The following is a 226,832-nucleotide window of genomic DNA, read 5'->3' as shown; positions in this document are numbered from 1 at the left end:
GACGGGCGTCCGCTCGATGACGAGGACCTGCTCCCCGACGGCGCCGCGCCCGCTGACCAGGAGGCACCCGCCGACCGGGAGGCGCCGCACGGCACCCCGGAGGTGGCTGCAGACCACTCGGTCCCCGCCGACGTCGACAGGGCCCAGCCCCGCGACGCGGGCGAGGCACACGAGGTCGATGCTGGCGTGGCAGCGACCGCCTCCGCAGCGGGTTCGGCCGCCGTGGTGGCAGAGCCGGCCGACGTGGCGGAGCCCGCCGACGTGGTGCGACCTGCCGAGGTGGTCCCGCCCGCCGACGAGGCCGAACCGAAGCCTGGCGACGTGCACCTGACGACCGCCGACGACGCGAACCCTGCGTCCGCGCAGCAGGCGGCCCGGCCGGCGGTGACTTCTGCTGCACCGGGGCACGGGGACCAGCTCCCTCCCGCCGTGCCGGTCGTCACCCCGGCGGCCACGAAGACCCCGGTTCCCGACCCGAGCGCATCGGCCGTGTCGCCGTCGAGCCCCGGGTCCGTGCCGCCCTCGGCGCCGGACCGTGCCGTCGCGCCGCACCCGGCACCTCCGAGCGCGTCCGCCGCGGCGGGAGCGGTAGCAGCATCGGCCGCAGCATCGGCGCCAGCATCGGCGGCGGCGACATCCGCCGTGGTACCGCCTGCTGTTCCGGATGCTGTCGCGGCCCCGTCCGTCAGACCGGCGACATCGGCGCCCTGGTCTGCCGCACCGGCCTCCGTCGCGCCGGCTCAGCCGGCGTCCCCCTCTACCGCGTCACCCTCCACCGCGTCCCCCTTCGCCACGCCGCCCTCGAGCGCCCCCTCCGCCGCGGTGACAGCAACGGCCGCGACCGCTCCGGCCGCCCCGGCCCCCGCGCAGCAGCCCGCCGCGCCGGCCCCTGCGGCACCCGAGGCCGTCGCGCCTGTCGGCACGACACCGCCGCCGGCGCAGGCACCCCCCCGTGGGCCGTTCTCGCCGGTGGGGACCGGATCGCCGTCCTCCGGACCGCCGATCCCGTCGGGTCCTGTGCCCCCCGGCCCGGCGTCGAGCCGACCCGAGCGACCCGCGTCTCCGCTCGACGACTTCGAGGCGGAGGACGGTCGGCGCCGCTGGCCCCGAAGGCTCCTGGTCACGGCCGGTGTCGTGGTGGTGCTGGGCGCGGCCTACGTCGGTGCCTCGTACGCGCTGGCCGGCCATGTGGCTCGTGGTGCGACGGTGGCCGGGGTCGACATCGGCGGGCTCTCGTCGACGGCCGCGGTGTCGCGGCTCGAGACGGAGCTCGCGGACGCGACGACGCAGCCGATCCCGGTCGTCGCGAACGACGTCCAGGCGACGATCGACCCGACGGCGGCGGGCCTCGAGCTCGACGCCGAGGCGACCGTCGCGACGTTCACGGGACCGCACCTCGCGAACCCGGTGCACCTGTGGCGCCAGATCATCGGCGAGGGTGAGCACCCGGCCACGTCGCACGTGGACGAGGCCAAGCTCGCCGCCGCTGTCGACGACCTCACCGCGTCGCTGGCCCTCGCGCCGGTGGACGGCACGGTCGTGTTCGTCGATGCCGTCCCGCAGGCCACGGCCGCGGTGGCCGGCTGGGAGCTCGACCGCGACGAGGCCGTGCAGGTCCTCGCCGATGGCTGGATCAACTCACCGCGACCGGTCGTCCTCCCGACCGCGGTCGTCGAGCCGGCGGTGACCCAGGAGGAGACCGACGCGGTGATGTCCGGTGCGGCCCGTGCCCTGACGTCCGGCCCGGTGTCCGTGGTGGTGGCGGACCGGCTGGCTGTGCTCACCCCGGCGACGCTGGCGGCGAACGCGTCGTTCACGCCGACGGACGGCAACCTGGTGCTCCAGCTCAACAGCGAAGGACTTGCCCAGGACGTGCTGACGCAGCTCCCGGACCTGCTCACCGAGTCGTCGGACGCGCACTTCGAGTTCCAAGGGGACGCGCCGGTGATCATCCCGGGCACGCCCGGCACGTCGCTCGACCCGGACGCTCTCGCCGCGGCGGTGTCGACGGCGGCCGGTGCGGCTGAGCGGACGGCGCACGTCGACCTCGTGCAGGCGGACCCGAGCGAGTCGACCGCCGAGCTCGAGGCGCTGGGGATCAAGGAGATCGTGACGGAGTTCTCGACGCCGCTGACCTCCGAGCCGCGCCGCACCACCAACATCTCGAACGGTGCGGCCAAGATCACCGGCACGCTCGTCAAGCCGGGGGAGACGTTCAGCCTCACGGAGGCGCTCGGTCCGGTGGACGGTGCGCACGGCTTCGTGGAGGCCGGCGCCATCATCAGCGGCGAGCACACCGACGCGTGGGGCGGAGGTCTGTCGCAGCTGTCGACGACCACGTTCAACGCGGCGTACCTCGCGGGCATGGAGGACGTGGCCCACACGCCGCACAGCGAGTGGTTCGCACGCTACCCGGAGGGTCGCGAGGCGACGATCTTCACCGGCTCGATCGACATGAAGTGGAAGAACACCACGCCCTACGGTGCGCTGGTGCAGGCGTGGACGGCCGACGGCCGCACGTACGTGCGGCTGTGGGGGACGAAGTACTGGAGGGTCGAGCCGACCACGAGCGCTCGCTCCGGCGTCGTCGCGCCGACGACCGTGTACTCGCAGTCGCCGACGTGCGCACCGTCCTCGGCCGGCAACCCGGGCTTCAGCGTCACGGTCACGCGCAAGATCTACCTGGGGACCGAGCTCAATGACACCGACTCGCGGACCACGCGGTACAAGCCGCAGAACAGGGTGATCTGCGGCGCACCGCCGGCCCCGTCTCCGTAGCCCGCCGGGCCGGACGGTGCGTCAGGCGCCGTCCGGGTCGACCGGCGACCCGGATCGTGCCCTGCGCTGCGGGGCCGGCGGCACGGTCTTCGCCAGTGTGATGGCCGTCGCGGGGACGTGGACGTCACCCTTCCGCGTGCGGACGAGGACGCCGTCGTCCGCGACGGCGAGGACCTCGCCGAGCACGTCCGTGTACCGCGGCTCTCCGCCGGCGTTCGCGGGCGTCCCGTCGGCCGGCACGTCGTCGCGACGCCGGCGGACCACGACGCGTTCGCCCGGGGTCCAGTCCCGCCAGGTGGGTGTGGCTCTGCTCACACTGACCGCCCACGGGCCCGCTGGCGTACCGAGGGGCGAGCCGGGCGGGGCGTCCACGGTCGTGGACACGGAGTCACGGTGGCGACCATGTGAGGGATAATAGGAGACCCCTGCCCAGTGGAGGACTTGCCGTGACCTATGTGATCGCCGAACCCTGCGTGGACGTCAAGGACAAGGCGTGCATCGAGGAATGTCCGGTCGACTGCATCTATGAAGGCAAGCGGTCGCTGTACATCCACCCCGACGAGTGCGTCGACTGCGGTGCGTGCGAGCCGGTGTGCCCGGTCGAGGCCATCTACTACGAGGACGACGTCCCGGAGCAGTGGACCGAGTACTACAAGGCGAACGTGGAGTTCTTCGACGACCTCGGGTCGCCCGGTGGTGCCGCGAAGATGGGGGAGATCGACAAGGACCACCCCATCATCGCGACGCTGCCCCTGCGCGTGCACGACGCCTGACCGCGCCCGCATGGGCCTGCTGACCGGCACGCTGCCGGACTTCCCGTGGGACACGCTGGTACCGTACGCGGAGCGCGCCCGTGCGCACGAGCGCGGCGCCGTCGACCTGTCGGTCGGCACGCCCGTCGACCCCACGCCCGAGGTGGTGCGGGACGCGCTCGCGGCGGCCGCGGACTCGCCCGGCTACCCGGTCACCCACGGCACGCCTGCGTTGCGCGAGGCCGTCGTGGCGTGGTTCGCGCGCCGGCGCAGGGTGCCCGGCCTCGACCCGGACGCCGTGCTGCCCACGCTCGGCTCCAAGGAGCTGGTCGCGTTGCTGCCCTCGCTGCTCGGGCTCGGCGCCGGTGACGTGGTGCTGCACCCGGCGGCGGCCTACCCGACGTACGACGTGGGCGCGAGGCTAGCGGGCGCGGCCCCCGAGCCGACCTCGGACGCGGTCGCCCGTCTCGCCGGCGGCGGGGTCCGGCTCGTCTGGCTGAACTCGCCGGGGAACCCGGACGGCCGGGTGCTGGGCGTCGACGAGCTCCGGGCGGTCGTCGACGCGGCCCGTGCGGCCGCCGCGCGGGAGGGCGTGCCGGTCGTCGTCGCGTCCGACGAGTGCTATGCGGAGCTCGCGTGGGACGAGCCGTGGGCGTCGTCGGGCGTGCCGAGCGTGCTCGACCCACGGGTGACCGGCGGCGACCTCACGGGGCTGCTCGCGGTCTACTCCCTGTCCAAGCAGTCCAACCTCGCGGGCTACCGCTCCGCGTTCACCGCGGGCGACCCCGCGCTCGTGGCCCGGCTCCTCGAGACCCGCAAGCACGCCGGCATGATCGTCCCCGGCCCTGTGCAGGCGGCGACCGCCGCGGCGCTCGCGGACGACGAGCACGTCGCGGCGCAGCGGGAACGGTACCGGCGGCGACGACAGACGCTGCGTGCGGCGTTCGAGGGCGCGGGCTACGCGGTCGACGGCTCGCACGCGGGGCTCTACCTGTGGCTGCGGCCCGAGCAGGGCACGCAGGACTGCTGGGTGACGGTCGGCGACCTGGCGGAGCTCGGGATCCTCGTCGCGCCCGGCGCGTTCTACGGCGCGCCGGGCCACGTCCGGGCGGCGCTCACGGCGACCGACGAACGGGTTGCCGAGGCTGCGGCGCGGCTCTCCGGAGCGTGATGTGATCGGCATCACAGCCCCGCAGTGGTCCGATCGAGGATTCGTCACGGCACGCTAGCCGCAGGTACCGTCGAGGCTGGCCAACGAGGGCCGAGAGCCGCCGGCCACGGGCCGCCGTCACCGACCACCAGGCCGTGGGGTCCACCCGCAGGACGGTCGTCGCAGGAAGGAACACCATGTCGGACGTCGTCACCGCGCCGGTGCAGCTCATCGTGGACGGACAGTCCCGTGACCTTCCGATCGTGCCCGCGACGGAGGGCAACGACGGCATCGTCGTCTCCTCGTTGCTGCGCGACACCGGCATGGTCACCGTCGACCCGGGGTTCATGAACACCGCGTCCTGCGAGTCGAAGATCACCTACATCGACGGCGACGAAGGCATCCTGCGCTACCGCGGGTACCCCATCGAGCAGCTCGCCGAGCAGGCCACGTTCCTCGAGGTCGCCTACCTGCTCATCCACGGCGCGCTGCCCTCCGAGAGCGAGCTGGACGCGTTCACGGAGAGAGTGAACCGGCACACCCTCGTGCACGAGGACTTCCGCACCTTCATGGGGACGTTCCCGCGCAACGCGCACCCGATGGCCGTGATGGCGTCGGCGATCAACGCGCTGTCCACGTTCTACCCGGAGTCGCTGGACCCGCAGGACCCCGAGACGATCGAGCTGGCGACGGTGCTGATCCTCGCCAAGACGCGGACCATCACGTCCTACGTGCATCGCGCCTCCAAGGGTGAGCCGCTGCTGTACCCCGACTACTCGCGCGGCTACGTCGAGGACTTCCTGCGCATGACGTTCGCGGTGCCCTACCAGCAGTGGGACCCGGACCCGATCGTGGTGCAGGCGCTCGACAAGCTCCTCATCCTGCACGCCGACCACGAGCAGAACTGCTCCACGTCGACGGTCCGCATCGTCGGCTCCTCGCAGGCCAACCTGTACGCGTCGGTGGCCGCGGGGATCAACGCGCTCTCCGGCCCGCTGCACGGCGGCGCCAACGAGGCCGTGCTCAAGATGCTCACGGAGATCCAGCAGAACGGCGGCGACGCCACCGACTTCATGCGCCGGGTCAAGGACAAGGAGCCGGGCGTCCGGCTGATGGGCTTCGGCCACCGCGTCTACAAGAACTACGACCCGCGCGCCGCGATCGTGAAGAAGAGTGCCGACGCCGTCCTCGCGGCCCTGGGCAAGGACGACGAGCTGCTCGACCTGGCTCGCGGGCTGGAGGAGATCGCGCTCAGCGACGACTACTTCATCTCCCGCAAGCTCTACCCCAACGTCGACTTCTACACGGGCCTGATCTACAAGGCGATGGGCTTCGACGAGCGGATGTTCACCCCGCTGTTCGCGCTCGGCCGGATGCCCGGGTGGATCGCCCAGTGGCGCGAGATGATGGTCGACCCGCAGACCAAGATCGGTCGCCCGCGGCAGATCTACACGGGCGAGACGGCTCGGGACTACGTCCCGGTCGACGCCCGCTGATCCCCGCGCCCTCGCGTCAGCCCGCGGGGGTCACGCCTCGCGTCAGCCTGCGAGGGTCACGACGACGTTCCCCGGGACGATCGGGGCGGTGCCGGTGCGCGTGGACCACGCGCCGCCGTCGGTGCGGTCCCACACCTGGCCGGCCACCTCGACGCGCGTCACCGCGAGCGGTTGTGCGACGGCGACCGCCCACTGGGCGACCGCCCAGCCGAGACGTGCCCGGTCGGTCCCCGGCCCGAGCGGCCCGGCGTCGAGCTCCACGCCGATCTCGCCGCCGGTGCCGGCCTGCACCTGGGCCGGCAGGTCGCCGAGGTCCCGCTGTACCCGGGCGACGAGGGCCTGGGCGGACCCGCTGCCCGGCTCGGCGTCGTGGAGTCGGCAGCTCAGGGCGCTCGTCGACCACCCCGTGAGCGCCGAGGCGTACGCCCGGGCCGGCGCTTCGTGCTGCGCGTACGCGTCGGGGAAACCGGAGCGCTGGACGGCCTGTGCGGCTTCGGTGATCGGCAGGTCCTCGTACCCGTCGACCTTGGCGAGGCCGTCATAGAAGCGGCCGGTCGAGTAGACGGGGTCGAGGATCTCCTCGGGCGTGCCCCACCCCTGCGAGGGGCGCTGCTGGAAGATGCCGAGCGAGTCGCGGTCCCCGGCGGCCAGGTTGTGCAGCTTCGACTCCTGCAGCGCGGTGGCGAGGGCGATGGTGACCGCCCGGGCGGGCAGGGTGCGGCGGACGCCGACGGCCGCGACGAGGGCGGCGTTGTCGGACTGGTCGGGGTCGAGGAACCACTGGGTCCCGTCGACGGTCGCCGCGCACCGCTCGGTGACCGGTGCCGCGTCGTGCTGCCGCAGCACCGTGACGACCACCGCCACCGCGGTCGCCAGCGCCGCCACGGTGGCGACCAGCGCGCACCCGGCACGGCCGGCACGGCGTCGGCGTGCTCCTCGGCGAGCCACCGATCAGTTGGCGTGCAGGGCGGCGTTCAGCTCGATGCCCGCGCCCTGGCGCGCGACCACCTCGACGCCGCCCGTGAGCGAGTTCCGGCGGAACAGGAGCCCGTCCATGCCGGCGAGGTCCCGAGCCTTCACGACGCGCGGCCCGTCAGGCGCGCCCAGCACGGACACCTTGGTGCCGGCCGTGACGTACAGACCGGCCTCGACCACGCAGTCGTCCCCGAGCGGGATGCCGACGCCGGCGTTCGCACCGAGCAGGCTGCGCCGGCCGATCGAGACGACCGCCCGGCCGCCGCCGGACAGCGTCCCCATGATCGACGCGCCGCCGCCGATGTCCGAGCCGTCCCCGACGACGACACCGGCGGAGATCCGGCCCTCGACCATCGACGTGCCGAGCGTGCCCGCGTTGTAGTTGACGAAGCCCTCGTGCATCACCGTGGTCCCTGCGGCGAGATGGGCGCCGAGGCGGACCCGGTCCGCGTCGGCCACCCGGACCCCCGAGGGCACGACGTAGTCGACCATCCGCGGGAACTTGTCCACGCCCAGCACGGTCGGGGGGACACCGGTCGCGGCACGCAGGCGCGCGCGGGTGGCCTCGAAACCCTCGACCGCGCACGGCCCACGGTCCGTCCACACGACGTTGGGCAGGACGGCGAAGATGCCATCGAGGTTCTGCCCGTGCGGGGCCACGAGCCGGTGCGAGAGCAGATGGAGCCGGAGGTAGGCGTCAGCCGTGCTCACGGGCGGCGTGTCCAGGTCGACGACGGTCCGGACCACCCCGACACGGACGCCCCGGGCCTCGTCGGTCAGCTCGGCGGCGCGGAGGTCCGCCGGGGCGTCCGCGTCGTCGGCCGGCGAGCCGAGCTCCGGAGCCGGGTACCAGACGTCGAGGGTGGTGCCGTCATCGGTCACCGTGGCGAGGCCGAAGCCCCACGCCGTGCGCGCAGTCATGGCGCCAACCCTAGGACAACGCGGACTGCTTCCCGTGCCCGACCACGCCCCGGGGCCGGACGGTCTCGTCCCGCTGCCGGGCCCGCCGGGCGGCCGGGCCGGGGTCGTCCGGCAGCCCCCGCTAGGGTCGCTCGTGTGACCGACCGCGACGCCCTCCGCAGCCCTGTGCCCGACGGCCCTGCCGCAGCCAGCACGGCGCCCCCGACCCCGCCTCAGACCGTGCCCCGGAGCTCGCCGGCCACCGCGCCCCCGAGCGCCCCCCCGGCGCCGCCGGTCGTGCTGGACCTCGACGGCGACCTCGTCGAGCTCACCCGGGCACTGTGCGACATCGAGTCGGTCAGCGGTGACGAGCGGCGCATCGCGGACGCCGTCGAGCACGCGTTGCGCGCCCATCCTCACCTCGAGGTCCTCCGTGACGGCGACGCCGTGGTCGCCCGCACGTCGACGGGCCGCCCCACGCGGGTGGTGGTGGCCGGGCACCTCGACACGGTGCCGATCGCCGACAACCTGCCGGCCCGCGTGGTCGGCGAGGGCGTGCACGCGGAGATCTGGGGTCGCGGCACGGTCGACATGAAGGCCGGCGTCGCCGTCCAGCTCGCGCTGGCCGCCGAGCTCAGTGCCCCGGTGCACGACGTGACGTGGGTGTTCTACGACCACGAGGAGGTCGCGTCGGAGCTCAACGGCCTCGGGCGGCTGGCCCGCGACCACCCCGACTGGCTCGCCGCCGACTTCGCGGTCCTGGGCGAGCCCACGGCGGGAGGCCTCGAGGGGGGCTGCAACGGGACGATGCGGCTCGAGGTGCGGCTCCAGGGCGTCGCCGCCCACTCGGCGCGCGCGTGGGTGGGTCGCAACGCGGTGCACGCCGCCGGCGAGGTCCTGCGGCGGCTCGAGGACTACGAGCCGCGGTCCGTCGAGGTCGACGGGCTCGTCTACCGCGAGAGCCTCAACGCCGTCCTCGTCTCGGGCGGGACCGCCCCCAACGTCATCCCCGACGCGTGCGTCGTCACGGTGAACTACCGGTTCGCCCCGTCGACGTCGGTCGAGGAGGCGGAGGCGCACGTGCGTGAGCTCCTGCACGGCTACGACGTCGTGGTCGTGGACGCCGCACCGGGCGCCCGGCCCGGGCTCGACGACCCCGCGGCGCGGGACTTCGCCGCCGCGGTGCTCGCGGTGACGGGCGGCGTCCCGGCGCCCAAGTACGGCTGGACGGACGTCTCGCGGTTCTCCGCGATGGGGATCCCCGCGGTCAACTTCGGGCCGGGGGACCCGCTGCTGGCCCACAAGGCGGACGAGCGCTGCCCGGTCGCCCAGATCGCCGTGACGCACCTCGCCCTGAAGGCCTGGCTGACGGCCTGAGTGTCCGGCCGGTGACGGCTGTGCGGCGAACGGGCGACAGCCGGTGCCCGGAGCCCCACGCGACGAGCGGTCCCTGCCGACACGCCTAGAGTCGAACGCATGAGCGACGACGGCCAGCCCTCCCCGGGCCGCGGCTACCGCAAGGGCCCGGTGCTCCTGCGCGGCCAGCAGATCCCTTCGACGACCTCCGACCAGCGGCTGCTGAGCAGCACCGACCCCGCCGGGTGGCTGCACGACGACCCGTGGCGCGTCATGCGGATCCAGAGCGAGTTCGTGGAGGGCTTCGGCGCCCTCGCCGAGGTCGGCCGGGCGGTCAGCGTGTTCGGGTCCGCGCGGGTGCCCGCCGACCACCCCGACTACGCCCTGGGCGTCGAGGTCGGCGGCCTGCTCGCGGAGGCGGGCTACGCGGTGATCACCGGCGGGGGGCCGGGGATCATGGAGGCGGCGAACCGCGGTGCGAAGAAGGCCGGCGGCCTCTCGGTGGGGCTCGGCATCGAGCTGCCGTTCGAGCAGGGCATGAACGACTACGTCGACCTCGGCGTGAGCTTCCGCTACTTCTTCGCTCGCAAGACGATGTTCATGAAGTACTCCGAGGGCTTCGTGGTGCTGCCCGGCGGGTTCGGCACGTTCGACGAGCTGTTCGAGGCGCTCACGCTCGTGCAGACGCACAAGGTGATCAGCTTCCCGATCGTCCTCGTGGGCTCCGACTATTGGAGGGGTCTCATCGAGTGGGCCTCCGGTCCGGTGCTGGCACGCGGCATGATCTCTCCCGTGGACCTGGACCTGATCAAGCTCGTCGACACCGCCGAGGAGGCCGTGGACCTCGTGCTCGAGCGCGGCGCGGCGCTGCGTGCCGAGGAGCTGCGCGCGGCGGCGGCGACCGCCCAGGCCCAGCAGGCGGCCGAGAGCCCCATCCGGTGACGGCCCGTTCGCCGGCGTACGACAGGCCGGTGCCGGACGCCGTCGGGCCGGTCCCGCCCGCCGGTCCCGCCGTGCGCCTGCGTGACCGGGTGATCGGCCCGGACCGCCCCGTCGTGATGGCCGTGGTCAACCGCACCCCCGACTCGTTCTACGCCCCCGCACGGCACGACGACGCGTCCGCGGACGCCGCCGTCGCCCGCGCGGAGGAGGAGGGCGCCGACATCGTCGACCTCGGCGGGGTCCGGGCGGGACGCGGGCCGCGCGTCGAGGTCGACGAGGAGCTCGCCCGGGTGCTGCCGCTCGTCGCCCGCGTCCGACGCCGTCATCCGGGACTCCTCGTCAGCATCGACACGTGGCGGGCCGAGGTCGCGCGGGCCGCCGCCGACGAGGGGGCCGACCTGCTGAACGACACCTGGGCGGGTCACGACCCGGAGCTCGTCGAGGTCGCGGCGGAGCGACGGCTGGGCGTCGTCTGCTCCCACACCGGGGGTGCACGACCGCGCACCGACCCGTTCCGGGTCGCGTACCAGCGGAAACGGCCGGGCACAGGGGCGGGCGCCGACCGGGGCGCCGACCCTGCCGGCCTCGAGGAGGTCGACGGGGTCCTCGACGACGTCGTCGCGACGGTGTCGGCCGCCGCCCGCCGTGCGGTGGACCTCGGGATCGACCCGGGCAGCGTGCTCGTCGACCCCACGCACGACTTCGGCAAGAACACGTGGCACTCCTTGCACCTCGTGCGCAGGACGCAGGCCCTGGTCGCGCTGGGGCACCCTGTCCTCATGGCACTGTCACGCAAGGACTTCGTCGGCGAGTCGCTCGACCTGCCCCCGGAGGAGCGGCTCGAGGGCACGCTCGCCGCGACGTCGGTCGCGGCGTGGCTCGGTGCCCGGGTGTTCCGGGCGCACGACGTGGCGGCGACCCGGCGCACCCTGGACATGGTGGCGACGATCCGCGGCGACCGGCCGCCCGTGCGTGCGGTACGGGGGCTCGCATGACCGCCGAGGCCGGACCGGCCACCACCGAGGACGACGCCGAGCCGTCGCCCGTCGAGTCACGCTGGGACCCGAGGACGTGGCCGTGGTGGTGCCAGGCGCTCGCCGTGTACGCCGCGGCCCGGCTGTTCAGCGCGATCGCGCTGATGGTGACGGCCCAGCACCAGGTCGAGAGCTACTTCGGTCCCGCCGGGCCCTCCTACCTGCGGTTCACCGGTGGATGGTGGGACGCGCTGTGGTACCAGCAGATCGCCGAAGGGGGCTACCCGTCCGAGCTGCCCCGTGACGAGCAGGGCGTCGTCCAGCAGAACCCCTGGGCCTTCTTCCCGCTGTTCCCGTTCCTGGTCCGTGGCCTCATGGCGGTCACGAGGGCCCCGTGGCACGTGGTCGCGCCGATCCTCGCGCTGGTGCTCGGCGCCGGCGCGATGGTGGTGATCTACCGCCTCGTCGAGCGCGCCGCGCCGCGCGCCCGTCGCGGCCCGGCCGGGCCTGCCGCTCGCCACGGTGCTGCTGGTCAGCGTGTTCCCCACCGCGGTCGTGCTGCAGGTCGGGTACACGGAGTCGCTCGCGCTGCTCCTGGTCGCGTCCGCGCTGCTGCTGCTCGCGGAGCGGAAGTACCTCGCGACCGCCCTGGTCGTGCTCGCCCTGGGCTTCACGCGGGCGGTGGCCCTGCCGATGGCCGTGGTCATCGTCGTGCACGCGGTCGTGCGCTGGCGGGGAAGCCGCCGGGGGACCGACCACCTGGGACTCAAGGACGCCGGCGGCCTGCTGGCGCTCGCCGCGTGCGCGGCGGTCTCGGGTGTCGCCTGGCCGCTGATCTGCGGATGGGTGACCGGCGAGCGGGACGGGTACCTGCTGACCCAGGAGTCGTGGCGGGGCGTGCACGAGGTCGTGCCGTTCGGTGCGTGGGGGTACGTGTCGCACTTCTGGTTCGGCCAGTGGGCGTGGTGGGTCGTCGCCGCCGGCGCGCTGCTGGTGGTCGCGGTGCTCGTGGTCCCGGCCGCCTGGCGGCTCGGCAACGAGCTGCACACGTGGCCTGCCGCGTACGTCCTCTACATCGCGGCGGCGATCGAGCCCGGCAGCAGCCTCGCCCGGTTCCTGCTGCTGGCCTTCCCGCTGGGCGCGGTCACGGCGGGCGTCGTGACCCGGCCGGTCGTCGCGCGGCGGATCTGGCTGGGCGCCGTCGTCGCGCTGATGCTGGGGCTGCAGCTCGTCTGGATCTGGAACACGTGGCGGCTCACGCCGCCGTACGGCTGGCCACCCTGACGGGCCGTGCCGGCCGTTGGACACCCGTCCGGCCCATACGGCCGGTCGGGGGTCTCGGCGTGCGTCACCCGAGGTCGGGGCACTCGCCGTGAACTAGGATGAGCGCGGACAACCGGGAGCTCGGGCCATCTGCCCGTGCGCGTCAGCGCGCGGCGAGGCCCGGCCCGGACGCACGAGGCGAAGGAGAGGCCCGCATGGCCGCGATGAAGCCGAGGACCGGTGACGGACCGCTCGAGGTGACCAAGGAGGGGCGTGGCATCGTGATGCGCGTCCCGCTCGAGGGCGGTGGACGGCTGGTGGTCGAGCTCAACGCGACCGAGGCCGCCGAGCTGGGCGAGGCACTGACGTCCGTCGTCTCCTGACGACGGACGCCGATCGCATGGCACGGACGGCGGAGCCCCGACCCCGGTCGGCACCTGACGTCGTGATCGGCCGGACCCCGCCGGCCGTCACGCTCGACGGAGGCACGCTCGACAGCTCGACGCTCCTCACGGACGGTTCCACGGACGCCGTCGCCGTCCCGGTCGCCCCCGCCGTGCCGGGCGACGAGGGCGTCCAGCCGCGCGAGGGCACGGCGGAGGCCGCCGCACGCTACGGCGTGGACCTCGCGGAGATCGCCGAGCGGGTGCGCCTGACAGGCACGCCGGGCGAGTCCTACGTCCTGCAGCTGCCGCGCCCCGTCGGTTCGTCGGTGGCGCTGCCGTGGTCCGGGCTGCCGCCCCGCCTGGTGCTCGTCGGGGTCGGCGACGGCTCGACCAGCGATCTCCGCCGCGCCGGGGCCGCTCTGGCCCGAGCCACGCGCGGCCTCGGCAGGGTCGTGACCACGCTCGGGGCGCACCGGGGCCGGTCGGCCTCGGACCAGGCTGCAGCCGCGCGGGCCGTGACCGAGGGCTACCTGCTCGCGGCGTACACGCCGTCGAGCGCCGCCGCCCGGGTGTCCCCCGAGAGGGCGGCCGCCGAGCTGGTCCTGCTGGGACTGGACGGAGGGCGGGCGGCCGCGTCGGTGCAGGCAGGGCGGACCGCGGCGCAGGCGACCTGGCTGGTCCGCGACCTCGCCACCACGCCGTCGAACACCAAGGATCCCGCCTGGATGGCCGACCAGGCCGTCCGTCTCGCAGCCGCTCGAGGGCTCGAGGTCGCGGTGCGCGGACCTCGCGAGCTGGAGGCGGACGGGTTCGGTGGGATCGTCGCCGTGGGCGCGGGCTCCGCGTCGCCGCCCCGGCTCGTGACGGTCACCTACACGCCGTCCACGGCCGTCCGCGGCTCGTCCGGCGTCCGGCACGTCGTCGTCGTGGGCAAGGGCATCACCTTCGACACCGGCGGGCTGTCCATCAAGCCGCGCGAGGCGATGGTCCCCATGAAGACGGACATGACCGGCGCCGCCGTCGCGCTCGCCACGGTGCTCGGCGCGGCCGAGGCGGGGGTCGCCCACCGGGTGACGGCCGTGCTGCCGCTCGCCGAGAACCACGTCGGGGGAGCGTCGTACCGGCCCGGGGACGTCCTGCGCCTGTACGGCGGCACCACGGTCGAGATCGCGAACACCGACGCCGAGGGGCGCCTCGTTCTCGCGGACGCGCTCGCGTGGGCGGACGCCACGCTGGCGCCCGACGTGCTGGTGGACGTCGCGACGCTCACCGGGGCGGCGACGCTCGGCCTGGGCAAGCAGCATGCGGCGCTGTACGGCACGGACGACGACCTCGTCCAGGCGCTGGTCGCCGCGGGGGAGTCGTCGGGCGAGCAGGCCTGGCACATGCCCCTGGTCGACGAGTACGAGGAGGCCGTCAGGTCGGACGTCGCCGACCTGCGCCACGTCCCGTCGGACAAGCGGATCGGCGGCGGGTCGATCACGGCGGCGCTCTTCCTGCGGCACTTCGTGGGGAGCCGCCGGTGGGCGCACCTCGACATCGCCGGCCCCGCCCGGGCCACAGCGGACCGCCACGAGGTCACCGAGGGGGCGACGGGGTTCGGCGCCCGCCTGCTCCTGCGGTATCTCGCCGACCTGACCTGAGCCCGGCCGGACCGAGAGGACCGGCCCGGCCGATCCGATCCGAGCGCGGCCGGACCGACAGGACCGGCAGGACCGACCCGACGGGGTCAGCGCCGCACGGCCACCAGGAGCCCGTCGCCCGACGGCACGAGCGCAGGCAGCAGCCGCTCGTCCGCGCGCACCGTGCGACCGACCTCGCGGACGATGGTCGTCAGCTCGTCGCGCCGAGCCGGGTCGGCCACCCTGTCGTGCCAGAGGGCGTTGTCCACGGCGAGCACCCCACCGGGCCGCAGCAGCCGCACCGCCTGCTCGACGTAGCCGGGGTACGACTCCTTGTCGGCGTCGACGAACACCATGTCGTACCCCCCGTCGGTGAGACGCGGGAGGACGTCGAGCGCCAGGCCCGAGATCGTCCGTGTCCTCGTCGAGCGCACGCCCTCCTCGGTGAACGCCTCCTTGGCCGCGCGTTGGTGCTCCACCTCGAGGTCGATCGTGGTGAGGACCCCGTCTGAGGGCATGCCGCGCAGGAGGTAGAGCGAGCCGACGCCCGTGCCGGTGCCGATCTCGACGACAGCACGCGCACCGGCCGCCGCGGCGAGCACCGACAGGACCGCACCGGCGCCAGGCAGGACCGGCGTGCACCCGAGCTGCGCCGCGCGTTCGCGGGCGCGGAGCAGGACGTCGTCCTCCGGCAGGTACTCCTCGCAGTAGACCCAGCTCTGGGCCTTGTCGGTGGAGATGGCGGCCTCCCGGCGGTACGGCGGTGCGTCATGAACTGGTCTGGCGACGGTGCGGCACACGTGTCGCGAAAGCGCTGGTGGGCGCCGTACCGGTCAGCCTATCGGCCGCCTCCGGGGCGGCAGGGCAGGCGGGACGGCGGGCCGGTGCGGAACTTCTGGGACCGTGGCGGCGTTGCTCCGGTTCGTACGGCTCGGTGGGACCTGGGAGACTGAGGGCCCGCACCGACGCGGTACGGGCCGGCAGGACGGACGAGACGTACAGAAGGAGCGCCGAGGACCATGACCGCGCAGCCGGCTGTCTGGCAGCCGCCGACGTGGGAGCAGATCGTGCGCGAGCACTCCGCCCGCGTCTACCGCCTCGCGTACCGGCTCACGGGCAACCAGCACGACGCGGAGGACCTCACGCAGGAGACGTTCGTGCGGGTGTTCCGCTCCCTCAGCACGTACACGCCGGGGACGTTCGAAGGCTGGCTGCACCGCATCACCACCAACCTGTTCCTCGACCAGGCCCGTCGCAAGCAGCGCGTCCGCATGGACGCCATGGGCGACGACCAGGAGCGGTACCCGTCCACGGACCAGCTCGCCACCCCGGAGCGGGCCTTCGAGCACGCGCACCTCGACAGCGACGTGCAGCGGGCCCTCGACGCGTTGCCGCCGGAGTACCGCGCGGCTGTCGTCCTCTGCGACATCGAGGGCCTGTCGTACGAGGAGATCGCCGTGACGCTCGGGATCAAGCTCGGCACCGTGCGCTCGCGGATCCACCGCGCGCGCGCCCGGCTGCGCGAGTCGCTCGGCCATCGCGCGCCCGGTGCCGTGGACGTCGCCCGCGAGCCGGCGCGGACGCCGCGATGACGCACCTGGGGTCGTGGATCAGCGCACTCGTCGACGGCCAGCTGTCCGTGGCCGCCACCGAGCGGGCGCTCGCCCATGTCGCGCTGTGTCCGCAGTGCGCGGCCGAGCTCGCAGCGGCTCGTGCCGCCCGGACCGCGCTGTCGTCCTCCGTGGACGACATGGTGCCGACCCCGGACCTGACCGCCCGGCTGCTGTCGCTGGCGCCGGCGTCCGACGCGCCGGTGCCGTTCGACCCCGACCCGTTCGCGCCGCCGGGGCGCCGCAGCCGGCCGGAGCTGGCGTCCTACGGCCTGACCGAGGGCGTGGCCGCCCGCGCCTGGGCCGGTCGCACCGGGGCGCCCCTGCGAGGCCAGGTCGCACCGCGTCGCTCCTCCGTGCGGCTCGCCGCCGGCTCGGTGGCCGGCCTCGGCGCGGTCGCCGCGATGCTGTTCGTGCTCGGCGAGCGTCCCGACGTCGTGCCCGTCGGCAGCCCGGGTGCCGACCTGGAGACGCTGGCGGGCGCGGTGGCGACGAACCCCGGCACCACCGTCACGACCCAGTGGGCCGTGGACGGGCCGTCCGCGGACGCCCAGGCGCTCGGCCGGCTCCGGTCGCAGGGCTGGTCGGTCCCGCAGTCGCTCCCCGCCGGATGGGGCATCTCGGCCGTGCGCTGGTCGGGTGACGGCACGACGGTCCTCGAGGTCGACGTCGACACGCCCACGGGGTCGTTCGTCGTGACGGAGCAGCAGGGTCGCCTGGACACGGTGCAGCTCGCTGACGTGCCCGTTCACCAGGTCCATGGCCATGACGTCTACGTCCTGGCGTTCGAGCCGTGGCACGTCGCCTGGCAGGCCGACGCCACGGTCGTCCAGGTGATCGGCTCCGCAGGGCACGACGCGGAGCTCGACGCACTCGTGGGAGCCTTTCCCGGTGGCACCTTCGACGACGGGGTGCCGGCGCGGATGACGCGCGGCTGGGACACGGTGACAGGAGCGTTGCAGCACCCATGACGACCCCCGACGACACCGCGCGGACGCCCGCGCCCCAGCCGGACGAGCAGCCGGCCACGCCGCCCGCCCACGGCGAGCAGCCGGCTACGCCCACCGCCCACGGCGAGCAGCCGGCTACGCCCACCGCCCACGACGAGCAGGTCGTACCGGAGCCCGTACAGGCACCGGCACAGGCGTCCGTCGCGCCGGGCCCGCCTCCCGCGCCCCCCGAGCCTGCTCCGCTGTTCGCACCGCCCGGACGGCCGAGCTGGTCCATGCCTCCGGCGGGCGGCGCACCGCTCCCGCCCCCCGCGTCCGGCAACCCGTTCGCACCTCCGCACGCGCCCCGCGCCTCCGGCACCGAGCGGCGTGACGCCGTCCCGGCCGTCCCAGGGACGGAGCAGTACCAGCCCGTGCCGAGGACGGACCCGTACGGGCCCGTCCCGTATGGGGCCGTCCCGTTCGGCGCGGCACCCGGACCGTCGGGCCACGCCTTCGCGCCGCCTGGACCCGGCCAGCCTGGACCCGGCCAGCAAGGACCCGGCCAGCAAGGATCTGGCGAGCAGGGAGCAGGCCGGCACGGACCCGGCCGGTACGGGCCCGGCCCGGACGGAGCGGGCCAGCACGCACCCGGACAGCACGGAGCCGGCCACCACGACCCCCTGGGTGCCACGACCGGTCCCGTGCGGGCACCGCGCCGCCGTCGCCGTGCCCTGTCCGTCGCCTGGGTGGTCCCCCTGGTCGCACTGGCGCTCGTCGCGGGCGCCGTCGGCGGGGTGCTCGGCTCCCGGATCGAGCCCGACACCCACCTCGCGGACGCGGGCCTGCCGGTCGCAGCCGCCGGGTCAGGCACGCAGAACGTCGACCGCGCACCGGAGTCGGTCGCCGGCATCGCGTCGCGGGTGCTGCCGAGCGTCGTCTCGATCCAGGTGGACGGCCCGTCGGGCACCGCCACGGGCTCCGGCTTCGTGCTGCGCCAGGACGGGTACATCGTGACCAACAACCACGTGGTCGCCGACGCGGCGGACGCCTCGACGTCGGTGACGGTGACGTTCTCGGACGGCAGCGAGAAGCCCGCGACGATCGTGGGACGCACCTCGGAGTACGACCTGGCGGTCGTGAAGGTCCCCGTGGACGGCCTCACGCCGCTCCTGCTGGGCGACTCCGACTCCGTCGTGGTGGGCGACCCCGTCGTCGCGATCGGAGCGCCGCTCGGTCTCGTCGGCACCGTGACGACCGGCATCGTGAGCGCCCTCAACCGGCCCGTCTCGGCCGGTGACGAGTCGGACACCGCATTCATCAACGCCATCCAGACGGACGCGGCGATCAACCCCGGCAACTCCGGCGGCCCGCTCGTCGACGGCGCCGGCGAGGTCATCGGGATCAACTCCGCGATCGCGCAGCCGCCCGGCTCGCTGAGCGAGGTCGGCGGCAGCATCGGGCTCGGCTTCGCGATCCCGTCGAACCAGGTGCGCCGCACGGCCGAACAGCTGATCGAGACCGGGCACGCCACGTACCCCGTCATCGGTGTGCTGCTCGACCAGCGCCACGAGGGCGAGGGAGTGGCCGTCGCGGCCGCCGACCGGGACGGCACACCGGCCATCACCCCGGACGGCCCCGCCGACCGGGCGGGCATCCACCGGGGCGACGTCATCCTCGCGATCGACGGCAGACCGGTCACCGACCCGGACGAGCTCATCGTCGCGATCCGCGCCCGGACCCCGGGTGACACGGTGGTGCTCCACGTGCGCACCGGCTCCGACGAGCGGGACGTCCGGGTGCGGCTCGACGAGGGTCCCGTCGGCTGACCGGCGCCTCGCCGGACACGGTGCTCACGCCGTCGGCGAGGGGCACCAGCGGGCGCGGAGGGGCCGCGGCGGCCGGGGAGCGGGGAGTACCCTGACCGGGTGTTCGGGATCAACGGCGGTGAGCTCGTGGTGCTGCTCGTCGTCGCGGCGCTCGTGATCGGCCCCGAACGACTCCCGGCCTACGCCGAGCAGCTGGGCACGTGGGTCCGTCGCGCACGCCGCTTCGCGCAGGACGCGAAGGCCCGGGTCGACGAGGAGCTGGGCGAAGAGGCCCGCGACATCGACTGGGCGTCCCTCGACCCCCGCCGGTACGACCCGCGGCGGATCGTGCGCGAGGCGCTCCTCGACGACTCCGTCCCTGCCCGTCCGGTGACCGTGCCCGCCGCGTCGCGAGCGACTCCCCGCAGCGTGCCCGGCGCTCTGGCAGCCGGAGCGGCGTCGACGGCCGTCGGCGGCGAGCCGAGCTGGCGGGCCCCCTTCGACGACGAGGCGACCTGACGCGACGCCACGCGACCACCCGAGCGAACGCGACAGCGGCGCTCGTCCCCTGGAGCCCGCCCCCGCACGTCCACCGCACGAGCCCCGCGGTCCGCCGCGCCCGACAGAATGGTCTGATGGTCCGCATGGTCACGGTCCCGCACCGCTCACGCATCTTCTCGGGGATGCAGCCCACGTCCGACTCGCTGCACCTCGGCAACTACCTGGGCGCGCTCACCCAGTGGGTCGCGCTCCAGGAGGACCACGACGCGATCTACTGCGTGGTGGACCTGCACGCCCTGACGGTGGGCCCGGACCCGGCGGTCCTGCGTGAGCGCACGCGTCGCACGGCGGCGCAGTACCTCGCGGCCGGCGTCGACCCGGAGCGGTCGATCCTGTTCGTGCAGTCCCATGTGCCGGAGCACGCGGAGCTCGCCTGGCTGCTGTCGTGCCACACGGGGTACGGCGAGGCGAGCCGGATGACGCAGTTCAAGGACAAGGCCGCCAAGCAGGGCACCGACGGCACCACCGTGGGGCTGTTCACCTACCCGGTGCTGATGGCCGCGGACATCCTGCTGTACGGCACCGACCTGGTCCCGGTAGGCGAGGACCAGCGCCAGCACCTCGAGCTGACGCGCGACCTCGCCCAGCGGCTCAACTCCCGGTTCGGCAAGGGCACCGTGGTGGTGCCCGAGGCGCACATCGTCAAGGCCACGGCGAAGATCTACGACCTGCAGGACCCCACGTCGAAGATGAGCAAGAGCGCCGAGAGCCCCAACGGCCTCATCGAGCTCCTCGACGACCCGAAGGCCGTCGCCAAGCGCATCCGCTCGGCGGTCACGGACACCGAGCGGGAGATCCGCTTCGACCCCGCCGCCAAGCCGGGCATCTCGAACCTGCTGACGATCTACTCGGCGCTGTCCGGCACCGACGTCCCGGCGCTCCAGCAGCGGTACGAGGGCAAGGGCTACGGCGACCTGAAGAAGGACCTGGCCCAGGTCGTCGTCGACTTCCTCACGCCGTTCCAGGCACGCGTGCACGGGTATCTCGAAGACCCGGCGTCGCTGGACGCGGTCCTCGCCGCCGGTGCCGACCGGGCGCGCGAGCTCGCGTCGCCGACGCTCGACCGCGTGTACGACCGTCTCGGCCTGCTGCCACGCCGGGCGGCCCGCCGGGGTGTGCACGCCGCCGACGGCCTGCCGCGTCACACGGGCACCGGAACGACGGCGGCCGCGGGCACCGGCACGGGCACGGGAACGGCCGCGGGCACGGCCGCGGCCACGGACACCGACGCCGATCTGGCCGCAGGCGTGGGCGCCGTCGGGGCCGAGGCGTGAGGTTGCCGGAGCGATCCGGCACCCAGGTCCGGATCGGCGTCGCGATCACCGTTCCGGAGCCGTACGGATCGGAGCTGCAGGGAGCACGGGCCCGGTTCGGCGACCCCTGGGCGGACTTCATCCCGCCGCACATCACCTTGCTGCCGCCGACGGTCGTCGAGCACGACGTCATGCCGGCCGTCGAGGAGCACCTCGCCGCGGTCGCTGCGCAGCACGAGCCGTTCGCCGTGCGGCTGCGTGGGACGGCGACGTTCCGACCGGTGTCCCCGGTGGTGTTCGTCCAGCTGGTCGAAGGGATCTCCGGCTGCGAGGCTCTCGAGGCGGACGTCCGGGCCGGGGTGCTCGGGCAGGAGCTGCGATTCCCGTACCACCCGCACGTGACGATCGCCCACGAGGTGCCGGACGCCCAGCTGGACCAGGCGTTCGACGGCATGGCCGACTTCGACGTGACGTTCGTGGTGACGCGCCTGCACTGCTACGCGCACGGTGACGACGGTGTGTGGCGACCCTCCCGCGACTTCGTCCTGGCCGGCCGGACGCCCGACGGGGCCGGGGCGACAGGCCACGACGAGGCGCAGGCCCGGTCGCAGCACCCGGCGCAGGACACCGCGCCGCGGTCCGCAGATGCCGGGACCGTGGCCTCGACCTAAGGTCGTCGCATGTCGGCAGGTGCCGCCCCGCGGCCGGAAGAGCAGGTCGCCGGCCCTGCGGTCGGCGAGGGGGCGGCCCACGTCCGCGCGGCGGCGGCCGCACCCGATCCGCCCGCGGAGCACCCGGCGGAGCACCCGGCGGAGACGGGCCCGTCGCTCGTCGACCGTGCCAAGGCGCTCCTCGAGTGGTGGAAGCACTCCCGCCCGGGCCGGGCGAACGCCAGGTTCGGTGCTCGCGGCGGCGGGCTGCTCACGGGCGGCATCGCGTATGCGGCGCTGTTCTCGGTGTTCGCCGGCCTGACCATCGGCTACACGGTCTTCATGGCGGTGCTCGGCGGCAACGAGGAGCTGCGGGACAAGATCCTCGACTCGCTGGCCGCGTCGCTCCCGGGTCTGCTGGACACGGGTGACGGCACGGGTCTCGTCGACCCGGAGGTCCTGGTGCTGAGTCCGGCGCTGACGGCCGCCGGGGTCGTCGCCCTCGTCGTGCTCGTCCTCAGTGCGCTCTCCGCGACGGCGGCCCTGCGGACCGGCGTGCGGGCGATGTTCGGGGTCGTCGGTGGTGAGAACGCGGTCGTGGGCAAGCTCCGTGCGCTCGTCGGGTTCGTGGGGATGGCGATGGCGGTGCTGGTGTCGGCCGTGCTGACGACCGCCGTCGGGGCGGCGGTGCAGTGGCTGCTGCAGGTGGTCGGCTGGACCGGTGCGTCCGGGTTCACCGTCCGCATGGTCGGAATCGTCGTGACCTTCGTGGTGGACGTCGGCACGTTCCTGCTGGTGGTCAAGGTCCTCGCCGGCAAGGACCCCGCCTGGCGCGACCTGTGGCGGGGGTCGTTCATCGCCGCGACGGGGATCGGGGTGGTCCGGATCCTCGGCACGTCCGTCGTCGCGGGGAGCGCGACCCGGAACCCGTTGCTGGCGTCGTTCTCGGTGATCGTCACGTTGCTCGTGTGGATCAACCTGATCGCCCGCATCGTGCTGCTGGCGGCCGCCTGGACGGCCGACCCCCCGTACGAGGAGCCCGCGGGCGCGGACCCGACGCCGGCCGGCGACGCGGTGCAGCGGCGGGCGTGAGGGCGCAGGAGGGCACGTCGGTCACCCGTCCGGGGGAGCGTCCGCACGCTGCGCGGCATGCCCCCCGTCCGGGGCGCTGACCACGGTCGCCCTGCTGGCTATGCTGACCGACGACCTGTCCCGGACCGGCCAGCGCCGACGCACCGAAGGACGCCGATGACCGACCTCTCGCGCCCGGCCGACGCCGCGCCGTGCCCCCGGCCGGCGGTGCAGGTCCGGTGACCGCCGACGACGTGCGGCTCGAGGTCGGGGTCGCCACGGACCGTGCCGCGCGGACCACCAACGAGGACACGGCCCTGGCCCTGCGCGGCGTCTACGTCGTCGCTGACGGGATGGGCGGTCACGAGGCGGGCGAGGTCGCGAGCAGCATGGCGATCGACACCGTGCGCGCGCTGGCCGGCACCACGCCCGACCTGGACACGGTGCGGCGGACCCTGCGCGAGGCGCACGCCCGGCTGCGGGGCCTCCCGTCGTCGACGGGCCGGCGGCCGGGCACGACGATGACGGGCGTGATCCTCACCGAGCACGAGGGCCTGCCCTGCTGGATCGTCCTCAACGTCGGTGACTCCCGGACGTACCGGATGGCCGGCGGGGTGCTCGAGCAGGTGACGCGGGACCACTCCGAGGTGGCCGAGCTCGTCGCGAGCGGCGTCGTCGCCGCCGAGGAGGCGTCGCGGTACCCCCGCAGGCATGTCGTCACCCGGGTGCTGGGCGGCGGCTCCACCGACGTCGACCCGGACCTGTGGATGTTCCCGGTGAGCCCCGGCGACCGCATGCTGGTGTGCTCGGACGGCCTCACGGACGAGCTGACGGACGCGCGCATCGAGGCGGCGCTGCGTGCGACGCCCGACCCGCAGGACGCCGCGGACCGGCTGGTCGGGGAGGCGCTCGCGGCGGGAGGCTCCGACAACATCACCGCGGTGGTGGTGGACGCGACACTCGCTCGCACCTGAGGGACCAGGCGGTCGTTCCGGTGTCGGGCATGCGCGTCAGAGCGGGACGTGGTGGGGGTCCTGGCCGACCGCCGCGCCGTCTCACGCGTGTCCAGATGCTGGCGACGGGCTGAGGGCGGTCTCGGTCGCCGTCCTACACTGGCAGCAGCACAGCCCTGCCGTGCCGTCGGTCGCGCCCCGGGAACGGAGCCGATGCGGCGCACCAGCCCGTAGGGCTCCCCTGATCGGAAGGCACTGCGTCCCGTGAGCACCCCGACCTTGCGCGTCGCTGTCGTCGGCGCCGGACCGGCCGGCATCTACGCGGCCGACATCCTGTCGAAGACCGACCTCGACGTCAGCATCGACCTGTTCGAGCGCCTCCCCGCGCCGTTCGGCCTGGTCCGCTACGGGGTCGCGCCGGACCACCCGCGCATCAAGCAGATCATCGTCGCGCTGCACAAGGTGCTCGAGCGCGGCGACATCCGGCTGCTCGCGAACGTGGACTACGGCACGGACCTCAAGCTCGACGACCTGCGCCAGTTCTACGACGCGGTCATCTTCTCGACCGGGTCGATCCGCGACGCCGCGCTGCCCGTGCCCGGGATCGACCTCGACGGCTCCTACGGTGCCGCCGACTTCGTGTCCTGGTACGACGGCCACCCGGACGTGCCCCGCACGTGGCCGCTCGCGCACGCGCACGTCGCGGTCCTCGGCGCCGGCAACGTCGCGCTCGACGTGGCCCGGATCCTCGCCAAGCACGCGGACGACCTGCTGCCCACGGACGTCCCGGCCAACGTCTACGACGTGCTCAAGCAGAACCCCGTCACCGACGTGCACGTGTTCGCCCGTCGTGGCCCGGCGCAGGTCAAGTTCTCCCCGCTGGAGCTCCGCGAGCTGGGGCACGTGCCGGACGTCGACGTCATCGTGTACCCGGAGGACTTCGAGTTCGACGAGGGCTCGATGGCCGCCATCCACTCCTCGAACCAGACCAAGCAGGTCGTCAAGACCCTCACGGACTGGACGCTCAAGGAGCCCGCAGACCTCACGGCCAGCCGCCGCATCCACCTGCACTTCCTCCACAGGCCCGTCGAGGTACTGGGCGACGACGGCAAGGTCGTCGGTCTGCGCACGGAGCGCACGGCGCTCAACGGCGACGGCAACGTCACGGGCACCGGGCAGACCGAGGACTGGTCGGTGCAGGCGGTCTACCGGGCGGTCGGGTACTTCGGCTCGCCGCTCGTGGACATCCCGTTCGACGACGTCGCGGGCGTGATCCCCAACCGTGAGGGCCGCGTGGTCGACGTGGACGGCCAGCCCATCCCCGGCGTGTACGCGACCGGGTGGATCAAGCGGGGCCCTGTCGGCCTCATCGGCCACACCAAGTCGGACGCCTCGGAGACCATCCGCCACCTCGGCGAGGACGTGGCCGCCGAGGGCGACGCGTTCTACACGGCCACCGACCGTGACCCCGCCGCCGTGACCGAGTTCCTCGCCGCTCGCGGCGTCGACGTGGTCCAGTGGTCCGGATGGCAGCTGCTCGACGCGTACGAGCGCGGACTCGGCGAGCCGCACGGGCGCGAGCGCGTGAAGGTCGTGCCGCGTGACGAGATGGTGTCGGTGGCGCTCGGGCGTGGCATCCCGACGGACTGACGGTCGGGAACCTGCGGCGCCCCGCGTGCGTTCCATCGTGCACGGACGTCCAGGAGGAGCACCAGTGGGTCACCAGCACTACAACGGCGTGAAGACGGCGGCGCTGTTCGGCGTCATGTGGGCGGTGCTGCTCGGCATCGGCTGGCTCCTGGGCGGTGGCACCCCCAAGTTCCTGCTGCTGTTCACGGGTCTCGGTCTGCTCATGACGGCGTACTCGTACTGGAACTCGGACAAGATCGCGATCCGTGCGATGCGGGCCCGGCCCGTCAGCGAGCTCGAGCAGCCCGTGATGTACCGCATCGTGCGCGAGCTCTCGACGGCGGCGCGCCAGCCGATGCCGCGCCTGTACGTCTCGCCCACGGCAGCGCCGAACGCGTTCGCCACCGGGCGCAACCCGCAGAACGCCGCGGTCTGCTGCACCGACGGGATCCTGCAGCTGCTCGACGAGCGGGAGCTGCGGGGAGTCCTGGGCCACGAGCTGATGCACGTGTACAACCGTGACATCCTCACGTCGTCGGTCGCCGCTGCGGTCGCGGGTGTCATCACGTCGCTCGCGCAGTTCGCGCTGTTCTTCGGCGGCGGTGGTGACGACCGTGACCGCGGCAACCCGATCGCCGGGCTGCTGCTCGCGTTGCTCGCGCCCGTCGCCGCGACGATGATCCAGCTCGCGATCAGCCGCACCCGCGAGTTCGACGCCGACGAGGACGGTGCGCGCCTGACGAACGACCCGCTCGCGCTCGCGTCGGCGCTCCGCAAGCTGGACGCCGGCACGAAGGCGCGCCCCCTGCCGCAGGAGCGCCAGCTCGTCGACGTCTCGCACCTGATGATCGCCAACCCGTTCCGGGGCCAGGGCGCGGCGAAGATGTTCTCGACGCACCCCCCCATGCAGGAGCGCATCGCGCGGCTCGAGGCCCAGGCGGGCCAGCAGGGCGGCATCACGCGGTACTGAGCGGTCCGCTGCGCCGATGAGGCAACTCTCACCGAACCGAGCCGGTCACCCGATGAGATCGGGCTCCGACATAACGGACGAAACCTTAGGCTGCTGGCCGCGAGGGGGCGCGGTGCCCCCTTGCCGCGAGGAGGCGATGTGTCCCAGGACCGTTACGACGTCGTGGTGGTGGGGGGCGGGGCCACGGGTTCCGCGACGGCGTGGGCGCTGGCCCGCAGCGGGCACCGGGTGGCGCTCGTGGAGGAGCGGACCTCGATGGACGAGACCGGTCTGGACCTCGTCAGGCTCGGGCACGCCGACCCCGACCGCACCCGCCTCGCGCTGCTGACGCACCAGTGGTGGCAGATCCTCGAACAGGAGTCGGGCGCCGAGCTCCTCGCTCTGACGGGCTGCGTCGAGCACGGTCCCGTCGAGGCGCTCCGCCCGCTCGTCGAGACCCTCCTGGTGTCGGACATCCCCTTCGAGTACCTCACCGGGCCGGAGGCGTCCGCACGCTGGCCGTGGATGGCGTTCGACGACCGTGTCGTCGTGCAGCCCGTCGCGGGTGTCGCGGACGCGGCCAGGGCCGTCCTGACGCTCCAGGAGCAGGCCGCCCTGCACGGCACGGAGATCCGCCGGGGGACACGGGCGGTGCGGCTCGAGCGGCTCGACGACGGCGTCCGCGTCCACGTGTCGTCCTCCGGTCCGGCGGACGCGCTCGCCTGGGGCGGCGCGGCGACCGGTGACGGCGCGTCGCTCGACGCACGAGCCGTCGTCGTGGCGGCCGGTCCGCGGTCCGCCGAGCTGGTCGGCGACATCATCGGCCTGCCGCGCAGCAGGTCCGTCCACGACCACCGCGTCGAGGGGACCAGCCGGGCATCGCTCCCACGGGACCAGGGTCCGGCGTTCGTCCACCGCGTCGACGCGGTGGCCCACGGCTCCGCCCGTGGCGCGCTCGGGCCCGACGACGGGTACCCGGAGCAGGGTGTGCGGGGGTACCACTCGCCTGACGGCTCCGTGACCGTGGTGAGCAGGGCCGGCTCCGTCGACCGTGCGCTGCTCGACCGGTACGCGGCCGCCTGGTTCCCGGGGGTGGCGCTGTCGGACGGCCCCCCGTCGACGCGCACACGCTCCGACGGGCCGATCGTGCTGGACCGTTCCGGCCGGGTCGTCGTCGGGGTCGGTCTAGGCGTCCACGGCGTCGCGTTCGCGCCCGGGACGGGCCACGTGCTCGCCACGCTCGCGGAGGACGCCCTCGGCTTCGCGCGGCACCACGACGACCCCGACGCGTTCGACCGGAACCCGTTCGCCCTCGCGGCGCTCGTCCCCGCCGGCTGACCGCACCAGGCCCCGCCGAGGTCCGCTCGAGGGTCGCAGCCGGCCGAGCTCCCGGTGCGGCCGCAAGGGCCCGTGCCGGCCGCCTGACGCGCCTGCAGCCGCGGTGGGCCGGTGGGGCGACGCCTCCAGCCGCCGTGGGCCGGTGGGCGTCGCCTCGGCCGCTCGTCAGCGGTAGTTGACGAACTGCAGGGCGGCGTCGACGTCGGCGCCCTTGAGCAGCGCGATCGTGGTCTGGAGCTCGTCGCGGCTCTTTGCCGACACCCGCAGCTCGTCGCCCTGGATCTGCGTCTTGACGCCCTTCGGGCCCTCGTCGCGCACGATCTTCGCGAGCTTCTTGGCGACCTCGCTGCTCAGGCCCTCCTTGACGAGCGCCTCGAGCCGGTACTCCTTGCCGGACGGCTTCGGCTCGGGGCCGTCGTCACCGCCGGTGTCGAGCGACTTGAGCGAGATGCCTCGCTTGATGAGCTTGGACTGGAACACGTCGAGCACGGCGAGCACCCGCTCGGACGAGTTGGCGACCATGACGATCTTCTCGCCGCTCCAGGCGATCGAGGCGCCGACCCCCTTGAAGTCGTACCGCTGGGCGATCTCCTTCGCCGCCTGGTTCAGGGCGTTGTCGACCTCCTGGTGGTCGACCTTGCTGACGACGTCGAACGACGACTCGCTCGCCATGTGCTCTCCTCCTGCCGCCCGGCACCGCCGGGACATCTGCTGCGGGGTCACGCCCTCGCGGGGCGCACCCCACCGTGCTGCATCTCGGGCCGTTTCGCGAGCAGTGCCCGCGGCTTGCTATCCTTCCACCCGCACGCCGCTCGCGGTGTCGGCCTCCGGGTCGACCCTGACGGTGCGCCGACCCTGGCGGGTTACCCGAGTGGCCAAAGGGGGCTGACTGTAAATCAGCTGGCAACGCCTACGGGGGTTCGAATCCCTCACCCGCCACACTGTGATGTTGCAAGACATCAGCAAGACCCCGAACCCTCAGGGTTCGGGGTCTTGTTGTTTCTGGGGCTGGTAGTCGCGGGTGGGGTCGATGGTGAGCTCGCGCAGGAGCTCGCCGGTGATGGCGTGCACGATGCGGACCTGGAGGTCGGCGATGAGCATGATCACGGGGGTTCGGGCGTGGGTTCGTCCGATGCCGATGTGGTGCAGCCGGCCGGCGATCCGCAAGGTGAGCTTGCCGTTGTCGTCGATGCGGTCGTGGCGGACGCGCTGGTGGGTCCCGGCGCCGCCGACGGGGTGCGCCTTGGCTTTGGCGGTGTAGGCGGCGGTGGGTGTGCGTCCGTGCAGAGAGCTGTGTGGACGGGCGTTGTTGTAGTGCTCGCGCCAGGTGTCGAGCAGGGTCTGCAGCTGGTTCAGGTCGGCGGCTCGGGGTCGTCCGGTGAGCCACTTCTTGAGGGTCTGCTGGACGCGTTCGACCTTGCCGCAGGTGGTGGGGTGGTTGGGTCGGGAGTTGCGTTGCTCGATGCCGAGGCGGGCCAGCTCTGACTCGAAGGCGTTGCGTCCGCCGCGGCCGCCGGCCAGGCGGGTGGTGAAGACCATCCCGTTGTCGGACAGCACGGCGGCCGGGACGCCGTGCTCGCTGATCGCGGCGCGGAACGTGGTCACGACGTCGTGGCCGCCGACCCGGTGGTGAGCGGTGCAGGCCAGCACGAGCCGGGAGTGGTCGTCGAGGAAGGTCAGGACCTCGGTGTCGGTGCCGTCGGCGAGGCGCACGTGGGTGAAGTCGCTCTGCCAGAGCTGGTTGGGCAGGTCGGCCTCGAAGCGGACGTAGGACGAGCGGGGGCGTTTGGACGGGGTCGGTTCGACCAGGCCGGCGGCCTTGAGGTGCCGCCAGATCGTGGCGGGGGCCACGGTCAGGTCGTGCTGGTGGGTCAGGTGCCAGGCGATGGTGTGCGGGCCGGCGTCCAGGCCGTCGGCGGTCAGCTTGGCGCGCAGGTGGACGATCAGCGCGAGGGTCGCGTCCGGGGTGCGGGTCGGGCTGGTCCGCGGGCGCCGGGAGCGGGCTTCGAACGCGGCTTCCCCGTCCTGGCGGTAGCGGGCCACGAGGCGCGAGACCCAGCTCGGTGAGACCCCGTAGGCCCGGGCGACCTCGGCCCGCGGACGGCCCTCGAGCACGACAGCGGTGATGACCAACTGGGCACGCGACATGCCCGAGCATCCCGGTCGACGTTTCCTATGTCCTGAGACATCCGTTGCCTATGTCCTGAAACAGCACACCTCACCCGCCACACCGTGAAGTCGCAGGACAACGGCAAGGCCCCGAACCGTCACGGTTCGGGGCCTCGTTCGTTCCAGCACCATGGCGAGCCGTGCAGGCCGCTGTGAATCCCAGATCGACGTGTGACGCCGTGCGTGCCTGGACGGCCGGCGCGTGCCCTGACGGCCGCTCCCTGCCGGGACGGCGGGTGCCTGCCGGGACGGCCGGTGCCTGCCGGGACGGCCGCTGCCGACCCGGGCGGCAGGTGCGGGTGCGACGACGGCGGGGCGCCCGTGATGGGCGCCCCGCCGTCTGTCGGTCCGAGGTGGGTGGTCAGGAGGCGGTGGCGCAGGTGTAGGTGCCCTGCGTCACGGACTTGGTGTCGCTGCCCTCGTAGAGCGTGTCGAACTTCCCGGCGTCCTCGGCGGAGGCGAACGCGACCCCGACGCCGATCGGGTCGGCGTATCCGGTCAGGCCCGCCAGCTGCTCCTCGGCGCCGCTCTGGCAGGACGGGTCCCACGGGAGGGTCTGGTAGCCGACCTCGCCGAGCTTCTCGATCTCGGGCTGGACCTCCTGCGTGGCGCCGTCGCCATTCTCGACGATGGCGGTCCAGACGACCCAGAACGCGTCGGTGGAGGTGGCGGGGTCGATGGCCTTCGGCCATTCGAGCGTGGTGCCGGCGGCGGTGGCGTCGGTGGACGGTGCCGCGTCGGCGTCGGCGTCGTCACCCCCTCCGGTGCAGGCTGCGGTCGCGAGGACCAGCGAGGCGGAGAGCAGGAGGGTGGCGGCAGCGGTGCTGCGTCGGTGCGAGCGCATGGGCGGGATCGTGACATGTCGGACAGAGCCGGAGCGACGAGACGAAATGATTAGGCAGACGCTCTCACCGGGTCCTCACACTGTCCCGCTGGGGCGTGGTGGCCGCAGGATCACCGGCATCGAGGGGTGCGTCCGGGTCCGATTTCGCTGCGACCCCAAGGCCCGTGTAACCTTGCTCGCGCTGCCCCGATAGCTCAGTCGGCAGAGCGTCTCCATGGTAAGGAGAAGGTCAAGGGTTCGATTCCCTTTCGGGGCTCTGTGGTGTGACGTGGTTCCCGTGCCCTCGTGGGCGCGGGACCCCCACACCGACAGTGGCGGGGTAGCTCAGGTGGTTAGAGCACACGGCTCATAATCGTGGTGTCGCGGGTTCGAGTCCCGCTCCCGCTACCGCCAGGTGAACACGGTGCGTCGGCCGGCGCGTCGCAACAAGATCGCAAGCGCCGCAACGGCGCGAGAGGTGGCAAGACCATGGCCAGCAAGAGCTCGGACGTCCGTCCGAAGATCACGCTCGCGTGCACGGAGTGCAAGGAGCGGAACTACATCACGAAGAAGAACCGTCGGAACGACCCCGACCGTCTCGAGATGAAGAAGTTCTGCCCGCGGGACGGCCGTCACACCGTGCACCGCGAGACCCGCTGATCTCGGTCCGCCGAGTCACGGCCGGCCGCGCATGCCCGTCGACACGAGCTACGCGGGTCGCGAGTACCCGCCGAACGTCGTCTACGACGTGGGCCGCGAGAAGCTGAGGGAGTTCGCGAGCGCCGTCGGCGCCACGCACCCTGCGCACCTCGACGCGGAGGCGGCCCGCTCCCTCGGGTACCCGGACGTCGTCGCACCGCCCACCTTCGCGGTGGTCGTGGCGCAGCGCGCCGAGGCCCAGCTCCTCGAGGACCCGGCCGCCGGGATCGACTTCAGCCGCGTCGTGCACGCGGACGAGCGGTTCACGCACCACCGGCCGATCCACGCCGGGGACCGCCTCGTCACCGTCCTGCACGTCGACTCGATCATCGAGCGCGCGGGCCTCGCCATGATCACGACGCGTGCCGAGATCGCGTCCGAGGACGGCGAGGCGGTCGCGACGGTCGTCTCGACCCTGGCCGTCCGCCCCGAGGAGTCCTGATGGGCGAGCGCCCGCTGCTGGCCGACGTCGAGGTCGGCCAGGAGGTCGGCCGTCGCGAGGTCACCGTGGACCGTGCCCGCCTCGTCCGGTACGCCGGGGCGAGCGGCGACTTCAACCCCATCCACTGGAACGACCGCGTCGCCCGGTCCGTGGGTCTGCCGGACGTCATCGCGCACGGCATGTGGACCATGGGTGCCGCCGTTCCCGTCGTCGTCGACTGGGCGGGCGATCCCGGTGCCGTGGTCGACTACCAGGTGCGGTTCACGCGGCCCGTCCCCGTGCCCGACCCCGGGGGAGCCACCGTCGAGGTGCTCGCCGTGGTCGGAGCCGTCGGACGCCGAGGCGGGGACGGTGCGCGTCGATCTTACGGTGACGCTGGACGGTGTCCGGGTGCTGGGGAAGGCGCAGGCCGTCGTCCGGCTGGGCTGAGCCTCAGACGCCCCCGTGCGCGTGCAGCGCGCGGCCGGCTCGCTAGGCCGACGCCGGGACCGGTCCGGTGGTCGTGCCGATGCGGAGCGACACGAGCAGCTCGCGGTACGGCGGCAGCTCGCCGGCGAGCAGGTCCTGCACCGCGTGCGCGACGGCGGCACCCTTCTCCGCCAGGGGCTGAGCCACGGTGGTGAGCACGTCGGGCGCCAGCCATGGCAGGTCGAGCCCGTCGAAGCCGAGGACGGAGACGTCCTCCGGGACGCGCAGGCCGAGCTCGCGGGCCGCGAGCACCACGCCGCCGGCCAGCAGGTCGGACTGGCACACGATCGCCGTCGGGCGGTCCGGTGCCGACAGCAGGGTCCGTCCGGCGGCGGCGCCGTGCTCGACGAGGGACGCGGGCGTCTCGTACACGGCGACCGGTGTCACCCCGGCGTCGGTGATCCCGGCGAGCCGTCTGCGCGTGATCTGCCAGTCCACCGTCCGCATCCGCGCCTCGTCGGCCAGGCCCTGGCCACGCTCGCGGTTGAACGCGAGCGTCACCGTGGCGATCCGGGTGTGACCGAGGTCGAGCAGGTGCCGGGTCGCCGTCGCGATGCCGCCCCGGTCGTCGATCCCGACGTTGGCGACGTCGGGCAGCTGGTCGCCCTCGACGAGCACGGTCGGGATGCCGCGCCGACGCAGGGACGTGAGGACGGGGTCGTCGGTGGTGCCGCCCCACAGGAGGACGGCGACGTCCATGGCCGCCGACTCGACGAGCGGGTCGACGAGCGGTGAGGACACGTCGCGCGGGCCGGGGATCAGCAGCACACCGAGACCGAGCGGACCGAGTGTCCCGACCAGGCCGTCCAGCACCTGCACGGCGACCGGGTCGCGGAACGAGCGCTTGAGCGCGTCGCCGACGACCACGCCGACGATCCCCGAGCGGCCCTGGCGGAGCTGCCGGCCGAGCGGGTTGGGGCCCGAGTAGTCGAGCTCGGTGGCGGCGTCGAGCACGCGCTGGCGCGTGGCCGCGGCGATCGGCCCGGCACCGGAGAAGGCCAGCGAGGCCGTCGAGACGGAGACCTTCGCGGCGGCGGCGACGTCCGCGAGGGTCGGGCGTTGGTTCGACAGGGTGCACCTCCGGGTCGGCGCACCGGGCAGGTCGCGCGGGGCGAACGCGGGCCGGGTGCGGGCTTGCTCTCGGTCGTCGTGACGCGGGTCCGCGCCACCGCGCGACGAGGTGCGCGTGTTGACGCGACGGCCAGCGTACCCGCACAATCGAGACCAGCATCAAATCGATTCGACCGATCCCTGCAGTGCACGATCGAATCGATTCGACCATCTGTTGTCGGTCCTGTCCGACCCTGACATCCTCGAAGGAACACCGATGACCGAGCCGCACGCCGGAGGGCCGATGACGACCGACGACCGGCCCGATCCCGGCGCCGGCCCGTCGCGACTGGTGCAGCGCGCGTCGCTGGCCGTGTTCGTGGTGTTCGTCCTCAACGGGGTCAACTTCGCCAGCTGGGCCTCCCGGCTGCCTGCGATCCGCGACGGTCTGGAGTTCAGCCCGGAGCAGATGGGCGTGCTGCTGCTGGTCGCGTCGATCGGGTCGCTGCTGTCCCTGCCCGTGTCGGGGCTCGTCGTCGAGCGGCTCGGCGCACGACGGACCGTGCTGGCGTTCGCGACGCTGAACTCGACCGGTCTCGTCGTGGCATCCGTCGGCGTCGCCGCCGACGAGGTGGCGGTCGTCGGTCTCGGGCTCGTCTTGTTCGGGGTGGGCACGGGGGTGTGGGACGCCGCGATGAACCTCGAGGGAGCCGCCGTCGAGCAGCGGCTCGGTCGGACCGTCATGCCGAGGTACCACGCCGGGTTCTCGTTCGGCACCGTCGCGGCGGCCGCCGTCGCCGCGGTCGCGGCAGGACTGCATGTGCCGGTCGTGGTGCACATCCCTGTCGTCGTCGTCCTCTCGGTCGTCGGGGTGGCGTTCGCCGTGCGTGCCTTCCTGCCGGCCGACGACGAGCACCCGCACGCCGCACCGGCGCCGAGCGCCGGTACCTCCGCCGACCCGTCGACCGCCAGCCCACGCGGCGCACGCGGTGCGCTCGCCGCGTGGGTCGAGCCGCGCACGTTGCTCATCGGGCTGGTCGTGCTCGCCGCCGCCCTGACAGAGGGGGCGGCGAACGACTGGGTGAGCCTGGCCGTGGTCGACGGCTTCGACACGGGTCACGCGCTCGGCGCCCTGGCGTTCGGCATCTTCGTCGCGGCGATGACCGCGATGCGCTGGTTCGGCACGGCGCTCCTGGACCGGTTCGGGCGGGTCGCCGTGCTGCGCCTGTGCGCCGTCCTGGCGATCGTCGGCCTGCTGGTGTTCGGCCTGTCCGGGCAGCTGTGGGTCGCCCTGCTGGGCATCGTCGCGTGGGGTGCCGGCGCCGCGCTCGGCTTCCCGGTCGGCATGAGCGCCGCCTCGGACGACCCGGCGCGCGCCGCAGCGCGGGTCAGCGTGGTCTCGACGATCGGGTACAGCGCGTTCCTCGCCGGGCCACCGCTCCTGGGGCTGCTCGCGCAGCACGTCGGATACCGGAATGCGCTGCTGGCGATCCTCGTGCCCATCGTGCTCGGGCTCCTGGTCGTCGATGCCGCCGCACCCCTGCAACGCCCGGCCGGCGAGCGTGCCACCGCCGAGGACGACGAGCCGGCGGTCTAGCCTGGTCCGGTGCAGCCCACGGTCACGACCCCGACCAGCCTCGTCCCCGCGCTCGCGGACCTCACCACGCTCCGGGTGGGCGGTCCCGCGACGCGGTACGTGGAGACGACCACCGAGGGCGAGCTGATCGACGTCGTCCGCGCCGCCGACGACGCCGGCGAGCCGCTGCTGGTGGTCGGCGGCGGCTCGAACCTGCTCGTCGCCGACGAGGGTTTCGACGGCGTCGTCGTCCGTGACATCCGGACGGGCGTGGCCGTGCCCGATCACTCGGCGTGCGCCGGCGTCACCTACACGGTCCCGGCCGGCACCCCGTGGGACGAGGTCGTCGAGCAGGCCGTGACGCACCGGCTGGTCGGCCTCGAGGCGCTCTCGGGCATCCCCGGCTCCACGGGCGCCACCCCGGTGCAGAACGTCGGTGCTTACGGCCAGGAGGTGGCGCAGACGATCTCGACCGTGCGGGTGTGGGACCGGGGACGCGGCCGGGTGCGCACCCTCCCGCTCGTCGACCTGCGGTTCGGCTACCGCACGTCGCTCCTGAAGCGGTCGATGCGCGCGGTGGACCACGACGACCCGCGCTCCCCGTGGCACCCCACCCCGCGCTACGTGGTGCTGGACGTGACGTTCCAGCTGCGCCAGGGCACCCACACGCGGTCCATCGACTACCCGGAGCTGGCCCGGATGCTCGGGGTGCCGGTGGGGGAGCGTGCCCCGATCCTCGACGTCCGGGCGGCGGTGCTGGAGCTGCGGGCGCGCAAGGGCATGGTGCTCGACCCGGCCGACCACGACACGTGGAGCGCCGGGTCGTTCTTCACGAACCCGCTCGTCGCCGCCGACGCGGTCCCCGACGGAGCGCCGTCGTTCCCGGCGGCGGACGGTCTGGTCAAGACGAGCGCCGCGTGGCTGATCGAGCACTCCGGCTTCTCGCGCGGCTTCGGCTCCCCGGGACCGGCGGCGCTCTCCGACAAGCACACGCTCGCACTCACGAACCGGGGCGGGGCGGGCGCCGCCGACCTCGTCGCCCTGGCGCGTCAGGTGCGGGACGGTGTCGCCGCGAGGTACGGCGTGCTGCTCGAGCCCGAGCCCGTGCTGGTCGGCGTCTCGCTCTGAGGTCGCAGCAGCGCGCCACGCACGAGCGCGAGGGCCTCTCCGTCGTCGAGCCCTGCTGCCCGCACCGCCGCGACGTACACCTCGGCGGCGCGGCGCGCGACGTCGGTCGGCACGGACGCCCCCGTCGCGACGACCGTGCCGGCACGACGGCGCGTCTCCACCACCCCGTCGGCCTCCAGCTCGTGGAACGCGCGCGCGACCGTGCCCGGGGCAAGACCGAGGTCGGTGGCGAGCGCGCGGATCGTGGGGAGCCGGTCGCCCGCCACGAGCCGACCGGCAGCGACGTGCGCGACGACCTGGGTCCGGATCTGTTCGTAGGCGGGGACGCCGGACGTGAGGTCGACCTCGAGCTGGGCGGTCATGCGGTCGGTCGGGCGAGCGGGCGCATGCCCGGCAGGGAGCCGGCGACCGTGCGCCGGACCGCCCGAGTCGCCTGCACGGCGACCACGACGGACGCGACCGCGACCGTCACGGCCAGCAGCGCTCCGCCCGCCGCGACGACGGCGGACGCCGTGGAGCCGCCCGTGCCCCAGCGTGGCCCTGCGGAGCGGACCGCGTTCGCCGCGAAGAACAGGCAGCCGGACAACGTCCAGGCCAGCACGAGCTGCACGCCTGCGAGGACCCGTCGGGCAGACGTCCGGCGCAGCGCCAGGTCGTCGTCCGGCGTGGTGTCCGCGACCGCGGCGCGCCGGGCGACGAGGGCGAGCGCCACGAGGCACAGCACGACGACCACCACGGCGGCGGGCAGGACGACCCGGCCGTAGTACCAGCCGGGGAACGGGCTCGCCGTCGACGTGGTGCGCTCCCCGTGCGCGACCGTGAGCGACCGGCCGTCGGCCCCTGCCGTCGCCCCGCAGACGACCAGCAGCACCGCGAGCAGTGCGGCCCAGGTGGCCGTCAGTCGGCTCAGCGCGCGCGGTGCGACGTCACGGACCCCTCGGCGGACGAGCGGCGCGCGCCGGACCGGGCCGGCCGGCCGAGGCCACGTCAGCTCGCCTCCCAGGTGGACGACGAGGAACGCGATCCCGCCGGTCGCCGGTGCGACGGCGAGGTCCGCGCCCATCGGTGCCGGGATGTCGAAGGCTCCGGCGAGGAGCCACGGGACGACGAGCAGCACCGCCCAGGCACCCAGTGTGACTCGCCGGGCGTGCCGCTCCGCGGCCAGCCACGCCTCCGACGCCGAGACGTGTGCGGGGGTCCGCACCGGCCGGAGGGCGGCGACGACCCCGCCCACCAGCAGAAGCACGAGCAGCAGGGGCACGGCGCCGGCCACGGCGGTCTCCTTGTATCAATGAATCAAGACATCGACACAATGAGCCCTCGTGGCGCCACCGTCAAGAGGCCAGCCACGCGTCCACCCCGGCGAGCAGCCGTGCCCGCACGCCGTCCGACGCCCGGCTGGCCCGAATGGACGACCGCGCCAGGTCGGCGAGCTGCTCGTCGGAGAACCCGTGCGCCTCCCGGGCGAGCTCGTACTGGGCGACGAGCCTGGACCGGAACAGCAGGGGGTCGTCCGCCCCCAGCGCCACCCGGGCTCCCGCGTCGACGAGCGTGCGCAACGGCACCTCGTCGGCCGACCGGTACACCCCCAGAGACACGTTGGACGCCGGGCACACCTCCAGCGCCACACCCTCGTCGACGACCCTCTCGAGCACCCGGGGGTCCTCGGCCGACCGGACCCCGTGCCCGAGCCGGTCGGGACGCAGGTGGTCGACGACGTCCTCCACGTGCGCCGGCCCGAGCAGCTCGCCGCCATGGGGCACGGACGCCAGGCCCGCCCGCCGGGCGATGGCGAACGCCGGTGCGAAGTCGGCGGTCTCGCCCCGCCGCTCGTCGTTCGACAGACCGAACCCGACGACCTGTCCCGGCCCGTCACCCGCGTGACGGGCCGCGAGGCGAGCCAGCGTCCGCGCATCGAAGGGGTGCCGCATCCGCGACGCCGCCACGATCACGCCGACGTCGACGCCGGTCGCGGCGGACGCCTCCCGGGCTGCGTCGAGCACGATCTCGATCGCGGGCGTGACGCCGCCGACGAACGGCGCGTACGACGTGGGGTCCACCTGGATCTCCAGCCGTCCCGACCCCTCTGCCGCGTCGTCCGCCGCCGCCTCCGCGACGATCCGGCGCATGTCCGCCTCCGACCGGACGCACGCCCGTGCCGCGTCGTAGAGGCGCTGGAACCGGAACCAGCCGCGCTCGTCTGCGGGCACGTGGAGCGGGTCGTCGTCGAGCAGCGCGGACGGCAGCCGGATGCCGTGCTCGGCAGCCAGGTCGGCGAGCGTCGTCGGGCGCATCGACCCCGTGAAGTGAAGGTGCAGGTGAGCCTTCGGGAGCAGGGCCAGGTCGCGCATCGGGACAGTGTGCCAGCGTGGCCCTGCACCCACGCGGCCAGCGGTCAGGCGGTCGCGTCGACCAGGCGGTAGCCGACCCCCCGCACGGTGTCGAAGTGCTCGGACCCGACCTTCCGGCGCAGGTACCGCACGTACACGTCCACCACGTTGCTGCCGGGGTCGAAGTCGTAGCCCCACACCTCCGACAGCAGCCGCTCGCGCGTCAGCACGTCACCGGGGTGGCGCAGGAACGTCTCCGCGAGCGCGAACTCGCGCGCCGACAGGTCCACCTCCTGGCCGCCCACCCGGATCCGCCGGGTACGCAGGTCGAGCTGCAGCGGGCCGTGCGAGAGGACGTTCGGCTCGCCCGTCGCCGGCGGCCCCTGGGCGCGCAGCCGGAGCCGGACCCGGGCCAGCAGCTCCTCGAACCGGAAGGGCTTGGCCATGTAGTCGTCCGCGCCCGACTCCAGGCCGGTGACGGTGTCGGTCACCGAGGAGCGGGCCGTCAGCACGATCACCGGGATCGTCCGGCCGGTCTCGCGCAGCCGCCGCAGCACCTCGAACCCGTCCATGTCGACGAGCCCGAGGTCGAGCACGAGCAGGTGCACCCCGCCGGCCTCGACGCGGGCGATCGTCTCCGCGCCCGACGTGACGGCGGTCGCCTCGTAGCCGGCGGACCGCAGGCCCTTGGCGACGAATGCGGCGATCCGCTCCTCGTCCTCCGCGATCAGGATGTGGGTCATCTGTTCTCCACGAGCTGGGGGACGGGCGGGGTCTCGCCGTCGACGAGGTCGACGGCCGGGAGGTCGAGCACGAACACGGCACCGGGGCCGGCCTGCGGCGGAGGGTGCTCGAGGAACACGCGCCCGTGATGAGCGCGGGCGATGGCCGCCACGATCGGCAGGCCGAGGCCCGCACCGTGCGGGTTGCGGTCCGCCTGACCGCGGTGGAAGCGCTCGAACACGCGCTCCTCCTCCTCGGGCGGCACGCCCGGACCCTCGTCGCGCACCCACAGCAGCAGACGCCGCCCGGCGATCTCGCTGCCCAGCCGGACGGCGGAGCCCGGTGCCGAGAAGCGGAGCGCGTTGGCCAGCAGCTGGAGCCAGGCCTGCGTGATCCGTTGGGCGTCGAGCTGGACGGTCACGTCGGCACGGGCGGCGACCAGCCACCGCCGGTCGCCGAGACCACGCGCCTTGTCGTGGACGTCGTCGGTGAGCCGGCCCACGTCGGTCGGCGCCAGGCGCACGAAGTCGGGGCGGTCGGCAGTGGCGAGCGTCATCAGGTCGTCGACGAGGCGGTGCATCCGGTCGAGCTCGTCGAGCGTGAGGGACTGCGTGGCACGGACGTCCGTCGCGTCCTCGGGATCCATGAGCTCCAGGTGCCCGCGGACGATCGTGAGCGGCGTCCGCAGCTCGTGCCCGACGTCGTCGAGCAGCTCGCGCTGCGACCCGAAGGCGAGCTGGAGGCGGTCGAGCATCGCGTTCACGGTGCGGGCGAGGTCGGACAGGTCGTCCTTGCCGCTCACCTCGATCCGCTCCGACAGGTCCGACTCGGTGACCCGCCGCGCGGTGTCCCGCAGCAGCCGGACGGGCCGCAGGAGCCGCCCGACCACGAACCACGCGACGACCGTCGTGACCGCGAGAGCCGCCAGCCCCACCTCCACGTAGGACACGTACGTGTCACGCAGGGCGCGCATCTCGGCCCCCCGGTCGAACGCGACGACGAACAGGCCGCGGCCCGGCGAGTGCGACACGTGCACGGGCACCGCGACGAACCGGTACTCGGCGGTCGACGTCCGCAGCGTGCGGGACGCAGGGTGCGGGCCGAACCAGTGGTGCGCGAGGTAGGACACCAGCTCCTCGTCCTGGCCGAGGGGCAGGGCCTCGGTCTCGGGGGCCGCCTGCCACGCCAGCTCGTCGTCCCGCAACGTGACCACGCCCTCGTTCCGGCCCGGGACGCGGGTCCGCACCGACTCCTTGAGCAGGGCGTTGAGGTCCGTGGTCGGGTGGTCCGTGTCCGATCCGGTCGCCTGCTCGACCGCGCGCAGCGCCGCGACGGCGCGCGTCAGCGAGTTGTCGATGCGCGCGTCGATCTGCCGGACCTGCAGCCCGTACGCCGTGCCTCCGGCGATGAGGACCGTGAGACCGGCGAGCGCCACGACCGCGGTGAGGATCCGGGCCCGGACGGTCAGGTGGGGGCGCGGGTTCGCCGGCACCGAGGCGTCCCCGGTGCGGGGGTCCCCCTCGTCGTCCGCGCGCACGCTGGACAGTATGGCCCGCGCGTTTCACCCCGGTGAAGGTCGTCCGGTCAGGTCACGCCGCACGTTCGCCCGGTCGGCCCTGGGCCCCGCACCTCGGGGCGCCGGTGCCTACCCCGCCTCGGAGAGCAGCTTCTGGATCCGTCCGACGCCCTCGACGAGGTCCTCGTCCGCCAGCGCGTAGGACAGCCGCAGGTACCCGCTCGGGCCGAATGCCTCGCCGGGGACCACCGCCACCTCGACCTCGTCGAGGATCAGCGCTGCCAGCTCGGCCGACGTCCGCGGCGTGACGCCCCGGATGGTGCGCCCCAGCACGCCCTCGACCGAGGGGTACACGTAGAACGCCCCCTGCGGGGCAGGGCACGTCACGCCGTCGATCTGACCGAGCATCTCGACGATGGTCCGGCGGCGCCGGTCGAAGGCGAACCGCATCTCGTCGACGGCCGTGAGGTCGCCGGACACCGCGGCGACCGCTGCGCGCTGGCAGACGTTGGCGACGTTGGACGTGAGGTGCGACTGCAGGTTTGGTCGCGGCCGCGATGACGTCCTGCGGGCCGATCATCCAGCCGACGCGCCAGCCGGTCATCGCGTAGGTCTTCGCGACCCCGTTGAGCACGACCGTGGTGTCCGCGAGCTCGGGCACGACACGGACGATCGGCGTGAACACGGAGTCGTCGTAGGTGAGGTGCTCGTAGATCTCGTCGGTGAGGACCCAGATGCCGTGCTCGAGCGCCCACCGGCCGATCGCCGCGGTCTGCTCGGGCGAGTACACCGACCCGGTCGGGTTGGACGGCGAGCAGAACAGCAGCACCTTCGTCCGCGGGGTCCGGGCCGCCTCGAGCTGCTCGACCGTCACGAGGTAGTCCTGCTCGACGCCGGCGAACACGTCGACGGGGACACCGCCGGCCAGCCGGACGGCCTCCGGGTACGTGGTCCAGTACGGCGCGGGGAGCAGCACCTCGTCGCCGGGGTCCACAACGGACGCGAACGCCTGGTAGACGGCCTGCTTGCCACCGTTCGTCACGAGCACCGACGACGGCGCGACCTGGTAGCCGGAGTCCCGCAGCGTCTTCGCGGCGATCGCCTCGCGCAGCACGGGCAGCCCGGCGGCGGGCGTGTACCGGTGGTTCGCGGGGTCCTTCGCTGCCTCGACGGCGGCGTCGACGATGTACGACGGCGTCGGGAAGTCGGGCTCGCCGGCCCCGAAGCCGATGACCGGCCGGCCGGCGGCCTTGAGTGCTTTCGCCTTGGCGTCGACCGCGAGCGTCGCCGACGGGGCGATCGCGGCGACGCGTGCGGAGACGCGGGGACGGGGGGCGGACGGCTCGGTCTGGGCGCTCACGGCGTCCATAGTGGCAGAGGTCACGTCCCGTCGTCGGTGTCATATCGACCGGCGGGCACCTGGCCGGTCGGTCTGCGGCCCGGCGGTCCGGGGCAGCGAGCCCGTCCCGCGCCAGGCCCGTTCCTCGGGGTCTCGGGCGCAGTTCGACCGAGGGGCGCTCGTCGCGTACAGTGGTCCCCCGGCGGTTGACGTCCGCCATGATGAGCCGTGCCCGAGCGGGACAGATCGATGGTGGACCGATGGTCGCCAGGTCCCGGGGGAACGTCCGTCGGACCCCCTACGGGAGCACTCCGACGGTCGGCGCGCGGACTGTCGTGGAGGTCAGGACCGCCGTAGGGCAGTGGCGCAATTGGTAGCGCAGCGGTCTCCAAAACCGCAGGTTGCAGGTTCGAGTCCTGTCTGCCCTGCGCACGCAGTCCGACCTGTGGTCGGCTGCGAGCAGGATCGCCGGACGGTCCGGCGCGACGCGTCGGCCGTCCGTCCGCCGGGCCCCGCACGGGACCGGTGGTCACCACGAGACGTAGGGGCCTGACGTGAGCGAAACAGCACCGGCTGCGGCGTCCGACGCCGAGGGTTCGGCACCGCGCGCTCGCGCGCCCAAGGCGGCCGGCAAGGCACAGGAGCGCGGTCTGTTCGCGCGCATCGGCCTGTTCGTCCGCCAGGTGGTCGCGGAGCTCAAGAAGGTCGTGCGCCCGACGCGCTCCGAGCTCGTCACCTACACGTCGGTCGTGCTCGTGTTCGTCGCGGTCATCATGGCGTTCGTCACCGTGGTCGACCTCGGCGTCGGCAAGCTGACCTTCTGGGTCTTCGGAGGCTGACGCCGTCGCGGCCACCGGCCGCCGGGCAGCAGGGCGTCTCGCCGTGCCGCCCACCAAGCGCACAACGCTGGAGAAAGCAGGTTCGCACGTGTCGCAGGAGTCGCAGGAGCCCACCACGGGTGCCGAGACGGAGCTCGAGGACGCGCTCGCGTCGGTCGAGGCGGTCGAGGCGTCCGCAGGTGACAGCGACGCCGTCGCCGTCGCCACCGACGAGGTGGACGCCGAGGACGCTGCCGACGCCGCCGAGGAGACGGACGACGCTGCGGAGGAGACGGACGCTGCGGCCGAGGACACCCCCGCCGACGACGCCGAGGCGTTCGAGGACCCCGACGAGGACCCGGTCGCCGCGTTCAAGGCCCAGCTCCGGCGCATGCCCGGCGAGTGGTACGTCATCCACTCCTACGCCGGCTACGAGAACCGCGTGAAGGCGAACCTCGAGAACCGGACGCAGAGCCTCAACATGGAGGACTTCATCTACCAGGTGGAGGTCCCCATGGAGGAGGTCGTGGAGATCAAGAACGCGCAGCGCAAGGTCGTCAAGCGCGTCCGGATCCCCGGCTACGTCCTGGTCCGCATGGACATGACCGACGAGTCGTGGGGCGCCGTCCGTCACACGCCGGGCGTCACGTCGTTCGTCGGGCACACCCACCAGCCGGTCCCGCTGACGCTCGACGAGGTCTTCTCGATGCTCGCGCCGGTGCTGGCCCCGAAGACGCCGGCAGCCGCCGCCGCCACGAAGGCCGCCTCGCAGATCCAGGTCGACTTCACCGTCGGCGAGTCGGTCACCGTGACGGACGGGCCGTTCGACACCCTGCCCGCGACGATCTCCGAGATCAACGCCGAGAACCAGAAGCTCAAGGTCCTCGTCTCCATCTTCGGCCGGGAGACCCCGGTCGAGCTCTCGTTCAGCCAGGTCGCCAAGATCTGACCGGACACCCCGCACCGCGGGGAGCCAGTGCAACCGGGTCATCGCCCACGGCGTCGGCCCACGAAACGAAGGACGGAAGGCATCATGCCCCCGAAGAAGAAGGTCACCGGCCTGATCAAGCTCCAGATCAAGGCCGGCGCGGCCACCCCTGCGCCGCCGATCGGTCCGGCGCTGGGTCAGCACGGCGTCAACATCATGGAGTTCTGCAAGGCGTACAACGCGGCGACCGAGGCCCAGCGCGGCAACGTCATCCCCGTCGAGATCACGGTGTACGAGGACCGCTCGTTCACCTTCATCACGAAGACGCCGCCCGCCGCGGAGCTCATCAAGAAGGCCGCCGGTGTCGCGAAGGGCTCGCCCACGCCGCACACCGTCAAGGTCGCGACGCTCACCAAGGCGCAGGTCAGCGAGATCGCGAGCACCAAGCTCGAGGACCTCAACGCGAACGACCTGGCCGCGGCCGAGAAGATCATCGCGGGCACCGCTCGCTCGATGGGTATCAAGGTCGAGGGCTGACGTCGACCCCCAGAACGACCTCGGCCCGGACGTGAGCCCGGGCCGAGGAGCACGACCCCAGGGCTGACCGCCAGTCCGGGACCAGTGGCAGGGCCTTGTGCGGCCCGACAGACCACGACTGCTGAAGGAGAAGACGCAGATGGCCAAGCACAGCAAGGCGTACCGCAACGCCGCCGAGAAGATCGAGGACGGGCGGCTCTACAGCCCGCTCGAGGCCGTCCGACTGGCCCAGTCCACGTCGACGACCAAGTACGACGCGACCGTCGAGGTGGCGTTCCGCCTCGGTGTCGACCCGCGCAAGGCGGACCAGATGGTCCGTGGCACGGTCAACCTGCCGCACGGCACGGGCAAGACCGCGCGCGTCATCGTCTTCGCGACGGGTGAGCGCGCCGAGCAGGCCCTCGCGGCCGGTGCCGACGAGGTCGGCGGTGACGAGCTCATCGACAAGGTCGCCAAGGGTTACACCGACTTCGACTCCGCCGTCGCGACGCCCGACCTCATGGGCAAGGTCGGTCGACTGGGCAAGGTCCTGGGCCCGCGTGGTCTCATGCCGAACCCGAAGACGGGCACCGTGACGATGGACGTGGCCAAGGCCGTGTCCGACATCAAGGGCGGCAAGATCGAGTTCCGCGTGGACCGTCACGCCAACCTGCACTTCATCATCGGCAAGACGTCGTTCTCCGACGTCAACCTGGTGGAGAACTACGCCGCGGCGCTCGACGAGATCCTGCGTCTCAAGCCGTCCGCCTCGAAGGGTCGCTACATCGCCAAGGCGACGATCTCGACCACGAACGGCCCCGGCATCCTGCTCGACCAGAACAAGACCCGGAACCTCACCGTCGAGGACGACGCGGCCTGACGCTGCGTCCCGCCGGCGCGCCATGCGCCGGACCTTGCGGTCGACGAAGGCCCGGTCCCCCCTGCGGATCGGGCCTTCGTCGTCTGCCGGTGCAGGTCAGGACAGTGAGCGCCGACGACCTGCCAGCTCCAGAGGTCTGGTCCACAGGCCGCTGAGCCAGGCGCGCTCGTCCGGGCCGTCAGGCCCGGCGAGCGCGAGCTGTGCGCTCCACTCGACGGCGGTGGCGACGGTGCGTGCCACCGCCATCGCGCGGGTGGGGACGGCCCGCCCACCGAGCGCGTGGTACTCGTCGAGGAACATCGCGACGGGGTCGACGTGCCAGGCAGGGTCGAGCGCCGGCCCCAGTGCGATGGACAGCCAGTCGAGCACCGTCGCGACGTCCCAGCGGGGGTCGCCCATGCCGCTGCGCGGCTGCCCGGCGGGCGGTTCCTGCTCGGCCTCGTCGTGGTGGGCCGCACCGAGCAGGGTCGCCCGGGTCGTGCCGTGGCGCCGGGTCACGACGACCTCGTCGCCCGTGGGGTCGCCGTGCGTCCACTGCGCAGCGGTCCAGCCGGCGAGGGTGCGCCGCAGCGCCTGGAGGACGCCCGGGTGGACGCGGACCGCCCAGATGGGGCCGGTCTCGACGGGCAGGTCGCCGAGCCACGCGGGCAGCGGCTCCGTGAGCACCCACGGGACCTCGGCGACGGGCGTCGCGAGCGTCACGGGCGTCCGGTGCAGGCGGACCAGGGCGGCGGCCCATGCGCCGAGCAGGGCGCGCAGGTCCGACTGGAGCGCGAGCAGGGGCCCGTAGGTCGACATCCGGTCGACGACCGACTCCAGCTCGCGGACGAGCGGCAGCGGCTCGACCTCCGCCGCGCCGGGACACGAGCCGTCCCGGGCATGCCGGGCGGGGTGCACTGACGGGTCGCCGCACGCGCGGTCGGTGCGCGACGCGACGTCACGGGGGACGGCGACGAGTGCGACGACCTCCGGCGACGGCCCCGCGGCGGCGTGCCGGCCGACCACGGGGTCGATCGCCTCGACCCGGGCGGGCCGGCGACGGTCCACCCATGGCCCTTCGACGACGACGGACATCTCCTGCTCCTCCTTGGTGGTGATCGCGCCGACGCCCGGACGGGCGTCGGCGTGACCGGTCAGGGTCGTCGCCCGCGCGTGAGCGCGGTGACGTACCCGGCCCAGAACGCTTCCCGTGCCCGCCGGGTGGCGGCGGCGTGGGCGCGGTGGGCGGCTGCGGCACGCGCACGCGCGGCGTAGGCAGCGCGGGCTCGGGCCAGGTGGGCCTCGACGTACTGCTGGCTGAACGGTTCGGTGAACGGGTCGGCGCCGAACGCCTCGGTGAACGGCTCCGTGAACGGTTCGGTGAAGGGCTCTGTGAACGGTTCCGTGAACGGCTCGGTGAACGGTTCGGTGAAGGGCTCGGTGAACGGGGTGGCCCTGAACGCTTCGGTGAACGGTTCGGTGAACGGTTCGGTGAACGGTTCGGTGAACGGTTCCGTGAACGGCTCCGTGAACGGCTCCGTGAACGGCTCGGTGAACGGTTCGGTGAAGGGCTCGGTGAACGGGGGGTGGCCCTGAACGCTTCGGTGAACGGTTCCGTGAACGGTTCGGTGAACGGCTCCGTGAACGGTTCGGTGAAGGGCTCGGTGAACGGTTCGGTGAACGGCTCGGTGGACGCGTGCCCCCTGCTGCCGGTGGGCCGGTACCCGGCCGGTGTGCCGCGCCGCGCGGCCGCTGCGCCCGCGCCGTTGGAGCTCGACCCCGGCGCGCTGCCACCGAGCCGGCCCGCAGCGCCGCCGGCGCGCTGTCCGCCGCGGAACGCGACGCTCACGGGCGGGAACGGACCGGCCCAGCCGGCGGCGTACGCGGCCGCCCAGCGTCGACGTGCCGCCGTCTGGCGGTCGGTGGTCCAGGCGCCACCGAGTCGCTGAGCGGCGGCGCGGGCGCTGGCGACGGTCGCGACGTCGACCCCCAGGGTGTCGAGGACGGCGGAGATCGGGCTCGCCACGGCATACGAGCCGTCGTCCTCTCCCGCCCAGAGCAGCCCGACGACGCGGCCGTCCTCGTCCACGACGGCGGAACCGGAGTCGCCCTCGCCGGAGAACGCCTCCGTTCCCTCGTCGGGCTCGATGCGGATCTGGTCGTGGAGCGTGCGCCATCCGGTGCCGCTCCCGAAGTTCACCGAGGTCGTGTAGTCGGTCGAGACCACCCGGCCGACGCGCAGCCCCGTGGTCCGGCCGTACTTGCGCACCACGCCGTCCTCGACGGCCGCGGCGGAGCCGGTCACGGCGCCGATCCCGATGATGCCCGGTACCCACGAGGCGCCGGGGGCGAAGGCGACGACCGCGGCGTCGATCTTGTCCGTCAGGACGCCGCGGACGAGCGCGCCGACCCGGTCGCCGTCGGCGGTACCGCCGTCAGCGAGCCCCGGCTGGATCCAGGTGCTGCCGACGTCCTCCAGGCCGTCGCCCGCAGCGACGTGCCAGTTGGTGAGGCCGAGCGCGCGGCCGCTGAGGCGGTCCGTGACGACCACACCGAGCGTCCCGTTCACCGAGCGCCGCTGGGCGTGTCCGTCGACGGGGACCGTGACGGGGTCGGCCGGGCCGACGCTCACGCCACCGGCGAGCGGTCGCACCCGGCCGCGCAGCACGTCGGGCGTGTCGGCCGGCGAGGTGGTGGAGCCCAGCAGGCGGACGCGGTGCTCCACCACGTCGGTCGGGATGCCGTCGACCGTGGCGGGGATCCGGTCCTGCTCGGAGACGTCACCGTCGGCGAGCTTGCGCTCGACGTGCACGACGATCGCCTGCCGGCCGGTGGGGCGGCCGTCGGACCACTTCTCCCCGATGTCCACCCCGACCACGCCGGCGCGCGCGATGAGAGCGTTCTCGATGTTGCGCTTGGTCGGGCGGATCTGCTCGCGCGTGAGGTCCTGCGGCGTGCGGTCCTGCTCGGTCATGTCGAGTGTCTCCTCGGATCGTCATGTCGATCGGATGGTCGAGCTGTCGAACCAGGCCGGGCACCGGTTCCTCCGACAGCCTTCCGTCGGCCCCCACGCAGCGGAAGGACGAAGTCGCGTGATGGGCAGGAGCGCCCCGGACCTGCTCAGATACACGGCTCCGGAGGAATCTTGCGCTTCCACGTATCTGGCGCGGGACGTGGGGCTCCTGATCATCGATCCCGCAGGTCGGGGATCACGCGCGGCCGCGTGGGGACCTCGTCCTGGACATGTGCCCGACGCGTGGTTCGTCCTTCTTGTCGGGGTTGTCCGGGCCGCCTACTGTGACAGGGGCGGCCGCCCGACGAGGCCGCCTGTGAGGGGTCCATGATGAGTGACGACCTGGTGGAGCCGGTGGACACCGCGCTCCGCGAGCAGGGCGAGGGGCTCGCCGACCGCGCGGCCCGAGCCGTGGTCGCGTACCGCGACGGGGACAGGGAGCCTCTCGCGGCGCTGGTGCAGGTGATGACGCCACTGCTGTGGCACACGGTGCGCGCCCAGGGCGCGGACACGGAGACCGCGCAGGACGTCGTGCAGAACGTGTGGCTCACCCTGGTGCGGGACATCGACGCGATCCGCGACCCTCGCGCCACGCTGCAGTGGATGCTCGTGACGGCCAAGCGGGCCGCCTGGCGATCGGTGCGGCGCTCGCGGGAGGACCTGGTGCGACAGGAGCAGGACGAGCACGTGACCGACTGGCTCGCGGCCCCGGTCGACGACCGCCCGGACACGGTGGCGGTCCGCTCCGAGCGCGACCAGATCCTGTGGGAGCACGTGTCGTCGCTGCCGGACCGCTGCCGTCGCCTGCTGGGCCTGGTGGCGCTCGTCGACAGGCCCGACTACACCGTGGTCTCGCGCGCGCTCGGCATGCCCGTCGGCAGCATCGGTCCCACCCGTGGTCGGTGTCTGGCCAAGCTGCGTCTCGCCCTCTCCTCCGACCCCGCCTGGAGCGTGTCATGACCGCCGACGAGAGCACGCTCGCCCTGGTCGCCGCCGGCGGCCTGGACGCCCACGACCTGGAGATCCTGCGCCAGATCGGCCTGATGGTCGATGCGATCGACCCGGTGCCCGCCGGGCTCGTGGAGAGCATCGGGATGGCCCTCACCATCGAGGCCCTGCACGCGGAGCTCGCCGAGCTGCACCTGGTCGGGGAGCCGGAGCTCGCGCGGCGAGCCGACGAGACGAGCATCGAGGCCGGCACGATCACGTTCACGACCGACGTCCTCACGGTGATGATCTCTGTCCACCCGGAGGCAGGTCGGGTCCGCGTCGACGGCTGGGCAGCACCGGCAGGTGAGCTGTCGGTCGAGCTGCACCAGTCCGGCGACGTGACGACCACGTCGTCCGACTCCGACGGACGCTTCTCGTTCTCCGACGTGGAGCACGGCCCGGCCCGGCTGGTCCTGCGTCGCCCGTCTGACCCGACGGTGCCGATCGTGACCCCACAGATCGAGCTCTAGGGCAGATGTCGGACCAGGGCGGCCCGGCGGCGACCGGGCCGCCCTCCCTGGACAGCCTCGCCGAGGCGGTCCAGAAGGCGGAGACGGAGAACGCGGAGGGCCGGCCGACCCGTGCGCGCAGGCGCCTGCGCCCGGTCCTGCGCGAGCTCGCGACGATGGAGCTGTCGTCGGCGGTCGTCCGGCTCCGCGCCCGGTCGCTGATCGAGCTCGCCAAGGCGGACTTCGAGACGCGTGGCGGTCCCCGGGCGGCGCTCGACGAGCTCGACGCGATGCTCGTGGCGCAGGAGGTCGACCTGAGGGTGCGATGGCAGGGCCTCGGGCCCGCCCTCGCCGGCCTGCGTGGTCTGCTCGCCCTGCGGGCGGGCCGTCACGAGGAGGCGCTGCGCTGGCTCGACGAGGCGGTGGCGTCCATCGACGCGGCCGAGGCGATCGACGGCTGCCGGGCGTTGCTGAACCGCGGCGTCCTGCACTCGGAGCTCCACCATGTCGCCCAGTCGCGGGCGGACTATGCCGAGTGTGCCCGCCGGTCGCGGCAGGCCGGGTTCGCGCGGCTGACGTTCAGGGCGGAGCACAACCTCGGCTACCTGGCCTTCGTCGAGGGCAAGCTGCCGGACGCGCTGGCGCGGATGGAGGTCGCGGCCCGCAGCCTGCCCGGCCCGCCGCACCCGATCCAGATGCTCGACCGGGCTCGGGTGCTCCTCGAGGCCGGGCTGGTCGGGGTCGCCGACACGACGTTCGCCGAGGCTGCGCAGCAGTTCGAGTCGCAGCACCTGCCGCGCGACGTCGCGGAGTGCGAGCTCGGTCGCGCGGAGTGCGCGATGCTGCGCGGCGACGTGTCGGCGGCCCGGCGGTTCGTCGCGTCGTCGGAGCGACGGTTCCGACGACGAGGGGACGAGGCCTGGGTGGTGCGGACGTCGCTGCTGGCCCTGCAGGCCGACGCCGTGACCTACGCGAGCGCGCTGGACGACGACCCCCGTACCCGGGCGCTGTGGGCCGGCCTGTCCCGTCGTGCGACGAAGCTGGAACGGTTGTGCCGGGCGACCGGTCGGACGAGCTGGGAGAGCGCCGCGGCGTACGTCCGGATCGAGGCCGACCTGTCCCGTGGGGCGGTCGCCGATCCGTCGAGCGTGCTCGAGGAGCTCGGCACGGTCCGGGGGAGCGACCCGGTGTCCGTCCGCCTGCACGGGCGATGGATCCGCGCGATGCTGGCGCTCGCCGCGGGCGACCGGGCGCGCGCCGGACGCTACGTCCGTGCAGGTCAGCGCGATCTCGCCCTGCACCGGTCCCGGTTCGGGTCCCTGGACCTGCGCACGGCGGGTGCCGTGCACGGGCGGGCGCTCGCGGACCTGGACGTGCGGCTGGCCCTGGCCGCCGACCGGCCGTCGGCGGTGCTGGACGCGGCCGAGCGCGTCCGGGCGGTGATCGGCGGGACCCCGAGGGTCAACCCGCCCGACGACCCGCACTCGGCCGAGCTGCTCACGCAGCTGCGGCGGCTGCTGGACGAGAACCGCGGAGTTCCCCAGCGGGCCGGTGCGGACCCGCAGCGCATCAGGATGATCCGTGAGGCACAGCGGCTCAAGCACGAGATCCTGGCGCGGTCGTGGCACGAGCGCGGTCGGGTGGGCGACGACCGTCCGGGCCGCGCGGTGGAGGTCCGGCGGATGCTCGACCAGCGGCCGGGGAGCACGGTGCTCGACGTGCTGAGCCACCGCGGTCAGATCCTCGCCGTGGAGATGGCGCACGGCCACGGCGTCCTGCACCACCTGGGCGACGCCGCAGCGACGGCCGAGCTGGTCCGGCGGGTGCACGCCGACCTCGAGGTCACGTCCAACACGCTCGTGCCCGCGGACCTGCGCGACGTCGCCCAGCGGTCGCTGCTGCACGGCATGACCGACCTGGAGAAGCGGCTGGCTCCGGCTCTGGGCGCTCCGGGGGAGCTCGTGGTCGTCGCGACCGGCTGGCTCGGCGTGCTGCCCTGGTCGATGCTCTCGTCCCGGATCGGCCGACCCACCGTGGTCGCGCCGTCGGTGCACCACTGGATGACGTTCGCCGGCACGGCGTCCGAGTCCCCGGTGCGGGTCAGCGCGGCGGCCGGTCCGGGTCTGCGGCACGCCGACTCCGAGGCCAGGGAGATCGCCGCCCTGTGGCCGGGTGGGGAGGCGGTCGTGGGGGAGGAGGCGACGGTCGCGCGGATGATCGAGATGCTCGGCTCGCCCGGTGTCGTCCATCTCGCGGCGCACGGGCGCCACGAGCCCGACAACCCGCTGTTCTCGTCGGTCCGCATGGCCGACGGTCCGCTGTTCGCCCACGAGCTGGACGCCGGCGGGCAGACCCCGGAGCTGGTGGTGCTGTCGAGCTGCGAGGTCGGTCGGGCCAGCATCCGAGCCGGCGGGGAGGCGCTCGGGATGGCCAGCGTGCTGCTGCGGCGCGGCGTCGGGTGCGTGGTGGCGGCGGTGGCTCCGCTGCCCGACGACACCGCGCTGCGCGTCATGACCCGTACGCACGCGCTGCTGCGGGAGGGCCGGCCGGTGGCCCACGCCGTCGCGACGGCCGTCGCGGAGGACGCCCAGGTCACGGGGGTCGTGGCGCCGCTGATGTGCTTCGGGGCGCCGGTCTGACGTCCGGCGCGATCGAGGTATCGCACCCGGATTTGGAGAGGCTCGACGGGTGCCGTAGGCTCATGGGGCCCAAGACCGCCGGTCGTCGGAGTCACCCTGTGTGAGTCCGCCCGAAGTCCCGCAGCAGCGGAGGCCAGCGCAGGTGAGTGTTCCCGGACGGACCGGCATGCCGTGTCCCGACGCCGAGCCCCGCGCCTGCGCGGGGCTCTTGTCATCTCCGATGACCGATCTGCGAGCCTGACGACCGGTGGCACCACCATCGGAAGGATTGCCATGGCGAGGCCGGACAAGGCAGCCGCTGTCGCAGAGCTCACGGACCTGTTCCGCGAGTCGAACGCGGCCGTGCTGACCGAGTACCGCGGGCTCACCGTCGCGCAGCTCAAGCGGCTGCGCAAGGCGCTCGGCGGTAACGCAACCTACGCCGTGGTGAAGAACACGCTGACCGCGATCGCGGCCAAGGACGCCGGACTGACTGGCCTCGACGACGCGCTCGCGGGCCCGTCGGCGATCGCCTTCGTCACCGGCGACCCGGTCGAGGCCGCGAAGGGTCTGCGTGACTTCGCCAAGGCGAACCCCGCACTGGTCATCAAGGGGGGCGTCCTCGACGGCCGCGCCCTGACCGCTGCGGACGTCACCAAGCTCGCGGACCTCGAGTCCCGCGAGGTCCTGCTGGCCAAGGCCGCCGGCGCGATGAAGGCCAAGCTCTACCAGGCCGCGTACGTCTTCACCGCGAACACCGCCCAGGCCGCCCGTGTCATCGATGCCCTGCGCCAGAAGCAGGAATCGGAAGGCGCAGCCGCCTGACCCTGTCCTGACGGGCAGCCAGTCGACGCGCACCACCCACACCCTGCTCCGGCGCTCGGGGACGACACCCCCGCCGGGCAACCGACGAAAGGAACGCCGATCATGGCGAAGCTCAGCACCGACGAGCTCATCGAGCAGTTCAAGGGCCTCACCCTCATCGAGCTCTCCGAGTTCGTGAAGGCGTTCGAGGACGTCTTCGAGGTCACCGCCGCCGCTCCCGTCGCCGTCGCGGCCCCCGCCGCCGGTGGCGCGGGTGCCGAGGTCGAGGCCGAGGAGGAGAAGGACTCGTTCGACGTCGTTCTCGAGGCCGCCGGCGAGAAGAAGATCCAGGTCATCAAGGAGGTGCGCGCGCTCACGTCGCTCGGCCTCAAGGAGGCCAAGGACCTCGTGGACGAGGCCCCCAAGGCCGTCCTGGAGGGCGTGAACAAGGAGGCGGCCGAGAAGGCGAAGGCCGCTCTCGAGGGCGCCGGCGCCACGGTCACCCTCAAGTGATCCGACCTCCGGCGCGGTCCTGACCGCTGCCGGAGCGATGCCTGACGCACGAAGGCCCGTGTCCCGCGAGGGGTGCGGGCCTTCGTCGTCGCCGCTCGGGCGCGAGCGCGGTCGCGAGCGGGTCCGACGGGGTGCTCCGCGGCGCCGCGCGGTCGCCCGGACTTTCACAGGAGCCGTGACGTGTGCCACCATGGCGCCCGGCGACAACGAGGTCGCCCGCCGGGCGTCACCGTCCGGTCGAGCCGGACATCCGGGCCTCGGGCACCACCCGGTGCCGAAGTGCCAGGACGTCGTCACCGGGTAGACTTCCCTGCCCGAGGCGGGTATGCTAGCGCTTTGCGCTGGCCTGTGCCCGCGATCCCGTATAACCCGAGCAGTGGACGCCGTACGTGCGCGACGTCTCTGGATCCGAGGCCGGGGGATCGCGCCTAGCCGGGCCGTGCGCAGCGTGCACTCGATCCGCAGGGAAGGACCCCTCTTGGCTGCCTCGCGCACCCCTTCTGCACCCTCCGCCGACGCCATCGCGAACCGCACCGCCTCTCGCCGCATCTCCTTCGCCAAGATCCATGAGCCGCTCGAGGTCCCGGACCTGCTCGGTCTGCAGACCGAGAGCTTCGACTGGCTGCTCGGGAACGAGCGCTGGCAGGGACGCGTCGCGAAGGCGCTCGAGAACGGTCGCCAGGACGTCCCGGAGACCGCTGGTCTCGAGGAGATCTTCGAGGAGATCTCCCCGATCGAGGACTTCGGCGGCTCCATGTCGCTCTCCTTCCGCGAGCACCGCTTCGAGCCGCCGAAGTACACGGCCGAGGAGTGCAAGGAGAAGGACTTCACCTTCGCCGCGCCGCTGTTCGTGACGGCGGAGTTCGTCAACTACACCACCGGTGAGATCAAGAGCCAGACGGTCTTCATGGGCGACTTCCCGCTCATGACGGAGCGGGGCACGTTCATCATCAACGGCACCGAGCGCGTCGTCGTCTCGCAGCTCGTCCGTTCGCCGGGCGTCTACTTCGAGCGCATCGCCGACAAGACGTCGGACAAGGACATCCTCACGGCGAAGGTCATCCCGAGCCGTGGGGCGTGGCTCGAGTTCGAGATCGACAAGCGTGACAACGTCGGCGTCCGCGTCGACCGCAAGCGCAAGCAGAACGCCACGGTGCTGCTCAAGGCGCTCGGCATGACCGAGTCGGAGATCCGCGAGGAGTTCGCGAACTACCCGGCCGTCATCGACACGCTCGAGAAGGACCACGTCCAGACGCAGGACGAGGCGCTGCTCGACCTCTACCGCAAGATCCGCCCGGGCGAGCCGCCCACGGTCGAGGCCGGTCGCGCGCTGATCGAGAACTTCTACTTCAACTCCAAGCGCTACGACCTCGCGAAGGTCGGCCGCTACAAGCTGAACAAGAAGCTCGGCCTGGACGTGCCGCTCGCGGACTCGGTGCTGTCCAAGGACGACGTCGTCGCCACGATCAAGTACCTCGCGTCGCTGCACATCGACCTGCAGCAGCTGCCCGGCACGCGGGCCGGCGAGGCGATCGAGATCCGCGTCGAGACGGACGACATCGACCACTTCGGCAACCGCCGGATCCGTGCGGTCGGCGAGCTCATCCAGAACCAGGTCCGCACAGGCCTGTCCCGGATGGAGCGCGTGGTGCGCGAGCGCATGACCACGCAGGACGTCGAGGCCATCACGCCGCAGACGCTGATCAACATCCGTCCCGTCGTGGCCTCCATCAAGGAGTTCTTCGGGACGAGCCAGCTCTCGCAGTTCATGGACCAGAACAACCCGCTCGCGGGCCTGACGCACAAGCGGCGTCTGTCGGCCCTCGGCCCGGGTGGTCTGTCCCGCGACCGTGCCGGCATGGAGGTCCGCGACGTCCACCCGTCGCACTACGGCCGCATGTGCCCGATCGAGACCCCTGAGGGCCCGAACATCGGCCTCATCGGCTCGCTCGCCACGTACGGGCGGATCAACCCGTTCGGGTTCGTCGAGACGCCGTACCGCAAGGTGACGGCCGGCCGCGTGACGGACGAGGTCCACTACCTCACGGCCGACGACGAGGACCGCCACGTCATCGCCCAGGCCAATGCGCCGCTCAAGGCGAACGGCGTCTTCGAGGAGGAGCGTGTCCTGGTCCGCGTCAAGGGCGGCGAGATCGAGTACGTCGCCGGCGAGAACGTCGACTACATGGACGTCTCCCCGCGCCAGATGGTGTCGGTGGCCACGGCCCTGATCCCGTTCCTGGAGCACGACGACGCCAACCGTGCCCTCATGGGCGCGAACATGCAGCGCCAGGCCGTGCCGCTCGTCCGCTCCGAGGCGCCGCTCGTCGGCACCGGCATGGAGCGTCGCGCGGCCATCGACGCGGGCGACGTCATCGTCGCGTCGAAGCCGGGTGTCGTCACCGAGGTCTCCGCCGACCTCATCTCCATCGCGAACGACGACGCGACCACCACGACGTACCGCGTCGCGAAGTTCCGTCGCTCCAACCAGGGCACGAGCTACAACCAGCGCGTGCTCGTCGACCAGGGCGCCCGCGTCGAGGTCGGCTCGGTGCTCGCCGACGGCCCCGCGACGGACGAGGGCGAGCTCGCGCTCGGCCGCAACCTGCTCGTGGCGTTCATGTCGTGGGAGGGCCACAACTACGAGGACGCGATCATCCTGTCGCAGCGTCTCGTGCAGGACGACATCCTGTCCTCGATCCACATCGAGGAGCACGAGGTCGACGCGCGCGACACCAAGCTCGGCCCCGAGGAGATCACGCGGGACATCCCGAACGTCTCCGAGGAGGTCCTCGCGGACCTGGACGAGCGCGGCATCATCCGCATCGGTGCCGAGGTCGCGGCGGGCGACATCCTCGTCGGCAAGGTCACGCCCAAGGGCGAGACCGAGCTGACCCCCGAGGAGCGCCTGCTCCGCGCGATCTTCGGCGAGAAGGCGCGCGAGGTCCGCGACACGTCGCTCAAGGTCCCGCACGGCGAGTCGGGCACGGTCATCGAGGTCCGCACGTTCAGCCGCGACGACGGCGACGAGCTGCCGGCCGGCGTGAACGAGCTGGTCCGCGTGTACATCGCGCAGCGCCGCAAGATCACCGACGGTGACAAGCTCGCCGGCCGTCACGGCAACAAGGGCGTCATCTCGAAGATCCTCCCGGTCGAGGACATGCCGTTCCTCGCGGACGGCACGGCGGTCGACGTCGTGCTCAACCCGCTCGGTGTCCCCGGCCGCATGAACGTCGGCCAGGTCCTCGAGACGCACCTCGGCTGGGTCGCCAAGCAGGGCTGGGACATCTCGCTCGCCGAGGGCGACGTGTCCTGGCGCGACGGCGTCCCGGACATCGCCGCGTCCTCGCCGCCCGGCAACCCCGTCGCGACCCCCGTGTTCGACGGCGTGCCGGAGCAGACCCTCACCGGCCTGCTGAGCAGCACGCTGCTCAACCGCGACGGGGTCCGCACCGTGGGTGGCGACGGCAAGGGCCGCCTGTTCGACGGGCGCTCGGGCGAGCCGTTCCCCGACCCGGTCGCGGTCGGCTACATGTACATCCTCAAGCTGCACCACCTGGTCGACGACAAGATCCACGCCCGTTCGACCGGCCCGTACTCGATGATCACGCAGCAGCCGCTGGGTGGTAAGGCGCAGTTCGGTGGTCAGCGGTTCGGCGAGATGGAGGTGTGGGCCCTCGAGGCGTACGGCGCCGCCTACACGCTGCAGGAGCTCCTCACCATCAAGTCCGACGACGTGCCCGGCCGCGTCAAGGTGTACGAGGCGATCGTCAAGGGCGAGAACATCCCCGACTCGGGCATCCCGGAGTCGTTCAAGGTTCTGCTCAAGGAGATGCAGTCGCTCTGCCTGAACGTCGAGGTGCTGTCCTCGGACGGCGTCTCCATCGACATGAAGGAGAACGACGACGAGGTCTACCGCGCCGCGGAAGAGCTCGGCATCGACCTGTCGCGCCGTCCCAACGCCAGCAGCGTCGAAGAGATCTGACGTCGAGCCCCGGTCCGGCTGCCTCCACAGGGTGCCGGACCGGGTGCCCGCACCCTTTAGCAACATTTCCGTCCGCCGGTCACCTGCCGCAGCGCAGGCCGGCAAGCGAAGGAAGTAGGACCCCCCTTGCTCGACGTCAACGTCTTCGACGAGCTTCGTATCGGCCTGGCCACGGCCGACGACATCCGTGCCTGGTCGCACGGTGAGGTGAAGAAGCCCGAGACCATCAACTACCGGACCCTGAAGCCGGAGAAGGATGGCCTGTTCTGCGAGAAGATCTTCGGTCCCACCCGGGACTGGGAGTGCTACTGCGGCAAGTACAAGCGCGTCCGCTTCAAGGGCATCATCTGCGAGCGCTGCGGTGTCGAGGTCACGCGCTCCAAGGTGCGTCGTGAGCGCATGGGCCACATCGAGCTCGCCGCCCCGGTCACCCACATCTGGTTCTTCAAGGGCGTCCCGTCGCGCCTCGGCTACCTGCTCGACCTCGCCCCGAAGGACCTCGAGAAGGTCATCTACTTCGCGGCCTACATGATCACGTGGGTCGACGTGGACGGTCGCCAGGAGGACCTCCCGAACCTCCAGAACGAGATCGACCTGGAGAAGAAGGAGATCTCGGACCGCCGCGACAACGACGTCAACACCCGCGCGCAGAAGCTCGAGGCCGACCTGGCCGAGCTCGAGGCCGAGGGTGCGAAGGCCGACGCGCGCCGCAAGGTCCGCGACTCGGCGGAGCGTGAGATGGCCCAGATCCGCAAGCGCTCGGACCTCGAGCTCGAGCGCCTGGACAACGTGTGGGACCGGTTCAAGAACCTCAAGGTCGCGGACCTCGAGGGCGACGAGCTGCTGTACCGGGCGCTGCAGGACCGCTACGGGAACTACTTCGAGGGCTCGATGGGCGCCGCGGCGATCCAGAAGCGTCTTGAGGCGTTCGACCTGGAGGCGGAGTCGGACAACCTGCGCGAGATCATCAAGACGGGCAAGGGCCAGCGCAAGACGCGTGCCCTCAAGCGTCTCAAGGTCGTCAACGCGTTCCTCACCACGACGAACTCGCCGACCGGCATGGTCCTCGACGCGGTCCCCGTCATCCCGCCGGACCTGCGTCCGATGGTCCAGCTCGACGGTGGCCGGTTCGCCACCTCGGACCTGAACGACCTGTACCGCCGCGTGATCAACCGGAACAACCGCCTCAAGCGGCTGCTCGACCTCGGTGCGCCCGAGATCATCGTCAACAACGAGAAGCGGATGCTCCAGGAGGCCGTGGACTCGCTGTTCGACAACGGCCGCCGTGGCCGTCCGGTCACCGGCCCGGGCAACCGCCCGCTCAAGTCGATCTCGGACATGCTCAAGGGCAAGCAGGGCCGGTTCCGCCAGAACCTGCTGGGCAAGCGCGTCGACTACTCGGGCCGTTCGGTCATCGTCGTCGGGCCGCAGCTCAAGCTGCACCAGTGCGGCCTGCCCAAGCAGATGGCGCTCGAGCTGTTCAAGCCGTTCGTGATGAAGCGTCTGGTGGACCTCAACCACGCGCAGAACATCAAGTCGGCCAAGCGCATGGTCGAGCGCGCGCGCCCGGTCGTGTGGGACGTGCTCGAGGAGGTCATCACCGAGCACCCGGTGCTGCTGAACCGTGCACCCACGCTGCACCGCCTGGGCATCCAGGCGTTCGAGCCCCAGCTCGTCGAGGGCAAGGCGATCCACCTGCACCCGCTCGTCTGCGCTGCGTTCAACGCGGACTTCGACGGTGACCAGATGGCCGTGCACCTGCCCCTGAGCGCGGAGGCGCAGGCCGAGGCCCGCATCCTCATGCTCTCGAGCAACAACATCCTCAAGCCGTCGGACGGCCGTCCGGTGACCATGCCCTCCCAGGACATGATCATCGGCCTGTTCCACCTGACGAGCGACAAGGAGGAGCCGCTGGGCGCCGGCCGTGCGTTCAGCTCGGTGTCCGAGGCGATCATGGCGTTCGACCAGGGCAGCCTGGACCTCAACGCCGTCGTGAAGATCCTCTTCGACGACCTCGTCCTGGCGGAGGGCGACGCGCCCGAGGGCTGGACCGAGGGCGAGCCGCTGCTCTTCGAGACGACGCTCGGCCGTGCGCTGTTCAACGAGCTGCTCCCGGTGGACTACCCGTACGAGAACGGCGTGGTCGACAAGAAGCGGCTCTCGGTGATCGTCAACGACCTGGCCGAGCGCTACCCGAAGGTCGCCGTCGCGGCGTCCCTGGACGCCCTGAAGGAGGCCGGCTTCCGCTGGGCCACCCGGTCGGGCGTGACGATCTCCATCTCGGACGTCGCGACGCCCGCCGCGAAGGCGGCGATCCTCGAGGAGCACGAGGCTCGTGCCGCGAAGGTCCAGGGCCAGTACGAGAAGGGTCTGATCACCGACGACGAGCGCCGTCAGGAGCTCATCGAGATCTGGACCCAGGCCACGGACAAGGTCGCCGAGGCGATGCGCGCGAACTTCCCGAAGGAGAACACCGTCTTCAAGATGGTGGGCTCGGGAGCCCGTGGCAACTGGATGCAGGTCCGGCAGATCGCCGGTATGCGTGGCCTGGTCGCCAACCCGAAGGGCGAGATCATCCCTCGTCCGATCAAGGCGAACTACCGCGAGGGCCTGTCCGTCCTCGAGTACTTCATCGCGACGCACGGTGCCCGCAAGGGTCTGGCGGACACCGCGCTGCGGACCGCCGACTCGGGTTACCTGACCCGTCGTCTGGTGGACGTCTCGCAGGACGTCATCGTCCGTGAGGACGACTGCGGGACGGAGCGCGGCCTCACCATGCCGATCGGCGTGCCGGCCGGCGACGGGACGCTGCGCCGTCACGACAAGGTCGAGACCAGCGTCTTCTCGCGGACCCTCGCGACGGACGCCGAGATCGACGGTGACGTCATCGGCCGGTCCGGCGACGACATCGGCGACGTGCTGCTCGACCGTCTCCTCGAGGCGGGCGTCACGGAGCTCAAGGTCCGCTCGGTCCTCACCTGCGAGTCGCGCGTCGGTACGTGCGCCCGCTGCTACGGCCGTTCGCTGGCCACCGGCAAGCTGGTCGACATCGGTGAGGCCGTCGGCATCATCGCGGCGCAGTCCATCGGTGAGCCCGGCACGCAGCTGACGATGCGTACGTTCCACACCGGTGGTGTGGCGTCGGCCGACGACATCACGCAGGGTCTGCCGCGTGTCCAGGAGCTCTTCGAGGCGCGTACCCCCAAGGGTGAGGCGCCGATCGCGGAGTTCTCCGGCCGGATCGTCATCGAGGAGGGTGACCGCTCGCGGCGCATCGTCCTGACGCCGGACGACGGCTCGGAGGAGATCGCCTACCCGATCACCAAGCGGTCGCGCCTGGTCGTGTCCGACGGTGACCACGTGACGGTCGGCGACCAGCTCGTCCAGGGCGCCGTCGACCCGAAGAAGGTGCTGCGCATCCTCGGCCCGCGGGCCACGCAGAAGCACCTGGTCGACGAGGTGCAGGAGGTCTACCGCTCCCAGGGCGTGGACATCCACGACAAGCACATCGAGGTCATCGTGCGGCAGATGCTGCGCCGTGTGACGGTCCTCGACTCCGGCACCACGGACCTGCTGCCCGGCGAGCTCGCCGAGCGCGGCCGGTTCGAGGACGCCAACCGCGGCGCGATGTCCGAGGGCGGCCAGCCGGCCTCGGGTCGTCCGGAGCTCATGGGCATCACGAAGGCGTCGCTCGCGACGGACTCGTGGCTCTCGGCGGCCTCCTTCCAGGAGACCACCCGGGTGCTCACCGAGGCGGCGATGTCGGGTCGTTCCGACCCGCTGCTCGGCCTCAAGGAGAACGTCATCCTCGGCAAGCTCATCCCCGCGGGGACGGGTCTGCCGCGCTACGGCAACATCGCCGTGGAGCCCACGGAGGAGGCGAAGGCCGAGCTGTACCCGACCTTCGGCTACGACGAGATCGACTTCCCCGCCCTGGGCCTCGGCTCGGGCGAGGCGATCCCGCTCGAGGACATCGACTTCGGCGACTACCGCTGATCGATCTGCACCACGCCCGAGGGGGCTCACCGGTCCGGTGGGCCCCCTCGGGCGTTCTCGGACGGCCGCGACAACCTGGGTGGGGAGACCGCATGTGGTGGACGGTGCGTGGTACGGCGCCGGTGCTGGTGGGCGCCCTCGTGCTCGCTGGTTGCTCGAGCACCGACGAGCCGGTGGACTACCCGTCGGGGACGCGGTGGATCATCCCCAACCAGCCGCCGGTCGAGATCGACGGGTACACCGTGCAGGCCACCGTCGAGGACGGTGACACGGCGACGGTGTCCGTCTCGGATGCTGCCGGGTCGACCGGCCGCGCCACGCTGGACGTCGGGGAACGAGCGACCATCGACGGTCTGACCGTCACCCTGGTCGGCGTCGAGGACCGTTCGAGCCCCGACGACGGTCCGGGTGAACCGTCGCAGGCCGTCCTGGTGCTGCCCGGCTGACCCCACAGCGGTGGTGTCCTGGGCCCACCGTAGGCCCATGTTGGGCCCCCGGGCCGTGTCGTCGACGGCGTCGGGCCAGGACGATCACCACATGACATGCATCGATCGGGGTCGGGGCAGGGAGCGGGGTGCTGCTTCCGTCGAGTACGTCGGCATCGTCATCGTCGTCGTGGTCCTCGTCGCTGCGCTCGTCGCGGCGAGCCAGATGTCGGGCGTCGGCCAGACCGTCGCCGACAAGATCGGCTGCGCCGTCCGCGCGCTCGGTACGCAGGCCGGAGACTGCGGCGGCACCGACGCACCCACGGTCTACGACGGCGACGGCGCGGGCGCTCCCGCCGGTCCGTCGGACGGCGGGGGTTCGGCGCCGGCCACGGACCCGACGAAGTACGCCAACGCGTCGGACGACGACGAGCCCGTCGACCAGGAGGACGTCGAGAGTGCGCTCGACCACCTGCGAGACGCCCTCGACGGCGGGTTCTGGGGCGTGCGGGGAGGGGACCTGGACGACGCCCGGGAGGCGATCGAGGGTCTCAACGGCGCGGAGATCGACCAGCTGATCGCCTCGATGAGCGACGACGAGCTGAAGGACTGGGTCGACGAGCTGGACGACGGCTGGTTCGGCGGAGGCTGGTCGCGCGACGAGCGCCGGACCCTCTGGGAGCTGTTCGCCTCGAAGGCCGGCAAGGCGACGCTCGACCGGCTGGCCAAGTTCACCGACGAGCTTCAGCCCAGCTTCGACGGCGTCGGAGGTGATGGTGCGCGGGACAACCCCGACGAGCCCGGCGAACACCGGGAAGTACGGCGAGGTGGAGCACAGCCTGTTCGTGGGGTCGGTGAGCCCGACGGACGTCTCTCAGGGACAGATCGGCGACTGCTGGTACATGGCGTCCATGATGGCGGTCGCCCAGGCGGACCCGGACCTGATCCGCCAGGCCATCACCCAGAACGCCAACGGTTCGTACACCGTGCGGCTCTACCCCGACGGCAAGGCGGTGAACGTCACGGTGACGCCCGACATGGTGCTCATGTCCAACGGCGACCCGGCGTTCGCGAGCAACGACGGCCGCGTCTCGCCCTATGAGCTGTGGCCGATGGTCCTGGAGAAGGCACTGGCCGTGCAGTACGGCGACTACGACGAGATCGAGGGCGGCTACACCGAGGTGGGCATGACGCTCCTGACGGGTGTCCCGTCGGAGCACCACGACACCGACGACCTCAGCATCGGTGACCTCGCGGGGGTGCTGGCCGACGGCGGAGCGATCGGGTTGTCGTCGCTCCCGAACGACGACAACCCCTACTACAAGGACGACAAGGGTGTGGACCAGCTGCACTCCCACCACGCCTACTACGTGCAGTCGGTGGACGTGAAGAACGGCACCGTGACGGTGGTGAACCCGTGGGGCATCGCCTCCTACCCGCCGATCACGATGGACTACGACGACTACGTGGACGCGTTCCGCGCCGTGGACACGAATGCGGTGCGTTGAGGTGCGGATAGCCTTCCGGGCAGGTCGACAGGAGAGGGGTGCACCGATGGCACGCTGGGGACGGTGGATCTCGGCCGCGGCCGTCGTCGTGGTGACGAGCCTGGCGATGGCGGGGTGCGGTGCCGACGAGCCGGACCCCGGGGCGTCGTCGCCCGACGGCGGCGTCCGGCTGCAGGAGAACATCCCGACTGCTCTCGACGACCTCACGGTGATCGCGAGCAACATCGACGACGACCACGTGTCGCTGTCGGCCCACCGGGCAGGCGAGGTCGCCCAGTCGTCCGGTGCGAAGGTCGGCGAGACCGTGACCGTCGCGGGCAGGGACTTCACCCTCGTCTCCGTGCACGTCGACGACAGCGACGGTGCCCCCGGGAGCTCGCAGAGCTACGCATGGGTGGTCCCGTCGGCACCCTGACGGCTCTCGAAGGCCCGCAGGACGTCCGAGACCGCGCAGTGCCTGCCTCGATGCTGCCGGAACGTGACGATCGCCGCTTTGACGCTTCCAGCGGCGCCCGGTAACGTAGGACACCGTGCCCGCGCCGTCGGGCTCTCGCGCATGCACTCGGTGGAAGCTTCCTGGTCAGGCCTCGATAGGGGCTGTCGGCCGGGACGGCGGTCCGGGAGCATCGGGTGGTCCTTGTCCACCGCGCCGTCTCTCCGCCAAGGCAGCTTTGCGGATGTGGCGGGTGCGGAGAGCGGGGCGACACGCCCGAGCGCGGGGGTCGGTGCGGGACGAACGACCTCCGGGGTAGTCGCGCGACGGGCGACGATCCCCGAGCATGCCGGCCGTCCAGGGTGACGGGTGCCGGTCGACCAGAGTGACATCCAACAGACGGAGACGTAGTGCCTACGATCCAGCAGCTGGTCCGCAAGGGCCGGCAGGCGAAGACGAACAAGTCGAAGACGCCTGCCCTCAAGGGCAGCCCTCAGCGACGCGGTGTGTGCACCCGCGTCTACACCACGACCCCGAAGAAGCCGAACTCCGCGCTCCGCAAGGTGGCGCGCGTCCGTCTCTCGAGCCAGGTCGAGGTCACCGCGTACATCCCGGGCGTCGGCCACAACCTGCAGGAGCACTCGATCGTGCTCGTGCGCGGCGGTCGTGTGAAGGACCTCCCGGGTGTCCGGTACAAGATCGTCCGCGGCGCCCTCGACACGCAGGGCGTGAAGAACCGCAAGCAGGCGCGCAGCCGCTACGGCGCGAAGAAGGTGGGCTGATGCCTCGCAAGGGTCCGGCCCCGAAGCGGCCGCTCATCGTCGACCCGGTCTACGGGTCCCCGGTCGTCACGCAGCTGATCAACAAGGTCCTGCTCGACGGCAAGAAGTCCGTCGCGGAGGCCATCGTCTACGGCGCCCTCGAGGGTGTGCGTGAGAAGACGCAGGGCGACCCGGTCGTCGTGCTCAAGCGCGCGCTGGACAACGTCCGCCCGTCGCTCGAGGTCCGCTCGCGCCGCGTCGGTGGTGCGACCTACCAGGTCCCCGTCGAGGTGCGTCCGGTCCGCCAGACCACGCTCGCGCTGCGCTGGCTCACCGACTACTCCCGCGCTCGTCGCGAGAAGACGATGACCGAGCGCCTCATGAACGAGATCCTCGACGCGTCCAACGGCCTCGGTGCCGCGGTGAAGCGCCGTGAGGACATGCACAAGATGGCCGAGTCCAACAAGGCCTTCGCGCACTACCGCTGGTAATCCCGGCACCCACGGGCGCTGCGCCGCCGGTCCGTTCTCCGGACCGGACCGGTGGCGCCACCCAAGCCAACCGACAAGGGGCAACTCACGTGGCACTGGACGTGCTGACGGACCTCACGAAGGTCCGCAACATCGGCATCATGGCGCACATCGATGCCGGCAAGACGACGACCACCGAGCGGATCCTGTTCTACACCGGGGTCAACTACAAGATCGGTGAGACGCACGACGGTGCGTCGACGATGGACTGGATGGAGCAGGAGCAGGAGCGCGGCATCACGATCACGTCCGCCGCGACGACCTGCTACTGGCACGACAACCAGATCAACATCATCGACACCCCCGGCCACGTGGACTTCACGGTCGAGGTCGAGCGCTCGCTGCGCGTCCTCGACGGCGCCGTTGCCGTCTTCGACGGCAAGGAGGGCGTCGAGCCCCAGTCGGAGACCGTGTGGCGCCAGGCCGACAAGTACGACGTCCCGCGCATCTGCTTCGTCAACAAGATGGACAAGCTCGGCGCGGACTTCTACTTCACGGTCGACACCATCGTGAACCGCCTCAAGGCCAAGCCGCTGGTCATCCAGCTGCCCATCGGCTCCGAGAGCGACTTCATCGGCGTCGTGGACCTGGTCACCATGCGCGCTCTCGTGTGGCGCGGCGAGACGGCCCTCGGCGAGAAGTACGAGGTCGAGGACATCCCGGCCGACCTGGTCGAGAAGGCCGACAAGTACCGGGCCGAGCTGCTCGAGGCCGTCGCCGAGACGGACGACGAGCTGCTCGAGAAGTTCCTCGGTGGCGAGGAGCTGACGGTCGCCGAGATCAAGGCCGGCATCCGCAAGCTCACCGTCAAGTCCGAGGCCTACCCCGTGCTGTGCGGCTCGGCGTTCAAGAACAAGGGCGTCCAGCCCATGCTCGACGCCGTCATCGACTACCTGCCGACGCCCCTGGACGTCCCGGCGGTCGAGGGCCACGACATGAAGGACCCGGAGCTCGTCGTCGAGCGCCACCCCGACTCGACGGAGCCGTTCTCGGCCCTCGCGTTCAAGGTCGCCTCGCACCCGTTCTTCGGCAAGCTCACCTACGTCCGGGTGTACTCCGGCAAGGTGGCGCAGGGCGCCCAGGTGCTCAACTCGACCAAGAACAAGAAGGAGCGCATCGGGAAGCTCTTCCAGATGCACTCCAACAAGGAGAACCCGGTCGAGGACGCCACGGCCGGTCACATCTACGCGTTCATCGGCCTCAAGGACGTCACCACGGGCGACACGCTGTGCGACCCGGGCTCGCCGGTCGTGCTCGAGTCCATGACGTTCCCCGAGCCGGTCATCGACGTCGCGATCGAGCCCAAGACGAAGGGTGACCAGGAGAAGCTCTCCGTGGCCATCCAGAAGCTGGCCGAGGAGGACCCGACCTTCCGCGTCAAGCACGACGAGGAGACCGGCCAGACCGTCATCGGCGGCATGGGCGAGCTCCACCTCGACATCCTCGTGGACCGCATGCGTCGCGAGTTCAAGGTCGAGGCCAACGTCGGCAAGCCGCAGGTCGCGTACCGCGAGACGATCCGCCGCACGGTCGAGAAGATGGACTACGTCCACAAGAAGCAGACCGGTGGCTCGGGCCAGTACGCGAAGGTCCAGATGTCCTTCGAGCCGCTGGACCCCGCCGAGGGCGAGCTGTACGAGTTCTCGAACAAGGTCACCGGTGGCCGCATCCCGCGCGAGTACATCCCGTCGGTCGACGCCGGCATCCAGAGCGCGATGCAGCTCGGCGTGCTGGCGGGCTTCCCGCTCGTGGGCGTCAAGGCGATCCTGCTCGACGGTGCCTCGCACGACGTCGACTCCTCGGAGATGGCGTTCAAGATCGCGGGCTCGATGATCCTCAAGGAAGCGGTCCGCAAGGCCGACCCGGTCCTCCTGGAGCCGGTCATGGCCGTCGAGGTCCGTACTCCCGAGGAGTACATGGGTGACGTCATCGGCGACATCAACTCGCGCCGCGGCATGATCCAGTCCATGGAGGACGCGACGGGCGTGAAGGTCATCCGCGCCCAGGTGCCGCTCTCCGAGATGTTCGGGTACGTCGGGGACCTGCGGTCGAAGACCCAGGGCCGCGCCGTGTACTCGATGCAGTTCGACAGCTACGCCGAGGTTCCTCGCAACGTGGCAGAAGAGATCATCAAGAAGACCCGGGGCGAGTAGTCCCACAGGTCGACACCTGTAGTTCCATCACACAACCGACCCGTAGGACCGCACGCCTGGCAGGTACCGTCCGGTACCAGCAGACGGGCAATCTCTACCAAGTCCTGAGGAGGACACCCAGTGGGCAAGGCGAAGTTCGAGCGGACGAAGCCGCACGTCAACATCGGGACCATCGGTCACGTCGACCACGGCAAGACGACGCTGACCGCTGCCATCTCGAAGGTCCTGCACGACAAGTACCCGGACCTGAACCCCTTCACGCCGTTCGACGAGATCGACAAGGCGCCGGAGGAGAAGCAGCGCGGTATCACGATCAACATCGCGCACGTCGAGTACCAGACGGAGAAGCGTCACTACGCTCACGTCGACGCGCCGGGTCACGCGGACTACATCAAGAACATGATCACGGGTGCGGCGCAGATGGACGGCGCCATCCTCGTGGTGGCCGCGACCGACGGCCCGATGGCCCAGACGCGTGAGCACGTCCTGCTCGCCCGTCAGGTCGGCGTGCCCTACCTGCTCGTCGCCCTGAACAAGACCGACATGGTCGACGACGAGGAGATCCTCGACCTCGTCGAGATGGAGGTGCGTGAGCTCCTCTCCGCGCAGGGCTTCGCCGGCGACGACGTGCCGGTCGTGCGCGTCTCCGGCCTGAAGGCGCTCGAGGGCGACCCGGTGTGGGTCAAGTCCGTCGAGGCGCTGCTCGACGCGGTCGACGAGAGCGTGCCGGACCCGGTCCGCGACATCGACAAGCCGTTCCTCATGCCCATCGAGGACGTCTTCACGATCACCGGTCGTGGCACCGTCGTCACCGGTCGCGTGGAGCGCGGCAAGCTCAAGGTGAACGAGGAGGTGGAGATCGTCGGCATCAAGGAGAAGGCGATCAAGACCACGGTCACCGGCGTCGAGATGTTCCGCAAGCTGCTCGACTACGCCGAGGCCGGCGAGAACGTCGGTCTGCTCCTGCGTGGCACGAAGCGCGAGGAGGTCGAGCGCGGCCAGGTCGTCGTCAAGCCCGGCTCGATCACGCCGCACACCGAGTTCGAGGGCCAGGTCTACATCCTGGCCAAGGACGAGGGTGGCCGTCACAACCCGTTCTACGGGAACTACCGCCCCCAGTTCTACTTCCGCACCACCGACGTCACCGGCGTCATCACGCTGCCCGAGGGCACCGAGATGGTCATGCCCGGCGACAACACCGAGATCCACGTGAACCTCATCCAGCCCATCGCGATGGAGGAGGGCCTCGGCTTCGCCATCCGTGAGGGTGGCCGCACCGTCGGCTCGGGTCGGGTCATCAAGATCCTCAAGTGATCACCGCCCTTCGGGGCTGATCGTTCGTCGCAGGGCCCGGGAGCTTCGGCTCCCGGGCCCTGCGTCGTGCTCCGACTCTCGTCGGCTTCGTCCAGGGCGCGAGGGCCGGTCGCGACGGCCTGTCGCGGCGGCCGGTCGCGGCGACTCCGGCTCGTAGGATGCCCGCATGGACCTCCTCGCGCGCATCAGGGAGTCGGCGGCCCTCGCCGAGCAGCTGGCCGTTCATTTCGACTTCGACGTCACCCGGCTCGACCCGGTCGAGGACGTGCGACTGGGGAACGGAGACCGGCTGATCCCGATCGCGGGCGACGCGTCCGGCGGCACGTACCTGACGACGCCGTCAGGTGCGGTCGTCTACGCGGGGTCCGAGGGCGAGGGCGGCCTGGTCGCCCACAGCCTGCGGGACGCGCTGGCGCTGGTCGTGGGCCTGCCGAGCCTGCACGACGCCCTCTCCCGACCGCTCGACGAGGACCTGCCCCAGTGGCTCCGATCCTGCGACGACGAGATCCGGGAGGACTTCCCGGAGCTGGACGCGACGCGCGCCGAGGTGCGTGAGGCCCTCGGCCTTCCACCGGTCGACACGCTCGTCGCCGCCCTGCACGCCTCGGCGACCGACGACTCGTTCCGGCCGATCAGCGAGCACGGACCGTACGACTCGATGGTGGCCGATGCTCCGCGCGTGTGAGCGCGCTCCGTGCGGCGCGGCGTCGCCAGGTCGCGTGCCGTGACGGCGCGGACGTGCGCGGTCGGCCGCCGGTCGCACGCGGGCGGCTCAGGCCGGGCACGGAGGACGGGTACGTGGGGGACTGCTGCCGCGCGGTCCCTGCCGGCGGTAGGTACCGTCGCGGCCATGTCGACCGATCCCTCGCGCCGCACGCTGCGCACGACCACAGCCGAGCACGACGCGCCCGCCGTGGCCACCACCAGCCCACGGACCTGGTGGCTTCTCGTCGCCGGCGCCGTCCTCGTCGCCGCGGCCGTGGTGCTCACACAGCCGGGGCCATGGAGCGCGACGCCCGGAGGCGGAGGCGGTGGCGCGACCGATCCGGACGGGGTCGTCACGGTCGACCGGGGCCACGTGGACGCCGCTCGACTGGTGCTCAGCGGCGACGCCGACTCCGTCCGCATCCGCACCGACGCCCCCGCCGGTGATCTCGTCCGTGTCGAGCCGACCGGGGCCGACACGGCTGTGTCCGTGGACGCCGACGGGGCGCAGCCGGTCGTCGCGCTCGGCGGCGGCACGGTGACCGTCCGGCTCGCGGGGGACGTGCGTTGGTCGCTGGATCTCCAGGTGGGGGCCGGTGAGGTCGAGGCCGGGCTGGCGGAGGTGGCCGTGGACGGTGTCGTGCTGTCGTCGGGCTTGCAGACTCTCGAGCTGAGCCTGCCCCGGCCGTCGGGGCGCGTGGTCGTCGACCAGCGGGCCGGTGCGGGTTCTCTCGTGCTCCACGTGCCCGACGGCGTCGGCGTGCATGCCACGGTGACGTCCGGCGCGGGGTCCGCGACGGTCGACGGCGAGACGACGGGTGGCCTCGGCGCAGGTGCGGAGGTCGCGACGTCGGGATTCGACCCGGACGCGGACCACTACGAGGTGACGGTCGGTGGGGGCCTCGGATCGCTGGTCGTCGACCGCGGCTGACGGCGCTACCGGCGCGCGCCGTGACCGTCCCCGTCCGTCGTCGCCGAAGCCGAGCCGTCCGGTCCCTGGGGTGTCCGCCGGCGCGCGCCGCGCGGTTGGGCCGTCCGTGTGGTCGTCGGCCCGAGGTCGGGCCGGCGTCGTCGGGACGGGGCAGGCCGTCCCTAGACTCCGCGCATGTCCGCGTTCCAGACCGTCGCGTCCCAGCTCGCCGGCCTCGCCGTGGGTGCCGCGCGCGCGGTGGTCGCGGACCACGTCGCACCGGTCCTGCCGACGGACCACCGGCTCCGGACGTGGTCCGGCACCGACGAGGGCGGGCCTCGTCCGTGGCCGGCACTCATGACGTCGCCCCGGTGCCTGGTGTCGGTCGGTTCCGAGGCGGTGACCGCGATGGACGCCTTCGTCGCGACCGCGTCCGCGGTCGGCATGCGGGTCGAGCGGCTCGTCGGCCGTGACGGCATCCCGGTGTGCATCGTGCGCGAGCGGCACCCTGACGCGCTGGAGGCCGCCGGCATGGTCGCCGGCGTCGTCGAGTGGGCGGGGCCCGTCGGGACCTCGGTCAACGTGCGGGGCTTCGCGCTGGCGGGAGGCGGCTGCGTCCTGGAGGTCGACGTCGAGGACAAGGGCGGGGACCGGACGCTGTCCAGGCAGTTCGCCGGGATGCTGGAGAGGTTCGCCTCGTCGTCCGCGGCGGCCGGCGTCCCCGTGCAGGTGGGCCGGTGGGTCGACCGACGGCCGGTCCGGTGGGCGCAGGGAGGTCGCCGACGGGCCGGTGCTGCTCCCGCCGACCGGTAGCGTCGCGCGGGTGCCCCGGTGGGTGTGCGGGAGCGCACAGCCCGGGCGGATTGGAGTATCTCGGCCAGGTCTGGCACACTGTTCAGGTTGCCCTTTCCGGGGTGGTGCGCTCGCGCGCGCTGTGCACGGGAAGTGCGGAAAACGTGTGGAGAGCCTCCGGACCTCGGGGAACACCTGATGGTGGCGGCTCGACAACAACCAACGGCCCTCGCACCGTCACAGGTGTGCAGCGGGGTGGTGCGTCGCGCAGAGCGACACGCCCGAGCGCGGGGGTCGGATGGGCCGGTTCGAGAGAGAGAAGTACACGACGCCATGGCGGGACAGAAGATCCGCATCAGGCTCAAGTCCTACGACCACGAGGTCATCGACAGCTCGGCGCGCAAGATCGTCGACACGGTGACTCGCGCTGGTGCGTCGGTCGTGGGCCCGGTGCCGTTGCCGACGGAGAAGAACGTCTTCTGCGTCATCCGGTCGCCTCACAAGTACAAGGACAGCCGCGAGCACTTCGAGATGCGTACTCACAAGCGGCTCATCGACATCATCGATCCCACGCCGAAGGCCGTCGACTCGCTCATGCGTCTCGACCTGCCCGCGGACGTGAACATCGAGATCAAGCTCTGACGCTGGGAAGGAACTGATTTCCATGGTTACCCAGCAGAACGAGCGCCCCGTCACGGCGCTGCTCGGCACGAAGCTCGGCATGACGCAGGTCTGGGACGACAACGGTCGTCTCGTGCCCGTCACCGTGGTCGCTGTCGGCACCAACGTCGTGACGCAGGTCCGCTCCGCTGAGACCGACGGCTACGCCGCTGTGCAGCTCGCCTACGGCGAGATCAAGCCGACCAAGGTCACCAAGCCGCTCAAGGGCCACTTCGAGAAGGCCGGCGTCACGCCGCGCCGGCACGTGGCCGAGATCCGTACGTCCGACGCCTCCGAGTTCACGCTCGGCCAGGAGCTCACCGCTGCCGCCTTCGAGGCCGGCTCGGTCGTGGACGTCATCGGTACCACCAAGGGCAAGGGCACCGCCGGTGTGATGAAGCGTCACGGCTTCCACGGCGTCGGCGCCTCCCACGGTGCGCACCGCAACCACCGCAAGCCCGGCTCGATCGGTGGGGCCTCCACCCCGTCGCGCGTGTTCAAGGGCATCAAGATGGCCGGTCGGATGGGTGTTGCCCGTCAGACCACCCAGAACCTGACCGTGCACGCGGTCGACGCCGAGCGGGGTCTCATCCTCGTCAAGGGTGCCGTTCCCGGCCCCAAGGGCGGCGTCGTCGTCGTGCGATCCGCTGCGAAGGGTGCGTGACCGCATGAGCGACACGCTGACCGTCGACGTGGTCGACTCCGAGGGCAAGAAGGCCGGCCAGGCCGAGCTGCCCGCGGACGTCTTCGACGTGCAGACCAACATCCCGCTCATCCACCAGGTCGTCGTCGCGCAGCTCGCTGCGGCGCGCCAGGGCACCCACGACACGAAGTCTCGTGGCGAGGTCCGTGGTGGTGGGCGCAAGCCGTACAAGCAGAAGGGCACAGGTCGCGCCCGCCAGGGTTCGACGCGTGCTCCGCAGTTCGCCGGTGGTGGTGTCGTCCACGGCCCCACGCCGCGCGACTACTCCCAGCGCACGCCCAAGAAGATGAAGGCCGCGGCGCTCCGCGGTGCTCTCTCGGACCGCGCTCGTGCCGGCCGCGTGCACGTCGTCTCGGGCTTCGCCCCGGGCACCGCGCCGTCGACCAAGTCCGCTCTCGCGGTGCTGGACAACCTGTCCGGCCGCAAGAACGTCCTGGTCGTCGTCGAGCGCTCGGACGAGATCACGTGGAAGTCGCTGCGGAACGTCGAGCGGGTGCACCTGCTGGTCTCCGACCAGCTCAACACCTATGACGTCCTGATCTCGGACGACGTCGTGTTCACGCAGGGCGCGCTCGACGCGTTCCTCGCAGGCCCGCCCAAGGGTGCGTCCGCCGTGGCCACGTCCTCCGAGGCTGAGCTGGAGGACACCAAGTGAGCGACATCGGCAAGAACCCGCGCGACATCCTCGTCGCGCCCGTCGTCTCCGAGAAGAGCTACGGCCTGCTCGACGAGGGGAAGTACACCTTCCTCGTCGACCCGCGCGCCAACAAGACCGAGATCAAGATCGCCGTCGAGCAGGTGTTCGGCGTCAAGGTCGACTCGGTCAACACGGCGAACCGCAAGGGCAAGGCTCGTCGGACCCGTTTCGGCATCGGCCGCCGCAAGGACACGAAGCGTGCGATCGTCACCCTCCGCGAGGGAACGATCGACATCTTCGGCGGTCCGGTCGGCTGAGCGAAGGACTGAGAACTCATGGGTATTCGTAAGTACAAGCCGACCACGCCGGGCCGTCGAGGCTCCAGCGTCGCCGACTTCGTCGAGATCACGCGCTCCACGCCGGAGAAGTCGCTGGTCCGTCCGCTGCACAAGACGGGTGGCCGCAACTCCACCGGTCGCGTGACGACCCGCCACCAGGGTGGCGGTCACAAGCGTGCGTACCGCGTCATCGACTTCCGTCGCCACGACAAGGACGGCGTGCCGGCCAAGGTCGCTCACATCGAGTACGACCCCAACCGCACGGCGCGCATCGCGCTCCTGCACTACGCGGACGGCGAGAAGCGCTACATCATCGCGCCGAACAAGCTGTCGCAGGGTGACGTCATCGAGAACGGTCCCGGTGCCGACATCAAGCCCGGCAACAACCTGCCGCTGCGCAACATCCCGACCGGTACGGTCATCCACGCCATCGAGCTCCGGCCCGGTGGCGGTGCGAAGATCGCCCGCTCCGCGGGGTCGTCGGTGCAGCTCGTCGCCAAGGACGGCCCGTACGCGCAGCTCCGGCTGCCGTCGGGCGAGATCCGCAACGTCGACCTGCGCTGCCGCGCCACGGTCGGCGAGGTCGGCAACGCCGAGCAGTCGAACATCAACTGGGGCAAGGCCGGCCGCATGCGCTGGAAGGGCAAGCGCCCGACCGTCCGTGGTGTCGCCATGAACCCGATCGACCACCCGCACGGTGGTGGCGAGGGCAAGACGTCCGGTGGACGTCACCCCGTCAGCCCGTGGGGTCAGCCTGAGGGTCGTACCCGTCGTCCGAACAAGCCGAGCGACAAGCTCATCGTGCGCCGTCGGCGCACCGGCAAGAACAAGCGCTGATAGGAGCCTGAGATGCCACGCAGCCTGAAGAAGGGCCCGTTCGTCGACGGTCACCTGCAGAAGAAGGTCGACGTCCAGAACACCGCCGGCACGAAGAGCGTCATCAAGACGTGGTCGCGCCGTTCGGTCATCACGCCGGACTTCCTCGGCCACACGTTCGCGGTGCACGACGGACGCAAGCACACCCCGGTGTTCGTGACGGAGTCGATGGTCGGGCACAAGCTCGGCGAGTTCGCTCCGACGCGGACGTTCCGCGGCCACGAGAAGGACGACCGGAAGGGTCGTCGCCGCTGACCCCCGGGTCAGCCAGGCGACGCCCTCACCGGCAGAGACAGAAGGCAGGACAGCAATGGAAGCCAAGGCGAAGGCGCGGTTCGTCCGCGTCACGCCCCAGAAGGCCCGGCGCGTCGTGGACCTCATCCGTGGCAAGCAGGCCGGGGAGGCCGTAGCGGTGCTGAAGTTCGCGCCGCAGGCGGCCGCGGAGCCCGTCCTCAAGACGGTGCAGTCCGCGATCGCGAACGCGGTCGAGGGAGCGAAGCGCAACAGCGAGCGCCTGGACGAGGCGGACCTCTACGTCTCCGAGGTCTTCGTCGATGAGGGCCCGACGCTCAAGCGGTTCCGTCCGCGGGCGCAGGGCCGTGCCAGCCAGATCCTCAAGCGGACGAGCCACATCACCGTGGTCGTCGCTGAGCGTGAGAGCACGAAGGGACGGGCCCGATAGTGGGACAGAAGGTCAACCCGCTCGGGTATCGCCTGGGCATCACGACCGACCACCGCTCGCGCTGGTTCGCGGACTCGACGAAGCCGGGTCAGCGCTACCGCGACTACGTCCGCGAGGACGTGCAGATCCGGAAGCTCATGAGCACCGGTCTCGAGCGCGCCGGTATCGCGAAGGTCGAGATCGAGCGCACGCGCGACCGCGTCCGTGTCGACATCCACACCGCCCGCCCGGGCATCGTCATCGGGCGTCGTGGCGCGGAGGCCGACCGCATCCGTGGGGAGCTCGAGAAGCTCACGGGCAAGCAGGTGCAGCTGAACATCCTCGAGGTCAAGAACGCCGAGATCGAGGCTCAGCTCGTCGCCCAGGGCATCGCCGAGCAGCTGGCGAGCCGTGTCTCGTTCCGTCGTGCGATGCGCAAGGGCATCCAGTCGGCGCAGCGCGCCGGCGCCAAGGGCATCCGCGTGCAGGTCTCCGGCCGCCTCGGCGGTGCGGAGATGAGCCGTACCGAGTTCTACCGCGAGGGTCGCGTGCCTCTGCACACGCTCCGCGCGAACATCGACTACGGCTTCTTCGAGGCCCGCACCACCTTCGGCCGCATCGGCGTCAAGGTGTGGGTCTACAAGGGCGACATGACCGAGAAGGAGTTCGCCCGCGACCAGGCGACCCAGGCCCCGCGCCCGGCTCGTGGTCCGCGTGGCGAGGGCGGCGGTCGTGGAGACCGTGGCGGCGACCGTGGCCCCCGTGCGGGCGCCCCGCGTCGTGAGCGCTCGGACGCGCCCGCCGAGGCCACCGAGGCACCGGCTGCTGAGGCCGCTGCCCCTGAGACCGGAACGGAGGCCTGAGCCGTGCTGATCCCGCGCAGGCTGAAGCACCGCAAGCAGCACCACCCGGGGCGCTCCGGCGCCGCGACCGGTGGTACGTCGATCTCGTTCGGTGAGTACGGCATCCAGGCTCTCGAGCCGGCCTACGTCACGAACCGGCAGATCGAGGCTGCTCGTATCGCCATGACCCGCCACATCAAGCGTGGTGGGAAGGTCTGGATCAACATCTACCCGGACCGTCCCCTCACGAAGAAGCCCGCCGAGACCCGCATGGGTTCTGGCAAGGGCTCGCCCGAGTGGTGGATCGCCAACGTCAAGCCGGGTCGAGTGATGTTCGAGCTCGCCGGCGTCCCGGAGCCGCTCGCTCGCGAGGCCATGCGCCGCGCGCAGCACAAGCTCCCGATGAAGACCCGTTTCGTGGTTCGCGAGGGTGGTAACTGATGGCTATCGGAACCAAGGACCTGGCTCCCACCGAGCTGGACACCTTCGACGACGAGAAGCTGGTCGCCGAGCTGAAGAAGTCCAAGGAGGAGCTGTTCAACCTCCGCTTCCAGTCCGCGACCGGTCAGCTCGAGAGCCACGGGCGTCTCAAGGCCGTTCGCCGTGACATCGCGCGGATCTACACGATCCTGCGCGAGCGCGAGCTCGGCATCCGTACCGCCCCGAGCGCGAGCGAGTGAGGTCGACCATGAGCGACGAGAAGAACGAGAGCACCACGGCAGTGGTGGAAGCCCGCCCCTACCGCAAGACGCGCCGCGGCTATGTCGTGAGCGACAAGATGGACAAGACCGTCGTGGTCGAGGTCGAGGACCGGGTCAAGCACCCGCTCTACGGCAAGGTCATCCGGCGCACGAGCAAGGTCAAGGCGCACGACGAGCTGAGCTCGGCGGGCATCGGTGACCTGGTCCTCATCATGGAGACGCGGCCGCTGTCGGCCACCAAGCGGTGGCGTCTGGTCGAGGTCCTCGAGAAGGCCAAGTAAGCAGCACCACCCCAGTTGCCCACGGGCGGCGGGTGCGCTCGAAGGAGACACCCGCCGCGACGTGTGCATCACGGCAACTACGTACGGCCAGGCTCGCCCCACCGGGGACGAGAACCCGCCGCACGACAGGAGTAGGCAATGATCCAGCAGGAGTCGCGACTGCGTGTCGCTGACAACACGGGTGCCAAGGAGATCCTCTGCATCCGTGTGCTCGGCGGCTCCGGCCGCCGGTACGCCGGCATCGGCGACGTCATCGTCGCCACCGTCAAGGACGCCATTCCTGGCGGCAACGTCAAGAAGGGCGACGTCGTCAAGGCCGTCATCGTGCGCACCCGCAAGGAGCGCCGCCGTCCGGACGGTTCGTACATCAAGTTCGACGAGAACGCCGCAGTGATCCTCAAGGGCGACGGTGAGCCCCGTGGCACGCGCATCTTCGGCCCGGTGGGCCGCGAGCTGCGCGACAAGAAGTTCATGAAGATCATCTCGCTGGCGCCGGAGGTGCTCTGACCATGGCGAAGATCAAGAAGGGCGACCTCGTCCTCGTCATCTCGGGCCGCGACAAGGGCCGTCAGGGCCGCGTCCTCGAGGTGCTCACCGAGACGCAGCGTGTCGTCGTCGAGGGCGTGCAGCGCGTGCAGAAGCACGTGAAGGCCGGCCAGACGGCCCGCGGCACCCGCACCGGCGGCATCGAGACCGTCGAGGCCCCCATCCACATCAGCAACGTGATGCTCGTGGACCCGGAGACCAAGAAGGGCACCCGGGTCGGCTACCGCAGCGAGCAGGTCGAGCGTGACGGCCGTACCCGCACCGTCCGGGTCCGCGTCGCCAAGCGCTCCGGTAAGGACATCTGATGACCGAGATCACCGCTCCGGCGCAGCCCCGGCTCAAGGCTCGTTACAACGACGAGATCAAGCCGGCCCTGTTCGAGCAGTTCAGCCACGCGAACATCAACCAGACCGCGCGTCTGGTGAAGATCGTCGTGAACATGGGTGTGGGCGAGGCCGCCAAGGACTCCAAGCTCATCGACGGCGCGATCCGCGATCTGACCCAGATCACGGGCCAGAAGCCGCAGGTCACCAAGGCCCGCAAGTCGATCGCCCAGTTCAAGCTGCGCGAGGGCATGCCGATCGGCGCCCACGTGACGCTGCGCGGCGACCGTGCCTGGGAGTTCCTGGACCGCCTGCTGTCGACCGCGCTGCCGCGTATCCGTGACTTCCGCGGACTGTCGCCCAAGCAGTTCGACGGCCACGGCAACTACACGTTCGGTCTCACGGAGCAGTCCATGTTCCACGAGATCGACCAGGACAAGATCGATCGGGTCCGCGGCATGGACATCACGATCGTGACGACGGCCGACACCGACGACGAGGGTCGCGCTTTCCTCAAGCTCCTCGGCTTCCCGTTCAAGGAGAACTGACATGGCGAAGACCGCCCTCAAGAACAAGGCCGCTGCGAAGCCGAAGTTCGCGGTGCGTGGCTACACGCGCTGCCAGCGTTGCGGCCGGCCCCACTCGGTGTACCGCAAGTTCGGCCTGTGCCGGATCTGCGTGCGGGAGATGGCCCACCGTGGCGAGCTCCCCGGCGTCACCAAGAGCAGCTGGTAAACCAAGCAGGACGAACGTCGGTAGGTCTGCGTCGCCCGCCCCGGTGGGCGGCGCAGATACCCCGGCGAGGAAGGGCTGAAGCCCCATGACCATGACTGACCCCATCGCAGACCTGCTGACGCGGCTGCGCAACGCGAACTCGGCGCACCACGACTCTGTGTCGATCCCGTTCTCGAAGCTGAAGTCCCACATCGCGGAGATCCTCCAGGCGGAGGGCTACATCGTGGGCTGGAAGGTCGAGGACGCCGTCGTCGGCAAGAACCTCATCATCGAGCTCAAGTACGGCCCCAACCGTGAGCGTGCGCTCGCCGGTGTGAAGCGCGTGTCCAAGCCGGGCCTGCGCGTGTACGCGAAGTCGACCAACCTGCCCAAGGTGCTCGGCGGCCTCGGCGTGGCGATCCTGTCCACGTCCTCCGGCCTCCTGACCGACAAGCAGGCCGCCAAGAAGGGCGTGGGTGGGGAAGTCCTCGCCTACGTCTGGTAAGTCCGAGACGGAAAGGAGCAAGCCATGTCTCGAATCGGCAGAATCCCCGTCCCGGTCCCGGCCGGCGTGGACGTCAGCATCGACGGTGCCGTGGTGTACGTGAAGGGCCCGAAGGGCGCTCTCCAGCACACGGTCGCCGCACCCATCGAGGTCGCGCGTGACGAGGCCGGTGCCCTCGTGGTCACCCGCCCGAACGACGAGCGCCTGTCGCGCTCGCTGCACGGCCTCACCCGCACGCTCCTGGCGAACCTCGTCACGGGCGTGACGGAGGGCTACATCAAGAAGCTCGAGATCGTCGGCACCGGTTACCGCGTGACGGCCAAGGGTTCGGACCTCGAGTTCGCCCTGGGCTTCAGCCACCCGGTCGTCGTCACGCCGCCCGAGGGCATCACGTTCGTCGTGGAGGCCCCGACGCGCTTCTCGGTGCAGGGCATCGACAAGCAGCAGGTCGGCGAGGTCGCCGCGAACATCCGCAAGATCCGCAAGCCGGAGCCGTACAAGGGCAAGGGCGTGCGGTACGCGGGCGAGAACGTGCGCCGCAAGGTCGGAAAGGCCGGTAAGTAACCATGGCTCTCAAGATCATCGGCAAGGGCAAGCGCATCGCCCGTCAGCGCCGTCACGTGCGCCTTCGCAAGAAGGTCGCCGGTTCGGCCGCTCGTCCCCGCCTCGTCGTGACCCGGTCCGCCCGGCACATCACGGCTCAGGTCGTCGACGACGGCATCGGCCAGACGCTCGCGTCTGCGTCGACCCTCGAGGCGGACCTGCGTTCGGCGAACGGCGACAAGACGGCCAAGGCCCGCAAGGTCGGCGAGCTCGTCGCCGAGCGCGCCAAGGCTGCCGGCGTCTCCGCCGTCGTGTTCGACCGCGGCGGCAACAAGTACCACGGCCGGGTGGCAGCTGTCGCCGACGGGGCCCGCGAGGGCGGACTCTCCCTGTGACGACCACGACCATCCCCGCATCGAAGAAGAGGACTCACTGATGGCTGCTCCTCAGCGCAGCAACACCGGGGCGCCCGCGGGCGGCACCGGAGGCGGCGACCGCCGCGACGGCGGTCGTGGCCGTGACGGCGGCGGTCGCGGTCGCGACGCCGCAGAGAAGAGCGCGTTCCTCGAGCGCGTCGTGACGATCAACCGCGTGGCCAAGGTCGTCAAGGGCGGCCGCCGCTTCAGCTTCACCGCGCTCGTCGTGGTGGGCGACGGCGACGGCACCGTCGGTGTCGGCTACGGGAAGGCCAAGGAGGTGCCCGCGGCGATCGCCAAGGGCGTCGAGGAGGCCAAGAAGAACTTCTTCAAGGTTCCCCGCATCCAGGGCACCATCCCGCACCCCATCCAGGGTGAGGCCGCTGCCGGTGTCGTCTTCCTGCGGCCGGCCTCGCCGGGTACGGGTGTGATCGCCGGTGGTCCGGTGCGCGCCGTGCTCGAGTGCGCCGGCATCCACGACGTGCTGAGCAAGTCGCTCGGTTCGTCCAACGCGATCAACATCGTCCACGCCACGGTCGCGGCCCTCCGCGGCCTCGAGCGTCCGGAGGCCGTGGCCGCGCGCCGTGGGCTCCCGGTCGAGCACGTGGTCCCGGCTGCGCTCCTGCGGGCGCAGGCTGCCGGCCTCGCCGCCGCGGCGGGCACGAAGGCAGGTGCCTGATGGCTCGTCTCAAGGTGACGCAGAAGCGTTCCGGCATCGGTGGCAAGCAGAACCAGCGCGACACGCTGCGCACCCTCGGCCTGAAGCGGATCGGCGACGTCGTCGTCAAGGAGGACCGCCCTGAGATCCGCGGCATGGTCAAGACGGTGCAGCACCTGGTCGCGGTCGAGGAGGTCGAGTGACCATGGCTGACGACAAGAAGGCCGACGCGACGGCCGAGGAGGTGACGGCCCCCGAGGCCGCCGCCAAGACGGCTCCGAAGAAGGCGGCAGCGAAGAAGGCCGAGGCCACGGAGGCCGCCCCGAAGACGACCAAGGCCAAGGCTGCGGCGTCGGAGAAGGCTGCTCCCAAGGCGGAGAAGGCTGCTCCCAAGGCGGCCAAGGCCGAGACGAAGGCCGCGCCGGCGAAGGCCAAGGCGGCTCCCGCGAAGAAGGCCGCCCCGGCGAGGTCCGAGGCTGCCGTCAAGGCGGCCGAGGCCGCTGCCGTGCCCGGCGCTGGTGGCACGCTCAAGGTGCACCACCTGCGTCCGGCCCCCGGCGCCAAGACCGCCAAGACCCGCGTGGGTCGTGGCGAGGCGTCGAAGGGCAAGACGGCCGGTCGTGGCACCAAGGGCACCAAGGCGCGCTATCAGGTGCCGGACCGCTTCGAGGGTGGGCAGATGCCGCTGCACATGCGGCTGCCCAAGCTCCGCGGCTTCAAGAACCCGTTCCGCGTCGAGTACCAGGTCGTCAACCTGGACAAGCTCTCGGCGCTGTACCCGGACGGGGGAGACGTGACGGTCTCCGACCTGGTCGCGAAGGGTGCGGTCCGCAAGGGCCAGCCCGTCAAGGTGCTCGGCACCGGCGATCTCACGGTCAAGGTCTCGGTCGCGGTCGACGCCTATTCGGCGTCCGCGAAGGAGAAGATCGTGGCTGCCGGCGGAAGCGTCGCGCAGGACTGATTCCCGGACGGGGCCGGTGGGGCCGACAGCGCTCCCACCGGTCCCGTTCCGCATGCTGGGGACATCGGTTAGGGTGCCCCGTTGCCTGCAATGATTCGCGGGCGTTCACGGCCGGAACGGACCGGTCGTACGAGATGCCGCTCAGGCGGCCCAGGAGGACCAGGTGCTCAGCGCATTCGTCAGGGCTTTCAGGACGCCCGACCTGCGGCGCAAGCTGCTCTTCACGATCGGCATCATGGTCGTGTTCCGCATCGGTTCGTTCCTGCCGACGCCCGGTGTGTCCTACCCCAACGTGCAGACCTGCATCGAGGCGGCCAAGGGCAACGACCTGCTCGGACTGGTGAACCTGTTCAGCGGCGGCGCGCTGCTGCAGCTCTCGGTCTTCGCGCTCGGGATCATGCCGTACATCACGGCGAGCATCATCGTCCAGCTGCTCCGCGTGGTGATCCCTCGGTTCGAGGAGCTCCACAGAGAGGGTCAGTCCGGCACCGCGAAGCTCACGCAGTACACGCGGTACCTGACCATCGGCCTCGCCGTCCTGCAGTCGACGACGATCATCACGGTCGCGCGCAGCGGGCAGCTGTTCAGCGACTGCACCGTCCCCGTGATCCCCAACGACAACTGGGTCACGCTGCTGATCATGGTCATCACCATGACCGCGGGCACGGGCCTCATCATGTGGCTCGGTGAGCTGATCACCGAGCGCGGTGTCGGCAACGGCATGTCGCTGCTGATCTTCACCTCGATCGCGGCGAGCTTCCCGACTGCCCTGTGGTCGATCGCCGGTGGCGACAACGGTGCGTCGAAGTTCGTCGTGGTCCTGGCCGTGATCGTGCTCGTGATCGCGCTGGTCGTGTTCGTCGAGCAGTCCCAGCGCCGGATCCCGGTGCAGTACGCGAAGCGGATGGTCGGCCGGCGCATGTACGGCGGCTCCAGCACGTACATCCCGATCAAGATCAACATGGCCGGCGTCATCCCGATCATCTTCGCCTCGTCGCTGCTCGCCATCCCGGGGCTCATCGCGCAGTTCGGCGACCCGACCGCAGCGTGGGTGCAGTGGGTCAGCCGGTACCTCGCGCAGCAGAGCGCGCCGCTGCACCTCGTCCTCTACGTCGTCCTGATCATCTTCTTCTGCTACTTCTACACGGCCATCACGTTCAACCCGGACGAGGTCGCCGACAACATGAAGAAGTACGGCGGGTTCATCCCCGGCATCCGCGCCGGCCGACCGACCGCCGAGTACCTCGACTACGTCATCACGCGTATCACCGCCCCGGGCTCCATCTACCTCGCGATCGTGGCCCTGATCCCGACGCTCGCCTTCATCGTGCTCGACGTCGGCACCAAGATCCCGTTCGGTGGCTCGTCGATCCTCATCGTGGTCGGCGTCGGCCTGGAGACCGTCAAGCAGATCGAGTCGCAGCTGCAGCAGCGGCACTACGAAGGGTTCCTCCGATGAGCGCACGTCTGGTCCTGCTCGGTCCTCCGGGAGCCGGCAAGGGGACGCAGGCGGCGCGACTGGCGGACGAGCTGGGCGTGCCGGCGATCTCGACGGGCGACATCTTCCGCGCCAACATTAAGGGCGGGACGGAGCTCGGCCGTACTGCGCAGGAGTACTCGGCCCGCGGCGCGCTCGTCCCGGACTCGGTGACCAACGCGATGGTGCGTGACCGGCTCGCGCAGGACGACGTGGCGGAGGGCTTCCTCCTCGACGGGTACCCGCGCAACGCGGCCCAGGTCGAGGAGCTCGACGCGATCCTCGCGGACCAGGGTCGTGCTCTGGACCTAGCCGTCGAGATCACGGCCGACCCGGAGGTCGTGGTCGAGCGGCTGCTCAAGCGGGCGCAGATCGAGGGTCGCGAGGACGACACCGAGGACGTGGTCCGGCACCGGCTCGACGTGTACGCCGAGCAGACCGCTCCCATCTCGCACCTGTATGCCGACCGAGGCCTGCTGGCGCAGGTCGACGGGATCGGTGACGTCGACGACGTGACCGAGCGGCTGCTCTCCGCGATCGGGTCCTTCGCGCGCTGAGCGCGGTCGGGTGACCGAGATGTTCGGCCGGGAGCGCATCGAGTACAAGACGCCGGACCAGGTGGCCGTCATGCGGCGGGCGGGCCTGGTCGTCGCGGACGCCTTGGCGGCGGTGCGTGAGCACGTCGTCGTCGGCACCACGACGGCCGACCTCGACGCGGTCGCTGCACGGGTGATCGCGGAGTCCGGCGCCACGCCGTCCTTCCTGAACTACGACGGATACCCGGCCACGCTGTGCGTTTCCGTCAACGACGAGATCGTGCACGGCATCCCCGGCTCGCGGGTGCTCGAGGAGGGCGACGTCGTCTCCATCGACTGCGGCGCGATCGTGGACGGGTGGCACGGCGACTCGGCGATCACGGTGCTCGTCGGGGACGCCGACCCCGAGGACGTGGCCCTCGTCGCGACCACGGAGCGGGCGATGTGGGCCGGCATTGCCGCACTCGCTCGGAACGACCGTCTCGGTGCGGTGGGGGAGGCCGTCGAGGACGTCGTGGACGCCGCACTCGCAGCCGGCCTCAACGAGGGCCGGCGGTACGGCGTCGTGCAGGAGTACGTGGGCCACGGCATCGGGACCTCGATGCACCAGCCGCCGGACGTCCTGAACTACCGCACGCGGGACCGCGGCCCCCGGGTCCGTCCCGGTCTGTGCGTCGCCGTCGAGCCCATGGTGGTACGCGGCTCGCGGATGACCGAGGTGCTCGAGGACGAGTGGACCGTCGTCACCGAGGACGGGTCCCGTGCGTGCCACTGGGAGCACACGGTCGCTGTGCTGGAGGACGGGATCTGGGTGCTCACGGCCGTGGACGGCGGCGCCTCGGCCCTCGCGGAGCTCGGCGTCGAGGTCGCACCGCTCGCGTGAGCTCGTGGTGCGGGCGGATGGCGGACCCCCGTCCGATTCGTCCGATCCGCTGTTCAGGTGAACATTCGTCCAGATTTCGAATCAATCACGCCCATCTGCGCAAACGCGCCTGCTCCGTCGCATATGTCCGATAGTGTGCGGCGCGGCAGAGCCTCAGGTCCCTGCCGACCCCAGAGGTGCGCGGCGTGTTGCTGCGCGCCCGAGGGGGCCCGCAGGCGCGCCCCCCGTCGCGTCTGCCTGGTATCGACGATGGGTGGCCCATGCAGCGCAGCGTTCGTCCCGAGTCCTCGTCCCGAGCGGCCCGCGCCGCCCGCACGTTCAGCCCTCTGGCGGTTGCCACGGTCGTCGCTGCCCTGGCTCTGACGGCGAGCGCCGGAGCCGCGCAGGCGACCGGCGGTTCGCGCCCCGGAGAGCGCCCGGGGCACTCCGCCCCGGCCGAGCCCGCGCCCCCCGCGTCGTCGCCCGGGAAGGTCACGGCCGCCTACGTCTACCTCAAGCGAGACGCGTCGCGGGAGGCCTCCTGGGAGAACTCGACCCAGCAGTACCTCGTGGCGACGTGGCCGGGTGCCGAGTACCGCCCCCTGACCCTCGCCGAGATCCGCGCCGCCGTGCCCGTGACCGTGTGCGGACCCGGCTGGGGCGTCCAGGAGGACCAGGCCTACGGCGACGAGACGCTGTTCACCGACTCGCCGGCGCCGAGCTACCCGAACGCAGTGATCGGCTGGCCGCCGATCTTCGCGGCGCAGCACTGGAGCCTCGAGAAGTTCGTCGGCACCCTGCCTGCGTGCGGCGCCGTGCCGCCGCCGACCACAGTGCCCACGCCCAAGGTGACGCCGACCCCGAAGGTGACGCCGACCCCGAAGGTGACGCCGACCCCGAAGGTGACGCCGACGCCGAAGGTGACGCCGACGCCGACCCCGAAGGTGACGCCGACGCCGACCCCGAAGGTGACACCGACGCCGACCCCGACGGTGACGCCCACCCCGAAGGTGACACCGACCCCGACGGTGACGCCGACGGTGACGCCCACGCCGACGGTGACGCCCACGCCGTCGCCGACGGTGACTCCGGTCCCCACACCGAAGGCGACGCCGACGGTGACCTCCACGCCGACCGTGACACCGACCCCCAGCGCGACGCCGACCCCGAAGCCGTCGGTCACCCCGACGAGCGAGGTCATGCCGGCGCCTGACGCGACCCAGCGGCCCGCGCCGAGCGCGTCGCCCGGGTTCGTGTCGGAGGTGCTGGCGGCGAACGGCTCCACGCTGGCGACCACCGGTTCGTCGGTGGTGGCCCCGCTCGTCGCGGCGATCGTGCTGCTGATGGGTGGCGCCGGGCTGGTCGTCCTGCGGCGCCGCGGTCGCACCAACGGTGCGGGCGGGGACGTCTGAGCACGGGTCTGACCTGAGAGGGCCCCGGTGCACCAGCTGCACCGGGGCCCCCTCGTGCCCGCCCTCGACGGGCGGGGGGTGTGATCTGACGAGACGACGGCCACCGACCTGCCGGTTTCGTCCTGCGGGGGCGATGCCGTAAGATCGTCCGTTGGGTGTGTGCGCCCGTTTGTCTGGCCGCCTTCTCGGGCTGGTCTGGTCGCACCCACTCTCCACAAGAGCTGAACCTGGGCGTCGCACCATGCGGGGTCGAGGGCCGGCCGACGTGGGTTGATCAATGAGACCGACAGTTAGCGGAGGACATGGCGAAGAAGGACGGTGTCATCGAGATCGAGGGCAGCGTCGTGGAGGCTCTGCCGAACGCGATGTTCCGCGTGGAGCTCACCAACGGCCACAAGGTGCTCGCCCATATCTCGGGCAAGATGCGTCAGCACTACATCCGGATCCTCCCCGAGGACCGCGTGGTCGTGGAGCTGAGCCCATACGACCTGTCCCGCGGCCGGATCGTCTACCGCTACAAGTAATCACCACTCGAACACGCCGCCACGCCGCCGGTCCCCGGAGGCTCATGCGGCGGCGGAGGAACACGCGATGAAGGTCAAGCCCAGCGTCAAGAAGATCTGCGACAAGTGCAAGGTGATCCGCCGGCACGGTCGCGTCCAGGTGATCTGCGAGAACCTGCGTCACAAGCAGCGCCAGGGCTGATGCCCTGACGCGGGGCGCAGGTCCCGCAGAACGCACCATCGGCTGCCGTCCGCGGCAGCTCGGCATCACGGTCCCGTACGGGACCGGCAAGCGCACCGCCACTCCGGTCGGTGCCGGGCAGAGCCCGGCCCACCGGCGAACCCCTGGTCGGAGGCCGGGGCCCGCAGCACGCGGGAAGGCGGTGCGGCAGACCTCCGACGCAGTACAGGAGCCACCAGGCACATGGCACGTCTTATCGGCGTCGACCTCCCCCGCGAGAAGCGGCTCGAGATCGCGCTCACCTACATCTACGGGGTCGGCCGCACGCGCGCGCTGAAGACCCTCGCCGCCACCGGGATCAGTGGCGACATCCGCGTGAAGGACCTCGGCGACGCCGAGCTCGTCGCGCTCCGTGACCACCTCGAGGGCAGCTACAAGCTCGAGGGTGACCTTCGGCGTGAGGTCGCTGCGGACATCCGCCGCAAGGTCGAGATCGGTTGCTACGAGGGCCTGCGCCACCGCCGTGGCCTTCCCGTGCGCGGTCAGCGCACGAAGACCAACGCGCGTACCCGCAAGGGCCCGAAGCGCACCGTGGCCGGCAAGAAGAAGGCCGGGCGCAAGTAGCCCGTCCCTCCGGGACCATGACGCGCCGCGCGCGGTCGGCCCCGGGGTGCCGGTTCAGCGACCTGTAGATCACGAGAGAAGAAGCAGATGCCTCCCAAGTCCCGTTCCGCCGTGCGCAAGCCGCGCCGCAAGGAGAAGAAGAACGTCTCCCACGGCCAGGCGCACATCAAGAGCACGTTCAACAACACCATCGTCTCCATCACCGACCCGTCCGGCGCCGTGATCGCCTGGGCGTCGTCCGGCCAGGTGGGCTTCAAGGGCTCGCGCAAGTCGACCCCGTTCGCCGCGCAGCTCGCCGCTGAGGCGGCCGCGCGTCGTGCGCAGGAGCACGGCATGCGCAAGGTCGACGTCTTCGTCAAGGGCCCGGGCTCGGGTCGTGAGACGGCGATCCGCTCGCTGCAGGCGACCGGTCTCGAGGTCGGCTCGATCCAGGACGTGACGCCGCAGGCCCACAACGGCTGCCGTCCGCCCAAGCGCCGCCGCGTCTGACCCTCGGCTCGGCCGGGGCCGGCGCGTCGTCGACAGACACGCGCCGGCTCTGGCACCGCTCGTCCGACTTCGCTGGCCATGCGGACCGAGGCATGCCAGCTCGTAGTACCTGCGGAGCGTCATATGGCGGACGCCCGCTGAGAGGAATCACACCGTGCTGATCGCACAGCGCCCCACCCTGACCGAAGAGGTCATCTCGGAGAACCGTTCGCGGTTCTCCATCGAGCCGCTGGAGCCGGGCTTCGGCTACACGCTCGGCAACTCGCTCCGCCGGACGCTGCTGTCCTCCATCCCCGGTGCCGCCGTCACGTCCATCCGGATCGACGGCGTGCTGCACGAGTTCTCCACCGTGCCGGGCGTCAAGGAGGACGTCACCGAGATCATCCTCAACATCAAGCAGCTCGTCGTCTCCTCGGAGAACGACGAGCCGGTCGTGATGTACCTGCGCAAGCAGGGCTCGGGTGTGGTCACCGCTGCCGACATCGTGCCGCCGGCCGGTGTCGAGGTGCACAACTCCGACCTGCACCTGGCGACGCTCAACGACAAGGGCAAGCTCGAGATCGAGCTGACCGTCGAGCGTGGCCGTGGCTACGTGTCGGCCAACCAGAACAAGTCGTTCGACACGGAGATCGGCCGCATCCCGGTCGACTCGATCTACTCGCCCGTCCTCAAGGTGACCTACAAGGTCGAGGCGACGCGTGTCGAGCAGCGCACGGACTTCGACAAGCTCGTCGTCGACGTCGAGACCAAGGCGGCGATCAGCCCGCGCGACGCGCTCGCGTCCGCCGGCAAGACGCTCGTCGAGCTGTTCGGTCTGGCTCGTGAGCTCAACGTCGAGGCCGAGGGCATCGAGATCGGGCCGTCGCCGACGGACGCGGCACTCGCCGCGGACCTGGCGCTGCCGATCGAGGACCTGCAGCTGACGATCCGTTCCTACAACTGCCTCAAGCGTGAGGGCATCCACTCGGTGGGCGAGCTCGTCGCGCGCAGCGAGGCCGACCTCCTGGACATCCGCAACTTCGGTGCGAAGTCCATCACGGAGGTCAAGGAGAAGCTCGCCGAGCTCGGCCTGACCCTCAAGGACAGCCCGCTCGACTTCGACCCGACCGCCAGCGCCTACTACGGCGACGACGAGGGCGACTTCGTCGAGGACGAGCAGTACTGACGCCGGGGAGACCACGGGCCGGTCGCACCGGTCCGTCGGTAGCCCATCACTGGAACTCAAGGAGCAAAGACCATGCCTACGCCCACCAAGGGTCCCCGGCTCGGTGGCGGACCGGCGCACGAGCGGCTGATCCTCGCGAACCTCGCGACGTCGCTGTTCGAGCACAAGCGGATCACGACGACCGAGGCGAAGGCCAAGCGCCTCCGCCCGCTCGCCGAGCGCCTCATCACGTTCGCCAAGCGCGGTGACCTGCACGCCCGCCGTCGCGTCCTGACCGTCGTCAAGGACAAGGGTGTCGTGCACGAGCTGTTCACCGAGATCGCGCCGGCCGTGGCCGACCGTCAGGGTGGCTACACGCGCATCACCAAGATCGGCCCGCGCAAGGGCGACAACGCCCCCATGGCCGTGATCGAGCTCGTCCTCGAGCCGCTCTCGCCCAAGCAGGCCGTCGTCAAGGAGGCCACGAAGGCCACCGCCAAGGCTGCCCCGAAGGCGAAGGCTGAGCCCGAGGCTCCGGCCGCCGTCGAGGAGGAGCCGACCGAGGTCGCCGCCGACGAGACGCCCGCCGACGCCGCCGCCGAGGACGCGACGACCGACGAGGCCGCTGAGGGCGACGCCCAGAAGGCCTGACCCAGCATCTGCTCGACCGGAGGCCTGGACCCGCTGAGGGTCCGGGCCTTCGTTCGTCGACAGGGCGACGCCGTCCGGAGGTCCGGTGGCCCGGCCCGGTGGCCCGGCCTGGTCGTGCCGTGGTGCGCGGTGGCGGTGCGGCCTGATGTGTGGCCCGATTGTGCGCCCGGTGGTGCGGCCCGATGGTCGGGGCTGGTGGTGCGGCCCGGGTGCTGTGGCCCGTAGTGCCTCGTCGATGACCGGTCGCTCCCTGGCGCGGGCACGAGGCCGCCGACCCCGCCTCGTGCACCGGTGGCCCCGCTCGTAAGGTCGGACCATGCGTCCTCCCGTCGTCCTCGTGCACGGGCTCCGTGCGTCCCGGACGATGTGGCGTGCCCAGCTGGAGGCGCTCGATCGGGCGGGGGTCCCCGCGTCGGCGGTCGACCTGCCCGGTCACGGCCGGCGGCTCGACGAACGGTTCACCGTCGCGGAGTCGGTGGCGACCGTGGAGCGCGCGGTGGACGCTCTCGGTGGGCGGGCGCTCGTCGTCGGGCTCTCGCTCGGCGGTTATGTGGCCATCACCCATGCCGCCCGGAGGCCGGACCAGGTGGTGGGTCTGGTCGCGGCGTCGTGCTGCACGCAGCCGCGGCGTGCGGTGCTGTCCGGCTGGGCGCTCGCGGGCCGGTTCATCGCGCGGCTGCCGGACGAGGGGGCCTCGCTCAACCGGTTCATGGTGGCCCGCACCGTCCCTCCGGTCGCGGCCCGCGACCTGGCCGACGGGGGCTTCGCGCTGCAGGTGACGGGCGACGTCATGCGCGAGATGGAGACGGTGTCGCCGGTCGCCGACCTGGCCCGGGTGGGCGCACCCGTGTGGTTGGTCAACGGCCGCTACGACCACTTCCGGGGTGAGGAGCGCACGTTCCTTCGGGCCGCGCGCGACGGGCGGCTGGTGGTCGTGCCGCACGCGACCCACCTCGTGAACCTCGTGGCCCCGGACCGGTTCAACCGGGTCCTGCTGGAGGTGCTCGACGAGCTCGCGACCCGCGAGGACGCGGACGCGGGGACGTCACCCGCGCGCCGTGGGGCGCGCGGGTGACGTGCGGGCGCCGCCCGACGTCGGGTCAGGACGAGCCGCGGGGGTGGCGGGTCCGCAGCCACGTCCCGACGCACAGGGCGCCGAGTGCGAGCTCGACCGCGCCGGCGACGAGCACGTTCGTGCCGGGCCAGCCGTCGAGGAGAAGGCCGACCGTGCGCCCGCAGGCGTAGGACAGGTAGGCCCCGCCCCCGACGAGCAGGGCTGCACTCGCGAGGCGTGGCCGGGCGAGCGCGAGCAGCAGGAACAGCCCGGCGGCGAGCACGCTCGCCGTCGCGCCACGCAGGTCGCTGAGCACGGCCACGTCGGTGACCTGTGCGCCGCCGGTGGCCGCCCGGAGGGCCTCGGGCGCCAGGAGCCCGGCGGCCCCGACGACGACGGCGACAAGACCGGCGGTCACCAGGGTGGCGCGCGTGCCGAGGTCGTCACGTCGCGCCACCGGGGCGGGGGCCGGGCGCGTTGTCCCCGTGGTCACGACCAGGCCCCCGCGAGGGCGGCCTCGCGGCACACGTCCGCGAAGTCGCGGGCAGGACGCCCCAGGACGTCGTGGACGCCGGTGCCGAGCGACGCGTTGCGGCCGTCGAACACCTCTGCGCAGAGGTCGGTGAGCAGGTCGGCGCGTTCGAGGCCGACTTCCGGGACGAGCGCGGACCGGAACGTGGCGGAGTCGATCGGCACGTACTGCAGCGGTCGCCCGGTGCAGGACGAGATCTCGCGAGCGGCCGTGTCGAACGACAGGAGCCGGGGGCCGGTGACGTCGTACTCGCGGCCGGCATGGTGCGGGTCGACGAGCGCCGCGACGGCGACGTCGGCGATGTCGTCGGCGTCGACGAACGGCTCCAGCACGTCACCCGCGGGCAGGGCGAGCAGGCCGGCGACGACGGAGGGCTGCAGCAACCCGTCGACGAAGTTCTGCGCGAACCAGCTGGCGCGGACGAGGGTGTGCTCGACCGTGGAGGCGCGCACGATGTCCTCGCAGCGCCCGGCGCCCGCCTCTCCCCGCCCGGAGAGCAGGACGATCCGGCGCACGCCCAGGTCCTCGGCGAGGTCGACTAGCCGCTCCATGCGTGCCGGTGCCTCGGGGGAGGCGAGGTCGGGGTAGTACGACACGTACACGACCGGGCAGCCGTCCAGGGCGACGCGCCAGGTCGACTCGTCGTCCCAGTCGAAGCGAGGGTCGGTGCGTCGGGAGAGGGGTCGTGAGGTGCGACCGAGGGCGTCGAGCCGCTCGACGATGCGGCGACCGACGGTGCCGGTCGCGCCGATGACGGCGACGGGTGCGGAGCTCATGGTTGTCCTTCCAGGGAGCGATGTCGTGGCTCCACCACTCTCATCGCGCCGGGCGAGACGCACCATGACCTGCTGTCCGGCGTTCTGTGCCGATCGTCCGAGCCGCTGGACGATCGGCACAACCCGCTGCCAGGCTCACCGACGTGACGACGCCCTCTCGCCCTGCTCCTGTCGAAGACCCCCTGGGGGACGCGCTGCACCTGCTGCGCCTCACGGGCACCCTGTACTGCCGGGCCGAGCTGACCGCACCGTGGGGCGCCACCGTGCCCCCGCTCGACGGGTGCATGGCGCTGCTCGTGGTGACCGCCGGGCGGGCCGAGCTCGAGCTGGACGGCGGGCCGACGACCGTCCTCGACGCGGGATCGGTCGCTCTCGTCACGCACGGGACGGCGCACCGGGTGCGCAGCGGTCCCGACGGACCGGTCACGCCGCTGTTCGACCTTCCCGTCGAGCAGGTGAGCGAGCGGTACGAGGTCCTGCGGTCCGGGGGCGGCGGCGACCTGACGCGCATCGCGTACGCGGTGATGACGGTCGACGCGGAGGCGACCCGCAGACTCGTGGCCCAGCTCCCCGAGGTGCTGCACGTGGACTCCTGGGACGACGACACGGCAGGCGCGTTCCACACCGTCCTGCGGCTCGTCGCCGCCGAGGCGGCCGGGAGCCGGCCCGGTGGCGAGACCGTGATGACGCGTCTGGCCGACGTGCTCGTCGTCCAGGTGGTGCGCTCGTGGCTGGAGCGGGCGCCGGAGGCACGGCAGGGCTGGCTGGCCGCCCTCCGGGACCCGCACCTCGGCCGGGTCCTGACCGCCGTGCACCGCGGGCCCGAGCGGCCCTGGTCGCTGGTGTCGCTGGCCGGCGAGGCGCGGATGTCCCGGTCGGCGTTCGCCGCGCGGTTCGCCGAGGTGGTCGGCGAACCGCCCATGCGCTACGTCACGACGTGGCGGCTGCGGACGGCCCGGGACCATCTGGTCGGTGGCGACGCATCGGTCGCGGTGGTCGCACGCCAGGTCGGCTACCGCTCGGAGGCGGCGTTCTGCCGGGCGTTCAAGCGCGAGTACGGCGTGCCTCCCGGTCGGGCGCGGCACGAGCGGGCGGCGGTGGTCGTGACGGTGTGATCCGTCCCGCTGCGCCTGCGGGCGACGAGAGGGTGCGGGTCGTCCGTCAGCCCTGCAGGCTCCAGGCCCGCACGCCGCCGACGATCCCCGCCTGGTTGGGCACGACGACCACGTCGTCGCCGAGCCGGTCGAGCACCTGCGGCGTGACCTGGCGTGCGTTCCCGCCGCCGAGATACAGCCGGTCCCACAGGAACACCGGCCGCAGCCCTTCCACGACCCGCCGCACCCGCCGCGACCAGAGCCCGTCACCGAGACGGGCGCGTTCGACCTGACCCACGTACTGGTCGTAGGTGGTGCCCCAGCGGACGGGCGCGTGCGAGAGCTCGAGGTGCGGGGCGAGCACCCCGCCGTCGAAGAGCGCGGAGCCCAGGCCGGTCCCCAGCGTGAGCACCAGCTCGATACCGGTGCCCGAGACGACGCCCGCTCCGTGCACCTCGGCGTCGTTCAGCACGAGTGTGGGCAGCTCGAGCCTGGCTTCGACGGCCGCGCGGACGTCGCACCCGGCCCACGCCGCGAGGAGGTCGGGATCGACCGGCGACCGGGGGCCGGAGCGGGTCACGTAGTGCGGGGTCGCCACGACGACACCGTGCCGGATCATGCCCGGCAGGCCGACCGTCACGCGGTCCGCGCGGGGGAGGCCGGCGGCGATGTCCGCGATCGTGCCGACGAGCCGGTCCGGTGGCAGCGGGTACGGGGTGGGGACGCGGACGGCGGGGGCATGCAGAGTGCCTGCGGCGTCGAGCACCGACGCCTTGATGCCACCGCCGCCGCAGTCGACGGCCAGCGTGAACGGGTCGGGTGCGGCGCTCGGCACGAGCCCACGGTAGGCCCTGGCGGCGTGAGGCCGGGTGCGACGCGGTCACGACTACCGTGGTGGCCCGTGAGCACGACGACCGACGCGCAACCCGACGCGCAGTCCGACGCGCAGTCCGACGCGCGGACCGACGACGCGGTCCGGGCCGACGTCGTCCGGCTCCGGCTGGACCTGGCCTACGACGGCACCGGGTTCGCCGGCTGGGCCCTCCAGCCCGGTCGGCGCACCGTCCAGGGGGTGCTCGAGGACGGGCTCGCCACGGTGCTCCGCGCAGTCCCCCTGGGGCGGCCCGCGCCGCGGGTGACGGTGGCGGGCCGCACGGACGCAGGCGTGCATGCCCGGGGGCAGGTTGCGCACGTGGACGTCGAGACCGTGCTGCTCGACGCGGCCCGGGGCAGGTCGGACCGCCCCGTGGCGGAGGCGCTCCTGGCCCGGCTCGCGGGCGTCCTGCCGCCCGACCTCGTCGTGCACCGTGCCGCTGTCGCACCGCACGGGTTCGACGCCCGGTTCTCCGCGTTGCGGCGCCGGTACGCGTACCGGGTCTGCGACGACCACGAGCACCGCGACCCGCTGACCCGCGCGCACGTGCTCTGGCACCGCCGTTCGCTGGACGCCGACGCGATGGACACGGCCGCTCGCGCGCTGCTCGGCCGTCACGACTTCGCGGCGTTCTGCAAGCCCCGCCAGGGGGCGACGACGATCCGCACGCTCGAGGTCTTCCGGTGGAGGCGGGCCGCCGACGGTCCCGACGCCGGCCTGGTCGTGGCGGAGGTGCAGGCCGACGCGTTCTGCCACTCGATGGTCCGCGCGCTCGTCGGCGCCAGCCTGGCCGTCGGGGAGGGGCGCCGGCCGACCGGCTGGCCCGCGGACCTGCTCGTCGGGCGGCGGAGGGACGGTGGCGCGACCGTCGTCCCGGCGCGAGGGCTCACGCTCGAGGCCGTCGGCTACCCCAGCGACGAGGAGCTCTCCGCCCGCGCGGAGCAGACGCGTGCGCGTCGGGAGGCCGACGACGTGGACGCCCCTCCGGGCTGCTGCGGCTGACTACTCGTCGTCGCGGTAGCGGCGGTCGTCGACGTACTCCTCCTCGATGAGGTGGACGGCGGCCTCCTCGGCCGAGGCGGCGCCCCCCGAGATGCCGGCGTCGATCGCGAACTCGTCGGTGACGCCGGCCTGGACCGCGTCACCGTCCGCGACGAGCCGCCCGGCACGCAGCGGCTCGCGGTCCCCGGTGGCGTGGGGCGACGCCTCCCAGACCTCCGGCTCCTCCTGCGCGATGCGCTGGTCGATCGTCTCCCGGTGCTGCTCCTCCCACGAGGTCTCGCCGTAGTGGTTCGCGCGCGGTCGCTCGGGCGGCGAGTAGCCCTCGTCCAGCTGGTCGTCCAGGCCCCGGTCGAGGAGCGTGTCCTCGGTGGTCAGCTGGTCGGTGTCGCCCTCGCTGCCGAGCTCGGGGTCAGGGCTGGTGGCGGAGGTGTCGCTCATGCTCTCGACCCTCGCACCAGCGCCGCGCGTCCGCCAGGGGTCGGGCGCGGTTCGTCGTCCCGCGGGTAGCAGGGACACTGGGCGCATGGGTCATCTCGACATCGGAGGCATCGGCTACGTCCTCCCCGACGGCCGTCCGCTCCTGGACGACGTGACGTTCCGGGTCGGCGACGGCGCCCGGGTGGCTCTCGTCGGGCCCAACGGCGTCGGGAAGTCCACGCTGCTGCGGATCGTCGCCGGCGACGAGCAGCCGCACGCCGGGTCGGTCGGCCGCAGCGGTGGGCTCGGGGTCATGCGGCAGGACGTGGGCCGCATCGACGACGACCGCTCGATCCGCGACCTGCTGGCGTCGCTCGCGCCCGCGGCGGTCCGCGACGCAGCGGTCGAGCTGGCGGCGGCCGAGCTCGGCATCATGGAGGTCGACGACGAGCCCGCGCAGATGCGGTACGCGCAGGCGCTGGTCGACTGGGCCGACGTGGGTGGCTACGAGGCGGAGGCGGGCTGGGACCGCGTCACCGACGCCGTGCTGTCGATCCCGTTCGAGCAGGGGCAGCACCGGCAGGTGCGGAGCCTGTCGGGCGGCGAGCAGAAGCGGCTCGTGCTGGAGGCGCTGCTGCGCGGCCCGGACGAGGTGCTGCTGCTCGACGAGCCGGACAACGCCCTCGACGTGCCGACCAAGCGCTGGCTCGAGCAGCGGCTCGTCGCCTCACCCAAGACGGTGCTCCTGGTGAGCCACGACCGCGAGCTGCTGTCCAACGTCGCCACGCACGTCGCGACGCTCGAGCCGACGGTCGTCGGTGCGTCCGTGTGGGTGCACGGCGGGAGCTTCGCCACCTACCACCAGGCTCGCGACGACCGCCGCTCGCGGGCGGAGGAGCTGCTGCGGCGCTGGGAGGAGGAGCAGGCCAAGCTGAAGGAGCTCGTGCTCACGCTGAAGACGAAGTCCGCGTTCAACGACGGCCTGGCGTCCCGCTACCAGGCGGCGCAGACGCGGCTGCGGAAGTTCGAGGAGGCGGGGCCGCCGACCGTGCTGGTGCGGGAGCAGTCGGTCAAGGTCCGGCTGCGCGGCGGCCGGACGGCGAAGCGCGCCGTGGTGGCGACCGGCCTGGAGCTCACGGGGCTGATGCAGCCGTTCGACCTGGAGGTCTGGTTCGGCGAACGGGTCGCCGTGCTCGGCTCGAACGGCTCCGGCAAGTCGCACTTCCTGCGTTTGCTGGCCGCCGGTGGCAGCGACCCCGGCCCGGAGCACCAGCCCGCCGACGACACCCCGGTGAAGCCGGTCGCGCACACCGGACGCGTCGTGCTCGGCTCCCGCGTGCGACCGGGGTGGTTCGCGCAGAACCACGCGCACCCCGAGCTCGTCGGGCGCACCCTGCTGGAGATCCTGCACCGGGGCGACGCGCACCGGTCGGGGCTCGGCCGCGAGCAGGCCAGCAAGGCGCTCGACCGGTACGAGCTCGTCGCGCAGGCGGAGCAGACCTACGAGACGCTCTCGGGCGGCCAGCAGGCGCGGCTGCAGATCCTCCTGCTCGAGCTGGGCGGGGCGACCCTCCTGCTGCTCGACGAGCCGACCGACAACCTCGACCTGCACTCCGCCGAGGCGCTCGAGACGGGTTTGGCGGCGTTCGAGGGGACCGTCCTGGCCGTCACCCACGACCGGTGGTTCACGCGGACGTTCGACCGTTTCCTCGTGTTCGCCGCGGACGGACGCGTCGTCGAGACGCCCGAGCCGGTGTGGGACGTGGCGCGCGTGGAGCGCGCCCGCTGACGCTCACACCACGAGGAGCACCGCGAGGGTGACCATCACGGCGGCGACGCCCAGGTCCAGCACCTGCCACGCCCGCGGTCGGGCGAAGAGGGGGCCGAGCCGGGTGGCACCCAGCGCGAGCGCGGTGAACCAGAGCGCGCTCGCGGCTGCGGCGCCCGCGGCGAAGCCCCACGGAGCCTCGTGCTGCCCGGCCAGGCTGCCGAGCAGGACCACCGTGTCGAGGTAGACGTGCGGGTTGAGGAACGTCAGGGCGAGGCACGTCGACAGGACGGCGCCCAGACCGGCGGGCCCGGTCGTGGCAGGGTCGAGCCGGCCGGGTGTCCGCGCACGACGGACCGCGGACACGGCCAGCAGCACGAGGAACGCCGCCCCGCCGTACCGGGCGGCCGCCAGGGCGACGGGCCTGCTCTGCACCAGCGCTCCGAGACCGCCGACCCCGGCCGCGATGAGCAGCACGTCGGCCCCCACGCAGACCGCGACGACGGCACCCACGTGCTCCCGGCGGATGCCCTGGCGGAGCACGAAGGCGTTCTGGGCGCCGATGGCGACGATGAGGGAGAGGCAAGCGAGGAAACCGGCGAGAGCTGACGTCACGTCGTCGACCGTAGGCAAGCCCTGCCGTGAAGAGAAGCGAATGTTCTTCAGCCACATGTAGCCTCGCTTCATGTCGTTCGACCCGGACCAGCTGGCCGCACTCTCCGCCGTCGTCGACGAGGGGACGTTCGAGGGAGCGGCTCGACGGCTGCAGGTCACGCCGTCCGCCGTCAGCCAGCGCATCCGCGCCCTCGAGCAGTCGGTCGGGCAGGTGCTCGTGCGCCGCTCGCGCCCGGTCGCGGTGACCCCGGCCGGCGTGCAGGTCGTGCGGCTGGCCGGACAGGTGGCGCTCCTGACCGCCGACACCTGGTCGGCGCTGCGGTCGGTCGCGGGGAGCCCCGGGCCTGGCGCGCCCGGCCCTCGCCGGCTCGCCGTCGCGGTCAACGCCGACTCCTTGTCGACGTGGTTCCCGGCCGCGCTGCGTGACCTGCCTCCCGGCCTGGCCGTCGACGTCCGGCGGGCGGACCAGGACGCCACCGCCGCGATGCTGCGCGACGGCGCGGTGCTCGCGGCCGTGACGGCCGACAGCACGCCGGTGCAGGGCTGCCGGGTGCGAGCGCTGGGAGCGATGCGCTACCGGGCCATGGCCTCGCCCGGCTTCCGGGAGCGCTGGCTCGACGAGCGGCCGCTCGCCGACGCGATGGCGGCCGCGCCGGTGGTCACCTTCGGGCCCGACGACGCCCTGCAGCACCGCTACGCGGCGCAGGTGGTGGAGCGTGGCCGAGGTCGGGGCCCTGGGAAGGCCGCCGGGCACGAGCGCTCGTCCGTGCTCGGCGATGCACCTGTGCACAACGTGCCCTCCACCGCGGGCTTCGTCGCCGTGCTGCTCGGGGGCGTCGGGTGGGGCATGGTTCCGGAGCCCGAGGCGGACGTGCACCTGGCCGACGGCACGCTCGTGGACGTGGTGCCCGGGGCGTGGCTCGACGTGCCCCTGTACTGGCAGCGATGGTCGGTGCGGACACCCACCCTGGACGACCTGACGGCCCGGGTGGTGGAGGCCGCTCGAGCGCTGCGTCCGGTGGGCTGAGCCGGTCTCACGGCGGGCCCGAGACGGCGGGCCCAAGCGCGTCGTCGGACGTCACACCCCGGCCATTTTGACCCCGTCTCCGGGCGGCAGGTAGTCTGTTGTCTCGTTGTGCGTCCCCTGTCGCGCGCGCCGGGCTTCTCACCTGGCTGCCGCGGTGGCGTCCCGGTGCGTTTCCCACTCGCCGGACGGGATGCTCCGACAGCCATCCTCGGGTGCTCGCGGCAGTGTGTTCCACTGCAGTGCGTGCGGGCCCCATGACACGCAACACGAAACGAAGGCTACGACCGTGCGCACGTACACCCCGAAGCCCGGCGACGTCGAGCGGAACTGGTACGTCATCGACGCGACCGATGTCGTCCTGGGCCGCCTGGCCACTCACGTGGCCACGTTGCTGCGCGGCAAGCACAAGGCAACCTTTGCCCCGCACGTCGACGGTGGCGACTTCGTCATCGTCATCAACGCGGAGAAGATCGCCCTCACCGGCAACAAGCGCGAGAACAAGCTCGCGTACCGCCACTCCGGCTACCCGGGCGGCCTGCGCGCCACCGCGTACTCGGAGCTGCTGGAGAAGCACCCCGAGCGCGCCATCGAGAAGGCCGTCCGCGGCATGCTCCCCAAGAGCTCGCTCGCGCGCCAGCAGATCACCAAGCTCAAGGTCTATGCCGGCAGCGAGCACCCGCACGCCGCCCAGCAGCCGAAGCCCTTCGAGATCACCCAGGTCGCGCAGCAGGCCTGAGGCCGCCGCGCGTAGAGACACAGGAACCGAGGACACCAGTGGCAGAGACCACGGTCGACATCGACCTCGAGGGCGACGACACGCCCACGACCTACACCTCTGAGACGGTCGCCCCGACGGGCCGTGGACAGAGCATCACGGCCCCCGGCCAGGCCCTGGGCCGCCGCAAGGAGGCCATCGCCCGCGTCCGCCTGGTGCCGGGCACCGGTCAGTGGAAGGTCAACGGGCGCACGCTCGAGGAGTACTTCCCGAACAAGGTGCACCAGCAGCTCGTCAACTCGCCGCTGAAGCTCGTTGACGTCGAGGGTCGCTTCGACGTCGTCGCGCGCATCACCGGCGGTGGCGTCTCCGGCCAGGCCGGCGCGCTGCGTCTGGGCATCGCCCGGGCGCTCAACGCGATCGACGCCGAGCACAACCGTCCGGCCCTCAAGAAGGCCGGCTTCCTCACTCGTGACGCCCGCGTCGTCGAGCGCAAGAAGGCCGGTCTCAAGAAGGCCCGCAAGGCCCCGCAGTACTCGAAGCGCTGATCCTTCGCGCTTCCCCGATGGCCCCGTCGGTCCTGTGACCTTCGGGGCCATCGGCATCTGCGGAGCCCGCCGCGGTGCTGCCACGCGCCGCGAGCCTGCGCCCGGACGGGCACGACGACGAAGGAGTCTGTGATGGGTCGACTGTTCGGGACCGACGGGGTCCGCGGGCTCGCCAACCGGGACGTGACGGCAGAGCTGGCCGTCGACCTGTCCGTGGCGGCCGCGCACATCCTCGGTGCACGCGGCGAGTTCGCCGGCCACCGGCCGCGGGCCGTCGTGGGACGGGACTCGCGTGCGTCCGGCGAGTTCCTCTCCGCGGCCGTCGCCGCCGGGCTCGCGTCCGCAGGTGTGGACGTGAACAACGTCGGCGTGCTGCCGACCCCGGCCGTCGCCTACCTGACGGCCCACCTCGGGGTCGACATCGGTGTCGTCCTGTCGGCGTCGCACAACCCCATGCCGGACAACGGCATCAAGTTCCTGGCTCGCGGCGGGCACAAGCTCGAGGACGACGTGGAGCTCGCGATCGAGGCGCGGCTCGGCGAGGACTGGGACCGCCCGCTCGGCAGCGACGTCGGCCGCATCCGCCTCGACACGGGCGGCGCGGGGGACCTCTACGTGCAGCACCTCGTCTCCACCATCGGCGGCCGGCTCGACGGGCTCCGCATCGCCGTCGACTGCGCGAACGGGGCGGCGAGCGAGGTGGGACCGGCGGCCCTGCGGGAGGCCGGCGCGGACGTGGTCGTCATCAACGCGTCGCCCGACGGGCGGAACATCAACGAGAAGTGCGGCTCGACCCACCCCGAGCAGCTGCAGGCGGCGGTCGTCGCGTCCGAGGCCGACCTCGGGGTCGCGTTCGACGGCGACGCGGACCGCTGCCTGGCGGTCGACGCCCGTGGGGTGCTGGTCGACGGCGACCAGATCATGGGAGTGCTGGCGCTCACGCTGCGCGACGCGGGCCGGCTGGCCCACGACACGCTCGTGGCGACCGTGATGAGCAACCTCGGTCTGCGGCTGGCCATGTCGGACGCCGGGATCGAGACCGTCGTGACCGCGGTCGGCGACCGGTACGTGCTGGAGGCCATGCGCGGTGGAGGGTACTCGCTGGGCGGCGAGCAGTCCGGCCACATCATCATGGCCGACCACGCGACCACCGGAGACGGCATCCTCACCGCGCTGCAGCTCGCTGCCAGGGTCGTGACGACGGAGCGGACCCTCGAGCAGCTCGCGGGTGTGGTGCAGCGGCTGCCGCAGACGCTCGTCAACGTGCCCGGGGTCGACAAGGCGCGGGCCGACCGGGACGGTGCACTCCTCGACGCCGTCCGCGCGGCCGAGGAGGCGCTGGGGGAGACGGGGCGGGTGCTCCTGCGCTCGTCCGGCACCGAGGACCTGGTCCGGGTGATGGTCGAGGCGGCCACCCAGACCGACGCGGACCGGGTGGCGCGCGAGCTCGCCGACGTCGTCGCCGCCCGGCTCAGCCTGTGAGCGAGGGGACCGACGCGGCCCGTCGGCGGGACGCCGCGCTGCGTGACGTCGTCCTGCGGCTGCTCGAGGACGCGGGCCCGAACGGCACCGCGACCATCGTGCAGGCGGGTCATCCCGCCCTCCGAGCGGCGTCCGTCCCGTACGACGGTCAGCTGGCGGTCGACGAGCTGACGGCCCTGGTGGCGCTGATGCGCCGCACCATGCACGCCGCTCCGGGAGTGGGGCTCGCGGCGCCACAGCTCGGGCTTCCCGTGGCGCTCGCGGTGCTCGAGGACGCCGGGCTCGGGGACGGGGAGCTCGCAGCCGCGCGCGAGCGAGCGCCGCTGCCCTTCCGCGTGCTCGTCAACCCCCGCTACGTCCCGCTCGACGCCGGGCGGGTCTCGTTCTACGAGGGCTGCCTGAGCGTCACGGGCTACCAGGCGGTCGTCGCGCGCGCCCGTCGCGTGCACCTGACCGGGTACGACGAGGTGGGCCGGCCGCTGGACGAGGTCGTCACCGGGTGGTCCGCGCGGATCGTCCAGCACGAGACCGACCACCTGGGCGGGACCCTCTACCTGGACCGTGCCGAGCTGCGCTCGCTCGCCGCGTCCAACGAGCTGGGGTACCGCTGGTCGAGCGAGCTGCGCCCCGAGTCGGCCGCCAAGGCGCTGCGGTTCGCGCTGGAGTCCTGAGCGGACGCTGCGTGCCGGGGTGGCAGTGGGGGTGCCGGTGGGGTCGCCCCAGGGTCGACCCGGGGGTTCCCCCTATGTCGTCGGCGTACCGCGGAACCTACGGTGGAGGGACGTCGCCGACCCGTGACGCCCCCGACCGCAGGAGCTGATGACCGGTGCTGGAGTCCTGGGCCCTCGCCCTCGCCGGCTCCCCGTGGGTGTTCGTCGCGGTGTACCTGTTCGCGGCGGTCGACGGGTTCTTCCCGCCTGTGCCGAGCGAGTCGATCGTCATCGCCCTGGCGTCGCTCTCCATGTCGACCGGCTCGCCGAACCTTGCGCTCGTGATGCTCGTCGCGGCCGCCGGAGCGTTCACCGGCGACCAGGTGGCGTACCAGATCGGCAGCAGGGTGCACGTCCGGGACCTGCGTGTCATGCAGGGGCGGCGCGGGCAGGCCTCGCTCGACTGGGCGGAGCGGTCGCTGGCGGAGCGCGGAGCGGCGTTCATCATCGCGGCGCGGTACATCCCGGTCGGCCGGGTCGCGGTCAACATGACGGCCGGAGCCCTGCACTACCCCCGACGTCGGTTCGTGGGGCTCACCGCCCTGGCGGCGGTGATGTGGGCGCTGTACTCGACGGCGATCGGGGTGGGCGCCGGCGCGTTCCTCGGGGACCGCCCGTGGCTGGCCGTGGCGGCCGGTGTGGTGGGGGGCATCCTCCTCGGACTCGTCGTCGACTGGGCGCTGCGGCGCGGGCGCTCGTCGCTCGACCGCCTGCGCCGCCGCCGCCGAGGTCCGGTGGAGCCGGTCTCACGCGCCGTCCGGGACCTGAGGCCCGGTCCCGCGGCGGCGCTGCTGCCCCAGGTCACGGAGCGCTCACGATCCGAGCCGGCGGCCTAACGATCCGGTCACAGGACGGGTGACTGGGCGAAAGCACGTCTATTCTCAGAGCGGGTCGACGTCGGTGTCGGCACTCGCGCACCCGTGCCGGCCCCTCCGAGGGTCGCGTCGTCGTGCGGTTCGACGACACAGGGGGCGGCGATGGCGGAACGGGTGTGGGCGGGAGGTGGGCGTCGGGCCCGGCCCGGCGGACGCGACGTCGCGCCGCGCGCGTCGCGGGGTCCTGCCGGGAGGCGCCTCGTCGCCGGGCTGCTCGGGTCGGCGCTGCTCGGGTCGGCCGGGCTGGCAGGGTGCAGCCAGAGCCCGGCGCCGTCCACCCCGGTCGCGCAGGTCGCCGTGCAGGCCGACTGTCTCGCCCCTCAGGTGCTCACCGCGCTGGAGCTCGTCCCGGCAGCGAGCAGCGGGAGGGCCCGACGGGCGGCGCACCCCGACGTCCCTGCGCCGGGGCGGGTCCCCGACGACTTCGTGCCCGAGAGCGTCGTGACGTGCACCACGGGGGGCCGCCTGCGGGACGCCTCCGGTACGTGGGCGGCGGTGACCCAGGCCCGGCTCGAGGGGGACCTCCAACCGCTGCTCGCGCTCCTCGAGGCGACCCGGACCGGGGACGCGGCGACGTGCGCGGAGGCCGACGGCACCCGCACGGTGGTGTGGCTCGTCGACTCGCTGGGCCGTGCGGTGCGGCCCGTGCTGCCCCGCGACGCGTGCGGCGCCCCGACGCAGGCCGTGCAGGACCTGCTCGCCGGCCTGGACGACACCGACACCAACGACTACCCGGTGGTGCTGCTTCCCCCCCGGGGCGCGCCCGAGGGTTGAGCCGCCGGCGGCGAGCGACCGGTCAGGTGAGCGTCAGAGCTTGCGCAGCCTGACGCGCTCGACGGAGTGGTCCGACCCCTTGGTCAGGACGAGCGTGGCGCGGCTGCGGGTCGGCAGGATGTTCTGGTCGAGGTTCGGTGCGTTGATCGAGTCCCAGATCTGCTCGGCGCGCTCGACGGCCTCCTCGTCGGACAGGGACGCGTACCGGTGGAAGAACGACTCGGGCTTGCTGAACGCGGTCCGGCGCAGGGTGAGGAACCGGTCCACGTACCACTGCCGCACGTCGGACGTGCGGGCGTCGACGTAGATGGAGAAGTCGAAGAAGTCGCTCACGGCGAGGTTCGACGACCCCTCGGCCGTCGGCCGCGCCGGCTGCAGGACGTTGAGGCCCTCGACGATCAGCACGTCCGGACGGTTCACCACCGTCTCGCGTCCCGGCACGATGTCGTAGGTGAGATGGTCGTACACCGGGGCGCCGACCTGGGGACGACCGGCCTTGACCTTGGAGACGAACCGCAGCAGCGCCCGGCGGTCGTACGACTCGGGGAACCCCTTGCGCTCCATGAGCCCGCGCCGCTCGAGCTCGGCGTTCGGGTACAGGAAGCCGTCGGTGGTGATCAGCTGCACGCGTGGGGTGGCGGGCCAGCGCGCGAGGAGCTCGCGCAGGAGGCGGGCCGTCGTGGACTTGCCGACGGCGACGGATCCCGCCACACCGATGACGAACGGGGTCCCGCCGACGTCCTCGCGCAGGAACGTGCTCGAAGCGGCGTGCAGCGCGTGGGTCGCCTCGATGTGCAGGTCCAGCAGCCGGGAGATGGGCCGGTAGATCGCGTCGACCTCGGCCAGGTCGATGGGGTCCCCGAGCCCGGCGAGGCGCTCGACGTCGGCGTCCGTGAGCGGCAGCGGCGTGGAGGCCGAGAGCCGGGTCCACGCATCGCGGTCCAGGTCGACGTACGGGGTGGCCGGGGTGAGCGACGGTGGCACGGGGACGATTGTGCCGGACGTCGCGCCCGGCAGCGGTGCCGCAGGCCCCGGGAGGGTGCCCGGTAGACTCCGCGGCATGTGTGGAATCGTCGGCTACGTCGGTAGCCAGGTGCCCAGCGAGCGTCCCCTCGACGTGGTGATCGAGGGCCTGCGGCGGCTCGAGTACCGCGGCTACGACTCGGCCGGTGTCGCGCTCGTCGGCCCCGGCGGGGAGCTCGCGACCGCCAAGAAGGCCGGCAAGCTGGCCAACCTCGTGGAGGAGATCGACCTCCACCCGATGCCGGTGGCGACCGCCGCGATCGGGCACACCCGCTGGGCCACGCACGGCGGCCCGACGGACGTCAACGCCCACCCGCACGTCGCCGGGCGGCTCGCCGTCATCCACAACGGCATCGTGGAGAACTTCGCGGCGCTCAAGGCCGGTCTCGTGGCGCAGGGCGTCGAGTTCACGTCGGAGACGGACACCGAGGTCGCCGCTCAGCTGATCTCCCGCGCGTACGACGAGTCGAAGGACCTCACCACCGCCATGGCGCAGGTGGCGCGCACCCTCGACGGCACCTTCACGCTGCTCGCCGTGCACGCGGACGCGCCCGACGTGGTGGTCGGCGCCCGGCACGACTCGCCCCTGGTGGTGGGCCTCGGCGACGGCGAGAACTTCCTCGGGTCCGACGTCTCGGCGTTCATCGCCCACACCCGGGCGGCCCTCGAGCTCGGCCAGGACCAGGTCGTCACGATCACGCCGACCTCCGTCGAGGTGACGGACTTCGACGGAGCCCCCGCGCAGGGACGCGAGTACACGGTCGACTGGGACGCGGCTGCGGCGGAGAAGGGCGGCTTCAAGTCCTTCATGGACAAGGAGATCCACGACCAGCCCCACGCGGTCGCCGACACGCTGCTGGGCCGCACGGACGCGCAGGGCCGGCTCGTGCTGGACGAGGTCCGCATCGACGAGGGCGTGCTGCGAGCCATCGACAAGATCGTCGTCATCGCGTGCGGCACCTCGGCCTACGCCGGGCACGTGGCCAAGTACGCGATCGAGCACTGGTGCCGCATCCCCGTCGAGGTCGAGCTCTCGCACGAGTTCCGGTACCGGGACCCCGTGGTGAACGAGCGGACTCTCGTCGTCGCCGTGTCGCAGTCAGGCGAGACGATGGACACGCTCATGGCCGCGCGGCACGCCCGCGAGCAGGGTGCCAAGGTCCTCGCGATCGTCAACGCGCACGGCTCGACGATCCCGCGCGAGTCGGACGCGGTGCTCTACACCCACGCCGGCCCCGAGATCGCCGTCGCGTCGACCAAGGCGTTCCTCGCGCAGATCACCGCCGCGTACCTGCTGGGCCTCTACCTGGCGCAGCTGCGCGGCAACAAGTTCGCCGACGAGGTCACCACGATCCTCGACGAGCTGCGTGCGATGCCCGACAAGATCCAGCAGGTCCTGGACCGGGCCGGGCGGGTCCGTGAGATCGCCCGGTGGATGGCGGACACCCAGTCCGTGCTCTTCCTCGGCCGGCACGTCGGGTTCCCCGTCGCGATGGAGGGTGCCCTCAAGCTGAAGGAGCTCGCGTACATCCACGCCGAGGGGTTCGCCGCCGGGGAGCTGAAGCACGGTCCGATCGCGCTCATCGAGCCGGGCCAGCCGGTCTTCGTCATCGTCCCCTCGCCGCGCGGCCGCGACTCCCTGCACTCGAAGGTCGTCTCGAACATCCAGGAGATCCGCGCCCGTGGTGCGCGCACCCTGGTCATCGCGGAGGACGGCGACGACGCGGTGCGCCCGTACGCGGACGAGGTGTTCTACGTGCCGAAGGCCCCGACGCTGCTCGCGCCGCTCCTCACGGTCGTGCCGCTGCAGGTGTTCGCGTGCGAGCTGGCGACCGCCAAGGGGCTCGACGTGGACCAGCCGCGGAACCTGGCCAAGTCCGTCACGGTCGAGTGAGCCGCTCGGCCCTGGTCCGGGCGGCGGGCGCGTGATCGTCGGCGTCGGCATCGACGTCGTCGACGTCGCACGGTTCGTGGCGACGCTGCACCGTGTGCCGGGACTGCGGGAGCGTCTGTTCACTCCCGACGAGCGCGAGATGCCGGAGACGTCGCTGGCCGCGCGGTTCGCCGCGAAGGAGGCGATCGCGAAGGCACTGGGCGCACCACCGGGGATGAGCTGGCAGGACGCGACGGTCCGCCGCATCGCAGGGGCGCAGCCGGAGGTCGAGGTGGTCGGGACCGTGCTCGCCCGCGCGGCCGAGCTCGGCGTGAGCCGGTTCCACCTGTCGATCTCGCACGACGCCGGGATCGCCTCGGCCGTCGTCGTCGCCGAACGGGACTGAGCCCCGCGGTCCGCGGAGCCGAGCACCCGGCGACCGCCCGTCCGAGCCGGGGCGGCCGACCTGGTGACGGTCACTGCGGGACGTTCTGCGACGACGACGGCGACGTCAGGTCATCGCAGCGCCGGGACGACCTCGCGCTCGAACAGCTCGATGCTCGACCGGTCGTAGGCCGCGTCCAGGAAGTACGTGATGGCGTACGTCATGCCGAGCCGCTCCAGGGCCTGCAGGCGCTCGACGAGCTGCTCGGGCGTGCCGACGAGCGTGCCGTTGCGGAACTTCTCCGCCTCGGCGGGCGCCTTCCCGGGCACGGTCAGCGAGAGGTGCCCCTCCACCCAGGCGATCTTGTCGTCCACGTCCGCCTGCGTCTCACCGACCACCACGTCGTAGTTGGCCGAGCGGGTGATCTCGTGGAACGGGCGCCCGATCGCCTCGCAGTGCCCGCGCAGCACCTCCGACTTGTGCGCGAAGCCCTCGGGTGACCCGTCGAAGTTCGTGTACTGCGCGTGCTCGGCGGCGATCCGCAGGGTCTTCTTCTCGCCACCCCCGGCGATCCACAGCGGCGGCCCGTCGACCTGCAGGGGGAGCGGCGAGAGCTGCGCGCCGTCCACCTGGTAGTGCACGCCGTCGAGCGTCGCGACGCCGTTGGTCCACAGCTGCTTGAAGATCTGCACGCCCTCGTCGAGCATCGCGATCCGCTGCCCGGCCGTCGGGAACCCGTATCCGAAGGCCCGCCACTCGTGCTCGTACCAGCCGGCACCGATGCCCATCTGCACGCGACCGCCGGAGATCACGTCGGCGGTCGCGGCGACCTTCGCCAGGTAGGCGGGGTTGCGGTACGCCATGCACGTGCACATCTGGCCGAGCTGCACGCGGGACGTGGTCGCGGCGAACGCGTTGATGAGGCTCCAGGCCTCGTGCGTGGCCTCGCCGTTGGGCTCGGGCACCGCGTGGAAGTGGTCGTAGACCCAGATCGAGTCGAACGCGTCGCCCTCGTCGGCGTGCTGCGCCAGCCCGTTCATCACGGCCCAGTGGTCGCGTGTCTCGATGCCCGACAGGTCCTGCCGCCAGCCCTGCGGGATGAAGAGTCCGAATCGCATGCCAGGCAGGTTACCGGTGCATCCGCGAGGATGAGCGGCGTGCTGGTCGCGTGGACGTCGGAGCAGGTCCAGGCCGTGGAGGAACCGCTGCTGGCCGCGGGGGTGCCCCTCATGGAGCGGGCGGCGTTCGCGCTCGCCGTGCGGGTCGCCGGCGTCCTGCGGGAGCGGCGCGGCCGCGTGGGCGGGACGCGGGTCGTCGTGCTCGCGGGCGCCGGGAACAACGGTGGCGACGCCCTGCACGCCGGTGCGCTGCTCGCCAGGCGTGGCGTGGACGTGCGGGCGGGTGACGACGTCGCGGCGCGTGCACGGCCCCGGGCTCGCCGCGCTGCGCGCCGCCGGTGGGCGGGTGGTGAGCCTGGTGGACGTCCCGGGGGTGACGGTCGACGACGCCGTCGCCCTGACCCGCCGGGCGGACGTGCTGGTCGACGGTGTGCTGGGGATCGGGTCGCGCGGGGGCGGTGTCGACGGTGAGGCAGGTGCACTCGTCACGGCGCTCGCGGAGGCGCTCTGCGGGGCGCTCGACGGGGCGCTCGGCGGGGCGCTCGACGGCGGGCCGGACGCGGCGGAGCGCCCGTTCGTCGTCGCTGTCGACGTGCCGTCGGGCATCGGGGTCGACGACGGCACGCGGTCCGGTCCGGTGCTCGACGCGGACCTCACGGTGACGTTCGGGGCGGCCAAGCCCGGCCTCCTGCTGCCGCCCGCAGCGCGGGCCGCCGGCCGTGTCGAGGTCGTCGACATCGGGCTCGGCGGTCCCCCCGGCGGCGGGAGACCGCCTGTCGTCCGGCTGGACGCCGCCGACGCGGCCGCCCTCTGGCCCGTGCCCGGCGCCACGGCCCACAAGTACACGCGCGGCGTCGTCGGCGTCGTGGCCGGGACGCGGTCGTACCCGGGGGCGGCCGTGCTGGCCACGACGGCGGCCGTACGCAGCGGCGCGGGCATGGTGCGGTACCTCGGCGACGTCGGCGAGACGGTGGTCGCCCACCGCCCCGAGGTCGTGGTGGGTCCCGGCCGGGTGCAGTCGTGGGTGTTCGGGCCGGGGGTGTCGCCCGACGACGCCGGCCAGCGCCGGCGCATCGAGTTCGCGTTCGAGGGCGTGCTGCAGCGCGGCGAGGCGGCGGTCGTGGACGCGGGAGCGCTGGAGCTGCTGCCGCGGCACGTCGGTCCCCACGTGGTCCTCACCCCGCACGCGGGCGAGCTCGCCCGCCTGCTCACCAGGCTCGGGGCCGACGTGGACCGGGAGGGCGTCGAGGCGGAGCCGCTCCGGTGGGCACGGCTGGCGCACGAGCGCACCGGTGCCACGGTGCTGCTCAAGGGCGGCGTCACGGTGGTGGTCGGCCGCGGTGGTGCCGCGTACGCCCAGGCGGACGCGCCGGCCTGGCTGGCCACGGCGGGTGCCGGGGACGTGCTGGCGGGGATCCTCGGCACGCTCCTCGCGGGTCGCGCGGACGACCTGCACGACGACGCCAGCCTGGTCGCCGCGCTCGCGGCCACGGCGGCGCTGGTGCACGGTCGGGCGGCGCACCGCGCCAACCCGGGCGGTCCGGTCGACGCGGCCGCGGTGGCCGACGCGCTGCCGGGCACCATCGCCGAGCTGCTGCGTGAGGCAGGCACACTGACCCCGTGACCCTCACGCCCGACCTGCACCGCCGCCTCGACGACCTCCTCGCGGGCCTTCCTGCGGAGGGCGGGCGCCGGCTCCTCGGCATCGTGGGATCGCCCGGGGCGGGCAAGACGACGCTCGCGGCGCAGGTCCGCGACGCGTACCCCGACGTCGCCGTCGTGGTGCCGATGGACGGCTTCCACCTCGCCCAGACCGAGCTGGAGCGACTCGGCAGGGCGGACCGCAAGGGGGCCCCCGACACGTTCGACGCCGCTGGCTTCGTCGCGCTGCTGCGGCGCCTGCGCGAGCCGCGCACCGGCGAGACCGTCTACGCGCCGGAGTACCGGCGTGACCTGCGCAACGGGGTGGCCGGGGCCATCGCGATCCCGCCCGACGTGCCCCTCGTGGTCGTCGAGGGGAACTACCTGCTGCTCGACGACCAGGGGTTCGGGTCGGTGGCGGCCCTGCTGGACGAGACCTGGTTCGTGGCGCCCGACGACGCGGTGCGGCTCGAGCGGCTCGTCGCCCGGCACGAGGCGTTCGGGAAGGCCCCCGACGCCGCCCGTGCGTGGGCGCACGGGCCCGACGAGCGCAACGCCGTGCTGGTCGCAGCGACCGCGGTCCGCGCCGATGTTGTCGTGCGGCCCGCGTGAGGCCCGGCAGGTCAGCCGACGCGGGCGACGGGACCGGGAGTGCGACACTGGGCGCCGTGAGCCAGTACCCCGCCCGCGCCGTCGTCGACCTCGCGGCCGTCCGCGGCAACGTCCGCACCCTGGCCGCGCAGGCGCCGACCGCGCAGCTCATGGCCGTCGTCAAGGCCGACGCGTACGGTCACGGCCTCGTGCCCTGCGCCCGTGCAGCCGCGGACGCCGGTGCCGCGTGGCTCGGTGTCGCGCAGGTGCCCGAGGCGCTCGAGCTGCGCCGCGCCGGGGTCGTGGCTCCCCGGGTGCTCACGTGGCTGTACGCCCCCGGCGCTCCGCTGCGCGAGGCGGTCGAGGCGGACGTGGACGTGTCCGTCAGCGCCGCCTGGGCCCTCGACGAGGTGGTCGCCGCCGCCCGCACCTCGGGTCGGGCCGCGCGGGTGCACCTGAAGGTCGACACCGGCCTGGGCCGCAACGGGCTGACGCCCGCACAGCTCGAGGAGATCCTCCCGGCGGCGCTCGCCGCGCAGGCCGAGGGTGCCGTCGAGCTCGTCGGCGTCTGGTCGCACCTCGCGTTCGCGGACGAGCCCGCGCACCCGACCGTGCGCGCGCAGGGCACCGTGTTCGCCGACGCGGTGCACCGGCTCGAGCAGGCCGGCGCCCACCTCGAGGTCAGGCACCTGGCGAACTCCGCCGCGACGCTCACCGACCCGGCGGTCCACTATGACCTCGTGCGGCCCGGGATCGCGGTGTACGGCATCTCGCCCGTGCCGCAGGTGGGCGGCCCGGAGTCGTTCGGGCTCGTCCCGGCGATGACGCTGGAGGCGGAGCTCGCGACCGTCAAGCCGGTCCCGGGCGGGCACGGGGTCTCGTACGCCCACCAGTACGTCACCACGCAGGACACCGTGCTGGGCGTCGTGCCCCTGGGGTACGCGGACGGGGTGCCACGGCACGCGTCAGGGACGCAGGACCGCCCGGGCGGTCCCGTGCGCGTCGGCGGGCGCACCGTGGGAGTCACCGGCCGGGTGTGCATGGACCAGGTCGTCCTCGACCTGGGTCCGGGTGCCACCGACCTTGCCGGAGACCGGGTCGAGCTGTTCGGCACCGGTGCGGACGGTGGCCCCACGGCCCAGGACTGGGCGGACGCCGCCGGCACCATCGCGTACGAGATCATCACCCGGGTCGGCGCGCGCGTCCCCCGGGTGCACGTGGACACCGACGCCTCGCGGCTCGAGGCAGCCGTCACCGGCGACACCGAGGCGGTCCGGTGAGCGACCTGACCTCCGAGGCCGTGGTCCGCCTGTCCGACGCCGACGCCACGCGGTCGTTCGGGCGCGCGCTCGCCCGCCTGCTGCGCGCCGGTGATCTCGTGGTGCTCACGGGAGACCTCGGAGCGGGCAAGACGACGCTCACGCAGGGCATCGGCGCCGGCCTGCACGTCCGCGGCCAGGTCGCGTCGCCGACCTTCGTCATCGCCCGCGAGCACCCCCCGCTGGCCCGGGAGGACGGCTCCCGCGGACCCGCGCTCGTCCACGTCGACGCCTACCGGCTGGGCTCGTTCGACGAGGTCGACGCGCTCGACCTCGACTCGAGCCTCGACGAGTCGGTGACGGTCGTGGAGTGGGGCGAGGGGTGGGTCGAAGGGCTCGCGTCCGACCGCCTGGAGGTCACGCTGCAGCGCCCGCGCGGCGCTCCCGCCCCGTCCGGGCCCACCCCGGCTGCGCTCGAGGCAGCGGCGTACGACGCGTCGGACGCCGCCGCCGGCGAGCGGACGGCGACCGTCCGAGGCGTCGGAGAACGGTGGGTCGGCGTCGTCCTGCCCGACCTCGACCGCGAGCGCAGTGCCGACCGCGACCCCGACCTCGCAGGAGGCTGACCCGATGCCCGTCCTTGCCCTCGACACCTCGTCGTCCGTGGCGGTGGCCGTGGTCGACGACGACGGCACCCTGCTCGCCGCCCGGTCCGACGACCACCCCCGGCACCACGCCGAGCTGCTCGCCCCCATGGTCGAGTCGACGCTCGCGGACGCCGGCGTCGGCCGGCACGCGCTCACCGCCGTCGTGGTCGGCACCGGCCCCGCACCGTTCACCGGCCTGCGCGTCGGCCTCGTGACCGCCCGCACCCTCGGCCTCGCCCTCGGCATCCCGGTGCACGGCGTGCCGAGTCTGGACGCCGTGGCGGCGGCCGCCTCCCGGACGATCCCGGCCGGTGCCGACGTGCTGGTCGCGACCGACGCCAGGCGCCGCGAGGTGTACTGGTCGCTGTACCGGACCCACGGGCCGGGCGAGGTGGAGGTGGTCGTCGCGCCCGAGGTGGCGGCGCCCGCGGACCTGGCCGCGGACCCGCGGGTGCGTGGTGCGCTCGTCGTGGGTCGTGGCGCCGCGCTCTACCCGGAGGCGCTCGCGGCGGGTGGCGCGCTCGACGTCGACGTGGACCCTGCCGAGCTCGCCCGGCTGGCGCTCGCCCGCGCGGCGTCGGGCCGGACGCTCGACTCCGAGCCGCTCTACCTGCGCCGCCCGGACGCCGTGCCGTCGGCGGGTGGGAAGCGCGTCCTGCGATGACCGGGCTCGTCGTCCGGTCGTTGTGCCCGCTCGACGTGCCGGCGGTCGTCCGGATGGAGGGCGAGCTGTTCGGTGCGGGCGCGTGGTCGCGCGCGTCGATCGTCGAGGAGCTGTCCGGACCAGGGCGCTGGTACGTCGGTGCGGTCGACGAGGACACGGACGAGCTCGTCGGCTACGCCGGGCTGTGGTTCGACGGGTTCGACGCCCAGGTCATGACGCTCGGCACCGACGTCGGACACCAGCGCCGCGGCGTCGGGCGTCGCCTGCTCGCGGAGCTGCTCGACCGGGCCAGGACGCTGGGCGCGGGCGCCGTGCTGCTCGAGGTCCGGGTGGACAACGTGGCCGCCCTGCACCTGTACGAGAGCGCCGGCTTCGAGCGGACGGGCCTGCGCCGGGGGTACTACCAGCCGGAGAACGCCGATGCGTGGACGATGCGGCTCGACCTGCGCCGCGCTGAGGAGGGGGCATGACGACACGGTCTGACGTGCTGGTGGACGGCCGGACGCTCGCGGCCGCGCTGGCGGGCGACGAGCCCCCGGTGGTGCTCGACGTCCGGTGGGCGCTCGGCCGGACGGACGGGCACGAGCAGTACCTCGCGGCTCACGTGCCCGGTGCGGTGTTCGTGGACCTGGAGACCGAGCTGGCCGGGCCGCCGAGCCCGCAGGAGGGACGGCACCCGCTCCCGGACGTCGGGGACCTCGAGGCCGCGGCCCGGCGCTGGGGCGTGCGGGACGACCGTGCGGTCGTCGTGTACGACGCCGTCGGGGGGATGTCCGCCGCGCGCGCCTGGTGGCTGCTGCGCTGGGCGGGACTGACCGAGGTGCGCCTGCTCGACGGTGGGCTCGACGGCTGGATCGCCGCCGGCCTCGCCGTCGAGGCCGGAGCGGTCGTCGCCGAACCCGGCGACGTGGTGCTGGTACCGGGCGCGCTGCCGACCGTCACCGCCGACGAGGCCGCGGCCTGGGACGGTGCGCTGCTCGACGCACGGGCCCCCGAGCGCTATGCGGGGGAGGTCGAGCCGGTCGACCCGCGGGCGGGCCACATCCCCGGCGCCCTCAGCGTGCCGACGGCGGGCAACCTCGGACCCGACGGGTCGTTCCTGCCGGACGAGGCGCTGCGCGACCGCTTCGGGGATCTGACCGGGCCGGTCGCGGTGTACTGCGGGTCCGGGGTGACCGCCGCTCACCAGGTCGCGGCGCTCGCGGCCGTCGGGGTGGAGGCCGCGCTCTACCCCGGGTCGTGGTCCCAGTGGTCGAACGACCCTGCCCGGCCGGTGGAGACGGGCGCCTGAGGGACGGCCGACCGTACCGGCCGCGGCGGCGACGCCGCGCAGCGAGGCCCGCGCCTTGACAGGGCGCGGGCCTCGTGGCCGGGCGGTTCAGACGGTCAGCGACACGTCCGCGTAGGCGTGGCGCGGTGCGCGCGGGTGGTGGGTGCCTGCACCCTCGCGGTGGCCCACGTTCAGGACGAGCAGCGACTGCCAGCCGGTCTCCGCGAAGAACTCCTCGTCGATGCCCTGGTTGTCCATGCCGCCCATCGGTCCGACGTCGAGGCCGGCCGCACGCAGCCCGACCACGAGGTAGCCGGTCTGGATGAGGCCGTTGGTGCGAGCCATCTGCCGCCGCTGCTCGACCTGCCCGTCGAGCGTCTCGGACAGCGCGGCCAGGTGCGGCGCGAGCGTCGGGATGTGCTGGTGGAAGCCGGGGTCGGCGGCGACCACGAGCGTGACGGGTGCGGCCAGCACGCGGTCGCGGTTGGTCTCGTTCATGTGCGCCGCGAGACGAGCCCGTGCCTCGGGGGTCCGCACCACGAGCAGCCGCAGCGGGATGGTGTTGAGTGCGGTGGGTCCCCACCTGACGAGGTCGTACACGGCGGCGAGCTGCGCGTCCGAGACCTCCTCGGTGGTGAAGGCGCCGACCGAGCGGGCCTCACGGAACAGGAGATCGGCCACGTCGTCGGGGACGGCGAGGTCGGGGGACGGGAAGTCGAGCCCGTCGAGGACGGTCACGTCGGTGGTCATGTGTGGTTGAAGCGTCAACCACTGTCGGGGATTCCGCGCTCGGGCTGTGACGCTGGTCACCCGCGGCGCCCACCTATCCTGGACGGCATGGCTGACCCCCTCGTCCTCGGCATCGAGACCTCGTGCGACGAGACGGGGGTCGCTCTCGTCCGGGGCCACGATCTGCTCGTCGACGCCGTCGCCAGCTCGGTCGACGAGCACGCGCGGTTCGGCGGCATCATCCCGGAGATCGCCTCCCGCGCCCACCTCGAGGCGATGGTCCCGACCATCGAGCGAGCGCTCGCCACCGCCGACGTGTCGCTCGGCGAGGTGGACGCGATCGCCGTGACCGCCGGCCCCGGGCTCGTCGGCCCGCTGACCGTGGGCGCGTCGGCCGCCAAGGCGTTGAGCCTCGGCCTGGGCAAGCCCTTGTACGGCGTCAACCACGTCATCGGTCACGCAGTCGTCGACGAGCTCGTGGACGGGCCGTTCCCCGAGCGGGTCATGGCGCTCGTCGTCTCCGGCGGACACTCGTCGCTGCTGCTGATCGACGACACCGTGGTCGTCACCGAGCTCGGGTCCACGCTGGACGACGCGGCGGGGGAGGCGTTCGACAAGGTGGGCCGCCTGCTCGGCATGCCGTACCCCGGCGGCCCGCACATCGACCGGCTGGCCCGTGACGGCGACCCGGAGGCGATCCGGTTCCCCCGCGGCCTGACCGCTCCTAAGGACCAGGCCGACCACGCGGCGAACTTCTCCTTCTCGGGTCTCAAGACGGCCGTCGCCCGGTGGGTGGAGGCCCAGCAGGACGCCGGCCGCGACATCCCGCTCCACGACGTCGCCGCGTCGTTCGCCGCAGCCGTGGCGGACGTGCTGACCGCGAAGGCGATCGCGGCGTGCCGGCGGCACGACGTGCGCACGCTCGTGGTCGGCGGCGGGTTCTCCGCGAACTCCCAGCTGCGCGACATGGCCGCCAAGCGGTGCGCCGAGGCCGGCATCGACCTGCGGATCCCGCCCATCCGGTACTGCACGGACAACGGCGCGATGATCGCCGCCCTCGGGTCGGCGGTGGTGCGGCGGGGGATGCCGCCGTCGTCCCTCGACCTTCCCGTCGACTCGTCGATGCCCCTGACCCAGGTTCTCGTCTGAGCCGACCCCTCCGATCGCGGCTCAGACAGCCGCGACGTCGCGGGCGCGCGCCGGCCGCCGCCATGCCCGCCACGCGCGGGCACCGAGCACGTAGGGCACGAGGAACACGACGAGGTACAGCGTGAGCAGCTGCCACGTCGCTGACGAGCTCACGGACAGCTCGTCGGCGGTGCTCACGTAGGTCGTGGTGGCGCCGAACGCGGTGTGCTGGACGGTCCCACCCCCCATCGCCTCCAGGGTGTCCAGCGTCCCGGCCGCATAGGCGAGGCTCAGGTACGCCAGGGCACCGACGGCGAGCGCGCCCCACACCCCCCCGGTGGCCCACCGTGGCACGCGTCCGCCGAGCTCCGTGAGGTATCCCTCGGCCAGCACGCGGGGGTGCCCCAGGTCCTGCACGGCCCGGGCCATGCCCACCTCGGCCGCCGTCGCGGTGACCTCGGTGCGCAGCTCGCGGGTGACGCGGGCGTTCTTCGGGTAGTCCTGCATGGCCCAGGAGAACCGGGCCAGGTAGTGCTCGCGGATGAACCAGTCGCGCGGCGACAGGTGCGGACGGGCGGTCATGGTGCCTCCTGGGTGGATGGGGCGAGGGTCTCGATGTCTGAGGTGGAGCCCGTCCCGGAGCCCGAGCTGGCACGGGCGAGCACGTGGGCCGCCGTGCGACCGAGCGCTGCCCAGGCCTGCGCGGCGCGGGCGAGCTCGACGCTCCCGTGTGACGTGGGGACGTAGTACTTGCGGGCCGGCCCGGCGCTCGAGGCGACGAGCCGGCTCGCGACAAGGCCGTCGCGCTCGAGCCGGTTGAGCACCGGGTAGACCGTGCCTGCCGACATGTCGTCGAGGCCCGCCTCCTGGAGCCTCGTGACGAGCTCGTAGCCGTAGGACTCGCGCTCGGTGAGCACAGCGAGGACCAGCATGGGAAGGACGCCCTTCAGGAGCTGGGTATCGGACATGCGGTTACGGTATGGCCCGCTAGCAGGTAATGGCAAGTAGTCAGCCATACCGCTGTCACGTTTGCGGGTGATTGACAGGGTTTGTCCGAGGCGTTGCACTGGGAGCCTTCCCGAGGAGACACCGATGTCGCCGCACCTCCGCACCGCCACGCCCTCCGCCCTGCCCCCGGGGCCCGGCCGCGCCGGCACGTCCCCGTCGCGCCGCTGGTGGGGAGGGCTCACCGCGCTCGCCCTCGCCGCTCTCGTGGTCGGGACGCCGCTCGCCCCCGCGGCGGCCGCCGACCCGGCGCCGTTCACCTTCCTCGTCATCCCCGACACCCAGAACTACGTGAGCAGTGCCGCCAACGACCCCGTCATGGCGGCGCAGACCCAGTGGGTCGTCGACCACCGCACGGACCTCAACCTGGCGTTCGTCGCCGGGCTGGGGGACATCGTCGGCGTGGAGTCGTCGACGCTCCAGTGGCAGCGCGCGTCCGACCACCTCGCGGTCCTCGACGCCGCGGGGGTGCCGAACAGCGTGGTGCCGGGCAACCACGACATGGACCTCACGACGGGTCAGGCCCTGGGTTACCAGCAGTTCTTCCCGCCGAGCCGGTACGCGGCCGCCTCGTGGAGCTCGACGGCAGCGTCGTACGGCGGATACCTCGGGCAGAACCAGTTCGGCCCCGACGAGGTCGACCGGCAGAACCTCGACAGCTACGCGCTGTTCAGTGCGAGCGGTCTGGACTTCCTCGTCCTCAACCTCGAGTACAACCCGCCCGACGCGGCGCTCGCGTGGGCCCGGCGGGTGCTGGCCGCCTACCCGCAACGCCGCGCCATCCTCGTCACCCACTCCTACGTCGACGTCTCGGGCGCCCTGAGCACGCAGGTGCTCCGGGCCGACGGCGGCAACAGCGGCCAGGACCTGTGGGACGAGCTGGTCTCGACGAGCTGCTCGATCTTCCTGGTGGTCAACGGCCACTTCTACGACGCCGACGAGTCGGAGGCGCGCCGCACCGACACCAACGCCTGCGGCCGGCCGGTGCAGGCGGTCCTCAGCGACTACCAGGGACGGGCGCACGGCGGCGACGGGTGGCTGCGCTACTACACGTTCGACCCGGCGGCGAACCAGATCCGTGCCGTCACCTACTCACCGACGCTCGGCCGGTACGAGACCGACGACGACAGCGCCTTCGTGCTGCCCTACGACATGGGCGGCACCACCCCACCGCCCCCCACCCCACCGCTGGCGGAGGACACGTTCGCCCGCACCCTCACGGGCGCCTGGGGCGCAGCAGAGACCGGCGGCACCTGGGCGCTCACCGGCGGGACCGCGCGGTTCACGGTGGCCGCCGGCGTCGGGCGCCAGGCGCCGCTGCCGGGCGGCACGGTGACGGCGAACCTCACCGCGGTGTCGTCCGCCGCGACGGACCTCACGACGACCTTCGCCCTGGACCGCATCCCCGACCAGGCCCTCTACACCACCGTCGCCGGCCGGCTCGTCGGGTCGGGCGTGTACGGCGCGCGGCTCAAGGTGCTGCCCGGCGGCGCGGTCCAGCTCCACGCCGAGCGGTCGGGGACCGTGCTGGCCGGCGGCACGCTGCCCGGCGTCGTGCTCACCGCCGGCCAGCGCCTGCACGTCCGTGTCCAGGTCCAGGGCACGGCGCCCACGACCGTCCGCGTCCGCGCCTGGCCCGACGGCGTGCCCGAGCCCTCCGCGTGGCACGCGACGGCCACCGACGCCACGGCGGCACTGCAGGTCCCCGGCGGCATCCGGCTCTCCACGTACGCGAGCGCCGGCACCACGGGCGGCGCCGTCACGGCCTCGTTCGACGACGTCCTGGCGACGACGGTCGGGGCGCCACCGCCGCCTCCTCCGGTCAACCAGCCTCCGCAGGCGGTGTCGGACGCCACCGTCAGCGGACTGTCGGTCGTGGTGGACTCGTCGGCGTCGACCGACCCCGACGGCACCGTGACGGCCCGCTCCTGGGCGTTCGGCGACGGCGGCACCGCGACGGGCGTCACGGCCTCCCACACCTACTCCGCCGCCGGTACGTACACCGTCACGCTCACCGTGACGGACGACGACGGCGCGACGGGCACGGCGACCCGGACGGTCACGGTCACCGCGCCACCGCCCGCCGGCGGCACGCTCGCCGCCGACATGTTCACCCGGACCACGACGCGTTCCTGGGGGACGGCCGACGCCGGTGGCGCCTGGACGCTGGGCGGCGGCACCTCGGCGTTCTCGGTCGCCGGCGGGGCGGGCGTCCTGCAGGTGTCACCGGGGGCCACGCTCACCGGCACGCTGTCCGGGGTGTCGTCGACCGCGACCGACGCGCAGGCGACCGTCTCGCTGTCCGCCGTCCCCGACAACACCCTGTACGCGGCCCTCTCCGGGCGGGTGGTCGGCACGGCGGACTACGCCGCCCGGGTCAAGGTGCTGGTCGGCGGGGGAGTGCAGCTCCACCTGGTGCGGGGCGGTACCGCCCTCGCGGGCGGCACGCTGTCCGGTCTGGTGCTGACCCCCGGCGCGGTGCTGCACGTTCGGACGCAGGCGGTCGGGACCGCACCCACGACGCTGCGCGCGCGGGCCTGGCTGGACGGCACGGCTGAGCCCGCTGCCTGGCAGTACACCGCGACCGACGCCACCGCGGCCCTCCAGGCGGCGGGGAGCGTGCGGCTCATGACGTACCTGTCCGGTGCGACCACGACGGGCCCGGTCACGGCCCGGTGGGACGACCTGGTGGCGTCGACCGTTCCGTGAGGCGGAGGCGGAGGCCGGCGTTCAGGTCGCGGACCGGGCCGGCGTCCGGGCCGCCGTGAGCCGTCGGGTCGCCCGTCGGGACGTCAGAGCGGCCGGCCGGCCTTCATCTCGGCGACCAGGGAGCGGACCACGGCGTCGAGCTCGCCGGCGTTGCGCCGGGCCACGGCGCGCTGCCGCTGGTAGGACGCACCCCGCCGCAGGATCACCCGGACCTGGTCGAGCTCGGCGCTGCACCCGAGCCGCTCCGCGACGGGCGCCAGCTCGACGAGCCACCTGCCCACCGAGTCGGTGACCAGCTCCTCGTCCCCGGCGGCGTTCGTGATGATGATCGCGTCCATGCCGTAGCGAGCGGAACGCCACTTGTTCTCCTGCGTGAACCAGGGCGGCAGCGCGGGCAGGACCTCGCCGCGGTCGAGCATCGACGAGAAGTGCTCGACGAAACAGTGCGTCAGTGCCGAGATCGCGGTGACCTCGAGCAGGTTCGCGGCGCCGTCGGCGATCCTCATCTCGAGCGTCCCGAACCGGGGCGACGGGCGGATGTCCCACCGGACCTCGTCGAACTGGTCGATGACGCCCGTGTGGAGCATGTCGCCCACGTACTGCTCCAGCTCGTCCCAGCGCTCGAAGCCGAACGGTAGGCCGGCGGTGGGGAGCTGCTGGAAGAGCAGCGCCCGGTTCGACGCGTACCCGGTGTCCTTCCCGGCCCAGAACGGCGACGACGCCGACAGCGACTGGATGTGCGCGAACACCGTGAGCATCGCCCGGCTCAGGGCCAGGACCTTGGACCGGTCCTCGATGCCGACGTGCACGTGCACGCCGTAGATGAGCATCTGGCGGCCCCACCACTGGGTGCGGTCGATGAGCGTCGCGTACCGCTCCTTGTCGGTCACCTTCTGCTGCGCCCAGTTCGCGAACGGGTGCGTGCCGCCTCCCATGAGGTCGATCCGCAGCGGCGCGGCGGCGGCGGTGACCTCGTCGAGCGAGCGCTGCAGGTCCGCCCCGGCGTCGGCGACGGTGCGGCACTTGCCGGACGAGATCTCGACCGTGTTGAGCAGCAGCTCCTGCTTGATGTGCGGGTTGTCCGAGCCGTCCTCGGGCCGGACCGCGGTGAGCACGGCCTCGGCGGCCTGTCGCAGGTCGCCGGAGTCCGCGTCGACGAGGGCGACCTCCCACTCGATCCCCACGGTGGACCGCTCGGACCGGGCGAAGGGCAACGTGACGGGCGCGGCCATCAGACGGGCTCCACCACGAGGATCTCCTGGTGACCCGCCACCCGGGTCAGGACCACCGTCGCCTCGGCATCGCCGCGCAGGTCGAGCTGCTTGCGGAGCTGTTCGGGGACCACCGCGGTCCCGCGCTTCTTGATGGTGAGCCGGCCGACGCCGCGCTCCCGGAGGTAGGTGCGCAGCCGCTTGAGCCCGAAGGGCATGACGTCGAGCACGCGGTACCCGCGGAGCACCGGGTCGCGGACCAGCTCGTCGGACGTCACATAGGCGATGGTGGGGTCGACGAGGGTCCCGCGCACCCGCTCGGCCGCCTCGGCGACGAGCCCGGCCCGGATCACCGCGCCGTCGGGCTCGTACAGGTACGCGGAGACCGGCCCGACGGCGGCCTGCGCGCGGGTGCCGTGCACCGGGTGCGACTGGTCCCCGACGAGCACGAGCGCCGAGCGGCCCGGACCCTCGGGCGCGAGCGACCCGAACCACAGGCCGAGCTCGACGACGTCCCCGTCGACCGACACCCACTGCGCGCGGGCGTCGTCGGGCAGCGCCGAGTGCGGCACCCCCGGCCCGAGCTTGAGCCCGAGCTCGGGCACGGTCGACCGGAGAGCCAGCACCGCGTCGAGCGGCGGGGCGTACGCGGCCGGGTCGAACAGACGGCTCCCCGACGAGGTGCGCCGTGCGGGGTCGGCGTACACGGCGTCGACCCCCTCGCCGGCGAGGTCGAGCGCCAGACCGTCGCCGTGCCGGACCACGGCCTCGGGGAAGTGGCGCAGGTTCACGGTCGCGACGGCTGCGGTCGCCTCGTCGACGTCCGTGGCGAGCACGCGGAGCCCGACCGCCGCGAAGGCCATCGCGTCGGCGCCGATCCCGCACGTGAGGTCCGCCACGTGCGAGCAGCCGGCGTCGCGGTAGCGGCGGGCGTGGTGGGCGGCCACCGTCAGCCGCGTCGCCTGCTCGAGCCCGGCCGGCGTGAAGAGCATGCCGTCGGCGAACTCCCCGAGCTTGGTCCGGGCCTTCGCCCGCAGGCGGGACTGCGTCAGCGCGGCGGCCACCAGGGCGGGGTCGAGCCCTTCCTCCCGCAGGCGGCTGGACAGCGTCATCGCGCGGGCCTCGTCGTACGGCGGCAGGGCCGAGAGCAGGGCCCACCCGTCCGGGCTGAGCAGCGAGGCGAGACCGGCGGCGTCCATGCGGTGATCCTCGCACCTGGAGGGCCGCCGACGATGTCCGTCACCCGGGCGCTGGCACTCGCCTTGACCGAGTGCTAACGCATTCCTAGAGTGGGCAACTGGCACTCTCCCGGTGAGAATGCCAACGGCGAACCGCCCACGGCACCCGCGACGACGTGGACGGCACGCCATACGGACATCAGTGAACGACTCACATGCGAAGGGGAGGTCCGCTGTGTCGGTCTCCATCAAGCCCCTCGAGGACCGGATCGTCGTCAAGTCGATCGACGCCGAGACGACCACGGCCTCGGGTCTGGTCATCCCCGACAGTGCCAAGGAGAAGCCCCAGGAGGGCGAGGTCCTGGCTGTCGGCCCCGGCCGTGTCGACGACAACGGCAACCGAGTGCCGCTCGACGTCGCGGTCGGCGACAAGGTCATCTACTCCAAGTACGGCGGCACCGAGGTGAAGTACTCCGGCGAGGAGTACCTGATCCTGTCGGCCCGCGACATCCTCGCGGTCGTCGTCAAGTGATCGACCGGGCGCCGAGCCGCTGACGTCTGACGTCGCGGCCGGCGCCCACGCACGAGAGCCCCCTCCCGGTCGGGAGGGGGCTCTCGTCGTCTCGTGGCTGCCCGCTGGGAGCGGCCGACGGCTCAGACCACGGCGCGGCGTGCGCTGCGCTGGGCGAGGATGGCCGCGCGCTCGTCCTCCGACAGGCCGCCCCAGACGCCGTACGGCTCACGCACCGCGAGCGACTGCTCACGGCACTCCTTGAGGACCGGGCACGTCGCGCAGATCGCCTTGGCCGCCTCGGCCCGGCGCCGGCGAGCAGAGCCTCGTTCGCCCTCGGGGTGGAAGAACAGGTCCTGGTCGGCGTCACGGCACGCGCCGTCGAACTGCCACTCCCAGAGGTCCATCACCGGACCGGGCAACCGCGAGATCTCGGCCATGCGTTCCTCCTCGGTCATCGCGAGCACCCCACAGTGGGTGTCGCTCATGTCGTACGTGGTGCCGTGCAGCCCGAAGCCGGAGCCACCGGGTGAAGCGATGTGCCGCCAACCTACAACCGCGCCAGAAGTTGTTCAAGGGTGTGTCGCCCATTCGAGTGATGACGCGATTTTCGCCGTCGCCGCAGGTCTCGGACGGATCGGTTCCCTCGTACGCCGCGGCCGATCGACGGGTGGCCCGGGCGATGCCTGGCAGAATCGCGTCATGGTCCCCGAGCGTGACGAGGAGTCGGCCTCGACGGCGACGGAGGAGCCGGCCGCTCCCGCGCCCGCCCTCGCCGTCGCCGCGGTCGCGCGTCGTCTGGGCGTCGCCCCCGCGACCCTGCGCACCTGGGACCGTCGGTACGGGCTGGGACCGTCCGAGCACTCGGCGGGTGCCCACCGGCGCTACAGCGCCGTCGACGTCGAGCGGCTGCTCGTCATGCGGCGTCTCACCCTCGAGGGCGTGGCGCCCGGCGAGGCTGCGCGCGTCGCCCTCGCCACCGACGTCCGGGCGGCCGGCTCGACGGGAGACGTGCCCCGGCAGAGCGCCGCACCCGGCCGGGCCGTCATCGCGGCCACACCGACCGACCTCGTGGACGCAGCGCTGGCAGGCGACGGCGACCGGTGCGGGCGGCTGCTCCGGATCGACCACGTCGACCAGACCGGGCGGGACGGGGTCGCGGGCTGGTGGACGGTGCTGGTCGAGCCCGCGCTCACCGACCTCGCCCGGCGCACGGTCGTGGACACCCCGGGTGTCGACGCCGAGCTGACCCTGCGTGCCGCTGCCCTCGGCGCGCTCCGCCTGCATGCGGGCCGGCCACCGGCGGGCGGTGCCTCCGTGGTGCTCGTCCTCGTGCCGCCGGGCGAGCCGCGGCCCCTCGGCGTGCACGCGCTCGCGGCAGCGCTGGCCGACGAGGGTGTCGACGCCCGGATCGTCGGCGGACCGGTCGGGCCGCACCACGCCGTCGAGCTGGTGACGATGACGCGCGCCGCTGCGGTGGTGACGGTGGGCCGGCGGCTCGACCCGGACCTGGGCGTCGTGACGCGGCTCGCGCACGACCGGCCGGACGTGCCCCAGTTCGTCATGCTGCCGCCCGCGGCCTCGGAGGCCGTGCCTTTCGAGCGGTCGGTGCACGTCACCCGGTCCTTCACCGGGCTGCTGCACGAGGTCCTGGCGGTCGTGCGGCACGTCACGGTCCGCTGACCGCACGCCACCGGCCCCGGCGGCCCGCGGTGGCGGCCTCCTCGTGCCCGGCGGGCCGCTACCCTCGTCGCCTGTCCGGCCCTCGACAATCCACGACAGGCCGCGCAACGCCGGACGAACCACCGCGGCGGCGGCGTCACAATTCGGGCTGCACCTAACGTCCCGGTGCACCTCGGCCGATAGGAACCACGTGGCCGCCTTGCGGGCACTCATCGCGGCACCGTCGTCCGAACCTGGCGGCTGCCGCCTTCCGACGACGAGGGGAGCACCCATGGCAGGAGTCGTGGTCTGTCACGGCTCGGCAGTGGTGCGCGAGCGTCTGGTCGTCACGTCGATCGGTGTGCCCGCGCTGACCCCTGTCCGCGCCGCCGCCGGCGTGGACGAGCTGATCACGCTCGCCCGGCGGATCCCGCCGACGATCGTGCTGCTCGACGCCCACCTGCCCGCCCCCGGCTCGACCGAGGCGATCCGCCGGCTGCGTGCCGTCGCGCCCGGTGCCGCGGTCGTGCTGCTCGCCTCGCCCGACGACGGCGTGGCCCTCGACCGCGCCCTCGCGCTCGGTGCCCGTGGCTTCCTCGCCCCGGACGTCGGCCGGCCGGAGCTGTCCGCCGTCGCCGCGCACATCCTGGCCAGCCCCGTCATGGCGGCGTCGAACGGCCGTGCCCTCGGTGTCGACGTGCCCAGCCCCGCGGTCGCGCACGACAGCAACGGTGCCCTGCACGCGAACGGCGCGCGCGCCCTCGCACCGGTGGCCCTCGACGAGAACCGCAGCCCGCACGACCCCACGGTGCCCGTGCCGACCGGCCTCGCCACCGGCGCCGCGCTCACCAAGCGGGAGATCGAGGTGCTCATCGGCATGAGCAACGGCCGCTCCAACGCCCAGATCGGCGCCGAGCTGTTCCTCTCCGAGGACACGGTCAAGACGCACGCGCGGCGGCTGTTCCGCAAGCTCGGTGCGAAGGACCGGGCGCAGGCCGTCGCGATCGGGCTGCGCCGCGGTCTCATCCGTTGACCGTCCGACCTCCGGAACCGTCGGCCTGAGCGCCCGGGCGTCGACGTATCCTGGGCCGATGACCGAGCTGGGACACACGCCCGCGGACCCCTTCACGCGGATCGGCCTCACCTACGACGACGTGCTCCTGCTCCCCGGGGAGACCGACGTCATCCCGAGCGAGGTCGACACGACCTCCCGGCTCACGCGTGAGATCTCGGTGCGGGTACCGCTGCTCTCGGCGGCGATGGACACCGTGACCGAGTCGCGGATGGCGATCGCGATGGCCCGTCAGGGCGGCGTCGGCATCCTGCACCGCAACCTGTCGATCGTGGACCAGGCGCACCAGGTGGACCTGGTCAAGCGCTCGGAGTCCGGGATGATCACCGACCCGGTCACCACGTCGCCCGAGGCGACGCTCGCCGAGCTCGACCGGCTGTGCGGCACGTACCGGGTCTCCGGCCTGCCGGTGGTCGGCGAGGGCGGCCTGCTGCTCGGCATCATCACCAACCGCGACCTGCGGTTCGTCCCGTCGAACGAGTTCGAGACGCGCCGCGTCCGCGAGGTCATGACCGCGATGCCGCTGGTCACCGCCCCCGTCGGCATCGCGCGCGACGACGCCGCCGCCCTGCTCGCCAAGCACAAGATCGAGAAGCTGCCGCTCGTCGACGACGCCGGGATCCTGCGCGGCCTCATCACGGTCAAGGACTTCGTGAAGTCCGAGCAGTACCCGGACGCTACCAAGGACGGCGAGGGCCGGCTCGTGGTCGGCGCGGCGATCGGCTTCTTCGGCGACGCCTGGGAGCGTGCCACCGCCCTCGTCGAGGCAGGTGTGGACGTGCTCGTGGTCGACACCGCCAACGGCCACGCCCGACTCATGCTCGACATGGTGCGGCGCCTCAAGTCCGACCCCGGGACCCGGCACGTGCAGGTCATCGGCGGCAACGTCGCGACCCGTCCGGGCGCGCAGGCGCTCGTCGACGCGGGCGCTGACGCCGTCAAGGTCGGGGTCGGCCCGGGCTCCATCTGCACCACGCGGGTGGTCGCCGGCGTGGGCGTCCCGCAGGTCACGGCCATCCACGACGCCGCGCAGGCCTGCCGGCCGGCCGGCGTGCCGGTCATCGGCGACGGTGGTCTGCAGTACTCCGGTGACATCGCGAAGGCGCTCGTGGCCGGTGCGGACACCGTGATGCTCGGCTCCCTGCTCGCCGGGTGCGACGAGTCGCCCGGCGACCTGGTGTTCGTCAACGGCAAGCAGTACAAGCACTACCGGGGCATGGGTTCGCTCGGCGCGATGGCCTCCCGCGGGCGGGTGTCGTACTCCAAGGACCGGTACTTCCAGGCCGACGTGGCCACCGACGAGAAGATCGTGCCCGAGGGCATCGAGGGCCAGGTGCCCTACCGTGGCCCGCTCGGTGCCGTGGCGCACCAGCTGATCGGCGGCCTGCACCAGTCGATGTTCTACGTCGGGGCCCACACGATCGCCGAGCTGCAGGAGCGTGGGCAGTTCATCCGGATCACGCCGGCGGGGCTCAAGGAGTCGCACCCGCACGACATCCAGATGACGGTCGAGGCACCGAACTACACGTCCCACCGCTGACCGCCGCTCCGGCGGGCCGCTCACCCGCGGCGGCCTGCTCCGGGACGGCCGATCGCTCCCGGCGCTACCAGAGCGTGCCGACGGGCTCCCGGACCGGCCAGACCCCTTCGGCGCCGGGGCCGTCGAGACCCTTCTCCGCGCGCCACGCGTTGAACCCCTCCGCCCACGCGCGGTGCGCGGTGACCTGGTATTCGTGCAGCGTGTCCAGGTCGAGGTCGGCGAGGTGCGGGAAGCGGCCGACGATCTGCTCCAGCACGTCGAGCGTGGCCACCACGTCGACGTCCGCGCTGTGCAGCGACCCCGACTCGACGACCTGGTAGTAGCCGCACAGGTCGACGAGCTTGCGCTTGCCCTGCCGGTAGCGGTCCTCCGCCCTGTCGAGCACGAGCGGGTCGATGACGGGTCGGGCGGCGCCCAGCAGGCGGTCGGGGAGCGTCGGCAGGCCGTGCCGGCGCAGCTCGGCGTCGAGCAGGCACAGGTCGAATGCGGCGTTGTACGCGACGACGGGCACGCCCGACCGGAAGGCGTCCGCGAGGATGGCGGCGATCTCGTCGAGCGCCGGCCTCGGCGGGCCGCCGTGCTCCCGGGCGTGCTGGGTCGTCACCCCGTGGATGGCCGCTGCCGGCTCCGGGATGTCGATGCCCGGGTCGACCAGCCACGTGCGCACGTGCGTGCCTGTCCTGTCGCGGCGGACCAGTGCGGCGGTGACGATCCGGTCGTGGTCGACGTCGACACCGGTGGTCTCTGTGTCGAACCCCAGCAGGGGCCCGTCGCTCCAGCTCATCGCACCTCGTCCCTCTCGTCCCCCTGCGGCGGTCCGCCCGTGCGCCCAGGCTGCCACCGACCGCCCACACGCCCCGACACCTCCGACGGCGTGCCGCACACGTGCCCGCTCGGGCCACCCCGTCCGCCCCTCGCGTCCGGCCCGCGTCCTCAGGGCAGCGGAGGCGCGGCCGGGCACAGTCGCGGGGGGCACCGGCTGGGCGCACGGGCAGGAAGGTGCACGGGCGGGGCGCACGGGCAGGAAGGCGCGCGGGCGGGGCGCACGGGCAGGAAGGCGCGCGGGCGGGGCGCACGGGCAGGAAGGCGTACGGGCAGGAAGGCGCGCGGGCGCAGGGACGAGGGTGGGAGGGGTGGGCGTGGGGGCGGGGTGGGCGCCGGTAGCCTGGGGGCCGTGAGCAACGAGATCGAGATCGGGCGCGGCAAGCGGGGCCGCAGGGCGTACTCCTTCGACGACGTGGCCGTGGTCCCCTCGCGGCGCACGCGTGACCCGGAGGAGGTCTCGGTCGGTTGGCAGATCGACGCCTACCACTTCGACCTCCCTGTGGTCGCCGCCCCGATGGACTCGGTGATGAGCCCGGCGACCGCGGTCGCGCTGGGCGAGGCCGGCGGGCTCGGCGTGCTGGACCTCGAGGGCCTGTGGACGAGGTACGAGGACCCGACGGAGCTCCTCGCCGAGGTCGCCACGCTCGACGCCGCGCGCGCCACCTCCCGGATGCAGGAGATCTACTCGGCACCGATCCAGCCGGAGCTCATCACCGCCCGGCTCAAGGAGATCCGCGCCGCGGGGGTCACCGTGGCCGGCGCGCTCTCCCCCCAGCGGACCCAGGAGCTGTGGCGGTCCGTCGTGGACGCGGGGGTCGACCTGTTCGTGATCCGGGGCACCACGGTGTCCGCGGAGCACGTCTCCGGGCGGGCCGAGCCGCTCAACCTCAAGCGCTTCATCTACGAGCTCGACGTGCCGGTGATCGTCGGCGGCGCGTCGACGTACACGGCCGCGCTGCACCTGATGCGGACCGGCGCGGCGGGGGTCCTCGTCGGGTTCGGCGGGGGAGCGGCGCACACCACGCGCGTCTCGCTCGGCATCCACGCGCCGATGGCCACGGCCGTCGCGGACGTCGCGGCGGCCCGGCGCGACTACCTCGACGAGTCGGGCGGCCGCTACGTGCACGTCATCGCCGACGGCGGCGTGGGGCGCTCGGGCGACCTCGTCAAGGCGATCGCGTGCGGTGCGGACGCCGTGATGCTGGGTGCGGCGCTCGCGCGGGCGACCGAGGCGCCCGGCCGGGGGTTCCACTGGGGGCCCGAGGCGCACCACCAGCACCTGCCGCGCGGCGAGCGGGTGGAGGTGGGCACGGCGGGCACGCTCGAGCAGATCCTGTTCGGCCCCGGTCACACGGCCGACGGCACCCTCAACCTCATCGGTGCGCTGCGGCGGGCGATGGCGACCACCGGGTACTCCGACCTCAAGGAGTTCCAGCGGGTCGAGGTCGTGGTCTCCCCGTACCAGCCGTACTGACCGGTCTCCCGGCCGCGCCGGGAGACACGCACGACGACGACGCCCGGGTAGTGGTCCGTGACGGACCCGCCCGGGCGTCGTCGTGCGCGCGGTGATGTCCGCCACGGAGCAGCGGCGTCGGGCGCTCACCAGCGGATATGTCTGAACAGACATTTGGTTGAGTCTGAATGTGCCCGATTCGCTTGACTTGTCGAGCGAACCGGACGACTCTGGTCGCACGGAGGCACGCGGACGGCGCTGCCCACGGCCATCGGAGTCGACGTGTACGCACCGGAGCGACACCAGCAGATCCTCGCCAGAGCGCGCGTGGACGGCCGGGTCGACGTCACGGCGCTCGCCGAGGAGCTCGACGTGACCCCGGAGACGATCCGCCGGGACCTCACCGCCCTCGAGCGGCACGGGCTCGTCCGCCGCGTGCACGGCGGCGCCATCCCGGTGGAGCGGCTCGGCTTCGAACCCGGGATCGCCGACCGCGAGGGGGTCCTCGCCGGCGAGAAGGAGCGCATCGCCAAGGCGGCGCTGGACGAGGTCCCGGACAACGGAGCGGTGATCTTCGACGCCGGCACCACGACCGTCCGCCTCGCCGAGATGTTGCCGACCGACCGCGAGCTCACCGTCGTGACCCACGCCCTGCCGGTGGCCACGGTGCTCGCGTCGCGGTCCAACATCACGCTGCACCTCGTGGGCGGCACCGTCCGCGGCCGGACCCTCGCTGCCGTCGGCGCGTGGGCGCTCGCCGCCCTCGCCGACATCCACGCCGACGTCGCGTTCCTCGGCACCAACGGGTTGAGCGTCGAGCACGGCCTCACCACTCCGGACCTCGCCGAGGCGGCCGTCAAGCGGGCGCTCGTCGCGAACGCGCGCCGGACAGTGGTGCTGGCCGACCACACCAAGCTCGGCCGGGTGGACTTCGCGCACGTCGCGCCGCTCGGTGCCGTGGACACGATCGTCACCGACACGGGCGTCGCGCCCGAGCTCGTGGAGGAGATCGAGGCGGCCGGTCCGCGAGTGGTGCGCGCATGATCGTCACCCTCACCCCCAATCCGAGCCTCGACCGCGCCCTCGAGCTGGACCGGCTCGTGCGCGGGGAGGTGAACCGTGCGACCGGTGCTCATGTGCACCCCGGCGGCAAGGGCATCAACGTCTCCCGCGTGCTGATCCGGCACGGCGTCCCGTCGCTCGCCGTGCTGCCCAGCGGTGGCGCGGACGGTGCCCGGCTCGTCGACCTGCTCGGTGAGAAGGCCGTGCCGGTGGTGCCGGTGCCGGTGAGCGGCGACGTGCGGACCAACCTCACGCTCGTGGAGAGCGGCGGTGCCACGACCAAGGTGAACGCGCCCGGGCCCGAGCTCACCGAGCAGGAGGTCGACGCGCTCCTGGCGGCCGTCGAGGCGCAGCTCGTCAACCGCCCGAGGGCGCTCGTCGGTGCAGGCAGCCTCCCGCTGGGCGCCCAGGAGACGTTCTTCGTGCGGGTCGCCGGGCTGGCCGCCCGGTACGCCGTGCCGTTCGCGCTCGACACGTCCGGCATGCCGCTGGCCCGCGCCGTCCGCTCGGGCGGGCTGACGCTCGTCAAGCCGAACGACGAGGAGCTCGCCGAGCTCGTGGGGCAGGACATCGTCACCGTGGGCGACGCGGTCGAGGCGGCCCGCACGGTGATCGCCCAGGGGAACCGGGCGGTGCTGCTGAGCCTCGGGGCGCACGGCGCGCTGCTGGTCGTCGCCGACCACGTGTGGTGGGCCGGCGGCGAGCCGCTCGTGCCGGTGTCCACGGTCGGCGCCGGGGACACCACCCTCGCCGGCTTCCTCGCCGCCGAGGGCCACGCACCCGAGCGGCTGCGACAGGCCGTCGCCTTCGGCCGAGCTGCCGTGCTGCTGCCCGGCACCGCCGTCCCCGCACCCGAAGACATCGACCTGGACGCCGTCCGGGTCGTCGAGAGTCCCTCGCCCGATCTCGCACTGAAGGAGCTGTGAACCGTGAGCACACCGCTGATCACCCCTGACCTTGTCGCCGTCGACGTGGTCGCAGCCGACCGCGACGCCGCGACCCGTCAGCTCATCGACCTCCTCGCCGCCGCGGGCCGCGTGACCGACGCCGAGGGGTTCCACGCCGACGTGCGGGCCCGGGAGGCCCAGATGGCCACGGGGATGCCGGGCGGCATCGGCCTGCCGCACGCCCGGTCGGCGCACGTGACGGCGCCGAGCCTCGCCGTGGGCAAGGTGCCCGCCGGCGTCGACTTCGGTGCCCCCGACGGGCCCGCGACCCTCGTCTTCCTCATCGCCGCCCCCGACTCCGGGGACGCCGCCCACCTGCAGATCCTCGCGGCGCTCGCCCGCCGGCTCGTCCACGAGTCGTTCCGCCAGTCCCTCAAGGACGCCACCGAACCCGCGACGGTGGCCGAGATCATCACCCGAGAGGTGGTCCCCTCATGAAGCTCGTCGCCGTCTCCTCGTGCCCCACGGGGATCGCCCACACCTACATGGCCGCCGAGGCCCTCGAGCAGGCCGGGAAGGCCGTCGGCATCGAGGTGCACGTCGAGACGCAGGGCGCCGCCGGGTCCACGCCGCTCGACCCGCAGCTCATCGCGGACGCCGACGGCGTCATCTACGCCGCCGACCTCGAGGTCAAGGAGAAGCAGCGGTTCGCGGGCAAGCCCTTCGTCGACGTCGGCGTGAAGAAGGCCGTGCATGACGCACCCGGGGTCATCGCCGCGGCCGTCGCCGCGGTCGAGGCCGGCGTCCCGGCGGGGGCCGCCGCCGCACCGGTCGCCGGGCCCTCGACGAAGGTCGACAGGAACGCCGGGGTCGGCACGCGCATCCGGCAGTGGCTCATGACGGGTGTCTCGTACATGATCCCGTTCGTCGCCGCCGGCGGGATCCTCATCGCCCTCGGGTTCATGGTCGCGCAGCTCGCCGACGGGGCCGACGGTGTCGTCGCCGTGACGAGCGTGCCCGTCGACCACCTGCTCAACGACTTCAACGTGCTGTCCGGCATGGACTGGGCGGCCCTGCTCTTCCAGACCGGCGCGGTCGCGTTCGGGTTCCTGGTACCAGTGCTGTCGGGGTTCATCGCCTACGGGATCGCCGACCGGCCGGGCCTCGTTCCCGGGTTCGTCGGCGGTGCCGTGTCCGTGGCCGTCGGCGCCGGGTTCCTCGGTGGCCTGGTCACGGGCTTCCTGGCCGGGTTCACCGCGCTGTGGATCAGCCGCTGGAAGGTGCCGAAGGGGGTGCGCGGCGTGATGCCCGTGGTGGTCATCCCGCTGCTCTCGTCGTTCGTCGTCGGCCTCGTGATGTTCCTGGTCATCGGGCAGCCGATCGCGAGCCTGATGGACGGACTGAGCAGCTGGCTCAACGGCCTGTCCGGCTCGAACCTGATCCTCCTGGGTGCCCTGCTGGGCGCGATGATGGGCTTCGACCTGGGCGGCCCCATCAACAAGGTCGCGTACACGTTCGCGGTGACCGGCCTGGCGACCGAGGGACTCGGCACCGACGCCGTGCAGTACCGGATCATGGCCACCGTCATGGCGGCGGGCATGGTCGCCCCGCTCGCGATGGCCCTGGCCTCGACCGCGCGCAAGCGCCTGTTCACGCACGCCGAGCAGGAGAACGGCAAGGCCGCCTGGCTCCTGGGGCTGTCGTTCATCTCCGAGGGTGCCATCCCGTTCGCGGCGGCCGACCCGTGGCGCGTCATCGTGTCGTCGCTCGTCGGCTCCTCCGTCACCGGGGGGATCGTCATGGCCGTCGGGTCCGGGCAGCGGGCACCGCACGGGGGCGTGTGGGTGCTGCCGCTCATCTCGAACCCGTTCGGCTTCCTGATGGCCGTCGCGGTGGGCGTGATCGTCACCGCAGGGATCGTCGTCGCGCTCAAGAGCGCCAAGCCCAACCCGGTCGTGCAGGCCGAGCGGGCCGCCGACGAGCAGCAGACGCTCGTCGCCCAGACCGTCTGAGCCCGTCCCTCCCCACCGTCAGGAGCAGTCACATGGTCCAGCGCACCGTCGTCGTCGCGTCCCGCGTCGGCCTGCACGCCCGTCCCGCGATGCTGTTCACGCAGGCCGTCGCCGCCAGCGGCGTCCCGGTCACGATCGCCCGCCCCGGCGGTGAGCCCGTCGACGCCGGGAGCATCCTGTTCGTCATGTCCCTCGGGGTCCCGCACGGCGAGGAGGTGACGCTCGCCGCGGACGGCGAGGGCGCCGACGGCGTGCTCGACGACCTCGTCGCGCTGCTCGCCACGGACCTGGACGCCGAGGACGCCACGGCCTCGCCGGGCGGCGCGTCGTGAGCGCGTCGACCGTCGAGCAGCGGGTGCTGCACGGCGTCGGCGTCGGCCGCCGGGGGATCGTCGGGCCCGTCGCGCAGGTGCAGCCCGCACCGCACGTGCCCGCCGACACGCCGCTGCTGGTCGACGGGGTGCCCGCGGACGTCGAGACGGCCCGGGAGGTCGTGGACCGGGCGTTCGCCGACGTCGCCGAGGGCCTGCGCGAGCAGTCCTCGCGGGCCACGGGCACCGTGAAGGACGTGCTCGCCGCGACCGCGCAGATGGCCGACGACAAGGCGCTGCGCAGCCAGGTGCTCGCGAGGATCGCCGCCGGTGAGCCGGTCGTGGCCGCCGTCGACGGCGTCATACGGATGTTCGCGACGATGTTCGAGCAGGCCGGCGGCTACCTCGCCGAGCGCGTCACCGACCTGCGGTCGGTGCGGGACCGGGTGGTCGCCCGGGCGCTCGGCCTGCCGGCGCCGGGCGTTCCCGAGCTGCACCGGCCGTCCGTCGTGGTCGCCCGGGACCTCGCCCCGGCCGACACCGCCGCCCTCGACCTGGCGAACGTTCTGGCCATCGTCACGGAGCTCGGCGGGCCGACCGGCCACACCGCCATCATCGCCGGGCAGCTCGGCCTGCCCTGCGTGGTGCGGGTGGGCGGCGCGACGGCGCTGGTGGACGGGGTCGAGGTGGCGGTCGACGCGGCTGCCGGGACCGTCACGACCGAGCCCGACGGAGACCAGCGCGCCGATCTCGACCGTCGCGCCGCGGTCGAGCAGGCGCTCACGGCCGACACCGCACCGGGCGGCACCGCCGACGGCCGGGCGGTGCAGCTCCTCGCCAACATCGGGACCGCCGAGGACGCCGAGCGGGTCGCCGCGGGGGCCGTCGAGGGCGTCGGCCTGTTCCGCACGGAGGTGCTCTTCCTCGAACGGGCCACCGCGCCGACCGAGGAGGACCAGGCGCAGGCGTACGTGCGGGCGCTGCAGGCACTCGGCGACCGCAAGGTCGTGGTCCGGACGCTCGACGCGGGCGCCGACAAGCCGCTCGCGTTCGCCACCCAGCCCGACGAGGAGAACCCGGCGCTCGGCGTGCGCGGCTACCGGCTGGTCCGCACCCACCCGGAGCTGCTGGAGACCCAGCTCTCCGCGCTCGGCCGCGCGCAGGCCCAGGCCGACGTGGCGCCGTGGGTGATGGCGCCGATGGTCGCCACCGCAGCCGAGGCCCGGGACTTCGCCGCGCGTGCCCGGGCGCACGGCATCGCGAAGGTCGGCGTGATGATCGAGGTGCCGGCCGCGGCGTTGCGGGCGCGCGAGATCCTCGCGGAGGTCGACTTCGTCTCGCTCGGGACCAACGACCTCGCGCAGTACGCGATGGCCACCGACCGGCTCCGCGGCGAGCTCGCCGACCTGCTCGACCCCTGGCAGCCGGCCGTGCTCGACCTCGTCGACGCGACCGCACGCGCCGGGACGGAGGCGCACAAGCCCGTCGGCGTGTGCGGGGAGTCGGCTGCCGACCCGGTGCTCGCCCTCGTCCTCGTCGGGCTCGGGGTGACGAGCCTGTCGATGTCCGCGGGGGCCGTACCGGCCGTTCGCTACGCGCTGCGGCACCACACCGCCGCGCAGTGCCACACCATGGCCGCCGCCGCGCTCGCCGCGGAGTCGGCGGTCGCGGCCCGGGAGGCCGTCGTGGGGCTGCTGGCGCCGGAGGTGCGCGAGACGCTCGGCCTCTGAGCCGGGTCGCCGAGCCGTCAGTCCGGTCGCAGGATCGTCGTCCGCACCGCCGTGACGGTGGGCCGGCGGGGGACCGACGAGAAGCCGAACCGGACCGGCGGCACCGTCGGGAGCAGGCCGCCGCACGGCGTCGAGTCCCACGTCGCACTGGCCTCGGTGACCGCGTGCTGGTCGACCGCGCCGTACCACTCGCGGCGCCCGGCGCCGGCCGTCCCACGTGTGCGGACGCCCGGGAGCACGGCCCTCGCCACGGGGTCCACCGCGGTCGCGAACGCGCGCGACCGTGCGACCGGTCGGGGCACGAGGGCCAGTGCCCGGCCGAGCGGCGTCCGGCCGCCCAGCACGACGGCGGCGACGAGGGGTCCCGCCGTCACGTCCCACCGGCGGGCGTCCGGGTCGCACCGCACGTGCACAGGTGTGACCACGACCTCGTCGAACAGGTACGTGCCCGCGACCTCGGCGGCGATCGCGCGCGTCGGGGCGAGGAGGGTGCGACACCCGGCGGCGTCCTCCGTCATCACGTCGGCGAACGGCGGCCAGGGCGAGCACAGCCAGCGGCCGACGACGATGCGGCGCCCGTCCGTCATGGCGAGGCCGAGGATGTGTCCGTCGTACCGGTCGATCATCTGGTCAGTCTGGCCCGTCCGGTCGCGCAGCGGGCTGACCGGCCGACGCCCGTGCGACCTGCGGGCCGGACCGACGGACGGCGCAGGCCCGACGACGTGCATGACCAGGAGGCAGCCGTGCGCGCACGGGCGTGCAGCTCCTCCCGGGCCGGCGTCGCACCGCACGCCACGCGCATCAGGGTGAGCGACGTGGCATCCACACGCGGCGCGCGTACCCTGGCGCGCATGGCGCACGACCCCGGACACGCAGAGCTGCACGACCCGGAGACCGACCCGCTCGCCACCTATGTGCTGGAGCCCGACGACGTCCGCACCCTTCTCGAGCGCGTGGTGACGTCACCGGGTGCGTCGACCCACACGTCGCACGCCCCGTTCACCGGTGGCCCCATCGCGGCGGTGCCGCTCTCCACCCCGCAGGACGTCGCTCGGGCGGCCCGGCACGCCCGCGCGGCGCAGCGGCTGTGGGCGGCACGCCCCCTGCGGGACCGCACCGCGGTCCTGTCCCGCGTGCACGACCTGGTGCTGGAGCGGCAGGGCGAGGTCCTCGACCTCATCCAGCTCGAGGCGGGCAAGGCACGCGTCTCCGCGTTCGAGGAGGTGTGCGACATCGCCATCGTCGCCCGCCACTACGCGGTCCGCGCCGGCCGGTACCTCGCGCCCCGTCGGGTACCCGGACTCATCCCGGGTCTCACCACGACGAAGGTGCTGCGGCACCCGGTCGGCGTGGTCGGCATCGTCGCCCCGTGGAACTTCCCGCTGACGCTGACGCTCGGCGACGTGCTGCCGGCCCTGGTCGCCGGCAACGCCGTCCTCCTGCGCCCCGACCCGCAGACGGCGCTCACCGCGCTGTGGGCCGCCGAGCTCCTGGAGGACGCGGGCCTGCCCGAGGGGCTGCTGCAGGTCGTCGTGGGCGACGGCCCGACGATCGGCGCCGCGGTCGTCGAGCACGCGGACCACGTGAGCTTCACCGGCTCGACGCGCACCGGCCGGGTCGTGGCGGCCCAGGCGGGGGAGCGGCTGGTGCCGGTGACCCTCGAGCTCGGGGGCAAGAACCCGATGTACGTCGCGTCCGACGTCGACGTGGAGGTCGTCGCCGAGGGTGCCGTGCGCGCGTGCTTCGTCGGGACCGGGCAGGTGTGCGTCAGCATCGAGCGCATCTACGTGCACGAGGACGTGGCCGACGAGTTCCTCGCGGCGTTCGTCCGGCGCGCCCGCGAGCTGCGGATGGGTTCAGGGCTGGACTACCGCTCGGACGTGGGGTCGCTCACGTCCGCCGCACAGCTCGCGACGGTCGTCGAGCACGTGGAGGACGCCCTCGGGCACGGCGCGACGGTGCTGGCCGGCGGCGTGCACCGCACCGACCTCGGCCCCTGGTTCTACGAGCCGACGATCCTCGTGGACGTACCGCCGGAGGCACGCGTGTTCCGCGAGGAGACGTTCGGGCCGGTCGTCTCCGTGTACCGGGTCGCGTCCGACGACGAGGCCGTGGCGGCCATGAACGACAGCGAGTTCGGGCTCAACGCGAGCATCTGGACAGCGGGGACGCGCCGCGGGGCCGCGCTCGCCGCGCGCGTGCGGGCCGGGACCGTCAACGTCAACGAGGGCTACGTGTCCACGTGGGGCTCCATGGGTGCGCCGCAGGGCGGTGTCGGGGCGTCCGGCCTCGGGCACCGGCACGGCCGCGAGGGCCTGTGGGAGACGACGAGGCTGCAGACGGTCGCGGTCCAGCACGGCGTCCACGGCGTGCTCGGCGGCCCGGGGGTCGGCCTGCACCGGCTGTTCGATCTCGGCACCGAGACCTGGCCGCGGCTCTACTCGCAGGCGCTGCGGGCGATGAAGGCGGCCCGCCTGCCGTGACGGCGGCCGGCCTGCCGTGACGGCGGCCGGCGTCAGGTCCCGCGGGCGGCCAGGTGCTCCCAACGAGCCACGGCCTCGCTTCGCGACGAGACCCCGAGCTTGCGGTACGTCGAGATCGCCTGGGTCTTCACGGTGTTCCTCGAGACGCCCAGCCGTTCCGCGATCCCGGGGAACGTCAGGTGCGTCGAGAGCAAGGGGAGCAACCGGATCTCCGCCGCGGTCAGCACGTCCGCGAGCAGCGGTGACGCGGCGGTGTCCCGGACGAGGACGTGCACCGCGGCGACCCGCGCCGGCAGGGTGCCGAGCCCGGGCCGCCGGCGCACGACGTCCTGCGCCTGACGGACCACCGAGGCGGCCGACACCACGTCGCCGAGCCCCACCAGCGCCCGGGCCGTCTCCACCAGCGCCTGGGTCGAGACGACGGGGAGCGCGCGGGTCAGCAGCGGTCGCAGGGCCAGGGCGCGACGCAGGTGGGCCAGCGCCCGGCCGCGGTCGCCCGCGTGCAGCGCGACCCGGCCCGCCCACGCGTGCACGAGCGCGCTCGTCCAGTAGGCGTCGTACCGCCCGGAGCGCACGACCTCGACGGCACGGGCCACGTGTGCCTCCGCGTCGCGCCAGCGGTCCTGGTCGGCCGCCACCGTGGCACGCTCGCAGAGCGCGATGGCGGCGAGCGGCTCGGCACCGGCCACCTCCGCAAGCTCGGCGGCGTCGGTGAACAGGGCGTCTGCCTCGTCGAGGTCGCCACCGAGGAGCGCGGCGAGGCCCTCGGTGTGCAGCATCGTCGCCCGGAACGGGCTGGCCGGCGAGAGCCCGGCCCAGCCCTGCTGCGCGTCGGCCCGCATCTGGTCGACACCGGCACGCGCCTCGATCGCCCGGAGGTACGCGAGGGTGCCCTCGACGGTGCTGCCGTCGGGCAACGTGCCGGGGCGCGCCGCCCGCGCAGCCAGGTCGGACCAGCGCTCGGCCTGGACCGGTTCGCCGACGAGCGCGAACGTCAGGGAGGCGTGCGCGGCGACGGCCGGGAACGTGTCCAGGTCCGTCGCCCTCTCGAGCCACGACATCCATGCCCGGACACGGTCCACCCTCCCGGAGGCCCACGTGCGCTGCGCCCACTCGAGCACCAGGTCGACCAGCAGCGCAGTGTCCCCGCTGCCGTGGGCGTGCTCGACGGCCATCCCTCCGGCGCCCGCGGACGCGTACCAGGTCGCGGCCCGCCGGTGCAGGTCCTGGACCAGCGCCGGCTCCTGGCGGTGCAGCTCCGCACGCAGGAGGTCGCGCAACAGCGGATGGCACCGGTAGCGCTCGCCGCCGCGGTCGACCGCGAGGACCACACCGGCGCCTGCGAGCCGTTCGAGATCCGCACCGCTCGACCGGGTGGGCAGCAGGGCGTCGCAGACGGGCCCGGACAGCTCGTCGAGGATCGAGCACCGCACCAGCAGGGACAGGTCGCGGGCGGACAGTCCGGCGAGCACCTCCGCCCGCAGGTAGTCGCGCATGAAGCGGTCGTCCCCGGTGAACGGGGTGTCCGTGCCCGGTCGGGGGGACGGTTCGCGCAGCGCCATGGCCGCGAGCGACAGGGCGACCGGCCAGCCCTCGGTCCTCCGGAGCAGGTCACCCAGGACGTCGAGGTCGAGGTCGACGCCGGCACCGGCCAGCAGGTCGGCCGACTCGTCGACGTCGAGGACGAGGTCGTCGGGTCCGAGCTCGAGGAGCTCGCCGTGGACCCGCAGCCGGGCGGTGGCCAGCGGCAGTCGGGTGCGCGACGCGAGTCCCACCCGCCAGGTGGGCGGCATGCGGTCCACGAGGTCCGCGAGCGCCCCCAGGGCGGCAGGGTCGGTGAGGTCCTGCACCTCGTCCACGAGGAGCGTGCGAGGGGGCCCGTCGGTGAGCGCGGACCCGAGCTGCGCGATGACGGACGACCCGGTGGCGGGCACGGTCCCCGGGTCGACGGCGCGGGCGACGGCAGAGAGCAGCCCTATGGCGTCGGCGCCCGGCCGGCACGTCACGCGGACGGCCCCGCCCACCCGGTCCGCCCACTGCGTCAGCAACGTCGTCTTGCCGTAGCCGGCGGGCGCCATCACGGTCACCACCCGGGCCGGGGACGCCGTCACCAGGTCCAGCAACGCGGCACGCGGGACGACGACGAGCGCGGACCGCGGCGCCGGCGCGGTGCGGCCGGCGGGCGTGGACGTCGGCACGGCAGACGGCGTCGCCGAGGGCGCGGAGGAGGGCGCGCCGGGACCGTGGGGGGACGAGCTGCGTCTTTCGGGACGTTTCTGACCCACGACCTGGACGGTACCTCGGAAGGTCGGGATGGTCACGACGCCTCCGCGGCCGCCAGGCCCCCGGGCCGTACCCGTGCTGGTCGGCTGCCTTCAGGCCGTGGTCGCCCCGACGTCGATGTGCGGGACGTCGTCCGCGGCGTCGCCCCAGGCGATCCGTCGTGGTGAGTCGTGGGACTCGACGGTGGCGGCATGGTCGCGGTCGAAGTAGTCCCAGGCCCAGCTGAGGAACGCGTCCGTGCGGCTGTGCACGCCGCTCAGCAGCATCGCGTGCACCCCGAGCCACGCGGCGAACGCGAGCGGGCCGTCGACCTCGTGCCGGTGGGCGCCGACCTCGGCGACGGCCGCGTTGCGGCCGATCATCGCCATGATGCCCTTGTCCTTGTAGTGGAACGGCTCGGTCGCCTGGCCGCGGGTGGTGCGCAGGATGTTCTCGCCTGCCCACCGCCCCGACTGCTGGGCGACCGAGCCGAGCTGGGGGAGCGCCGGTGCGCCCTCGCCGGGGCCGGACGGGACGTTCGCCACGTCACCGACCGCCCACACGCCCCGGAAACCGTCGACGGCGAGGTCGGGGCGCACGTCGAGCCGGCGCCCGCGGCCGGTCGATGCGCCTGCGGCCTGGGCGATCTCCGGTCCCGTCTCGCCGCCCGCCCAGATGACGGTCCGGGTGGGCAGGTGGGTGCCGTCGCTGAGCTCGACGTGGTCCGGGTGGACCGCGTCGACCCCGGTGCCGAGGCGCAGCAGCACGCCGTCGTCGGTGAGCTTGCGGTGGGCGTACTCCTGCGCGCGCCTGGAGAACGGCCCGAGCACAGCCGCGCCGCGGTCGACGAGGTGCACGCGACCCTCGTCGGGCAGCCTGCCGGCCTTGCGCAGCGCGGTGAACAGCTCGGCGAGGGCGCCGGACACCTCCACGCCCGTGGGACCGCCGCCGACCACCACGACGTCCAGGCCGCCCGGCTCGACCGGGGACCCGGCGGCCTGTGTGACGAGCGCGCGGTGGTGGCGGCGCAGCCGTTCGGCGTCCGCCACGGAGTACAGGGGGAACGCGTGCTCCTGCGCGCCCGGGATGCCGAAGAAGTTCGGGCGCCCGCCCGCAGCGACCACCAGGTGGTCGGCAGTGAGCGTGCGGCCGTCGGCGAGCGTCAGGCTGCGGTCCGCGAAGGAGGCGGCGACCACGTCCTGGACGAGGACGTCGACGTCCGCCTCCGCCGCGAAGATGGTGCGCAGCGGCCGCGCGACGTCCTCGGCGGGCAGCTGGGACGTCGCCACCTGGTAGAGCAGCGGCTGGAACTGGTGGTAGTCGGCGCGGTCCACCAGCGTGGTCGTCACGGCGTTCCGGCCGAGGACCTGTGCGGCCGCGACGCCCGCCAACCCGCCGCCGAGCACGAGCGCGGTGGTCATCGCCTTTCCTCCGTGGTCACAGCGACATCTCCCGCACCCGCTCGGCCAGGATGATCCGGGCCGAGGCCTCGACGAGCGCGAGGTGCGAGAACGCCTGCGGGAAGTTGCCGAGGTGCCGCGCGGCGTCCACCTCGAACTCCTCGGCGTACAGCCCGAACGGCGACGCGATGCGCAGCAGCCGCTCCATGAGGTCCAGCGCCCGCTGCTCCTCGCCGACGACCATGAGGGCCGAGACCAGCCAGAACGAGCAGATGACGAACGTGCCCTCCTTGCCGGACATCCCGTCGTCCGTCTCGTCGGTGCGGTAGCGCAGCACGAACCCGTTCTCGGACAGCTCGTCGGCGATCGCGAGGACGCTGGCGTGCAGCCTCGCGTCGGTGCCGGGGAGCATGCCGAAGTGCGCGGCCAGCAGGGTCGACGCGTCGAGCGCGTCGGTGTCGTAGTGCTGGCGGAGCACGCCGCGGTCGCTCACGCCGTGCTCGAGGATGTCGGCCTTGATCTCGTCGGCCGTCGCGGCCCACTGTGCCTGGAGGTCGGGCTCGCCGCGGATGCCCGCGAGCTGCGCGGCCCGGTCCATCGCCACCCAGCACATGATCTTCGACGAGACGTAGTGCTGCGGCTTGCCGCGGGCCTCCCAGATGCCCTGGTCGGGCTCCTGCCAGACCGCGGCGGCGCACTCGGCCTGGGCCTGCACGAGCGGCCACAGACGTGCGGGCAGCCGCTCGCTGCGGTGCGTGTGCAGCAGGATCGAGTCGAGCACCGAGCCGAACACGTCGTTCTGCCGCTGGTCGAACGCGCCATTGCCGATCCGGACGGGCCGGGCGTCCTGGTAGCCGGTGAGGTCGTCGCGCGTGGTCTCCGTGAGGTCCCGGCGGCCGTCGATGCCGTACATGATCTGCAGCGCGCCGTCCTCGTTCGGCTCGACGTCGGCGACGAACTGCATGAACTCGTCGGCCTCCCAGTCCAGCAGCAGGTAGTGCAGGGCCTGCAGCGTGAACGTCGAGTCGCGGATCCACGTGTAGCGGTAGTCCCAGTTGCGCTCCCCGCCCGGCGTCTCCGGCAGCGACGTGGTGAGCGCGGCGACCGTCGCACCCGTCGGCATGTACGTCAGCCCCTTGATGACGAGCGCCGACCGCTCGACGTACGGGCGCAGCCGGTGGTCGGGCATCCGGGCGCGGCTCAGCCACCGGCGCCAGAACTCCCGGGTGGTGTCCATGCGTGCGGTCGCGTCGGCGGCGTCCCGTGGACCGTCCAGGGACGCCGCCCACGACAGCGACGCGAACGCGGTGTCGCCCGCGTCCAGCACGTGGCGGCCACGCACGGTGTCGCCGCCCTCCACGCCGAGCGCGAGGTCGGTGCGCAGCCGCAGGTGCACGTCGCCGACGGCGATGTCCGCGGTCCCGCTGCCGGGGGCGTCCAGGGTCCACGTGCCGCGCGTCCGGCCGTAGTCGAACGCGGGCTCGCAGACGAGCTCGATCTCGACCTGCCCCGCGAGGCACGTCACCGTCCGCAGGAGCACGTGCTGGGCGTCGTCGTCCGCCGGCGGGCGGGTGTGCGGGGTCGTCTCGTCCTCGCCCGTGCGGGGACCCATCTCGAGCGCGTCCCGGACCTCGACCCAGCCGCCCTGGGCGTGCCACGTCGTGACGAGCACGTTCGTGCCCGGGTCGTAGGCACGCGAGCTCGGCACGTTGATCCCGTAGGGGGCGAACCGGAAGGACCCGGCGCCGCGGTCGAGCAGGCTGCCGAACACGCTGGGGCTGTCGAACCGAGGCACGCACAGCCAGTCGACGGAGCCGTCCGGCGCAACCAGCGCGCCCGTGTGGCAGTCGGACAGGAACGCGTACTCGGCGATCGGCGGGAAGGGCGAGGCGGGCGTGTTGGAGGTCACCGGTGCTCCTGGGGTCGGGTCAGCCGAGTCGGGCGAGCAGGTGGTCGCCCACACGGAGGGCGTTGGCCATCGCGGTGAGCGCCGGGTTCACGGCGCCGATGCTGGGGAAGAAGCTCGTGTCGACGACGTAGAGGTTGTCGACCTCGTGCGCGCGACAGTCGGCGTTCAGCACCGACGCCGTGGGGTCGTTGCCGAACCGCACGGTGCCCGCCTGGTGCGCACAGCCGGCCACCGGGATGTCGTTCTTCATGTAGAGGTCACGCGGCACCAGGTGGTGCGGGTGCATGCCGAGGTGGCCGAGGTTGTCCTTGACCCGGCTGTAGAGCTCCTCGAGCGGCCGCCGGTTGTTCGGGGTGTAGCTGAGCACCACGCGCCCGTCGGCGTTCAACGTCACCCGGTTGTCCGGCTCGGGCAGGTCCTCCGACGACAGCCAGAAGTCGACGGCGTGCTCGGCGACGTCCTGCAGCGCGAACAGGGGCGCGAGCTTCGCCTCGACGGGCTTCTCGCCGCGGTACATGGGGGCCGACGACTTGCCGACCATCTGCACGTTGCCCATCGGGTAGGGGAACGCCTCGTCGCCGAAGTAGTAGTCGTTGACGCCGAGCGTCTTCTGGAACCGGGTGTCGTTGCGCTCCAACGAGATGGCCAGGAACGCGCGGCTGTTGTGGAACATGTAGTTCCGGCCCACCTGGTCGGAGCCGTTCGCCAGGCCGTTCGGGTGCTGGTCGTTCGCGCTGGCCAGGAGCAGGCGCGCCGAGTTGGCGGCCCCGGCGGACACCACGACGACGTCCCCGGTGAACCGCTGCTCCTCGCCGTCGACCTCCGCGACGACGGCGGTGACCGTCCGCCCGCTCGCGTCCGTCTCCAGCCGGCGGACCTCCGCGTTGCGCACCAGCGTCACGTTCGGGTGCCGGATCGCCGGCCGCACGGCGACCACGTCGGCGTCGGACTTGGCCTGCAGGAGGCACGCGAACCCGTCGCAGGTGCCGCAGCGGATGCACGTGCTGAACGCCAGGTTCGCCTCGTCGAGCTGGACCCCGGACGGCGAGTGGAACGGGTGCAGGCCGATCGCCGCCAGGTCGTCGAACAGCCGCTGGATGCGCGGCTCGTGGGACACCGGCGGGTACGGGTACGGGCCGCTCGACGGCGGCTCCGTGGGGTCCTCGCCGCGGGCGCCGTGCACCTGGTAGAGGTCCTCGGCCTGCGCGTAGTACGGCTCGAGCTCGTCGTACCCGATGGGCCACGCCGGGGAGAGTCCGCCGTGGTGGTGCAGGTCCCCGAAGTCCTGCTCGCGCAGCCGGTACAGCGCCGCACCGTAGAACTTCGTCGCGCCGCCCACGTTGTAGTGGATCTGCGGCTGGAACGCCTTGCCGTGGGCGTCGTACCAGGTGTCCTCCGACACGTAGCGGTTGTCGACGAACACCGCCGTGGCGTCCCAGTTCTCGATCTCGCGGGGCAGCCAGTCACCGCGCTCGAGCAGGAGGACCTTCTTGCCCGACGGGGCGAGCCGGTGCGCGAGGGTCCCGCCACCCGCGCCCGAGCCGATGATGACGACGTCGTAGTGGTCGGTCATCTCAGAGTCCCGGGCTGCTGTGCATGATGCCGCCGTCGGCGAAGACCGTCGTGGCGGTGAGGTACGAGGCGCCCTCGTCGGCGAGGAACGCGACCAGGCTGGCGATCTCGCTGGGCTCGGCCATCCGTCCCAGGGGGATCGCGGCGTCGAGCGTCTTCATCTTCTCCGGGTCGTTCATGGTGGAGGTGTTGATCGGGGTCGCCACGGCGCCGGGGCCCACACCGACCACCTGGACGCCCTGCGGCCCCAGCTCCACGCCGGCGGTCCGAGTGAGCATCCGCATGCCGCCCTTGGACAGGCAGTACGGCGTGTTGCCCGGCATCGGCCAGTCCTCGTGCACCGAGGTCATGTTGATGATCCGGCCGCCCGTGCCCTGCTTGATCATCTGCTTCGCGGCGAGCTGGGTGCCGAAGAACGCGCTCTTGAGGTTGATGTCCATCACGCGCTGGTACTGCGCCTCGGTGGTGTCGAGGATCGACGTGCGGGTCTCGATGCCGGCGTTGTTCACCATGATGTCCAGCCGGCCGAACGCCTCCACCGTCTTCGCGACCAGCATCTCCAGGTCCGTGACCTTGCTGACGTCGGCGTCCACGCCGATCGCCTGCTCGCCGAGGGCGGCGACCTGCTTCTCGAGGTCCTCGGTCGCCTCGGGGTCCGCCACGTAGTCGATGACGATGCTCGCGCCCGCCGCCGCGAGGGCGAGGACCACCGCCTTGCCGATCCCGCTGTTCCCGCCGGTGACCACGGCCACCTTCCCGTGCAGCGTCATGTGAGGGCTCCTTCGTCGAGAGGTGCGGGCGGTCCCGGGGTCGGGACTGCCGGTCCGGGTGGCGGCGGGCCGGTGACACGTCGCCGGAAGACGACGTACGACCAGGCCTGGTAGAGCAGGACGATCGGCACGAGGAACGCGGCCACGACCGTCATGACCTGCAGGGCGTACTGCCCGGAGGCGGTCCCCGTGACCGTGAGCGTGTTCGCCGGGTCGGTGCTCGACACCAGCACGTTCGGGTACAGGTTCGTGAAGACCGACCCGACCGTGAGCGCCATACCGACAGCGGTGGCCGCGAACGACCAGCCGTCGCGGTGCGCCCGCAGGAGGGCGACGGCGGCCAGCACGGCGACGAGCGCGGCCACCGGCGGCCCGATGCTGCGCAGCGCCGGGGCGTCGGACAGGGTGGGCGTCCAGACGGCGAACGCCACCAGCAGCAGCGCCGTGGGCCACAGGGCGACGGACGCGACGCGATGCGCCCGGGCGCGGACGAGGCCGTCGGTCCTCAGCACGAGGAACGTGGCCCCGTGCAGGACGCACAGCGCCAGCATCGTCACGCCGACGAGCAGGCCGTACCCGGTGACGATGTCGGCGACCGTCCCGGTGAACTCCTCGTCGGCGGCCACCGGCAGGCCGGCCAGGAGGTTGCCGAGCGCGATCCCCAGCAGCAGCGGGCACAGCGCGCTGCCGACGGTCAGGCACCACGACCACGTGTGCCGCCACCGGGCCGAGTCCATGCGGCCGCGGAACTCGAACGAGACCCCGCGTGCCATGAGCGCCACCACCAGCACCACGACGGCGAGGTAGAGCGCCGAGAACCAGGTGGCGTACCAGCCGGGAAAGGCCGCGAAGATGGCCGCACCGCCGACCACGAGCCACACCTCGTTGCCGTCCCAGAACGGCCCGATCGTGTTGATCGCCACCCGCTGCTCGGTGTCGGTGCGTCCGACGACCTTGTGCAGGATCCCGACCCCGAAGTCGAACCCCTCGAGGACGAAGAACCCCGTCCACAGGAATGCGACCACCCAGAACCACACGACCGGCAGGTCCATCGGCTTCTCCCAGTCGCTCGTCGCGGATCAGGTCGAGGGTCAGAACGTGAGCACGGGGACGCGCGGCTGCCCGTCGTCCACCGGCTCGTCGGGCTCGTCGGGCTCCAGCTCGAGACCGCGTCGGGCGAACCGCAGCATGAGGAACACGTTCACCGCCCCGAGCAGCAGGAACACGCCGTAGAAGATGACGAGGCTGAGGACGATCTCGGCGCTGCTGACCGACGGCGACACGCCGTCGGCCGTCGTCATGAGGCCCTGCACGATCCAGGGCTGGCGGCCGTTCTCGGTGAGCATCCAGCCCGCGGTGTTCATCACGAGCGGCGCCGCGGCCGCCCAGGTCGCGACCCACAGGAACACGCGGGCGTGGGGCAGCCGGCCGCGCCACCACAGCCACACGCCCCACAGCGCGAGCAGGGCGGCGAGCGAGCCGAGGTACGCCATCACGCGCATCGACCAGTACTGGACGAAGACGTTGGGCACGTAGTCACCGGGCCCGAACTCCTCCTGGTACTGCGCGTTGAGCTCGTTCATTCCCTGCACCGAGCCGTTGAGGGTCCCGGTGGCCAGCAGCGACAGCAGGTGCGGGATCTCGATGATCTTCGTGGGGTCCTGGTCGTTCTTCCCGCCGCCGATCTGGAACGCGGAGAACGAGCACGGCCCGCAGTCCGTCCACTGTGCCTCGGCCGCGGAGATCTTCATGGGCTGGTAGGTCGCCTCGATGACGCCGAGGTGGCTCCCGACGCCGAGCGTGAGCAGGATCGCCGGCAGCAGCACGGCCAGCGAGAGCTTGGCGGACCGGGTGAACAGCTCGACGTCCCGTTCCCGGCGCAGGTGCCAGGCGGACACCGCGAGCATCACGAACGTCCCCGTCACGGCCGCCGCGAGCACCACGTGCAGGTAGCCCCACAGGAACACGGGGTTGGTCATCACGGCGCCGATGTCGTTCAGGACCGGGCGGCCCGTCGAGGAGTCGATCTCGTACCCGACGGGGTGCTGCATCCACGAGTTGGCGGCCATGATGAACGCCGCCGACCCGGCGGCGCCGAGCGCGACCAGCCACGCGGACAGCAGGTGGACCCGCGGCGGAAGCACCCGCCACCCGAACACCCACAGGCCGATGAAGGTGGACTCCAGGAAGAACGCCGCCAGTCCCTCCATCGCCAGCGGGGCGCCGAACACGTCACCCACGAACCGGGAGTACGACGACCAGTTCATCCCGAACTGGAACTCCTGCACGAGGCCCGTCACGACGCCGACGGCCACGTTGATGAGCAGCAGGGTGCCGAAGAACCGCGTCAGCCGGCGGTGGTCCGCGTGCCCGGACCGGAACCACAGGGTGTGCAGGACCGCGACCAGGAACGCCAGCCCGATCGTGACCGGCACGAAGAAGAAGTGGTAGATGCTCGTCGACGCGAACTGCAGGCGGGCGAGGTCGAGCTCGGACATCGCAGCTCCCCCCGGAGGTCGCGGCGTCCCGCGGTCACGCCGACGAGGACGACTTCTCCACGAGCGTCACAGTGACGGCGAGGAACGACATCACACCAACAGGGTGAAAGACCTCACGCGTGACGGGCCACCGCCGGCGCCGGGTCCGACTCGTCGCTCGTGCCCTCCAGACCTGCCGCCTCGATGGTCTCGACGGCCTGCCGGGCGATCGCGAGCTCCTCGTTCGTCGGCACCACCAGCACGCGCGTGCTCGCCCAGTCCGCGGAGACGACGGTGGGCACCTTCTTGCGGCCCGTGTTGCGCTGTGGGTCGAGCGCGATGCCGAGCGGCTCCAGGCCGGCGCAGGCGAGCGCACGGACGACGTGGTCGTTCTCACCGACCCCGGCGGTGAACGTGATCGCGTCGACCCGGCCCAGCACCGCGACGTAGGCACCGATGTACTTGCGCAGGCGGTGGATGTACACGTCGAGCGCCCTCTGCGCGGCCTCGTCGCCGGAGTCGATGAGCTCGTGCAGCGACCGGAAGTCGTTCTCGCCCGCGAGCCCCTTGAGGCCCGAGCGGCGGTTGAGCAGGTCGTCGACGTCGTCGACGGACATCCCGGCGTTGCGCTGCAGGTGGATGAGCACCGCCGCGTCGATGTCCCCCGAGCGGGTGCCCATCACGAGGCCCTCGAGCGGCGTCAGGCCCATCGACGTCTCGACGGCCACGCCACCGCGCACCGCCGAGGCCGACGCCCCGTTGCCCAGGTGCAGCACGATCTGGTTGAGATCCTCGAGGCGCCGTCCGAGCACCCGGGCCACCTCGCGCGACACGTACTGGTGGGACGTGCCGTGGAACCCGTACCGCCGCACCCCGTACCGGTGCGCGACCTCGGTGTCGATCGCGTACGTCGCCGCCGCGTCGGGCAGCGTGTGGAAGAACGCCGTGTCGAACACGACCACGTGCGGCACGTCGGGCAGCAGCTCGCGGGCCACCCGGATGCCCGTGAGGTTCGGCGGGTTGTGCAGGGGGGCGAGCGGGGACAGCGCATCGATCCTCGCGATCACGTCGTCGTCGACCACCGCCGGTCCCGTGAACGTCGAGCCGCCGTGCACCACGCGGTGGCCCACGGCGATCACGTGCGCGTCGGCCAGGTGCGGACCCACCTCGTCGAACAGCGCGAGGACCGCGCGCAGCCCGGCGTCGTGGTCCGGCACCGGATCGGTCCGCTCGACGGTCGTGTCGCCGAAGCTGTGCTTCACCACCCCCGCGTCCTCACCGATCCGCTCGACGATGCCCGACGCGACCGCCGTACCGCCGACGGGGTCGACGAGCTGGTACTTGATGGACGACGAGCCGGAGTTCACCACCAGGACCGTGCCGTGCGCGTGCTGCTGGGTCATCGGACGGTCGCCTCCGTGGGGTCGGTCGGCGCCGCGGCGCCGGCCAGCGCCTGCGCCTGGATCGCCGTGATGGCGACGGTGTTGACGATGTCCTGCACGAGCGCTCCGCGCGACAGGTCGTTCACGGGCTTGCGCAGCCCCTGCAGCACGGGGCCGATCGCGACGGCGCCCGCCGAGCGCTGCACCGCCTTGTAGGTGTTGTTCCCCGTGTTGAGGTCGGGGAACACGAACACGGTCGCGCGGCCGGCCACGGTCGAGTCCGGCAGCTTGGTCTGCGCCACGGAGGCGTCCACGGCGGCGTCGTACTGGATCGGGCCCTCGACCGAGAGGTCGGGCCGGCGGGACCGGACCAGCTCGGTCGCGGCGCGGACCTTGTCGACGTCGGCACCCGAGCCGGACGCGCCGGTGGAGTACGAGAGCATCGCGATCCGCGGCTCGATGCCGAACTGCACCGCGGTCGCGGCCGACGAGATCGCGATGTCCGCGAGCTGCTCGGCCGTCGGGTCCGGGATGACGGCGCAGTCGGCGTAGACGAGCACCCGGTCCTCCAGGCACATGAGGAACGCGCTCGACACGCTCCCGACCCCCGGCTCCGTCTTGATGATCTCGAACGCCGGCTTGATGGTGTGCGCGGTGGTGTGGGCCGCCCCCGACACCATCCCGTCCGCGAGCCCGAGCTGCACCATCATCGTGCCGAAGTACGAGACGGACGGGACGATCTCCCGCGCCCGCTCGACCGTCATGCCCTTGTGCCGGCGCATCTCGGTGTACTCGGCGGCGAACCTCTCCAGCAGCGGGTCGGTGTGCGGGTCGACGACCGCCGCCTCCGCGAGGTCCAGCCCGAGCTCCGTGGCGCGCGCGCGGATCGCCGTCTCGTCGCCGAGGATCGTCAGCCGGGCGACCCCGCGGCGCAGCAGCGTGGAGGCGGCCCGCAGGATCCGGTCGTCCTCGCCCTCGGGCAGCACGACGTGCTTGCGGTCCGACCGGGCCCGGTCGAGCAGCGCGTACTCGAACATCAGCGGCGTGACGACCTCGGGGTGGGCGACGTCGAGGGCGGCGAGGAGCGCAGCGCCGTCCACGTGCTCCTCGAACAGCGCGAGGGCGGTGTCGACCTTGATCTGCGAGTCCGCGGACAGCCGGCCGCGGACGGCGGCGGCGGCGCTCGCGGACCGGAACGTGCCGAGGTCGGTCGCGATGATCGGCAGGCGCGTGCCGAGGCCGGAGATGAGCCGCGTGATGACGTCCGGTGGCCGGAACCCGCCGTTGAGGATGATGCCGGCCAGCGAGGGGAACCCGTCGGCCTGGTGCGCCATCAGCAGCCCGAGCAGGATGTCCGCCCGGTCGCCGGGCGCGATCAGCACGGCACCGTCCGCGAGGCGGTCGAGCAGGTGCTCGATCGACATCGCGCCCACCAGCATGTCGAGCACCTCGCGGGACAGCAGGGCCTCGTCGCCGGCGATCAGCCGGCCGCCGACCGCCTCGGACACCTGCCGCACCGTCGGCGCGGTGAGCAGGGAGTTCTCGGGCAGCGCGAACGACGGCAGCCCGGTCCCCTCGGCGACCGCCGCGCGCACGTCGTCGACCAGCCCTGCCGCGCACCGGTTGGCCACGACCGCCACCACCTGGGCGTGGTTGGCGTCCATCTCGGCGATGACGATCTCGGCGATCTGGTGCACGGCCGCCGGCTTGCGGCCGGACCCGTTGACGACGAGCACCACGGGGGCGCCGAGGTTGGCCGCGATGCGGCCGTTGAACGAGAGCTCGGTCGGCCCCGCCACGTCCGTGTAGTCGGTGCCCACCACGACGACCGCGTCGCACCGGCGTTCCACGTCGTGGAACCGCTGCACGATGACCCCGAGCGCTCCCTCCTGGTCCGCGAGCACGTCCTCGTAGGTGACGCCGACGCACTCCTCGTAGGTGAGGTCCACGCCGTCGTGCGCGAGCAGCAGCTCGAGGACGAAGTCCCGCGTGTCCGTGGACCGGGCGACCGGTCGGAACACCCCGACCCGCTGCACGGTGCGCGTCAGGAGGTCGACCAGGCCGAGGGCGACGACCGACTTGCCGGAGTCCCCTTCGGGGGACGTGAGGTAGATGCTGCGGGCCACGGTGGTCGTCTCCAGGTGCTGTGGTGGTTCTGTTCCGGGCGGCCGACGGGTCGCCGGCCGCCCGGGCGCAGGTCGGACGCGCTACTCGTTGTCACCGCCGGTCGACACCGTCGCGGACGGGGAGTCGGCCTGCGGGCCGCCGACCTCGGTGGCGGTCTCGCCCGCGTCGGGCCACACCCAGTCACGGACCTCCGGCAGGTCGTCGCCGTGCACCCGGGTGTACTCGCGCGCCCGGATGCGGGCGTCGACCATCCGCTGCCGGAGCCCGGCCTGCGCCGTGCGCAGGTGCGGGACCTGGTCGATGACGTCGATGACGAGGTGGAACCGGTCGAGGTCGTTGAGCATCACCATGTCGAACGGCGTCGTGGTGGTGCCCTCCTCCTTGTACCCCCGCACGTGGATGTTGTTGTGGCCCGTGCGGCGGTACGTCAGGCGGTGGATCAGCCACGGGTAGCCGTGGTACGCGAACACCACGGGCCGGTCGGGCGTGAACAGCCCGTCGAACTGCCGGTCGGACAGGCCGTGCGGGTGCTCCCGCTCGTCCTGCAGCCGCATCAGGTCGACGACGTTGATGACCCGCACCTTGAGGTCCGGCAGCTCGCGCTTGAGGATGTCGGCCGCGGCCAGCACCTCCAGGGTGGGCACGTCGCCCGCGGCCGCGAGCACCACGTCGGGCGACTCGCCGGGCACCTCCGTGCCCGCCCAGTCCCAGATGCCCAGGCCGCGGGTGCAGTGCGCGACGGCCTCGTCCATCGTGAGGAAGTTCGGAGCCGGCTGCTTGCCCGCCACCACCACGTTGACGTACTGCCGGCTGCGCAGGCAGTGGTCGTACGTGGACAGCAGGGTGTTCGCGTCCGGCGGCAGGTACACCCGGACGACCTCGGCCTTCTTGTTCACCACGTGGTCGATGAACCCGGGGTCCTGGTGGCTGAACCCGTTGTGGTCCTGGCGCCAGACGTGGCTCGACAGCAGGTAGTTGAGGCTCGCGACGGGCCGCCGCCAGGGGATCTCGTTGGTGATCTTCAGCCACTTGGCGTGCTGGTTGAACATCGAGTCGATGATGTGGATGAACGCCTCGTAGCTGGTGAACAGCCCGTGCCGCCCGGTGAGCAGGTACCCCTCGAGCCAACCCTGGCACTGGTGCTCGGACAGCATCTCCATGACGCGGCCGGCGCGGGCGAGGTGCTCGTCGACGTCGGCACCGTAGAAGTCGGCGTTCCACTGCTTGTCCGTCACCTCGAACACGGCCCCCAGACGGTTCGACGCCGTCTCGTCGGGCCCGAAGATCCGGAAGTTGTCCGGGTTCTGCCGGACCACGTCGGTCAGCCACTGGCCGAGGACGCGCGGCGCCTCGCTGATGGAGCCGCCGGGGGTGGGCACGTCGACCGCGTACTCCCGGAAGTCCGGCAGCCGCAGGTCCTTGAGCAGCAGCCCGCCGTTGGCGTGCGGGTTGTCGCTCATCCGGAGGTGCCCCTCCGGGTTGATCGACCGGATGTCGTCGTGCAGGCGGCCGTTCTCGTCGAACAGCTCGTCCACCCGGTACGACTCGAGCCACTGCCGCAGCACGTCGAGGTGCTCCGGGGTGTCCCGGGCGCTCGCGAGGGGGACCTGGTGGGCCCGCCACGAGCCGGTGGTCTTCTTGCCGTCGATCGTCGCGGGGCCCGTCCAGCCCTTGGGCGTGCGGAACACGATCATCGGCCACATGGGGCGCTGCTCGTCGCCCTCCCGGGCGCGCTGCTTGATCTCGGCGATCTCGTCCAGCACCTCGTCGAGCATCGTCGCGAACCGGCGGTGGACGTCGACGTGCGACTCGTCGTCGAACCCGGCGACGAACACGTGCGGCTTGTGCCCGTAGCCGACCATGAGCGAGTGCAGCTCGTCGTCGCTGATCCGGGCGAGCACCGTGGGGTTGGCGATCTTGTAGCCGTTGAGATGCAGGATCGGCAGCACCACGCCGTCCTGCTCGGGGTTGACGAACTTGTTGGAGTGCCAGCTCGTGGCCAGGGGCCCGGTCTCGGCCTCGCCGTCGCCGACGATCGTCGCGACGAGCAGGTCGGGGTTGTCGAACGCCGCCCCGTACGCGTGGGAGAGCGCGTAGCCGAGCTCGCCGCCCTCGTGGATGGAGCCGGGCGTCTCGGGCGCGACGTGCGACGGGATGCCGCCCGGGAACGAGAACTGCCGGAACAGCCGCCGCAGGCCCTCCTCGTCCTCCGTCATGTCCGGGTACACCTCGGAGTACGTGCCGTCGAGGTAGGCGCTCGCGACGAGCCCCGGGCCGCCGTGGCCCGGGCCGATGATGTAGACGGTCGACTGCTGGCGCTCCGCGATGGCGCGGTTGAGGTGCGCGTACAGGAAGTTCAGGCCCGGGGTCGTGCCCCAGTGGCCGAGCAGCCGCGGCTTGACGTGGTCCCGGGTGAGCGGCTCGCGCAGCAGCGGGTTGTCGAGCAGGTAGATCTGACCGACGGACAGGTAGTTCGCGGCCCGCCACCACTTGTCGATGCGTTCGAGCGTCTCGTTGTCGACCACCCCGCCCGTACCGGTGCGCCAGGTGGTGGACGCCGACGTCGTCGTGCTCATGCGTGCTCCCCGTGATCGTCCGAGACTTCTCCGACGGTGTGCCGCCGGCGCCGATGCCAGCCTTGCGTGGGCGGGGGCCGCGACCCGGGACGTACGTCCCGGCGAACCCCCTGTCGGGTCACGTCGACGCCCACCTGCCATACAACCGCACTCGCGCCCGGCCCGCATCGGTGCGGGACATCTCACACCGACCGTCACCTGCGGTCCAGGCGCAGGTCAGCGGCCGTTCGCCGGCCCGACGGCGGGAGGCCGGTGGTGGGTCCGCGCGGGGCCGTCCGAGGCACCTCGACCGCCGGGTTACCGTGGCCGCGTGACCGAGCCGCGCCCGCAGACGACGCTGCTGCGCGCCGCGGTGCGGCCTCGGATGCTCCTGCTCCTCGTGCTGTTCCTGGCCGCGGCGGCGGTGTGCGCCATGCTCGGCGCGTGGCAGCTCGACCGGGCGCAGGTCCGGGGTGCCCGGGCGGAGGACCGGCACGTCGCGGAGCTCGTCGCCGCACCGCCCGTGCCGCTGGCGGACGTGCTGGCCCCGCAGACGTCGTTCCGCGGCGACCTGGTCAGCCGCAAGGTCACGGTGTCCGGCACCTACGACGCGGCCGCCCAGCTGCTCGTCGGCAACCGTGCGCACGACGGCGTGACCGGCTACCTGGTGGTCACGCCGCTGCGCGAACCCGGGGGAGCGGTGCTCCCCGTGGTCCGCGGCTGGGTCGCCACGCCGGACGACGCCGACGTCCCGCCGGCCGGCACCGTGACGCTCGTGGGGTACCTGCAGGCGTCCGAGCAGGCCGGGGACGGCGTCCGGGACGGTCGCGCGGACGCGATCTCGTCCGCCGAGCTGCTCAACGTGTGGGGCGGTCCCATCTACACCGGCTACCTCGTGGTGGCGTCCTCCGACCCCGCGCAGTCCGAGGAGGTCGCCATCCTGGACCCGCCGCGCAGGCCGGGCGCCGGGCTCAACCTGCAGAACCTCGCGTACGCGGCCCAGTGGTGGCTGTTCGGGGGGTTCGCGGTGCTGCTGTGGCTGCGGCTGGTGCGCGACGAGGCCGCCGGCGGTCGCCCGGAGCCGCGCGCCGCCCCCGCAGGCGCGACCGGGCCACCCACGCCGCCGGAAGCCCCGGCCTCCGCGTGACGTCGCCGTCGGGGCAGGGACGCGCGTCCCCGACGCTGCCCTTTCGGTCCGGCCCGAGCGGCTCCCCCGGAGCGATGATCTCGGGGTGTCGGACCAGCGCCACGCCTTCCGGGTCGACGACCGCGGGAGGCGCGAGGAGCGATGACGGGCGCCTCGCGTCCAGGGCCGGTGCGCCTGTTCCGTGCGGCGCGCCCCCTCGCCGCGCAGCCGGCTCCTCCCGCCCGGCCGGCTCGGGTGCCTGGCGTGGTCGCGCCGGGTGCGGCTGCGCCCGAGGCTGCGGACCGGCTCCTGCGGATGCAGGCGACGGCCGGCAACCGGGCGGTGCAGAGGTTCCTGCACCCGGCTCGGGGGCCGGGCCTCCTGGCCCGCACGACGTCCGGCCCGACGACCGTCCAGCGTCAGCCCATCCCCGACTCGCCCATGCGGGTGCAGATGACCAGGCCCTCATGGCGGAGCACCCGGGGCTGAACCGTCAGGTGGCCAGCGACTCCGTCGACGGCGCGCTCCGGGTGATGGGTGCGGGCGGTGCCGGCGGGGACGTCGTGCTGACCACGAACGTCACGCGTGAGGTCTCCGTCCACACCGGGCAGTTCACGCCGCAGGCCATGACTGCGCACCTCCAGGAAGAGGCCCGCCAGGCCGGGGTCCGGGAGATCTACCTGCAGGTCAACACGGCGGGCGCGGACCGGCAGTCCATCCGCCAGATGATGAACGGCCTGCAGAACGGCATCCCCGAGCTCTCCGGGATCCGGGTCCGCGTGTACGACGCCGGCGGGCAGATGATGTGGCAGGGCAACATGCGGTTCCGGGACACCGACCCGATCGCGAACCGTCCGCCTGTGGGCGGCGGGGGCGGCAGCGGAGCGGGCGGGGGTGCCGGGGGAGCGGGCGGTGGTGCCGGCGGCGCGGGTGCGGGCGGAGGTGGAGGTGCCGGCGGCGCCGGTGCCGGGGGTGCGGCGGAGGTGGTGGTCGGTGGCCCCGGCGGTGGCGCCGGTGCGGGTGGCCCGGTGACTGCCGGTGGCGGTGGTGCCGGTGGGACGACGGCCCGGGTCGGTGCACCGCTGGAGCCGGTCAACGAGGCGACCCCGGGCTTCGAGCCCGGTGCCGGCGCCGGTATCGGCGGCGCGATCCAGATGATCCAGGCCATGCAGGTCTCCGGCCTGCAGAACGACGAGGTCGAGAAGTTCCAGAAGCGCTACGCCGAGCTGGCCCCGAAGATCGACGCGTTCCTCGCCCAGGGGTTCGAGGTCGAGCTGACGCTGGTCGTCGAGAAGCCCAACACCGTGGACCTGCTCGCCGGCGTGTTCCGCGGTTCCGACCAGCTCATCTACTTCCACGCTCTGTACATCAGCCGCGCCGTGTCGGTCGCCCCGGTGCACGAGATACGGCCGGTGGATCGCAGCGGCGTCCCGGTGACGTCCATGGGAAACCCCGGAGGCCGGGCGGGCACCGTCCCCGCCACCCACCAGGGCGGCTCCCTCATCGACGCCACGAAGCTCGGCGAGCTGCGGATGCGGGACAAGTACCACCACCCGGAGGCGGCGACGCAGACGATCGCGCCGCGGCCGGCCGCCGTGTTCCCTCTCGTCCCTCCACCGCGGCCGCGACGGCCGGACGCGCCGAAGCCGCACCACGACGAGGCGACCAGGAAGGCCATGGCGGCCGCTCCGACACGTGTCTACGTCCTGTCGAGCAACGTCGTGCAGTCCCGGACCGCCGCGAAGGTGATCCCCAGGCTCACGGGCGATGCGGCCTTCGGCACGGTGAAGGAGGAGCTCGGCGGAGGAGGGGGGCGGACCCGCACGGTCGTCGTCTACTTCAGCGACCTCGACAAGGATCGGGCAGAGGCGCTCGCCGAAATCGTCCGCGCCGACGTGCCCACGGTCCGTGCCGAGCGCAGCGGGTCGGGCGACGACGACCCCGGGTCGGTGCAGATCATGTTCGGCTCCGACGCCGAGCGCTGACGTCGACGCCCCGCAGGAGCGGCTGCGCGCTGGGTTCGACGAGCACGTCCGTTCCGCCACGCGGCCCCTCGGTCAGGCGCTACGGTCGCGCGACACGCCAGCGCCCGAGGGAGCCCCCGTGCCCGTCGACACCACCTCCGCCGACCGCCCCGCCGCCGACCGCCCCGCCGCCGTGCCGGAACGCTCCGCCCGCTGGGTCGGCCGGCTCGCGGGCGCCGTCGCCCTGTTGGGCTGGGGGGCCGCCCTGCTCGGCGCCGCCTACGCCGTGAACGGTGCGACGCAGGCGCCCGCGACCGTCAAGGTCCCGGTGCTGCTCGCCGCCGGGCCGTCCGCCGGGTGGGGAAACGTGCCGCTCACCGTTCCGGGTGTCGAGGTCCCCGACGGCTGGGTGTCAGGGGCGCAGCCGACGGGGTTCGCGACAGGTGCCACGGACGGCCGCGTCACCATCGCGGCGCGGGGGTCCACCCGTGTCGAACAGGTCCTCGCGCGGGGGCAGGAGCTGGTCGGCGGCCTCGCGTGCCTCGCGGGCGCGCTGCTTCTGGAGCCCGTGCTCCGAGCGATCGCCGCCGGGCGGCCGTTCGCCCCGGGAGGGGCGCGACGGGTCGGGTGGCTCGCGGCTGTCGTGGCCGTCGCGGGCGTCGTGGGACCGCTGCTCCCGCAGCTCGCCGGCCTGCTCGTCCTCGATCGCACCGGCCTGGCCGGTGGGCCGGCCTTCGCCGGAGGTGTGGAGTCCTCGACGGGACCGCTCCTGGTGGCGGCGCTGGTGCTCGTCGTCGCCGTGGTGCTGGCCGCGGGCGAGCGCCTGACGGGCGAGGTCGGCACGCCCGGCTGAGCGCGGCCGCCGCGTCGGCGGACGTGAGGGCCGGGGGCGGGTCCGCGCGCTCTCGGGTCAGCCGAGCGGAGGTCGCCGGCGCAGCTCCTTCACCGCGCGGCGCTGCCGCTCGCCGGCGGCCCGCCGCTCGCGCGACGACCGGCTCGGGCGGGTGGCCCGGCGGGGCGGACCCGGAGGTGTGAGCGCGTCGTCGAGGATCGCGACGACGCGGGCGAGCGCCGACTCCCGGTTGCGCAGCTGCGACCGGTGCTCGGACGCGGCGACGGTCAGCACGTCGCCCCGCAGCCGTGGCGCGAGCCGCTCGCGCACGCGTTCCTCCTGCTCGGGGACCACCCACAGCACCGCGCTGAGATCCACCAGGACCTCGGCGCGCGAGTCGGCCGTGTTGACGGACTGGCCACCCGGGCCGCCCGACCGGGAGAAGCGCCACGAGAGGGCGTCGTCCGGAAGGACGACACCCCCTCGCAGGGCGATCGGACCCGTCATGTCACTCGTGCTGCCACGAGCGCCACAGTGCGGCGTAGTCGCCGCCCGCGGCCACGAGCTCGTCGTGCGGCCCGATCTCGGTGATCCGGCCGGCGTCCACCACGGCGACCCGGTCCGCGTCGTGCGCGGTGTGCAGCCGGTGCGCGATCGCGACGACGGTGCGGCCCTCGAGCACCGCAGACAGCGACTTCTCGAGGTGCCGGGCCGCGCGCGGGTCGAGCAGCGACGTGGCCTCGTCGAGCACGAGCGTGTGCGGGTCGAGCAGCACGAGCCGGGCGAGCGCGACCTGCTGGGCCTGGGCCGGGGTCAGCGGCGCACCGCCGGAGCCGACCTCGGTGCCGAGCCCGTCGGGCAGCGCGGCGACCCACTCCCACGCCTCGACGGCCCGCAGGGCGCGCTCCAGGTCCTTGTCCGAGGCCGTCTCGGCGGCGAGCCGCAGGTTGTCCGAGACGGTCCCGACGAACACGTGGTGCTCCTGCGTCACCAGCGCGACGTGCCCGCGCAGGTCCTCCAGCGGCAGGTCGACGAGGGGCACGCCGCCGACCGTGACCGTGCCACCGGTGGGTGGGTGGATGCCGGCGAGCATGCGGCCGAGCGTCGACTTGCCCGCACCGGACGGCCCCACGACGGCCAGGCGCTCACCGTGCCGCAGCTCCAGCTCGACGGAGTGCAGCACGTCGTGACCCTCGCGGTACGCGTACCGCAGACCCTCGGCGGTGATGTCCTCGTCGGCAGGCGTCCCGGCACGCGGCACCCGGTCCTGTTCCACGAGCTGCACGCCGACGATGCGGGCCAGGGACGTCGCCGCCACCTGGATCTCGTCGACCCAGAAGATCAGCTCCCACACCGGGCCCGTGACCTGGTAGGTGTACATGACGATCGTGGTGACCGCACCGAGCGTCACGTACCCGTTCGAGGCGAGGTACCCGCCCCAGAGGAGCACCGCGACCGGCGCCAGAACGAACGCCAGGTCGATGCCGGGGAACAGGACGGTACGCAGCCGCAGGGTGACCTTCTCCGCCTCGAACGCCTCGCTCAGGTCGGCCTCCACCCGGCGCATCCGACGGCGGCCGAGCCGCAGCGCGTCGACCGTCCGTGCGCCCTCGACCGACTCCGTGATGGTGCCGTTGAGGGCGGCGTAGGCGGCGGACTCGCGCTGGTAGGCGGGCGTGGCGCGCTTGAGGTACCAGCGCACGACCACGAGCAGGCCGGGCACGCCCACGAACATCGCGATCGCCACGAGCGGGGACATCAGCAGGCTCGCCACGACCGTCAACGAGATCGTCACGACGGCGACGATCACGCGCGGCACCCCGAACCGGACCGCGTGCTGGAGCTTGTTCACGTCGTTCGTGGTCCGGGCGACCAGGTCGCCGGTGCCCGCTCGCTCGACGGTGGACAGCGGCAGCGACGTGACGGTCTCGATGAACTCCTCGCGCAGCTGCGCGAACACCATCTCGCCGAACACCATCGAGGACCGCGACGCGAACCGGATGAGCACGGTCTGAGCGAGCACCGCCACGACGCCGACCGCGATCAGACGGTCGACGTACCCGACGGTGGTGCCGTCGGCCACGGCGTCGACGAGGCGCCCGAGCAGCCACGGACCGGCCAGGCCCGCGACCGCGGCGAGCGTGTGCAGGGCCGCGATCCGCGTGAGCGGTCGGCGGTGAGTGCGCAGCAGGTGGGCGGTGTACGTCCGCACGACCGCCGGGTCGGCGACGGGCAGCTTCACGAGCGTCCTCCGTCCCGGGTGAGCTCCTGCTCGGCGAGCAGGACGAGGTCGTCGGCGGCGGCGTCCTCGGCCGCCTCCTCGTCGAGGTGGCGCCCGACGACGCGCCGGTACGCGGCGGCGGTGCGGGCCCCGGCCGCCCCGGAGAGCAGCTCGTCGTGCGTGCCGCGGGCCACGAGCTGACCGTCCCGCACGAACTGCACCTCGTCGACGTGGTCGAGGACCAACGGGGACGCGGTGACGACGAGCGTCGAACGCCCTCGCCGCGCGTCGGCCAGCCGGGCGGCGATCCGGGCCTCCGTGTGGGCGTCGACGGCGCTCGTCGGCTCCACCAGCACGAGGATCTCCGGGTCCACGAGCAGCGCACGGGCGAGCGCGACGCGCTGGCGCTGGCCGCCCGAGAGCGACCGGCCCTTCTCGGGCAGCTCGCCGGCGAGGCCGTCGGGCACCGAGTCCAGGACGTCGTGCGCGTCCGCGAGCGCGATCGCCGCCAGGAGGCGGTCCTCGTCCCGGTCCCCGTGCACGTCGAGCTCGTCGGCGAGCACGCCGGAGAACAGGTGCGGAGTCGCCTCGGCGACCACGATCCGGCGACGCACGTGGTCCTTGTCGAGCTCGGCGAGGAGGACGCCGCCCAGCCGCACCGGGGTGTCGACCTCGCCGTCGTCGTCGAACCGGCCCAGCCGGGTCGCGATGCGTGCGGTCTCGTCCGGGTCCGCACCGACGAGTGCGACGACGCGCCCCGGTTCGACGACGACGCCGCTCGTCTCGTCGACCAGCGGGACGCCGCTGCCGGGCGGCTGGGCCGTGGCGGGACGGGCACCGGTGGACGGCACCACCTTGAGCACGTTGACGACCTTGGCGGCACCAACGTGGGCCCGGGTCGCGGCCTGCAGCATCATCGTGGCGTTCTGCACGGGCCACGCCAGGAAGGCCGCGTACCCGTAGGTGGCGACGAGCTGCCCCGGCGTGATCTCCCCGGCGAGCGCCATGTGCGCGCCGAGCCAGATGAGCACCCCGACGAACAGGCCCGGCAGCAGCACCTGCAGGGCGTCCAGCCAGGACTGCGTGGCCGCGACGGCGACACCGTGACCGCGTACGAGCTGCGACTGCTCGCGGTAGCGCGCGTTGAACACGCCCTCGCCGCCGATGCCGCGCAGGATGCGCAGGCCCGAGACGGTGTCGGAGCCCAGGGTCGTCAGCCGGCCCGACGCCTCACGCTGCGCCCGCTGCCGACGCTGCAGCGGCTTGACCAGCAGGCCGAGCGCGACCGCGACGGCGGGCAGCCCGACCACCACCACGAGACCGAGCGAGAGGGACAGCCGCAGCATGAACACGGCGACCACGGCGTAGGCGACCAGGCTGCCGACGAAGCGGGCGGCGGTGGCGTACACCTCGCCGATGCGCAGCGCGTCGTTCGCGACGGCCGAGACGACCTCGCCGGTCGGCAGCTCAGCGGTGATCGCGTGCCCCGAGCGGGACACGGTCTGCCCGACGAGCTGGGACGACGTGAAGGCGGCCCGCAGCCAGTTGGCGATGTCGTACCGGTGCCCGAGCGCGGACGCGGCGGCGCTCACGACGCCGAGCACAGCCATGAGGCCCGCGGCACGCCACAGGTCCGCACCGAAGCCGTGCGCCAGGCCGTCGTCGATCGCGCGCCCGGTCAGCGCCGGCAGGAGCGCCTGGCACGTGAAGACCACGACCCCGAGCGCGACGGCGACCAGGAGGATGCCCCACTGCCGGCGCGCGAGCCACCACAGCAGCGCCACGGGGCCGGTCAGCGGCGGCGTGCCGGGGTCGTCGAGGGGGAGGGAGCGCACGGGGGTCGAGGCTACCGGCCGGTACTGACAGTGCCCGAACGTTTTCCGCAGGCCTGCGAAGGCGTCACCGGGATCCGGGTCTACGGCGTCACGAGCAGGTCCGCCGACCACACGTGGGGCTCGTCCTGCGTCCAGGTGGCGACGTACCGCCGCCCGGTCAGCTCCTCGACCTCGGCCAGGAGCCGTGCCTGGGCCTCGGCCGGAGCGACCTCGCCGGACCCACCCGTCCGCAGCACGCCGTCGACGACTCCCTCGTCGCTGTAGACGGCGTAGCGCCACCGGCCGTCGCGGTCGTGGAGCACCAACGTGCGGGCGACGGCCTTCCAGGCGGAGCGTTCCGACTCGGGCACGGCGTCACGATGCCAGACCCGGACCGTCCACCGCGTGACCTCCGACGCTCCGCCGCGCCGCTGACGACGACGTCGGCATCGTCCGCGTGATCACCGCCGTCACCGACGTGCCGGTCGAGGGCTGAGCCGCACCAGGTCCCGTGCCTGGGCCCGGGGGCCCACGGAGAACGGGCCCTGGTGTGGGCCGACAGGGGCTCGGAGGCCCTCCTGGGACGCCCGGCGACCCCGATAGCGTCCGGGGCAGCAGAAGTGGCCCACCGTAGGAGAGGCAGGACGATGCGCGCGATCACGCGGGCGGGAGCGGCGGCAGCGAGGCGGCGCGCGTCCGACGACTCGGGCTCGGCCACCGTCGAGTACGTCGGGGTGCTCCTCGTGGTGGTCGCGGTCATCGCCTCGATCGTCGTCGCGTCGACGCCGATCGGCGGCACGATCATGGCGAAGATCTGCCAGGCGTTCGGCGCCACCTGTACCGCCCCGGGCTCGCTCGACGCCGACGGGGACCGGGTCCCGGACGAGCCGTGCACCGTCGGCACGGACGACGAGAACATCGACGCCACCGTCTCCATCGCCTTCGTCGACATCGGCACCAGCGGGACGATGACGATAGAGCAGATGAGCGACGGCACGTACAAGGTCACCGTCGGCGGCCAGGTCGGCGCCGACGCGGTGCTGTCGGCCGGCGAGGCCAAGGGCGGCCTGGAGATCGGTGACTACGGCGGGCAGGTCGCGCTCTCCGCGGACCTCTCCGCAGGGCTCTTCGCGGGCGCCGGGGTCGAGTACGAGTTCGGCTCCAAGAAGGAGGCGGACGCGTTCGCCGACTACGTGCACCGCACGCTGGTCAAGGAGGGGGCCGCCAGCCTCGCCGGCCCCGCCGTCGGTCCGGGCGCGCACCTGCTGGGCCAGCTCTTCGACAAGGTCACGGGCTACGACTACAAGCCGCCGTCGCCGGGCTACTCCTACTACGAGGGAGGCACGTCAGTCGGCGCGGGCGCCGCTGCGGACATCGTCGCCGCCGGCGGCTCCGCCGAGGCGAGCGCGACCCAGGTGCTCGGCCTCAAGCTCAACCACGCGAACAACGACGTCACCGTCTACAACCGCATCACCGTCGACGCCGAGGCGGCCGCCAAGCTCGGTCTGTCGGCCTCGGACGGCAACTGGGGCCAGGGTGCGTCGGGCAGCGCCGGGATCGAGCTCGTGGTCGCCACGACGCTGGACTCGAGCGGCAATCTGAAGGACGTGTCGTTCGACGGGGTCGCCACCGCAGAGGGTTCGGTGGCGCTCACCCAGCTCGCCGGCTTCCCGCTGCAGGGTGGCGGTGGACGAGGGGTCACGTTGTCGGCCTCGTTCGACGTCACCGACTCCAACCGGCAGGCCGTCACGGCGGCGCTCGCGGGGATCGGCGTCATGACGGTGACCACTGGGCAGCCTGCCCTCGGCGCGCAGGTCGCCATCCCCGCGATCCTGGCCGAAGCGCGCGCGTCGGGGAACATCACGGCGCAGACGCTCGACGTCAGCAGCTCGAACCTGCTCAACGCCGCCCTGTCGCTCAAGGCGCCGGCGATCGGGGGCCTCGGCCTCTCGCTCGGCGCGTCGACCGGCTCGCAGGACACGCTCGACGCGTACTACCTCGGCAAGAACGGATGGAAGGACTGGACCGCATGCGTAGCATGACGACCCGCTGTGCTCGGACGGTCGCGTTGGTGGCCTTGCTGGGTGGACTTCTCGCCGCGTGCTCCGGCGGCGGTGGTGCGCCGACGTCGACGGCCAGCTCGGGAGACGAGGCGGAGACGTCGATCACGACCGTCGACTCCCTCGAGGGGGCCACCCGCCGCACGCTCGACGGTGTGAGCATCCTCGTGCCTGAGGGAATGGACGTTGAGGAGCACGCGGTGTCCGACATCGTCAACCAGCTCATCCTGACCCGTCCGGGCGAGCCTCGCGCCAACAACGCCCTGACTGTCACGCGCGAGAAGGTGGGCGACGACAACGTGGATGCGGGCTTCGCACTGGCGCGGGCCAAGATCGGCGCGTCCGGCTCGTTCACCGAGTCGTCGACCGAGACGGCGACGTGGGAGGGCCTGGGCCACGCCGTCGTGCTGCGCGGCACGCTCGGGGTGCCCGACGGCGAGAAGGACGTGATGTTCGTGATCACACGCACGGAGGACGGGTCCCGGCTCATCTCCGTCAGTGCGGAAGCGCCGCTGGGCGAGATGGACGGGTCGGTCCCGGAGCAGATCCTGCGCTCGGTCCGGGCCGAGGGGTGACCCTGGAAGGGACGCCGGTGTTCGGCGGAACACACACCGTCGCCCGTCCCTCGACCGGGTCACCGGCCGGTCACCCGACCGTGTCGACCCGCGAACCTTCAGCCAGGCCCCAACGAGTGAAGCTTCCGACCGGCGCCTCGAGCACCTGCCTACCCCCGCGTACGGACCTCGTCAGTCCCCGGGGGCGGAGCACGGTGACCTTCAGCACCGACCCGGTGGCATCGAGGACGGCGACCTCGAGCGGCTCTCGCATGCCCATCCCGTGCACCGAGTTCGCAGGTCGCAGCAGCAAGGCCGGCGGGAGCGGGTCGCGGGCGAGCATCCCGCGCAGCCGGCTCAGGAAGGTGTCGGCGACGAGCAGGTCGGCCACGTCCACGTGGTCGACGAACAGCCGGGCAGTGCGCACGTCCGGATCATCCTTTATCGGGTGCATCTACGGGCGATGTGTCCGAAATGCTAGCCTCCGGCGACGCTTGAACAGACGACCGGGTCAACCGGCGAAGGGGGTGTGCATGTCGATCGTGGCCATCGTGCCGGGCAACTGCGTCCCGTCGGGCATGCTCACCGCTGCCCCGTCGGTCGATGAGGTCGTCGACCGGGTGCGGGCGGAGTGGGCCGGCGGGTCACAGGACGTGCTGCTGGTCTTCGCCGACCCGGTCGGTGAGGAGGTCGCCCGCAGCGTGCGACTGGTGCTCGGCGCCACTCACCTCGCGGTGCTGGCGCTCCCGCTGCCGCCCACCGCCCTGTTCGTCACCGCGAACGCGCTCCAGGCGCTGCCCGACTACGCCCTCGGGCTGGCTCCTGAGCTCCTCGAGGCTGTCGCGGGCACGATGTGGACCCGGGTGCTGCTGTCGTCGGTGTCGGGCCTCGAGCGTCCCGCGCCCAGCCTCGGTCAGGATCTCGCGTCACGGCTCCCCGGGCAGGCGTTCCTCGTGGACTGGACCGCACAGACGGTCATCCGCTCCTCGGGCGAGCTGCGTGTCCCCGCCGAGGCCGTCGGGGCTGTCGTCTCGGCCTCCGAGAAGCCTGTCCTCGCGATCGATCGTGCCTCCTGGCCGGTCCGTGACGTCCTGGACCTGCAGACCCCGGGGACGTTCTGGGGCGCGAAGCGCTGGTTCGAGCTGTCGCTGGTCACCGTGCCCCCTGCCGGTGTCGCCGCCTGGGTGGTCGAGGACGCCCGTCGTGGCGCGGCCGCACGGTGCCCGGCGTGCGGCCGGGTGGTGGCGGGCGCCTCCTGCGTGTTCTGCCAGGTCGGACTGCCGCTGGACGTTCCTCAGGCGGTGCTTGCGTGACGTCCTGTCTCGATCGGTGAACTGCTGCACTCCGCGCGCCGCTGCGCGCGCCACCGCCCGCTCGCGCCCGACCCCCCACGGGCCCGTCCCCCTCCCAGGAGTCCATCGATGAACTCGCGCCAGCGCCGAGGCGGCCTGCTGCTCATCATCACCGCGCTCGGGGCCATCGCGGTCTTCCTCGCGGTCGTCGTCTACGTCGGCGGCGTCAGCTCCCGCGTGGGGCCGATGACGCAGGTGCTGCGGCTCACGCAGGACGTGAACGCGTTCCAGCCCGTCGAGCCCGACATGTTCGAGAGCGTGTCGGTCCCGCAGCGCTGGCTGCCTGCACACCCGCTGCAGGACGTCTCGCAGACCGAGGGTCTCGTGGCGGCGACCAAGCTCCCGTCGGGGTCGACGATGCAGGACGGGATGCTGGTGCAACGCCCCGGCGTCCAGCCCGGCTATCGCGAGGTGGCCATCGTCGTCGACGCCGAGACGGGTGTCGCCGGGAAGGTCTCGCCCGGCAACCACGTCGACATCATCGCCACGACCGCCGGCACGGACGGCGTGGCCCAGCGGTCCGAGATCTGGGTGTCCAACGCGCTGGTGCTCGAGGTCGGGCTCCCTGAGGACGTCCAGAAGTCCGACTCGGCAGGCAACTTCCAGGGCGGTAGCGGCGTGCCGGTGACCTTTGCCCTGACATCGGAGGACGCGTTGAGACTCGCCTATGCCGAGAGCTTCTCCGTCAAGCTGCGCCTCGCGCTGCGCGGCGACGGCGACGACCAGGTCCTGCCGAACGACGACCGCGTCTTCCAGGTCGGGTGACCCGGATGACCACGCGGATCATCCTCGCCTCGGCCGACGAGTCGACCCTGGAGCGCTTCAGCCAGGTGCTCGCCGAGGCCGACGCGATCAGCCTCGCCCACGTGGTCCGGGACGCCCCGGACATCCAGGACGCGCTGCTCCGGTATCCCGACGCCGACGTCCTCGTCGTGGACGCCCAGCTGGACAGCGGTCGCGGGTCCGCCGTGGCGCGGGAGACCGCCGCCGCCAACCCGCTGCTCGGGATCGTCATGCTCGTCGACCAGGCGGGGCCGGAGCAGTTCGCCGAGGCCATGGAGGCGGGCGCGCGGTCCGTGATCGGCCGGGGCTCGAGCCTGGCCGAGGTCGTGTCCCGCATCGAGGCCGTCGCGCAGTGGGTCGGTGCCGCGCGTGCGGCCGTCTCGGCGGACCTCGTCGGCGGTCGCGGAGGACGGGTCATCGCCGTCGCCGGTGCGAAGGGTGGCGTCGGGTCCTCCACCCTGGCGCTCCTCCTGGCGCGGTCGCTCACCGGACAGGGCACCGTCGGGCTGGTCGACTTCGACCTGCAGTCCGGTGACCTCGCGGCCTACCTCGGCGTCCACACCCGCCGGTCCGTGGTCGACCTCGTCGACATCGCCGGGGAGATGAGCGGGCGCGTCCTGCTGGAGACGTCGTACGACGTGCCGGGTGGCATCCGCCTGATGTCCGCGCCCAACGACGGAGAACGTGAGGAGGAGATGACCGCCCGGGCCGCCCGCGCCGTCGTCAACGCCTTGCGGTTCCAGCACGGGGTGTCGGTCATCGATGTCGGCTCCCACCTGACGGAGTCGACCGCGGCGGTCATCGAGGAGGCGGACATCGTCGTCCTCGTCGTCACCCCGGATCTCCCGGCACTGCGCGGAGCACGTCGGACGCTGGCCATGTGGGAACGGCTGGCGGTCCGCTCGCGATCGGGGGTCCGCCTGGTCATCAACCGGCAGCACCGCCGCAACGAGGTCACCGAGCAGTTCGCCGCGAAGGTCGTCGAGACGGCCGTCACCGCTTCCGTGCCGGACGGTGGGCAGGTCTTCGAGGCGGCCATGAACACCGCGACCATCGTCGGCGTCACCGGTCCCGCGCACACCGCCGTCGCCCGGCTCGCGCCTCAGCTGCTCGCCGAGGCCGCGCACGAGAAGGCGTCCATCGACGAGGCCGTCGACCAGGCGATCGCCGAGGCGTCTCCTCGTCGCCGCCGTGCGCGCGCGCAGCGGGACTCCGGTCAGGCCGCCGTCGACCTGCCGGTCGCCTTCGGCCTGGCGCTCGTGATCTTCCTCGCGTGCGCCCAGGGACTCGTCTGGGGTGCCGGACACCTGCTCGCACGGAACGCGGCCACCGAGGGCGCCCGCACGGTCGGGCTCCTCGCGTACGGTCCGAGCACTGTCGCCCGCGCGCGTGATGACGCCCTCGACCAGCTCAGCGGGCCGTGGCGCTCGGGCGCGACGGTCGACGTGCAACCCGACACCGTGCGCGTGAACGTGTCGACGCCGACCCTGCTGCCAGGGATGGACCTGCACTCCTCGGTCACCGCGCCCGTGCAGGTGGACCGATGAGGGCGCGGCTCCGGGCGGCACGTGACGAGGCGGGCGTCGCGTCGATCGAGCTGGTCAGCTACTCGTTCGTGATCGTGCTCTGCGCGATGCTGTGCGTGCAGGGGATCTTCCTCACCCAGGCGACCTCGGCGGCCCAGCAGGCCGCGCGTGACGGTGCTCGGGCCCATGCGCTCGGGCGTGACGTGTCGGCGGCGGTCGACCGCTCGCTCCCGTCCTGGGCAACTCTCGAGGACCTGGTGCCGAGCTCCGTGGGCGGTGCCTACACGCTGCGGGTCTCGGTCCGGGTGCCGATCGGCCTTCCTTCCTTCACCTCGACGAGCTTCGTGGTCACCCGCGACGCCGTGCTCCCGGCGGGTTGAGCCATGGGCCTCCTGGACCGCATCCAACAGACCGACGCCCGGTCGGACGAGCCCGACCTCGTCTCGCACTACCGCGACCGCCTGCTCGAGGAGATCGACCTCGACGAGCTCTCCCGGCTCAAGCCGGCCCAGCGTCGCGCCCGGCTCGAGCGCGTCCTGTCCACGCTGCTCTCCGCGGACGGTCCGGTCCTCGCGTCACGCGACCGGTCCATCCTCATCCAGCGCGTCGTCGACGACGCCCTGGGCCTCGGCGTGCTCGAGCCGCTGCTGGCGGACGAGACCGTCACCGAGATCATGGTCAACGGTCCGCGCGACATCTTCGTCGAGCGGGCGGGCCGGGTGCAGCGGGTCGCGACGACGTTCGCGTCGGAGGAGCAGCTGTACCAGACAATCGACCGCATCGTGTCGACCGTCAACCGTCGCGTGGACGAGTCGTCGCCCATGGTCGACGCGCGGCTTCCCACGGGCGAGCGCGTCAACGTCATCATCCCGCCGCTCGCGCTGGACGGCCCGTCGCTCACGATCCGACGGTTCCCCCGTCCCTACCGCCTCGGCGAGCTCGTCGAGAAGGGCAGCCTCGACGTGCACGCGGCGAGCTTCCTGGGCAGCTGTGTGCGCGCGAAGCTCAACGTCCTGATCTCCGGGGGTACCGGCACGGGGAAGACGACCTTCCTCAACGCCCTGTCCGGCCTCATCCCGTCGAACGAGCGCATCGTCACCATCGAGGACGCGGCGGAGCTCTCGCTCCAGCAGGAGCACGTGGTCCGGCTCGAGTCGCGTCCGGCGAACGTGGAGGGCCGGGGGCAGGTCACGATCCGCGACCTCGTCCGCAACTCCCTGCGTATGCGTCCCGACCGCATCGTCGTCGGTGAGGTCCGCGGCGGCGAGACGCTCGACATGCTCCAGGCGATGAACACGGGGCACGAGGGGTCCCTCGCCACCGTCCACGCCAACAGCGCGCTCGACGCCATGAGCCGGCTCGAGACGCTGGCCACCATGAGCGAGCTCGAGCTTCCGGTGGCGACCCTGCGGGACCAGATCAACTCGGCGATCGACATCATCGTGCACCTCGAGCGTGGCAACGACGGCACCCGTCGGGTGTCCGAGGTCGCCGCCGTGATGTCCAAGCGGCGCGAGGACTACTCGCTCACCTCGCTCATGACGTTCGAGAAGGACCCGATGGGGCCCGATCGTCGCGTCACGGGCAGGTTCGTCCTGCACCCGTTGCCCGACGACCTCCGGTCCCGTCTGCACGTCGCCGGCGAGACGGTCGTCCCGCAGGAGCGGCGCTCGTGACGCCCCTGCTGATCTCGGTCCTGCTGTTCGCCACCCTCGTCGTCCTCGTGGTGACGGTGGCCGTCCTCCAGCAGGACGCGCTGCACCGCAAGCGCCTGCTGGCCGCAGTGGATGCTCAGCGGACGTCGCGGGCCAGCGCCCTCGATCGGGCCGACGCCTGGCTGATCAGGACCCGCCGCGGGCAGCGCGTGACCGCGCTGCTGGCCGGGTCGGGCCTCTCCTCGGCCTCACCGACGCTCCTGCTCCTGCTCGTGGCCGGCGCGGCACTGCTCGCCGCGGCGCTGACGTACGCGTTCGCCGGAAAGATCGCCGCCGTCATCATCGCGCTGGTCGTCGTCCTGTCCTTCCGTCAGTGGCTCGAGAAGCGTCGCGAGGCGCGCATCGAGCGGTTCATCGGCCAGCTGCCCGAGTTCGCTCGTCTGCTCGCCAACGGTGCGCAGGCGGGGCTCGGGGTACGGCGCTCGATCGAGCTCGCGGCCAAGGAGATGGACGAGCCCGCGCGCGGGGAGCTCGCCCAGGTCGCCTCGGAGATGGCGGTCGGCCAGACGCTGCAGGGCGCGCTCAACCACCTCGCCGAGCGGCTCCCGTCCCGGGAGCTGGTGGTCCTGGTCCAGACCCTGGTGATCCAGGGCAAGGCAGGCGGCGCGCTCGTCACGGCGCTGCAGAACATCGCCACGACGCTCGAGGAGCGCAGGCAGCTGCGGCGCGAGGCGAAGACGGCGGTCGTCGGCGCCGCGTTCTCCGGCTACGCCGTCGTCGCCATCGCCGGGTTCGCGGTGATCCTCATGAACCTGATGTCGCCCGGGGCTCTCGACACGATGCTCCGCACGCTCGCCGGTCAGATCGCGATGGTCGTCGCCGCGGCGCTCTTCACGGTGGGCTTCATCGCTATCCAGCGGCTGTCGAAGGTGAAGATCTGATGGCCCTGCTGATCGCGCTGGCCGCGGCGGTGCTCACGGTGATGGCGATCTCCGGCGTGCGCATGCTCCGGACCACCGGTCTCGAGGACGTCGAGGAGTCCCTGCGTACCGAGGTGGCGGTCGAACGGCAGCCGCCTTTCGCGAGGCTTCTCGACGCCGTCGGAGGTCGCCTGCTCGGGTCGACCATGCGCTTGTACGGGCCCGACCGTCTGCGCCGGCTCGAAGAACGGATCCGACGGGCGGGTCGGCCCGACGGCGTGACCCTGACCGTCTACCTCCGCCGCCGGGCGGGGTGCGCGGCCATCGGCGCCGTGATCCTCGTCCTGTTCGGGCTCTCGGGGTCCTTCACGCTGGGGCTCGTCATTGCGGGGCTCCTCGTGGCCTGGTTGCCGCTGTGGCTGGCCGTCGCGGGGCACAAGCGACAGGAGCAGATCGAGTACGACCTTCCCGATTTCCTCGACGTGCTCGGCGTCACGGTGACGGCCGGGCTCGGGTTCCGGCAGGCCGTGGAGCGGGTCTGTGAGTTCCACCAAGGCCCGCTCGCGGAAGAGATGCGCATCGCGCTCCAGGAGATGAGCGTCGGAGTCAGCCGGCGCTCGGCGTTCGTCGCGATGCGCGAGCGGACGCGGTCCGAGGGCGTGAGCGCGTTCGTCACGGCCCTGCTGCAGGCGGAAGAGCTCGGCGTGCCCCTGTCCGCCGCACTCGAGAGCATCGCGACGGACGTCCGTCGGGAGCATGCCCAGCGTGTGCGGCAGGCGGCCGCGAAGGCCGCGCCCAAGGTCTCGCTCGTCGTCACCATGACGATCGTCCCCGGCGCGCTGATCCTCATCGGCGCCGCGATCCTCATCGCGAACAGGGGAGCCTTCGATGGCTTCGGCTGACGTCGCCGCCGGAGATCGTCGGTCCGCGCACCTGGCCATCTCGCGAGTCGTCCGGCTCGTCTCCGAGGTGCGCCTCGCTGTCTTGATCATCGGCTTCGCGTCGGCTCTCGCCTCGAGAAGTGTGGGGGTCGTCGGGATCGTCACCGTTGTGGTGGCCGTGCCGTACTCGCTGGTGCCCGCCCGGTCGTGGGAACGACGAGGCGATCTGCTGTCCCGGTCAGGGATCCTCCTGGCCTGCGACGTCGTCATGACGGTCCTCGTGGTGCTGGTGCTCGGCGGCGAGCTCATGGTGGTGTACGGCGCCGCGACGGTGGCCCTGATGGGCGTGATCGTCGGCACCCGCATGGCGTGCGGCGTCGCGCTGCCCATCGTCGTCGCCCTGGCGTTGGTCGAGTGGCTGCCGCCGGCGTGGTCGAACGCGCTCGTCGCGGTGACCAGCGCGGTGGGGATCTTCGCCATGGCCTGGGCAGGCGACAGTCTCGGCGCGGCGCTGCGTGCGCAGGACGCGGCGAACGCGGAGCTGGCGAAGTTGCAGGTGCGTCGCGCGGGGACCGTGGAGCGGGTCCGCATCGCCCGCGACCTGCACGACACGGTCGCGGGCGATCTGGCGGGTGCCTCGATGGTGGCGGCGACGCTGGTCGAGCGGCTCGACCGTGAGCAGGTCAGCGAGCAGGGACGGCGCCTCGCGCACGACCTCCTCGAGATCTGCAAGCAGGCCCACGCGGACACCCGCGTGGCGCTGGGGGAGCTCCGGCGCGCCGACGCCTTCGCACCGGACGACCTGGCCGAGACGTGCGCGCGCTGGTCCTCCCGCACGGGCATCCCGGCCCTCGTCGACGTCGACGTGCGGCTGGGCGCCGTTCCCCGTGAGCTCACGGACGAGCTGCGCGCGGTGCTCCTGGAGCTCCTCGAGAACGTCCGCCGCCACTCGGGCGCCCAGCAGGTCGAGGTCCGGGCAGGCCTGGAGGACGGCACCGTCAAGCTGGCCGTGACGGACGACGGCCGCGGCCGGGACGCGAACGACGTGGTCCCGCCAGGGCACTACGGGCTCACGGGCATCGCCGAGCGTGCGCGCGTCTGGGGCGGAGAGCTCAGCAACGAACGTCCGGAGGCCGGGGGACTCCGGTGCGTGGTGACGTTCCGGCAACGGACAGGAGAGGACGCCCGATGAGGATCTTGGTGGCCGACGACAACCGGCTCATCCGGTTGGGACTGCGTGCGGTGCTTGCGGAGCTTCCCGACGTCGAGGCCGTCGAGGAGGCCCAGAACGGCGCGGAGGCGGTCGAGCGCGTCCGTGCAGGGGACGTGGACGTGGTGCTGCTCGACGTGCGGATGCCGGTGCGGGACGGGCTGGACGCGCTGCCGGACATCCTTCCGCACGCGACGGTCCTGATGCTGACCAATACCGACGACCTCGAGGTGGTCGCCGAGGCGATGCGCGCCGGTGCGTCGGGCTACATCCTGCACGGCTCGCTCGAGCCGGAGGGCATCAGAGCGGCGATCCGCACCTGCCTGGCAGGCGGCACGGTCGTGTCTGGGCTCGAGCCCTGGGCGGTGGCGCGTCCGGCTCCGCCGGCCACCTCCGCCCTCGCCGAGGGGTCGAGCGGGCAGCTCCACGGGTTGTCGGCGCGCGAGGCGGAGATCATGGACGTGATCTCCCGCGGGCTGACCAACGCGGAGATCGCCCGCAGCATGTTCCTGAGCGAGAAGACGGTGAAGAACCACATCAACCGCATCTTCGGCAAGCTCGGCGTCGCGAACCGCGCACAGGCCATCGCCCTGTGGCTCGGCACGTCCGATAGGCCCGTGGCCCTATCGCGGAATGGGTCCGCGTTGGGTCCTGGGCCGCTCGTGGGCCGGTAGCGCGATCCCTAGCGTTGTCCATGTCAGCAGGACCCCACAGAACTCGTCCGGGCGTCGCCCCGGGTCTCGAAGGAGAAGACCATGGACTTCCTCACCCGCCGTGCGATTGCGGCTCAGCTCGCGGTGACCGCCTGCATGACCGGCCTCATGGAGCGCGGCGCTGCCCGCCGTGACGCGGGCCAGGGCTCGGTCGAGTACATCGGTATCATCCTCGTCGTCGTGGCCATCGTCGCCGTCATCATCAAGGCGGTCGACGGCTCGTCGATCGGCACGACGGTCATCGGCAAGATCGAGGACGCGATCAGCAAGGTGAAGTAACACCACAACCACGGCGGTCCGGGCGGCTCGTGTGCCGTCCGGACCGCCGCGCGTTCCACCAGAGGGAGTTCTTGTGCGTCGAGTCTGTGCGCTGGTCGTGGCTGTCGTCGTCCTGTCGCTCGGGGCGTGTACGTCGTCGACGCCGGAGCCCGATTCCACGTCGACGCACACCTCCCGCCCGTCCCCGAGCGGGTCGGCGACGGATGACCTCCCCGAGGGCACGGTCACGCGTGAGGTTCAGCATCTTGGTGACGACCTGACGATCGACGTGCACCCGGTCCAGGTCAGCGGCGTCTCGGCCTTGGTGACCATCGACGTCGCGTTGTCGAAGTCGGCGACGACCGACGTGATCTGGTTCGACTCGCTGTGGGGCAATGCCCTGGGTCAGGGGCTCGAGGGGATCCGGCTCGTGGACCTCGGAGCGGGTCAACTCTGGCTCGCGGCCACGGACGCGGACGACCAGGCCCTGACGACCTCGGACAAGCTGTCGGTCAAGCCCGGTACGACCCTGACGATGCAGGTGGTGTTCGGGGCGCCGGGGGACTCCTCGAACGTGGACGTGCTGTTGCCGTACTTCGGGTTCGTCGAGGACGTGCCCGTGGTGCAGGTCTCGGACATCGGTGGTGACCTGGCGGAGCTGGGTGTCGGTGCGGACACGGTGTACCCGTCGGCTCCGCTGGAGGCGTTCACGGTGGCGTACGACAACTTGTCGCGTGCGGCGGTCGAGGGGGACGCGGCGACGATCGCGTTGTCCTCGGACGTGCTGTTCGCGACGGACGAGTTCGCGTTGACCGATGCCGCGGCTCAGGTCGTCGACTCCGCCGCGGTGCAGATCAAGGGTGCGAGCGCGGGTGGTGAGGTCCAGGTCGTCGGGCACACCGACGACGTGGGTTCCGAGGAGTACAACCAGGACCTGTCGGTGAAGCGGGCGGAGTCGGTCGCGGCGCGCCTGGCACCGGCACTGGGTGCTTCGTTCACGGTGCGCACGGAAGGGCGTGGGGAGAGTGAGCCGGCGATCGACGGCACCTCGGACGAGGCTCGTGCGGCGAACCGGCGCGTGGAGATCGGCTTCACCGCGCAGCAGCCCGGCCAGGCCCTCGAGGTGGCGACCGGAGCGGTCGCACCCGAGCCGACCGGCGTCGTCGGGACGGCCTCGGCCCCCGTGACCGCGACGGCGGCCACGGGCGACCAGTACAGCGTCTCCGCGACCTCCGTGATCCGGCGCGACGGCTACCTGATCGGCACGTTGGCGGTCACGCGCGTGGCCGGCAAAGAGGACGGGACGGTCCAGGCGCTGCTCGCTAACGCGGACCGGGGACCGGAGACGGCGCTCAACTTCTCTGCGCTCGACCGGGTGTCGGGTGCGATCGGTGTGACCTTGCTCGGGCAGGACAGCCGGTACTTCCCCAGCGTCTATGAGATCCCGTCCGACGAAAAGATCCGGAGCCACACCGTCCTCGCCGACCGAGGGATCGACCACACCAAGTCGGGTACCCCGTCGCTGGTCACGGTCGTGTGGCCGGACACCGGCCAGGACAAGGTGACGATCGACGTCCAGGGCCGCTTCCGCATCACTGACGTGCCCGTCGAGAAGGGCTGACCGCAGTCAGTTCCGTCAGTCGGCCAGCGACCAGAACAGAGAGGAGGACGGCTCCATGAGAGATCGAGCTCACCGCATCGACGGCCGTGCCGTCGCGCTCTTCGTCGTGCTCGACCTGATCACGTACGGAGTCCTGTACTGGTTGGTCCTGCCGGTGTTCGAGCCCTTGATGACCACGCTCGACCGGTCGACGGCACTCGCCGTCGGCTGGCTGCTGTCGATGATCCGGCTGGTGCTCGTCGCCGTCGTCGTGGTCCGGTCCTACCGCCGTCGGCGGGGGATGCCGGCGCGAGCGGAGGTGGTGCCGACGATGGTCGTCGCCTCGGTCGGCGCGTGGCTGGTACAGCTGACCCTGGGCATCCTCGCGCAGCTCGCGGCCGGCTACCCGGTCGGGTCGTGGCGCTCGCTCGTGGACCTCGTGCTGTGGGTCGGGTCGGCGCTCGTGGCGATCCTGTTCGTGGTCCCGGGAGAGGCGGAGCGTCTGCCGCTGCGCTACCGGCAGGCGGTCGGCAACGACCGCGGCGCGACGAACCTCCTGCTCGTCCCGGCGGTCCTCGGGCTGATGGCGGCCACGCTCCTGATCATCCGCATCGCGGGATCGGCGACGAACGACGCGACGCAGTCGCGCACCGCGGCCGACGCCGCCGCGCTGGCGGCGGCGAACGCGTGGCGGGACAACATCGGCGACGGGTTCCACACGGCATGGACGGCGCACACCCCGGCGGGCTTCTGGGCGTTCGCCGGCCGGGACCTGAGCTCGTTCGCCTCGGTCGAGATGACGAACGCCGCACGGAGCTACGCGAACGCGAACGACGCGGAGCTCGTCTCCCTCACGGTCGACCCGGTCAACGCGCAGGTCACGGTGCGCGTGCGGGACTTCGACACCGTCCCGGAGACGTCGACGAGGGTCGAGCAGGTCTCGACCGCGGGCCTGGTGTTCAGCAGCGGTGCCTGCCGCTCGGGCCGCCACGTCGGCTACCTCGTGGGCCACACCTGCAAGACCTCGGCGCCTGCACCGACACCGACACCGACGCCCACACCGGTCCCGACCCCGAGTCCTTCACCCAGCCCCACCCCGCCGCCACCTCCGCCGCCGTTCGTCCCACCGTCGGCCGTCGGTGGGTTCCGGGTCGACACCTCCCTGGAGGTCACCCCGTGACCGCGGCCACCGGCGGTGCGATGTCACCGGGGGAGCTGGTCCTCGTCGGGGTAGTGACGTTCTTCTTCGCCCTGGGGTGCCTCGGGATGTTCGCCTACACCTACAGCCGGCACCGGGTGTTCACCAAGGGTCTGCGCGGCACGGCGGTGGTCGTGGCCGTCGAGCCCACGTTCCTCATGCAGCGCCGCTCGGTCATCGAGAAGCCCACCGAGCGCGTGACCGTGGCCACGGCGGCCTGGCCCCGTGGCCACGCGGTCGACCAGAAGCTGCCCGCAGGTCAGTACCGGGTAGGTGAGATCGTCCCGGTGGTCCAGGCCAAGGGCCGTCCGGAGAGGATCTTCCTCGACCGGCCCGACCTCGAGCGTTCCGCCTTCAGCGTGTACGCGCCGCTCGGCATGTTCCTGATGATCCCCGTGATCCTCTACGCATCGATCACCGGCCCGCAGTGAGGCGCCCCGGTCGACGCCCGGCCTCTGCCTGACCTGAGTTCACGAGGTACGACGAGAGAGGCCCAGCGATGCTGAGCACCGCCCGCTGGACCGCGGTCCGCGACGGCCGCCGCACCGGCGACGACCGGGGGGCCGCGACGGTGGAGTACATCGGCGTGATCCTGCTCGTGGTCGTCGTCATCTCCTCGATCGCCGCCGGCGCCACGCCGCTGGGCGACACGGTCATGTCCAAGATCTGCCAGGCGTTCGGCGCTACCTGTGCGGCGCCCGGCGTGCTCGACGCGAGCAGCAACCCGGAACCGGAACGGGAGTGCACGGTTCGGACGGACGGGCAGGACCTCGAGTTCGGGCTCGATTTCCTGGTGCTCAGCATCGGTGAGTCCGGGGAGATCGCCGTCGAGACGATGAGCGACGAGACCTACAAGGTGACGGTGGGCGGCGAGATCGGCGCGTCCTACGCCTTCGATCCCATCGGAAAGGTCCTCATTTCGGGGCACCGCAACGGCTATGGAGGAAGTCTCGGCGCACAGGCAGAGGCTTCGGTGGGGGGCTTCGTCGGGGCGGGGTCGGAGTTCTCCTTCGACAGCAAGGAGGAAGTCGACGCGTTCACGGATTACGTGCGGCGCACGGCGGCGAAGGCGGCCGTCAATTCCGCGGCTCCGGACAGGGTGGGTGGACCGGTCGCTCCCGTGGTCGGGCTGGGGATCCACCTGGGCACCGCGCTCTACGACACGGTCACCGGCTACGACTACAAGCCGCCCGCAGCCGATGCGTCGTACTTCGAGGGAGGCGTGATCGCCGACGGGAGCGCCGTGGGCGGGGTGGTGGCCCTAGGTGCCGGAGCGTCCGCACAATACCAAGATGCCCTCGGGTTCAAGGTGGACCACGAGACCGGAGACACGACGATCTACAGCCGGGTGACCCTCGACCTCGCCGTGGCATCTCAGCTCGGCTTCTCCACGTCCCACCCGGACTGGGGCGAAGGTGTCGACCTCGCGGGCAACATCGAGCTCATGCTGGCGAGCACGGTGGACAAGGATGGCAACCTCACGAGCCTCTCTCTCGACGGTGCGGCGACTTCCGAGGGATCGGTCTCGCTCACTGCGCTCACCGGAGTGCCCCTCCAGGTCGAGGGCGGCAAGGGTGTGCAGCTGTCGGCGACGGTCCCGGTGACGGACGCGAACCGCGCGCCAATGATCGCGGCGCTGGCAAGCCTGGGAGTGCGCTCCGCGTCCGCACAGAACCCCGTGCAGGGCGTCGTGAAGGCGGCCATCGAGGGCCGGACGGCCGCCGCCATCGAGATCCTGTCTCAAGCCCGTCGGAGCGGTGACGTCACGGCGCAGTTCTTGGACGTGAGCTCGTCTAGCCTGGCGGACGCGGCGATCTCGATCGAGGCGCCGGTCATCGGTGGTGTCGGCGGGAGCTTCGGCGTCGGAACCTCGAATCGTACATCGGCCGGGGCGCACTACCTCGGCAAGGACGGCTGGAAGGACTGGACGGCATGCGCCTGAAGCTCGGAGTGATCGGGGTGGCGGTGGCGTTAACGCTCGGTGCCTGCACCAGCGGTGCGGACCCCGCTCAGCCATCGCAGTCCTACGGAATCGCACCGACGGGTGAGGCGGAGGTCGTCGTCCCGCTCGAGTCGATCGACGGAGCTACGCCCCGGTCGGTCCTCGGCGCGACGGTCGATGTGCCGTCGGATCTCGAGGCATCGACGAGCGCGGTCGGCGAGGGGGGCCGGATGGCCCTCGTGGTCAAGGACCCTGCGCAGGAGCGTGCTCTCGTCACGCTCACCGTGAGCCCGGAGCCTGGGGTCACCGACGAAGGGGTGGACGTCGCAGCACGGGTCGCCATGACGCAGCTGGGCATCACCGAAGGCTGGGGTGACGCCGAGCTGACGCCCGCGACGTGGGAGGGATTCCCGCACGCGGCGGCGATGACCGCCGTGCTGACGTTGCCGGACGGCACCCGGCATGACGTGCTCTTGATCACGCTCCGCGACGAGTCGAGCACCAAACTGATCAACGTCTCCGCCGAGGCGCCCACCGGCGCGCTGGAGGACTCGGTCGCGTACGACATCCTGCGCACTCTTCGGCTCGAAGACTAGGTGTGCCCGGTCATCATGCGCAGACCGACGACAGCACTGGTGCTCGGGGGCGCGCTCGTCCTCGGCGGGTGCACCGGCGGCGGGTCGGAGCCCGCACCGTCGGCGACCTCGGAGGTCGCCCCGACCGGTGAGGTCCTGACCATCACGCCGGCGGGCTCGCTCGACGGCGCGACCACCGCGTCGGTCGACGGTGTGACGATCGACGTGCCCGAGGGGCTGGAGTCGAGCACGCGGACCGTCAAGGAGGGTGTCGAGCAACTGCGTCTGCAGGATCCCTCGGCCGAGCGTCCCGCCGTGATCGTGACGGTGACCACGCAGCCGGGCACGACGGACGAGGGGATCGACGTGTCGGCACAGGTCTCCCGCAGCCAGGCGGGCCTCAGCACGCAGGTGTCGGACGCCACCCTCACCCCGGCACGGTGGGACGGGTTCCCCTACGCAGCCGCGAACCGCTGGACGTTCACCCTGGACGACGGGTCGAAGGTCGACCAGATCCTCGTCACGACCCGGGACGGCGACGGCACCAAGGTCATCACGGTGTCGGCCGAGGCCCCCACCGGCACGCTCGAGGACTCGGAGGCGTTCGAGGCGCTCCGCACCATGCGCCTCGACGGGTGAGCCAGGGCTCGGTCGCCACACACACCACGGCGGTCCGGTCGGCCCTGTGCCGTCCGGACTGCCGCGCGTTCTAGCAAGGGAGTTTTTGTGCGTCGTGTTTGTGCACTTGTCGTCGCTGTTGTCGTCCTGTCGCTCGCGGCATGCACCTCGTCGACGCCGGACCCTGGTCCCACGTCGGCCCGCACCTCCGGTGCGTCGCCGAGCGGTTCGGCGACGAGTGGCGCCTCTGAGGGCACGGTCACCCGTGAGGTTCAGCATCTCGGTGACGACCTGACGATCGACGTGCACCCGGTCCAGGTCAGCGGCGTCTCGGCCTTGGTGACCATCGACGTCGCGTTGTCGAAGTCGGCGACGACCGACGTGATCTGGTTCGACTCGCTGTGGGGCAATGCCCTGGGTCAGGGGCTCGAGGGGATCCGGCTCGTGGACCTCGGAGCGGGTCAACTCTGGCTCGCGGCCACGGACGCGGACGACCAGGCCCTGACGACCTCGGACAAGCTGTCGGTCAAGCCCGGTACGACCCTGACGATGCAGGTGGTGTTCGGGGCGCCGGGGGACTCCTCGAACGTGGACGTGCTGTTGCCGTACTTCGGGTTCGTCGAGGACGTGCCCGTGGTGCAGGTCTCGGACATCGGTGGTGACCTGGCGGAGCTGGGTGTCGGTGCGGACACGGTGTACCCGTCGGCTCCGCTGGAGGCGTTCACGGTGGCGTACGACAACTTGTCGCGTGCGGCGGTCGAGGGGGACGCGGCGACGATCGCGTTGTCCTCGGACGTGCTGTTCGCGACGGACGAGTTCGCGTTGACCGATGCCGCGGCTCAGGTCGTCGACTCCGCCGCGGTGCAGATCAAGGGTGCGAGCGCGGGTGGTGAGGTCCAGGTCGTCGGGCACACCGACGACGTGGGTTCCGAGGAGTACAACCAGGACCTGTCGGTGAAGCGTGCGGAGTCGGTCGCGGCGCGCCTGGCGCCAGCGCTGGGCGCCGGATTCACGGTGCGGACCGAGGGGCGTGGGGAGAGCGAGCCGGCGGTCGATGGCACCTCGGACGAGGCTCGTGCGGCGAACCGGCGGGTCGAGATCGGCTTCACCGCGCAGCAGCCCGGCCGGGCGATCGAGGTCGCGACCGGAGCGGTCGCACCGGACCCGACCGGAGTCGTCGGGACGGCGTCGGCCCCCGTGACGGCGACGGCGAGCACGGGCGACCTGTACAGCGTCTCTGCGACCTCCGTGATCCGGCGCGACGGGTACCTGATCGGCACGTTGGCGGTCACCCGGCTGTCTGGCAGGGAGGACGGGACGGTCCAGGCCTTGCTCGCATCGCTCGATCTTGGGCCCGAGACGGCGCTCAAATTCCCTGCGATCGACATCGTGTCGGGCGCAGTGGGCGTCACCCTGCTCGGGCAGGACAGCCGGTACTTCGCCAGCGTCTACGAGCTCCCGACCTCCACCGGTGACGTGACGAGGCACACCGTCCTGGCGGACCGAGCGATCGACCACACCAAGTCGGGCACCCCGTCGCTGGTCACGGTCGTGTGGCCGGACACCGGCCAGAACAAGGTGACGATCGACGTCCAGGGCCGCTTCCGCATCACCGACGTGCCCGTCACGAAGGGCTGACGCCTCACGGCGGTCGGCGCCGCGCCATCGACGCCGACGACCGTACTTCTTGACCGTGAGGTCAAGAACTAGGTACGGTCATGCGGTGGGCAGGCCGAGAGCGTTCGACGACGAGGTCGTGGTGTCGCGCGCGATGGAGGAGTTCTGGAGCCACGGGTACGGCGGCACCTCGCCGGCGCAGCTGGCTGTCGCGACCGGGATCGCAAAGGGCAGCCTGTACAACGCGTTCACGAGCAAGCGGGACCTGTTCGACCGCTGCCTCGATCTCTACCACCAGCAGGTCGCCGAGATGGCTCAGCGGCTCCTGGAGCATCCGGGCTCGACACGGGACTGCCTCCGGAACGCGCTGCGGTCGGTCGTGGACTCCGACCTCGCTCAGCCGCGGCGTCGAGGCTGCCTGATCGGCAACACCGCGGTCGAGCTGGCCGGTGAGGACGCGGAGATCGCCCAGAAGCTTCGTCGCATGCAGGCCGAGTCGACGGACTGGTTCACCGCGCGGATCCAGCAGGGCCAACGGGACGGGGACGTCTCGCGCGACCGCGACGCCCAGGCGCTGGCCGAGCACCTGTCCAACACGCTCGCCGGCCTGCGCGTGATGGTGATGACCCACGAGGCGCCTGCCCTCTACAGGATCATCGACACCGCCTTGCTCGTGCTCTAGGAGTCCGTCGCCGCACAGGCTCGGGCTTCGATGTGCACCCGTTTTGGACCTACAGTTCAAAAATGCACGCATACCCACCACCGACAAGGAGCAACAGATGAGCACCGACGCCCTCACCGCCTTCCAGGACGACTACCTGGCGACGTGGACCGAACCCGACGCCGACCGGCGTCGGCACAACATCGAGCAGCTGTGGGCGCCCGACGGCCGCCTCGCGGTCTCCTCGCTCGGCGTCACGATCGACGGCGTCGACGCCATCGACGCCCACATCGGCCGGGTCCACGGAGACCTGATCGCCGGCAAGGGACTCGCCTTCTCCTACGACCAGCACGTCGAGTCCGGCGACGCGCTCCTGCTGCGCTGGTCGATGCTGGCGCCGTCGGGCGACGTGGTGGCCCGTGGCGTCGACACGGTGTTCCGTCGCGCCGACGGCAGCGTGCAGAAGGTCTACATGTTCATGGGTGTGAGCTGAGGTCCGTGCCGCGCCGACTACCCTGTCCGCGTGACGCACACAGCTGAGCCCCCGGCCGAGTCCCTGGAGCACCGCCCCGTCCTGGTCGTCGACTTCGGCGCGCAGTACGCGCAGCTGATCGCCCGACGCGTGCGCGAGGCGAACGTCTACTCCGAGATCGTGCCGCACACCGCGACCGTCGCAGACCTGATGGCGAAGGACCCCGCCGCCATCATCCTGTCGGGCGGACCCTCGTCGGTGTATGCCGCCGGTGCGCCGTTCGTCGACCCGGCGCTGTTCGAGGCCGGGGTGCCGGTCCTCGGCATCTGCTACGGGTTCCAGGCGATGGCACAGGCGCTCGGCGGCACCGTCGCGCAGACGGGTCAGCGCGAGTACGGCGGCACCGCCGTCGAGATCACGGGCACCGGGACGGTCCTCGCCGGGAGCCCCGAGCAGCAGACCGTGTGGATGAGCCACGGGGACGCGGTGCACGCCGCGCCCGCCGGGTTCGACGTGCTCGCGACGTCGTCGGGCAGTCCCGTCGCCGCGTTCGAGGACCGCGCCCGTCGCCTCTACGGCGTGCAGTGGCACCCGGAGGTCAAGCACTCCCCGCTCGGCCAGCAGGCGCTCGAGAACTTCCTCTACGAGGGTGCGGGCCTCACGCCCGACTGGAACCCCGGCAACGTCGTCGCCGAGCAGGTGGCGCGGATCCGGGCCCAGGTCGGCGACGCCCGGGTGGTCTGCGGGCTGTCCGGCGGCGTCGACTCCTCCGTCGCGGCCGCGCTCGTGCACAAGGCCGTCGGGGACCAGCTGACCTGCGTCTTCGTTGACCACGGGCTGCTGCGGTCCGGCGAGGCGGAGCAGGTCGAGAAGGACTTCGTCGCCGCCACCGGCGTCACCCTGAAGGTCGTCGACGCCCGGGAGCGGTTCCTGCACGCCCTCGCCGGGCACACCGACCCGGAGACCAAGCGCAAGATCATCGGCCGCGAGTTCATCCGCGTGTTCGAGGACGCAGCGCGGGAGGTCGTCGAGGACGCCGGGGCGCACGGCGAGCAGGTCGAGTTCCTCGTGCAGGGCACGCTCTACCCGGACGTCGTGGAGTCGGGCGGCGGCGAGGGCGCCGCGAACATCAAGTCGCACCACAACGTCGGCGGCCTGCCCGACGACCTGCAGTTCGCGCTCGTCGAGCCGCTGCGCACCCTGTTCAAGGACGAGGTCCGCGCCGTCGGGCTGGAGCTCGGCGTGCCGGAGGCGATCGTCTGGCGCCAGCCGTTCCCGGGCCCGGGCCTCGGCATCCGGATCATCGGTGAGGTCACCCAGGAGCGGCTCGACATCCTCCGGGCGGCGGACGTCATCGCCCGCGAGGAGCTGACCCGAGCGGGCCTGGACCGCGACATCTGGCAGTGCCCGGTGGTGCTGCTCGCGGACGTCCGCTCGGTCGGCGTGCAGGGCGACGGCCGGACGTACGGCCACCCGGTGGTGCTGCGGCCGGTGTCGTCGGAGGACGCCATGACCGCCGACTGGACCCGCCTGCCGTACGACGTGCTCGCCACCATCTCGACCCGGATCACCAACGAGGTCCCGGAGGTCAACCGGGTGGTCCTCGACGTGACGAGCAAGCCCCCGGGCACCATCGAGTGGGAGTGACGGCCCGGCACCACGAGGGCCGACCGGTCCACGACGCCGGACCGGCGAGGACCACCGCAGCAGTGACGAGAGGACACCACCCGTGACCGAGACACCGACCGGCGGCCCCACCGCGGCGGACGACGTGGCCGTCGACCCGTGGGTCCGCCGCGCGCGCGGCGCGCTCACCCGCTACCGCGTGATGGCGTGGATCACCGGCACGATGCTGCTGCTCCTCTGCGTGGAGATCGTGCTGAAGTACGTGCTCCAGGTCAACGGCGTCGACGAGAACGGCGACCCGAAGCCGGTGATCGGCACGTGGGTGGCGTTCGCGCACGGATGGATCTATGTCGTCTACCTCGTCACCGTCGTCGACCTGTGGTCGACGATGCGGTGGCGGCTCGGCCGGCTGGCCGCGCTGGCGGCCGCGGGCGTCGTGCCGGTCATGTCGTTCGTGCTGGAGCGGCGCGTGCACCGGCAGGCTCTGACGGCGATCGAGGACGCGGCCCGGCGGTGACCCGCCCCCGGGCGGCCGTCGGTCCGGCGCGCAGTTAGCCTGTCGCGGTGCGGATCGTCCACGTCTCCGACTGCTATGCCCCCAGGACCGGGGGCATCGAGTCCCAGGTGGCCGACCTCGCCGGCCGGCAGTCGGCCGCCGGGCACGAGGTGCACGTCCTGACGGCGACGCTCGGCGAGGCCGGTGAGCGCGGCGGCGTCGTCGACCTGGAGGACGGCGTGCGCGTGCACCGGCTCGGGGCGCGGGTGCCGTTCGACCTTCCCGTCAACCCGGTCGGTCCGCGCCTGCTCCGTGACGCCTACACGTCGCTCCAGCCCGATGTCGTGCACGTGCACGCGGGTCTCGTGTCGCCGTTCGCGTTCGACGGGTCGCGGCTCGCGCTCGAGCGGGGGCTGCCGACGGCGATCACCTGGCACTGCATGCTCGACGGCGTCATCCCGGCCCTCCGGGCCGCCGTGCACCGCACGCACTGGTCGCACCCGCGGGCCGCGCTGAGCGCGGTGAGCGCGGTGGCCGCCGAACGGGTGCGGCGGGTGTTCGACGCACCCGTCGAGATCCTGCCCAACGGGCTCGAGCTCGACGCATGGGCCCCCGGCCCGTCCGCTGTGGGAGCGCCGCCGGACGACGAGGCACCGGGGCCGCTCCGCCTGGTGGCGACCATGCGCCTGGCTCCCCGCAAGCGCGCGGTACCGCTCGTCGAGCTCGTCGCCGCCGCGCGCGACCGCCTGCCGGCAGGGTCGCTGCGGCTGTCCCTGATCGGCTCCGGCCCCGCCGCCGCCCGGGTCCGCGCGGCCGTGGCCCGGAACCGGCTGCAGCAGGTCGTGGACCAGCGCGGCAGGCTCACCCGACCCCAGGTCCGCGAGGCGTACCGGGACGCCGACGTGTTCCTCGCCGTCGCCGAGCTCGAGGCGTTCGGGATCGCCGCTCTCGAGGCCCGCACGGCCGGGCTCGCGGTCGTCGCGCGCCGGGGCACCGGTGTGGCCGAGTTCGTCGAGGACGGCGTCGACGGACTGCTCGTCGCCGACGACGCGGAGATGACCGAGGCCGTGGTGCACCTGGCACGGGACCGCCGGCTGCTCGACGGCATCCTCGCCCACAACCGGGTGGTGCGGCCCCGGTTCGGGTGGACCGAGGTGCTCGCGAGCGCGGACGCGGAGTACGAGCGGGCGCGGTCGATCATCTGAGCCCGGGAGGCGTGCCCGGTGCCGCGCCTCGGACCTGACCCGAGCGCGTTCCCCGACGCGCCGGAAGGTATTCGTCCCCTCCGTCGGGTATGTCCCGACCTGCGTCGCTACAGTCGAGAGGCAAGGCGCTTCTCTCGAGAGCTCGCCGGGTGGGACCGGGTCCGGAGCACCGGGCCCTGGCTGTGGGGACAGAAGGGGATCGGGGAGACATGTCGACAGCTGCTGTGGGGGACAAGTCGGGGACCGTGAGGGTCCTTGCTCTGCTGACGATCATCGCCGGCGTCGTTTACATCATCGCCGGTGCGATCACGTGGGGGGCGGTCGCGAGCAACCTCGCGGCCGAGAAGATCACGGTGTCCGACGATGCATCCAACTTCCAGGGTGAGCTCGTCGACACGCCCTGGGAGGCGTGGGTCCAAGCGGACATCATCAACCATCACGCCCTGGACGCGTCTGGCGGCAAGACCTACGCCGAGCTGGACCGGGAGGACCCGACGCGCGACACGGTCATGACCGCGTCGTTCCTGCGGGCCTCGCTGTTCACGTCGGTCGTGGCCTTCGGTGTCGCGCTGCTCGTCGTCGGCACCGGGATCGTGCTGATCATGATCGGCTGGGCGCTGCGGGCCGTCGCCGGCAAGAAGGTCGTCGTCGAGAGCACGCCCGGTGTGACCGATACCGCACCGGCACCCGCCTCGACCGTCTGAGCGCGGCAGCGCCGCAGCGCCGCGGTGCACGTGACGGAGGCCCGGCCCCTCGGGGGTCCGGGCCTCCGGCGCGCCAGGTCATCGTCGGGAGCTGCGGGCCCCCGACAGGATCGACCCGACGAGCAGCGCGGTGCCGGCCGCGGCCAGGAGCACGATGACCGACAGCTGAAGGTCGATCGAGAAGCCCGACGCCCAGGCGAGCACACCGACCCCGACAGTGGCGACGACCAGGCCCCACACCACGGTGCTGACCCGGAGCCGGGGGCGCGGCCCGGCCGGCCCCGTGCCGCCGACCACGGTGTCGTCGACGACCGGGTCGGCCGCGGCGTCCGCGACGAGGACCGGGTCGGCCGCGGCGTCCGCGACGAGGGCCGGGTCGGCCGCGGCGTCGACGACGAGGGCCGGCTCGACCGCGGCGTCCGCGACGGGGGGTGCGTCGGACGTGACGCCGACCTGGGGGAGGACCGCGGTCTCGTCGTCCGGTCGCGGGTCCGGGCCGGTGCGTGGCGTGGAGTCGTCGGTGGTCATCGGTTCTCCTCCGTGATCAGGACGTCGCCGGCACCCGCCCGGACGTCCAGGTGCAGCTGCGCCGTGCCGTGGTCGGACTGGTCGTCCGCGTACGAGATCGTGCCCATGCCCACCCCGTCGTTCGTCGTGCGCTCGCCGTCGACGTCCCAGGTGACGCTGCCCGCCCCGAGATGGACGTCGGCGACGACCGCGGCGTCGTCCGGGACCACGATGGTGAGGTTGCCGGCGCCGAGCGAGATCGGTACGTCCAGCGTCTCGGACGTGAGCGTGACCTGCGTGAGGTCGACGGTCACGTCACCGAAGCCGAGGTTGTAGCCCTGTGCGGCGGTGGCCCGGTCGGAGGCGTCGACCGTTTCTGCGCTGAACGTGTGCTGCGCACCGTCGGTCCACCACCATTCGCCGGCCCGGGCGGTGGCACCCACGGGTCCCGCGGCGAGGATCCCGACGATGGCGAGGAACCCGAGGGTCCCGCTCGTGCGGCCCCGCAGGCCGGAGACGATGATGCCCAGGCCGGCCAGGACGATCCCGACGCCGATCGCGGTGAGCAGCACGGGCCCGTTGAAGTCGCCGGACCGCTCGGCGAGCAGCAGCACGGCCAGGCCGAGCAGGCTCAGGGCGACCACGACACCGACCATCGCGACACCCGGTCCGGACCGCGGGGCCTTGGGCGGCTTCGGTGCCTTGCCGGGGGCGCCGTGATGACCGCGCGACCCGACGGGGCCGTAGGGGGGCGGGTAGTCGGCGCCCGTCGTGCCGTACCCGGTGGGAGAGGCCGCGGGGTAGGTGGCGGTGGAGCGGGTCGGCTGCGCCGAGGTCGGGCCCGCGGCGTAGCCGGTGGACGAGGTCGCGGTCGTGGACGGAGCCGTCGGGTACGTGGACGCCGGAAAGGTCGAGGCAGGGTCGTCGGCGGGTGACGCGGATCCGGCCGGCATGCCGCCGGACGAGCCCGGCGCGTACGGCGGGTACCCGCCGGGCCGCGGAGCCTGTTGACGCCGGTTCAGCGCGACGACGACCAGAGCGATCCCGCCCACGACGAACGCGAGCCACAGCATCGCCTGGATCCAGCCGGGCGGTCCGTTCCAGAACCAGAACCAGTGGTCGCCCCGGCCGAACCCGACGAGCACGAACGCCAGCGCCCCGAGCAGGGCGACGTCGAACGTGCCCGCGATCATCTCCTCGAGGTGGATGCGGCCGTCGCGCTCCTCCGGCAGGAGCGCCCACGCGACGCCGTAGAGCACGAGGCCGAGGCCGCCGAGCAGCACGGTCACGGCGAACAGGCCCCGCACCAGCAGCGGGTCGAGGCCGAACCGGCGGGCCAGACCGTCGCAGACGCCGCCGACCCAGCGGTCGTCGCCGCGGAACATGCCTGTCCGGCGGACGGCCGCGAAGAAGCTGTACTCGCCCTGCGGGGCCTGCGGCCCACGCGGTCCGGACGCGGGGTAGGGACCGTACGGCGCGTATCCGCCCGACGGGGCGGAGCCTGGGCCGGCGACGGGTGGCGCCGACGGTCCGGCGCCAGTTCCGGCGGGCTCCTCGGCAGGGGTGTTCGTGTCCATGGCTCGATCGTGGCCCGAGGCCGTTGCTCGCGGCATCGGGTGCCACCCTGAGCGGACCCTGAACCTGGGGCCGGCCGCCCCTGAAGTCTCGCCCCGGGCGACCCCTGACGGGCTGCGGGCGTGTGACGATCGGTCCGTGCACCCGTCCTGGAGCCCTCCCGTGGGCCCGCCGAGGCCCCCTCGGCTGCCGCTGCGCCGCCCCGAGCAGGGGCGGTGGCTCGGTGGTGTCACGGTGGGGCTCGCGGCGCACCTGGACGTGCCCGTCGGGCTGGTGCGGCTCGCGTTCGTGCTGCTCATGCCGCTCGCCGGTGCTGGCGCGTTCCTGTACGCGTTCTGGTGGCTCACGGTCCCGGCCGGCGACCCGGCGGACGCGGCCCGCGAGGCGCGGCCCAGCGCGGTCGCCCGGCTTGCGGCCCGGCAGAGCCTGGTCCAGCCCGGTCGACGCCTGCCGCTCACGGACGTCGCCGTGGGCGCGGTGCTGGTGGTGGGTGCGGTGCTGCTCATCGCGATGCGCTCCGGGGCGGACCTGGACCTGCAGTGGCTGCTGCCGGTGATGGTCGTGCTCGCCGGCGTGGGGCTGGCATGGAGCCAGCTCGACGCCGTGCAGCGCGGCCGGCTGCGGGAGCGCGCCGGCGGTCGGACGCCGGTGAGCGTGCTGCGACTGGTCGGCGGCCTCGTGCTCGCCGGTGCGGGGGTGCTGCTGCTGGTGGGCGAGGGGACGGGTCGCGGTGTCGAGGCGGGCGTCCTGGTGCAGTCGGTGGTCGCCGCGGTGGCGGTGCTGGCCGGTGTCGGGCTGGTGCTCGCGCCGTGGTGGCTGCGCCTGGTCCGGGAGCTGGGCGACGAGCGCGCGGCCCGTGCCCGGGAGTCCGAGCGCGCGGACATCGCGGCCCACCTGCACGACTCCGTGCTGCAGACGCTCGCGCTGATCCGCGCCCGCGCGGACGATCCCGCCGAGGTCGCCCGGATGGCTCGTGCCCAGGAGCGCGAGCTGCGCGAGTGGATGTACGACGAGCGACCCGTCCCTGGGACGTCGCTCGCCGGTGCCGTGCGTGCGGTGGTGGCCGAGGTCGAGGACTCGCGGTCCGGCCCGAGCGGCGACCCGGTCGCGGTCGAGGCGGTGCTGGTCGGTGACCGGGTGCCCGACGCGGACACCGAGGCGCTCGTCCAGGCGACCCGGGAGGCGCTGGTCAACGCGGTCGTGCACGGGCGGCCGCCCGTCTCGCTCTACCTCGAGGTCGGCAGCGACGAGGTCGAGGTCTTCGTGCGCGACCACGGCGAGGGGTTCGACGTGGAGGACGTGGGAGCGGACCGGTTCGGGGTGCGGGAGTCCATCATCGGCCGTGTCCGGCGACGCGGCGGGACGGCGACCGTCACGTGCCGGCCGGGCCGCGGTACCGAGGTGCACCTCCGGGTGCCGGTACGGTCGACGACGGCCCCCACGCAGGTCGGCCCGGCGGACGACGAAGGAGGCGCACGATGAGCGGCGAGGTGCCGACGGTCCCGTCCGTCCCGGTGGACGTGGTGCTGGTCGACGACCACCACATGTTCCGCACGGGGGTGCTGGCCTCCCTGGACGCCCGGGTGCACGTGGTGGGCGAGGCGGACACGGTCGACTCCGCGATCCGGGTGGTGCACCAGCTGCAGCCGCCGGTGGTGCTGCTCGACGTGCACCTGCCGGGTGGTGACGGCGGAGGCGGTGCCGAGGTGATCAAGGCGTGCGCCGACGTCGCGGCGCGCACCAGGTTCCTCGCCCTGTCGGTGTCGGACTCCGCGGAGGACGTCGTGGCGGTGATCCGGGCGGGTGCGCGTGGCTACGTGACCAAGGCGATCGACGGCACGGCGCTGTCCGACGCGGTGCTGCGGGTCGCGGGCGGCGACGCCGTGTTCTCACCGCGGCTCGCGGGCTTCGTGCTCGACGCGTTCGGCGCCGCCGCCGGGGACGTCGCGACCGGGGACGACGAGCTCGACCGGCTGTCGGCCCGCGAGCGCGAGGTGATGCGGCTGATCGCGCGCGGCTACTCCTACCGCGAGGTGGCCTCCGAGCTGTTCATCTCGATCAAGACGGTCGAGACCCACGTGTCGGCGGTGCTCCGCAAGCTGCAGCTGTCCAGCCGGCACGAGCTGACCCGGTGGGCCGCGGCGCGGCGGCTGCTCTGACGCGCCCGCCGAACAGGATCTGACACGACGTCAGATCCTCTAGGCTGGAGCGATGAAGCTTCTCTACGACCTGCTCGTCGTCCTGCACCTCGTCGGCTGGGCCATCGTGCTCGGCGGCACGCTCGTGAACCTGCGCACCCCGAAGCTCGCCACCGGCGTGCTGCACGGGATCCTCACCGCGCTCGTCACGGGCATCCTTCTGGTCGGGATCGCCTCGGCGAGCGACGACATCCACGACCCGAACACCACCAAGATCGCCGTCAAGCTCGTGGTGGCGCTCGTGGTCACCGGCCTCGTCGTGTACGGCACACGGCGTCCCGAGAAGGTCACGCGCGGGCTCGTCGGTGCCGTCGCGGGCCTGACCGTGGTGAACGTCGCGATCGCGGTGCTCTGGCGCTGACCCGCTCCTGACCTGCGCGCTGCCGGACGCCGGCCCGGCGGCTAGGGTCGGCGTCCGTGAGCCCGGTCGCTGAGTTCCTCGTCGGTGTCGTGGTCGCGGTCGGACTGGTCGGCGTCGTCGTCCAGGTGCTGCCCGGGGCCCTGCTCGTGCTGGCTGCCGTCGTGACGTGGGGCGTCGTCACGGGCGGTCCGGCGGGCTGGACCGTGGTGGTCGTCGCGGTCGTCGCCACGGTGGTGGCCGAGGTGGGCAAGTACCTGCTCGCGGGCCGTCACCTGCGTCGAGCCGGGGTGCCGTCCTGGACCCTGCTCTGGGGCGGTCTCGCCGGGATCGTGGGGTTCTTCGTGATCCCGGTGGTGGGACTGCCGGTCGGCTTCCTGCTCGGCACCTACCTGGCCGAGCTCGTCCGGCTCCGTGTCCATGCGACCGCCTGGCGGGCGACGGTCGCAGCCCTGCAGGCCACCGGCCTGACGATCCTCGTGGAGCTCGCCGGTGCCCTCGTGAGCACGGCCGCCTGGGTCGTGGGGCTCCTCGTGACCTGATCCGGGAACCACGGCCGCGCCGGTGCCCGCCACGGTGTCGCGGCACCGTGATGTCGGACCTGACGCCTACTCTGGTGGTGCCATGACGTCGCTCTTCGAGAACCTCTCGCTGCCTCTGCCCGGCCTGCCTCTCGTCGGTGCGCCCGGGGCCCTCGCCGGTGGAGCCGGCACGCCCGCTCCCGCGGGCGCCCGCCCGGGCCGGCACACGGGGGAGCCCTCCGGCCTGCCCACCGTCGTCGCGCCACGTCCGCAGGACGAGCAGAGCGGCGCACAGCACCCGGACGACGAGGAGCGCCTCGCCCGTCGGCAGGCGGCCGCCGACGCCCTGCTCGTGGGGCTCAACCCGCAGCAGCGCGACGCCGTCGTGCACCACGGCGGCCCGCTGCTCATCGTCGCGGGCGCAGGCTCGGGAAAGACGCGCGTCCTCGCGCACCGCATCGCCCATCTCCTGGCCACGCGCCGGGCCCGGCCGGGCGAGATCCTGGCCATCACGTTCACCAACAAGGCCGCGGCGGAGATGCGCGAGCGGGTCGAGGGGCTGGTCGGGCCGTCGGCACGCCACATGTGGGTGTCCACGTTCCACTCGGCGTGCGTGCGGATCCTGCGCCGTGAGGCCGCCACGCTCGGCCTGCGCTCGAGCTTCTCCATCTACGACGCGGCCGACTCCCAGCGGCTGCTCACGCTCGTCGCCCGGGAGCTCGACCTCGACCCCAAGCGCTACCCCGCGAAGGCGCTCGCGAACAAGATCTCCGCACTCAAGGACGAGCTCGTGGACCCCGAGCAGTTCGCGGCGACGTCCGGTGGCGGCGCCACCAACGACTTCGACACGGCGCTCGCGCAGGTCTACACGCGGTACCAGGCCCGGCTGCGGCAGGCGCACGCGCTCGACTTCGACGACCTCATCATGACCACGGTCCACCTGCTGCAGGCGTTCCCGGCGGTCGCGGAGCACTACCGGCGCCGGTTCCGGCACGTGCTCGTCGACGAGTACCAGGACACCAACCACGCGCAGTACGTGCTGGTCCGGGAGCTCGTCGGGGTGCGGGGCACGGTGGCCGTCGACGAGGAGCCCGGCGAGGATGACCTGCCGCGCGGCGAGCTCACGGTCGTCGGCGACGCCGACCAGTCGATCTACGCGTTCCGCGGCGCGTCCATCCGCAACATCATGGAGTTCGAGGCCGACTACCCCGACGCCCGCACCATCCTGCTCGAACAGAACTACCGCTCGACGCAGACCATCCTGTCCGCCGCCAACGCGGTGATCAGCCGCAACCCGGGGCGCAAGCCGAAGCGGCTCTGGACCGACTCGGGCCAGGGCGCGCAGATCGTCGCGTACGTGGCGGACACCGAGCACGAGGAGGCGCGCTTCGTCGCGCAGGAGATCGACCGGCTGGGGGACTCCGACGGGGTGCGACCCGGCGACGTCGCGATCTTCTACCGCGCGAACGCGCAGTCGCGGGCGCTCGAGGAGGTGCTGATCCGGGTCGGCCTGCCGTACAAGGTGGTCGGCGGCACCCGGTTCTACGAGCGGCGCGAGATCAAGGACGCGGTCGCGTACCTGCGGGCGATCGCCAACCCGGACGACGACGTGAACGTCCGTCGCATCCTCAACGTGCCGAAGCGTGGGCTGGGGGACCGGTCGGAGGCGATGGTGTCGAGCTTCGCCGAGCGGGAGCGCATCTCGTTCGGTGCCGCGCTCGACAGGCTCGACGAGGTGCCCGGGCTGGGCACCCGCGCGGTGACCGGTCTGCAGGCGTTCGCCGACATGATGACCGACCTGCGGGTGCTCGCCTCGACGGCGGGACCGGCGGAGGTGCTGGGTGCGGTGCTCGACCGGTCCGGCTACCTGGCCGAGCTGCGCGCGAGCGACGACCCCCAGGACGCGTCGCGGGTCGAGAACCTCGCCGAGCTGCATGCCGTGGCCTCCGAGTTCGAGCAGAGCGAGCCCGACGGTGACCTGACCGACTTCCTCGAGCGCGTCTCGCTCGTCGCCGACTCCGACCAGATCCCGACGCCCGACGGCGGGGACGACGAGAAGGGCACCGAACGTCCCGCGGACCAGGGCGTGGTCACGCTCATGACGCTGCACACCGCGAAGGGGCTGGAGTTCCCGGTCGTGTTCCTCACCGGGATGGAGGACGGGACGTTCCCGCACATGCGGTCGCTGTCGGACGTGGACCAGCTCGCGGAGGAGCGACGGCTCGCCTACGTGGGGCTCACCCGCGCCCGTGAGCGGCTGTACATCTCGCGCGCCGCGGTCCGCACGGCGTGGGGGGTGCCCAACGAGTTCCCGCCCAGCAGGTTCCTCGACGACCTGCCCGACGAGCTCATCGACTGGCGTCGGCGTGAGTCGTCGACCTCGCAGCTGCGCGGCGGCTGGGGCTCGGGCTTCGGCGCCGGGGGGCGGTCGAGCTCGTACGGCTCCGGCAGCGCCGGCTCGGGTGCGGGCGGCTCCCGCGGGTACGGGTCGGGCGGCAACGGACGTCCCACCGGCGGCCGGTCGGAGCGGGAGGCCCGCCCGGCGCTCCCGTCGACGGGCGCGACGTTCGGCTCGGCCATGCCGCGGCCGGCCTCGGCGATCCCGAACCTGTCCGTCGGTGACCGGGTCACCCACGACTCGTACGGCCTGGGCACGGTGGTCGCGCTCGAAGGTGCTGGTCCGAACGCCGTGGTGAAGGTGGACTTCGGCTCGGAGGGCACCAAGCGCCTGCTCCTGCGGTACTCACCGGTCGTCAAGCTGTAGCCCGCCGGTGCCGGCCCCGCGCCGGACGGCGGACCGTCGGTGAGCAGCCGGATGAGGCTCGGACGGACGGCCACGCCGCTCTCAGCTCTCCACGCCCGCCCACGCCGCGACGACGGCCGCCCGCACGTCGTCGGGCGTGACGCCGACCGCCAGCAGCGCCCGGTGCGCCGGGGAGTCCTGGTCGCGCACCGCCCCGAGGAGCAGGTGCCCGGTGTCGATGCGGTGGGACCGGTAGGTCAGGGCTTCCCGCAGGGCGAGCTCGAGCAGCTTCTTCGCCCGGACGTCGAAGGGCAGCCTCGACGTCCGGGCGCGTCCCCGGCGGGCCGGGTCCTCGTCGAGCGCGCCCGGTCCGAAGGTGGCCTCGACCTGGGCGCGGACCGAGTCGAGGTCGATGCCGACCCGGGCGAGAGCCTCGGCGTCGAGCGCGCTCGCCGGCAGTCCCCGGACGGCGTCCTCGAGGGTGTCCCGCCCGACACCGAGCCGCGCGAGCGCGCCGGCCGCGGGGCCGGGCACGGTCGCGGCGCCGACGAGCACGTGCTCCGGGCCGATGTGGTCGGCACCGAGCCGGTCCGCCACGCCCTGGGCGAGCGTGACGGCCTGCCGGGCGTCCTGCGTGAACCTCTCGAACATCAGCTGAACCTCTTCCCGAACTTCTTGTGGACCGCCTGGCGGCTGACGCCGAGCACGGCGGCGATCTGCTCCCACGACCAGCCGAGGCGGCGGGCGCGCTCCACGTGCAGCGATTCCAGGCGGTCGGCGAGCGCGCGCAGCGAGTGGACGGCGAGGAGGCCCTCGCGGGGGTCGTCGCCGGCGGCGGCGGTCAGGAGGCTCTCGGACATGGCTGTCAACATAGGTTGACGGTCCGACTCCTGTCAACCCAAGTTGACAGGAGGGTCGGAACGCTCAGCCGCGCAGCAGGAGGGGCCGGTGCACGTCGGTGTTGTCCACGAGGAGGTCGGCCCGGCGGGCCGGGTCGCGCGCCGCGAGGTACAGCTGCTGCCCGTCGCGGTACCGCCGGTTCGCCGGGTCGTCCGGGTCCGCCGGGCAGTGGTCCCGGACCGCCATGCGACGGAACGTCTCGTGGAACTCCACCTGCAGGAACACGGCGAGGTCCCACCAGCCCTCGAGCTCGGCGCGCTGCAGGAAGATGCCGTCCACCACGAGCACGGCGTGGTCCGGTGCCATCTCGAAGGCGAGGTCCAGCGACGTGTCGGTCGACACGTCCCGGACGGCGCGGCGGAACCGCCGCGTCCCCCCGGGGGCGAACGGGTCGAGGAGCTCGGTGCGCAGGGTGTCGTAGTCGTAGGAGTCGGCCCAGAACCCCTCGGGGGACGCCGCCCCTCGCAGGTACCGCTCGTCCCGTGGCCGGTGGAACCCGTCCACAGAGGCGGCCACGACCGTGCGACCCCCGGTCCGCAGCGCGGCCACCAGCTCGGCGGCGAACACGCTCTTGCCCGCACCGTCCACGCCGTCGACCGCGACCAGCACCGGGCGCCCGAGGGCGCGCGGATCAGGGATCCGGTCGGCGACCGCCGCCAGCACGGCCGACCGCTCGGGCGTGCGTGCGAGCAGCGGGACCGAGACGGGCGTCGGCACGTTCACGGGGCATCGCTCCTCGTCGGACGGATGCCTGGACGCTAGTGGTCAGGGGGCCCCGAAGGGTCGCGAACGCCACATCTCTCGATGTGAAGATACTTGCGCCCGACGGCTACGATCGATCGGGGCGAAGCGGCCGGACCGAGGACGCGGATCGCCGGGCGACGAGAGGAAACCGGACCAGGTGGACCTGTTCGAGTACCAGGCACGTGACATGTTCGAGAAGCACGGCGTGCCCGTGCTCGGCGGCGTCGTCGCCACCACCCCCGAGGAGGCCCGCGCGGGCGCGGAGCGGCTCCTCGGCGACGAGGGTGGCGTGGTCGTCGTCAAGGCCCAGGTCAAGACCGGTGGCCGCGGCAAGGCCGGTGGCGTCAAGTTGGCCCGCTCCGCCGACGAGGCGGCCGAGAGGGCCGGCGAGATCCTCGGCATGGACATCAAGGGCCACACCGTGCACCGCGTCATGATCGCGGCCGGCGCCAGGATCGCCCAGGAGTTCTACTTCTCGCTCCTGCTCGACCGGGCCGAGCGCCGCTACCTCGCCATGGCGTCCGTCGAGGGCGGCATGGACATCGAGCAGCTGGCCGTGGAGCGCCCGGAGGCGCTGGCCCGGGTCGCGGTCGACCCGCGCACCGGCATCGACCAGGCCAAGGCCGACGAGATCGTCGCCGCCGCTGGCTTCCCCGACAAGACCTCGCCGGAGATCGCCGCCAAGGTCGCGGACGTGCTGCAGAAGCTGTGGACGGTGTACGACCACGAGGACGCGACCCTGGTGGAGGTCAACCCGCTCGTCCTGACGGAGGACGGCGAGATCGTCGCGCTCGACGGCAAGGTCACGCTGGACACGAACGCCGACTTCCGCCACCCGGACCACGCCGAGCTCGAGGACGCGTCCGCGGCGGACCCGCTCGAGGCGCGCGCCAAGGAGGCGGACCTCAACTACGTCAAGCTGGACGGCGAGGTCGGCATCATCGGCAACGGCGCCGGGCTCGTGATGAGCACGCTCGACGTCGTCGCGTACGCCGGGGAGTCGCACGGCGGCGTGAAGCCCGCCAACTTCCTCGACATCGGCGGCGGTGCCAGCGCCGAGATCATGGCGGCCGGCCTGCACATCATCCTCACGGACCCGCAGGTGAAGTCCGTGTTCGTGAACGTCTTCGGCGGCATCACGGCGTGCGACGCGGTCGCGAACGGCATCGTGTCCGCGCTGGAGATCCTCGGTGACGAGGAGAACAAGCCGCTCGTCGTCCGGCTGGACGGCAACAACGTGATCGAGGGCCGGCGCATCCTGGCCGAGGCGGGCCACCCGCTCGTCGTGCTCGCGGAGACCATGGACGGCGGCGCCGACAAGGCTGCCGAGCTCGCCCACGCCGCTGCCTGATCGAATCCCCCGACGACGCAGAGAGAAGCAGACACCACCATGGCGATCTTCCTGACCGAGGCATCCAAGGTCATCGTCCAGGGCATGACGGGCTCCGAGGGCACCAAGCACACGACCCGCATGCTGGCCTCCGGCACGAACGTGGTCGGCGGCGTCAACCCGCGCAAGGCCGGCACGACGGTGACGTTCGGTGACGTCGACGTGCCGGTGTTCGGCTCCGTCTCGGACGCCGTCGAGAAGACCGGTGCCGACGTCTCGGTGATCTTCGTGCCGCCGGCCCACACCAAGGGCGCGGTCATCGAGGCCATCGACGCGGGCGTCCCGCTCGTCGTCATCATCACCGAGGGCGTCCCGGTCGACGACACGGCCGAGTTCTTCGCGCACGCGCAGGACAAGGGCGTGCGGCTCGTCGGCCCCAACTGCCCGGGCCTGATCAGCCCCGGGAAGTCGAACGTCGGCATCATCCCGGCGGACATCACGGGCCCCGGCCGCGTCGGCCTCGTGTCGAAGTCCGGCACGCTGACCTACCAGATGATGTACGAGCTGCGGGACTTCGGGTTCTCGACGGCCATCGGCATCGGCGGCGACCCGATCATCGGCACCACCCACATCGACGCGCTGGCCGCGTTCGAGGCGGACCCCGACACCGAGGTCATCGTGATGATCGGCGAGATCGGCGGCGACGCCGAGGAGCGGGCCGCCGCGTTCATCGCCGAGCACGTGACCAAGCCGGTGGTCGGCTACGTCGCCGGCTTCACGGCACCCGAGGGCAAGACGATGGGCCACGCCGGCGCCATCGTCTCCGGCTCGTCGGGCACCGCCCAGGCGAAGAAGGAGGCCCTCGAGGCCGCCGGCGTCAAGGTCGGCAGGACGCCGTCCGAGACCGCCGGGCTCGCCCGCGCGCTCCTGTCCTGACACGACCCGGCCCGCACCACGGGCGACCCGACGACCCGACGCGGCCAGGTGCCCCGCCGGGTCGTCGGCCGTCCGGGCCGTCGTGTCGTGCGACGCGCCGACGGCGGTCCGGACCCCGGACGCCCACCACGGCGAGGATGACCCGGTGAGCGGCCACGGACCGAGGACGGGGAGCAGCCCCGTCGTGCAGCGCGCCCGGCGGCGGGTGCTGTCCGACGACGTCCCGAGCCGTCCGCAGTTCTTCGTGAGCGCGATCGACGGCGCGCCCGGATGGGCGACCGGTGCGCTCGCCGCTGTGCAGGCCGCCGTCCTGTCGCTGCTCGCTCTGGTCCTGCCGTCGGTCGCGGCGTACGTCGCGACGTCGGCCGACCCGTCCAACGAGGGCGTGGGCTGGTGGCGGTCGGTGGGTGTGGGGGCGTCGGTCTGGCTCCTCGGCCACGGGATGCCCGTCCACGTCGGCGGCGTCACGGTGACGCTGGTACCGCTCGGCATCAGCCTGCTGGCCGTCTTCACCTGCTACGCCTCGGCCCGCCGCTCGGGAGTCGCCACGCGGAGCGGGTTCGCCGGCGGCGTGCTCGCGTACCTCGCGGTCGTGCTCGCGGTCGCCCTCCTCGTCGGTGGTCCACCGGCGTCGTTGCTCCGGGCCCTGACCGGCGCGACGGCGATCGCCGGGACCGGCCTCGGAGCCGGCCTGCTGCGTCGGCCCGAGGCGCCGTCGTGGCGGCAGCTGTCGCGTCCGGTGTGGACGCGTGTGGCGGCTCCCGTGCGGGTCGGTGCGGCGGCGGGCCTGCTGGCGCTCGCGCTCCTGGTGCTGACCGCGGCGCTCGTGACGACGCTGTGGGTGGTCGCCGGCCGCGCGACGATCGGCGACGTGGTGCGCGGCCTCGGGCTCGACGCGGTCGGCGGCGTGGTCCTCGCGGTCGCCGAGCTCGCTCTCGTGCCGAACCTGGTGGTGTGGGCGCTGGCCTGGGTGGCCGGTCCGGGCTTCTCGGTGGGCTCCGGCACCAGCTTCGCGCCCGACGGTGTGGTGGCCGCCCCGCTGCCGGCCCTCCCGATGCTCGGTGCGCTGCCCGCTCCGGACGTGGTCGGGCCGGCGACGGTAGGGGCACCGGCGGTCCTCGTCCTCGTGGGCGTGCTTGCCGGCTGGTACGTGCACCGCCGGACGGTGGACGGGCGGTGGTGGTCGTCCGCTGCGTCGGTCGGGGTGCTCGCAGGGGTCGTGGCGGCCGGGGCGGCGCTCCTGGTGACGCTCGCCAGCGGGGGAGCGGGACCGGACCGGATGGCGCAGGTCGGCGCACAGGGCTGGCTCGTCGGCCTCGCGGCCGCCGCCGGCGTGCTCGCCGGCGCGCTCGTGGTCGCTCTGCCCTCGGACCGCGCCCTGCGGCGGAGGCTGGCGGCCGGCCTGCGGTCGGCGTCGGGTCGTCCTCCGGTGCCCGAGAACCTGTCGGGCGAGCAGACCGGGCCCGCGGATCAGGGGCGGGACCGCTCCTCGAGCGACACGCGCCAGTCCTCGATGTCCTGACGGTACTGCGCCTCGCACTGCGCCTTCGCGGTGACGGTGAGGGCTCCGGCGAGGCACTGCTGGTGGTCCCGCTGCGGACCCCAGAGCACGAGCATGCTCGCCGACACGAGCGACAGCAGGCCCGAGACCAGCAGCAGCATGACGAGCACCGCCGGCACGCCGCCTCGCACCCGCCCGCGGACGGCCACACCGAGCCCGCGTACCGACGTCACGACGGCCGCCGGCGCGAAGCCGAGCGCGGCGACCTGCCACGGCACGGGCAAGGACATGACGACCACGGTGGCGAGCACCAGCAGCCCGGTGGTCCGGGCGAGTGCGATGCTGCGCACGGCGGCGTCGGCGTCCGGGGGCGGCGCGTCGCCCGTCGGACCACCCGGCGCCCCGTGGAGCCTCGGGTCGTGGCCCACGCCGGGTCGAGACCCGTCCGGCAGCACTGCGGGCGGCTCGTCGGACGCACCGACCGGCCCGTCCAGGGGCCCGTCCGGCGGCGCGCTCACGGGGCCGTCCGGCATGCGCGGACGGTCCTCCGGCGGGGCGTACGGGTTGCTCACCCCGGCATTGTCGCCCACGGTGCCGAGACCGGGGGCCGCCCAGCCGTCAGGCAGGCGTCCGGCGGCCGGGCCCGTCCCGGTAGGGTCGCCGGGGTGAACGCCCAGCCTCCCGAGACGTCCGCCCGTCCGCCCGAGACGCCCACCCGGACCTCGGGCCGCCTCGTCGTCCTGGTGTCCGGGACGGGCTCCAACCTCGCGGCGCTCCTCGCGGCGCACGACGAGCCGGCGTTCGGTGGCCGGGTCGTGGGCGTGGTCTCGGACCGGCCCGGGATCCCGGCCCTCGACCTCGCGCGCGAGGCCGGCGTCCCGACCGCGGTGGTCGCGCTCAAGGACTTCGACGACCGGGCGGCATGGGACCGTGCGCTCACCGAGACGGTCGCGGTGTTCTCGCCCGACCTCGTGGTGCTCGCGGGGTTCATGAAGCTCGTCGGCGCCTCGTTCCTGCGACGGTTCGGCGGTCGGATCGTCAACACGCACCCCGCCCTCCTGCCGTCGTTCCCGGGCGCCCACGGCGTGCGCGACGCGCTCGCGTACGGCGTGAAGGTCAGCGGGTGCAGCGTCATCGTCGTCGACGAAGGGATCGACGCAGGCCCGATCCTGGCGCAGGAGGCGGTCCCGGTGCTCGACGACGACGACGAGACCCGCCTGCACGAGAGGATCAAGGTCGTCGAGCGGGCACTGCTCGTCGACGTCGTGGGGCGGATCGTCCGGGACGGGCTCGTCGTCGAGGGACGCTCGGCGCAGATCGGCGGGTAGCCCCGCCCGGCGCAGATCGGCGGCTGGCGCCGCCCGGCTACACTCGGTCACGGTCGTGACTGGCGCAGGTGGGACGAACCACCGGGGAGCGGCCGGAGTCCCCCTGCAGAGCACCGCCCGCCTGGGTGCCTGGGTCCCACCGCGACCGCGTCGACCCAGGAGTGAGCGATGTCCGCCTCTGTCCCCGTGCCCAGCGCCCCCGACGAGCCCACCAGCGGCTCCGCGCGCCGCCCCGTGCGCCGCGCGCTCGTCAGCGTGTACGACAAGACCGGCCTCGTCGAGCTGGCGAGCACCCTGCACGCCGCCGGCGTCGAGCTCGTGTCCACCGGTTCCACGGCCGCCACGATCGCCGCGGCCGGGATCCCCGTGACCCCCGTCGAGGAGCTCACCGGCTTCCCCGAGTGCCTCGACGGCCGCGTCAAGACGCTGCACCCGCGCGTCCACGCCGGGGTACTGGCCGACACCCGCCGCCCCGACCACCTGGCGCAGCTCGACGAGCTGGGGATCGCGCCGTTCGAGCTGGTGGTGGTGAACCTGTACCCGTTCACCGCGACGGTGGCGAGCGGTGCCGGGCCCGACGAGTGCGTCGAGCAGATCGACATCGGTGGCCCGTCGATGGTCCGCGCCGCTGCCAAGAACCACCCGAGCGTGGCCGTCGTCGTCGACCCGGCGCGGTACCCGGACGTGGCGGCCGCGGTCGGTGACGGCGGCTTCACGCTCGCGCAGCGTCGCGGGCTGGCCGCGCAGGCGTTCGCGCACACGGCGGCGTACGACGTCGCCGTCGCCTCCTGGTTCGCCGAGCACTACGCACCCGAGGACGAGTCGGGCTTCGCGGCGTTCGCCGGTGCGACGTGGACGCGCTCGGACGTGCTGCGCTACGGCGAGAACCCCCACCAGGGCGCGGCTCTGTACCTGACGCCGGACGGCGCCGCGGGCCGCGGGCTGGCCGGTGCGGAGCAGCTGCACGGCAAGGCGATGAGCTACAACAACTACGTCGACGCGGACGCCGCCTGGCGGGCCGCGCACGACCACGACGCCCCTGCGGTCGCCATCATCAAGCACGCGAACCCGTGCGGGATCGCGGTCGGCACGGACGTCGCGGACGCGCACGCCAAGGCGCACGCCTGCGACCCGGTGTCCGCGTTCGGTGGGGTCGTCGCGACCAACCGCACCCTCACCCTCGCGGCCGCGGAGCAGATCGCGCCGGTGTTCACCGAGGTCGTCGTCGCCCCCGACTTCGAGCCCGCCGCCGTGGAGGTGCTGAGCCGCAAGAAGAACGTCCGGCTGCTCCGCGTCACGGGTCTGGACGCCGTCGCCCGGCGCGAGCAGCGCGCCGTCAGCGGAGGGCTCCTGGTCCAGGACGTCGACCGGATCGACGCGCCCGGCGACGAGGCCGCGGGCTGGACCCTGGCCGCGGGCGAGCCGGCCGACGAGGCGACGCTCGCCGACCTGGTCCTCGCCTGGCGGGCGGTGCGTGCGGTGAAGTCCAACGCGATCCTGCTCGCGGCCGGCGGCGCGTCCGTCGGGGTGGGCATGGGCCAGGTCAACCGGGTGGACTCGTGCCGGCTCGCGGTCGAGCGGGCCAACGCCGGCGGCGCCGACCGGGCGCGCGGCGCGGTCGCTGCGTCGGACGCGTTCTTCCCGTTCGCGGACGGCCTGCAGGTGCTGCTCGACGCCGGGGTCCGGGCGGTCGTGCAGCCGGGCGGGTCCGTCCGGGACGCGGAGGTCGTCGCGGCGGCGCAGGCCGCCGGGGTCACGCTCTACCTGACGGGCACGCGCCACTTCGCGCACTGACCGGACACCCGCCCGCTCCCGGGGCAGCCGGGAGCGGGCGGGCGGTCCGTGTCGTGCGGCTGCCGGGGAGCGGGCGGGCCGCTCGGTGTCCCGGGCCGTCAGGCGAGCGCGGCCTCCCTCAGCGGGTGACCAGGGTCCCGCACGAGCCGGCGGTCGAGCCGCGGCAGGCCCCGAGCCCCGAACAGCCGTCGAGCCGCGCCCACGTCGCGGGGCCGGTCGACGGTGAGGATCGCGGCGGTCTCGTCGGTGCCGCGCCGGAACCACACCGCGGTCCAGCCGTCGGTCGTGCGCGGGTCACCCCGCAGCACCACCTCGTCGTCCGGCCCGGCCTGCCCGAACAGCGCGAGCTCGTGCCCGAGCTGCGTCGAGAAGACGTAGGGCGCGACGTCGGCGGGCGATACGACCGGCCCGTGCAGCAGGTCCTCGACCAGCACCGTGGGGCCGCGCAGCGCGCCGTCCCAGTGGCCACCGGGCACCCAGCCGTGCCGCGCGGACCGCCGCAGCGCGACGTCTCCGACCGCCCGCACGTGCGTCGGTGCCCCGACGACGGCGAAGCCCTCGTCCACGCGCAGGGAGCCGTCCGGCTCGCGGGGGACCGCACCGGCCAGCCAGCCGGTCGCGGGCCGCGCACCGACGGCCGCGAGGACGACGTCCGCGGGCAGCACCCGCCCGTCGGCGAGCGTCACGCCGTCCGGCCTGACGTCGACGACCCGCACGTCGCACAGCAGTCGCACCCCGGCCGCCGCGTACCAGGGTGCGGTGAGCCGACCCACGCCGACGCCGAGGGCGGAGCCGAGCGGCCCGGCGGCGGCCTCGACGACCGTGACGTCCACGCCAGCGGCGGCGGCCACGCCGGCGACCTCGGCACCGATCCACCCCGCACCGATCACGACGAGCCGCGTGCCCGGACGGAGCCTGTCCCGCAGCGCCTGCGCGTCGTCGGCCGTGTGCAGCGTGAGCGCGGCGGACCAGCCGGCCGGTCGCACCGCGGCGGCGCCGGTCGCGAGCACCACGGTGTCGGCCGTGACGTCGCCCTCGCCGGTCGCGACCGTGACGCCCTCGCCGCTGACCACGAGCCCGGTCGCGGGCGTGCCGAGCCGCACGTCGTCGGCGAGGCCGCGCAGGTCCGCGCCGACCTCGTCGGCGAGCCAGGTGGGTCCGGGCCGGTCGAGCAGGTGCTTCGAGAGGGGCGGCCGGTCGTACGGCGGCAGCCTCTCCGCGCCGAGCACCGTGAGCTGCCCGCCGAACCCGGCGTCGCGCAGCGCGGCGACCGTCTGGGTGGCGGCGAGCCCCGCCCCGACCACGAGGACGTGACGCGGAGCACGTGGGTGCGGCGCGCCGGAGGGGACAGGCGGGGCAGGGGTCCGGGCCGTCACCCGCGCAACGGTAGTCTCCCCGGGAGAGGGGTGATCCATGGTCCAGGAGCGTGTCCACGTCGTGCCCGTGAGCCGGCCGGCCGAGCCGGCAGCCGGCTCGGGCCCCGTGCCCGTGCCCGTGGAGGAGCAGGCCCTCGACCCGCGCAGCATCGCGCGGGCGTCCCTGCAGGCGTCGCGGAACGCCTCGCTCTGGTGGACGAGCGCGGGCATCGTCCTCGCCGTCGTGGTCGCGATGCTGGTCGGCACCCGGGCCGGTGCGTTCACCCTGTCCGCGGTGACCGTCGCGTGCGCGGCAGTCCGTGCGGTCCGGCCGTCACCGGGCCCGGTCGCGCTCTCCGTGCGGTCCCGACCGTTCGACGTGCTCGTGCTGCTGACGTTCGCCGCGGGCATCGCGTTCCTCGCGCAGGTGCTGCCGGACGGCTGGTAGCCACGATCCGCCGGGGTCCGGGTGGCGGACGCACCGACCACCCGTGACCGGACGTCGACGACCGCCCCGCGCCCGTCCCGGCCTGGAACGACACGGCCGCTGCAGCCCGGAGTCCGGGGGCTGCAGCGGCCGGTGGACGCCGCCGGATGCCGGGGCGCCCGTCGAGCAGAGCTCGGTCAGGCCTGACGGCCGTCGACCACGAGGACGTCGTCCGTCGTGACGTACAGGTCGTCCTCCTCCAGGAGGTTGTCCTCGACGGGCTCGGCCGCGAAGGCGCGGTACACGAGCGCGGCGATCGCGGCACCGAGCAACGGGGCGACCCAGAACAGCCAGATCTGGTGCCAGGCCCAGCTGTCGGAGAACAGGGCCGTCGCCATGGAGCGCGCGGGGTTGAGCGACGCGTTCGTGACCGGCATGGCGACGAGGATCAGCGCCGACAAGGTCAGGCCGATCGCGAACGGTGCGTTGCCCTTGGCCGAGCGACGGTCCGTGACGGCCAGGATGACGCCGACGAACACCGCGACGACCACGAGCTCGATCAGGGCGGCCCCGATCCAGGAGAAGCCTTCGCCCTGGGTCTGTGCCGAGATCGGCGAGTGCGCTCCGTAGCCGTTCGACACCGAGGAGAAGAAGCCCTTCTCGTTGGCCTCGAGCGCGGGGAGGGTGGTGATCACGACGTAGAGCACGGCGCTGGCAGCCGCGCCGCCGACGAGCTGCGCGAGCCAGTACGGCAGGACGTCCTTCCAGCTGGTGCGACCTGCGATCGCGGCGCCGAACGTGACGGCCGGGTTGAAGTGGCCGCCCGAGATGTGGCCGACCGCTGCGATGCCCGCGAGCACGGCGATGCCGAACGCGAGGGCGACGGCGAGCGCGCCGGCCCCCGTGGCCTGGGCGTACAGGGCGGTGCCGACGCCGGCGAGCACGAGGAAGAAGGTGCCGAAGGCCTCCGCGCCGACCTTGGCGACGAGGCCCGGACCGGCGCTGATCAGGGTGCCTGCGGGAACGACGTAGGCGTCGACGTCGTCCTCGAGCTCGGGCGCCGCCGAGGCGACGGGTGCGGGCGCCGCAGGTGCGACGGGCTCGATGGGCGTCGGGGCCGCGGGCTCGACCGGCGCGGGCGCCGCGGGTGCCGAGGAGTCGGCGGCGGCAGCGGCGCTGACGTCCTCGGGGGCCGGCGTGCCGGCGGGCTGGTCAGAGTTCTCGTTGGACATGTCGGTCCTGTCGTGAGTGCGTGCGGTGCTGGCGTCTGCGGACGAGCGCAGGAGTCCCGTCGGGATCGCCGTGCTGATGTGACCCAGCATGCCAGGACACGTCGGCCCAGGTCACGGGCGGCCGTGCCTCGGACGCTTTCCCTTGCGGGCGCTGTGCGGGCGCTGTGCGGGCGCTGTGCGGACGCTGTGCGGGCACTGGGCGCCCGCTGTCCCCGGGGGTCCCGGTGAGATCTCTCGATGTCGAGTAATCTTGTCCCCGGACCCGCGCCGGCCAGCGCTCGGTACCCGCTCTCGTGGCCGGCCCTTCTCACCAGTCCCAGCACAGGAGATCCCGCATGGCGAAGATCAAGGTCGTCGGCCCGGTCGTCGAGCTCGACGGCGACGAGATGACGCGCATCATCTGGCAGTTCATCAAGGACCGCCTGATCCACCCGTACCTCGAGATCGACCTGCGGTACTACGACCTGTCGATCGAGAACCGCGACGCCACCGACGACCAGGTGACGGTCGACGCGGCGCACGCCATCAAGGAGCACGGCGTCGGCGTCAAGTGCGCGACGATCACGCCCGACGAGGCGCGCGTCGAGGAGTTCGGTCTGAAGAAGATGTGGGTCTCGCCCAACGGCACGATCCGGAACATCCTCGGCGGCGTGGTGTTCCGCGAGCCGATCATCATCAGCAACATCCCGCGCCTGGTCCCGGGCTGGAACAAGCCGATCATCATCGGCCGTCACGCTCACGGCGACCAGTACAAGGCGACCAACTTCAAGGTCCCGGGCGCCGGCACGCTGACCCTCACCTACACCCCCGCGGACGGCTCGGAGCCGATCCAGCAGCAGGTCGTGACGTACCCCGACGGCGGCGGCGTCGCGATGGGCATGTACAACTTCAACGACTCGATCCGCGACTTCGCGCGCGCCTCGTTCGCGTACGGCCTGCAGCGGGGCTACCCGGTGTACCTGTCGACGAAGAACACGATCCTCAAGGCCTACGACGGCGCGTTCAAGGACATCTTCCAGGAGGTGTTCGACGCGGAGTTCGCCGCTGCCTTCGCTGAGCACGGACTCACGTACGAGCACCGCCTCATCGACGACATGGTCGCCGCGGCCATGAAGTGGGAGGGCGGCTACGTCTGGGCGTGCAAGAACTACGACGGCGACGTGCAGTCCGACACCGTCGCGCAGGGCTTCGGCTCGCTCGGCCTCATGACGTCGGTCCTCATGACGCCGGACGGCAGGACCGTCGAGGCCGAGGCGGCCCACGGCACCGTCACGCGCCACTACCGCCAGCACCAGGCCGGCAAGCCGACGTCGACGAACCCGATCGCGTCGATCTTCGCGTGGACCGGTGGCCTCAAGCACCGCGGCAAGCTGGACGGCACCCCGGAGGTGACCCAGTTCGCGGAGACGCTCGAGCAGGTGGTCGTCGAGACCGTCGAGAGCGGCGCGATGACCAAGGACCTCGCCGCGCTCGTCGGCCCGGACCAGGCGTGGCAGACCACCGAGGAGTTCCTCGCGACGCTCGACGCCAACCTCGCGGCGAAGCTCGGCTGACCTGCCCGCCTGACTCTCGTCGTCGACGGCGCCCCCCTGGACCATCCGGGCGGGCGCCGTCGCCGTTCCTGCGGGTAGCGTGCCGGTAGCGCCGCGTGCCGCCCGACCGAAGGAGCCCGTCCGTGCCTGTGAGCCAGCCCGTCAACGTGACCGTCACCGGTGCCGCCGGACAGATCGGCTACGCGCTGCTGTTCCGGATCGCCTCCGGCCAGATGCTCGGTGCGGACACCTCGGTGCGGTTGCGGCTGCTCGAGGTCCCGCAGGCGGTGAAGGCGGCCGAGGGCACCGCGATGGAGCTCGACGACTGCGCGTTCCCGACGCTCGACGGCGTGGACATCTTCGACGACCCGCGGGCGGCGTTCGACGGCACGAACGTCGCACTGCTCGTGGGGGCGCGTCCTCGCACGGCCGGCATGGAGCGCGGCGACCTGCTCTCGGCCAACGGCGGCATCTTCAAGCCCCAGGGCGAGGCGATCAACGCCGGGGCGGCCGACGACGTCCGCGTCCTCGTCGTCGGGAACCCCGCGAACACCAACGCCCTGATCGCGCAGCAGCACGCGCCGGACGTCCCGGCGGACCGGTTCACGGCGATGACGCGGCTCGACCACAACCGGGCCGTGTCGCAGCTCGCGAGGCGGACGGGTGCGAAGGTCGCGGAGATCACGCGCGTCACCATCTGGGGCAACCACTCGGCGACGCAGTACCCGGACCTCTCGCACGCGACGGTGGCGGGGCGGCCCGCGCTCGAGGTCGTCGCGGACGACGCGTGGGTGGTCGACACCTTCATCCCGACGGTCGCCAAGCGCGGTGCGGCGATCATCGAGGCCCGCGGGGCGTCGTCGGCGGCGTCGGCGGCGAACGCGGCGGTCGACCACGTGCGCACGTGGGTGCACGGGACGCCCGCGGGCGACTGGACGTCGGCCGGCGTGGTGTCGGACGGTTCCTACGGGGTGCCGGCGGGGCTCATCTCGTCGTTCCCCGTGACGTCCGAGGGCGGCGCCTGGCGCATCGTGCCGGACCTCGAGGTCGACGGCTCGTCGCGCGCGCGGATCGACGCGTCGGTCGCGGAGCTCGTGGAGGAGCGCGACGCGGTGCGGGTGCTCGGCCTGGTCTGAGCGACCGCCGGAGCGAGGGGGCTGCCGTGCGGGTCGCGCTCCGTGTGCGCCCGGGGGCGTCCCGGACCTCGGTCGGCGGTCTGCACGGCGACCGGCTGGTGGTGGCGGTGACGGCTCGTGCGGTCGACGGGGCGGCGACGGACGCCGCGCTCCGGGCGCTGGCCGATGCGCTCGGGGTCCGGCACCGGCACGTCACCCTGGTGTCGGGAGCGACGAGCCGCGACAAGGTGGTCGAGGTCGCGGAGGGCGCGGTCGCTGACCTGCCCGCGCGGCTGGACCGGCTGCGCGGCGCCTGAGGCCGGTCGGCGGGTCGGCGTCGACGTCGGCCGGGGCGGTCGGGCGCGCGTGGGCCTGCCCCTCGGGACGCCGCGCAGCTGGACCCTGCGCGGCCTCGGACGTCGCCACGGTCGGTGCCGGCCGCCGTCGAGATGCGGTCCGGTGACACCGGCATATCGTCCGATGGAGACCGGCGCGGCCGATATGTCTGAAACGCTTGCTGCAAGTTGCGGCGCATCGGTACCGTCGACGCTGACCCCGGCACACGGCCGTGCCGGACGACGAAGGAGTCGCCATGCCGCGTCGCGCCGCCCTCCTGTCCCGACCGGGCCGCCGGACGGTCGCAGCCGTCTCGTCGCTCGCGGTGGCGCTCGCGCTCGCGGGCACCGCAGCCACCGTGGGAGCGGTGCGGGCGGTGGCCGCCGACCGGACAGCGGCGCTGGTCGGGGACCTCCAGAGGGAGCTGGGCTGCACGGAGGACTGGCAGCCCGCCTGCGCGGTGACCGAGCTCACGGCCGACGGGAACGGCCGGTTCAGCGCGGACCTCGAGGTGCCCGCCGGGACGTGGCACTACAAGGTGGCCCTGAACGACGCGTGGGACGAGTCCTACGGCGGCGACGGCGGCACGGGGGACACCCCGCTCGTGGTCGCAGGGCCGTCGACGATCCGGTTCACGTACGACGACACGACGCACCGGACCGCGCTCACCCCCCTGGACCTCGCGGGCGACGCCTCGGCCGCCGACGACGCGATCGTCGCGGAGCCGGCCCGCGACCCGGGAGCGGGCAACACGTTCTACTTCGCGATGACGGACCGGTTCGCGAACGGCGACCCGTCCAACGACGCGGGTGGCCTCACGGGCGACCGCCTCACGACGGGCCTCGACACGACCGACAAGGGCTTCTACCACGGCGGCGACCTCGCCGGCCTGCGCGAGCGGCTCGACTACATCGAGGGCCTCGGCACCACCGCGATCTGGCTGACCCCGTCGTTCAAGAACCGGCCCGTGCAGGGCACCGGGGCGAACGTGTCGGCCGGGTACCACGGCTACTGGATCACCGACTTCACGCAGATCGACCCGCACCTCGGCACGAACGCCGAGCTGGAGGCCCTCATCGCCGACGCGCACGCGCGCGGCATCAAGGTCTACTTCGACATCATCACGAACCACACCGCCGACGTCATCGACTACGCCCAGAAGACGTACACGTACGTGCCGCAGAGCGCGAGCCCCTACAAGGACGCCGCCGGCAACGTCTTCGACCCGCACACCTATGCGGGCACGGACACGTTCCCGGCGCTCGACCCGGCGACGTCGTTCCCGTACACACCCGTGGTGAAGCCGGAGGACGCGCACGTCAAGGTCCCGGACTGGCTGAACGACGTGACCAAGTACCACAACCGCGGCGACTCGACCTACTCCGGCGAGTCGACGACCTACGGCGACTTCTCCGGCCTCGACGACCTCATGACGGAGGACCCCGAGGTCGTCGACGGGTTCGTGGACGTGTACGACAGCTGGGTGGACCTCGGCGTCGACGGCTTCCGCATCGACACCGCCAAGCACGTGAACTTCGAGTTCTGGCAGAAGTTCACGACGGCCGTGCACGAGCACGCGACCGCGCAGGGCAACCCCGACTTCTTCATGTTCGGCGAGGTGTACGACGCCGACCCCGTCAAGCTCTCGCCGTACCTGCGCAACAGCGACATGGACGCCGTGCTCGACTTCACGTTCCAGTCCGCGGCGTCGAACTACGCGAAGGGCTCGTCGGCCGGGCTGCTGCACACGCTGTACGAGGGAGACGACCGGTACGTCACCCCGACGACGAACGCGCAGGCCCTGCCGACGTTCCTCGGCAACCACGACATGGGCCGCATCGGCTACTTCGTCAAGGACGGCTCCGACCCGCAGGCGCGCTCCGCGCTCGCGCACGACCTGATGTTCCTGTCCCGCGGCCAGCCCGTCGTGTATTACGGCGACGAGCAGGGCTTCGAGGGCGCCGGCTCCATGAACGGCAGCGACAAGGACGCCCGGCAGTCCCTGTTCGCGACGCAGGTGGCCGAGTACGCGAACCAGCCGCTGCTGGACGGCACCACGGCCGGCTCGGTGGACCGGTATGACACCGACAGCGCGCTCTACCAGCACATCGAGGGTCTCGCGGAGCTCCGGCAGAGCACGCCTGCGCTCAAGGACGGCGCGCAGGTCGAGCGGTACTCGAGCGGGTCGGTGTACGCGTTCAGCCGCGTCGACGCGACCGAGAAGGTGGAGCACCTCGTCGCGCTGAACAACGGCACGTCGCCCGCCACGGTCACCATCGACACCCTCACGCCCGGTGCCCACTTCACGGCGCTGTACGGCACGACGACGGGCACGACCGCCGCCGCCGACGGCACGGTCCCGGTGACGATCCCGGCCCTGGGCGCGATCGTCCTGCGTGCCGACGCACCGGTCGCCGCGCCCGCCGCGGCGGGTCCGATCACGGTCGACGCGCCGGCGCCCGGGGCCGGGCTGGCCGGCCAGGTCCCGGTGAGCGCCGACGTGGCCGACGACGTGTGGAGCCAGACCTCGTTCGCCTACCGGGTGGTGGGCGACGACACCTGGACCCCGCTCGGCACGTCCGAGACCACCGCGCCGCGGGTCTACGCGGACACCGCAGGCCTCGCCGCGGGCACGCTCGTGGAGTACCGGGCGGTCACGGTCGACGCCGCGGGCCACGCCTCGGCGGGCTCGACGTTCGCGTCGGTCGGCAACCGGGTCGACGGCGAGGAGACGCAGGGCGGCGGCGGTGGCGGCGACCTCGTCGTCACGGTGCCCGGCAGCCACCAGAGCGCGATGGGGTGCCCCGGCGACTGGCAGCCGGAGTGCACGAAGGCCCAGCTCACCACGTTCACGGACGGCATCTACTCCGGCACGTTCACTCTCCCCGCGGGCACGTACGACTACAAGGTCGCGGTCGGCGGCTCGTGGGACGAGAACTACGGCGCCGGTGGTGCCCCCGGCGGCGCGAACGTGACGTACACGCTCGCCGCCGACGGACCGGTGACCTTCTACTACGACCCGGTGACCCACTGGTTCACGTCCACCGCGCAGGGCCCGATCCTCACCGTCCCCGGCTCCACCAACAGCGAGCTCGGGTGCGAGGGCGACTGGATGCCCGACTGCCTCGCCACGCTGCTCGAGGACCCGGACGGTGACGGCACCTTCACGTTCACCACGAAGGCCCTGACCGAGGGCTCGTACGAGGTGAAGGTGGCCCACAACCTGTCGTGGGCCGAGAACTACGGCGCAGGCGGCGTCCCCGGGGGCGCGAACATCCCGTTCTCGACCCCCGGTGACGAGCCCGTCACCTTCTCCTACGTGCTCGCGACCCACGTGCTCACCGTGGCGGTCGGCGGTGACCAGCCGCTGCCCGGCACCGGTGACGAGCTGGCGCGCTGGGTCGACGCGTCCACGATCGCGTGGCCGGCCGACCTCGTGCCCGAGGGCACCGACCCCACCACCCTCGACTGGCGGCTGCACTCGTCGTCGACCGCCGCGCTCGCGGTCGTCGACGGGGCGGTGACGGGCGACGACGGCACGCCGGTGCCGCTCACCTATGACCCGGACGGCCTCACCGACACGCAGCTCGCCCGGTTCCCGCAGCTGGCCGGCTCGGTGGCGCTGCACGTCGGCGCGGACCGGGCGGCCGTCAAGGACCTGCTGCGCGGCCAGCTCCTGGTGACGCAGTCAGCCGGCGGCGCGCTGCAGGCCGCGACGGGCGTGCAGGTCCCCGGCGTGCTCGACGACCTGTACGCGGAGGCGGCGGCCAAGCGCGTCCTGGGCACCACCTGGTCGCACGGCGCCCCGCACCTGGCGCTCTGGGCGCCGACCGCCCAGGACGTCGACCTGCTGGTCTGGCCTGCGACGAGGGCGGGGACCGAGACGTCCGGCACGCCCACGCGGGTGGCGGCCCACCGGGAGCCGGACGGCTCCTGGACGGTCGGCGGCCGCAAGGAGTGGGCAGGCGCCGCCTACCTGTGGGAGGTGACGGTCTACGCGCCGACCACCGGCAAGGTCGAGGTCAACCAGGTGACGGACCCGTACTCGGTCGCGCTCACCCTCAACAGCACCCACTCGGTCCTCGTCGACCTGGACGACAGGGCGTTCCGGCCGAAGCAGTGGGAGAGGGTCCACCAGCCGGTCGTGAGGCCCGTGGACCAGACGATCTACGAGCTCCACGTGCGCGACTTCTCCATCGGCGACACCACGGTCCCCGCTGGCCACCGCGGCACCTACCTGGCGTTCGCCGACCGCAGCGCGGGCACGAAGCACCTGCGCGAGCTCGCCGACGCAGGCCTCACGACGGTGCACCTGCTGCCGACGTTCGACATCGCGACGATCGAGGAGGACCGGTCGAAGCAGGCCACGCCGGCGTGCGACCTCGCGTCGTACGCGCCCGACTCGGAGCAGCAGCAGGCCTGCGTCACCGCGGTCGCGGACTCCGACGGGTTCAACTGGGGCTACGACCCGCTGCACTGGCAGGCGCCCGAGGGCTCGTACGCGGTGCACCAGGACGGCGGCGGCCGGGTGGCGGACTTCCGGACGATGGTCGGTGCGCTGCACGCCGACGGCCTGCAGGTGGTCCTCGACCAGGTGTTCAACCACACCGCGGCGAGCGGGCAGGACCCGGGGTCGGTGCTCGACCGGGTGGTGCCGGGGTACTACCAGCGGCTGGACGCGGCGGGTGACGTCGAGACGTCCACGTGCTGCCAGAACGTCGCGACCGAGCATGCGATGGCGCAGAAGCTGATGGTCGACTCCGTGGTGACCTGGGCCCGGGACTACAAGGTCGACGGGTTCCGCTTCGACCTCATGGGCCACCACTCGGTGGACAACATGACGGCCGTGCGCAGGGCGCTCGACGCACTGACGCCGCGCAAGGACGGCGTGGACGGGCGGCACGTGTACCTGTACGGCGAGGGCTGGAACTTCGGCGAGGTGGCGGACAACGCCCTGTTCACGCAGGCGACGCAGGGCCAGCTCGGCGGGACGGGCATCGGCACGTTCTCCGACAGGCTGCGCGACGCGGTCCGCGGGGGTGGTCCGTTCGACGTGAACCCGCACGTCCAGGGCTTCGGGTCGGGCGGCGGCACCGACCCTAACGGTGACCCGGTGAACGGCTCGGAGGCCGACCAGGCAGCCCGGGCGCAGCACGACGCCGACCTCGTCCGGCTCGGCATGGCCGGCAACCTGCGCGACTTCGCGTTCGAGACGAGCTCCGGCACGGTCCAGAAGGGCAGCGAGATCCTCTACAACGGCCAGCCGGCCGGGTACGCGGAGCAGCCGGAGGAGGTCGTCACCTACGTGGACGCGCACGACAACGAGACCCTGTGGGACTCGTTGACGTACAAGCTGCCGGTCTCCACGACCATGTCGGACCGGGTGCGGATGAACACCGTCAGCCTCGCGACGACGGCCCTGGCGCAGACACCCAGCTTCTGGCACGCCGGCGCCGACCTGCTGCGCAGCAAGTCGCTCGACCGCAACAGCTTCAACTCGGGCGACTGGTTCAACAGCCTCGACCTGTCGGGACAGGACAACGGGTTCGGCCGCGGCCTGCCGCCGAGGACCGACAACCTGGACAAGTGGCCGTTCCAGCGACCGCTGCTGGCAGACCCGGCACTCAAGCCCACGCCGGCGGACATCGCCACCGCGTCGCGCGCCGCCGACGACCTGCTGCGGCTGCGGTTCTCCACACCCCTGTTCCGGCTGGGCGCCGCGGGCCTGATCGAGCAGAAGGTGTCGTTCCCCGGCTCCGGGGCCCACGCCGATCCCGGTGTTGTGGTCATGCGGATCGACGACAGGGCGGGCTGGGACCGCAGGACGCACCGCTGGAACCAGGACGTGGACCGTTCGCTCGACGGGGTCCTCGTGGTGGTCAACGGCTCAGACGAGCCGACCACCCAGACGGTCGCCGACCTGGCAGGCCACCGGCTCGCGCTCTCGTCGGTGCAGGCCAGGGGAGGCGACCCGGTGGTCCGCTCGACGACCTGGTCGTCGGCCACGGGCACGGTCACGGTGCCGGCGCGCACGGTCGCGGTGCTCGTCGAGAAGTCCGGGCACGGACACCGGCCGGGGCACGGGTGGTGGTGAGGTCCCGGGTGGCTCTCGGGGCGGGGCCCCGGCGGCAGGGCCAGGGCGCTGCTCTCGTGCGTGCCGTCGGGCGTCGTGGCGGTCCCGTCCGTGGTCCGGACACCTGAGCTCGGCCACGGTTGACCGGGGCGGATGCCTCGAGGGACGACAACAAGGCCGGGCCGCACGGACACACCCGCCGAGGGTGTCCGTGCGGCCCGGTGCGCTCGGCCGCTGCGTCAGCCGACCGTGCAGGCCGTCCCGTTCAGGGTGAACGACGACGGCGCGGTGTTGGTGCCGTTGTGCGAGCCGTTGAAGCCCAGCTGGGTCGTGGCACCAGGCGCGAGTGAACCGTTCCACGACTCATTGGTGATCGTCACCGCGGAGCCGGACTGGCTGGCCTTGGCGGACCAGGCCTGCGTGACCGTCTGCCCCGAGGGGAACGTGAACTTCAGCGTCCAGCCGTTGAGGGCGGCCGAGGACGTGTTCTTGATGGCCACGTTCGCGGTGAAGCCGGTGTTCCACTGGTTGACGCCGTAGGTCACGGCGCAGCCGCCGGGGACGACGGTCGGCGTCGGCGTCGGGGTGGTCGGCGTCGGGGTCGGCGTCGGGATGGTGGGCGTCGGCGTCGGCGTCGGAGTCGGCGTGGTGGGCGTCGGCGTCGGGGTGTTCGTGGTCGTCGAGTCGAGCCCGAAGAAGTGGATCGCCGCCGCGGCGTCGACCGGCAGGTTGTGCGACGCGCCCTGGATGCTGTTCGCCTCGAGCGCGGCCTGGTCACCCGTGCTGCCGTAGCGGGTCCGGGTGATGTTGCCGGACACCGTCGTGGTGGACGCCGGCGTGCTGCTCACGCCCAGCACGTTGGTCCACTGCTTGATGGCTTCGCCGAAGTTGTTGTAGTTGAGCGTCTCGTCGTTGGTGCCGTGCCAGAGCTGCACACGGGGCCGCGGTCCCGAGTAGCCGGAGTAGGCGGCGCGGGCCAGGTCGCCCCACTGCTGGGCCGACTTGATGAGCTTGCCCTGCGCGCAGTCGCTGTTCCAGCCGGCCTGGCCGTTCGCCCCCGGGGCCGCGCCGCCCGTCGAGAAGCACGTGGCGGGCACGCCCGCGTAGGACGAGCCGGCGGCGAACACGTCCGGGTAGTCGGCGAGGAGCAGCTGGGTGGTCATGGCGCCCGACGAGACGCCGGTGACGAAGACCTTGCTGGTGTCGGTGGTGTAGTGCTGCTGCACGTACCGGACCATCGAGACGATGCTCGCCGGGTCGCTCTGCCCGCCGTGGGTCATCGCGGCCGTGGACGACACGTCGAAGCACGCACCCGGGCGGGACGCGGAGGGGTAGATGACGATGTAGCCGTACTTGCTGGCGAGCTCGTCGAACTGGGTGCCGTTGTAGAACGCGGACGCCGAGCCCGTGCAGTAGTGCACGGCGACGACGATGCCCGGGTTGGCGGCGAGCGTGTCGGGGACGAACGTGTACATCTGCAGGCCGCCGGGGTTGCTGCCGAAGCTGGTGATCTGCGTGAGCGAGGCCGCCTGGGCGACCGGGGCCGCGACGAGCGCGGCTGCGCCGATCCCCAGCGTGCCGGCGACGAGCGCGGCACCCGCCGCGAGGCTGCGTCGCCAGGAAGAGCGTGGTCGTGACATGGGAGTCCTCCTTGACCCCGGCCCGGGCACGCGAGGGGGCGGCCGGTCGCCGAAAGTTTCGATATCGTTTCAGGAACCCTCGGAGCATCGCGACCGGGGACCGTCGAGGTCAAGGGCCGTGGCGACTATGAAAGGTTTCGAGCCGCGAGGTCGGCGGCCGGCTAGCGGAAGACGATCGTGCGGTGGCCGTCGAGGAGCACGCGGTGCTCCGCGTGCCACCGCACGGCCCTCGCGAGCGCCCGGCGTTCCACGTCCTGCCCGAGCGCCATCAGGTCCTCGACGGCGCGGGTGTGGTCGACGCGCTCGACGTCCTGCTCGATGATCGGCCCCTCGTCGAGGTCGCCCGTGACGTAGTGCGCCGTCGCACCGATCAGCTTGACGCCCCGGTCGTGCGCCTGCGCGTACGGCCGGGCGCCCTTGAACGACGGCAGGAACGAGTGGTGGATGTTGATGACGCGGCCGGCCAGGGCACGGCACAGGTCGTCCGACAGGATCTGCATGTACCGGGCGAGGACCACGAGCTCCACGTCGAGCTCGTCGACCAGCTCCAGGAGCCGCGCCTCCGCCTGCGCCTTCGTCGCGGCCGTCACCGGCACGTGGTGGAACGGGATCCCGTAGAACGCCGCGAGCGGCTCCAGCGCGGTGTGGTTGGAGACGACTGCGACGAGGTCCACCGGCAGCTTCTCGGAGCGCTGCCGGAACGCGAGGTCGTTCAGGCAGTGCGCCGCCGTGGAGCCCATCACCAGCGTCCGGACCGGCCGGCCGTGCACGTCGAGCGTCCACTGCATGGCGAAGTCGCGCGCCACCTCGGTCATGGCGGCCACCAGCACCTCGCGCGGCGCGTACGCGGTGACCTGCACCCGCATGAAGAACAGCCCTGACAGCGGGTCGCCGAACTGCTGCGACTCCGTGATGTTCCCCCCGTGGTCCGCGAGCAGACCCGCCACCGCCCGGACGATCCCGGGCCGGTCAGGACACGAGAGCGTCAACACCCAGTGGGTCGCGACATCTGCACTCTGAGACACGAGTCACGAGAGTAGTGCGCTCGCGCGGACGGCTGACACGATGGGCGCCATGACGCAGGACGACCTCACCATCCGCAGTGTCACCCACGACGAGGCGGGCGAGCTGCTCACCCTGCGCCGCGCCGCGTTCGTCACGGAGGCGCAGCAGTACGGCGACCCGAACATCCCGCCGCTGACCCAGACGCTCGAGGAGCTGCACGCCGATCTCGACGTCGACGGCGTCCTCACCCTCGGGGCCTGGAGCGGGCACCGGATGATCGGCTCGATCCGGGTGCTCGTCGAGGGCACCAAGGCGACGCTCGGGCGGTTCGCCGTGGCTCCCGACCTGCAGGGACGCGGGGTGGGAACCCGGCTGCTGATGGCGATCCTGCCGTACCTGCCGGACGGCATCGAGGAGGTCTGGGTGTTCACCGGCCGCGACTCGCTGCAGAACCTGGCGCTCTACGAGAAGCACGGGTACGAGTACGAGCACGACCGGACCGCGGGGGACCTGACGTATGCGTACCTGCGCAAGATCCTCGGCGAGGAGGACCGCGCGGACGCGTGAGTCTGGGGGCTCGCGCTCGACCGGCTCCCGTGCCTGAGGCGTCAGGGGCGCCGTCCACCGGCGGGTACCTCTGAGCCGCAGGCGCAGGCGACGGACGGCATGCTCGTCGGGCAGGCGCGCACAGTGTGGCGCCCGCCCGACGAGCGGGGGTCACACCGTGCGCGCGGACCGCGACTGGTAGAACGCGGACGAGGCCGGACGCCAGAGCAGCACGAGGATCACGACCGCGAGGACGAGGGACACGAGCTGCAGGACGATCGTGACGCCGGTGGCGTTGCGCAGGCCGATCAGGGTGCTGACGACGCTGAGCCCGCCGAAGACCGTGGAGAGGATGCGGGCCCACGACTTGCCGGCGCCGTTCGCGAACGCCATCCAGATCCACAGCCCGACGCCGACCAGCCCGACGAAGGTGCCGATCCCCAGGGCGGCGGTCACCGCGGTGTCGACGCCGGACGCCGACAGGGTCGGGCTGGCCTCCGCGATCTGGTCGTGGAGCTGGCTCTTCGTGGCCCACGCGACGACGATGCCGACGAGGCTCAGCGCGGCGCCGACGTACATCAGCTGCACCGCGCGGGTGATGGTGGACGGGCGCTCGACGGGCGGGACGGCTGCCTGCTGCGCCTCGTACCGGGGTGCGACGGGCATGCCGCTCGGGCCGGGCTCGGACTGTGCCATGCGGAGCTCCTCGTGAAGAAGGGTGAAGATGTAGCACCAGGACGCTACCGGTTCCATACACCCGACCGGGGGACATTTCCGCCCGTCGGTACGACGTGGAGAACCCCCGTCCGGGGGAGTCGCGCCGCCCGCGGACGGGCGTGCCGCACGGTCCGACACCTTGGTAGCCTGTCCGCGTCGCGACTGGCGCAGAGGTGGGGAACCACCGGGGAGCGACGCAGCAGCAGACTTCGGGTCGGACGCCTGGGCCCACGGTCACCACACCGCAGGTGTGCGTGCCCGTCCGTGTGCCGGGTGCGACCACGTGCTTCGACAAGCCGTCCGCTGATGCCTGAGGAGCGTTTCATGAGCGCCGACACCACCCCGATCCTCGACCAGAACATCTCCGAGCTCGACCCGGAGATCGCCGCCGTCCTCGACGGCGAGCTCGCCCGCCAGCAGGGCACCCTCGAGATGATCGCGTCCGAGAACTTCGTCCCGCGTGCCGTCCTGCAGGCGCAGGGCTCCGTCCTGACCAACAAGTACGCCGAGGGCTACCCGGGCCGCCGGTACTACGGCGGCTGCGAGCAGGTCGACGTCGCGGAGACCATCGCGATCGCCCGCGCCAAGGCCCTCTTCGGCGCCGAGGCCGCGAACGTCCAGCCCCACTCGGGCGCCACGGCCAACGCCGCCGTGCTGCACGCGCTGATCAACGCGGGCGACAAGATTCTCGGCCTCGAGCTGGCGCACGGTGGCCACCTCACGCACGGCATGCGGATCAACTTCTCCGGCAAGCTGTACGACGTCGCGTCGTACGGCGTGGACCCGCAGACGTTCCTCGTCGACCCGGAGGCCGTCCGCAAGGCCGCGCTCGAGCACCGCCCCGACGTCATCATCGGCGGCTGGTCCGCCTACCCTCGCCACCTCGACTTCGAGGCGTTCCGGTCGATCGCCGACGAGGTCGGCGCCAAGCTGTGGGTCGACATGGCGCACTTCGCCGGTCTCGTCGCCGCCGGTCTGCACCCGTCGCCCGTGCCGCACTCGGACGTCGTGTCCTCGACCGTGCACAAGACCATCGGCGGCCCCCGCTCCGGCTTCATCCTGAGCAAGGAGGAGTACGCCAAGAAGATCGACTCCGCCGTGTTCCCGGGCCAGCAGGGCGGCCCGCTCATGCACGTCATCGCCGCGAAGGCCGTCGCGTTCAAGGTCGCCGGCACCGAGGACTTCAAGGACCGCCAGCAGCGCACGCTGGACGGCGCCCGGATCATCGCGGACCGCCTCAACGCCCCCGACGTGGCGGCGGCCGGCGTCTCCGTCCTGACCGGCGGCACGGACGTGCACCTGGTGCTCGTCGACCTGCGGCACTCGGACCTCGACGGCCAGCAGGCCGAGGACCTCCTGCACACCGCCGGCATCACCGTGAACCGCAACGCCGTGCCGTTCGACCCGCGGCCGCCGCGTGTCACGTCCGGCCTGCGGATCGGCACCCCGGCGCTCGCGACCCGCGGCTTCGGCGACGCCGAGTTCACCGAGGTGGCCGACATCATCGCGAACGCCCTCGTCAACGGTGCGGCGACCGACGTCGAGGCGCTCAAGGTGCGGGTCGCCAAGCTCACCGCGGCGTTCCCGCTGTACGGCGACCTGAAGCAGTACTGATGACGGCCCAGATCCTCGACGGCACCGCGACCGCGGCCCGGATCAAGGGCGAGCTCACCGAGCGGGTCGCGGCGCTCGCGGCCCGGGGCATCGTGCCCGGGCTCGGCACGCTGCTCGTCGGCGACGACCCCGGCTCGCGCTGGTACGTCGCCGGCAAGCACAAGGACTGCGCCGAGGTCGGCATCGCCTCCATCCGGGAGGACCTGCCGGAGACCGCCACGCAGGAGGAGATCGAGGCCGCGGTGCAGCGGCTGAACGAGGACCCTGCGTGCACCGGGTTCATCGTGCAGCTGCCGTTGCCGAAGGGCATCGACACCAACCGCGTGCTCGAGCTGGTGGACCCGGACAAGGACGCGGACGGTCTGCACCCGACGAACCTCGGGCGTCTGGTGCTCCGGGTCAACGAGCCCGTCACGTCGCCGCTCCCGTGCACCCCGCGCGGCATCATCGACCTGCTGCTGCGGCACGACGTGGACCTGCGCGGGGCCGACGTCGTCGTCGTCGGGCGGGGCGTCACCGTCGGGCGCTCGATCGGTCTCCTGCTCACCCGCCGGGAGATCAACGCGACGGTCACGCTCACGCACACGGGGACCGCGGACCTCACGGAGCACACCCGCAACGCCGACGTGGTCATCGCGGCCGCGGGCGTGCCGGGCATCATCACGGCGGACCTCGTCAAGCCCGGTGCCGTCGTCGTCGACGTCGGCGTATCCCGCGCGACGGACCCGGAGACCGGCAAGAGCCGCGTGGTAGGCGACGTCGACCCGTCCGTGTGGGAGGTCGCGTCCTGGGTGTCGCCGAACCCCGGCGGTGTGGGGCCGATGACCCGCGCGATGCTGCTGAGCAACGTCGTGGACACCGCGGAGCGGCTCTCGGCCTGACACCGCTCGACCCATCAGCGGCCGCCCCGGGACGTCTCCGGGGCGGCCGTCCGTCGTCCCGAACCGATGAGTCCGGCGGGCGGTGGGAGTCTGGACCTCTGACAGCACCGCACCGGAAGGGGACCGTCATGAGCAGGATCCACACGCACCTCTGGTTCGCCGACAAGGCCGGGGAGGCCGCCGAGTTCTACGTGTCGCTCGTCCCGAACTCGTCCATCACGTCGGTCGTCAAGGCGCCGCCGGGCGTGCCCGACGTCGAGGAGGGCGCGGTGTTCATCGTCGACCTGCTCCTCGACGACCACCAGGTCACGCTGCTCAACGCGGGCCCCGCGTTCCAGCTCGACGAGGCGTTCTCGTTCGTCCTCGACTGTGGGGACCAGGACGAGATCGACCGGTACTGGGACGCGCTCGTCGAGGGTGGCGGCGAGCACAGCCAGTGCGGCTGGCTCAAGGACCGGTTCGGCGTCTCCTGGCAGGTGGTGCCGGCCGGCCTGAACGACATGATGGGCGACGACGCGGACCCCGCAGCGCGCGGTCGCGCGATGGCGGCGGTGCTGACGATGACCAAGCTGGACATCGCCGCGATCGAGGCGGCGTTCCGGGGGACGACCGTCTAGCGGGCCGTCACGCGGACGTAGTGCCCGTCGGGGTCGAGCACGCGCAGGTCGCGCAGGCCCCACGGCTGGTCCGTGACGTCCGCCGCCAGCGGGGAGCCCGAGGCGAGGATGCGAGAGCGCTCGGCGTCGAGGTCGTCCACCTCGAGGACGATCTCGACGCCCGTCGGCGGCCGCCGGAGCGTGTCCGGCGCGACGGCGTCCCGACGGGCCGCGCCCAGGAGCACCGCGTCCCGTCGCAGCGCGACGTACGGGTGGGCCGAGCCGCGCTCGTCGCGCTCGAGCGTGAAGCCGAGCGCGCCGGTCCAGAAGTCGACGGTGCGGTCGAGGTCGGCGGGAAAGATCTCCAGGCGCAGGGTGGCGGTCACGTCACGGATGCTAGGCGGACGTGTCGCCGACGTGTCGCTGACGTGGGGTTGGATGGCCCGGTGCTGACCATCGCGAGCGTGAACGTCAACGGCATCCGGGCCGCCTTCAAGCGCGGGATGGGCCAGTGGCTCGAGACCCGTCGGCCGGACGTGCTGCTGCTGCAGGAGGTCCGGGCGACCGACGAGATCCTGGCCGACCACCTGCCGAGCGGCGAGTGGCACCTCGCGCACGAGGCCAGCGAGACCAAGGGTCGGGCCGGCGTCGCGATCGCGTCGCGGCTGCCGATGGACGCGGTCCGGATCGGGCTGCGCACCGGCGTGACCGGGGACTCCGGTCGGTGGGTCGAGGCCGATCTTGTCCTGTCCGCGCACGACGGCAGCCCACGGCGGACCGTGACGGTCGTGTCCACCTACCTGCACTCGGCCACGGTCGGGACGCCGTCGATGGACGAGAAGTACGCGTTCCTCGACCACGTCACCTCCCGGATGGCGGACCTCGCGGAGCAGGGGGGACACGCGGTCGTGGCGGGGGACGTGAACATCGCGCACCGCGAGGTCGACCTGAAGAACTGGAAGGGCAACGTCAAGTCCGCCGGCTTCCTCCCGCGGGAGCGGGCGTACCTGGACCGCTGGTTCGACGACCTGGGCTGGCACGACCTGGGCCGCGAGCTCGGCGGCGAGGGGCCCGGTCCGTACACGTGGTGGTCGTGGCGTGGGCAGGCCTTCGACAACGACGCGGGGTGGCGGATCGACTACCAGCTCGCGACGCCGGACCTCGCGGACGCCGCCGTCAGCGTGACCGTCGACCGGGCCGAGACCTACGCCGCGCGGTTCTCCGACCACGCGCCGGTCGTCGTCGAGTACGACCTCTGACCGACGGTCAGCCGACGGGGGGCTCAGCCGTCGACGTGGCGGGGTCGTCGTGCGACGGCACCGGCAGGACGCGCATGCCCAGGAGAGGCGACAGGACCACAGGAGCAGCGGCGACGAGCATGCCCAGCGCGCCGACCCACAGCGTCGGGACCACGCCGGCCTGGGTGCCGAGCCACCCGCCGAGCAGCCCGCCGACGGGCATGGTGCCCCAGACGATGAACCGGACGGACGCGTTCATGCGGCCGAGCAGCGCGGGCGGGCACAGGCGCTGACGGAAGCTGACCTGGGCGACGTTGTAGACGACCACGGCGAAGTAGAAGGTCACGCCACTGACGATCAGGAGCACCTGCGGGTCGATCGACGTGGACGCGGACAGCGGGACGAGCGCGTACGTCGGCACGCAGAGCAGCGCGGTGAGCGGGATGATCCGGCCCTCGCCCACCCGGCGCGCCAGGCGGTCGGCGACGACGGCCCCCACCAGCCCGCCCACGGCGGAGGCCGACAGGATGGTGCCCCACGTGGCGGTCCCCAGGTCGAGCGTGCGGAGCACGTAGATCGCCATGACGGCGCCGGCGATCGAGCCGAAGAGGTTGGAGAGGGACGTGCACGCGACGATGCGGCGCAGCAGCGGCTGACGGACCACGAAGGACAGGCCCTCGGCGATCTCGGTCCTCAGCGGGCGGTGCGACTCCGGCGTCGGCGGTGTCTCCTCGTGCCTGATGCGCCCGACCGCGAACGCCGACACGACGTAGGTCACGACGTTGAGGCCGATGAGCGCGGGGGCGGTGACGACCCGCAGCAGCACGCCGCCGAGCGCCGGTGCGGCGATCTGCGCGACGGACTGGGTCGCCTGCAGCTTGGAGTTGCCCTCGACGATGTGGTCGAGCCCGACGAGCCCGGGCACGTAGCTCTGGTGCGCGACGTCGAAGAAGACGCTCGCGGCGCTCACCACCAGGCCGGCGACGATGAGCAGCCACATCGACGCGTGGTCCGTGGCCGCCGCCGCCACGACCACGGCGAGGACGGCGGCCCGGACCAGGTCGGACACGATCAGCACCCTGCGCTTGCGCATGCGGTCGACCCACGCCCCGGCCGGGAGGCCGATGACGAGGAACGCGGCGGTCTCCGCGGCGGTGAGTGCACCCATCTGCCACTCGGTCGCCGCGAGGTGCTGCACGGCGTACACCGGCAGGGCGAGGCCCGTGAGCTGGGCGCCGAGCTGACCGAGGGCGTCACCGGTCCAGAGGCGCCGGAAGTCGGCGTGGTGGATCAGCGACCGGTGCGTGGCGGCGGGCGTCGCGATGCTCACCGGGCCAGCATGGGCGGACTGATTGAGAAATGTCAATCAGTGGGGGATCATCGGCGGATGGCACCCTCAGCGGACTCCCGGGCCACGCGGGACGAGACGACGTCGGACGACATGACGTCGGACGAGGCGGCCAGGGCGGCGACCGACCGGGACGCGGATGCCCGGGCGCTCGCCTCCACGCTCCGCATCCGCATCCTGCGTCTGTGCCTCGACGAGGCGCTGACCAACCGCGAGATCGCAGCTCGGCTGGACAAGAACCCCGCCACCGTCCTGCACCACGTCCGGACGCTCGTGGACCGCGGCTTCCTGGCCGCCGAGCCCGCCCGGCGCGGCACCCGGGGCGCCCGGGAGGTGCCCTACCGGGCGACCGGGAAGTCGTGGCGGGCGCCTGCCGCGCCGGGTCGCACGCGCGTCCTGCTCGACGCCTTCCTGGAGGAGTTCGCGCTGGTGCCCCACCCCGACGAGGTGCAGATGGCCCGCCTCGGCCTGCGCCTCGACGCCGCCGGGTACGACGAGCTCACGACGCGCGTGGACGCGGTGCTCCAGGACTTCGCCGCCCGGCCGGCCACGCCGGGCGGCGCGCCGTACTCGGTCTTCTACGTGATGCACGAGGACGTCAGCCGGCGGCGCGGGGACGAGCAGCCGCCGGGCTGAGGGCGCGAACCGCTGCGCCCGGACCGCTGCCCCTGACCGCAGCGCCCCGACCGCTGCGCCCACGGAAGGCGACGGGACGACGGCTCAGTACCGGATCGCGTCGATCACCTTGACGCGCACCGCGACCGTCGCGGGGATGATCCCGGCGAGCGCACCGACGGCCGTCGCACACGCCATGCCGACGAGCGCCGCGGACACCGGGAACGGCGGCATGTCGTCGATCTGGGACCCGAACACCCGCTCGATCGGGATGTTCTTGATGATCGCGACCGCGACGACCACCCCGACGAGACCGGCCACGACGGTCGCCACCACGGACTCGAGCATCACCCCGAAGAACACCCGACCGGACGTGGCGCCGAAGGACCGGCGGATGCCGATCTCGCGGATGCGGTACTTGACGGTGACGAGCGCGATGTTGACCAGCCCGAGACCGCCGAGCAGCAGTGCGAGCGCACCGATGCCGATGCCGACCCACTTGGTGGCCCTCCCGATGGGGTCGCCCCCGTCGCCGTTCGGGAAGACGTCGACCTGCCAGCCCGGGACCGACGCGGCGACGTCGTGCTGGATCGCGTCGCTGAGCTCGGAGGCGGCGCCCGTGGGGACCCAGACCTGCATGGCGGGGAACGACTGCATCATGTCCACCGACCGGCTGCTGGCGACCTGCCCGGGCGGCCCGGCATTGCCGTCCGTGCCGATCCAGCGGTGCAGCTGGTCGTACAGGATGAACGCCGTCGGCTCGGCCTCGGGCCAGTCGTTCTTCAGGACGCCGACGACGGTGGCCCGGACGGGGGCCTCGCCGCCGAGCAGGATCGTCGGGTGCGTCGACAGGTCCGCCAGGCCGAGGGAGGTCAGGAACGCCTCGTTGACCACGAGGGTCGGGCTGAACGCCTGGACGTCGGCGTCGGCGAACCAGCGCCCTTGCGTGGGCACGGTGCGGTTGATCACCGAGTAGTCCTGGTCGACGGCCTGCATCTGCAGGGCCCGCGTGCCGTCGGGGAACCGCGCCTGGACCTGGGTCCACTCCTGGCGGCTCGCGTACTCGATGGAGTACCGCTCGAGGACCTGGGCGAACACCGTGTCGATGTCGGGGTTGGCGACCGCCTCGGGGCCGGCGGGGGAGACGTTGACCATCAGGGTCACCGGTCGGCCGACGCCACGGTCGGTCTGCTCCTGGAACGCCTGCTTGAGCATGGAGACCGCCGCGGTGACGCCGGTGATCGCGGTGACGGCGCAGGCGACCCCGATGAGCGCGAGCAGGACCCGCAGCTTGTGGATGCGCAGCTCGTCCCACGCCTCGACCAGGGCGCCCACGAGGCCAGTCACGCGCGCACCTCGTCCTCGTCGAGCTCGGCCCCGGCGGGGAGGAGCCGCCGCTCCGCCATGGCCGACCGGTCGGCGACGAGCGTCGGGACGTCGCCGACCCAGTCGCTGTGCCGGTCGAGCCGGATCGGCAGGAGCACCCCCTCGGCGAGCCGGTACTGCCGTTCCGCGCGGGCGGCCACGGCGAGGTCGTGCGTGATGGTGACCAGCGCGGCACCTGTCTGGGACGCGATCTCGTCGAGCAGGTCCATGACCTCGCCCCCGGTCTCGACGTCGAGCGCGCCGGTCGGCTCGTCCGCGAGGATCACGCGCGGCCCGCGGACGAGGGCACGGGCGATCGCGACGCGCTGCTGCTCGCCCCCGGAGAGCTTCTCGGGCATGGTGTCCAGCCGGTCCCCGAGCCCGACGCGCGCGAGCATCTCCGCCGCGAGCCGCGTCCGCGACCAGAACTGGCGGCCGCCGGCGTAGAGCAGCGGAGCGGTGACGTTCTCGAGTGCCGTGCGGCCGGGGAGCAGGTTGAACTGCTGGAAGACGAACCCGAAGTCCCGGCCGCGCCGGCGGGTGCGGGCACGGCTGGACAGGCGGGCGATCGGCACGCCCTCGAGCAGGTACTCGCCGGTGGTGGGCGCGTC

Annotated in this window: 219 protein-coding genes, 4 tRNA genes, 5 pseudogenes and 2 riboswitches (2 of these 230 cut by a window edge); of the genes and pseudogenes, 168 read left to right on the top strand and 60 right to left on the bottom strand. The window is 72.6% G+C overall.

Annotation, left to right across the window (positions count from 1 at the left end; all coding sequences use genetic code 11):
• Positions 1-2,778 carry the 3' portion of a VanW family protein gene (locus tag ACVW07_RS06745; protein WP_456818482.1) on the top strand. The gene continues 849 nt to the left of window position 1, outside the view, so the window shows 2,778 of its 3,627 coding nt (coding positions 850-3,627); its start codon lies beyond the left edge, outside the window; its stop codon occupies positions 2,776-2,778.
• Between the two features lie 21 nt (positions 2,779-2,799).
• On the opposite strand, the gene ACVW07_RS06740 is transcribed toward ACVW07_RS06745, so the two are convergent.
• The gene (locus tag ACVW07_RS06740) at positions 2,800-3,162 is read right to left on the bottom strand and encodes a hypothetical protein (RefSeq protein ID WP_456818481.1); all 363 of its coding nucleotides are present in this window, start codon (positions 3,160-3,162) and stop codon (positions 2,800-2,802) included.
• A 62-nt stretch (positions 3,163-3,224) separates the two neighbouring features.
• On the opposite strand from ACVW07_RS06740, the gene fdxA reads away from it, so the two are divergent.
• The 3 genes from fdxA (at position 3,225) to ACVW07_RS06725 (ending at position 6,176) form a co-directional block, all read left to right on the top strand.
• Positions 3,225-3,551 (top strand): ferredoxin, encoded by a 327-nt coding sequence (fdxA, locus tag ACVW07_RS06735; RefSeq protein ID WP_456818480.1) that lies wholly within the window; start codon positions 3,225-3,227, stop codon positions 3,549-3,551.
• A 10-nt stretch (positions 3,552-3,561) separates the two neighbouring features.
• On the top strand, positions 3,562-4,701 hold the full coding sequence (gene dapC / locus ACVW07_RS06730; protein WP_456818479.1) for a succinyldiaminopimelate transaminase: 1,140 nt from the start codon (positions 3,562-3,564) through the stop codon (positions 4,699-4,701).
• 176 nt (positions 4,702-4,877) lie between these two features.
• Positions 4,878-6,176 (top strand): citrate synthase, encoded by a 1,299-nt coding sequence (locus ACVW07_RS06725; protein WP_456818478.1) that lies wholly within the window; start codon positions 4,878-4,880, stop codon positions 6,174-6,176.
• Between the two features lie 42 nt (positions 6,177-6,218).
• On the opposite strand, the gene ACVW07_RS06720 is transcribed toward ACVW07_RS06725, so the two are convergent.
• A complete protein-coding gene (locus tag ACVW07_RS06720) occupies positions 6,219-7,124 on the bottom strand; it encodes a hypothetical protein (RefSeq protein WP_456818477.1) in 906 nt (301 codons plus the stop codon).
• Between the two features lie 3 nt (positions 7,125-7,127).
• The gene (gene dapD / locus ACVW07_RS06715) at positions 7,128-8,072 is read right to left on the bottom strand and encodes a 2,3,4,5-tetrahydropyridine-2,6-dicarboxylate N-succinyltransferase (RefSeq protein ID WP_456818476.1); all 945 of its coding nucleotides are present in this window, start codon (positions 8,070-8,072) and stop codon (positions 7,128-7,130) included.
• Between the two features lie 219 nt (positions 8,073-8,291).
• Here dapD and dapE point away from each other — a divergent pair, with 219 nt between their 5' ends.
• The 6 genes from dapE to ACVW07_RS06685 all read left to right on the top strand — a co-directional run bounded on the left by dapE (position 8,292) and on the right by ACVW07_RS06685 (position 14,615).
• Positions 8,292-9,428 carry a succinyl-diaminopimelate desuccinylase gene (gene dapE / locus ACVW07_RS06710; protein ID WP_456821041.1) on the top strand — a complete coding sequence of 379 codons (1,137 nt, stop codon included), beginning with the start codon at positions 8,292-8,294 and terminating at the stop codon, positions 9,426-9,428.
• A gap of 99 nt (positions 9,429-9,527) precedes the next feature.
• Positions 9,528-10,349 carry an LOG family protein gene (locus tag ACVW07_RS06705; RefSeq protein ID WP_456818475.1) on the top strand — a complete coding sequence of 274 codons (822 nt, stop codon included), beginning with the start codon at positions 9,528-9,530 and terminating at the stop codon, positions 10,347-10,349.
• A gap of 29 nt (positions 10,350-10,378) precedes the next feature.
• Complete coding sequence (locus ACVW07_RS06700) at positions 10,379-11,344, top strand: dihydropteroate synthase (RefSeq protein WP_456818474.1); 966 nt, start codon at positions 10,379-10,381, stop codon at positions 11,342-11,344.
• Between the two features lie 501 nt (positions 11,345-11,845).
• Complete coding sequence (locus tag ACVW07_RS06695) at positions 11,846-12,607, top strand: hypothetical protein (protein WP_456818473.1); 762 nt, start codon at positions 11,846-11,848, stop codon at positions 12,605-12,607.
• A gap of 194 nt (positions 12,608-12,801) precedes the next feature.
• Positions 12,802-12,969: a DUF3117 domain-containing protein gene (locus tag ACVW07_RS06690; protein WP_013772033.1), complete on the top strand. Its 168-nt coding sequence runs from the start codon at positions 12,802-12,804 to the stop codon at positions 12,967-12,969.
• A gap of 17 nt (positions 12,970-12,986) precedes the next feature.
• Positions 12,987-14,615, top strand: coding sequence for a leucyl aminopeptidase family protein (locus ACVW07_RS06685; protein WP_456818472.1), 1,629 nt, complete (start codon positions 12,987-12,989; stop codon positions 14,613-14,615).
• An 86-nt stretch (positions 14,616-14,701) separates the two neighbouring features.
• On the opposite strand, the gene ACVW07_RS06680 is transcribed toward ACVW07_RS06685, so the two are convergent.
• Positions 14,702-15,334, bottom strand: a complete 633-nt coding sequence (locus ACVW07_RS06680; protein WP_456821040.1) for an O-methyltransferase — start codon at positions 15,332-15,334, stop codon at positions 14,702-14,704.
• A 279-nt stretch (positions 15,335-15,613) separates the two neighbouring features.
• Here ACVW07_RS06680 and sigE point away from each other — a divergent pair, with 279 nt between their 5' ends.
• From sigE to ACVW07_RS06625, 11 genes and pseudogenes are all read left to right on the top strand, one after another.
• Positions 15,614-16,186, top strand: coding sequence for an RNA polymerase sigma factor SigE (gene sigE / locus ACVW07_RS06675; protein ID WP_456818471.1), 573 nt, complete (start codon positions 15,614-15,616; stop codon positions 16,184-16,186).
• Positions 16,183-17,175, top strand: coding sequence for a zf-HC2 domain-containing protein (locus ACVW07_RS06670; RefSeq protein WP_456818470.1), 993 nt, complete (start codon positions 16,183-16,185; stop codon positions 17,173-17,175). The genes sigE and ACVW07_RS06670 overlap by 4 nt, the downstream gene beginning before the upstream one ends.
• A 662-nt stretch (positions 17,176-17,837) precedes the next feature.
• A complete protein-coding gene (locus ACVW07_RS06665) occupies positions 17,838-18,962 on the top strand; it encodes a S1C family serine protease (protein ID WP_456818469.1) in 1,125 nt (374 codons plus the stop codon).
• Between the two features lie 99 nt (positions 18,963-19,061).
• A complete protein-coding gene (locus tag ACVW07_RS06660) occupies positions 19,062-19,460 on the top strand; it encodes a twin-arginine translocase TatA/TatE family subunit (RefSeq protein WP_456818468.1) in 399 nt (132 codons plus the stop codon).
• Between the two features lie 125 nt (positions 19,461-19,585).
• Positions 19,586-20,611 (top strand): annotated as a pseudogene (gene trpS, locus ACVW07_RS06655) (tryptophan--tRNA ligase); the annotation flags it as partial.
• 161 nt (positions 20,612-20,772) lie between these two features.
• The gene (locus tag ACVW07_RS06650; protein ID WP_456818467.1) at positions 20,773-21,426 is read left to right on the top strand and encodes a 2'-5' RNA ligase family protein; all 654 of its coding nucleotides are present in this window, start codon (positions 20,773-20,775) and stop codon (positions 21,424-21,426) included.
• A 9-nt stretch (positions 21,427-21,435) separates the two neighbouring features.
• On the top strand, positions 21,436-22,497 hold the full coding sequence (locus tag ACVW07_RS06645; RefSeq protein ID WP_456818466.1) for a YihY/virulence factor BrkB family protein: 1,062 nt from the start codon (positions 21,436-21,438) through the stop codon (positions 22,495-22,497).
• Positions 22,498-22,715: 218 nt separating this feature from the next.
• Positions 22,716-23,450: a PP2C family protein-serine/threonine phosphatase gene (locus ACVW07_RS06640; protein WP_456818465.1), complete on the top strand. Its 735-nt coding sequence runs from the start codon at positions 22,716-22,718 to the stop codon at positions 23,448-23,450.
• A 243-nt stretch (positions 23,451-23,693) separates the two neighbouring features.
• Complete coding sequence (locus ACVW07_RS06635) at positions 23,694-25,079, top strand: FAD-dependent oxidoreductase (protein WP_456818464.1); 1,386 nt, start codon at positions 23,694-23,696, stop codon at positions 25,077-25,079.
• Positions 25,080-25,143: 64 nt separating this feature from the next.
• Positions 25,144-26,028 carry a zinc metalloprotease HtpX gene (gene htpX, locus ACVW07_RS06630; RefSeq protein WP_456818463.1) on the top strand — a complete coding sequence of 295 codons (885 nt, stop codon included), beginning with the start codon at positions 25,144-25,146 and terminating at the stop codon, positions 26,026-26,028.
• A gap of 138 nt (positions 26,029-26,166) precedes the next feature.
• Positions 26,167-27,345, top strand: a complete 1,179-nt coding sequence (locus ACVW07_RS06625; protein WP_456818462.1) for an FAD-dependent oxidoreductase — start codon at positions 26,167-26,169, stop codon at positions 27,343-27,345.
• Between the two features lie 165 nt (positions 27,346-27,510).
• Here the strand turns inward: ACVW07_RS06625 and ACVW07_RS06620 are convergent, their stop codons facing one another.
• The gene (locus ACVW07_RS06620; protein ID WP_456818461.1) at positions 27,511-28,017 is read right to left on the bottom strand and encodes a YajQ family cyclic di-GMP-binding protein; all 507 of its coding nucleotides are present in this window, start codon (positions 28,015-28,017) and stop codon (positions 27,511-27,513) included.
• 185 nt (positions 28,018-28,202) lie between these two features.
• On the opposite strand from ACVW07_RS06620, the gene ACVW07_RS06615 reads away from it, so the two are divergent.
• Positions 28,203-28,284: transfer RNA gene (locus tag ACVW07_RS06615), tRNA-Tyr, on the top strand.
• 39 nt (positions 28,285-28,323) lie between these two features.
• Here ACVW07_RS06615 and ACVW07_RS06610 read toward each other — a convergent pair.
• Positions 28,324-29,493, bottom strand: coding sequence for an IS481 family transposase (locus tag ACVW07_RS06610; protein WP_456818460.1), 1,170 nt, complete (start codon positions 29,491-29,493; stop codon positions 28,324-28,326).
• Between the two features lie 382 nt (positions 29,494-29,875).
• Positions 29,876-30,358, bottom strand: coding sequence for a hypothetical protein (locus ACVW07_RS06605; RefSeq protein ID WP_456818459.1), 483 nt, complete (start codon positions 30,356-30,358; stop codon positions 29,876-29,878).
• A 183-nt stretch (positions 30,359-30,541) separates the two neighbouring features.
• On the opposite strand from ACVW07_RS06605, the gene ACVW07_RS06600 reads away from it, so the two are divergent.
• From ACVW07_RS06600 to ACVW07_RS06580, 5 genes and pseudogenes are all read left to right on the top strand, one after another.
• Positions 30,542-30,614: transfer RNA gene (locus ACVW07_RS06600), tRNA-Thr, on the top strand.
• Positions 30,615-30,671: 57 nt separating this feature from the next.
• A tRNA-Met gene (locus ACVW07_RS06595) sits at positions 30,672-30,745 on the top strand.
• Between the two features lie 81 nt (positions 30,746-30,826).
• Complete coding sequence (gene rpmG / locus ACVW07_RS06590) at positions 30,827-30,997, top strand: 50S ribosomal protein L33 (protein WP_066582309.1); 171 nt, start codon at positions 30,827-30,829, stop codon at positions 30,995-30,997.
• Between the two features lie 31 nt (positions 30,998-31,028).
• Entirely contained in the window at positions 31,029-31,478 is a 450-nt protein-coding gene (locus ACVW07_RS06585; protein WP_456818458.1) for an FAS1-like dehydratase domain-containing protein, read from the top strand.
• Positions 31,478-31,907: pseudogene (locus tag ACVW07_RS06580) on the top strand (MaoC family dehydratase). The gene ACVW07_RS06585 and the pseudogene ACVW07_RS06580 overlap by 1 nt, the downstream one beginning before the upstream one ends.
• Positions 31,908-31,949: 42 nt before the next feature.
• Here ACVW07_RS06580 and ACVW07_RS06575 read toward each other — a convergent pair.
• Complete coding sequence (locus ACVW07_RS06575) at positions 31,950-33,017, bottom strand: LacI family DNA-binding transcriptional regulator (protein ID WP_456821039.1); 1,068 nt, start codon at positions 33,015-33,017, stop codon at positions 31,950-31,952.
• A gap of 256 nt (positions 33,018-33,273) precedes the next feature.
• Between ACVW07_RS06575 and ACVW07_RS06570 the strand changes: the two genes are divergently transcribed.
• Together ACVW07_RS06570 and ACVW07_RS06565 are read left to right on the top strand one after the other, a co-directional pair.
• Complete coding sequence (locus tag ACVW07_RS06570; protein ID WP_456818457.1) at positions 33,274-34,593, top strand: MFS transporter; 1,320 nt, start codon at positions 33,274-33,276, stop codon at positions 34,591-34,593.
• Between the two features lie 9 nt (positions 34,594-34,602).
• Entirely contained in the window at positions 34,603-35,700 is a 1,098-nt protein-coding gene (locus tag ACVW07_RS06565) for a UDP-N-acetylmuramate dehydrogenase (RefSeq protein ID WP_456818456.1), read from the top strand.
• Here ACVW07_RS06565 and ACVW07_RS06560 read toward each other — a convergent pair.
• From ACVW07_RS06560 to ACVW07_RS06535, 6 genes and pseudogenes are all read right to left on the bottom strand, one after another.
• Positions 35,622-36,062, bottom strand: a complete 441-nt coding sequence (locus ACVW07_RS06560; RefSeq protein WP_456818455.1) for a GntR family transcriptional regulator — start codon at positions 36,060-36,062, stop codon at positions 35,622-35,624. The two genes, ACVW07_RS06565 and ACVW07_RS06560, sit on opposite strands and share 79 nt — an antisense overlap.
• Positions 36,059-36,973, bottom strand: coding sequence for a hypothetical protein (locus ACVW07_RS06555; RefSeq protein ID WP_456818454.1), 915 nt, complete (start codon positions 36,971-36,973; stop codon positions 36,059-36,061). The genes ACVW07_RS06560 and ACVW07_RS06555 overlap by 4 nt, the downstream gene beginning before the upstream one ends.
• Before the next feature lie 61 nt (positions 36,974-37,034).
• The gene (locus tag ACVW07_RS06550) at positions 37,035-38,051 is read right to left on the bottom strand and encodes an adenosine deaminase (RefSeq protein ID WP_456818453.1); all 1,017 of its coding nucleotides are present in this window, start codon (positions 38,049-38,051) and stop codon (positions 37,035-37,037) included.
• A gap of 44 nt (positions 38,052-38,095) precedes the next feature.
• Positions 38,096-38,773, bottom strand: coding sequence for a response regulator transcription factor (locus ACVW07_RS06545; RefSeq protein WP_456818452.1), 678 nt, complete (start codon positions 38,771-38,773; stop codon positions 38,096-38,098).
• A complete protein-coding gene (locus ACVW07_RS06540; protein WP_456818451.1) occupies positions 38,770-40,290 on the bottom strand; it encodes an ATP-binding protein in 1,521 nt (506 codons plus the stop codon). The genes ACVW07_RS06545 and ACVW07_RS06540 overlap by 4 nt, the downstream gene beginning before the upstream one ends.
• 108 nt (positions 40,291-40,398) lie before the next feature.
• Positions 40,399-41,638, bottom strand: a pseudogene (locus ACVW07_RS06535) (pyridoxal phosphate-dependent aminotransferase).
• Positions 41,639-41,963: 325 nt separating this feature from the next.
• On the opposite strand from ACVW07_RS06535, the gene ACVW07_RS06530 reads away from it, so the two are divergent.
• The 5 genes from ACVW07_RS06530 (at position 41,964) to rplA (ending at position 44,750) form a co-directional block, all read left to right on the top strand.
• Positions 41,964-42,036: transfer RNA gene (locus tag ACVW07_RS06530), tRNA-Trp, on the top strand.
• Between the two features lie 126 nt (positions 42,037-42,162).
• Complete coding sequence (gene secE, locus ACVW07_RS06525; protein WP_456818450.1) at positions 42,163-42,447, top strand: preprotein translocase subunit SecE; 285 nt, start codon at positions 42,163-42,165, stop codon at positions 42,445-42,447.
• A gap of 88 nt (positions 42,448-42,535) precedes the next feature.
• Positions 42,536-43,375, top strand: coding sequence for a transcription termination/antitermination protein NusG (nusG, locus tag ACVW07_RS06520; RefSeq protein WP_456818449.1), 840 nt, complete (start codon positions 42,536-42,538; stop codon positions 43,373-43,375).
• An 84-nt stretch (positions 43,376-43,459) separates the two neighbouring features.
• Positions 43,460-43,891 carry a 50S ribosomal protein L11 gene (gene rplK, locus ACVW07_RS06515; protein WP_056023364.1) on the top strand — a complete coding sequence of 144 codons (432 nt, stop codon included), beginning with the start codon at positions 43,460-43,462 and terminating at the stop codon, positions 43,889-43,891.
• Positions 43,892-44,030: 139 nt separating this feature from the next.
• Positions 44,031-44,750, top strand: coding sequence for a 50S ribosomal protein L1 (gene rplA / locus ACVW07_RS06510; RefSeq protein ID WP_456818448.1), 720 nt, complete (start codon positions 44,031-44,033; stop codon positions 44,748-44,750).
• Positions 44,751-45,687: 937 nt separating this feature from the next.
• Here the strand turns inward: rplA and ACVW07_RS06505 are convergent.
• A complete protein-coding gene (locus tag ACVW07_RS06505) occupies positions 45,688-47,703 on the bottom strand; it encodes a trypsin-like peptidase domain-containing protein (RefSeq protein WP_456818447.1) in 2,016 nt (671 codons plus the stop codon).
• Between the two features lie 369 nt (positions 47,704-48,072).
• Here ACVW07_RS06505 and ACVW07_RS06500 point away from each other — a divergent pair, with 369 nt between their 5' ends.
• The 49 genes from ACVW07_RS06500 (at position 48,073) to ACVW07_RS06260 (ending at position 89,947) form a co-directional block, all read left to right on the top strand.
• Positions 48,073-48,702: an RNA polymerase sigma factor gene (locus ACVW07_RS06500; protein WP_456818446.1), complete on the top strand. Its 630-nt coding sequence runs from the start codon at positions 48,073-48,075 to the stop codon at positions 48,700-48,702.
• On the top strand, positions 48,699-49,202 hold the full coding sequence (locus tag ACVW07_RS06495) for a carboxypeptidase regulatory-like domain-containing protein (RefSeq protein ID WP_456818445.1): 504 nt from the start codon (positions 48,699-48,701) through the stop codon (positions 49,200-49,202). The genes ACVW07_RS06500 and ACVW07_RS06495 overlap by 4 nt, the downstream gene beginning before the upstream one ends.
• A gap of 5 nt (positions 49,203-49,207) precedes the next feature.
• Positions 49,208-51,820, top strand: coding sequence for a CHAT domain-containing protein (locus ACVW07_RS06490; protein WP_456818444.1), 2,613 nt, complete (start codon positions 49,208-49,210; stop codon positions 51,818-51,820).
• 273 nt (positions 51,821-52,093) lie between these two features.
• Entirely contained in the window at positions 52,094-52,624 is a 531-nt protein-coding gene (gene rplJ, locus ACVW07_RS06485) for a 50S ribosomal protein L10 (protein ID WP_456818443.1), read from the top strand.
• Between the two features lie 102 nt (positions 52,625-52,726).
• Positions 52,727-53,116 (top strand): 50S ribosomal protein L7/L12, encoded by a 390-nt coding sequence (gene rplL / locus ACVW07_RS06480; RefSeq protein WP_456818442.1) that lies wholly within the window; start codon positions 52,727-52,729, stop codon positions 53,114-53,116.
• A 478-nt stretch (positions 53,117-53,594) separates the two neighbouring features.
• Positions 53,595-57,101: a DNA-directed RNA polymerase subunit beta gene (rpoB, locus tag ACVW07_RS06475; protein ID WP_456818441.1), complete on the top strand. Its 3,507-nt coding sequence runs from the start codon at positions 53,595-53,597 to the stop codon at positions 57,099-57,101.
• Positions 57,102-57,227: 126 nt separating this feature from the next.
• The gene (locus tag ACVW07_RS06470; RefSeq protein ID WP_456818440.1) at positions 57,228-61,097 is read left to right on the top strand and encodes a DNA-directed RNA polymerase subunit beta'; all 3,870 of its coding nucleotides are present in this window, start codon (positions 57,228-57,230) and stop codon (positions 61,095-61,097) included.
• 92 nt (positions 61,098-61,189) lie between these two features.
• A complete protein-coding gene (locus tag ACVW07_RS06465; RefSeq protein ID WP_456818439.1) occupies positions 61,190-61,543 on the top strand; it encodes a hypothetical protein in 354 nt (117 codons plus the stop codon).
• Positions 61,544-62,298: 755 nt separating this feature from the next.
• Positions 62,299-63,030, top strand: coding sequence for a C2 family cysteine protease (locus tag ACVW07_RS06460; protein WP_456818438.1), 732 nt, complete (start codon positions 62,299-62,301; stop codon positions 63,028-63,030).
• A gap of 46 nt (positions 63,031-63,076) precedes the next feature.
• On the top strand, positions 63,077-63,445 hold the full coding sequence (locus ACVW07_RS06455) for a hypothetical protein (RefSeq protein WP_456818437.1): 369 nt from the start codon (positions 63,077-63,079) through the stop codon (positions 63,443-63,445).
• A 428-nt stretch (positions 63,446-63,873) separates the two neighbouring features.
• Positions 63,874-64,245, top strand: coding sequence for a 30S ribosomal protein S12 (rpsL, locus tag ACVW07_RS06450; protein WP_013770160.1), 372 nt, complete (start codon positions 63,874-63,876; stop codon positions 64,243-64,245).
• Positions 64,245-64,715 (top strand): 30S ribosomal protein S7, encoded by a 471-nt coding sequence (gene rpsG / locus ACVW07_RS06445; RefSeq protein ID WP_203747503.1) that lies wholly within the window; start codon positions 64,245-64,247, stop codon positions 64,713-64,715. Before rpsL ends, rpsG begins: the two co-directional genes overlap by 1 nt.
• Before the next feature lie 89 nt (positions 64,716-64,804).
• Entirely contained in the window at positions 64,805-66,907 is a 2,103-nt protein-coding gene (gene fusA / locus ACVW07_RS06440) for an elongation factor G (RefSeq protein WP_456818436.1), read from the top strand.
• Between the two features lie 120 nt (positions 66,908-67,027).
• Positions 67,028-68,221 carry an elongation factor Tu gene (gene tuf, locus ACVW07_RS06435; protein ID WP_456818435.1) on the top strand — a complete coding sequence of 398 codons (1,194 nt, stop codon included), beginning with the start codon at positions 67,028-67,030 and terminating at the stop codon, positions 68,219-68,221.
• A 166-nt stretch (positions 68,222-68,387) separates the two neighbouring features.
• Complete coding sequence (locus tag ACVW07_RS06430; protein WP_456818434.1) at positions 68,388-68,906, top strand: hypothetical protein; 519 nt, start codon at positions 68,388-68,390, stop codon at positions 68,904-68,906.
• Positions 68,907-69,071: 165 nt separating this feature from the next.
• Complete coding sequence (locus ACVW07_RS06425) at positions 69,072-69,857, top strand: hypothetical protein (RefSeq protein WP_456818433.1); 786 nt, start codon at positions 69,072-69,074, stop codon at positions 69,855-69,857.
• A 174-nt stretch (positions 69,858-70,031) separates the two neighbouring features.
• Positions 70,032-70,649, top strand: coding sequence for a hypothetical protein (locus tag ACVW07_RS06420; protein ID WP_456818432.1), 618 nt, complete (start codon positions 70,032-70,034; stop codon positions 70,647-70,649).
• Between the two features lie 312 nt (positions 70,650-70,961).
• Positions 70,962-71,270, top strand: coding sequence for a 30S ribosomal protein S10 (gene rpsJ, locus ACVW07_RS06415; RefSeq protein WP_013117879.1), 309 nt, complete (start codon positions 70,962-70,964; stop codon positions 71,268-71,270).
• Between the two features lie 22 nt (positions 71,271-71,292).
• The gene (rplC, locus tag ACVW07_RS06410; RefSeq protein WP_456818431.1) at positions 71,293-71,952 is read left to right on the top strand and encodes a 50S ribosomal protein L3; all 660 of its coding nucleotides are present in this window, start codon (positions 71,293-71,295) and stop codon (positions 71,950-71,952) included.
• A gap of 4 nt (positions 71,953-71,956) precedes the next feature.
• Positions 71,957-72,646, top strand: a complete 690-nt coding sequence (gene rplD, locus ACVW07_RS06405; RefSeq protein ID WP_456818430.1) for a 50S ribosomal protein L4 — start codon at positions 71,957-71,959, stop codon at positions 72,644-72,646.
• Positions 72,643-72,945 carry a 50S ribosomal protein L23 gene (gene rplW, locus ACVW07_RS06400; RefSeq protein ID WP_456818429.1) on the top strand — a complete coding sequence of 101 codons (303 nt, stop codon included), beginning with the start codon at positions 72,643-72,645 and terminating at the stop codon, positions 72,943-72,945. Before rplD ends, rplW begins: the two co-directional genes overlap by 4 nt.
• An 18-nt stretch (positions 72,946-72,963) precedes the next feature.
• On the top strand, positions 72,964-73,803 hold the full coding sequence (gene rplB / locus ACVW07_RS06395) for a 50S ribosomal protein L2 (RefSeq protein WP_456818428.1): 840 nt from the start codon (positions 72,964-72,966) through the stop codon (positions 73,801-73,803).
• 12 nt (positions 73,804-73,815) lie between these two features.
• On the top strand, positions 73,816-74,097 hold the full coding sequence (gene rpsS / locus ACVW07_RS06390; protein ID WP_456818427.1) for a 30S ribosomal protein S19: 282 nt from the start codon (positions 73,816-73,818) through the stop codon (positions 74,095-74,097).
• 55 nt (positions 74,098-74,152) lie between these two features.
• Positions 74,153-74,524: a 50S ribosomal protein L22 gene (gene rplV, locus ACVW07_RS06385; RefSeq protein ID WP_456818426.1), complete on the top strand. Its 372-nt coding sequence runs from the start codon at positions 74,153-74,155 to the stop codon at positions 74,522-74,524.
• On the top strand, positions 74,524-75,366 hold the full coding sequence (gene rpsC / locus ACVW07_RS06380; protein ID WP_456818425.1) for a 30S ribosomal protein S3: 843 nt from the start codon (positions 74,524-74,526) through the stop codon (positions 75,364-75,366). The genes rplV and rpsC overlap by 1 nt, the downstream gene beginning before the upstream one ends.
• 3 nt (positions 75,367-75,369) lie before the next feature.
• Entirely contained in the window at positions 75,370-75,786 is a 417-nt protein-coding gene (gene rplP / locus ACVW07_RS06375) for a 50S ribosomal protein L16 (protein ID WP_013770172.1), read from the top strand.
• Positions 75,786-76,025, top strand: coding sequence for a 50S ribosomal protein L29 (gene rpmC, locus ACVW07_RS06370; protein WP_239069710.1), 240 nt, complete (start codon positions 75,786-75,788; stop codon positions 76,023-76,025). Before rplP ends, rpmC begins: the two co-directional genes overlap by 1 nt.
• An 8-nt stretch (positions 76,026-76,033) precedes the next feature.
• Entirely contained in the window at positions 76,034-76,327 is a 294-nt protein-coding gene (rpsQ, locus tag ACVW07_RS06365) for a 30S ribosomal protein S17 (protein WP_456818424.1), read from the top strand.
• Between the two features lie 138 nt (positions 76,328-76,465).
• A complete protein-coding gene (gene rplN, locus ACVW07_RS06360) occupies positions 76,466-76,834 on the top strand; it encodes a 50S ribosomal protein L14 (protein WP_456818423.1) in 369 nt (122 codons plus the stop codon).
• A gap of 2 nt (positions 76,835-76,836) precedes the next feature.
• Positions 76,837-77,178, top strand: coding sequence for a 50S ribosomal protein L24 (rplX, locus tag ACVW07_RS06355; RefSeq protein ID WP_456818422.1), 342 nt, complete (start codon positions 76,837-76,839; stop codon positions 77,176-77,178).
• Positions 77,178-77,744 (top strand): 50S ribosomal protein L5, encoded by a 567-nt coding sequence (gene rplE, locus ACVW07_RS06350; RefSeq protein ID WP_291883717.1) that lies wholly within the window; start codon positions 77,178-77,180, stop codon positions 77,742-77,744. Before rplX ends, rplE begins: the two co-directional genes overlap by 1 nt.
• A gap of 1 nt (position 77,745) precedes the next feature.
• Positions 77,746-77,931, top strand: coding sequence for a type Z 30S ribosomal protein S14 (locus tag ACVW07_RS06345; protein WP_028045055.1), 186 nt, complete (start codon positions 77,746-77,748; stop codon positions 77,929-77,931).
• Positions 77,932-78,016: 85 nt separating this feature from the next.
• Complete coding sequence (rpsH, locus tag ACVW07_RS06340) at positions 78,017-78,415, top strand: 30S ribosomal protein S8 (RefSeq protein WP_456818421.1); 399 nt, start codon at positions 78,017-78,019, stop codon at positions 78,413-78,415.
• A gap of 24 nt (positions 78,416-78,439) precedes the next feature.
• Positions 78,440-78,979 (top strand): 50S ribosomal protein L6, encoded by a 540-nt coding sequence (gene rplF, locus ACVW07_RS06335; protein ID WP_456818420.1) that lies wholly within the window; start codon positions 78,440-78,442, stop codon positions 78,977-78,979.
• A 2-nt stretch (positions 78,980-78,981) separates the two neighbouring features.
• Positions 78,982-79,353: a 50S ribosomal protein L18 gene (gene rplR, locus ACVW07_RS06330; protein ID WP_456818419.1), complete on the top strand. Its 372-nt coding sequence runs from the start codon at positions 78,982-78,984 to the stop codon at positions 79,351-79,353.
• A 40-nt stretch (positions 79,354-79,393) separates the two neighbouring features.
• Positions 79,394-80,053: a 30S ribosomal protein S5 gene (rpsE, locus tag ACVW07_RS06325; protein WP_456818418.1), complete on the top strand. Its 660-nt coding sequence runs from the start codon at positions 79,394-79,396 to the stop codon at positions 80,051-80,053.
• The gene (gene rpmD / locus ACVW07_RS06320; protein WP_048342543.1) at positions 80,053-80,235 is read left to right on the top strand and encodes a 50S ribosomal protein L30; all 183 of its coding nucleotides are present in this window, start codon (positions 80,053-80,055) and stop codon (positions 80,233-80,235) included. Before rpsE ends, rpmD begins: the two co-directional genes overlap by 1 nt.
• A gap of 2 nt (positions 80,236-80,237) precedes the next feature.
• Positions 80,238-80,993, top strand: a complete 756-nt coding sequence (rplO, locus tag ACVW07_RS06315; RefSeq protein WP_456818417.1) for a 50S ribosomal protein L15 — start codon at positions 80,238-80,240, stop codon at positions 80,991-80,993.
• Between the two features lie 163 nt (positions 80,994-81,156).
• Positions 81,157-82,452, top strand: a complete 1,296-nt coding sequence (secY, locus tag ACVW07_RS06310) for a preprotein translocase subunit SecY (RefSeq protein WP_456818416.1) — start codon at positions 81,157-81,159, stop codon at positions 82,450-82,452.
• On the top strand, positions 82,449-83,027 hold the full coding sequence (locus tag ACVW07_RS06305; protein WP_456818415.1) for an adenylate kinase: 579 nt from the start codon (positions 82,449-82,451) through the stop codon (positions 83,025-83,027). Before secY ends, ACVW07_RS06305 begins: the two co-directional genes overlap by 4 nt.
• A gap of 19 nt (positions 83,028-83,046) precedes the next feature.
• Positions 83,047-83,889, top strand: coding sequence for a type I methionyl aminopeptidase (gene map / locus ACVW07_RS06300; RefSeq protein WP_456821038.1), 843 nt, complete (start codon positions 83,047-83,049; stop codon positions 83,887-83,889).
• Between the two features lie 260 nt (positions 83,890-84,149).
• Complete coding sequence (locus ACVW07_RS06295) at positions 84,150-85,280, top strand: LPXTG cell wall anchor domain-containing protein (RefSeq protein ID WP_456818414.1); 1,131 nt, start codon at positions 84,150-84,152, stop codon at positions 85,278-85,280.
• 302 nt (positions 85,281-85,582) lie between these two features.
• Positions 85,583-85,804: a translation initiation factor IF-1 gene (gene infA, locus ACVW07_RS06290; RefSeq protein ID WP_013770189.1), complete on the top strand. Its 222-nt coding sequence runs from the start codon at positions 85,583-85,585 to the stop codon at positions 85,802-85,804.
• Between the two features lie 67 nt (positions 85,805-85,871).
• Positions 85,872-85,985 carry a 50S ribosomal protein L36 gene (rpmJ, locus tag ACVW07_RS06285; protein ID WP_013117849.1) on the top strand — a complete coding sequence of 38 codons (114 nt, stop codon included), beginning with the start codon at positions 85,872-85,874 and terminating at the stop codon, positions 85,983-85,985.
• Positions 85,986-86,207: 222 nt separating this feature from the next.
• Entirely contained in the window at positions 86,208-86,588 is a 381-nt protein-coding gene (rpsM, locus tag ACVW07_RS06280) for a 30S ribosomal protein S13 (RefSeq protein WP_456818413.1), read from the top strand.
• Positions 86,589-86,675: 87 nt separating this feature from the next.
• Positions 86,676-87,077, top strand: a complete 402-nt coding sequence (rpsK, locus tag ACVW07_RS06275) for a 30S ribosomal protein S11 (protein ID WP_456818412.1) — start codon at positions 86,676-86,678, stop codon at positions 87,075-87,077.
• 154 nt (positions 87,078-87,231) lie between these two features.
• Complete coding sequence (locus tag ACVW07_RS06270) at positions 87,232-88,242, top strand: DNA-directed RNA polymerase subunit alpha (RefSeq protein WP_456818411.1); 1,011 nt, start codon at positions 87,232-87,234, stop codon at positions 88,240-88,242.
• A 72-nt stretch (positions 88,243-88,314) separates the two neighbouring features.
• The gene (gene rplQ / locus ACVW07_RS06265) at positions 88,315-88,872 is read left to right on the top strand and encodes a 50S ribosomal protein L17 (protein ID WP_456818410.1); all 558 of its coding nucleotides are present in this window, start codon (positions 88,315-88,317) and stop codon (positions 88,870-88,872) included.
• Positions 88,873-89,188: 316 nt separating this feature from the next.
• Entirely contained in the window at positions 89,189-89,947 is a 759-nt protein-coding gene (locus tag ACVW07_RS06260; protein ID WP_456818409.1) for an alpha/beta fold hydrolase, read from the top strand.
• A 25-nt stretch (positions 89,948-89,972) separates the two neighbouring features.
• Here the strand turns inward: ACVW07_RS06260 and ACVW07_RS06255 are convergent, their stop codons facing one another.
• Both ACVW07_RS06255 and ACVW07_RS06250 read right to left on the bottom strand, forming a co-directional pair.
• Positions 89,973-90,383: a DUF4345 domain-containing protein gene (locus ACVW07_RS06255; RefSeq protein ID WP_456818408.1), complete on the bottom strand. Its 411-nt coding sequence runs from the start codon at positions 90,381-90,383 to the stop codon at positions 89,973-89,975.
• 32 nt (positions 90,384-90,415) lie between these two features.
• Positions 90,416-91,234 carry an NmrA family transcriptional regulator gene (locus ACVW07_RS06250; RefSeq protein ID WP_456818407.1) on the bottom strand — a complete coding sequence of 273 codons (819 nt, stop codon included), beginning with the start codon at positions 91,232-91,234 and terminating at the stop codon, positions 90,416-90,418.
• Between the two features lie 143 nt (positions 91,235-91,377).
• Between ACVW07_RS06250 and ACVW07_RS06245 the strand changes: the two genes are divergently transcribed.
• A complete protein-coding gene (locus ACVW07_RS06245) occupies positions 91,378-92,349 on the top strand; it encodes an AraC family transcriptional regulator (protein ID WP_456818406.1) in 972 nt (323 codons plus the stop codon).
• 46 nt (positions 92,350-92,395) lie between these two features.
• On the opposite strand, the gene ACVW07_RS06240 is transcribed toward ACVW07_RS06245, so the two are convergent.
• The gene (locus tag ACVW07_RS06240; RefSeq protein ID WP_456818405.1) at positions 92,396-93,163 is read right to left on the bottom strand and encodes an ROK family protein; all 768 of its coding nucleotides are present in this window, start codon (positions 93,161-93,163) and stop codon (positions 92,396-92,398) included.
• Positions 93,164-93,328: 165 nt separating this feature from the next.
• Here ACVW07_RS06240 and truA point away from each other — a divergent pair, with 165 nt between their 5' ends.
• Positions 93,329-94,204 (top strand): tRNA pseudouridine(38-40) synthase TruA, encoded by an 876-nt coding sequence (gene truA / locus ACVW07_RS06235; protein WP_456821037.1) that lies wholly within the window; start codon positions 93,329-93,331, stop codon positions 94,202-94,204.
• On the opposite strand, the gene ACVW07_RS06230 is transcribed toward truA, so the two are convergent.
• Positions 94,205-94,642, bottom strand: coding sequence for a DUF5709 domain-containing protein (locus tag ACVW07_RS06230; RefSeq protein ID WP_456818404.1), 438 nt, complete (start codon positions 94,640-94,642; stop codon positions 94,205-94,207). It abuts the gene before it with no gap.
• Between ACVW07_RS06230 and ACVW07_RS06225 the strand changes: the two are divergent.
• Positions 94,630-94,797: pseudogene (locus tag ACVW07_RS06225) on the top strand (hypothetical protein); the annotation flags it as partial. The gene ACVW07_RS06230 and the pseudogene ACVW07_RS06225 overlap by 13 nt on opposite strands.
• Positions 94,728-96,410 (top strand): ABC-F family ATP-binding cassette domain-containing protein, encoded by a 1,683-nt coding sequence (locus tag ACVW07_RS06220; RefSeq protein WP_456818403.1) that lies wholly within the window; start codon positions 94,728-94,730, stop codon positions 96,408-96,410. The pseudogene ACVW07_RS06225 and the gene ACVW07_RS06220, both read left to right, overlap by 70 nt.
• 3 nt (positions 96,411-96,413) lie before the next feature.
• Here ACVW07_RS06220 and ACVW07_RS06215 read toward each other — a convergent pair whose 3' ends face one another.
• Positions 96,414-97,061 (bottom strand): LysE/ArgO family amino acid transporter, encoded by a 648-nt coding sequence (locus ACVW07_RS06215; RefSeq protein ID WP_456821036.1) that lies wholly within the window; start codon positions 97,059-97,061, stop codon positions 96,414-96,416.
• A 13-nt stretch (positions 97,062-97,074) separates the two neighbouring features.
• Here ACVW07_RS06215 and ACVW07_RS06210 point away from each other — a divergent pair, with 13 nt between their 5' ends.
• The 7 genes from ACVW07_RS06210 (at position 97,075) to ACVW07_RS06180 (ending at position 103,135) form a co-directional block, all read left to right on the top strand.
• Positions 97,075-98,031 carry a LysR family transcriptional regulator ArgP gene (locus ACVW07_RS06210; protein WP_456818402.1) on the top strand — a complete coding sequence of 319 codons (957 nt, stop codon included), beginning with the start codon at positions 97,075-97,077 and terminating at the stop codon, positions 98,029-98,031.
• A gap of 286 nt (positions 98,032-98,317) precedes the next feature.
• Complete coding sequence (gene rplM / locus ACVW07_RS06205) at positions 98,318-98,767, top strand: 50S ribosomal protein L13 (RefSeq protein WP_456818401.1); 450 nt, start codon at positions 98,318-98,320, stop codon at positions 98,765-98,767.
• A 38-nt stretch (positions 98,768-98,805) separates the two neighbouring features.
• Positions 98,806-99,294, top strand: coding sequence for a 30S ribosomal protein S9 (gene rpsI / locus ACVW07_RS06200; RefSeq protein WP_456818400.1), 489 nt, complete (start codon positions 98,806-98,808; stop codon positions 99,292-99,294).
• A gap of 132 nt (positions 99,295-99,426) precedes the next feature.
• Positions 99,427-100,776 (top strand): phosphoglucosamine mutase, encoded by a 1,350-nt coding sequence (glmM, locus tag ACVW07_RS06195; protein WP_456818399.1) that lies wholly within the window; start codon positions 99,427-99,429, stop codon positions 100,774-100,776.
• Positions 100,773-101,447 (top strand): peptide deformylase, encoded by a 675-nt coding sequence (locus ACVW07_RS06190; RefSeq protein WP_456818398.1) that lies wholly within the window; start codon positions 100,773-100,775, stop codon positions 101,445-101,447. Before glmM ends, ACVW07_RS06190 begins: the two co-directional genes overlap by 4 nt.
• A 155-nt stretch (positions 101,448-101,602) precedes the next feature.
• The gene (locus tag ACVW07_RS06185) at positions 101,603-102,322 is read left to right on the top strand and encodes a DedA family protein (protein ID WP_456818397.1); all 720 of its coding nucleotides are present in this window, start codon (positions 101,603-101,605) and stop codon (positions 102,320-102,322) included.
• A gap of 141 nt (positions 102,323-102,463) precedes the next feature.
• The gene (locus tag ACVW07_RS06180; RefSeq protein ID WP_456818396.1) at positions 102,464-103,135 is read left to right on the top strand and encodes a hypothetical protein; all 672 of its coding nucleotides are present in this window, start codon (positions 102,464-102,466) and stop codon (positions 103,133-103,135) included.
• Positions 103,136-103,168: 33 nt separating this feature from the next.
• Here the strand turns inward: ACVW07_RS06180 and coaA are convergent, their stop codons facing one another.
• Complete coding sequence (coaA, locus tag ACVW07_RS06175; RefSeq protein WP_456818395.1) at positions 103,169-104,119, bottom strand: type I pantothenate kinase; 951 nt, start codon at positions 104,117-104,119, stop codon at positions 103,169-103,171.
• Between the two features lie 76 nt (positions 104,120-104,195).
• Here coaA and glmS point away from each other — a divergent pair, with 76 nt between their 5' ends.
• The gene (gene glmS, locus ACVW07_RS06170) at positions 104,196-106,052 is read left to right on the top strand and encodes a glutamine--fructose-6-phosphate transaminase (isomerizing) (protein ID WP_456818394.1); all 1,857 of its coding nucleotides are present in this window, start codon (positions 104,196-104,198) and stop codon (positions 106,050-106,052) included.
• A gap of 31 nt (positions 106,053-106,083) precedes the next feature.
• Positions 106,084-106,437 carry a holo-ACP synthase gene (locus tag ACVW07_RS06165; RefSeq protein WP_456818393.1) on the top strand — a complete coding sequence of 118 codons (354 nt, stop codon included), beginning with the start codon at positions 106,084-106,086 and terminating at the stop codon, positions 106,435-106,437.
• 110 nt (positions 106,438-106,547) lie between these two features.
• On the opposite strand, the gene ACVW07_RS06160 is transcribed toward ACVW07_RS06165, so the two are convergent.
• The gene (locus tag ACVW07_RS06160) at positions 106,548-107,534 is read right to left on the bottom strand and encodes an LLM class F420-dependent oxidoreductase (RefSeq protein ID WP_456818392.1); all 987 of its coding nucleotides are present in this window, start codon (positions 107,532-107,534) and stop codon (positions 106,548-106,550) included.
• A gap of 30 nt (positions 107,535-107,564) precedes the next feature.
• Between ACVW07_RS06160 and ACVW07_RS06155 the strand changes: the two are divergent.
• The 8 genes and pseudogenes from ACVW07_RS06155 to ACVW07_RS06120 all read left to right on the top strand — a co-directional run.
• A pseudogene (locus tag ACVW07_RS06155) lies at positions 107,565-107,816 on the top strand (NAD(P)H-hydrate epimerase); the annotation flags it as partial.
• 1 nt (position 107,817) lies between these two features.
• The gene (locus ACVW07_RS06150; protein ID WP_456818391.1) at positions 107,818-109,158 is read left to right on the top strand and encodes a bifunctional ADP-dependent NAD(P)H-hydrate dehydratase/NAD(P)H-hydrate epimerase; all 1,341 of its coding nucleotides are present in this window, start codon (positions 107,818-107,820) and stop codon (positions 109,156-109,158) included.
• The gene (locus ACVW07_RS06145) at positions 109,155-109,787 is read left to right on the top strand and encodes a nucleoside/nucleotide kinase family protein (protein WP_456818390.1); all 633 of its coding nucleotides are present in this window, start codon (positions 109,155-109,157) and stop codon (positions 109,785-109,787) included. Before ACVW07_RS06150 ends, ACVW07_RS06145 begins: the two co-directional genes overlap by 4 nt.
• A 56-nt stretch (positions 109,788-109,843) precedes the next feature.
• Positions 109,844-111,046 carry an alanine racemase gene (gene alr, locus ACVW07_RS06140; RefSeq protein WP_456818389.1) on the top strand — a complete coding sequence of 401 codons (1,203 nt, stop codon included), beginning with the start codon at positions 109,844-109,846 and terminating at the stop codon, positions 111,044-111,046.
• Positions 111,043-111,651, top strand: a complete 609-nt coding sequence (tsaE, locus tag ACVW07_RS06135) for a tRNA (adenosine(37)-N6)-threonylcarbamoyltransferase complex ATPase subunit type 1 TsaE (protein WP_456818388.1) — start codon at positions 111,043-111,045, stop codon at positions 111,649-111,651. The genes alr and tsaE overlap by 4 nt, the downstream gene beginning before the upstream one ends.
• A 4-nt stretch (positions 111,652-111,655) precedes the next feature.
• Entirely contained in the window at positions 111,656-112,336 is a 681-nt protein-coding gene (gene tsaB, locus ACVW07_RS06130; RefSeq protein ID WP_456818387.1) for a tRNA (adenosine(37)-N6)-threonylcarbamoyltransferase complex dimerization subunit type 1 TsaB, read from the top strand.
• On the top strand, positions 112,333-112,806 hold the full coding sequence (gene rimI / locus ACVW07_RS06125; protein ID WP_456818386.1) for a ribosomal protein S18-alanine N-acetyltransferase: 474 nt from the start codon (positions 112,333-112,335) through the stop codon (positions 112,804-112,806). Before tsaB ends, rimI begins: the two co-directional genes overlap by 4 nt.
• Positions 112,803-113,627, top strand: a complete 825-nt coding sequence (locus ACVW07_RS06120) for a sulfurtransferase (RefSeq protein WP_456818385.1) — start codon at positions 112,803-112,805, stop codon at positions 113,625-113,627. Before rimI ends, ACVW07_RS06120 begins: the two co-directional genes overlap by 4 nt.
• Positions 113,628-113,714: 87 nt before the next feature.
• On the opposite strand, the gene ACVW07_RS06115 is transcribed toward ACVW07_RS06120, so the two are convergent.
• Positions 113,715-114,356 carry a malonic semialdehyde reductase gene (locus ACVW07_RS06115; protein ID WP_456818384.1) on the bottom strand — a complete coding sequence of 214 codons (642 nt, stop codon included), beginning with the start codon at positions 114,354-114,356 and terminating at the stop codon, positions 113,715-113,717.
• A gap of 87 nt (positions 114,357-114,443) precedes the next feature.
• Between ACVW07_RS06115 and tsaD the strand changes: the two genes are divergently transcribed.
• Positions 114,444-115,484 (top strand): tRNA (adenosine(37)-N6)-threonylcarbamoyltransferase complex transferase subunit TsaD, encoded by a 1,041-nt coding sequence (gene tsaD / locus ACVW07_RS06110; RefSeq protein WP_456818383.1) that lies wholly within the window; start codon positions 114,444-114,446, stop codon positions 115,482-115,484.
• Positions 115,485-115,505: 21 nt separating this feature from the next.
• On the opposite strand, the gene ACVW07_RS06105 is transcribed toward tsaD, so the two are convergent.
• Together ACVW07_RS06105 and ACVW07_RS06100 are read right to left on the bottom strand one after the other, a co-directional pair.
• The gene (locus ACVW07_RS06105) at positions 115,506-116,045 is read right to left on the bottom strand and encodes a hypothetical protein (RefSeq protein WP_456818382.1); all 540 of its coding nucleotides are present in this window, start codon (positions 116,043-116,045) and stop codon (positions 115,506-115,508) included.
• Entirely contained in the window at positions 116,042-116,431 is a 390-nt protein-coding gene (locus ACVW07_RS06100) for a PadR family transcriptional regulator (protein ID WP_456818381.1), read from the bottom strand. Before ACVW07_RS06100 ends, ACVW07_RS06105 begins: the two co-directional genes overlap by 4 nt.
• A 124-nt stretch (positions 116,432-116,555) precedes the next feature.
• Between ACVW07_RS06100 and ACVW07_RS06095 the strand changes: the two genes are divergently transcribed.
• Positions 116,556-119,177, top strand: a complete 2,622-nt coding sequence (locus ACVW07_RS06095; protein ID WP_456818380.1) for a PKD domain-containing protein — start codon at positions 116,556-116,558, stop codon at positions 119,175-119,177.
• Positions 119,178-119,260: 83 nt separating this feature from the next.
• Here ACVW07_RS06095 and ACVW07_RS06090 read toward each other — a convergent pair whose 3' ends face one another.
• Positions 119,261-120,409 (bottom strand): glutamate--cysteine ligase, encoded by a 1,149-nt coding sequence (locus ACVW07_RS06090; RefSeq protein WP_456818379.1) that lies wholly within the window; start codon positions 120,407-120,409, stop codon positions 119,261-119,263.
• Complete coding sequence (locus ACVW07_RS06085) at positions 120,409-121,587, bottom strand: THUMP-like domain-containing protein (protein ID WP_456818378.1); 1,179 nt, start codon at positions 121,585-121,587, stop codon at positions 120,409-120,411. The genes ACVW07_RS06090 and ACVW07_RS06085 overlap by 1 nt, the downstream gene beginning before the upstream one ends.
• Positions 121,588-121,801: 214 nt before the next feature.
• On the opposite strand from ACVW07_RS06085, the gene groES reads away from it, so the two are divergent.
• Positions 121,802-122,098, top strand: a complete 297-nt coding sequence (gene groES / locus ACVW07_RS06080) for a co-chaperone GroES (protein ID WP_456818377.1) — start codon at positions 121,802-121,804, stop codon at positions 122,096-122,098.
• A gap of 122 nt (positions 122,099-122,220) precedes the next feature.
• Here groES and ACVW07_RS06075 read toward each other — a convergent pair whose 3' ends face one another.
• Positions 122,221-122,517 (bottom strand): WhiB family transcriptional regulator, encoded by a 297-nt coding sequence (locus ACVW07_RS06075; protein WP_456821035.1) that lies wholly within the window; start codon positions 122,515-122,517, stop codon positions 122,221-122,223.
• A gap of 262 nt (positions 122,518-122,779) precedes the next feature.
• Between ACVW07_RS06075 and ACVW07_RS06070 the strand changes: the two genes are divergently transcribed.
• The 3 genes from ACVW07_RS06070 to guaB all read left to right on the top strand — a co-directional run bounded on the left by ACVW07_RS06070 (position 122,780) and on the right by guaB (position 126,351).
• A complete protein-coding gene (locus ACVW07_RS06070; RefSeq protein ID WP_456818376.1) occupies positions 122,780-123,760 on the top strand; it encodes a MerR family transcriptional regulator in 981 nt (326 codons plus the stop codon).
• A 271-nt stretch (positions 123,761-124,031) separates the two neighbouring features.
• Entirely contained in the window at positions 124,032-124,772 is a 741-nt protein-coding gene (locus ACVW07_RS06065) for a response regulator transcription factor (RefSeq protein ID WP_456818375.1), read from the top strand.
• 58 nt (positions 124,773-124,830) lie between these two features.
• Complete coding sequence (gene guaB / locus ACVW07_RS06060; protein ID WP_456818374.1) at positions 124,831-126,351, top strand: IMP dehydrogenase; 1,521 nt, start codon at positions 124,831-124,833, stop codon at positions 126,349-126,351.
• 64 nt (positions 126,352-126,415) lie between these two features.
• Here guaB and ACVW07_RS06055 read toward each other — a convergent pair whose 3' ends face one another.
• Positions 126,416-127,135, bottom strand: coding sequence for an exonuclease domain-containing protein (locus tag ACVW07_RS06055; RefSeq protein WP_456818373.1), 720 nt, complete (start codon positions 127,133-127,135; stop codon positions 126,416-126,418).
• Positions 127,136-127,525: 390 nt separating this feature from the next.
• Here ACVW07_RS06055 and ACVW07_RS06050 point away from each other — a divergent pair, with 390 nt between their 5' ends.
• The 7 genes from ACVW07_RS06050 (at position 127,526) to ptsP (ending at position 134,631) form a co-directional block, all read left to right on the top strand.
• Positions 127,526-128,650: a GuaB3 family IMP dehydrogenase-related protein gene (locus tag ACVW07_RS06050; RefSeq protein WP_456818372.1), complete on the top strand. Its 1,125-nt coding sequence runs from the start codon at positions 127,526-127,528 to the stop codon at positions 128,648-128,650.
• A gap of 261 nt (positions 128,651-128,911) precedes the next feature.
• On the top strand, positions 128,912-129,673 hold the full coding sequence (locus tag ACVW07_RS06045) for a DeoR/GlpR family DNA-binding transcription regulator (RefSeq protein ID WP_456818371.1): 762 nt from the start codon (positions 128,912-128,914) through the stop codon (positions 129,671-129,673).
• Positions 129,670-130,617: a 1-phosphofructokinase family hexose kinase gene (locus tag ACVW07_RS06040; RefSeq protein ID WP_456818370.1), complete on the top strand. Its 948-nt coding sequence runs from the start codon at positions 129,670-129,672 to the stop codon at positions 130,615-130,617. Before ACVW07_RS06045 ends, ACVW07_RS06040 begins: the two co-directional genes overlap by 4 nt.
• A gap of 3 nt (positions 130,618-130,620) precedes the next feature.
• A complete protein-coding gene (locus tag ACVW07_RS06035; protein WP_456818369.1) occupies positions 130,621-131,076 on the top strand; it encodes a PTS sugar transporter subunit IIA in 456 nt (151 codons plus the stop codon).
• Positions 131,073-132,590, top strand: a complete 1,518-nt coding sequence (locus ACVW07_RS06030) for a PTS fructose transporter subunit IIC (protein WP_456818368.1) — start codon at positions 131,073-131,075, stop codon at positions 132,588-132,590. Before ACVW07_RS06035 ends, ACVW07_RS06030 begins: the two co-directional genes overlap by 4 nt.
• 32 nt (positions 132,591-132,622) lie before the next feature.
• Complete coding sequence (locus ACVW07_RS06025) at positions 132,623-132,922, top strand: HPr family phosphocarrier protein (RefSeq protein ID WP_456818367.1); 300 nt, start codon at positions 132,623-132,625, stop codon at positions 132,920-132,922.
• Entirely contained in the window at positions 132,919-134,631 is a 1,713-nt protein-coding gene (ptsP, locus tag ACVW07_RS06020; RefSeq protein ID WP_456818366.1) for a phosphoenolpyruvate--protein phosphotransferase, read from the top strand. Before ACVW07_RS06025 ends, ptsP begins: the two co-directional genes overlap by 4 nt.
• A 17-nt stretch (positions 134,632-134,648) precedes the next feature.
• Here the strand turns inward: ptsP and ACVW07_RS06015 are convergent, their stop codons facing one another.
• Positions 134,649-135,257: a hypothetical protein gene (locus ACVW07_RS06015; RefSeq protein ID WP_456818365.1), complete on the bottom strand. Its 609-nt coding sequence runs from the start codon at positions 135,255-135,257 to the stop codon at positions 134,649-134,651.
• 225 nt (positions 135,258-135,482) lie between these two features.
• On the opposite strand from ACVW07_RS06015, the gene ACVW07_RS06010 reads away from it, so the two are divergent.
• Positions 135,483-137,114, top strand: coding sequence for a succinic semialdehyde dehydrogenase (locus ACVW07_RS06010; protein ID WP_456818364.1), 1,632 nt, complete (start codon positions 135,483-135,485; stop codon positions 137,112-137,114).
• A 32-nt stretch (positions 137,115-137,146) separates the two neighbouring features.
• On the opposite strand, the gene ACVW07_RS06005 is transcribed toward ACVW07_RS06010, so the two are convergent.
• From ACVW07_RS06005 to ACVW07_RS05960, 10 genes are all read right to left on the bottom strand, one after another.
• Positions 137,147-139,312: an AAA family ATPase gene (locus ACVW07_RS06005; RefSeq protein WP_456818363.1), complete on the bottom strand. Its 2,166-nt coding sequence runs from the start codon at positions 139,310-139,312 to the stop codon at positions 137,147-137,149.
• Between the two features lie 177 nt (positions 139,313-139,489).
• Positions 139,490-140,797 carry an NAD(P)/FAD-dependent oxidoreductase gene (locus ACVW07_RS06000; protein ID WP_456818362.1) on the bottom strand — a complete coding sequence of 436 codons (1,308 nt, stop codon included), beginning with the start codon at positions 140,795-140,797 and terminating at the stop codon, positions 139,490-139,492.
• A 16-nt stretch (positions 140,798-140,813) separates the two neighbouring features.
• The gene (locus tag ACVW07_RS05995; protein ID WP_456818361.1) at positions 140,814-142,685 is read right to left on the bottom strand and encodes a glycoside hydrolase family 15 protein; all 1,872 of its coding nucleotides are present in this window, start codon (positions 142,683-142,685) and stop codon (positions 140,814-140,816) included.
• 19 nt (positions 142,686-142,704) lie between these two features.
• On the bottom strand, positions 142,705-144,258 hold the full coding sequence (locus ACVW07_RS05990) for a GMC family oxidoreductase (protein ID WP_456818360.1): 1,554 nt from the start codon (positions 144,256-144,258) through the stop codon (positions 142,705-142,707).
• Between the two features lies 1 nt (position 144,259).
• Positions 144,260-145,027: a glucose 1-dehydrogenase gene (locus ACVW07_RS05985; protein WP_456818359.1), complete on the bottom strand. Its 768-nt coding sequence runs from the start codon at positions 145,025-145,027 to the stop codon at positions 144,260-144,262.
• Complete coding sequence (gene cydB, locus ACVW07_RS05980) at positions 145,024-146,079, bottom strand: cytochrome d ubiquinol oxidase subunit II (RefSeq protein ID WP_456818358.1); 1,056 nt, start codon at positions 146,077-146,079, stop codon at positions 145,024-145,026. The genes ACVW07_RS05985 and cydB overlap by 4 nt, the downstream gene beginning before the upstream one ends.
• A gap of 39 nt (positions 146,080-146,118) precedes the next feature.
• Positions 146,119-147,525, bottom strand: a complete 1,407-nt coding sequence (locus tag ACVW07_RS05975) for a cytochrome ubiquinol oxidase subunit I (RefSeq protein ID WP_456818357.1) — start codon at positions 147,523-147,525, stop codon at positions 146,119-146,121.
• Positions 147,526-147,638: 113 nt separating this feature from the next.
• On the bottom strand, positions 147,639-148,907 hold the full coding sequence (locus ACVW07_RS05970; RefSeq protein WP_456818356.1) for an acetate/propionate family kinase: 1,269 nt from the start codon (positions 148,905-148,907) through the stop codon (positions 147,639-147,641).
• Positions 148,904-151,012: a phosphate acetyltransferase gene (gene pta, locus ACVW07_RS05965; RefSeq protein ID WP_456818355.1), complete on the bottom strand. Its 2,109-nt coding sequence runs from the start codon at positions 151,010-151,012 to the stop codon at positions 148,904-148,906. Before pta ends, ACVW07_RS05970 begins: the two co-directional genes overlap by 4 nt.
• A gap of 81 nt (positions 151,013-151,093) precedes the next feature.
• Positions 151,094-153,589 (bottom strand): phosphoketolase family protein, encoded by a 2,496-nt coding sequence (locus ACVW07_RS05960; protein ID WP_456818354.1) that lies wholly within the window; start codon positions 153,587-153,589, stop codon positions 151,094-151,096.
• Between the two features lie 310 nt (positions 153,590-153,899).
• On the opposite strand from ACVW07_RS05960, the gene ACVW07_RS05955 reads away from it, so the two are divergent.
• The 4 genes from ACVW07_RS05955 to ACVW07_RS05940 all read left to right on the top strand — a co-directional run bounded on the left by ACVW07_RS05955 (position 153,900) and on the right by ACVW07_RS05940 (position 157,511).
• Complete coding sequence (locus tag ACVW07_RS05955) at positions 153,900-154,715, top strand: SURF1 family protein (protein ID WP_456818353.1); 816 nt, start codon at positions 153,900-153,902, stop codon at positions 154,713-154,715.
• Positions 154,716-154,958: 243 nt separating this feature from the next.
• Positions 154,959-155,183, top strand: coding sequence for a hypothetical protein (locus ACVW07_RS05950; protein ID WP_456818352.1), 225 nt, complete (start codon positions 154,959-154,961; stop codon positions 155,181-155,183).
• Positions 155,162-156,679: a hypothetical protein gene (locus ACVW07_RS05945; protein WP_456818351.1), complete on the top strand. Its 1,518-nt coding sequence runs from the start codon at positions 155,162-155,164 to the stop codon at positions 156,677-156,679. Before ACVW07_RS05950 ends, ACVW07_RS05945 begins: the two co-directional genes overlap by 22 nt.
• A 118-nt stretch (positions 156,680-156,797) precedes the next feature.
• The gene (locus tag ACVW07_RS05940; protein ID WP_456818350.1) at positions 156,798-157,511 is read left to right on the top strand and encodes a hypothetical protein; all 714 of its coding nucleotides are present in this window, start codon (positions 156,798-156,800) and stop codon (positions 157,509-157,511) included.
• Positions 157,512-157,568: 57 nt separating this feature from the next.
• Here the strand turns inward: ACVW07_RS05940 and arfB are convergent, their stop codons facing one another.
• The 4 genes from arfB to ACVW07_RS05920 all read right to left on the bottom strand — a co-directional run bounded on the left by arfB (position 157,569) and on the right by ACVW07_RS05920 (position 161,896).
• On the bottom strand, positions 157,569-157,997 hold the full coding sequence (gene arfB, locus ACVW07_RS05935) for an alternative ribosome rescue aminoacyl-tRNA hydrolase ArfB (RefSeq protein WP_456818349.1): 429 nt from the start codon (positions 157,995-157,997) through the stop codon (positions 157,569-157,571).
• A 1-nt stretch (position 157,998) separates the two neighbouring features.
• Positions 157,999-159,732 (bottom strand): ABC transporter ATP-binding protein, encoded by a 1,734-nt coding sequence (locus ACVW07_RS05930; RefSeq protein WP_456818348.1) that lies wholly within the window; start codon positions 159,730-159,732, stop codon positions 157,999-158,001.
• On the bottom strand, positions 159,729-161,546 hold the full coding sequence (locus ACVW07_RS05925; protein ID WP_456818347.1) for an ABC transporter ATP-binding protein: 1,818 nt from the start codon (positions 161,544-161,546) through the stop codon (positions 159,729-159,731). Before ACVW07_RS05925 ends, ACVW07_RS05930 begins: the two co-directional genes overlap by 4 nt.
• Before the next feature lie 80 nt (positions 161,547-161,626).
• Positions 161,627-161,896 carry a hypothetical protein gene (locus ACVW07_RS05920; RefSeq protein ID WP_456818346.1) on the bottom strand — a complete coding sequence of 90 codons (270 nt, stop codon included), beginning with the start codon at positions 161,894-161,896 and terminating at the stop codon, positions 161,627-161,629.
• Positions 161,897-162,172: 276 nt separating this feature from the next.
• On the opposite strand from ACVW07_RS05920, the gene ACVW07_RS05915 reads away from it, so the two are divergent.
• Positions 162,173-163,567, top strand: a complete 1,395-nt coding sequence (locus ACVW07_RS05915) for a hypothetical protein (RefSeq protein WP_456818345.1) — start codon at positions 162,173-162,175, stop codon at positions 163,565-163,567.
• Positions 163,568-163,596: 29 nt separating this feature from the next.
• Entirely contained in the window at positions 163,597-164,160 is a 564-nt protein-coding gene (locus tag ACVW07_RS05910) for a hypothetical protein (RefSeq protein ID WP_456818344.1), read from the top strand.
• Positions 164,161-164,230: 70 nt separating this feature from the next.
• On the opposite strand, the gene ACVW07_RS05905 is transcribed toward ACVW07_RS05910, so the two are convergent.
• A complete protein-coding gene (locus ACVW07_RS05905) occupies positions 164,231-164,566 on the bottom strand; it encodes a DUF192 domain-containing protein (protein WP_456818343.1) in 336 nt (111 codons plus the stop codon).
• 106 nt (positions 164,567-164,672) lie between these two features.
• On the opposite strand from ACVW07_RS05905, the gene ACVW07_RS05900 reads away from it, so the two are divergent.
• The 23 genes from ACVW07_RS05900 to ACVW07_RS05790 all read left to right on the top strand — a co-directional run bounded on the left by ACVW07_RS05900 (position 164,673) and on the right by ACVW07_RS05790 (position 186,151).
• Entirely contained in the window at positions 164,673-165,452 is a 780-nt protein-coding gene (locus tag ACVW07_RS05900; protein WP_456818342.1) for a hypothetical protein, read from the top strand.
• Between the two features lie 108 nt (positions 165,453-165,560).
• Complete coding sequence (cpaB, locus tag ACVW07_RS05895; protein WP_456818341.1) at positions 165,561-166,256, top strand: Flp pilus assembly protein CpaB; 696 nt, start codon at positions 165,561-165,563, stop codon at positions 166,254-166,256.
• Between the two features lie 5 nt (positions 166,257-166,261).
• The gene (locus ACVW07_RS05890) at positions 166,262-167,821 is read left to right on the top strand and encodes an AAA family ATPase (protein WP_456818340.1); all 1,560 of its coding nucleotides are present in this window, start codon (positions 166,262-166,264) and stop codon (positions 167,819-167,821) included.
• Positions 167,818-168,180 (top strand): TadE/TadG family type IV pilus assembly protein, encoded by a 363-nt coding sequence (locus ACVW07_RS05885; protein WP_456818339.1) that lies wholly within the window; start codon positions 167,818-167,820, stop codon positions 168,178-168,180. The genes ACVW07_RS05890 and ACVW07_RS05885 overlap by 4 nt, the downstream gene beginning before the upstream one ends.
• Before the next feature lie 3 nt (positions 168,181-168,183).
• Complete coding sequence (locus ACVW07_RS05880) at positions 168,184-169,476, top strand: CpaF family protein (RefSeq protein ID WP_456818338.1); 1,293 nt, start codon at positions 168,184-168,186, stop codon at positions 169,474-169,476.
• The gene (locus ACVW07_RS05875) at positions 169,473-170,396 is read left to right on the top strand and encodes a type II secretion system F family protein (RefSeq protein ID WP_456818337.1); all 924 of its coding nucleotides are present in this window, start codon (positions 169,473-169,475) and stop codon (positions 170,394-170,396) included. The genes ACVW07_RS05880 and ACVW07_RS05875 overlap by 4 nt, the downstream gene beginning before the upstream one ends.
• A complete protein-coding gene (locus tag ACVW07_RS05870; RefSeq protein ID WP_456818336.1) occupies positions 170,396-171,277 on the top strand; it encodes a type II secretion system F family protein in 882 nt (293 codons plus the stop codon). The genes ACVW07_RS05875 and ACVW07_RS05870 overlap by 1 nt, the downstream gene beginning before the upstream one ends.
• Positions 171,264-172,448 carry a sensor histidine kinase gene (locus tag ACVW07_RS05865; RefSeq protein WP_456818335.1) on the top strand — a complete coding sequence of 395 codons (1,185 nt, stop codon included), beginning with the start codon at positions 171,264-171,266 and terminating at the stop codon, positions 172,446-172,448. Before ACVW07_RS05870 ends, ACVW07_RS05865 begins: the two co-directional genes overlap by 14 nt.
• Positions 172,445-173,140, top strand: coding sequence for a response regulator (locus ACVW07_RS05860; protein ID WP_456818334.1), 696 nt, complete (start codon positions 172,445-172,447; stop codon positions 173,138-173,140). Before ACVW07_RS05865 ends, ACVW07_RS05860 begins: the two co-directional genes overlap by 4 nt.
• An 81-nt stretch (positions 173,141-173,221) precedes the next feature.
• A complete protein-coding gene (locus ACVW07_RS05855; RefSeq protein WP_456818333.1) occupies positions 173,222-173,458 on the top strand; it encodes a hypothetical protein in 237 nt (78 codons plus the stop codon).
• Positions 173,459-173,555: 97 nt separating this feature from the next.
• Positions 173,556-175,058, top strand: coding sequence for an OmpA family protein (locus ACVW07_RS05850; protein WP_456818332.1), 1,503 nt, complete (start codon positions 173,556-173,558; stop codon positions 175,056-175,058).
• A gap of 55 nt (positions 175,059-175,113) precedes the next feature.
• Positions 175,114-176,217 carry a hypothetical protein gene (locus tag ACVW07_RS05845; protein ID WP_456818331.1) on the top strand — a complete coding sequence of 368 codons (1,104 nt, stop codon included), beginning with the start codon at positions 175,114-175,116 and terminating at the stop codon, positions 176,215-176,217.
• On the top strand, positions 176,214-176,666 hold the full coding sequence (locus tag ACVW07_RS05840) for a hypothetical protein (protein WP_456818330.1): 453 nt from the start codon (positions 176,214-176,216) through the stop codon (positions 176,664-176,666). Before ACVW07_RS05845 ends, ACVW07_RS05840 begins: the two co-directional genes overlap by 4 nt.
• Positions 176,667-176,833: 167 nt before the next feature.
• On the top strand, positions 176,834-178,177 hold the full coding sequence (locus ACVW07_RS05835) for a hypothetical protein (protein ID WP_456818329.1): 1,344 nt from the start codon (positions 176,834-176,836) through the stop codon (positions 178,175-178,177).
• Complete coding sequence (locus ACVW07_RS05830) at positions 178,168-178,773, top strand: hypothetical protein (protein ID WP_456818328.1); 606 nt, start codon at positions 178,168-178,170, stop codon at positions 178,771-178,773. The genes ACVW07_RS05835 and ACVW07_RS05830 overlap by 10 nt, the downstream gene beginning before the upstream one ends.
• Before the next feature lie 15 nt (positions 178,774-178,788).
• On the top strand, positions 178,789-179,391 hold the full coding sequence (locus ACVW07_RS05825; RefSeq protein ID WP_456818327.1) for a hypothetical protein: 603 nt from the start codon (positions 178,789-178,791) through the stop codon (positions 179,389-179,391).
• Between the two features lie 282 nt (positions 179,392-179,673).
• On the top strand, positions 179,674-181,008 hold the full coding sequence (locus ACVW07_RS05820) for an OmpA family protein (protein ID WP_456818326.1): 1,335 nt from the start codon (positions 179,674-179,676) through the stop codon (positions 181,006-181,008).
• A gap of 85 nt (positions 181,009-181,093) precedes the next feature.
• Complete coding sequence (locus ACVW07_RS05815) at positions 181,094-181,669, top strand: TetR/AcrR family transcriptional regulator (RefSeq protein WP_456818325.1); 576 nt, start codon at positions 181,094-181,096, stop codon at positions 181,667-181,669.
• A 97-nt stretch (positions 181,670-181,766) separates the two neighbouring features.
• On the top strand, positions 181,767-182,141 hold the full coding sequence (locus ACVW07_RS05810; protein WP_456818324.1) for a nuclear transport factor 2 family protein: 375 nt from the start codon (positions 181,767-181,769) through the stop codon (positions 182,139-182,141).
• Between the two features lie 30 nt (positions 182,142-182,171).
• A complete protein-coding gene (gene guaA, locus ACVW07_RS05805) occupies positions 182,172-183,767 on the top strand; it encodes a glutamine-hydrolyzing GMP synthase (protein ID WP_456818323.1) in 1,596 nt (531 codons plus the stop codon).
• An 82-nt stretch (positions 183,768-183,849) separates the two neighbouring features.
• Positions 183,850-184,263 (top strand): DUF3817 domain-containing protein, encoded by a 414-nt coding sequence (locus tag ACVW07_RS05800; protein ID WP_456818322.1) that lies wholly within the window; start codon positions 183,850-183,852, stop codon positions 184,261-184,263.
• Between the two features lie 47 nt (positions 184,264-184,310).
• Entirely contained in the window at positions 184,311-185,447 is a 1,137-nt protein-coding gene (locus ACVW07_RS05795; RefSeq protein WP_456818321.1) for a glycosyltransferase family 4 protein, read from the top strand.
• 209 nt (positions 185,448-185,656) lie between these two features.
• Entirely contained in the window at positions 185,657-186,151 is a 495-nt protein-coding gene (locus tag ACVW07_RS05790; protein ID WP_456818320.1) for an aromatic ring-opening dioxygenase LigA, read from the top strand.
• 78 nt (positions 186,152-186,229) lie between these two features.
• On the opposite strand, the gene ACVW07_RS05785 is transcribed toward ACVW07_RS05790, so the two are convergent.
• Both ACVW07_RS05785 and ACVW07_RS05780 read right to left on the bottom strand, forming a co-directional pair.
• On the bottom strand, positions 186,230-186,679 hold the full coding sequence (locus tag ACVW07_RS05785) for a hypothetical protein (RefSeq protein WP_456818319.1): 450 nt from the start codon (positions 186,677-186,679) through the stop codon (positions 186,230-186,232).
• Entirely contained in the window at positions 186,676-188,235 is a 1,560-nt protein-coding gene (locus ACVW07_RS05780; protein ID WP_456818318.1) for a PspC domain-containing protein, read from the bottom strand. The genes ACVW07_RS05785 and ACVW07_RS05780 overlap by 4 nt, the downstream gene beginning before the upstream one ends.
• 160 nt (positions 188,236-188,395) lie before the next feature.
• On the opposite strand from ACVW07_RS05780, the gene ACVW07_RS05775 reads away from it, so the two are divergent.
• The 5 genes from ACVW07_RS05775 (at position 188,396) to pcrA (ending at position 194,074) form a co-directional block, all read left to right on the top strand.
• Positions 188,396-189,715 carry an ATP-binding protein gene (locus ACVW07_RS05775; RefSeq protein ID WP_456818317.1) on the top strand — a complete coding sequence of 440 codons (1,320 nt, stop codon included), beginning with the start codon at positions 188,396-188,398 and terminating at the stop codon, positions 189,713-189,715.
• Positions 189,712-190,392: a LuxR C-terminal-related transcriptional regulator gene (locus ACVW07_RS05770; protein WP_456818316.1), complete on the top strand. Its 681-nt coding sequence runs from the start codon at positions 189,712-189,714 to the stop codon at positions 190,390-190,392. The genes ACVW07_RS05775 and ACVW07_RS05770 overlap by 4 nt, the downstream gene beginning before the upstream one ends.
• 52 nt (positions 190,393-190,444) lie before the next feature.
• Positions 190,445-190,792: a hypothetical protein gene (locus ACVW07_RS05765; RefSeq protein ID WP_456818315.1), complete on the top strand. Its 348-nt coding sequence runs from the start codon at positions 190,445-190,447 to the stop codon at positions 190,790-190,792.
• Positions 190,793-190,848: 56 nt separating this feature from the next.
• A complete protein-coding gene (locus tag ACVW07_RS05760) occupies positions 190,849-191,331 on the top strand; it encodes a DUF456 domain-containing protein (protein ID WP_456818314.1) in 483 nt (160 codons plus the stop codon).
• 82 nt (positions 191,332-191,413) lie between these two features.
• Positions 191,414-194,074 (top strand): DNA helicase PcrA, encoded by a 2,661-nt coding sequence (gene pcrA / locus ACVW07_RS05755; protein ID WP_456818313.1) that lies wholly within the window; start codon positions 191,414-191,416, stop codon positions 194,072-194,074.
• A gap of 81 nt (positions 194,075-194,155) precedes the next feature.
• Here pcrA and ACVW07_RS05750 read toward each other — a convergent pair whose 3' ends face one another.
• The 3 genes from ACVW07_RS05750 to ACVW07_RS05740 all read right to left on the bottom strand — a co-directional run bounded on the left by ACVW07_RS05750 (position 194,156) and on the right by ACVW07_RS05740 (position 195,676).
• Positions 194,156-194,704 carry a Clp protease N-terminal domain-containing protein gene (locus ACVW07_RS05750; RefSeq protein ID WP_456818312.1) on the bottom strand — a complete coding sequence of 183 codons (549 nt, stop codon included), beginning with the start codon at positions 194,702-194,704 and terminating at the stop codon, positions 194,156-194,158.
• Entirely contained in the window at positions 194,704-194,913 is a 210-nt protein-coding gene (locus ACVW07_RS05745) for an RNA polymerase subunit sigma-70 (RefSeq protein WP_456818311.1), read from the bottom strand. Before ACVW07_RS05745 ends, ACVW07_RS05750 begins: the two co-directional genes overlap by 1 nt.
• Before the next feature lie 64 nt (positions 194,914-194,977).
• On the bottom strand, positions 194,978-195,676 hold the full coding sequence (locus tag ACVW07_RS05740) for a uridine kinase (RefSeq protein ID WP_456818310.1): 699 nt from the start codon (positions 195,674-195,676) through the stop codon (positions 194,978-194,980).
• A gap of 178 nt (positions 195,677-195,854) precedes the next feature.
• Between ACVW07_RS05740 and sucC the strand changes: the two genes are divergently transcribed.
• The 3 genes from sucC (at position 195,855) to ACVW07_RS05725 (ending at position 199,485) form a co-directional block, all read left to right on the top strand.
• The gene (gene sucC / locus ACVW07_RS05735) at positions 195,855-197,048 is read left to right on the top strand and encodes an ADP-forming succinate--CoA ligase subunit beta (RefSeq protein ID WP_456818309.1); all 1,194 of its coding nucleotides are present in this window, start codon (positions 195,855-195,857) and stop codon (positions 197,046-197,048) included.
• 39 nt (positions 197,049-197,087) lie between these two features.
• On the top strand, positions 197,088-197,963 hold the full coding sequence (gene sucD, locus ACVW07_RS05730) for a succinate--CoA ligase subunit alpha (RefSeq protein WP_456818308.1): 876 nt from the start codon (positions 197,088-197,090) through the stop codon (positions 197,961-197,963).
• Positions 197,964-198,108: 145 nt separating this feature from the next.
• On the top strand, positions 198,109-199,485 hold the full coding sequence (locus ACVW07_RS05725; RefSeq protein ID WP_456818307.1) for a cell division protein PerM: 1,377 nt from the start codon (positions 198,109-198,111) through the stop codon (positions 199,483-199,485).
• Here the strand turns inward: ACVW07_RS05725 and ACVW07_RS05720 are convergent.
• Positions 199,434-200,036: a hypothetical protein gene (locus tag ACVW07_RS05720; RefSeq protein WP_456818306.1), complete on the bottom strand. Its 603-nt coding sequence runs from the start codon at positions 200,034-200,036 to the stop codon at positions 199,434-199,436. The two genes, ACVW07_RS05725 and ACVW07_RS05720, sit on opposite strands and share 52 nt — an antisense overlap.
• A gap of 93 nt (positions 200,037-200,129) precedes the next feature.
• Between ACVW07_RS05720 and purN the strand changes: the two genes are divergently transcribed.
• Positions 200,130-200,792, top strand: a complete 663-nt coding sequence (gene purN, locus ACVW07_RS05715) for a phosphoribosylglycinamide formyltransferase (RefSeq protein WP_456818305.1) — start codon at positions 200,130-200,132, stop codon at positions 200,790-200,792.
• A gap of 45 nt (positions 200,793-200,837) precedes the next feature.
• Positions 200,838-200,926: riboswitch (ZMP/ZTP riboswitch) on the top strand.
• 34 nt (positions 200,927-200,960) lie between these two features.
• Positions 200,961-202,586 (top strand): bifunctional phosphoribosylaminoimidazolecarboxamide formyltransferase/IMP cyclohydrolase, encoded by a 1,626-nt coding sequence (purH, locus tag ACVW07_RS05710; protein WP_456818304.1) that lies wholly within the window; start codon positions 200,961-200,963, stop codon positions 202,584-202,586.
• Positions 202,587-202,684: 98 nt separating this feature from the next.
• Here purH and ACVW07_RS05705 read toward each other — a convergent pair whose 3' ends face one another.
• Positions 202,685-203,962: an NAD(P)/FAD-dependent oxidoreductase gene (locus tag ACVW07_RS05705; protein ID WP_456818303.1), complete on the bottom strand. Its 1,278-nt coding sequence runs from the start codon at positions 203,960-203,962 to the stop codon at positions 202,685-202,687.
• Between the two features lie 37 nt (positions 203,963-203,999).
• Between ACVW07_RS05705 and ACVW07_RS05700 the strand changes: the two genes are divergently transcribed.
• The gene (locus tag ACVW07_RS05700) at positions 204,000-204,389 is read left to right on the top strand and encodes a DUF3017 domain-containing protein (RefSeq protein ID WP_456818302.1); all 390 of its coding nucleotides are present in this window, start codon (positions 204,000-204,002) and stop codon (positions 204,387-204,389) included.
• A 176-nt stretch (positions 204,390-204,565) separates the two neighbouring features.
• Here ACVW07_RS05700 and ACVW07_RS05695 read toward each other — a convergent pair whose 3' ends face one another.
• Positions 204,566-205,600 carry an MIP family channel protein gene (locus tag ACVW07_RS05695; RefSeq protein ID WP_456818301.1) on the bottom strand — a complete coding sequence of 345 codons (1,035 nt, stop codon included), beginning with the start codon at positions 205,598-205,600 and terminating at the stop codon, positions 204,566-204,568.
• 335 nt (positions 205,601-205,935) lie between these two features.
• Between ACVW07_RS05695 and ACVW07_RS05690 the strand changes: the two genes are divergently transcribed.
• The 4 genes from ACVW07_RS05690 to pulA all read left to right on the top strand — a co-directional run bounded on the left by ACVW07_RS05690 (position 205,936) and on the right by pulA (position 214,677).
• Positions 205,936-207,153, top strand: coding sequence for an NADP-dependent isocitrate dehydrogenase (locus ACVW07_RS05690; RefSeq protein WP_456818300.1), 1,218 nt, complete (start codon positions 205,936-205,938; stop codon positions 207,151-207,153).
• A gap of 122 nt (positions 207,154-207,275) precedes the next feature.
• Entirely contained in the window at positions 207,276-208,268 is a 993-nt protein-coding gene (locus ACVW07_RS05685; RefSeq protein ID WP_456818299.1) for a malate dehydrogenase, read from the top strand.
• A gap of 26 nt (positions 208,269-208,294) precedes the next feature.
• A complete protein-coding gene (locus ACVW07_RS05680; RefSeq protein WP_456818298.1) occupies positions 208,295-208,564 on the top strand; it encodes a DUF167 domain-containing protein in 270 nt (89 codons plus the stop codon).
• A gap of 275 nt (positions 208,565-208,839) precedes the next feature.
• Positions 208,840-214,677 carry a pullulanase-type alpha-1,6-glucosidase gene (pulA, locus tag ACVW07_RS05675; RefSeq protein WP_456818297.1) on the top strand — a complete coding sequence of 1,946 codons (5,838 nt, stop codon included), beginning with the start codon at positions 208,840-208,842 and terminating at the stop codon, positions 214,675-214,677.
• A gap of 218 nt (positions 214,678-214,895) precedes the next feature.
• Here the strand turns inward: pulA and ACVW07_RS05670 are convergent, their stop codons facing one another.
• A complete protein-coding gene (locus tag ACVW07_RS05670; RefSeq protein ID WP_456818296.1) occupies positions 214,896-216,296 on the bottom strand; it encodes an extracellular catalytic domain type 1 short-chain-length polyhydroxyalkanoate depolymerase in 1,401 nt (466 codons plus the stop codon).
• A 161-nt stretch (positions 216,297-216,457) separates the two neighbouring features.
• Entirely contained in the window at positions 216,458-217,321 is an 864-nt protein-coding gene (gene purU, locus ACVW07_RS05665) for a formyltetrahydrofolate deformylase (protein WP_456818295.1), read from the bottom strand.
• 49 nt (positions 217,322-217,370) lie between these two features.
• On the opposite strand from purU, the gene ACVW07_RS05660 reads away from it, so the two are divergent.
• Entirely contained in the window at positions 217,371-217,868 is a 498-nt protein-coding gene (locus tag ACVW07_RS05660) for a GNAT family N-acetyltransferase (protein WP_456818294.1), read from the top strand.
• A gap of 150 nt (positions 217,869-218,018) precedes the next feature.
• Here the strand turns inward: ACVW07_RS05660 and ACVW07_RS05655 are convergent, their stop codons facing one another.
• Positions 218,019-218,543 carry a hypothetical protein gene (locus tag ACVW07_RS05655; RefSeq protein WP_456818293.1) on the bottom strand — a complete coding sequence of 175 codons (525 nt, stop codon included), beginning with the start codon at positions 218,541-218,543 and terminating at the stop codon, positions 218,019-218,021.
• Positions 218,544-218,712: 169 nt separating this feature from the next.
• Positions 218,713-218,799: riboswitch (ZMP/ZTP riboswitch) on the top strand.
• 89 nt (positions 218,800-218,888) lie between these two features.
• Between ACVW07_RS05655 and glyA the strand changes: the two genes are divergently transcribed.
• The 3 genes from glyA (at position 218,889) to ACVW07_RS05640 (ending at position 221,676) form a co-directional block, all read left to right on the top strand.
• Positions 218,889-220,178, top strand: coding sequence for a serine hydroxymethyltransferase (gene glyA / locus ACVW07_RS05650; RefSeq protein ID WP_456818292.1), 1,290 nt, complete (start codon positions 218,889-218,891; stop codon positions 220,176-220,178).
• Entirely contained in the window at positions 220,178-221,059 is an 882-nt protein-coding gene (locus ACVW07_RS05645) for a bifunctional methylenetetrahydrofolate dehydrogenase/methenyltetrahydrofolate cyclohydrolase (RefSeq protein WP_456818291.1), read from the top strand. The genes glyA and ACVW07_RS05645 overlap by 1 nt, the downstream gene beginning before the upstream one ends.
• A gap of 128 nt (positions 221,060-221,187) precedes the next feature.
• Complete coding sequence (locus tag ACVW07_RS05640; protein WP_456818290.1) at positions 221,188-221,676, top strand: VOC family protein; 489 nt, start codon at positions 221,188-221,190, stop codon at positions 221,674-221,676.
• On the opposite strand, the gene ACVW07_RS05635 is transcribed toward ACVW07_RS05640, so the two are convergent.
• On the bottom strand, positions 221,673-222,041 hold the full coding sequence (locus tag ACVW07_RS05635; RefSeq protein ID WP_456818289.1) for a VOC family protein: 369 nt from the start codon (positions 222,039-222,041) through the stop codon (positions 221,673-221,675). The genes ACVW07_RS05640 and ACVW07_RS05635 overlap by 4 nt on opposite strands.
• A 60-nt stretch (positions 222,042-222,101) precedes the next feature.
• Between ACVW07_RS05635 and ACVW07_RS05630 the strand changes: the two genes are divergently transcribed.
• Positions 222,102-222,914, top strand: a complete 813-nt coding sequence (locus tag ACVW07_RS05630) for an exodeoxyribonuclease III (protein WP_456818288.1) — start codon at positions 222,102-222,104, stop codon at positions 222,912-222,914.
• A 7-nt stretch (positions 222,915-222,921) separates the two neighbouring features.
• On the opposite strand, the gene ACVW07_RS05625 is transcribed toward ACVW07_RS05630, so the two are convergent.
• Positions 222,922-224,223, bottom strand: a complete 1,302-nt coding sequence (locus ACVW07_RS05625; RefSeq protein WP_456818287.1) for an MFS transporter — start codon at positions 224,221-224,223, stop codon at positions 222,922-222,924.
• A 111-nt stretch (positions 224,224-224,334) separates the two neighbouring features.
• Between ACVW07_RS05625 and ACVW07_RS05620 the strand changes: the two genes are divergently transcribed.
• Entirely contained in the window at positions 224,335-224,877 is a 543-nt protein-coding gene (locus ACVW07_RS05620; RefSeq protein ID WP_456821034.1) for an ArsR/SmtB family transcription factor, read from the top strand.
• A gap of 84 nt (positions 224,878-224,961) precedes the next feature.
• Here the strand turns inward: ACVW07_RS05620 and ACVW07_RS05615 are convergent, their stop codons facing one another.
• Complete coding sequence (locus tag ACVW07_RS05615) at positions 224,962-226,203, bottom strand: ABC transporter permease (protein WP_456818286.1); 1,242 nt, start codon at positions 226,201-226,203, stop codon at positions 224,962-224,964.
• Positions 226,200-226,832, bottom strand: partial view of an ABC transporter ATP-binding protein gene (locus tag ACVW07_RS05610; protein ID WP_456818285.1) — the 3' portion only. 171 nt of this gene lie beyond the right edge of the window; the window shows 633 of its 804 coding nt (coding positions 172-804); its start codon lies beyond the right edge, outside the window; its stop codon occupies positions 226,200-226,202. The genes ACVW07_RS05615 and ACVW07_RS05610 overlap by 4 nt, the downstream gene beginning before the upstream one ends.

It is taken from the genome of Cellulomonas sp. URHB0016 (assembly GCF_054057935.1).
The sequence above is the reverse complement of the archived record's forward strand: the minus strand, read 5'-3'. Positions and strand labels throughout refer to the sequence as shown.

What these genes read in the sequence shown, in the direction of transcription:
- ACVW07_RS05620 (WP_456821034.1), top strand. Translation starts at nt 224,335, where the DNA reads ATGACGTCGGACGAGGCGGCCAGGGCGGCGACCGACCGGGACGCGGAT.
- ACVW07_RS06215 (WP_456821036.1), bottom strand. Translation starts at nt 97,061, where the DNA reads ATGTGGCTGAAGAACATTCGCTTCTCTTCACGGCAGGGCTTGCCTACG.
- ACVW07_RS05960 (WP_456818354.1), bottom strand. Translation starts at nt 153,589, where the DNA reads ATGAGCACGACGACGTCGGCGTCCACCACCTGGCGCACCGGTACGGGC.
- purH (WP_456818304.1), top strand. Translation starts at nt 200,961, where the DNA reads ATGTCCGCCTCTGTCCCCGTGCCCAGCGCCCCCGACGAGCCCACCAGC.
- ACVW07_RS06230 (WP_456818404.1), bottom strand. Translation starts at nt 94,642, where the DNA reads ATGAGCGACACCTCCGCCACCAGCCCTGACCCCGAGCTCGGCAGCGAG.
- ACVW07_RS06250 (WP_456818407.1), bottom strand. Translation starts at nt 91,234, where the DNA reads ATGAGCTCCGCACCCGTCGCCGTCATCGGCGCGACCGGCACCGTCGGT.
- rplQ (WP_456818410.1), top strand. Translation starts at nt 88,315, where the DNA reads ATGCCTACGCCCACCAAGGGTCCCCGGCTCGGTGGCGGACCGGCGCAC.
- ACVW07_RS06305 (WP_456818415.1), top strand. Translation starts at nt 82,449, where the DNA reads ATGAGCGCACGTCTGGTCCTGCTCGGTCCTCCGGGAGCCGGCAAGGGG.
- infA (WP_013770189.1), top strand. Translation starts at nt 85,583, where the DNA reads ATGGCGAAGAAGGACGGTGTCATCGAGATCGAGGGCAGCGTCGTGGAG.
- ACVW07_RS06620 (WP_456818461.1), bottom strand. Translation starts at nt 28,017, where the DNA reads ATGGCGAGCGAGTCGTCGTTCGACGTCGTCAGCAAGGTCGACCACCAG.
- ACVW07_RS06560 (WP_456818455.1), bottom strand. Translation starts at nt 36,062, where the DNA reads ATGACCGCCCAGCTCGAGGTCGACCTCACGTCCGGCGTCCCCGCCTAC.
- ACVW07_RS05945 (WP_456818351.1), top strand. Translation starts at nt 155,162, where the DNA reads ATGGCGGAGCACCCGGGGCTGAACCGTCAGGTGGCCAGCGACTCCGTC.
- rplX (WP_456818422.1), top strand. Translation starts at nt 76,837, where the DNA reads ATGGCGAAGATCAAGAAGGGCGACCTCGTCCTCGTCATCTCGGGCCGC.
- ACVW07_RS05640 (WP_456818290.1), top strand. Translation starts at nt 221,188, where the DNA reads ATGAGCAGGATCCACACGCACCTCTGGTTCGCCGACAAGGCCGGGGAG.
- ACVW07_RS06605 (WP_456818459.1), bottom strand. Translation starts at nt 30,358, where the DNA reads ATGCGCTCGCACCGACGCAGCACCGCTGCCGCCACCCTCCTGCTCTCC.
- ACVW07_RS06465 (WP_456818439.1), top strand. Translation starts at nt 61,190, where the DNA reads ATGTGGTGGACGGTGCGTGGTACGGCGCCGGTGCTGGTGGGCGCCCTC.
- ACVW07_RS05655 (WP_456818293.1), bottom strand. Translation starts at nt 218,543, where the DNA reads ATGGCACAGTCCGAGCCCGGCCCGAGCGGCATGCCCGTCGCACCCCGG.
- ACVW07_RS06570 (WP_456818457.1), top strand. Translation starts at nt 33,274, where the DNA reads ATGACCGAGCCGCACGCCGGAGGGCCGATGACGACCGACGACCGGCCC.
- ACVW07_RS05700 (WP_456818302.1), top strand. Translation starts at nt 204,000, where the DNA reads ATGGTCCAGGAGCGTGTCCACGTCGTGCCCGTGAGCCGGCCGGCCGAG.
- ACVW07_RS06260 (WP_456818409.1), top strand. Translation starts at nt 89,189, where the DNA reads ATGCGTCCTCCCGTCGTCCTCGTGCACGGGCTCCGTGCGTCCCGGACG.
- rpmD (WP_048342543.1), top strand. Translation starts at nt 80,053, where the DNA reads ATGGCTCGTCTCAAGGTGACGCAGAAGCGTTCCGGCATCGGTGGCAAG.
- ACVW07_RS05695 (WP_456818301.1), bottom strand. Translation starts at nt 205,600, where the DNA reads ATGTCCAACGAGAACTCTGACCAGCCCGCCGGCACGCCGGCCCCCGAG.
- ACVW07_RS06120 (WP_456818385.1), top strand. Translation starts at nt 112,803, where the DNA reads ATGACGACACGGTCTGACGTGCTGGTGGACGGCCGGACGCTCGCGGCC.
- ACVW07_RS06550 (WP_456818453.1), bottom strand. Translation starts at nt 38,051, where the DNA reads ATGCGCGACCTGGCCCTGCTCCCGAAGGCTCACCTGCACCTTCACTTC.
- rpmG (WP_066582309.1), top strand. Translation starts at nt 30,827, where the DNA reads ATGGCCAGCAAGAGCTCGGACGTCCGTCCGAAGATCACGCTCGCGTGC.
- ACVW07_RS06420 (WP_456818432.1), top strand. Translation starts at nt 70,032, where the DNA reads ATGTCCGCGTTCCAGACCGTCGCGTCCCAGCTCGCCGGCCTCGCCGTG.
- ACVW07_RS06585 (WP_456818458.1), top strand. Translation starts at nt 31,029, where the DNA reads ATGCCCGTCGACACGAGCTACGCGGGTCGCGAGTACCCGCCGAACGTC.
- ACVW07_RS06220 (WP_456818403.1), top strand. Translation starts at nt 94,728, where the DNA reads ATGGGTCATCTCGACATCGGAGGCATCGGCTACGTCCTCCCCGACGGC.
- ACVW07_RS06705 (WP_456818475.1), top strand. Translation starts at nt 9,528, where the DNA reads ATGAGCGACGACGGCCAGCCCTCCCCGGGCCGCGGCTACCGCAAGGGC.
- ACVW07_RS06545 (WP_456818452.1), bottom strand. Translation starts at nt 38,773, where the DNA reads ATGACCCACATCCTGATCGCGGAGGACGAGGAGCGGATCGCCGCATTC.
- rpsE (WP_456818418.1), top strand. Translation starts at nt 79,394, where the DNA reads ATGGCTGCTCCTCAGCGCAGCAACACCGGGGCGCCCGCGGGCGGCACC.
- pulA (WP_456818297.1), top strand. Translation starts at nt 208,840, where the DNA reads ATGCCGCGTCGCGCCGCCCTCCTGTCCCGACCGGGCCGCCGGACGGTC.
- glmS (WP_456818394.1), top strand. Translation starts at nt 104,196, where the DNA reads ATGTGTGGAATCGTCGGCTACGTCGGTAGCCAGGTGCCCAGCGAGCGT.
- guaB (WP_456818374.1), top strand. Translation starts at nt 124,831, where the DNA reads ATGACCGAGCTGGGACACACGCCCGCGGACCCCTTCACGCGGATCGGC.
- ACVW07_RS05825 (WP_456818327.1), top strand. Translation starts at nt 178,789, where the DNA reads ATGCGCAGACCGACGACAGCACTGGTGCTCGGGGGCGCGCTCGTCCTC.
- ACVW07_RS06725 (WP_456818478.1), top strand. Translation starts at nt 4,878, where the DNA reads ATGTCGGACGTCGTCACCGCGCCGGTGCAGCTCATCGTGGACGGACAG.
- cydB (WP_456818358.1), bottom strand. Translation starts at nt 146,079, where the DNA reads ATGGACCTGCCGGTCGTGTGGTTCTGGGTGGTCGCATTCCTGTGGACG.
- ACVW07_RS05890 (WP_456818340.1), top strand. Translation starts at nt 166,262, where the DNA reads ATGACCACGCGGATCATCCTCGCCTCGGCCGACGAGTCGACCCTGGAG.
- glyA (WP_456818292.1), top strand. Translation starts at nt 218,889, where the DNA reads ATGAGCGCCGACACCACCCCGATCCTCGACCAGAACATCTCCGAGCTC.
- rplE (WP_291883717.1), top strand. Translation starts at nt 77,178, where the DNA reads ATGACCGAGATCACCGCTCCGGCGCAGCCCCGGCTCAAGGCTCGTTAC.
- ACVW07_RS05970 (WP_456818356.1), bottom strand. Translation starts at nt 148,907, where the DNA reads ATGACCCAGCAGCACGCGCACGGCACGGTCCTGGTGGTGAACTCCGGC.
- ACVW07_RS06180 (WP_456818396.1), top strand. Translation starts at nt 102,464, where the DNA reads ATGGCGGAACGGGTGTGGGCGGGAGGTGGGCGTCGGGCCCGGCCCGGC.
- ACVW07_RS06645 (WP_456818466.1), top strand. Translation starts at nt 21,436, where the DNA reads ATGTCGGCAGGTGCCGCCCCGCGGCCGGAAGAGCAGGTCGCCGGCCCT.
- ACVW07_RS06115 (WP_456818384.1), bottom strand. Translation starts at nt 114,356, where the DNA reads ATGACCACCGACGTGACCGTCCTCGACGGGCTCGACTTCCCGTCCCCC.
- arfB (WP_456818349.1), bottom strand. Translation starts at nt 157,997, where the DNA reads ATGACGGGTCCGATCGCCCTGCGAGGGGGTGTCGTCCTTCCGGACGAC.
- ACVW07_RS06345 (WP_028045055.1), top strand. Translation starts at nt 77,746, where the DNA reads ATGGCGAAGACCGCCCTCAAGAACAAGGCCGCTGCGAAGCCGAAGTTC.
- ACVW07_RS05985 (WP_456818359.1), bottom strand. Translation starts at nt 145,027, where the DNA reads ATGACGCTGCACGGGAAGGTGGCCGTGGTCACCGGCGGGAACAGCGGG.
- ACVW07_RS06065 (WP_456818375.1), top strand. Translation starts at nt 124,032, where the DNA reads ATGGCAGGAGTCGTGGTCTGTCACGGCTCGGCAGTGGTGCGCGAGCGT.
- rplJ (WP_456818443.1), top strand. Translation starts at nt 52,094, where the DNA reads ATGGCGAGGCCGGACAAGGCAGCCGCTGTCGCAGAGCTCACGGACCTG.
- ACVW07_RS06040 (WP_456818370.1), top strand. Translation starts at nt 129,670, where the DNA reads ATGATCGTCACCCTCACCCCCAATCCGAGCCTCGACCGCGCCCTCGAG.
- ACVW07_RS06500 (WP_456818446.1), top strand. Translation starts at nt 48,073, where the DNA reads ATGAGTGACGACCTGGTGGAGCCGGTGGACACCGCGCTCCGCGAGCAG.
- ACVW07_RS06505 (WP_456818447.1), bottom strand. Translation starts at nt 47,703, where the DNA reads ATGACCGAGCAGGACCGCACGCCGCAGGACCTCACGCGCGAGCAGATC.
- ACVW07_RS05780 (WP_456818318.1), bottom strand. Translation starts at nt 188,235, where the DNA reads ATGGACACGAACACCCCTGCCGAGGAGCCCGCCGGAACTGGCGCCGGA.
- ACVW07_RS06025 (WP_456818367.1), top strand. Translation starts at nt 132,623, where the DNA reads ATGGTCCAGCGCACCGTCGTCGTCGCGTCCCGCGTCGGCCTGCACGCC.
- ACVW07_RS06000 (WP_456818362.1), bottom strand. Translation starts at nt 140,797, where the DNA reads ATGACCACCGCGCTCGTGCTCGGCGGCGGGTTGGCGGGCGTCGCGGCC.
- tsaD (WP_456818383.1), top strand. Translation starts at nt 114,444, where the DNA reads ATGGCTGACCCCCTCGTCCTCGGCATCGAGACCTCGTGCGACGAGACG.
- ACVW07_RS06055 (WP_456818373.1), bottom strand. Translation starts at nt 127,135, where the DNA reads ATGAGCTGGAGCGACGGGCCCCTGCTGGGGTTCGACACAGAGACCACC.
- ACVW07_RS06030 (WP_456818368.1), top strand. Translation starts at nt 131,073, where the DNA reads ATGAAGCTCGTCGCCGTCTCCTCGTGCCCCACGGGGATCGCCCACACC.
- rpsQ (WP_456818424.1), top strand. Translation starts at nt 76,034, where the DNA reads ATGAGCGACGAGAAGAACGAGAGCACCACGGCAGTGGTGGAAGCCCGC.
- dapC (WP_456818479.1), top strand. Translation starts at nt 3,562, where the DNA reads ATGGGCCTGCTGACCGGCACGCTGCCGGACTTCCCGTGGGACACGCTG.
- ACVW07_RS06075 (WP_456821035.1), bottom strand. Translation starts at nt 122,517, where the DNA reads ATGGCCGAGATCTCGCGGTTGCCCGGTCCGGTGATGGACCTCTGGGAG.
- ACVW07_RS05660 (WP_456818294.1), top strand. Translation starts at nt 217,371, where the DNA reads ATGACGCAGGACGACCTCACCATCCGCAGTGTCACCCACGACGAGGCG.
- rpmC (WP_239069710.1), top strand. Translation starts at nt 75,786, where the DNA reads ATGGCTATCGGAACCAAGGACCTGGCTCCCACCGAGCTGGACACCTTC.
- ACVW07_RS06095 (WP_456818380.1), top strand. Translation starts at nt 116,556, where the DNA reads ATGTCGCCGCACCTCCGCACCGCCACGCCCTCCGCCCTGCCCCCGGGG.
- rpsK (WP_456818412.1), top strand. Translation starts at nt 86,676, where the DNA reads ATGCCTCCCAAGTCCCGTTCCGCCGTGCGCAAGCCGCGCCGCAAGGAG.
- ACVW07_RS06670 (WP_456818470.1), top strand. Translation starts at nt 16,183, where the DNA reads ATGACGCACCTGGGGTCGTGGATCAGCGCACTCGTCGACGGCCAGCTG.
- ACVW07_RS06100 (WP_456818381.1), bottom strand. Translation starts at nt 116,431, where the DNA reads ATGTCCGATACCCAGCTCCTGAAGGGCGTCCTTCCCATGCTGGTCCTC.
- ACVW07_RS05670 (WP_456818296.1), bottom strand. Translation starts at nt 216,296, where the DNA reads ATGTCACGACCACGCTCTTCCTGGCGACGCAGCCTCGCGGCGGGTGCC.
- ACVW07_RS05690 (WP_456818300.1), top strand. Translation starts at nt 205,936, where the DNA reads ATGGCGAAGATCAAGGTCGTCGGCCCGGTCGTCGAGCTCGACGGCGAC.
- ACVW07_RS05885 (WP_456818339.1), top strand. Translation starts at nt 167,818, where the DNA reads ATGAGGGCGCGGCTCCGGGCGGCACGTGACGAGGCGGGCGTCGCGTCG.
- ACVW07_RS06430 (WP_456818434.1), top strand. Translation starts at nt 68,388, where the DNA reads ATGGACCTCCTCGCGCGCATCAGGGAGTCGGCGGCCCTCGCCGAGCAG.
- ACVW07_RS05645 (WP_456818291.1), top strand. Translation starts at nt 220,178, where the DNA reads ATGACGGCCCAGATCCTCGACGGCACCGCGACCGCGGCCCGGATCAAG.
- ACVW07_RS05870 (WP_456818336.1), top strand. Translation starts at nt 170,396, where the DNA reads ATGGCCCTGCTGATCGCGCTGGCCGCGGCGGTGCTCACGGTGATGGCG.
- dapD (WP_456818476.1), bottom strand. Translation starts at nt 8,072, where the DNA reads ATGACTGCGCGCACGGCGTGGGGCTTCGGCCTCGCCACGGTGACCGAT.
- rpsS (WP_456818427.1), top strand. Translation starts at nt 73,816, where the DNA reads ATGCCACGCAGCCTGAAGAAGGGCCCGTTCGTCGACGGTCACCTGCAG.
- ACVW07_RS06610 (WP_456818460.1), bottom strand. Translation starts at nt 29,493, where the DNA reads ATGTCGCGTGCCCAGTTGGTCATCACCGCTGTCGTGCTCGAGGGCCGT.
- rpmJ (WP_013117849.1), top strand. Translation starts at nt 85,872, where the DNA reads ATGAAGGTCAAGCCCAGCGTCAAGAAGATCTGCGACAAGTGCAAGGTG.
- rplK (WP_056023364.1), top strand. Translation starts at nt 43,460, where the DNA reads ATGCCCCCGAAGAAGAAGGTCACCGGCCTGATCAAGCTCCAGATCAAG.
- sucD (WP_456818308.1), top strand. Translation starts at nt 197,088, where the DNA reads ATGGCGATCTTCCTGACCGAGGCATCCAAGGTCATCGTCCAGGGCATG.
- rplN (WP_456818423.1), top strand. Translation starts at nt 76,466, where the DNA reads ATGATCCAGCAGGAGTCGCGACTGCGTGTCGCTGACAACACGGGTGCC.
- rpsG (WP_203747503.1), top strand. Translation starts at nt 64,245, where the DNA reads ATGCCTCGCAAGGGTCCGGCCCCGAAGCGGCCGCTCATCGTCGACCCG.
- rplD (WP_456818430.1), top strand. Translation starts at nt 71,957, where the DNA reads ATGAGCGACACGCTGACCGTCGACGTGGTCGACTCCGAGGGCAAGAAG.
- ACVW07_RS06015 (WP_456818365.1), bottom strand. Translation starts at nt 135,257, where the DNA reads ATGATCGACCGGTACGACGGACACATCCTCGGCCTCGCCATGACGGAC.
- rplR (WP_456818419.1), top strand. Translation starts at nt 78,982, where the DNA reads ATGGCTCTCAAGATCATCGGCAAGGGCAAGCGCATCGCCCGTCAGCGC.
- ACVW07_RS05860 (WP_456818334.1), top strand. Translation starts at nt 172,445, where the DNA reads ATGAGGATCTTGGTGGCCGACGACAACCGGCTCATCCGGTTGGGACTG.
- rpsM (WP_456818413.1), top strand. Translation starts at nt 86,208, where the DNA reads ATGGCACGTCTTATCGGCGTCGACCTCCCCCGCGAGAAGCGGCTCGAG.
- ACVW07_RS05790 (WP_456818320.1), top strand. Translation starts at nt 185,657, where the DNA reads ATGTCGACAGCTGCTGTGGGGGACAAGTCGGGGACCGTGAGGGTCCTT.
- ACVW07_RS05915 (WP_456818345.1), top strand. Translation starts at nt 162,173, where the DNA reads ATGCGCGCGATCACGCGGGCGGGAGCGGCGGCAGCGAGGCGGCGCGCG.
- ACVW07_RS06010 (WP_456818364.1), top strand. Translation starts at nt 135,483, where the DNA reads ATGGCGCACGACCCCGGACACGCAGAGCTGCACGACCCGGAGACCGAC.
- ACVW07_RS06105 (WP_456818382.1), bottom strand. Translation starts at nt 116,045, where the DNA reads ATGACCGCCCGTCCGCACCTGTCGCCGCGCGACTGGTTCATCCGCGAG.
- ACVW07_RS05765 (WP_456818315.1), top strand. Translation starts at nt 190,445, where the DNA reads ATGAAGCTTCTCTACGACCTGCTCGTCGTCCTGCACCTCGTCGGCTGG.
- ACVW07_RS06160 (WP_456818392.1), bottom strand. Translation starts at nt 107,534, where the DNA reads ATGCGATTCGGACTCTTCATCCCGCAGGGCTGGCGGCAGGACCTGTCG.
- ACVW07_RS05865 (WP_456818335.1), top strand. Translation starts at nt 171,264, where the DNA reads ATGGCTTCGGCTGACGTCGCCGCCGGAGATCGTCGGTCCGCGCACCTG.
- ACVW07_RS05770 (WP_456818316.1), top strand. Translation starts at nt 189,712, where the DNA reads ATGAGCGGCGAGGTGCCGACGGTCCCGTCCGTCCCGGTGGACGTGGTG.
- rplA (WP_456818448.1), top strand. Translation starts at nt 44,031, where the DNA reads ATGGCCAAGCACAGCAAGGCGTACCGCAACGCCGCCGAGAAGATCGAG.
- rimI (WP_456818386.1), top strand. Translation starts at nt 112,333, where the DNA reads ATGACCGGGCTCGTCGTCCGGTCGTTGTGCCCGCTCGACGTGCCGGCG.
- ACVW07_RS06495 (WP_456818445.1), top strand. Translation starts at nt 48,699, where the DNA reads ATGACCGCCGACGAGAGCACGCTCGCCCTGGTCGCCGCCGGCGGCCTG.
- ACVW07_RS06455 (WP_456818437.1), top strand. Translation starts at nt 63,077, where the DNA reads ATGGCACGCTGGGGACGGTGGATCTCGGCCGCGGCCGTCGTCGTGGTG.
- rplF (WP_456818420.1), top strand. Translation starts at nt 78,440, where the DNA reads ATGTCTCGAATCGGCAGAATCCCCGTCCCGGTCCCGGCCGGCGTGGAC.
- ACVW07_RS06295 (WP_456818414.1), top strand. Translation starts at nt 84,150, where the DNA reads ATGCAGCGCAGCGTTCGTCCCGAGTCCTCGTCCCGAGCGGCCCGCGCC.
- ACVW07_RS05880 (WP_456818338.1), top strand. Translation starts at nt 168,184, where the DNA reads ATGGGCCTCCTGGACCGCATCCAACAGACCGACGCCCGGTCGGACGAG.
- tsaB (WP_456818387.1), top strand. Translation starts at nt 111,656, where the DNA reads ATGCCCGTCCTTGCCCTCGACACCTCGTCGTCCGTGGCGGTGGCCGTG.
- rplO (WP_456818417.1), top strand. Translation starts at nt 80,238, where the DNA reads ATGGCTGACGACAAGAAGGCCGACGCGACGGCCGAGGAGGTGACGGCC.
- rpsH (WP_456818421.1), top strand. Translation starts at nt 78,017, where the DNA reads ATGACCATGACTGACCCCATCGCAGACCTGCTGACGCGGCTGCGCAAC.
- map (WP_456821038.1), top strand. Translation starts at nt 83,047, where the DNA reads ATGTTCGGCCGGGAGCGCATCGAGTACAAGACGCCGGACCAGGTGGCC.
- pcrA (WP_456818313.1), top strand. Translation starts at nt 191,414, where the DNA reads ATGACGTCGCTCTTCGAGAACCTCTCGCTGCCTCTGCCCGGCCTGCCT.
- rplL (WP_456818442.1), top strand. Translation starts at nt 52,727, where the DNA reads ATGGCGAAGCTCAGCACCGACGAGCTCATCGAGCAGTTCAAGGGCCTC.
- ACVW07_RS06490 (WP_456818444.1), top strand. Translation starts at nt 49,208, where the DNA reads ATGTCGGACCAGGGCGGCCCGGCGGCGACCGGGCCGCCCTCCCTGGAC.
- ACVW07_RS06685 (WP_456818472.1), top strand. Translation starts at nt 12,987, where the DNA reads ATGGCACGGACGGCGGAGCCCCGACCCCGGTCGGCACCTGACGTCGTG.
- ACVW07_RS06425 (WP_456818433.1), top strand. Translation starts at nt 69,072, where the DNA reads ATGTCGACCGATCCCTCGCGCCGCACGCTGCGCACGACCACAGCCGAG.
- rplC (WP_456818431.1), top strand. Translation starts at nt 71,293, where the DNA reads ATGGTTACCCAGCAGAACGAGCGCCCCGTCACGGCGCTGCTCGGCACG.
- ACVW07_RS06070 (WP_456818376.1), top strand. Translation starts at nt 122,780, where the DNA reads ATGGTCCCCGAGCGTGACGAGGAGTCGGCCTCGACGGCGACGGAGGAG.
- ACVW07_RS05855 (WP_456818333.1), top strand. Translation starts at nt 173,222, where the DNA reads ATGGACTTCCTCACCCGCCGTGCGATTGCGGCTCAGCTCGCGGTGACC.
- ACVW07_RS05845 (WP_456818331.1), top strand. Translation starts at nt 175,114, where the DNA reads ATGAGAGATCGAGCTCACCGCATCGACGGCCGTGCCGTCGCGCTCTTC.
- ACVW07_RS06210 (WP_456818402.1), top strand. Translation starts at nt 97,075, where the DNA reads ATGTCGTTCGACCCGGACCAGCTGGCCGCACTCTCCGCCGTCGTCGAC.
- ACVW07_RS05745 (WP_456818311.1), bottom strand. Translation starts at nt 194,913, where the DNA reads ATGTCCGAGAGCCTCCTGACCGCCGCCGCCGGCGACGACCCCCGCGAG.
- ACVW07_RS05785 (WP_456818319.1), bottom strand. Translation starts at nt 186,679, where the DNA reads ATGACCACCGACGACTCCACGCCACGCACCGGCCCGGACCCGCGACCG.
- rplV (WP_456818426.1), top strand. Translation starts at nt 74,153, where the DNA reads ATGGAAGCCAAGGCGAAGGCGCGGTTCGTCCGCGTCACGCCCCAGAAG.
- ACVW07_RS06085 (WP_456818378.1), bottom strand. Translation starts at nt 121,587, where the DNA reads ATGGACGCCGCCGGTCTCGCCTCGCTGCTCAGCCCGGACGGGTGGGCC.
- ACVW07_RS05990 (WP_456818360.1), bottom strand. Translation starts at nt 144,258, where the DNA reads ATGACCGACCACTACGACGTCGTCATCATCGGCTCGGGCGCGGGTGGC.
- ACVW07_RS05810 (WP_456818324.1), top strand. Translation starts at nt 181,767, where the DNA reads ATGAGCACCGACGCCCTCACCGCCTTCCAGGACGACTACCTGGCGACG.
- ACVW07_RS05975 (WP_456818357.1), bottom strand. Translation starts at nt 147,525, where the DNA reads ATGTCCGAGCTCGACCTCGCCCGCCTGCAGTTCGCGTCGACGAGCATC.
- ACVW07_RS05750 (WP_456818312.1), bottom strand. Translation starts at nt 194,704, where the DNA reads ATGTTCGAGAGGTTCACGCAGGACGCCCGGCAGGCCGTCACGCTCGCC.
- ACVW07_RS06690 (WP_013772033.1), top strand. Translation starts at nt 12,802, where the DNA reads ATGGCCGCGATGAAGCCGAGGACCGGTGACGGACCGCTCGAGGTGACC.
- ACVW07_RS05900 (WP_456818342.1), top strand. Translation starts at nt 164,673, where the DNA reads ATGTCGATCGTGGCCATCGTGCCGGGCAACTGCGTCCCGTCGGGCATG.
- rpsJ (WP_013117879.1), top strand. Translation starts at nt 70,962, where the DNA reads ATGGCGGGACAGAAGATCCGCATCAGGCTCAAGTCCTACGACCACGAG.
- glmM (WP_456818399.1), top strand. Translation starts at nt 99,427, where the DNA reads ATGGGTCGACTGTTCGGGACCGACGGGGTCCGCGGGCTCGCCAACCGG.
- ACVW07_RS06090 (WP_456818379.1), bottom strand. Translation starts at nt 120,409, where the DNA reads ATGGCCGCGCCCGTCACGTTGCCCTTCGCCCGGTCCGAGCGGTCCACC.
- ACVW07_RS05830 (WP_456818328.1), top strand. Translation starts at nt 178,168, where the DNA reads ATGCGCCTGAAGCTCGGAGTGATCGGGGTGGCGGTGGCGTTAACGCTC.
- sigE (WP_456818471.1), top strand. Translation starts at nt 15,614, where the DNA reads ATGACCGCGCAGCCGGCTGTCTGGCAGCCGCCGACGTGGGAGCAGATC.
- rplB (WP_456818428.1), top strand. Translation starts at nt 72,964, where the DNA reads ATGGGTATTCGTAAGTACAAGCCGACCACGCCGGGCCGTCGAGGCTCC.
- cpaB (WP_456818341.1), top strand. Translation starts at nt 165,561, where the DNA reads ATGAACTCGCGCCAGCGCCGAGGCGGCCTGCTGCTCATCATCACCGCG.